The following is a 227,307-nucleotide window of genomic DNA, read 5'->3' on the forward strand; positions in this document are numbered from 1 at the left end:
GGTCGATCAGCTTCCACACGATTTCGCGCCCCTCCTCGCTCTTGAGATCGGCGGTGAGAGATCGCTTGCCGGCGTTGATCGCGGCGAAGGGGATGCTCATCAGCGGCAGGCCGGCATGTTCGGTATAATGGCGGAAGGCGTCGCCCACCCTCGGCGGCTCGATCTTGATGACCTCGGCGCCGAGCTGGGCCAGCATCTGGGTGCAGGTCGGGCCGGAGATGGCGTGGCTGAAATCGACCACGCGGATGCCCGCGAGAGGGGTCATGCGCGGGGCTCCCGTTGAGCGGAGAAGGCGCCGGCAGCCTCCAGCGCGGCGACATCGAAGCCGAGGCCGGCGAGGATCGCCTGTGTGTCGGCGCCGGGCAGGCCGGCGGGCCGCGGCGCGACCGGTGGGGTGGCGGAGAGATGGAAGGGCGTGCCGATCTGGCGGACGCTGCCGGCCGCGTCGGGCAGGGGCACGTCCACGCTCATGCCGCGCGCGATATTGTGCGGATCGTCCATCGCCTCTCCGATCGAGAGGATTGGCATGGCCTGCGTGTCGGCCTCGCGGAACAAGGTGATCCACCCCGCGCGCGGGCGGGTGCGGAACAGGGCGGCCAGTTCCTCGCCCATCGCCGCATGGGTGTCCGGGCGGGTGCGCAGCGGCTCGAAATCGGGGCGGCCGATGGCGGTGCAGAAGCGCGACCAATAGGCCGGCTCCATATCGGTGGTGCAGATAAAGTCGCCGCCGGCGCATTCCCACACGCCACCCTTGGGGTGCCAAGCGCCGTCGGGCGGCGGCAGGGTGGTGGGATCCTGCACCCGGCCGAGCGTGACCATCAGCAGCGGCATCGAAGCGTCCGACATGGCGACATCGACATGCTGCCCCTGCCCCGTCCGCTCGCGCGCCTGAAGTGCTGCGAAGGTGGCGATCGTGGCATGGGCGCCCGCCAGCACGTCGGCCACCTGAAGCCCCGGCATCGTCGGGCGCGGCAAACCGTTGAGCCGTGACAGAGCGCCCGCCAGCGCGAGGGCTGCGGGGTCGTGCCCGGCGCGCTCGGCATGGGGGCCGGTCTGCCCGGCGAAGGAGACCGAGCAATAGATCAGGCGCGGGTTGAGCGCCGCCATCTCGGCAAAACCATAGCCCATCGCCGCCATCACGCCGGGGCGGTAATCCTCGATGAGAATGTCCGCCTCGGCGATCAGCCGGTGTAGCACCCCGCGCGCGGCGGCGTTGCCGGGGTTGATGAGCAGGCTGCGCTTGTTGCGGGTGTAGGTCGGGCGGGCGCGGCGGCGGAGCTGCGCGGCCGAGTCGCTATCCTCGCCGAACATCGCCGCCTGCTTAGCCAGTTCGCGCGGATGCTCGATGCGCACCACGTCGGCACCCAGATCGCCCGCGATCCAGCTGACGTAGGCGCCCGGCAGGAAGCGCGAGAAATCGACGATGCGACAACCTTCGAGCGCGGCCGTCATGCCGCCTGCTCCCGGCGGAGCGCGGCCTTTTCGCCGGCCGGCCCTTCGATGAAGGCGGCGATGCGCGCCTCGATCTCGGCGGCGTCGCTGCCCTCGGCGTTGAAATTGTCCATGCCGATGTCGAGCACCGGGATGCCCGCCGCCTCCAGCGCGCGCAGCACGAAGGGATCGGCGTCGGCCAGCGCCACCGCGCCGTCGACGCCGTGCGTCCGTGCCTCATGCACATGCCACGGCGCGGCCCAGCTCGGCATGCGCAGCTCGTCGCCCATCGTCAGGAAGCGCGCGGCCAGCGCCCGGATCGGATCGCGGCCGCGATCGAAGCGGCGGATATAGCCGTCCGCCGCCAGCCCCAGGTACATCGACCAGACGAACACCGCGCCATGGCTCTCCTCCCAATTCTGGTAGAAGCCCATGTCGCTCCACAGACCGCGCCCGACCCACATCAGCCGGACCTTCTCGCCCGGCACGGCGGCGGCCCCTTCGGCGACCCGTGCGGCGACTTCCTCGTAGAAAGCCCTGGCCGCGTCGCGTGCCCATTCGGTGCCGCGATGCCATTGCGGGACCATCGTGGCGGGCATGCTGTCGACGATGCCGATCGGCGCCGGCACGGTGCGCGCGATCAGGTCGCGGGTGCGGCGGTAATATTCCTCCTGCTCGTTGACGAGGTCCATCACCTCGACGAACCGCTCCATCGAGAAGGTTCGGCCGGTGGCGGCCTCCAGTTGGGCGATCACCTCGCGGATTTCGGTGGCGAGCAGGTCGATCCGCTCGGCCTCCAGCACCTCGTCCCACCGTTCGGGCAGCGCCTCCCACCAAGTGGTCGCGATATCCCAGCGGGCATCGGTGGTGCGCTCGTAGAGATAGGGCGCGGCGCCGGTCGCTTGCGCCCAGTTCCAGAAAATCTTGGCCGTCGGGTCGCTGGAGGTGATGGCGTGGACGAAATCGGGGCGCGGCAGGCCGCCCCAGGGGGCGTTGTCCGCATCCTCGTCGAACGCGGCGGCGAGGCCCTGCGCGCTATAGGGCTCGACATCGCCGGGGAAATCGTGGGCGCGCAGCAGCCCCAGGTAGCGGCGCGACTGCTGCTTGGCGGCGACGATCGAAGCCCACCATTGATTGACGACGAACGGGATATCGAGCGCGCGGAGGATTTCCTGCGGCGCGTTGGCGTTGGTCATGGCGAAGGGTTCGCCCTTGGCCACGCGATCGCGGATGCCGGCGAACCATTCGCGCTGGTAGGTGCCGAAATCGGCCACCGAGTTCAGGCTCTTGCGGCTGCGGGTCGAGCGGGCGGAGGGCTTGGGCGGCGGTGCCTTGGGCGCGCGCGCGGGCTTTTCAGCGGGTGGGCGCCCGGCGAGGCGGTCGAGCAGATCGAAGGGCGGCTGGCCGCTGGCGTCGATCCGCTCGGTCAGCAGCAGGATATCGGCCGGCAGCGCGCGGCGGAGCGCGGCGATGTCCCACGGGGCGATCTCGTCGCCATGGCCGGAGAGGTGGACCACATGGCTCGCGCCGGCGCGGGCGACGGCGGCGGCGATGCGGCGGGCGACATCCTCGGGCGGGGTCGCGGCGGGCGGGCGGCCATCGGCGCAGGCCGCATCGGTGCCGGCGACGGTGAAGCCCGCCGCCGCCAGCAGATCGGCCATGGCGGGTAGCGCGCGGGGTGTGCCGGCGAGGAAGAGGCGCAGCCCCTCGCCTGCCGTCACGGCATCCGCCGTGATCGGCGTGTTGGCGATGGGTTCGGCGGGCTCGCCGCCCAGCGACACCAGCCAGTCGCGCAACTGCGCCAACCGGTGCCGGTTGTACGCCGCCGAGGATTCCCGCTGCTGGTGGCACAGATCGATGAAGTGGATCGGCGGCGGGCTCGCCTCGCCCAGCCGCGCCAGTTCGCGGATCGTGGCAAAGAGCTGGAACTGCTCGGTATCGGCATTGGTGATGAGGATCGGCACGCTCGCGTCCGCCGGTGCCAGTATCCGCTCCAGCAACCGCCGCCCGCGCGGGCCGAGGCCCTTGGCGCCCATCAGCCGGTCGGCCAGCGGGGTCGGGATGGGGGGACCGCCATCCATGTCCACCGGATCGAAGCCGGCCGCGCGCAGCATGGCGGCCGGAACATCGCACCCAAGCGTGAAGATCGGGCGGCGCCCCTCCGCCATCAGATCGCGCCCCGCGCCGTCAGCGCGGCGATCTCCTCGGGCGCATAGCCCATCAGCCGGCCGTAGACGTCCTGGTTATGCTCGCCGACGCGGATCGCCAGCGCCTCGTCGAACCCGATGCGCGCGCCGGAGAATTTGATCGGCACGCCCGACGTGCGCAGATCGACCGTCGAACTGTAGGTCGGGTGCGCCACCGACATCGTCTCGCCGCGCGCCATCACGCGCGGATCGACCAGTGCGTCCTCCGGGTGGCGGACGGGGGCGACGGGCACGCCCTCGGCCTCCAGCAACCGCACGACCTCGGCGGTGGGCAGGGTCTGCGACCAGGCGTTGATCCGCGCTTCCAGATCGTTGGCGTTGGCGACGCGCACGTCGCGGCCGCTGAAGCGCGGGTTCTGGCCCAGCTCGGGCTGGCCCATGGCGCGGAACAGGCCCTGCGCCAATTTCTCATGCACCGCGACCAGCGCGACATAGCCGTCCGCGCAGGCGAACACGCCGAAGGGCGACAGGCGCTGTACGGTCAGGCCCGTCCGCGACTCCATCCCCGCCGCCGCCATCGCCGACCAATTCTCGATCGCGACGAAGGAGGTGAGCGCGCCCAGCATCGACACGTCGACATGCTGGCCGACGCCGGTGCGGTGGCGCTGCTCGATCGCGGCGAGGATGCCGATCACCGAGAAGACCGGGGCCAGCATGTCGGCGATCGGCACGCCGAAGCGGACGGGCGGGTGGCCCGGCTCGCCGCTGGTGTACATCGCCCCCGACAGCGCCTGGATGATGACGTCCATCGCCTTGCCGCCTTCGGGCGCGTCGGCGCCGAAGCCCGACAGCGAGCAATAGACGATGCGCGGATTGACCGCGCGCGCCGCCGCATAGCCCACGCCCAGCCGATCGGCGACGCCCGCCGAGAAATTCTCGACCACGATATCGGCATCGCGCACCAGATCGGCGAAGATGCCGGCGGCCTCGGGGCTCTTCAGGTTGAGCGACACGCCATACTTCCCGCGCGCGCGCGTCAGGTGCGAGATCGAGACGTCGTCGTCATGCTGGCGCTCGACCACCACGCCGTCGCGGCCGACATAAGGGCTGTTCTCGCGCGCCAGATCGCCGCCGCGCGGATCCTCCACCTTGATGACCTCGGCGCCGAGGCCCGCCAGCAGCAAGGTGGCATAAGGCCCCGCCAGCGCGCGGGTGAGGTCGATCACGCGAAGCCCTTCGAGCGGGCGAGGCGGCTGGATGGTCTCGTCGGTCATCACTTGATCCCTGTCGTGGTATCGGCCTCGCAGCGGACGGTGCCGCTGGTGCCGGTGCGGGCGATCAGCGCCTGCGCCTCGTTCAGCACGGGCAGGCCATCCAGCCCGATGCCGCGGAGGCGCATCGCCTGATCGCGGGCGTCCTGATTGTAGAGAGCGTCGAAGCGGGCCTGCTCGGACGCGGGGAAGGGCGAGAAACGCATCCCCTGTTCCTTGCCGAAATCGATGCCGGCCTTCTCCGCCTTGAGCAGCTCGGAGCCCAGTTCGGCCTCCCACAGCTTGCGCGAGCGCATCACCAGCGCCTGGAGATCGGGCGTCAGCCGGCGCCAGGCATGATCGGACATGGCGCGCGCCGGATAGGCGCCCCGGCTGAAGCGGATCGGCGTGAAGTAGCTGGCGACTTCGGAGAAATGCAGCGAGCGGATCGTGTCGGCCGGGGCCACCACGCCGTCGATCACGCCCTTGGCCAGCGCCGAATAGACTTCGCCCATCGGCATGTTGACCGGATCGGCGCCCAGCTGCTTCAGCACGTCGATCGCATCGGCCTGCGCGCGCAGGCGCAGCCCCCTGAAATCCGCGAGGTGGCGGATCGGGCGGTTGCGGGTCAGCACGCCGGGGAAGTTGCCGCCCTGCACCGCGAGCACGTGGAGGCCCGCCAATTCCTTGCCGAACTGCGGGAAGCGGGCGGCGAGGCAGTCGTAGATCGCGACCTGATCGCCGATCGAGCGCACCCCGCCGTAGAAGCCCGACTGGGCACGCAGCATATGCGCCCCGCCCTTGGCGTAGATCGGCGTGATGAGGCCGATATCGGCGACGCCGTGGCGCACCTCGGTCATGCTCTGGTCGGCCGAGAGGAGCGCGCCACCCCAGAAGGGCCGGAAGCGCAGCCGGCCGCCACTCTCCGCCTCCACCGCCTTCATCCAGGCGATGTCGGCGCGGCTGAACGGGTGACCGGGCGGATAGGAGCTGGCGTAGGTCAGCGTGATCGGCGCCCCCGCCGGCGGGGCGGGCTTGCCGCAGGCGGCGAGGCCGGCCAGCGCGGCGAGCGCGAGGATCGAACGGAAGCGGCTCATGCGCCCAGCACCCCCGGCAGCCACAATGCCAGCGCCGGGACGGCGATCAGCAGAGCGAGGTGGATGAAATCGGCGATCAGGAAGGGAATGATCCCCTTGAAGATCGTGCCCAACGGAATGTCCTTGGCCATCGCGTGGATGACGTAGACGTTGAGGCCGAGCGGCGGATGGACGAAGCCGATCTCCATCGTGCGGACCAGGAAGATGCCGAACCAGATCGGGCTGAGGCCGAGGCTTTCGGCGATCGGCAGGAAGATCGGCGTGGTCAGCAGCATCAGCGCGAGACCGTCCAGCACCGATCCCAGCAACAGCAGCACCAGCGCCATCACCACGATCGCGAGCGTCGGGCTGGCGTGGACCTCCAGCACCAGCCGGGACAGCTGATCGGCGATGCCGCTCACGCTGACGAAGGTGGCGAACAGGATCGCGCCGATGATGACGACATAGATCATGCCGGCGGTGCGCAGCGTGCTGGCCAGTGCCCCGGCGAAGGCGGCGCGGGTGAAGCCGCCACGGAACGCCCAGAGGATCAGCGCGCCGACCACGCCCACGGAGGCGGCCTCGGTCGGCGTGAACCAGCCGATCATCAGCCCGCCGATCACGAACAGGATCAGCAGCAGTACATCGGCGATGCGGCGCAGCGCCGGCAGCCGCTCGCGCCACGGCGCGCGCTCGGTGCGCGGGCCGAGCGCGGGGTTGCGCCAGCACAGGAACCAGATGGTCGCCATGTAGAAGAGTGCCTGGGTCGCGCCGGGAAGGATCGACGCGGCGAACAGCTTGCCGATCGATTGTTCGGCGATGATGCCGAATACGATCAGCGCGCCCGAGGGTGGCACCAGCGACCCCAGCGTGCCGCCCGCCGCCAGCGCGCCGGTGGCGAAGCCGGGGGCATAGCCCGCGCGGCGCATCTCCGGCAGCGCGACCGAGCTGATCGTGGCGACGGTGGCGAGGCTCGATCCGCTGATCGCGCCGAAGCCCGCGCAGCCGCCGATCGAGGCGAGCGCCAGCCCGCCGCGCCGATGGCCGAGGAATCGCGCGGCGGCGGCGAAGAAGTCGCGACTCGCGCCGGCCGCGAAGCAGAGGTGCGCCATCAGCAGGAACAGCGGCAGCACGCCCAGTTCGTAGCGCGAGATCGTCTCGAAGGAGACGACGCCGATCTTCACGACGGCCGCTTCGGGGGTGATGAGGAGGGCGAGGCCGGCAAGGCCGACGAGCCCCAGCCCCACCCCGATCGGCGTGCCGATCGAGAGGAGGACGAGGAGGGCGACGATCCCGAGGACGCCGATCAGTTCGGGGCTCATGCGGCGCGCCTTGCGAATATCTGGCGGATGAAGAGGCCGGCGACCGTGAGCGCGGTGGCGATCCACAGCAGGCGGAACCAGCGGAGCGGCAGGCCGAGCAATTCGGTGCGCTCATGCCCCGCCCACAGATCGGCCAGCACGATAAGCGAACCGACCACCGCCAGCAGGAACAGCGCCGCGCACAGGACGGAGGCGAAGCGGGCGAAGGCGTCGGCCGTCGCCGGCTTCATCCGCTCGGTGAAGATATGGACCGAGGCGTGGGCGCGCTGGAGCGTGGCCGACACCATCGCGGCGGATGCGATCAGCACCACGGCGAGCTGCACCACCTCGATCGAGCCCAGCAGGGTAAAGCCGGTGTGGCGGCCGAGGACGGCGAGCGCGTCGGTCGCGGTCGCGCCGAGCAGGCCGGCCGAGCCGACGAAGAAGACCGCGCGGCCGAGCCAGCCCGCCTTTTCAGGCGGCGGATCGACCTCGCTGGGGTCGGCCGATGATTCGGGGAGGGCGTCGGCATCAAGCATGACGGCCGCCAACGTCGATTTTCGCCACCGCGTCCAATCTCCACATTAGCTTTTGCAGCTTCTCGGTCGGCTGCGTATCAATATGACATGACCGAGATCGTCTACATTCTCAACAATCAAATTTTCAACGATATTCGATTCGTCGATTTTTTCGTTGCTGGAGCCTCCCGATGACCACGCGGCGGCGCGCCGCGCCCGATGCGGCGACGGCCGAACAGGTGAGCCTCGGCCGGCTCGACCATTATCTCGGCTTCCGCCTGCGGCGCCTCCAGAACCAGCTGTCGAAGCAGTTCGCGGCGGCGACGGCGCTTCACGGGCTGCGATCGGGGCTGTTCACCGCGCTCGCCATCATCGAGGCCAATCCCGGCATTTCGCAGAACCGGCTCGCTCGCGAGGTCGGGCTCGACAAGTCGCTGGTGGTACTGATCCTCGACGATCTGGAAAAGCGCGGCTGGGCCGAGCGGCGCCGCTCGGCCGCCGATCGCCGCCGCCACGAACTGGGCCTGACCGACGAGGGCCAGCGCATGCTCAACCAATTGTTCGAGTCGCTCGACGAGACGGAGAAGGGCGTCTTCGACCGGCTTTCGCCCGACGAGATCGAACAGCTCCACCAGCTGCTCGATCGCGCCTATTCGCTGTGGGACGACGGGGCGAAATAGCATCGTCTGATAAAAGACTGTTGACGAACTCCACCAATTAGTTTCATCTCATAACACATCGCGAGGGCGGTGGGGCGCATGGCGAAGACGTTGGCGCACGAGAGGAATGTCTGTCGGCTCCCCGCATTTCGCGGCGTGACGGCCTGCGCCCGCACGCGGCGGCGCGCACATCCCTCTCCCGAAGAACAGGCGCTGGCCGGAAAGGCCAGTTCGGGAGGATATCATGGGCGGTCGTTTTCTTACTCACGCTTCCAGCTTCGCTTTCGCGGTCGCGACCCTGGCGGTAACGCCGCTTGCGGCACAGACCGCGCCGCAACGCGCCACCCCTGCCCCGGCGGCACCGGCGGCACCGGCCGCGGACGATGAAACGGCGGAGATCATCGTCACCGGCACCAGCATCCGCGGCGTCGCCCCGGTCGGTTCCTCGCTGGTGGCCGTCGGCCGTTCCGAGATCGAACAGTCCGCCGCGACGACCACGATCCGCATCCTTCAGGAAACGCCCCAGGTTCTGAACTATGGCGTGTCCGACACGTCGCGCAGCGGCGCCGGCGGCGCCAGCAACGTGGCCTACGGCAATTCGATCAACCTGCGCGGCGTCGGCCCCTATGCCACGCTCACCCTCATCAACGGCCGCCGCGCCGTGCCGCAGGGCACCGCCGGCAACAGCGTCGATCCGTCGACCATCCCCACCCTCGCGCTGGAGCGCGTCGAGATCATCCCCGACGGCGCCTCGGCCATCTACGGATCGGACGCGGTGGCCGGCGTGGCCAACCTGATCCTGCGCCGCAATTATCGCGGGCTCGAGATCGACGTGCAGAACAGCTTCGCCAACCATTATCGCGAGAGCCAGATCGGCGCGATCGCCGGCCATAAGTGGGAAACCGGCCAGATCACCGCGTCCTTCCAGCACACCTATCGCACCAACCTGTCCGGCGTGCATCGCGACTTCTATGCAGCCGACCTGCGCGATCGCGGCGGCGCGGACTATCGTGTCACGCAATGCTCGCCCGGCAACATCGTGATCGGCGGCGTAAGCTATGCGATCCCGGCGGGCGGTGCGACCCCGGCCAATCTGGTGCGCGGCACCACCAACCGCTGCGACAATCTGAAGGCGATCGATCTCGTGCCCCAGCAGGAGATCAACAGCGGCACCATCACCTTCGATCAGGAAATCACAGATGGCGTGAAGCTCTACGCCGATGTCTATGCCTCCCGCCGTGACGCCTTCCGCCGCTCGCAGACCGCGACCGCGAACCTGACCGTGCCGCGCACCAACGCCTTCTTCGTCGCGCCGACCGGCACGGCGCCGGCCAGCGAGACCGTCCAATATTCCTTCGCCGGCGATTATGGCCCCACCTCCGGCACGGACATCATGTCGAAGGCGATCCAGGGCACGCTGGGCGTCACCGCCGACCTGTTCGGGGACTGGCAGGCCGACGTCTATGGCTCGGTCGGCTACAACCACGATCTCGTCCACAGCGAAGGCAACCAGATCGACACCGCGTCGCTGACGGCGGCGCTGGCCAGCAGCAATCCGGCGACGGCTTTCAATCCCTATGGCACGACGGTGAACAGCCAGAGCGTGATCGATGCGATCATGAACAATGTCACCGACACCGAGGGACGCAGCCGGATGCGCGCGGCGGAAGCGTCGATGAACGGTACGCTCTTCACCCTGCCGGGCGGCGCCGTGAAGCTGGCCATCGGCGCCGAATATAACAAGCTGAAGCTGCGCACCGGCCAGATTCGCGGCCGTCGCGGCGCGCAGACCGGAACGGACCAGCGGCTCGGCCGCAACGTGAAATCGGCCTATGCCGAATTGCTCGTCCCGATCTTCGGGCCGGACAACGCCATCCCCGGCTTCTACCGCCTCGAACTGGATATCGCCGGCCGCATCGACAAATATAGCGATGTCGGCACCACGAAGAATCCCAAGGTCGGCATTAACTGGTCGCCGGTTCGCGATCTGAAGCTGCACGGCAGCTACGGGGAATCCTTCCGCGCGCCGCTGCTCACCAATCTCGTCAGCGCGGGCGGAACGCAGCTCTATATCCAGAATTATTTCGATCCGACCGTCAATGCGACGGTGCAGGGCGTGGCGCTGTCCGGCGGCAACCTCAACCTCCAGCCGGAAACGGCGCGCACATGGTCGGTCGGCGGCGAATATTCGCCGAGCTTCCTGCCCGGCGCGCAACTCAGCCTGAACTATTTCGACCTGGTCTATGAAGGACAGATCAACGGCTACCTCTCCAACCTGAACGTGCTGCGGCAGGAAAATCTCTACAGCTCGATCATCACGCGCGGCACGGCCGCACAGGCGCGGATCGCCGAGCTGGTCGCCTCCGGGCTGACGGTCAACGGCGGCACGCCGGCCAACGCGCTGGCGGCGCAGGTCTTCGTCGAGGGGCGGCCGAGCAATCTGGGCGTGACGATCACCCGCGGCATCGATTTCGGCCTCGCCGTGCCGGTGGCCACCGAAAACGCCGGCGATTTCCGCTTCTCGGTCCGGGGCACCCATTTCCTGGCCTACAAGGTCGGCATCACGCCCACGTCGCCCGTGATCGATCAGGTCAACAACATCGATTATCCGCTGAAGTGGCGCGCCCGCGGCACGCTCGGCTGGTCGAAGGGCGGGTTCGACGGCAGCGTCGTGATGGCGTGGCAGAACGGCTACAACAACACCTACGTCACGCCGATCGCGAAGATCAAAGCCTATACGACGTTCGATCTGCGCCTGGCCTATGACCTCAGCGACAGCGGTATTCCAGGGACGGAAGGGTTGAAGATCGGTATCGACGTGCAGAACCTGTTCGATCGCGATCCGCCGTTCGTGGACCTCGCGCCGACCAGCAATGGCGGCGGCGGCGGCTTCGATCCGCAGACCACCAACGCGATCGGCCGCATGATCGCTTTCTCCCTCTCGAAGAAGTTCTAATGATGAAGAGCCCCGCTTTCGCTCCCCTGCTGCTGGCGGGGCTCTGCCTCGCCGCCACGCCCGCCTTCGCCGATGTCACCAAGGTCAGCGGGCCGGTGCCGGTGACGGCGACCAGCCAGATCTACAATTCGGCGGACGTGCCCGGCGCGCTGCCGGCCGTGAACCTCGCCGCCGCCGGCTATGTCGAGGAGGAATATTTGCTCCACGGCACCGCCGATGCGTTCCGCCGCGATCCGTCGGGCGCGCTCGCCGTGCTGGCGAAGGACATCCCCTACGGCACGCGCATCATCGTGCGCCGCCCGAAATCGGCCGCGAAGTTCAGCGGGGTCGTCCATTTCGAGCCGATCCACCCGTCGCAGGGCGGCACCAGCCATTGGCTGGCGACCTACAAATATATTCTCGCGCGCGGCGACATCTATGTCGCGGCGGGCCTGGGCGACGACGCGCCGACCCGCGCGACATCGGCCAAGGGGCCGGTGCCCAACGCCCAGAGCCAGATCCTCCACTGGTACGAGCCCGATCGCTACAAGCCGATCGTCTGGCCGGAGGAGGATGGCATCCGCTATCAGGTGATGGCGGACATCGGCGCGCTTCTCCGCAGCGACCGGGTCGACAATCCGCTGAAGGGCCTGAAGGTCCGCCGGCTGCTCGTCGGCGGCTGGTCGTTCACGGGCAGCGTCCAGCGCACCTTCATCAACGAAGGCTTCCACGATCGCGCGCGCCTGCCGGGCGGCAAGCCGGTGTTCGACGGCTATCTGCTGGGCATCTCCTCGCGCTGGAACGGCGGCGGCTACGTCCCCCTCAACAATGCCGAAAAGTCCATCGCCAACGATGATCCGCGCCGCCAACTGAAGCCGATCGACGTGCCCGTGATCGAGTTCATGACCGAGTTCGAGGTCGCATCCGGCAAAGGCGCGCAGATGCCCGACAGCGATGCGAAGGTCGGCGCCCACCGCCTCTATCAGCTCGGCGGGGTGATCCACGGATCGAGCCAGGTCGACGGCAATCCGCCCCGCGACAAGCGCGCCAACATGCTCCAGCTGGCCGCGAAGGGCTATCCGATCGCCGAGGTGCGTGGCGAGGAGCCGGGCAGCGCCTGCCCGCTTCCCATCAGCGACCTGCCGCATGGCCCCCTCGCCCGCGCGGCGCTGGATAATCTGCTGCGCTGGACCGACAAGGGCACGCCCGCCCCGCACGCGACCCCGCTGGAATGGACCGCCGACGGCAAGATCGCCCGAGATCCCGTCGGCAATGCGCTCGGCGGCCTGCGCCCCGCCGAACTGACCGTGCCGCTGGCCCGCTATGGCGCCTATCAGGGCACCGATCTGCCGCAATGCGTGCCGCCCAAGGGCCGGCCGCTGTTCCTGCATAACGACCTGCCCGCCGCCGAGATGAAGGCACGCTACGGATCGGCCGCCGCCTACACCGCCGCCTACGCCAAGGCGCTCGACAGACTGGTGGCGGACCGCTTCCTGCTCGCCGAGGACGCCCCCGCGCTCAAGGCGCACGCCGCCGCGCAGGCCAAAGCCGCTTTCGCCCGCTGACCCTCGCCCCAAGGGAGTATCTTTTGGCCTATCGCCCCTTCCTCGCGCTGACGCTCGCGGCCGCCGGCCTATCGACCGCGCTGGCGCTGATCCCCCCGGCGGTGGCCGCCGATGCCGCCCCGGCGCCCCTGCCGGCGAGCTTCGGCCATTATCAGCCGGCCGAGCCCTATGACGGCATCTCGACCCACACTTTCTACCTGCCGATGCGCGACGGGGTGAAGCTGGCGGTGCGGGTCGAGCGGCCGATGAAGGCGGGCAAGGTCGTCGAGGAGAAGCTCCCCGTCGTGTGGCACCACACGCTGTCGGTCAGCCAGGAGGATCGCGACGGCACCGGCGAGCGGGTCAGCACCTTCCGCCAGGTCTCGAAACTGGTGCCCTATGGCTATGTCGTGGTGCAGGTGGCGCGGCGCGGCAACGGCCAGTCGCTCGGCGAGCGGCGCGGCTATCACGATCGCAACGAGGCGCAGGACGCCTATGACATCACCCAATGGCTCGCCGCCCAGCCCTGGTCGGACGGGAAGGTCGGCATCTACGGCTGCTCCAACACCGGCGACGCGGCGATGCACGCGCTCACCATGCGGCCGCCCGCGCTCAAGGCGGCGTTCGCGGGCTGCTTCTCGTGGCAGAAATATGATGCCTTCCGACGCGGCGGCATCTTCGCCCAATGGGGCACCGGCCCGACCCGCACCATCGCCGACGATCTCGCCATCCCCCCGGTCGAGACCGATCCCGACAAGGTGCTGCTGAAACAGGCCGCCGAGGAGCATCAGCGCTCCACGCCTTTGTTCGAGCTGTGGAAGAGCCTGCCCTTCCGCGACAGTTTCGCCCCGCTCGTCGCCAGCCGTTTCTGGGCCGAGGGCAGCGCGGGCAATTACGCCGACCAGATCCGCCGATCGGGCGTTGCGCTCTACATCATGGGCGGCTGGTTCGATGAACTGCGCGATCAGGGCCTCATCACCCATCTCAACGTGCCGGGCTCGCGGGTCATCATCGGCCCGTGGAAGCATTGCAACAATGACGGGTTCGCCTTGCTGGAGGAGATGCACCGCTTCTTCGACCAGCACCTGAAGGGTATCGACACCGGCATCGTCCGCGAACCGGCGATCCATTATTACACCGTCAACGCCGACCCAAAGACGGCATGGCGCGCCACCGACACATGGCCGCTCGCCGCGACCAGGCCGCAGACGCTCGCCCTCTCCGGCACGATGCTCGGCGGCAAATCCACCGCCAAGCCGCGCAGTTTCCCAGCGCGCTACGACGCCAAATGCCCCGAGGCGGGCAGCGGATCGACCGTCCAGCCCTGTCACTTCGCCGGATCGGGCGCGAGCTTCACCGGCGCGGCGCTCAAGGCCGATACCGAGGTGACCGGCAACGCCATCGCCAACCTCTGGGTCGCCTCGTCGGGCAAGGACGCCAACGTCTTCGCCTATCTCGAGGATGTCGCGCCCGACGGCACGGTGACGGTCGTGACCGAAGGCCGCCTGCGCGCCTCGCTCCGCAAGACCGCGACCGCGCCGTGGAAGATGCCCGCCGGCGTGCCGTGGCATCCGTCGAACGGCGAGGATGCGATGCCGCTCACCCCCGGCGAGCCGGTCGCGCTCAGCTTCGACATGCTGCCCACGTCCTGGCTGTTCAAAGCCGGCCACCGCATCCAGATCACCGTGACGGGTTCCGACCATCGCGAGCGGGCGCGCGACATCGATCCGGCGCCGGCCATCACCCTCTATGGCGACGAGGCGCACCCCTCGGCGGTGACCCTGCCGGTCATCCCGGCCGGGGCATGAGCCTGCTGCTCGCCACCGCCGCGCTGGCCGCCCTCGACGATCCCTGCGCGGCGATGGGCCGGGCGAAGGTCGCCGACGTGCGGATCGTCTCTGCGACGGCGGTGGGCGGCGACGCGGGCTTCACCCCGCCCGACAAGCGCGCCTTGCCCGTCACGGTCGATTTCTGCCGGATCGAGGGCGTGATCGAAAAGGAGATCGGCTTCGAACTGTGGCTGCCGATCGCGAAGGACTGGAACGGCCATTTCCTCGCCGGCGGGGTCGGCGGGCAGGCCGGCCAGTATAATTACCGCGAACTCTCACGCGGGGTGCGGCGGGGCTATGCCAGCGCCAGCACCGATACGGGGCACAAGGCCAGCGACCGCCACTGGCTGCTCGGCGATCCGATGCGCGCCGCCAATTATGCCGGCCGGTCGAACCATCTGCTCGCGGTGAAGGCCAAGGCGCTGGTCCGCCACTTCTACGGAACGCCCGCCAGGCGCGCGCTGTTCGTCGGCTGCTCGGGCGGCGGGCGGCAGGCGCTGACCGAGGCGCAGCGGTATCCGACCGATTATGACGGCATCATCGCCGGCGCGCCCGGCGCCAGGACGCCCGAGATGAGCGCGCGGCGGATGTGGGAAATGGTCCAGCACAGCGCCTCGCGCCCATGGATGACGGCCGCGCAATGGGCGCTGATCGCCAAGGCCGGCGTGGAGGCCTGTGACGGCGCCGACGGCGTGAAAGACGGCGTGGTCGAAAACCCCGCCACCTGTCGCTTCCGGCCCGCCGACCTGCTCTGCCGCGCGGGGCAGGCGGAGGCTTGCCTCACCCCGCAACAGGCGGCGCTGGCGACCCGTATCTATGGCCCGCTGATCGACGAGACCGGCCGCCGCGTCGACGATGGCCTGCTCCCCGGCGTGCCGGTCAGCCCGACGCCGCTGCCCGAACCCTTCACCCCCGGCCCGCCCTATCTGGCGGTCGCCCTGTTCGGCGACGGCGTGCATCGCGACCCGAACTGGAACCCCGCCACCTTCCGGGTCGGCCGCGATCTCGCCGCGATCGACAAGGTGATGGACCTCCACGCTGATAATCCCGATCTCACCCGCTTCCGAGACCATGGCGGCAAGCTGCTGATGTATCAGGGCTGGATCGACCCGCTGGTCGAGGCGCGCACCACGATCGACTATCTCCGCGCGGTCGAGGCCAAAATGGGCGGCCCCGAGCGCACCGCGCAATTCGTCCGCCTCTACATGGCCCCCGGCGTCGACCATTGCGTCGGCGGCCCCGGCGCGGACCAGTTAGGCGGCGCGGGCGGCGACGGCATCGCGCTCGATCCGGAGCACGACATGCTCTCCGCGCTGGAGGCGTGGCTCGACAGCGGCGAGGGCCCCGGCACGCTCATCGCGGCGAAACGGGACGGTACGGCGATCACCCGCACCCGGCCGCTCTGTCCTTACCCGCTGGAAGCCCGCTACGACGGCACCGGAGACGCCGATGTCGCCCGCAGCTACCGCTGCGCCAAGCCGGCAGGCTGAGGCGCCAACCCCAGCCAGCGGCGGCCGGCGGGCATGTGGCGGAGCGCCAGCCGTTCGACGAGCAGCACCGCCAGCATCGATGCGCCGAGCAACGGCAGGAACAGCCCGAACGCCACCAGCAGCGCCACGAACCCGATTGCGACCGGCGGGCGGATGCGGCGGGGCGGGGCGCCGAGCGTGTCGGCCTGGCGGCGCCGCCACCATAGGACCACGCTGCTGACCGACAGGAGGATCAGGCCGAGCGCCGTCAGGAGACCGAGCAGCTGGTTGGTCCAGCCGAACAACTGCCCCTCGTGCGCGGCGACACCATAGCCGACGATCCGGTCGATCAGGCGGCGTTGGGCGAAATCCTTGCGGGTCAGCACGACGCCGGTCGTGCCATCGAGGGTGAGGTCTGTGCGCCGGGGGCGGTTGGCGGTGTCGGATTTCGCCGTCCACGGCTGGCCGTGGCCGGCGGGCGGCGCGATCAGGACGGGGGCGGGCAGGTCGAGCGGGCGCAGCGTCGGCGCGATCCGGTCGAGCGGCACCAGCGATGTGGCGGGGTGAGCCATCGCCATGCCATTATGTTCCATATGCTCGCCCGCCATCGCCCGCGTGCCGGCATCGAGCGCGGCGCGCGCCTTCAGTTCGGCCGCGTGGCCGGTGGACCAATCCTGCTTCACCGCCTGCCCCTCGGCGACGCTGCGGATCGCCTTGAGGTAGCTGCCCCAGCTCTTCGCCCAAGGGAGACCCGACAGCAGCAGGAATAAGGCGAAGAAGGACACCCAGAAACCGGTGACGCCGTGCAGGTCGCGCCAGAAGCGCCGCCCGCCCGATCGCAGGCGCGGATAGACCACCCCGCCCAGCCCGGTGCCGCGCGGCCACCAGAGGAAGAGGCCGCTCAGGATCATCACGATCGCCCAGCTTGCCGCCAGCTCGACCGCGTAGGAGCCGATCGCGCCGATCAGCAATTCGCCGTGGAGGCGGAAGATCACGCGCATCAGGCGGCTGTCCTCGTCCACTGCCTTGAGAATGGCGAGGCTGTGGGGATGGACGTAGACGCGGGTTTCGCGGGTGCCGGCGCCGACGATCACCTGCACCGCCTCGTCGGGCGCCTCGGGCAACTGGAAGCGGTGGAGGACCGATCCCGGCACCGCGCGCACCGCCGCGCCCGCCTGCGCCGCCGCCGAGGCGCGCGGGCCGGCGAGCGCGAGGTGGGTCATCGACCGATCGATCCACGCCTCCACCTGCGGGCGGAACAGGTAGATCGATCCCGTCACCGCCAGCCACAGGACGAAGGGGATGCAGAACAGGCCGGCATAGAAATGCCAGCGCCAGATCGCATTATAGCCCGGCCAGCGCCGCGCATTGGTCGCCTCGCCCGCCATCAGAAACGCGCCTTCACGCCGGCATAGAGCGTGCGCGGCTGACCGGCGTAGATCGATCCGGTCGTGTTCATCAGGATCGCTTCCCCATATTGCTGGCCGGTGGCGGCATTGAGGCTGTCGGCAAGGACCGAGGCCGAGCCGACATAGGTTTTGTCGAAGAGGTTCTGCACCGAGACGAACAGGCTGAGCCAGCCCGGCGGATCATAATGCAGGTTGAGATTGGCCAGCGTATAGCCCGGCGCCTTCAGCAGATTGCCGTTATCGAGCGCGTAGCGCGAGCGATAGGTGACCTCGACGAAACCGCCCAGCCCCTTGAGCGCGCCCTCCGGCCGATCGTAACCGACCCGCGCATTGGCGAAGGTGGGGATCACGCCGGGGATGCGATTGCCCGCGCGATCGAAGGTCGCCGAGACCGCGCCTGAGGTGAGCCGCTCGACAAAATCGGTATAATGATGGTCGTTGTAGCTGTAGCTCGCGCCCAGCTTCGTGCCGCGCCACGGCCGCCATTCGAGCCCCAGCTCCACCCCGCGATGCACCGATCGCGGCGCGTTGGCGGTATAGGCCAGCAGGTTGACGCCGGCCGACTGGCTGATCTGCTCGTTGCGGAACCATTCGTGATAGCCGGTCAGTTCGGCGGTCAGCGTGTCGCCCAGTGCCACCGTCGCGCCCACGTCGATGCCGACAGTCTTCTGCGCCTTCAGGTCGGCATTGTTGCCGGGAATGCCCGCCGCCGTGACGAACAGAGCGCCGGCCTGCGGGATGCCGTAACCCGTGCCGAGCCGGGCGTGGAGCTTCACCCCCTCGATCGCCCGCCACACCAGCGACGCCTCCGGCGCGACATTCCAGAAGCGGCGGAGCGCGGGCGCCGTCGCTATCGTCGCGCTGGCGGCGAGCGGATAGGCATAGGCCGTCTGGCGGACGTTGATGATCGAGCGTTCGGCGCCGATGCCGGCGATGACTTGCAGATCGGGCGTCAGGCCCAGCTCGATCCGGGCGCGGGCGCCCATGTTGCGGATGTCGCCCAGCACATTTTGGGTGGGCGCACCGATGCCGTTGCGGCCGGCGGGGGTCTTGTTGAAACTGAGGCTCTGGTTGTCGAGATAATTGTAGAAGACGCCGACAAAGCCGGTCGCGTCCATCCCCGCGATCCGCCCGCGATGGGTCAGGTCGCTCGTGACATTGTAGCTTTCGAGCGTGCCCCGGAACGGTGTGGGGCTGGTCGGCTGGTTGACGACCCGGCTGTCGAACACGCCCTGTGTCCGCCAGACGGTGTCGCCATCCAGATCATGTTCGTAGCGGAGCCCTGCGATGGTGCGGCGATCGTTGCGGGCGAGATCGCCCTCCGCCGCCGTCTGGGCGATGCGCGTGCCGTTGATGCCGTTGGCCAGCACCGAAATCGTGCCGCAGCCAGGCGCGGCGGCGGCCGCCGCTTCGCACCCCCGCTGATAGGGATTGGTGCGATATTGGTTCATCGACAGGCGGGTCGATAGCTCGAACTCGCCTTCATTGTAGATGAACTTCGCCGTCAGCCGGTCGCGATCGGAGAGCGCATAAGTGGCGAGCGCGTTGATCGTGCCCGTCTCGTATTGCGTATGGCCGGTCGCCCCATCGGCGCGGACGAAGCTGCCGAACAGGCTGTATTCGGCATCGGCGCCGGCATGGCCGATCGTGGCGAAGGCATTGGCATAGCCGTCCCCGCCCGCATCCAGCCCGGCCTCGACCCCGTCGATATCGCGGCCGCGCCGGGTGCGGAAATTGACCGCGCCGCCGATCGCATAATTGCCGTAGCGCGCCGAGGACGGCCCGCGCACCACATCCACCGCGCCATAAGCGTGCGGATCGGTCAGGTCGAAGCGGGCGAGGCCGTCGGGCTGGGTGACGGGGAAATCATCCTCATACACCTGGATGTTGCGCGCGCCGAAGCTGTTGCGCGCGTTCGACCCGCGCACCGACACGCCCACATCGCGCGGCCCGTTGCCCTGGATCACCGCGACGCCGGGGGAGAGGCGGACGATATCGGCGATAGTGGTGGCGGGCGTGTTGCGGAACGACTGGTCGGTGATGGTCGTGACCGTCTGGCCGGTGACGCGGGTGGTGAGGGGGAGCGCCTTGCCGGTGACGATGATGTCGGTGTCGGCCGTGTGGACGGGCGCGGGTGTTGGGGCGGGGGTGTCGAGCGCGGCGAGTTCGGCATCGATGCGGGCGCGTTCGCGGAGGAGTTCGGCGCGGCGTGTGTCGGTCGCGGTTTGAGCGAGCGCGGCGGCGGGCAGACAGGCCAGCGCGAGCGCGGCCGGGAGGCGGGAGCGGGACATTGGGGAATCCTGTGGGCAGACGGGAGATGCCCGGTCGAATTTCCTGCTACCCAGCCCGTTCGTCCCGAGCGTAGTCGAGGGACGTGAGGCCGGACGCGCCGCTTGGGGCACGCCCTTCGACTTCGCTCAGGGCGAACGGGTATTGCGGGGAAATGGATAGACCGGGAAGCGAGCGGCCGAAGCCGTCTCAACCGCGCGCCGGTGGCCCTCTCAGCGGCGGCCGCAGCCGCGCCGCCCCCCGCACCACGGGCGCCACAGGCACCCGGAACACCATCGCCATGACGAACAGGATCGCCACCGCCAGCAGCAGCGGATCGATCGCCGCCAGCGCAGGCGTCGCCAGCCCCGCGAAGGCGCAGGGCATGTCGGCTTTCTGATGATCCGCCTTGCCGCCGCGATGGGCGGTGCCGGGGATCGCCATGACCATCTTCTGCGCGCCGAAGCCGGTGCAGATCTCCACCGTGATGCCGCCGCCCGAGGCGACCGGCATGAAGCCGGTCGGCACCAGCAGCTTCATCAGCAGCGCCAGCGCGATCAGCGTGGCCGTCAGGGCGCGGTGAGTCAGGAGGAGGCGGCGCAGCGCGGTCACGCCCCGCCCTTATGGCGTGCGGCGGCGCTTGTCATCCCGCACCTTGGACGCCATTTCGCGGGGCAAGGATAAGAGGATCGACGACATGGCGCAGCCCGCCCCCTTCACCGATTTCGCGCCGGCGGTGCGGGTGCAAAGCGCCAGCCGGCAGGCGATCACCGCCGCCTATCGCCGCGACGAGGCCGAAAGCATGGCGCCCCTGCTCGATCAGGCCACCCTGCCCGATCCGCAGCGCACCGCGATCGCCGCCACCGCCCGCCGCCTGATCGAGGCGTTGCGCGCGAAGAAAAGCCGGGGCGGGGTCGAGGCGCTGGTGCAGGAATTCGCGCTGTCGAGCGAGGAGGGCGTGGCGCTGATGTGTCTGGCCGAGGCGCTGCTCCGCATCCCCGATCGCGCGACCCGCGACGCGCTGATCCGCGACAAGATCGGCGATGGCGACTGGCGCGCGCATGTCGGCAAGAGCCGATCGCTGTTCGTCAACGCCTCGACCTGGGGGCTGGTGGTGACGGGCAAGCTCGTCTCGTCGGTGGACGATACGGGCCTGGGCGCGGCGCTGACCCGCGTGATCGAGCGCGCCGGCCGCCCCGCGATCCGCGCCGGCGTCGATATCGCGATGCGGATGATGGGCGAACAGTTCGTCACTGGCGAGACGATCGGCGAGGCGCTGCGCCGCGCCAAGGCGATGGAGGCCAAGGGCTTCCAGTATAGCTACGACATGCTCGGCGAGGCGGCGATGACGGCGGCCGACGCCGATCGATACTATGCCGATTACGAGCAGGCGATCCATGCCATCGGCATCGCCTCTGCCGGGCGCGGCGTGGTGCTGGGGCCGGGCATCTCGATCAAGCTGTCGGCGCTCCACCCGCGCTATGTCCGCGCGCAATCGGCGCGGGTGATGGGCGAGCTGTTGCCGAAGGTGAAGGCGCTCGCCGCCATCGCCCGATCCTATCGCATCGGTTTCAATATCGACGCGGAGGAAGCCGACCGGCTGGAATTGTCGCTCGATCTGCTGGAGGAACTGGCGCTCGATCCCGAACTGGCCGGGTGGGACGGGCTCGGCTTCGTGGTGCAGGCCTATGGCAAGCGTTGCCCGTTCGTGCTGGATCAGATCATCGATCTGGCGGAGCGGGCCGACCGGCGGATCATGGTGCGGCTGGTCAAGGGCGCCTATTGGGACGCCGAGATCAAGCGGGCGCAGGTGGACGGGCTGGCGGATTTCCCGGTCTATACTCGCAAGGTCCATACCGACGTCGCCTACATCGCCTGCGCCCGGAAATTGCTGGCCGCCACCGACCGCATCTTCCCGCAATTCGCGACCCATAATGCCCAGACGGTCGCGACGATCTATCACCTCGCCGGGCCGGAGTTTCACGCCGGCAAATATGAGTTCCAGTGCCTGCATGGCATGGGCGAGCCGCTGTACGAGGAGGTCGTCTCCGCCAGCCGTCTCGCCCGGCCGTGCCGCATCTATGCGCCGGTCGGCACGCACGAGACGTTGCTGGCCTATCTCGTCCGCCGGCTGCTGGAAAATGGCGCCAATTCCTCCTTCGTGAACCGCATCGCCGATCCGGCGGTGTCGATCGACGAACTGATCGCCGATCCGGTGCAGGTGGTGCGGGCGATGCCGGCGCCGGGGGCGAAGCACGATCAGATCGCGCTGCCCGCCGACCTGTATGGCGCGCGGCGCAACTCGGCCGGGATCGACCTGAGCGACGAGACCGCGCTGGCGGCGCTGGACGCGGCGCTGGCCGAGAGCGCGGCGACCGCGTGGGCGGCCGGCGGTGAGGGCGTCGAGCGGCCGGTACTCAACCCGGCCGATCATCGCGATATCGTCGGCATGGTGCGCGAGATCGCCGCCGCCGACGTACCCGTAGCCGTGGCGAAGGCGGCGGCGTCAGGCTGGCCCGCCACGTCCGTCGCCGATCGCGCCGCCTGTCTGGAGCGGGCCGCCGATCTGTTGCAGGCGCGGATGCCGGTGCTGCTGGGGCTGGCGGTGCGCGAGGCAGGCAAGTCGCTGCCCAACGCCATCGCCGAAGTGCGCGAGGCGATCGATTTTCTTCGCTATTACGCCACCCGCGCCCGCGACAGCTTCGGGCCGGCGCAGGCGCCGATCGGGCCGGTCGCGTGCATTTCCCCGTGGAATTTCCCGCTGGCGATCTTCCTGGGGCAGGTCTCCGCCGCCTTGGTCGCAGGGAATCCGGTGCTGGCCAAGCCCGCCGAGGAAACGCCGCTGATCGCCGCCGAGGGCATCCGCATCCTCCACGAGGCCGGCGTGCCCGCCGATGCGGTGCAGTTGCTGTGCGGCGACGGCGCGGTGGGCGCCGCGATCGTCGGCGACGCGGCGGTAGCGGCGGTGATGTTCACCGGATCGACCGACGTGGCCCGCCTGATCCAGCGCCAGCTCGCCGAGCGGGTCTCGGCCGAGGGCAAGCCTTTGCCCTTCATCGCCGAGACGGGCGGGCAGAATGCGATGATCGTCGACAGCTCGGCCCATGCCGAACAGGTGGTGGGCGACGTGATCGCCTCGGCCTTCGACAGCGCGGGGCAGCGCTGCTCGGCGCTGCGCATCCTGTGCTTGCAGGAAGATGTGGCCGACCGGACCCTGGCGATGCTGAAGGGGGCGCTGGCCGAATTGCGCGTCGGCAATCCCGATCGGCTGCGGATTGATATCGGCCCGGTCATCACCGAAGAGGCGCGTGGCAACATCGCCGCCCATATCGAGGCGATGCGCGCCAAAGGCCACAAGGTGGAGCAGCTCGAGCTGCCCGCCGAGGCCACGCACGGCACCTTCGTGCCGCCGACGATCATCGAGATCGGCGCGATCGGTGATGTGGAGCGCGAGGTGTTCGGCCCGGTGCTGCATGTGCTGCGCTATCGCCGCGACCGGCTGGATGCGGTGATCGAGGCGATCAACGCCACCGGCTACGGCCTCACCTTCGGCCTGCATACGCGGCTCGACGATACGGTGGCGCACGTCACCGATCGGGTGAAGGCGGGCAATCTCTATGTGAACCGCAACGTGATCGGCGCGGTGGTGGGCGTGCAGCCGTTCGGCGGGCGCGGGCTTTCGGGCACCGGGCCGAAGGCGGGCGGGCCGCTCTATCTCGGCCGGCTGGTGGCGATCCCGCCCGAGGCGCCCGCCGGCCCCGCCGCCGATCCGGCGCTGCGCGATTTCGCGGGCTGGCTGGGCGCCGAGAAAGGCGCGGTGGCGCGGGCCTATGCCGCCGCCTCGCCGCTGGGTTATGCGACCGAACTGGCCGGGCCGGTGGGCGAGCGCAACCTCTACGCGCTCCACCCGCGCGGCCGCATCCTGCTGCGCGCGGCGACGGAAACCGGGCTGAACCACCAGATCGCCGCCGTGCTGGCGGCGGGCGGCACGCCGGTGATACCCCCGCACGACATCCCTGCCGGCCTGCCCTTGAGCGTGATCGCCCGCCTCTCGACCAACCTCGACACGCCGATCGCGGGCGCGCTGGTGGAGGGCGATTCGCAGGGGGTCCGCGCCTTCCAGCAGGAGATCGCCGCGCGGCCGGGCGGGGTCGTGCCGGTCCACGCTGCGACGACGGCGCGCTGTGCAGAGCCCGGCGCCTACAGCCTCGACTGGCTGGTGGAGGAGGTTTCGATGTCCGTGAATACGACGGCGGCGGGCGGCAATGCGAGCCTGATGACGCTGGCGTGAGATAGTTCCTCCCCGGCACGGGGAGGAACCTCACATTCATTCCACCGCCGCCACGATCGCGCTGGACATGCTCCGTCACGGACCCTTAGGGCTCGCGCGCCGTTAGGGGCCGTGGAGGGACCATGACCAACATCGATCGCCGCGCCTGACATGCTGCCGCCGTCAGCCTTGTCCGCCGCCCCCCGCGCCTATCAGACGTTGCTGCTGTTCGGCGCGACCGGCGATCTGGCGCAGCGCATGTTGCTGCCCTCGCTCTACGGGCTGGACGCCGAGGGGCAATTGTCCGACGCGACGCGCATCATCGGCACCGCGCGTTCCGAACATCCGATCGAGGAATATCGCGCCACCGCGCGCGCCGCGATCGAGAAAGCGGTGGAGCCCGAGCGCCTCAAGCCCGACGCGCTTGACCGTTTCCTCGCCCGTCTTAGCTATGTCTCGCTCGATGCGACCGATACCGGCGGCTATGCCCGGCTGGCCGAGGCGATCGGCGGGATCGAGGCGGGGCTCGCCATCTTCCTCTCCACCGCGCCCAGCCTGTTCGAAGCCACGATCGAAGGGCTCGACAAGGCCGGGCTGACCGGCCCCACGGTGCGCATGGCGCTGGAAAAGCCGCTCGGCTCGGATCTCGCCTCCTCGCGCGAGATCAACGACGCGGTGGCGCGGGTCTTTCCCGAGCCGCAGATCTTCCGGATCGACCATTATCTCGGCAAGGAGACGGTGCAGAACCTCCTCGCGCTGCGCTTCGGCAACCTCATGTTCGAGCCGCTGTGGAACGCGCAGGGCATCGAGCATGTCGAGATCAGCATCGGCGAGACCGTCGGGCTGGAGGGCCGGGTCGGTTTCTACGACGACACCGGCGCTCTGCGCGACATGGTGCAGAACCACATGCTCCAGTTGCTCGCGCTGGTGGCGATGGAGCCCCCCGCCCGCTTCGACGCCACCGAGGTGCGCGACGAGAAGGTGAAGGTGCTGCGCGCGCTCCGCCCGATGGACGTGGAGGAGGTGAAGAAGCACACCGTGATCGGCCAGTATGTCGCGGGCGCGATCGGGGCCAGGACGGTGCCGGCCTATGCCGAGGAACTGGGCAAGCCTTCCGATACCGAGACGTTCGTGGCGTTGAAGGCGCATGTCGATTGCTGGCGCTGGCATGGCGTGCCTTTCTACCTGCGCACCGGCAAGCGGCTGCCCTTCCGCCGCTCCGAAATCCTCATCCGCTTCCGTGCCGTGCCCCATTCGATCTTCGCCAATCGCGGCGCGGTGTTGCAACCCAATGCGCTGCTGATCTCGCTCCAGCCCGACGAGAATATCACGCTGACCCTGATGGCGAAGCGGCCGGGGCTCGACCGGGAGGGCATCCGCTTGCAGGAGGTGCCGCTCGACCTGAAGGGCGACGTCTTCGCCGACACGCGGCGCCGCATCGCCTATGAACGATTGCTGCTGGACTTGCTGGAGGGCGACCCCACCTTGTTCGTGCGCCGCGACGAGGTGGAGGCGCAATGGGAGTGGATCGACGCGATACGCGCCGGCTGGAAGGCGAACGGCATGAAGCCGAAGCCTTATCCGGCGGGCACCTGGGGACCATCCGCGGCGATCGCGCTGACGGAACGAGACGGAGTAAGCTGGCGTGAGTGAAGAGATCGAATGGTGGGAGTATGAAACCGCCGACGAACTGGCCGAGGCCATCGTCGGCGATATCGGCTTCGTGATCGAAAGCGCGCTGGACGCGCGCGGCCAGGCGCTCCTGGCGCTGCCCGGCGGCAAATCGCCGGTGAAGGCGCTCGAGCTGCTCGCCAAGCAGAAGTTCGACTGGAAGCGCATCACCATCATCCCGACCGACGACCGGCTGGTCGCGCTCGACGATCCGCTCTCCAACGTGGCGATGCTGGCGAAGATCTTCCTGCCCAAAGGCGCGCGGGTGATGCCGATCGCCAGCGGCGCGGCGGCCGATCATAAGGCGGCCGGCAAGGCGGCGGACGCGCGGCTGCAGGATCTCCACTGGCCGCCCGATCTGGTGTGGCTGGGCGTCGGCACCGATGGGCATACCGCCTCGATCCTGCCCGGCCCCGATCTGGCCGACGCGCTGGAAGCGCCCAAGGCGCGCCGCGCGGTGGGCGTGCTGCCCGATCCCATGCCTAAGGAAGCGCCTGCCGCGCGCGTCACGCTCACCAAGGCAGCGATCCTGTCTGCCCGCGTCATCACCCTCAGCCTCTCCGGCAAGGAGAAGCGCAAGGTGGTCGAACGCGCGATCAAGGATGGCGCGCTGTCGCAATATCCGATCGGCCGGGTGCTGGCCGACGCCGAACAGGCGATCGACATCCACTGGAGCGAGGAATGACCCTGCACCCCGCGATCGCCGCCGTCACGGCTCGCATCATCGAGCGGTCCCGGCCGACGCGGGAACGCTATCTGGCGCTGATCGATGCCGAGCGCACGCGCGGCGTCGATCGGCCGCGCCTGAACTGCGGCAACCTCGCCCACGGCTTCGCCGCCTCGGGCGAGGACAAGGCCGCGATCAAGGCCGGCGGCACGATGAACATCGGCATCGTCACCGCCTATAACGACATGCTCTCGGCCCATCAGCCCTATGGCCGCTACCCCGAGCAGATGAAGATCTTCGCCCGCGAAGTGGGAGCGACAGCCCAGGTCGCGGGCGGCACGCCGGCGATGTGCGACGGCGTGACGCAGGGGCAGCCCGGCATGGAGGAATCGCTGTTCAGCCGCGACGTGATCGCGCTCTCCACGGCGGTCGGGCTCAGCCACGGCATGTTCGAGGGCGCGGCGCTGCTGGGCATCTGCGACAAGATCGTGCCCGGCCTGCTGATGGGCGCGCTGCGCTTCGGCCATCTGCCGATGATCCTGATCCCCGCCGGGCCGATGCCGACCGGCATCTCCAACAAGGAAAAGGCCCGCGTCCGCGAGGAATTCGCCCAGGGCAAGGTCGGCAAGGCCGAGCTGCTCGAAAGCGAGAGCGCCAGCTATCACGCGCCCGGCACCTGCACCTTCTACGGCACCGCCAATTCCAACCAGATGATGATGGAGATGATGGGGCTGCACATGCCCGCCGCCTCCTTCATCCACCCCAATACCAAGCTGCGGCAGGCAGTGACCCGCGCCGCCGTCCACCAGCTGGCGACGATCGGCTGGGACGGGAATGACTATCGCCCGCTCGGCCGCTGCGTCGACGAGAAGGCGATCGTCAACGCGATCGTCGGGCTGCTCGCCACCGGCGGCTCGACCAACCACGCCATCCACCTGCCCGCCATCGCGCGCGCGGCGGGCATCCTGATCGACTGGGAGGATTTCGACCGGCTTTCGGCCGCCGTGCCGCTGATCGCGCGGGTCTATCCCAACGGATCGGGCGACGTGAACGGCTTCCACAATGCCGGCGGCATGAGCTTCGTGATCCGCACCCTGCTGCGCGAGGGGCTGGCGCATGAGGATATTCTGACGGTCCACGGCAAGGGCCTGTCCGATCAGGCGCGGGATCCGGTGCTGGAGGGCGATACGCTCACCTTCGCCCCCGCCCCCGAGGCGACCCGCGACGACACGATGCTGCGCGCCGCCAGCGAGCCCTTCCTGCCCGATGGCGGGATGCGGCTGCTCGCCGGCAATCTCGGCCGCTGCATCATCAAGACCAGCGCGGTCGATCCCGATCGCTGGACGATCGAGGCGCCGGTGCGCGTGTTCCACGATCAGGACGACGTGCTCCACGCCTTCGACGCGAAGGAGCTGGAGCGCGACGTGGTGGTGGTCGTCCGCTTCCAGGGGCCACGCGCCAACGGCATGCCCGAGTTGCACAAGCTGACGCCGGCGCTGTCGGTGTTGCAGAACCGGGGCTACCGGGTGGCCCTGCTGACCGACGGCCGCATGTCGGGCGCGAGCGGCAAGGTGCCCGCCGCCATCCACCTGATCCCCGAGGCGCTGGCCGGCGGCCCGATCGCCAAGCTGCGCGACGGCGATGTGGTGCGGATCAGCGCCGACGACGGCACGATCGCGGTGCGGGTGGACGAGGCCGAATGGGCCGCGCGCGCCAATGCCGATGCGCCGCCGCCGGCGCTCGGCACCGGACGCGAACTCTTCGCCTTCATGCGCCACGGCGCCTCCCCCGCCGAGGAAGGTGGATCGGCGATGATGGCGCAGATGGAGGCGATCACGTGAAGGTCGTCGCGGTCGATATCGGCGGCACCCACGCCCGCTTCGCGCTGGCCGAGGTCGAGGGCGGGCGCGTCGTCGATCTGGGCGAGGAGACCACGCTCAAGACCGGCGCCTACGCCAGCTTCCGCCTGGCGTGGGAGGCATTCGCCGAACAGGCCGGCCCCCTGCCCCGCGCCGCCGCCATCGCCATCGCCGCGCCGGTCCACAGCGACGTCATCAAGCTCACCAACAACAGCTGGCTGATCCGCCCGGCGCTGATCCCCGAGAAACTGGGGGTCGATCGTTTCACCCTGGTCAACGATTTCGGCGCGGTCGGCCATGCCGTCGCGCAGGTGGGGCCGGCCTATCTGCGCCACCTGACCGGCCCGGATATGGATTTGCCCGAAAGCGGCACGATCAGCGTCGTCGGCCCCGGCACCGGCCTCGGCGTCGCCCACGTCCTGCAGCGCGAGGGCCGCTATTTCGTGTCGGAGACGGAAGGCGGCCACATCGACTTCGCCCCGCTGGATCCGCTGGAGGACCAGATCCTCGCCCACCTGCGCCAGAGCCATCGCCGCGTGTCGATCGAACGGATCGTCTCCGGCCCCGGCCTCACCGCCATCGTCGAGGCGATCGCCAGCGCGGGCGGGCGGCCCGTTCTGGCGGGCGACAACAAGGCGCTGTGGACGTCCGCGCTGGAAGGCAGCGACAGTCTCGCCGCCGCCGCGCTCGACCGCTTCTGCCTGTCGCTCGGCTCGGTCGCGGGCGACATCGCGCTGGCACAGGGGGCGAGCGCGGTGGTGATCGCGGGCGGGCTGGGGCTGCGGCTGGCCGACCACCTCCCCAAATCCGGCTTCGCCCACCGCTTCGTCGCCAAGGGTCGGTTCGAGCGGATGATGGCGGGCCTGCCGGTGAAACTCATCACCCATCCGCAGCCCGGCCTCTATGGCGCGGCGGCGGCCTTCGCGCAGGAGCATGCGGGCTAAGTCGTCATTGCGAGCGTAGCGAAGCCATCCAGTGCGGCGCTGGATTGCTTCGCTACGCTCGCAATGACGGATCAGGCCTCAGCAGGCGGCGTTCAGCACCGCGCGGACGCCCATGTGGCCGGGATCATATTCCACCGTCGACTTGAGCGACGTCGCCATCGCCCCGATCAGCTTCGATCCGAGGCCGGTGCCCTTGGCCGCGCCTTCGGACATGCCGCAGCCGTCGTCCTCCACCCGCAGCTCGAAGCGGTCGTCGCCGTCGCGGCGCAGGTCGATCCGCACTTCGCCCGCCGTGCCGGGGCCATAGGCATATTTGCAGGCGTTGGTGACGAGTTCGGTGACGATGATGCCGATCGCCACCGCCTTGTCGGTCAACAGCCGCACCGGCTCGGCGGTGAGGCGGATGTGGCGCGGCGCGTCGGGGGTGGACCAGGTCTCGCCCAGTTCCTCGACCAGCGAACCGAGATAGCCCTCCAGCTCGACCGCCTCGACCGAATCCGAGGTGTACAGACGCTTGTGGACCTGCGCGATCGCGGCGATGCGCCGCTGGGTATCGTCGAGCGCCGCCTTGGCGACGCCATCGGCCAGCACGCGCGACTGCATGTGGACGAAGGCCGACACCAGTTGCAGGCTGTTGGCCACGCGGTGGTTCACCTCGTGCAGCAGCGCCTGCAAGCGGATGTTGCTGTCGCGCAGCTGTTCCTCGGCGGCGTCCTTTTCGGCCAGCAGGCGCCCGCCCGCCAGCGCCTGTTCGATCGCGCGGGCGAGCAGGTCGAAGAAGCCGTCGTCGACCGACTTCACCACATAATCGGCCGCCCCCGCCTTCAGCGCGGCGACCGCGATGGCGCTCTCCTCGGAGCCCGTGACGTAGATCACCGGAGGCGGATTGGGCCGCTCGCGCAATTCGGTGAGCGTGGTCAGCCCGTCCTTGCCGGGCATGTAATGGTCGATCGCGATCAGGTCGAACGCCTCGGCCGCCGCCATCGCCAAACCCTCGTCGCCGGTCGCCGCCAGCGCCACGCGATAGCCGCGCCGTTCCAGCGCGCGGCGCGAGAGGCGGCGAAGCCCCTCGTCATCGTCGATATAGAGGATCGAGGCGAGCGGTTCGGCCATCAATCCTCGACGACGTCCGGCACCTGGATCACCGACAGGAACAGGCCGAGCTGGCGGATCGCGTCCGCGAAGCTCTCATAATTCACCGGCTTGGTGATGTAGACGTTGCAGCCCAGATCATAGCAGCGCTGAATCTCCAGCTTGTCGTCGGTGGTGGTCAGCACGACGACGGGCGCGCGCTTGAGCGGGCTGCCCTCGGCCTTGATCTTGCCCAGGATATCGGTGCCGCTCATGTCGGGCAGGTTGAGATCGAGCAGAATCAGCGCCGGGCCATTGTGGGTCGGCCCGGTCGGATCCTCGTACAGATAATGCAGCGCCGACGTGCCATCCAGGAAGTGGTGGATGTCGTTGGAGATGCCCGCGCGGCGGATGTTCTTCTCGATCAGGCGGGCGTGGCCCTCGTCGTCCTCGATCATCACGATGTTGACGGGCTGCTGGTTGTTCATCGTGTCAGGCCTTCTTCTCTTCGACGAAGCGGGTCGGCAGGTTGATGTGGAAGGTGGCGCCCTCGCCCAGTTGCGAGGTGATACTGATCGTTCCGCCCAGACGATAGGCCAAAGCGCGGACATGCGCGAGGCCGATGCCCTCGCCCGGCTGGTCCTGCTGGCCCGAACGGCGGAACAGATCGAAGATGCGTTCATGGTCGCGCGGATCGACGCCGCGGCCGTTGTCGATCACGTCATAGGTGACGCGCCCCGCCTCGATCCGGCCGCGCACGTCGATCTCGCCCTTGCGCGCGGGGTGGAGATATTTGGTGGCATTCTCGATCAGGTTGGACAGGATCTGCTCGATCGCGACCCGATCGCTGACGATATCGGGCAGCTTGGGCGCGACGCGGATGGTGATGCCCAGTTCTTCGGTCCGGTGCTTCAGGGTGCCGACGATGTCCTGCACCAGCGCCGTCATGTCGAGCCGCTCGGGCGCGAGCGTGCGCCGCCCCTCGCGCGACAGGCGCAGGATGGCGTTGATGAGGCGATCCATCTTCTGCGTGGAGGTGCGGATGAAGCGGATCGCCTCGGGCAGATCCTCCTTGGCCGCCAGTCGCGCGTCCTGCGTGACGATCTCGGGCGCGACTTCCTCGGCCTTGTCGATCAGGGCGGCGATCGGCTTGGTTGCGGCGTCCAGTTCGGCGGTGAAGCCCATCACGTTGACCAGCGGCGAGCGCAGATCGTGGCTGACGATATAGGCGAACCTCTGGATCTCGTCGTTGGCGCGCTGGAGATCGGTCGTCCGCTCGCGCACCGCCCCTTCGAGATTTTCGTTGAGGCCGCGCAACGCGGTGCGCGAGGTGTTCAGGTCGCGCGTGTAGCGGCGGATGATCCACACCGAGCCGGCCGCGACCCCGACCAGAAGGAGCAGCGTGACGGCAAGGACGATGTAGAACAGGCGATAGCTCGCCTGCTGCTCGGCGCGGCGATCGATCAGCAATTGCGCTTCCGCCGCCAGCATCGTCGCGGCGAGACGGCCGACCGCCGCGCCCGCCGCCTGCCGCCGATCCTCCGCCTCGGGCGTGGCCAGCGCGCCGGGGCTCAGAGAGGCCGTGAGCATCCCGTCCACCGTCGTCGCCAGCGCCTTCAACCGACGTGCACGCGCCTGCTGCACGGGATTGTCGGCGGTGAGGTTCGCGACCCGATCGATGTGCGCGTGCAGATCGGCGGCGGCCTTGTAATAGCTGTCCCGCATGGTGGGTGACAGCCGCAACAGCGCGCCGCGCCGGGTGCTGCGCATCTGTTCCAGCGAAAGGCGGATGCCCGTCACGCCGCGTTCGACCTGATAGGTGTGGTCGACCCAGAAGGCGCGATCCTGCGTGCGGACCATCACGACGCCCGCCGACACCGCCGCCGCCAGCACGGCAAGAAAGCCCAGCGCCATCAGGCCGAGCACGAGCCGGCCGAAGCGCAGTTCCGACAAGCGATCGGGAAGAAGGGGGGATTCCGTCACGCGGCGATCGATAGAGGCAGTCCGCTGATTTTCCAAACGGTGAAAGGGGGATAATCGCACAGACATCGTCATTGCGAGCGATGCGAAGCAATCCAGCGCCGCACTGGATTGCTTCGCTGCGCTCGCAATGACGAGAAGGGGCTTAGAATCGCGTCCGGACCGTCAGCCCCCAGGTGCGCGGATCGCCGAGGAAAGCGCCGTAGAGCTGGGTGGTCGTCGTGCCGAAGCCCTGGGTAGAGCGGATCGTGCCGGAGCCCTGTAGCGGCTCGTCGAAACCGACCTGATAGTAGGTCGTGTTCAGCAGATTCTGCGCCCACAGTTCGATACCCCAGCGCGCGTCGCGGCCGGTGAGGCCGATGCGCGCGTTGACGGTGAGGAAGCCCTGCTGGCGCTTTTCCAGATCGAGATCCGATCCGGTGACGATCGCGCTCTGGTAGCGGAAATCGGCGTAGATCAGCCCACGCAGACCGTCGCCGATCGCGGGGGTCCAGCCGCCCGATCCGGTCAGCGTGACGGCGGGGGCGTTGGAGAGCGGGCGGCCGGGAAGCTGAAACAGGGGCGTCGCCAGCGCGCGACCGCCGGCGCCGACCAGATCGTCGACATAGCGCGTCCGGGCGATCGTCATGCCCAGCGCCATGCCCACGTCGCGCGCGGGCCGCAGCGCCGCCTCCGCCTCCAGCCCGCGTGAGATCACGCCCGCCTTGAGGCTGCCGGTGCAGGCGCCGGTCGCCGCGACCAGATCGCGCGGGCCGGTGCCGAGATCGTCCGAACAGCCGTTCAGATTTTCGACGATGAAGGAGATGCCGTTGTAGCTGTTGAGCTGGAAATTGCGGAACCGCTGGTGGAAGGCCGCGATGTTGAGATCGAAGCTGGCGGTGTGGAGCTTCGCGCCCAGCTCGAACGCATCGACCGTCTCGGGCGCGAACGCCAGGCGGGCGAGCGCATTGGCCGCAGTCACCGCGCCGGTCGTGCTGCCGAGCGGGCTGCGATCGAGGTTGAACCCGCCCGCCTTGTAGCCCCGCGAAAAGCTGGCGTAGGTGAGCAAGGGATCGATCGGGCGATAGCTCAGGACGGCGGTGCCGGTAAGCTTGCGCTCGTGGGCCCGGCCGTCGTCGATTACGAGCGCCCCGCCCGCGACCGAGGTGAGGACGCAGGCCGAGCCGGCGCCGACATAAGAGGACGCCGCCAGCGCGCCACACAGCGGGTTCGTGTCGGTCAGCCGCGCGTCGAGGCTCTTGCGCTCCCAGGTGTAGCGCAGACCGACGGTGGCCGAGAGGCGATCGGTGAGCTTGACCACATTATGCGTGAACAGCGCCATGTTGCGGCTGGTCTGCGCGTAACGATCGGTGAGGCCACGCCCGGTGAAACTGTAGCCCGGCAGGCCGAGCAGCGCCGCCAGCGAGCCATAACCCGGCCGCGCCGGATCGGTGTTGAGCGCGGCCAGCGTCGCGAGTTGGCTCGCCTGCGCCGCCGTGCGCTGGGCGGCGGGGATCGCCTGGAGGCCGGCGATCGCCGAGGTCAGCACCGCGCTGTTGACGCAATTGCCGGTCGGCGCGGGCAAAGTCGCGGCGGGCAGCACCGAATTGAACAGCTGGCAATTGGCGTAGCGATCGTAATCGGCGCCATAGGCCTGATTGTCGCGGAAGGTGAGCCGCTCGCTGGCGAAATAGCCGCCGACGAGCCAATCGAGCCGGTCAGCGAAAGCGTCGCCCTGAAGGCGTAATTCCTGCGTGAAGGTCTTGAAGCGTTGGCCGGCGCTGCCATCCGAGCGGCGGGTCAGCAGGTCGAGCGAGGCGAAGTCGGCGTCCTGCCCGCGCAGCCAGCGCCAGTCGCGATAGGCGGTGATCGAGGTGAGCGTCGCCCCGCCCAGCCCGGCCGTCACCTCCGCCGAGACGCCGCTGTCGCGCACGTCGCCGCGAAACGACTGGCCGGGGGTGAGCGCCACGGTGCGATTGTCGCGCCCGGTCTCGATGATGCCGCCCAGCGCCCGGCCGAGCGCGGCGACCGTGCTGGCGCCGGTGACGACGCTGCCATCGGCGGCGCGCGTCAGATTGCGCTGGGGCAGATAGCCGCCGACGCAGCATTCCTCGTGCCGGTTGGAGAAATCGCCGATCAGCCGCACCGAGAGATCGTCGCGCGGCGCGTAGAGCAATTGCCCGCGCAGGAGGTAACGATCGCGATTGTTGATGTCGCGCCCGGAGACGACATCGGTGAAGAAGCCGTCGCGCTTGCTGGCCACGCCATCCAGCCGGAAGGCGAGATCGCGGCTGACCGGGCCGGTGAGCCCCGCGACGAAACGGCGCGCATCGTAATTGCCGACGCTCAATTCGGCCTGCCCGCCGAAGTCGAAGCGCGGCCTGGCGGTGACGACGCTGATAAGGCCGGCCGAGGCGTTGCGCCCGAACAGGGTGCCCTGCGGCCCCCGCAGCACCTCGATCCGGTCGATCGCGCCGAGTTCGGTCAGCGCGACGCTGGCGCGGTTCCGATAGACGCCGTCGATGAAGGTCGCGACCGAGCTTTCGAGGCCCGGATTGTCGCCCACCGTCCCCACGCCCCGGATCCGCGCGGCGGCGGCGCCGGCCTCGGACGCGCTGGAGGAAACGAGCAGCGAGGGCGAAAGCTGGTTGAGCTGGCGGATGTCGTTCGCCCCCGCTCGCTCGAGCGCCTCGCCCGTGATGGCGGAGATGGCCAGCGGAACGGCGGACAGCGCGGTCTCGCGGCGGGTGGCGGTGATGATGATCTCGCTGCCGCTATCCGCCTCAGCCGCGAGCGGCGCGGGATCGGCGGGCGCGGCCCACGCGGGCATGGCAAGGCCCGCCGCCACGGCGGCGAGGGTTGCGCGGATCGTCATGACATTCCTCCCGATGGCCCTTCGCGGCTGCCACCGCCTGGCCTTTCTCGCGGGAGGCCGTTGCAGAAACGTCATGAAAAGAAAAGGGGCGGCTCCCTCGCAGGAACCGCCCCCAATCTTCGGTCGGTGTCGCCCGGCTTAGAAGCCGAACTTCACGCCCGCGCGGAAGTAACGGCCGAGGATGCCGTTGCCACCCTGCACAGCGTTGTACAGGTGGGCGCCATAGGTCACCGGGTCGAGCGGCGGCATGTCGTCGAGCACGTTGTTGATCGAACCGTAGACGGTGAACTTCTCGTTCACCTTCACCTGGCCGCTCAGATCGACCGTCCAATAGCCCTTGGTGTGGCAGGGGGTGAAGCCCGAGCTCAGACCGCAGTCCTTGTAGTCGGTGCCCTGATCCATGGCGGAAAGGTCGTAGCCGCCATAATAGTTGACCGTTCCGCTGACGCGGAAGCGGTTGAACTCCAGGCTGTTCTGCCAATAGCCCTTCCACTTCGACGTACCGTTGCCGGCCGTGAGGTTGAAGTTGCCGAGGGTGCCGTCATACCGCTCCTCGACGCCGTCCACGATCTGGCTCAGCTTGATGATGTAGCTGCCGCTCAGCGTGCTGTTCCAGGTGATGCCGTCCGACAGCTTGACCGTGGTGTTCGCACCGAAGTCGATACCCGAGGTCTTGAGCGTATTGGCGTTGATCAACTGCGCCTGCACGAAGGCAACGCGCGGCTTGGCATTCGGGAATGCCGGATCGACGCCATCGGCAATCACAGTGTAGCCCGCCGGGATCGTGCCGTTGGTATAATAGGCCGAAAGCGCCGGGGCGTTCGACGGCGAGGTGATCGCACCGGTCTTCTTGATATTATAGTAATCGACGGTGAACGAGACGTTGCGGAACGGCTCGAGCAGCAGACCGCCGGTGAAGCTGCGCGACTTCTCCGGCTTCAGGTTCGGGCTGGCGAGCGTGGTCTGGCCATAGGAACCGGAGCGGATGTAGGTCGGGCAGACCGTGGCGAAATTCGCCAGGGTGCAGCCATATTGCGCCAGATAGGCGTTGTTGAACAGCGCCGCGGTGTTGGCGACGTAGCCGGTGGTCGGCAGGGCGTTCGCCTCGCCGAACGACGGGATACGGAAGCCCTTCGAGTAGGTGCCGCGCAGCAGGACCTGACGGACAGGCGTGAACTTCACGCCAATCTTCGGCGAGAAGGCGTCCTGACCGCTCGAATATTTGTCGTAACGACCCGAAGCGTTGACGGTGACCTGATCGATGACCGGCGCGTCGAGTTCGGCAAACGCCGAGTAGACCTTGCGGCTACCCTTGGTGCCGAACGCGTTCAGCGTGAAATACCGCTGCGTCGGGCCATTATAGTCGTCGTTGGCCGATGGCGCGTCGACCGCTTCGTAGCGAATCGAACCGCCGAAACCGAGCTGCATCGGGCCGCCGGGCAGCTCGAACAGCGTGGTCGACAGGGTGGCCTGCGCCTGCAGCATATCCGACGTCGAATTGGTGATGTTGTCCGGCATCAGATAATCGAACTGCGCGGGCGTGTTCGACAGCGGGTTGCGGAAGTTGAAGCTGCCGTCGGCGATCACGTCCAGCAGGCGCTGGATGTAGACATAGCCCTTCTGCGTACGACGCAGATCGGTGTGCATCGCCGTCGCGCCGACATCGAACGCCCAATTGTCGCTGATCGCGCCCTTTACGCCCAGAGCCGCACGATAGGCGCGGTTACGCGTCTCATTGTAGGTCTGCTTCTCGGTGATGCGACCGACGAGGCGCGCGACCTGGTTAGAAGCCGCAAACGGGTTGTTCGGGTTCAGGCGACGATCCGCAGCGGTGGCGCAATTGACGCGCGCAGCACAAACATAAACCGGCAGGCTCAGGAACGCCGAACCCGGTGAACGAGTGGTGTTGATCCCGAAGGTACCATCCGGATTGCGGACGATATAGTTCGACGAGGTCGAGAACTGCGGGTAGCTGATACCGGTCGGAGCGTTACCGTAGAACGTCGCCGGCGCGCCATCATAGCTGCTGGTCGTCTGGATGAAGTTGATCTCGCCATAAGCGTCGATCGAGTCACCCACCAGCGCAGCGACGTGCATCGAGCCGCCAAAACGCTCGATCCGCGGGCTGATCGTGCCCCACAGCTTGGTGCTATCATAGGTGCAGACGGTGCTCGGATTTGCCGTACCCGCCTCAGCCGCCGTTGTCGGGCGGGCGGTCCCATTGCCGCATCCGCTCAGGTTCTGCCAGCGGCCTTGTGGGGTCGCAAACGTTGGGTCGCCCGCGCTGGCGTAAGGCCGAACAAGGAAGTTGGCACCAGTGCTGATAAGCGCGGCGCCCTGGCCGTTCAGCACACTGTTACCGCCACAGCTTCCGTCATAGCACACGCCGCGCAGATCGTCGCTGTTGAACGGATACTTGCGGTCCTGGTTCTCCAGTTCCGACGTCTTGTAGTAGAAGCCGGACACGTAGGCGTTGATGCCGTTGGTCGCCAGATCGCCGAAGCCGGCGGTCAGGTTCATGCGGTACTGGGCAGCATCGCCACGCTCGGAAATACCGGCTTCGACGCGACCGCCGAGACCCTTGAATTCCTTCTTGGTGATGATGTTGACCACGCCCGCGATGGCGTCGGCGCCGTAGGTCGACGACGCACCGTCACGCAGAACTTCGATCCGGTCGATGATGTCTTCCGGGATCGTGTTCAGATCGACGAAGTTGCGCGAGCCGTCATCCGCGAGCGGATAGTAAGCGGCGCGCAGACCGTCGAACAGCACGAGCGTCGAGTTGGTCGAAAGGCCGCGCAGCGACACGGCCGACGCACCGCCGGCGAAGGCGCCGTTGGCGGTGAAGGAGTTGGTCAGCGCCGGGCCGTTGTTCGAGGCCAGCTGCTGGATCGCGTCCTGAATGGTGGCGATGCCGCGCGTGTCGAGCGAATCCGCCTTCACGACGTCCACCGGCGACGACGTTTCGGTCGCGGTGCGGCGGAAGATGGTGCCGGTGACGACGATTTCGTCGGCGGCGGGCTCGGCCGGGGTCGCGGCGGTCTTGGTGACCGGCGCGGCGCTCTGCGCGAAAGCAGGCGCAGCCGCGAAGGTCGCGCACGCCAGAGCCGAAAGGGCGGCGGTGCCCTTCAGGCGGGAGAAGAGAGTGGAAGTCTGCACTGTGTACCTCGCTTTGGGTGAGCGGGCGGCCCCTAGCGGTCGCTCGCCAAAACGACCCGGTCCGGGGGAAACCGGCACGGGATGACTTGGCATGTCGCGGCGCACCATAAGTGTAAAGGTCTGTAAGGTTCTGTTCATCTCTTGGACGCCGGAGTGTCGCAAAGCTGCAACAGATCGTAACATGACGCCAAGATGTCGGTTGGGCCGGCGACGCGCTCGACTCCTGCTTTCAACGACTTAGCGCGGGCGACGAGCCGTTGGGTTTCATCGACGAACGGAATTCAGCAACACAAGGTCATTCGCTTCGTCGCTATCGAGCAACAGTCTGGCGATGGTTCGTCACATCGCCGCTGGAAGCGGTGCAGCACGGATCCAGCGGGTGGCGATCATCTTGACGCCGGCTGTGACCGGTTGGCCGGCGTGAGCCGACAGGCGATCGGGCGTGCCGTCCGCGTCGGTGTTGCGGAAGATCAACAGGTCGCCCTTGCCGCCCGAGACCGCCAGCCCGGTCGCGGTGAATCGGGTCTCGCCGCCGGCATAGCCGTCGGTGAGATAGAGGATGGCGGTCAGGATACGCTGGTTGGCCTCGCCCGGCAGATAATCGCCATGCGGCCGATATTCCTGGCCGTTCGCATAGCGCAGGATCTGAAGCGGCTCGCCCTGCGCCACATCGGTGCCGGTGAGCGCGGCGATGCGCAGGTTGAGCGCGCGGATCACGGCGTTTTCGGCGAGCACGGGGAAATTGGCGGCGTCCGAATTGCGGACCGGATGGCGCATCGACTGGCGGGTGCGCGGATCGATCACCATCGACGGCGCGAGGCGCGGCGCGGCGAGCGCGGCGACATAGTCGCATTCGGCCGGGCTCGCCGCACCCCGCACGATGCGGACCCATGGGGTGTCCGACAATGCCTCGGCCGGCGGCAGCATGGCGGGCGCCCCGCCCTCGCCCAGCGCCATCGGGCCGAGCAGCGCGAGTTGGTGCGCGGCATCGGCATCCTCCGCCGCCCGCGCGCGCAGCAGGTCCATAGCCGCCAACCAGTCGACCGGCCCGCCGCTGCCCGTGACGAGACAGGCGAGATACAATTGCGCCCCCGCCGCGCTCCCGGCCTCCGCCGCACGGCCATACAGATCGCGCGCCGCCGCCATATCCCGCGCCACGCCACACCCCAGCACATGCCACGCCGCCAGCATCAGCAGCGCATCGACCTCGCCCCGCCCGGCCCCGGCGCGCAGCAGCGCCACCGCTTCCTCCACCCGCCCGGCGGCGGCGAGTGCCTGCGCGTCTCTCATCCCGCCGCGCGCAGCCAGCCGGTGATGGAATAGCGGCGATAGGCCGCCGCCCGCGTCACCTCGCTCACGCTATGCATTTGCGGCACGCGGAACAGGCTCAGCCGGTTGAAGCCCGGCTCGATCCCGCGCACGCGCCCGTCCTGCCCGTGAAACAGCAGCAGCCCGCCCCATTCGGTGCGCCATTGCGGGGTGAGGCCGAGGACATAGGCCGCGCGGCGGTTCTTGCCGGCCACGGCATCGTCATGGCCGGTCAGGAAGTCGCCCGGCGAATAGGCCGTCGCCTGCGCGTCGGCGAAGGCGATGTCCTCCGCCCCGGTGATCCGCCGCAGCAGATCGCGCACCGCCCCGCCCGACAGGAAGCGCGCGAGATCGGCCAGCAGCCCGCCCTCCGCCGCCCGCGCGGCCTCGTCATCCGGCACGCGGATCGTCTCGAAGCGATATTGGAAGCCGTAGCGCGCGGCGGCATATATCGCCGTATCGAGCTGCGCGCGTTGCGCCTCGCTCATTCCCGCCCGGGTCGCGCGGTCGAGTTCGTAGCCGCCGGTATCGCCGCTCGACACGATCTGCCGCCAGTCGCCCCGTCCGCGCAGATCGGCGTGCAACCGCGCCGCGCCGTCGCCCGCCAGCCAGCCGTCGATCACCACGACACCCTCGGCCGCGTAGCGCGCCGCCAGCCGATCCCCATCCAGCGACGGATCGAGCGCGAAACCGGGCTCAGCCGCCATTGCGCGCATCGGCGGTTTCGCGGAAGGAAGGCGCGCAGCCCAAGGGAGCACGATGGCCGATCCGATAGCCTTGCTGGAAATCAATCCCGCGCTCGACCGCGCCGCGCTGGCCGCGCAATTCGGGCGCGACGGCCGCATCCAGATCCGCGACGTGCTGACCGAGGGCTCTGCGCGCGCGCTGCACGAGGTGCTGCTGCGCGGCACGCCCTGGGGCCTCGCCTGGAAGGCCGGGGCGGATGGCCCGCATGGCCTGCGCCGCGAGGAGCTGACCCGCCTGCCGCCGGCCGAGCGGCAGCGGATGGGCGCCGCCGTGGGCAAGGCGATGGCCGGCCATGACTATGCCTTCACCTACGCCCAATATCGCATCCTCGACGCGTATCTCGGCAAGTGGGCGCCCGATGGCCCGCACGACATCCTGCTCGAGCATATCAACGACCAGCCCTTCCTCGATCTCGTTCGCGAGGTGACAGGCATGGCGGACCTTATCAAGGCCGACGCGCAGGCCACGCTCTACGCGCCCAACCACTTCCTGGCGGTGCATGACGACAGTCATGTCGGCGAGGGCTGGCGCATCGCTTATGTGCTGAGCCTGTGCGCGGAGGATTGGCGGCCCGACTGGGGCGGCTACCTCAACTTCCTCGACGAGGAGGGCGATATCGTCGCCGGCTATCGCCCGCGCTTCAACGCGCTCAACATGTTCGCCGTGCCGTGCCGGCATAATGTGTCCTACGTCGCGCCCTTCGCGCCGGTCGCGCGCTTCGCGATCACCGGCTGGTTCCGCGATCGCTGACGGGCCGCATCGGTGAACGACCCCAACCTCCTGTTCGCGCGCGCCGAACGCGCTTTTTCGGAAGGGCGGCTGGCGGATGCCCGGCGCGATCTGATCCGGCTGGAGGCGATGATCCAGCCGATCGCGGCGGTTCTGCATCTGCGCGGGCTGGTCGAGCGGCGGTCGGGATCGGCGGCGGCGGCTGTGAAGGCGCTGGAACATGCGCTGCGGCTGGAGCCCCGCAACGCGCAGATCGCCAACAATCTGGGCAATGCGCTGGGCGACACGGGCGCCACCGACCGCGCGATCGCCGCCTATGGCCAGGCGCTCGCCCGCCGCCCCGGCTGGACCGAACCGCTGGTCAACCGCGCGCTGATCCTCGATCGCGCGGGACGCAGCGACGAAGCGCGCTTGGCGCTCGCCGCGATCCCGCCGGCTGGGCGCGACCTGCGGGTGCATCTGGCGCTGGCGGGGATTGATCTGGCGCAGGGCGATTATGACGCGGCGGCGGCCGGCTATGATGCCGCGCTGGCCCTCTCGCCCGGCCACCCGCGCGCCGCGCGCGGCCGCGCACGGGCCGCGCTGGAGCGGGGCGAGGCGGATGCGTCGGCCCGTTACGCCGCGCTGGTCGCGGGGGAACCGGACGACGTGGAATTGAATCTCGGGCTCGCCGAGGCCTTGGAGGCCGAGGGGCGGCCGGGTGGCGAGGCCGTGCTGGTGGGCGCCATCACCGCCGCGCCCGATTGGGCCGAGGGCCACCGCCACCTCGCCCGGATGCGCGCGGAGGCGGGACAGGCGGAGTACGACCGCAGCTTCGCCGATGCCCTCGCATCGCGCCCGACCGATGCGGCCTTGTGGGATGGCTGGATCGCCACCCTCGCCGCCGCCGACCGCCCCGCCGACACGCTCGCGCTGATCGACCGCGCGCGTGCGGCGCTGGGGCCGGTGCCGATGCTGCTGGGCCATGAGGCCGGCGCGGCGGTCGAGGCCGGCGATCACGAACGCGCCGCCGCCGCGCTCGCGCGGCTGGGCGCCACCGCCGACCCCGGCATCGCCCTCACCCGCACCCGCCTCGCCCTCGCCACGGGCCGCGCCGACGAGGCCGCCGCCACGATCGAGGCGCTCCCGCCTGCGGAACGCGGCCCGGCGCATTGGGCGTTGCTCGGCCTCGCCTGGCGGGTGCTGGGCGATCCGCGCCACGACTGGCTCGCGGGCCAGCCCGGCCTCGTCGCGGTCAATCATCTCGATTTCGCAGAGGGCGAACTGGCCACGCTGGCCGAGCTGCTCCGCACCCTCCACCGCACCCGCGCCCACCCGATCGGCCAGTCGCTGCGCGGCGGCACGCAGACGCGCGGGCGGCTGTTCGCGCGCGCCGAGCCACCATTACGCGCGCTGAAGGCAAAGCTGGAGGTGGCGCTCGCCCGCTATCTTGCCGCCCTCCCGGCCGCCGATCCGGCGCACCCCCTGCTCGCCCACCGCGACTCCCCGCTGCGGCTGACGGGCAGCTGGTCGATCCGGTTGCGGGGCAGCGGCTTCCACGTCTCGCATATCCACAGCGAGGGGATCGTCAGTTCGGCCTGTTACATCGCGCTGCCGCCGGGCCTGGGGGACGACGCGGCGCGATCGGGCTGGCTGGAGATTGGCGGCGCGCCGCCCGCGCTGCGGCTTGGCCTCGCGCCGCTCCATGACGTTCAGCCGATACCGGGGCGGCTGGCGCTGTTCCCGTCATACCTGTTCCACGGCACCCGGCCCTTCCCGGCGGGCGAGCGGCTGACGGTGGCGTTCGACGTGGGGCTGAAAGGCTAAGCGCCCCCAACGATCGTCATTGCGAGCGTAGCGAAGCAATCCAGCCGCTCGACAGGAAACCACCATCGAAACTGGATTGCTTCGCTGCGCTCGCAATGACGGACCGCCCTAAACCACACACAAAAAAAGAGGCGGGCCGAAGCCCGCCTCCCGAAGTCCTGGCGACATTCCGTCAGGTTCGGGGCGGCCCGAAGGCCACCCCTCGCCGGATCAGAACTTCATCTTCGCGGAGATGAAGAAGTCGCGGCCGAGCACGTCGTAGCTGCCCGGATAGGTGTTGTTCTGCTCCGAGTAGCTGCCGGCAACCTGCGGCAGCTTGCGGAGGATGTTGTTGATACCACCCGTCAGCGACAGATTGTCGCTGGCCTCGAACGAGAAGGTCAGGTCGAAGTAATTGACGGCCTTGTACTTCACGGTCGAGAATTCCGCCGGGTTCTGAACCACGCGGGTCAGGCCGACGAAGGTGTTGTAGATGCTCGGGTTGTAGGCCGAGCCATGGTAGCGCCAGCGCAGCGAGACGGTCGCGGGACCATCGCTGAGCGTGTAGCGGGCGGTGTGCTTCCAGCGCGGCAGCGGGTTGCCCGAAGCACGGCCTTCCAGAACGTTCACGCGCTCGGGGATCGCCGCCACCGGGGTGGAGCGGAACTTGTCGAGATACGTGCCCTGGAACGACATGCTGAAGCGGGCCGAACCGTCACCCAGCAGCGAGAAGCCGAGCGGCAGGTTGTAATCCACCGCCACGTCGATGCCGCTGGTTTCCAGCTTGCCAATGTTGGCCGACAGGATGTTCGGGTTGGTGCCGCCCGAGGTGAGGCCGATCGCGCCGGTGGCGGCGTTGCGGGTGCCGAGGATCGGGCCGCAGATCGAGTTCGAGAGGTTCTGGGCCACCGTGTAGCAGAGCGACAGGGTGGACGACAGGCCGCCGCCGAAGGTCGAGATGGTGTTATCGACGGTGATGTTGAAATAATCGACCGTGATGTTCAGACGCGGAACGAACCGCGGCCGGATCACCGCACCGACGGTGTAGGTATCCGACGTCTCTTCCTCAAGGTTCGGGTTACCACCGAAGTTCGCCTGGATCTGGGCGTTCGGCTGGACCTGGCGGGTGAACACCAGAGCCGCCGGGACACCCGAAGCGACGCAGAGCGCGCGGAGAGCCGCCGTGCGCGACGCCGCCGTGCCACGATCCGAGCAGGGATCGGTCGCGCCGGGGAAGCCGGTCGAATTGCCGCCGAACAGATCCTCGACGTTCGGTGCACGCACCGAGCGCTGATAGTTACCACGGAACGTGATGTCCGGGATGGGGGCGAATTCGCCGCCGGCCGCATAGGTCCACACGCCGCCGACGTTACCCAGCGAATAATCCGAGTAACGACCCGCGCCGTTGAAGCTCAGGCTGTGGATGAAGCTGTCCTTCAGCACCGGGATGCTGATTTCGCCGAAGATTTCCTTGGCGTTGTAGCTGCCGCGGGTCGGCTGGCCGGCGTTGAAGCCGAGCACGTCGCCCGATGCCAGGAAAGTATCGGGGATGTAGCGCGAGCTCATGCCGCGATATTCGCCGCCGAGCGCGAAGCCGATGTCGTCGGCGCCGAGACCCAGGTTGAACAGCTCGCCCGAGACCGAAGCAACCGCGTTCTTGAGGTCCGAAAGATAGATGTTGGTCGAGTTGATCGTGACGTAGCGGATCGCCGCCGGATCGGCGAGACCCTGGCCGAACACGTTGAGCGGAAGACAGCCGGCCGTGCGAGCGGCGGTGTCACGGCAGCGCAGCACGCCACCGACCGTCTCGGTGTTGAGAGCGGCCAGGTAACGGCTCGTCGAGATGTTACCCTGCTGGAAGATCGTGTTGCGGGTGCGCGAGTAGCTGTAGAAAGCGTCGTAACGCAGCTTCTCGGTCAGGTTGCCGCGCAGGCCGCCCAGCACGCGGAACGCGGTGCGGTTCTGATCGGCGTTACGCGGACCCGACTGGTTGAAGCGGAAGCCCACGCCGGTCGAGACGTAACCGTCGGCGTCGGTATCCAGCGCGCGCAGCGTCGACTGGGTCGCCGCGTTGAAGAACGGGCTGTTGACCTGGAGAACGGCGGTCACGCCGGTCGGGGTCGGCGCCAGTTCCTGCGGGACCGAATTGTTGATGAAGCTGAGTTCCGTATAGGCTTCGATGCCATCGGTGATCTCGTAGCTGCCGTAACCGCCGATCAGATACCGCTCCTGCGGCAGCTGGAGGTAGTTGTCCGGCGCGAAGTTGTAGAGATCGCCCGGATCCTGGAAGGTGCGGGTGCCGCCACCGGTCGGGTTGAAGATCAGGTTGAGGTTCTGAAGCGTGGCGATCGGGCCGGTGGCCGAACCGCCGCGGATCAGGCCGACCTGGCCGCCGCGCGACGCGCAGGTGGCGAGCGCGCCACCCAGATTGGTGCCGAGACCGGTCAGGCCGTTGGTGGAGCCCGAAACGATACAGCCGTCCTGCGCGGCGAAGCGCGAGAAGCCGCGCTCGCTGGCGAACACCGGGCTACGACGGGTGTAGTTGGCGTACAGCGTTACGTTGCCGCGGTTGTCCGCGAAATCCGAACCGATGCCCAGATCGAACGAGTAGCGCGGACCATCGCCCGAACCCGTCACGGTGTAGTTGGCGCCCATCTGGATGCCATTGAGCTTCTTCAGGCGGAAGTTGGCGACACCGCCGATGGCGTCCGAACCGTACACGGCCGACTGGCCGCCGGTGACGACATCCACGCCCTCCAGCATGAACTGCGGGATCGTGTTGAGATCGACGATCTGCGAGGTATCGTAGAACATCCAGCGGCGGCCGTTGACCAGCACCAGGGTACGCGTGGTGCCCAGGTTGCGCAGGTTCAGCGTGACGGCGCCCGAGCCGGGGTTGTTCGAGAAGCTGGTCGTGCCCGGCAGAACCTGCGGCAGCGTGTTCAGCACCTGCTCGACGTTGACCGCGCCCGAAAGCTGGAACTCTTCGCTCGAAACGGTCGTCAGCGGGCTGGACGAGGTCAGGTCGCGGCGCGCGATGCGCGAACCGGTAACGACGATGTCGCCGCCGGTTTCACCGTCGGCCGAAGCCTCCGGGGCAGTGGTGACGCTCTGCGCCTGGAGCGGTGCGCCGGCCATGATGGCGCCGGCGATGACCGTGGTCGCCATCAGGCGTGCACGGGTGATCCCGTTGATCATAAATAACCCCCAATAAAGTGGGCGGCACCTGCGGCGCGCGCCCGTTCCTTCAGCCGGTCCCCACCGGTGATGGGAACCTGCATGCCAAGCTGTCTATGGGATGAACAGCCTGTAATGATATTTTCATAATGTTGCTGCGTGCCATTGGCCGCACTTGTGGCATTCACGACACAGTTGCCCGGCGCGGCGCTTCGGGCATATCCCCGCCCCGTTCACGAGGGGGATCGCCATGCGCCGCACCATCATCGCTTCCACGATCGCCGTCGCGCTGATGCCGGCCGGCGGCGCGCTCGCCCAGACCGCCGCGCCCACCCCCTCCGCCGTCGCGGCCGTCTTCGCCTGCCGCCAGATCGCTGCCGGCGCCGAGCGCCTCGCCTGCTTCGACAAGGCCAGCGCCGCGCTGGAAACCGCCGCCAAGGATCGCGAGGTCGTCGTGCTCGACCGCGCCGAGGTGAAGCGCACCCGCAAATCGCTGTTCGGCTTCCAGCTACCCCGCATTCCCCTGTTCGGCGGCGGCGAGGGCAAGAGCGACAAAGAGATCGAGCGCGAGGTGGAGGCCGAGGACGTCTCCGAGATCGACGCCGTCATCAAGCGCAGCACCGCCCTCCCCTATGGATTCTACCGCATCGTGCTGGACGAAGGCGGGACATGGGAGACGACCGAGGGGTGGCGCGGCGCGATGGACCCGACGCCGGGCAGCAAGATCAACATCAAGCGCGGCGCGCTGGGCAGCCACATGCTGAAGGTGCCCGGCGGGCGGGCTATCAAGGCGAAGCGGGTTAACTGAGCGTCGGGCTTGAGCCCCGCCGCCGGTGCGGGTAGCGGCGCGGCATGACCGATCCGCTCACGATCCGCCGCCTCTACGGCCGCCGCACCGGCCACAAGCTCCGCCAGGGCCAGGCTTCTCTGGTCGAGCGGCTGCTGCCCGAGATCGCCGTGCCCGAGGAAGGCCCGATCGACGCGCGCAGCCTGTTCGGCGACGATCGTCCGCTGGCCGTCGAGATCGGCTTCGGGCGGGGCGAGCATATGGCGGGGCAGGCGGCGATGCGGCCCGACATGGGCTTCATCGGCTGCGAACCCTTCCTCGACGGCGTCGTCGGCGCGCTCACCTATGTCGATCAGGACGGGCTCGACAATGTCCGCATCCACATGGGCGACGCGCTCGACGTGCTGGAGCGGCTGCCCGACGCCTCGCTCGACAAGGCGTGGCTGCTGCATCCCGATCCGTGGCGCAAGGCGCGCCATGCCAAGCGCCGCTTCATGAACCCCGGCCCGATCGGCTTGGTGGCCGCCAAGCTCAAGCCGGGCGGCCTGTTCCGCTTCGGCACCGATCACCCGGTCTATGTGCGCTGGGCGATGATGGTGATGAACGGCCATCCCGATTTCGAATGGCTCGCCGAAACCCCGCGCGACTTCCTCGTCCGCCCCGACGACTGGCCCGAAACGCGGTATGAGGCCAAGGCCCGGCGGCTTGGCCATGAGGTCTGGTACTTTCAGTATCGGCGGATTTAGATCAGCGGCTTGATCCATAAGATCGTTGTGTTCCGATAGTTGAGCCGAGCTTGCCACTATCTGCCGCGCTGGAGGCGGCCCATTATAGAGCCGGGCGTTGAGGTCCTTGCAGATCATAAGGCGCATCGCTTTTGGGCGAGCCTTCAGCACAGTGCCACGCGCCCGAAAACTCGACTGGTGACCTGGCCCTGAAGATTCCGCACCTCACGCCAGGAATTTGCCGCCCATCGGCTTAATTTCCGGGCATACCGATGGAAGCAAGGCGGACAGCACCAGCATGCGACGCTCGTCGGATGGGTGAAGGATATCGCGGGAACTCCGACGCCCGCGTTGTACGTGATCGCAGGGCTGGCTCTGCTGTGCGCAGCCACGCTGTGCCGAGCGGCACCGGCTCGACTGCGCGGGCGAGACTGAGATCGTCGAGGGCCCATCAAGTCCGCCGATGCAGCGGACGACTTCGGACGGCGCTCATAGGATCAGGCAATCATCGAGCAGGATCGGGCTAACCCGGCGTCCCGCTCGGCCGTAGGTTCGCGGCAGCGACCTCAACGGACGGACCATATCCATGCAGACCATCGGCTACGCGGCGCAGATCGCCGGCAGCGCCCTCGCGCCCTGGAACTTCGAGCGCCGCGCGCTCCGCGACAACGACGTCGCCATCGAGATCGGCTATTGTGGCGTCTGCCATTCGGACATCCATCAGACGCGTGACGACTGGAAGGAATGGGGACCGACGATCTACCCGTCCGTCCCGGGCCACGAGATCATCGGACGGGTCATCGAGGTCGGCTCCGGCGTGATGCCCCTTCACTTCTCCAATGCCCGCCCTTTTGCGCAGGCAACCCATACAAAAGGCGCAAATCAAGGCTTTTCAGCCTTTCCAGCAGCTTGTCAGGAAGGTGGCGGAGAGGGTGGGATTCGAACCCACGGTGAGCGCAAACCCACAACGGTTTTCGAGACCGTCCCAATCGACCACTCTGGCACCTCTCCGCAGAGGCATTGGCGGGCCTGGGCAGGCACGCCGCTGTCGATGGAGGCGGGCCACTAGCGGATCGTGCGGGGCTTGCCAAGCACCTGTCGCGGACAATTCGCACGCCGGGTTGCGCGGGGCGCGCAAGTGCCTAGATTGGTGGGGATGATTCCAGCCCACAGCCTCCCGTCCCGCGTCGCCGGCCTTCCGGGGGCGCCCGTGCCCCCGCCGGTGGTCCATGCCCGCTTCTCGATCGGCGACGTGGTGCGCCACCGGCTGCTCGATTTCCGCGGCGTGATCTTCGATGTCGATCCGGTCTTCGCCAACACCGAGGAATGGTATCAGGCCATCCCCGAGGATTTCCGCCCGGCCAAGGACCAGCCTTTCTACCATCTGCTGGCCGAGAATATCGAGGGCGACTATGTCGCCTACGTCAGCCAGGGCAATCTGATCGCCGACGACAGCGACGAGCCGCTGGACCATCCCGCGATCGACGGGCTGTTCGACGGGTTCACCGCCGGGCGGTATGCGTTGCGCGGAGAGCATCGGCATTGATTTGTTGATCCGCTCACGCGGATAGGCCGCACCAGCCCTCACCCCCACCCGGCCTCCCATAGCATATTTTGGATGGGAGGCCGGGTGGGGGTGAGGGCTGGTGCGGGTCCCCTGATCCGGCAAAGCCGGGTCAGGCACAAACCATACCTTTCCGCCGTTGACAGAATCACCCTGCCCGGCTAGCAGCCCGCCTTCTTCCGCGCGGTTGGCGCCACAGGTGCATTTACCCAGCGGGATACAGACTTAGGAAGTGATGAGGGCCATGTTCGCTATCGTGCGCACGGGCGGCAAGCAGTATCGCGTTGCCGCGGGAGACAAGATCGTCGTCGAGAAGATCGACGGCGAGGCCGGCGCGAGCGTTTCGCTCAGCGACGTGCTGTTCGCAGCCAAGGACGGCGCGGCGCAGGCGATCGAGGGCCTGACCGTCACGGCCGAGATCATCGCGCAGGCGAAGGGTGACAAGGTCATCGTCTTCAAGAAGCGCCGTCGTCACAATTATCGTCGTCGCAACGGCCACCGCCAGCGTCACACCATCCTGCGCATCACCGCAGTGGGTGACAGCAAGGCCCCGGCCAAGACCGCCGAAGCGTAAGGGAGTAGCGGACAATGGCACATAAGAAAGCAGGCGGCTCGTCCCGCAACGGCCGCGACTCCGCCGGCCGTCGCCTCGGCGTGAAGAAGTTCGGTGGCGAGCTCGTCATCGGTGGCAACATCATCATCCGCCAGCGCGGCACGAAGGTGTATCCGGGCCGCAACGTCGGCATCGGCAAGGATCACACCCTGTTCGCGCTGACCGAGGGCCGCGTGGCGTTCCACGAGGGCAAGCTCGGCCGCAAATATGTGAGCGTCGATCAGGTGGCCCTGGCCGCCGAGTAATCGGGCGATCCCAACGGGTCGCCCCGGAGGCGACCCGAAAGCCGGACGAAAAATCCGGTTGAGAGGGAGACGGGTCGCAACCCGGCTCCCTTTTTTGTGTTCTCTCCCTCGGGTCAAAAGGTTTCGTCGCACGTCTGTCACCCTTTCCGGGTACGGCGGCGACGCGAGGAAGGGAGACGTTTCCATGTTCGCGCGCACCCAGCGTCTTTTCCTGCGGCCGGGCTGGCTGGAGGATGCCGAGCCGCTCGCCCGGGCGATCGGCGACCGCGCCGTGGCCGAAACGCTCGCGCGCGTGCCGCATCCCTATACGATGGACGACGCCCGCGCCTATCTCGCCGCCCCCGAGGATGCCTGGCCACGCCTGCTGATCTTCCTGATGGACGGCGGCGAGGCCAAGCTGGCCGGCGGCATCGGGCTGGACGAGGACGATCGCGGCATCAACCTGGGCTATTGGATCGCCCGCCCTTATTGGGGCCAGGGCATCGCGACCGAGGCCGGCCGCGCCATGCTGGAGATCGCCGACACGTCGCTGGGGCTCGACCGGATCGTGGCGGGCCATTTCCACGGCAACGAGACGTCGGGCAACGTGCTGCGGAAACTCGGCTTCCGCCCGACGGGCACGTCCTCGCGCCGCTACAATGTGGTGCGCGGGGCGATCCTCCCGTGCGTGGATTTCGTGCGGGATCGGCAGCCGGCGGCGCTGGCGGCGTAGGCTGCGGGGCGTGCGTCCGCGCGCGTAATCACCGCCTCCATTCGTCACCCCGGCCTTGTGCTGGGGTCCACCGTCTAGCTGGATGCGCCGGCCAGCGATGGCCAGCAGATGGACGCAGGGAACCCGATATCGCATCATGCGGTGTTGCGTGCCGCAGGGTGGATCCCGGCACACGGCCGGGGTGACGGCGAAGCGGTCCGCAGGCGCGACGCTAAAGGGGTGACCAGCACATGACCAACCCACCCCGCACCATCGGCAACCGCATCGCCCCCGCGCGCTTCGTCGCCTTCGTCCTCGTCGCCATCGCGGGGGTCGCGGCGGGGACGCATTGGCTCGGCTGGGCGCAGGCGGTGATGGCGGGGTTCGATCTGGCGGGGATCGTGTTCCTGCTTTCCTGCATCCCGCTGCTGGATGCCGATGCCGGGGCGATGCGCGCGGCGGCCCGGCGGAACGACGCCAATCGGGCGCTGCTGCTGGCGCTGACCGGCTTCATCATCCTCACCATCCTCGTTTCGATCGGGATCGAGCTGGGCGCGAAGGGGGCACCCGATCCGCTGGCCATCGCGCTGGTGATCGCGACGCTGGTGATCGCCTGGCTGTTCAGCAACATGGTTTATGCGCTGCACTATGCGCACATCTTCTACAGCGGCGCGGAAGGCGGCGGCGACAGCGGCGGGATCGACCTGCCCGACACGAAGGAGCCCGATTACTGGGACTTCGCCTATTTCGCCTTCACGCTTGGCATGACGTTCCAGACCAGCGACATATCGATCACCAGCCGGTCGGTACGGCGCGTGGTGCTGTTCCACTGTTTCGCCGCCTTCGTGTTCAACATCGGCGTGCTGGCGTTCACCATCAATGTGCTGGGCGGCGGCGGATAGGGCTTGGCCGGGGGTGCGCCGTTCGCCTAACACGGGGCCATTCCCCATAGCCGGATAGCCTTATGCCCCTGAAGTCGCTTGCCGCTCTGTTCCTCGCCGCCACCGCCCTCCCCGCCTTCGCCCAGAACAGCGCGCCACAGCCGGTGCCCTATGCCGATCCGATCCCGGCGGCGAAGGACGTGCCCTATCCCGGCACGATGACCGTCGCGATCGACGCGACCGACACCCAGCGCGGCATCTTCCGCATCAAACAGACCGTGCCCGTCGCCGGCCCCGGCCCGCTGACGATGCTCTATCCGAAGTGGATTCCGGGCGCGCACAGCCCCTCGGGCCAGATCGCCTCGGTCGCCGGCGTGGTCATCACCGCGAACGGCAAGCCGCTCGAATGGACGCGCGATCCGGTCGACGTCTATGCCTTCACCGTCGTGGTGCCGGCGGGCGTGAAGAGCATCGACGTGGCGTTCCAGTATCTCAGCGCCACCGCCGGGCCGCAGGGCCGCATCGTCGCCACGCCGGACATGCTCAACCTCCAGTGGATTTCGCAGACGCTCTATCCGGCCGGCTATTTCACCCGCCAGATCCCGGTGAGCGCCAGCGTCACCTATCCCGAGGGCTTCAAGGCCGCGACCGCGCTGGAGGTGGCCTCGACCAGCGGCAATACGGTCAACTACAAGACCGTCAGCTACGAGACGCTGGCCGACAGCCCGATCTACGCCGGCCGCTATTACCGCCAGGAACTGCTCGGCCCCGGCGTGCGGCTCAACGTGATCGGCGATGCGCCCAAGGACATCGTCATCAAGCCCGAGGTGCTGCAACTCCACAAGAACCTCTACACCCAGGCGGTGAAGACGTTCGGCGCGCAGCATTACGACCATTACGACTTCCTCTTCTCCATCTCCGAAAAGATGGGCGGCAACGGGCTGGAGCATCAGCGCTCGTCCGAAAACGGCGTCGGCATCGGCTATTTCACCGATTGGGATGCGAGCCTGACCGATCACGACCTGTTGCCGCACGAATATACCCACAGCTGGAACGGCAAATACCGCCGCGGCGCCGACGCCTGGACGCCCGATTTCCGCACGCCGATGCGCGATTCGATGCTGTGGGTGTATGAGGGGCAGACGCAATTCTGGGGCCACATCCTCTCGGCGCGATCGGGAATGGTCTCGAAGGAAGACGCGCTCGGCCTGCTCGCCAACGACGCGGCGGTCTACGACTATCGCGCCGGTCGCAACTGGCGCCCGGTGATCGACACCACCAACGATCCGATCATCGCCCAGCGCCGCCCCAAGCCATGGCTCAGCTGGCAGCGGTCCGAGGATTATTATGTCGAGGGCTCGCTCACCTGGCTCGACGCCAATGCGATCATCGCCGAGAAATCCGGCGGCACCAAATCGATGGACGATTTCGCCAGGGCCTTTTTCGGCGTGCGCGATCGCGACTGGGGCCAGCTGACCTATGATTTCGACACGGTGGTCGAGACGCTCAACAGCGTGGTGCCCTATGATTGGGCGACCTTCCTGAAGGAGCATATCTATTCGATCCGCCCGCGCGCGCCGCTCGATTGGATCGCCAAGGGCGGCTACCGCCTCGATTACACGCCCGAGCCGACCAACTTCACCAAGCGCGCCGAAAAGTCGCGCAAGGCGATCGACCTCAGCTATTCGCTGGGCCTGTCGATCGGCAAGGAAGGCGCCGTCAGCGGCGTGATGTGGGATGGCCCGGCGTTCGACCAGGGCATCACCATCGGCACCACGATCGTCGCCGTCGCCGGCCGTGCCTATTCCGACGACGGCATCAAGGCGGCGATCACCGAAGCGGCCAAGACGAAGGCGCCGGTCAAGCTGCTCATCAAGCAGGGCGACCTCTACCGCCCGATCGAGATCGCCTACTTCGGCGGCCTGCGCTATCCGCGTCTGGTGAAGATCGGCACGGGCGAAGGCTCACTCGACGCGCTGCTGGCGCCGAGGAAGTAAGAAACGATACGGTGCTCCTGCGAAGGCAGGAGCCCAGGGTGGCGGGCGGTGCGCTTCGTGGCCCTGGGCTCCTGCTTTCGCAGGAGCACGGGATTTCGCGGCCTTGGCAATCACGAAACGTCGCTGATATGGCTCAAAAGCTCATCACGACGGTTACACCCTGTATGCGGCGATTGAACGGCTTGGTCAGTGCGATCCTGACGACGGTGGCGGTGTGTGCCGCCGCCCAGCCGCCTGCGCCCTCCCCGCGCCCGCCCGCTCCGGCGACAAAGCCCGCCCCGGCGAAGCGCGCCCCGGTCGAACCTGCGGCGGCCGCCAGACCCGCCCCGGCGATCAAGGCGCCCCCCGCCCCGATCGTGCCCGCCACCGTCGCCACCGCCCCCGCGCTGAAGCCCGCTGCCGAAGCCGCGCGGCAGGCGCCCGAGATCGCCGCGCCCAAGCCCGCGCTCACCGGGCCGAAGGCGGCGATGGGGCCGGCCGCCGCGCCCGCCTTCCGCTTCGCCTCCGAGATCGACGCCTTCGTCCGCTTCGACGCGGTATCCGGCGTCGAGGATGCCAAGACTTTGTTCGTGGGTAGCTCCAGCGTGCGCATGTGGAAGGTGAAGGAAGCCTTCCCCAAGATGCGCGTGCTCAATCGCGGCTTCGGCGGGGCGACCACGCCCGAGGTGCTGGAATATTACGGCAAGGTCGTCGCCAACCATCGCCCGGAATCGGTGGTAATCTACGTCGGCGACAACGACATCGCCGCCGGCAGCCCACCCGCCGATGTGGCGACCGACGTGCTGAGCCTGCTCGCCCGCCTACGCAGCGACATGCCCAAGGCGCGCATCGTCTACCTCTCGATCAAGGCGAGCCCGCTGCGATGGTCGCTGTGGCCGAAGATGGTGGCGGTCAATTCGGCGGTGCGGGCCAAATCGGGGCCGGCGACCTTCGACTATCTCGATGTGAGTTCGGCGCTGATGGGGCCGGACGGCCACCCCGACCCGCGCTATTTCGGCCCGGACGGCCTCCACATGAACGCCGAGGGCTATGCGCTGTGGACCGCGCTGGTCGATGCCTACCTCGCTCCAATCGCCCCGGCGGCGCCGAACGTGGGCCCCACCCCGATCAAGACGACGATCAACGCGCCGACCACACCCGTCGCAACGGCGGATCGCAAGGGCTCCTGATATTCGGCGATTAAAGCCAAGCCGTGCCCGGCTGGCCGGGGCCTCAGGAAGAATTGTTCACGCGGAGACGCGGAGGCGCGGAGAGAAGAAGGAAAGGAGGACGGGGGATTGATCGGGACGTGGCTCCCCGGTGTGTGGAGGATGTAAGACCGGATGAGCCACGGCCCATTACTTCTTCTCTTCGCGGCTCCGCGTCTCCGCGCGAACCCCGGCCCGGCCGCCACCAAACTCCCGCCAGAAATCAATCCCCGCCCGACCGCCACTTCCAGCCGCCGCGCGTGCGGCGCTTGGCGATGACGACCAGCAGAACCGTCGCCACCACCATCAGCACGCCGGCACCGATGGCCGGCAGCGTGCCCACCGGCAGAAGCCCGGTCGATCCCGTCATCACGCCGACATAGGCCGCCAGCACCGCCCAGCCCTGCCAGCGGATCGGCAGGCCGGCGCCGTAGCCGAAGCGCTTCGGAGCGAACCAGGCGTGTTCGTCGCCACTCTCATGCAGCATCGTCGTCCTCCTCCTTGGGGGGCCGCCCACGGGGGCGGGGTTCGGCCGGTTCCAGCTTCACGCCGCGCCGCGCCAGCGCCTCGCGCAGCAGGCATTCCATCTCGCCGTTCACGCTGCGCAGATCGGCCGCCGCCAGCCGCTCGATAGCGGCGAACAGCGCCGGATCGAGGCGGAGGGCATAGGCCTTGCGGGCGGGTGGCGGCATCGTGCGGGGCGCTTACTGGTACAGGGTGCCCGTGTTGACGATCGGCTGCGCATCGCGATCGCCGCACAGCACGACCATCAGGTTCGACACCATCATTGCCCGCCGCTCGTCGTCCAGCTCGACCACGCCGCGCTCGGACAATTGCTCCAGCGCGAGCTGCACCATGCCGACCGCGCCCTCGACCAGCTTGGTCCGCGCCGAGACCACCGCCTCGGCCTGCTGGCGGCGCAGCATGGCGCCCGCGATCTCGGGGGCGTAGGCCAGGTGCGTCAGCGCGCATTCGTCAACGGTGATGCCCGCCACCGCCAGCCGGGCGATCAGCTCGGCGCGCAGCTCGGTATTCACCACGTCGTGATTGCCGCGCAGGGTCACCTCGCCGTGCGCAACGTCGTCATAGGCGTAGCGCGAGCCTATCGCGCGCAGGCCGCTTTCGATCTGCACCCGCACGAAGCTGCGGTAATCGTCCACGTCGAACAAAGCCTGGGCGGTGTCGGTCACGCGCCACACGAGCTGCGCCGCGATCTCGATCGGGTTGCCGCGCAGGTCGTTCACCTTCAGCTTGTCCGAAATGATGTTGTTGGCGCGCACCGCCAGCTTGGTGCGGCCCATCCACGGCAGCACCCAGCGCAGCCCTTCGGCGCGATCGGTGCCGCGATAGGAGCCGAACAGCAGGATCGCCGCCGCCTGATTGGGCTGGAGCATGTAGAAGCCCGGCGCGATCAGGAAAAAGCCCAGCCCGCCGACCAGCACAAAGCCCAGCCCCGCCGGCGCGCCGCCCGCCAGCGCGAGCATCCCGAACAGCCCCACGCAGATCGCCACGAAGCCGACGAGCAGCATCAGCAGCCCGTTGGCGGTATGCGCGCCGCGCTCGCGACTGGCGCTCAGCGCGCCATGACCCGTCTCAGCCATCGTCCGTCCCTCCGAATCAATTTGATATCACATTTATATCGGATTTTGGACCACGGCGGAAGAGCCCGTGACGGCCGGGAGTTTCGGCCCCGGAGAGATCAGGCGGCGTCGGGCTGCCGATCGGGATGGGCGTCCGCGAAGGCCGGCAGCGCCTCGGCTGCGGCGCGGATTGCCAGCAGGCGCGGGTATGGCGACAGATCGACCTTGAACCGTTCGGCCGAATAGATTTGCGGGATGAGATAACAGTCGGCGAGGGTCGGCCCGCTGCCATAGGCGAAACCGTTCCCGTGCCGGGACACCATCTTCTCCAGCGCCGCGAAGCCGTCGCCGATCCAGCGGGCGGCCCAGGCGTCGATCGTCTCCTGCGACGCACCCAGATCGCCCTTGAGCGCCTTCAGCACGCGCAGATTGTTGAGCGGGTGGATGTCGCAGCCGATCAGCGCCGCCATCGCCCGCACCGTCGCCCGGCCGACCGGATCGGCCGGGAGCAAGGGTGGATCGGGGCAGGTTTCTTCCAGCCATTCGATGATCGCCGGGCTCTGCGTCAACACCGCGCCGTCCAGCGCCAGCGCGGGGACCAGCCCCTGCGGGTTGAGCGCCCGATAGGCGTCGCCGCGCTGCTCGCCGGCGATGAGGTTGGTCGGCGCGGTCTCGTAGGCGACGCCCTTCAGGTTGAAGGCGATGCGCGTGCGATAGGACGTGCCGGAACGCCAATAGCCGTGAAGGATCATGGCCATCGCTTCCTCCGAAGACCGTTACGATCGATCATGCCGTGGGGCTTCGCCGCTATCCTGTCAAATCCCAGCCGGCGCGACCTTCATATTCTCACGTCCCGGTCCAGTCAGGCGGCCGCCGTTCCAGGAAGGCGGCGACGCCCTCGGCCTTGTCGGCGGTGGAGAACAGCAGTGCGAACGCCTGCCGTTCGGCCTGCAAATGCGCCTGATGCGGCAGATCGAACGCGGCGGTCACCATCGCCTTGGCCTGGCGCAATGCGAGCGGGGCGCGGGTGGCGAGGCGGGTGGCCCAGGCAAGCGCCTCGTCGAGCGCGCCGCCATCCGCGACGACGGCGGCGATCAGGCCGAGCGCCCTGGCTTCGGCGGCATCGATCGGGTCGCCCAGCAGCACCATCTTCATCGCGGCCGTCCGCCCGACGAGGCGCGGCAGGGTCGCGGTGCCGCCGGCGCCGGGCATGATGCCGAGATTGGTTTCGGGCTGGCCGAATTTCGCGCCGGCGCCGGCCACGGCCAGATCGCAGCACATCAGCAGTTCGTTGCCGGCGCCCAGGCACCAGCCCTCGACCGCCGCGACCAGCGGCTTGGGGAAAGCGCGGAGCCGCGCCCAGAGCGCGGGCCGCACGTCGGCGAGCGCGCCCACGGCGGTCTTGTCCGCCATCTCACCGATGTCGGCCCCGGCGGCGAACACCTTGACGGAGCCCGTGATGACGACCGCGCGCACGGCATCGTCGCGCGCCGCTTCGTCGAGCGCGTCGGCGATCGCGGCCAGCAGCGGTGTGGCAATCGCGTTGCGGCGATCGGGGCGGTTGAGGCGCAGCAGGGTGATGGCCTCGCCGGGTCGCTCGATCAGCAGCATGGGTTCCCCCTCCCCGCTCATGCGGCGCGCCGGAAATATTCGGACGGGCGGTACATCGCCTCGCCGGTCTCGGCCGCGATCGTCTCCAACAGCGCGATCAACCGGGCATGGCCGATGCCGGTTGCCCAGGCGAGCGGCCCGAGCGGATAATTGGCGCCGTGGCGCAGCGCATCGTCGATGCCCGCCGCGTCGGCGACGCCGTCGCGCACCGCATCGCCGGCGGCATTGGCGAGCTGGCAGAGGGTGCGGAGCGCGATCAGGCCGGGCCGATCGGCGACACGATACGCCTCCCGCCCGGTCGCCGCCGCAAGCCCGGCAACCGCCGCCGCCGCATCGTCATCCGACGCGGCGAAAATCAGCACGGGCAGATCGGCACCGACCCAGTCGATCAGCGCCACCGGCCGCCCGATCCGCCGCGCGTGGCTTGCCGCCATCGCGCCATCGGTAAGGCCGACCAGCACGCCATCCACCTCGATCATGCCATCGGGCAGGTCCGCTTCGGTTGCATCCCGCGCCAGCGCGAGCAGAAGCGGATCGCTCGCCCCGGACACGCGGATATCCCGCGCGGGCTTGGCCGACAGCACGACCGGCTCGACCGGTGCCGCACCGCCATAATCATACACCCCCCGCCCCGCCTTGCGACCGAGCCGTCCGGCATCGACCAGCGCGCCCTGCGCCAGTTGCGGCGTGAAGCGGGTCTGGCCGAAATAAGCGTCGTAAACGGAGCGGGCGACCGCGAAATTCACGTCGTGGCCGATCAGGTCGGCCAGTTCGAGCGGCCCCATGCGGAAGCCGCCCAGCGCCTTGAGCGCGCGATCGATCGTCGCGGCCGGCGCCACGCCTTCGCCGAGCGCGCGAAAGCCCTCGGCATAATAAGGCCGCGCCACGCGGTTGACGATGAAGCCCGGCACGTCGCGCACGGGGATCGCGACCTTGCCCCAGCCGGTCGCCAGCCGGGCAATTTCGGCGGCGACCTCGGGCGCGGTTTCGGCGCCCGCCATCACCTCGACCAGCTTCATCACCGGCGCGGGGTTGAAGAAGTGCATGCCGGCGAAGCGATCCGGCCGGCGGCGTTTCGCGCCCAGCCGGGTGATCGACAGCGAGGAGGTGTTGCTGGCGAGGATCGCGTCTTCGCCGACCACCGCCTCGATCCGGTCGAACAGGCCGGCCTTGATCGCCTCGTCTTCGATGATCGCCTCGATCACAAGGCCGGCGCCGGCCAGATCGGCGATGTCGCTGGTCCAGCGCATCCGCCCCGAGACGGCCGCCGCGCCGCCCTCGCCCAGCCGCCCCTTGGCCTCCAGCCCGGCGAGCGCCTTGTCGATGCCGGCCCGCCCGCGATCGAGCGCGGCTTCGGCGGTGTCGAACATCACGACCGGATGGCCGGCCTGCGCGGCGACCTGGCCGATGCCCGACCCCATCGCCCCGGCCCCGCACACCGCGACCGTCATCAGGCTCATGCGTCGTAGCTCACGACGACATCCTCGCTCGTCGGCACCGCCTGGCAGGTGAGGATATAGCCCTGCGCCACCTCTTCCCTGGTGAGCCCGTAGTTCAGCCGCATCTCGACATCGCCGGTGACGACCTTGGCGCGGCAGGTGGCGCACACGCCGCCCTTGCAGGCGTAAGGCGCCGGGGCACCCATGGCGCGCACGCTGTCGAGGATGTTGCCCTGTTCGGCGTCGAACATCACCGTCAGCTTGCGCCCGTCAAGGATCACGCCCATCCGCCGCCCGGCCGCCGCCTGCGCCTTGGCGTGGGCCGCCTCGTCCAGCACGGGGCTGGAACCGGCGCTGATGAAGCGTTCGACGAGGATCCTGCCGGCATCGACCCCGGCCGCCAGCAAGGCGCCTTCGGCGGCATCCATCATCCCTTCGGGGCCGCAGATGAAGGCCGCGTCGATCGCGGCGGGATCGATCAGGGTGGAGAGGATCTCATCGCACTTGGCGCGATCGAGCCGCCCATTGAAGAGGGCGATATCCTCCTCTTCCAGCGTCAGGAAATGATAGACTTCCAGCCGGCCGAGGAAGCGATCCTTCAGCGCCGCGAGCGTTTCCAGAAACAGGATCTGGCTCGACATGCGGTTGCCGTAGAACAGGGTGAAGCGGCTCTCCGGCTCGGTCAGGAGCGCGGTGCGGATCAGCGACAGCACCGGGGTGATGCCCGAGCCGGCGGCGAAGGCGGCGTAGCGCCCCGATCGTTCGGGCGAGAATTCCCAGGTGAAATGGCCGGCGGCCGCCAGCACGTCGAGCGTGTCGCCGCTCTTCAGCCGTTCGTTGGCGAAGGTCGAGAAGCGCCCGCCGCCCAGCATCTTCACCGCCACGCGCAACTCGCCGTCGAGCGGCGAGACGCACACCGAATAATTGCGGCGGATATCCTCGCCCGCGATGTCGGTGCGCAAGGTGAGATACTGGCCCGGCGCGAAGGCGAAGGTGTTCGACAGATCGGCGGGCACATCGAACAGGATCGACACGGAATCGCTGGTTTCCCGGCGGACTTCGGCGACGCGCAGCGGATGGAAATCGGTCTTGGCGGTCATTGCGGCGGTCCTAGAGGCATTTGAAGCGGTCGAACGGTTCACGGCAGTCGAGGCAGCGCCACATCGCCTTGCACGGCGTCGATCCGAAGCGGCTGACTTCCTCGGTGTGGGTGGAGCCACAGCGCGGGCAGGCGGCGGGCGGATCGCCGCGCAGGCGGCTGGCCGCCGCCCCCTTTTCGGGCGGGGCGATGCCGTAGACGCGCAATTTCTCCCGGCCCTCGTCGCTGATCCAGTCGGTCGTCCAGGGCGGCGAAAGTTCGGCGCGGACGCCCACGCCCTCCAGCCCCGCCCCGTCGAGCGCGCCGCGCACCATCATCTCGATCGCGAGCGTCGCCGGGCAGCCGGTGTAGGTCGGCGTCAGCGCGACATCGCGGCCGCCGTCCGGCCGGGGGCGCACCCCGCGCACGATGCCGAGATCGCCCAGCGTGACCGCCGGTATCTCCGGATCGGGCACGTTGCCGGCCACGTCGAGGATGTGGCGGTCGAGCGCGGCGCCTTCCAGCATCGCGCTTACCAGACCGCGTCGGGATAGGCTCGCGGCAGGAACTGCATCTCGGACAGGATATGGCCGAGATGCTCGCTGTGCCGCCCGGCACGCCCGCCGGTCACGCCCCGGCCGATCGTCGGCCGGGCGAGCCCGGCCTCGGCCAGCACGGCATCGACGGCGGCATCCCACGCCGGGCGCAGCGCGGCGCGATCCACCGCCTCGCCGGCCTCGACCAGCATAGCCTCCGCCGGATCACTTTCGAACAATTCGTCGACAAAGCGCCAGCACCAGGCGAGTGCCGCCTCCATCCGCCGCTTGCTCTCGGCCGTGCCATCGCCGAGGCGGACGATCCATTCGCCCGAGAAGCGGACATGATAGGCGATTTCCTTGACCGCTTTCTCCGCGACATCGGCGATGCGCCGGTCGGCCGAGGCGGCGAGCCCCTGCATCAACGGCAACTGCCATGCCGAAAACAGATACTGCCGCGCGATCGTCCGCGCGAAATCGCCGTTGGGCTGTTCGACCAGCAGGCAGTTGCGAAAATCATAGACGTCGCGGCGGAAGGCGAGGCCGTCGGCGTCTTGCCCCTTGCCCTCCAGTTCGCCGGCATAGCCCAGGAAATGCTGTGCCTGGCCGATCAGGTCGAGCCCGATGTTGGTGAGTGCCAGATCGACCTCGAGGGTCGGCGCATGGCCGGCCCATTCCCCCAGCCGCTGGCCGAGGATGAGCGCGTCGTCCCCCAGCCGGAGGCTCTGCGCGAAGCGCGCGGCGGCGAGAGCGTCGGCCATCAGATATGCTTGATATTGTCGGGAACGACATAAAAGGTCGGGTGACGATAGACCTTGTCCGCCGCCGGCTCGAACAATTCGGCCGCGTCGCCCGGATCGGAGGCGGTGATCGCCGCCGAGGGCACGACCCACAGGCTCACGCCTTCCATCCGCCGCGTATACACGTCGCGCGCGCCCGCCACCGCCATCGCCGCGTCCGAAGCGTGGACGCTGCCGACATGGCGGTGCGACAGTCCGTTTTTCGCGCGGACAAACACTTCCCAAAGCGGGAATTCGCCGTTCATGATCCTACCCCCGATAGTCGGCCGTCAGGCGGCCAGACGTTGCGACCGCTGCTTCGCGGCATGTTCCATCGCGGCATCGCGCACCCAGGCGCCATCGTCCCACGCCTTGCGGCGCGCTTCCATCCGCTCCATCGCGACCGGGCCTTCGCCCCGCACGACGGCGTAAAATTCGTCCCAGTCGGGCGTGCCGAAATCATAGCCGCCCTTGGCCTCGTTCCACACCAGATCGGGATCGGGGATCGTCAGGCCGAGCGCCTCGGCCTGCGGCACCGTCACGTCGACGAATTTCTGGCGCAGCTCGTCATTGGTCTCGCGCTTGATCCGCCAGCGCATCGACTGGGCGGTGTTGGGCGAATTGTCGTCGGGCGGGCCGAACATCATCAGCGAGGGCCACCACCAGCGATCGAGCGCGTCCTGCGCCATCGCCTTCTGCTCGGGCGTGCCGGCGGCGAGCGCCATCACCGCCTCATAGCCCTGGCGCTGGTGGAAGCTCTCCTCCTTGCACACCCGCACCATCGCGCGGGCGTAGGGGCCATAGGACGTCCGCTGCAACGGCACCTGGTTCATGATCGCGGCGCCATCGACCAGCCAGCCGATCGTGCCCATGTCGGCCCAGGTCAGCGTCGGATAGTTGAAGATGGTGGAGTATTTCGCCTTCCCCGCCAGCAGCGCCTGCGTCATCTCGTCGCGCGAGATGCCGAGCGTCTCGGCGGCGCAATAGAGGTAGAGGCCGTGGCCCGCCTCGTCCTGCACCTTGGCCATCAGGATCGCCTTGCGGCGCAAGCTCGGCGCGCGCGTGATCCAATTGCCCTCGGGCAGCATGCCGACGATCTCGCTGTGCGCGTGCTGCGAGATCTGGCGGATCAGGGTGCGGCGATACGCCTCCGGCATCCAGTCCTTCGGCTCGATGAAATCGTCGGCGGCGACCCGCGCGTCGAATTCGGCAAGCCGCGCCGCATCCTCGACGCCCTCGGCGGCGGCGATGCGGGTGGGAGTCGCGCTCAGCTCGGTGGTGTACATGGCCGATCCTTTCGTTGATCCCCGGATATCATTAGCCGACCGGTCGGTCAACTAATCATTCACAGCATCACACCCGCTCGATGATCATGGCGATGCCCTGCCCCACGCCGATGCACATCGTACACAGGGCGAAGCGCTTGCCGCTGCGCTGAAGCTCCTCGGTGGCCGTCAGCACGAGGCGCGCGCCCGACATGCCGAGCGGATGGCCGAGCGCGATCGCCCCGCCGTTGGGGTTCACATGATCGGCATCGTCGGCCAGGCCGAGCTGGCGCAGCACCGCCAGCCCCTGCGACGCGAACGCCTCGTTCAGTTCGATCAGGTCGATCTGATCGAGCGTCATCCCCGCCTTGGCGAGCACGGACAGGCTGGCCGGCGCCGGCCCGATACCCATGATTCGCGGCGGCACGCCGACCACGCTGGTCGCGACGACTCGCGCGCGCGGGGTGAGGCCATGCCGCTTGGCCGCCGCCTCCGACGCGACGAGGATCGCCGCCGCGCCATCGTTCACGCCCGATGCGTTGCCGGCGGTCACCGTGCCGTCCGGGCGGACGATCGGCTTCAGCTTGCCCAGCGTCTCGACAGTGGTGGCGCGGGGATGCTCGTCGCGATCGACGACGACCGGATCGCCCTTGCGCTGCGGGATCGTGACGGGAACGATCTCGGCATCGAAGCGCCCAGCGGCCTGCGCGGCGGCGGCGCGCGCCTGACTGCGGACGGCGAAAGCGTCCTGATCGGCGCGGCTCACGCCGAAATCCTGCGCGACGTTCTCGGCCGTCTCGGGCATCGAATCGACCCCGAAGCGAGCCTTCAGCAGCGGATTGATGAAGCGCCAGCCGATCGTCGTGTCGAATATCTCGGCGCTGCGGGAAAAGGCGCTCGTCGCCTTGCCCATCACGAACGGCGCGCGGGTCATGCTCTCGACGCCGCCGGCGATATAGAGCCCCGCCTCGCCCGCCTTGATGGCCCGCGCGGCGGTGCCGACGGCATCCATCCCCGATCCGCACAGGCGGTTCAGCGTCGTGCCCGGCGCGCTCTCGCCGAGCCCCGCCAGCAGCGCCGCCATCCGCGCGACGTCACGATTGTCCTCGCCCGCCTGGTTGGCGCAGCCCAGCACGATATCGTCGAGCAGTGCCCAATCGACACCCGGATTGCGCGCCTTCAGGGCGGCGATCGGAATGGCCGCCAGATCGTCCGCGCGGACGCCGGCCAGCGCGCCGCCGTAGCGGCCGATCGGCGTGCGCACCGCGTCGCAGATGAAGGCGTCGGTCATTCCATCTCTCCCGAAACTCTGTTCGCGCTCCATCCTAGGCATCGTCCGGGCGCTGCGCAATAATTGACCGACCGGCCGTTCTACTTTAACGCGGACGGCCATAAGACCCGAGGGAGAGCCGGCGGCCATGGACTATGAAACGATCCTCTTCTCGCTGGAGGATGGCGTCGCGCGGCTGACGCTCAACCGGCCGGATCGGCTCAACAGCTTCACCACCGTCATGCACGGCGAGGTGCAGGAGGCCTTGTCCCGCGTCGAGGCCGAGGGCGCCCGCGTATTCCTGCTGATCGGTTCGGGCCGGGGCTTCTGCGCCGGGCAGGATCTCTCCGATCGCGCCGTGTCGCCCGGCGACGCGCCGGTCGATCTGGGCACATCGGTCGAGAATTTCTACAATCCGCTGATCCGCCGGCTGGTCGCCCTGCCGATGCCGGTGATCTGCGCCGTCAACGGCGTGGCGGCCGGCGCCGGGGCCAGCATCGCGCTGGCCGCCGACATCGTCATCGCCGCGCGGTCGGCCAAATTCATCCAGTCCTTCGCGGCGATCGGCCTGATCCCCGATTCCGGCGGCACCTGGATCCTGCCGCGCCTCGTCGGCCACGCCCGCGCGATGGGCATGGCGCTCACCGGCCAGCCGATCCCCGCCGAAACCGCCGCCGACTGGGGCCTGATCTGGCAGGTCGTCGACGACGCCGATCTGGCCGCCACCGCCGACGCGCTCGTCGCCAAATTCGCCACCGCGCCCACCGCCGGCCTCGCCGCGACCAAGGCGATGATCCGCGAAAGCTGGGCGCACGGGCTGGACGAGGAACTCGATCTCCAGCGCGACGCCATGCGCCGGCTGGGGTTCACCGAAGACTATCGCGAGGGCGTCGCCGCCTTCCTCGAAAAGCGCACGCCGGCCTTCAAGGGCCGCTGATCCGAACGGAGAGACGAGAATGAAGCCTCTGCATCTGATGAGCTATGTCCAGGGCGGCTGGTATGCCGCGCAGGACCGGCTGGAAACCGTCGCCTCGGCCGTCACCGGCGAGACCGTCGCCGAACTCGGCACCGCCGGCATCGATTTCGCCGCCATGGCGCGCCACGCCCGCCAGATCGGCGGCCCCGCGCTGCGGGCGATGACCTTCCACGAGCGCGCCCGGATGCTGAAGGCGCTGGCCGAGGCGATCATGGCCCGCAAGGAGGAATTGTACGCCCTCTCGGCCCACACCGGCGCGACGCGCGGCGATGGCTGGATCGACATCGAGGGCGGCGCCGGCACGCTCTTCGCTTATTCGTCCAAGGGCCGCCGCGAACTGCCCAACGACACCGTCCTGCTCGACGGGCCGCCCGAAATCCTGTCCAAGCGCGGCACCTTCCTCGGCCAGCATATCTATACCCCGCTCCAGGGCGTCGCGGTCCATATCAACGCCTTCAACTTCCCCTGCTGGGGGATGCTGGAGAAGCTCGGGCCGACGTTGCTCGCCGGCGTGCCCGCGATCGTGAAGCCCGCCTCGTCCACCGCCTACGTCACCGAAGCCTGCGTGCGGATCATGCTGGAGGCGGGCGTGCTGCCCGACGGCGCGCTGCAATTGCTGAGCGGATCGACCGGCGACCTGCTCGATCATCTCACCTGCCAGGATATCGTCTCCTTCACCGGATCGGCCGCGACCGCGCAAAAGATCCAGTCCAACCCGGTGTTCGCGCGTGAGAGCGTGCGCTTCGTCGCCGAGCGCGACAGCCTCAACGCCACCGTCCTCGGCCCCGACGCGACGCCGGACGCGCCCGAATTCGACCTGTTCGTGAAGGAGGTCGTCCGCGAGATGACCACCAAGGCGGGCCAGAAATGCACCGCCATCCGCCGCACCTTCGTCCCCCGCCCGCTGATCGACGCGGTCGAGCAGGCGATCGCAGCCCGGCTCGCCAAGGTGGTCGTCGGCGATCCCGCGCAGGAGGGCGTGACGATGGGCGCGCTCGTCAGCGAACGCCAGCTGCGCGATGTCCGCGCGACCGTCGCCGAACTCGCCCGCGAGGCACGCATCGTGTTCGGCGATCCCGATGCCGATCCGCTGCCCGGCGGCGCCTTCCTCTCGCCGATCCTGCTGCGCTGCGATGCCCCTTGGGAGGCCGCCGGCGTCCACGACAAGGAAGCCTTCGGCCCGGTCTCGACCCTGATGCCCTATGACGACGTCGCCGACGCGATCGCGCTGTGCAATCGCGGCCAGGGTTCGCTCGTGATGTCGCTGTTCACCTACGATCCCGCCGTCGCCGCGCAGGTGGTGGCGGGCGCCGGGGCCTGGCATGGCCGCGTGCTGATCCTCGATCGCGATTGCGCGCGGGAGTCGACCGGCCACGGCTCGCCGCTCCCCGGTCTCGTCCACGGCGGCCCCGGCCGCGCCGGTGGCGGCGAGGAGATGGGCGGCATCCGCGGCGTCCACCACTATATGCAGCGCACCGCGCTTCAGGGCAGCCCGCGCATGCTCGCCGCCGTCGGCCACCGCTGGGTCGCGGGCGCGCCGGTCGCCGACACGCCGCCGCACCCGTTCCGGCTGCGCTTCGGCGAACTGGAGATCGGCAAGACCGTCGTCACCGAAGCGCGCACGATCAGCCTGGCGGACATCGAGCATTTCGCCGAATTCACCGGCGACACCTTCTACGCCCACATGGACGAGGAGGCGGCCGCCGCGAACCCCTTCTTCCCGGGCCGGGTGGCGCACGGCTATCTTATCCTGAGCTTCGCCGCCGGCCTGTTCGTCGATCCCGCCCCCGGCCCGGTCCTCGCCAATTACGGGCTGGATTCGCTGCGCTTCCTCAAACCCGTCTCGCCCGGTGACGCGATCCGCGTGCGCCTGACCGCCAAGGCCAAGAGCCAGCGCAACGAGGAATATGGCGAAGTCCGCTGGGACGCGCTCGTCACCAATCAGGAAGACGAGACGGTCGCGACCTACGAACTCCTCACCATGAACGCGCTGTGAGGCCGGCGCGATGACCGTGAAGCTGATCGCGCTCTACCAGCGCCCCGACGATGTCGATGCCTTCCTCGATCACTATCGGCAGGTCCACCTGCCGCTGATCGAGAAGGTGCCCGGCCTGCTGCGGACAATCGTCAATCACACCGACAAGGTGCTGATCGGCGACACCGCCCCCTTCCTGATCGCCGAGATGCACTTCGCCGATCCGGCCGCCTTCGACGCCGCCATGGCCTCCCCCGAAAACCGCGCCGCCGGCAAGGATCTGATGGGTTTCGCCAAGGGCCTCGTCACCCTGATCGCGGCGGCCAGCACGGATTGAGGATCAGCCGGTCCGCTTGCAGTTTACCGCCGCTTGCTCAATGTGATCGCGCGGCGGATCGATCCGGCGCCTTACGGAACGGATAGATGGCGCGCACCCAGGCGGCGGATTACGATCAACGGCGCGAGGCCATCACGGCCACGGCGGCCGGGCTCTATGCCCGGCATGGCTTCCTCGGCGCGTCGGTTTCGCAGATCGCGGCGGCGTGCAAGACGTCCAAGTCGCTGATCTACCATTATTATCCGTCGAAGGAGGATATCCTGTTCGACGTGATGGACCTGCACGTCCAGAGTCTGGTGCAGGCCGCGCGCGAGATCGACGAGGGGGCGGGCAGCCCGCGGGAGAAGATCGCCCTGCTCGCCCGCGCGCTGATGGACCGCTACGCGGGCGCCGAGGACCAGCACAAGGTGCTGCTCAACGAACTCATCAACCTGCCGCCCGAGCGGCGCGCGATCATCGTCGAGCATCAGCGCAACCTGCTCGATATCTTCGATCGGCTACTGAGCGAGGCCCAGCCCGGCCTCGGCGACGATCACCCCCGCCGCCGCGCGCTGACGATGCTGTTCTTCGGCATGGTCAACTGGACGCACACCTGGTTCGATCCCAGCGGGCCGCTACAGGGCGCCACCATCGCCGACATGGCCTCCACCATGTTCCTGCACGGCGTGGAAGATGCCGCCAAGGTCGGCTGAGGTTCGGCTCAGGCGATAGCCCGGGGTTTCGGCCCGCCCGTCGCCCAGTCGAGCAGTTCGACGGTGTGGACGATCGGGATGCCGGTGCGCTGGCCGATCTGCATGGCGCAGCCGATGTTGCCGGTGGCGATCACGTCGGGCGCGAGCTTCGTGATGTTCGCGACCTTGCGGTCGCCCAACTGGCCCGCGATCACCGGTTGCAGGATATTGTAGGTGCCGGCCGATCCGCAGCACAGATGCGCCTCCGCCGGGGTGCGCACCGTGAAGCCCGCCAGCGCGAGCAGCTTCTTGGGCGCCTCGGTCACCTTCTGCCCGTGCTGGAGCGAGCAGGCGGCGTGATAGGCGACCGTCAGCCCGCCCACCTCGCCCGCCGCCGGCAGGCCGGCATCGATCAGGAATTCGCTGATGTCCTTTGCCAGCGCCGACACGCGCGCGGCCTTGTCGGCATAGGCCGCGTCGTCGCGCAGCATGAATCCGTAATCCTTGATCGTCGTGCCGCAGCCGGACGCGGTGACGAGGATCGCCGCCAGCCCCCGGCTCTCGATCTCGGCCATCCACGCATCGACGTTGCGGCGCGCGGCATCGAGGCTCTCGGCCTCGCGCCCCATATGGTGGACCAGCGCGCCGCAGCAGCCCTCGCCGGGCGCGAAGATCACGTCAAAACCGGCGCGGTTGAGCAACCGCACCGCCGCCGCGCGGAATTCGGGGCGTAGCACGGGTTCGGCGCAGCCCTGCAACAGCGCGACCCGTCCCCTGGGCGTGGCGATCAGGCCGTCGCGCCTCGACGCCCTGGCCGGCACCGTATCCGGCGCCAGCGCGAGCATCGCCGCCATCGGCTCCAGCGCTGGCAGCTTCGCCAGCACCGGCCGGGCCGGGCTCACCAGTCGGGCCAGCCGCAGCGCCAGCCGGAAGCGCCCCGGATGCGGCAACACCCACGCCAGCAGCGACCGGAACAGCCGCTCCTTCCACGGCCGGCGATACCGCTCCTCGATATAGGCGCGGGCATGATCGACGAGGTGCATGTAGTTCACGCCCGAGGGGCAGGTCGTCATGCACGACAGGCAGGAGAGGCAGCGGTCGATATGCTTGACCACCTCGGGCGTCGGCTCGCGCTCCTGCTCCAGCATCTCCTTCATCAGATAGATGCGGCCGCGCGGGCTATCGAGTTCGTCGCCGAGCAGCACATAGGTCGGGCAGGTCGCGGTGCAGAAACCGCAATGGACGCATTTGCGGATCACGGCTTCGGAGGCGGCCATCGCCGGATCGGCGAGCAGCGCGGGCGAGAAATCGGTCTTCATGCGAAACGCCCCGTCTCGAACACGCCGGCCGGATCGAACGCGCGGCGCACCCGCGTTTCCAGCGCCGCCAGCACCGGCGGCTGGGGCTGGAACGCGGGGGTCGCGGCGCGCTCGCCTTCGCTGCCGCGCACCAGGATCGCATGGGCGCCGACCGCCGCTGCCGCGTCGCGCACCATCGACGCCTCGCCCTCGATCGCCGCCCACAACAGCGCCCCGGCCCAGTCGATCAGCAGCCGCGCACCGGCCGCCTCCAGCGCGGCGACGAGCGCGCGCACGCCGAGCAAAGGCACGCTGATCCGCCACAACGTCCCGTCACCCAGCGGCGCGAGGGTCCGCATGTCGCCCCAGAAGGCGTCCGCTTCCTCCACTCCGGCAGGCGCGGTCTGGCCGAAATCCGCCATCAGCCGATCGAGCAGCCCCAGCCGCGCCGCGACCGAGGGGCCGAAGCCCTCCAGCCGGAACGCCGTCACGCCATCGGCCGGCCGATGCGCGGCGGCGGCCACCTCGGCCTGTGCCCCCATCGCCGTGGCCATCGCCCGCAGCGCCTGTTCGGCGCTCAGCCCGCGCAGCAGGCGGGTGGCGGTCTCGCGGGGGCGCGGCAGCACCTTCAAGGTCACCTCGGTCAGCGCGAACAGGCGGCCCCAGCTGTTGCAGGCGAGCTTGGGCAGATCGTAGCCGGTGACGTTCTTCACCACCTTGGCGCCCGCGACGAACCGCTCACCCCGCCCGGAGACGGCGGTGAACCCCAGCAGATGATCGCGCGCACCGCCCGCCGACACCCGCCGCGATCCGCCGACCCCCGCCGCCAGCACCCCACCGATCGTGCTGGCGCCCGCCGGCCCGCCGAAAATCGGGCCATGATCGAACGGATCGAACGCCAGCATCTGGCCCTCGCCCGCCACCAATGCCTCGATGTCGGCCAGCGGCGTGCCCGCCCGCACTGTCAGCACCAGTTCGGCCGGATCGTAATCGACGATCCCGCTCAGCCCGCGCAGGTCGATCCGGTCGCCCGTGCGCGCGGGGGCGCCGATCTCGGCCTTGCTGCCGCCGCCGACGATCTCCAGCGTGCCGCCGGCCGCAGCCGCGTCGGCGACGATCGCGACGACATCCTCGGCGCTCGTGGGAGAATGAACCGCCATCAGAAGCGCGGCAGTTCGGGGAAGGGCACCTGCCCCCGGTGGACATGCATCCGCCCGAGTTCGGCGCAGCGATGGAGCGTCGGGAAGACCTTCCCGGGGTTGAGCAGCAATTCGGGATCGAACGCGCATTTCAGCCGCTGCTGGTGGCGCAGATCGGTCTCGCTGAACATTTCGGGCATCAGGTCGCGCTTCTCGACGCCGACGCCATGTTCGCCGGTCAGCACGCCGCCCACCTTCACGCACAGCCGCAATATGTCGTTGCCGAACGCCTCGGCCTTGTCGAGTTCGCCCGGCACATTGGCATCGTAGAGGATCAGCGGGTGGAGATTGCCGTCGCCCGCGTGAAACACATTCGCCACGCCCAGGCCGTAGTGCGCCGACAATTCCTTCATGGCATCGAGCACGTCGGGCAGGCGGCGGCGCGGAATGGTGCCGTCCATGCAATAATAATCGGGCGACAGCCGCCCGACCGCCGGGAAGGCCGCCTTGCGCCCCGCCCAGAAGGCGACCCGCTCCTCCTCGCTCTGCGAGATGCGCGCCGAAACCGCGCCGTTCGCCAGCGCGATCCGCTCGATCTCGCCGATCAAGTGGCTGCATTCGGCCTCCGGCCCGTCCAGTTCGACGATCAGCAGCGCCTCCACATCGAGCGGATAGCCGACGTTGACGAACGCCTCGGCCGCATGGATCGCCGGCCGGTCCATCATCTCCATGCCCGCCGGGATGATGCCACCCGCGATCACGTCGGCCACGCACTGCCCCGCGCCCTCGACGGTGGAGAAACCGATCAGCACCGCGCGCGCCGTCTCGGGCTTGGGCAGGATGCGGACGGTCACCTCGGTCACGACGCCGAGCATCCCCTCGGAGCCGACCACCACGCCGAGCAGGTCGAGCCCCTGCGGATCGAGCGTCTCCCCGCCGATCCGCACGATCTCGCCATCCATCGTCACCAGCTCGACGCCGAGGACGTTGTTGGTGGTCAGCCCATATTTCAGGCAATGCACCCCGCCCGAATTTTCGGCGATATTGCCGCCGATCGAACAGGCGATCTGGCTCGACGGATCGGGCGCGTAATAGAAGCCCATCTCCTCCACGGCGCGCGTGATGGCCAGGTTAGTGACCCCCGGCTGCACCACCGCCAGCCGCGCCTCATAGGAGATGCCCAGCACGCGGTTGAGCTTGCCCAGCCCCAGCAGCACGCCATCCGCCAGCGGCAGCGCACCGCCCGACAGCGAGGTGCCCGAACCGCGCGGCACCACCTTAACGCCATTGTCGTGGCACCAGCGCAGCACCGCCGCGACTTGGGCGGTATCGCTCGGCAGTACGACGACCATCGGCGGCTGGCGATAGGCAGTCAGCCCATCCGATTCATAGGGCCGCAGCGCATCCACATCGTCGATCACCCCCTCGCCCGGCACGATCGCCCGCAACGCGGCGACGATCTCCGTGCGGCGGGCCAGCACCGCCTGATCGGGCTCGGGCATTTTCAGCGACATGGCGGAGCGCCGCTCAGCCCTGCGCGGTCAGGCCAGCGGCGGCGATGCCCGCCAGCGCGCAGATCTCGTCATTGTCGGACGTGTCGCCCGTCACGCCGACCGCGCCGATCGGCGCGCCCTCGCCATCCACCACGATCACGCCGCCCGCCGCCGGGATCACGCCATGCGGCGCGATCGGCCCCAGCGACGCGACGAAACTCGGCCGCTCCGCCGCCATATCCGCGATCTTGCGCGACGAGATGCCGAGCGCCAACGCCCCGCCCGCCTTGCCGCTCGCGATCTGCAACCGCAGCGTCGAGGCGCCATCCTGCCGGGCGAAGGCGATCAGATGCCCGCCGGCATCCAGCACCGCGACGCTGAGCGGCTTGAGCCCCAGCGCGCCCCCCTTGTCGAGCGCGGCGGCGATGATGGCGTTGGCCTGGGCGAGGGAAATGCGGCTCACGGATCGGCTCCTTGCGAAAGGAAGGCTTGTACCATGGGATTATATGGGCCGGTCAGACCCCCACTAGCCGATATAAATAATGAGCTGTCGTTCCCTCAAGGAAAAGATGGGCGTCTTAATCGGCGGCGGCACTCGTCGATCCGCCGCCCGCGATCGCATCGATCCGGCGGAGCATCGACACGAAGGTCGCCAGCTCGGCCTCGCTGAAACCGGCGAACAGCCGCGCCTCGATCTCCAGCGCCTTGGGGGCCACCTGATCGTACAGCGCGCGTCCCTCGGCAGACAGCGTCAGCAGATGCGATCGGCGGTCATCCCGATGGGGCAACCGCGATAGCAGCCCGCGCTGGGTCAGGGCGATGGCGCTGCGGCTGACCGTCACCTTGTCCATGCGGGTGAGCTGGCCGATCTCCTGCTGGGAAATCATCTCGCGCTCGGCCGTTACGGCAATGATGCGCCACTCCGGGATCTTCAGGTCGAACAGATCGGCATAGATCGACGCGACCCGGTCGCTCACGAGGTTGGAGGTGAAGGACAGCCGGTAGGGCAGGAAGGTGTCGAGGGTCAGCGTGCGGGCGGCCATCACCGATCGTACCATTCGCGCGGCCGGCCGCAATCGGGGACCGCCTGCACTGGAATATCGTAACATTTGACACCAATTCGCCGGAAGCGCAATATCGTCTCAAATGATACCATAAATGGAGAGTGTGATGAACGGCAGCGCCACCCTCGATCGCCCGGCGGTCGATGCGAGCAACCCCCTCGGGCTCGCCGGCTTCGAATTCTGCGAATTCACCTCGCCCGATCCCGAGGCGATGGCGCGCCAGTTCGAGCAATTGGGCTTCGTCCCCGCCTCGATCCACCCGACCAAGGCGATCGTCCGCTACAAGCAGGGCCGCATCAACCTGCTGCTGAACCGCGAGCCGACCGGCCAGGCGGCCGATTTCCGTCGCGATCATGGCCCGTCGGCCAGCGGCATGGCATTCCGCGTGGCCGACGCGAAGCAGGCGTTCGCCGCCGCGCTCGATCGGGGCGCCAAGGCGGCGGATGCGGCCTCCGGCGCGCTCGGCGAGGGCATCTATGTTCTCGAGGGGATCGGCGGCTCGCTGCTCTATCTGGTCGATCGCCATGGCGCGGCGGGCAGCCTGTATGACGATTGGGATGCGGTGCCCGGCGCGGCGCAGGCGGAGGCCGAGAATTCGGTCGGGCTCGATCTGCTCGACCATCTCACCCACAACGTGAAGCGCGGCCAGATGCGCGTCTGGTCCGAATTCTACGGCAAGCTCTTCGGCTTCGAGGAGCAGAAGTACTTCGACATCAAGGGCAAGGCGACCGGCCTGTTCAGCCAGGCGATGATCGCCCCCGACGGCGCGATCCGCATCCCGCTGAACGAGAGCCAGGACGACAAGAGCCAGATCGAGGAATTCATCCGCGATTACAATGGCGAGGGCATCCAGCACCTCGCTCTCTCGACCAACGATATCTACACGACGGTCGAGAAACTGCGCGCGCGCGGCGTGCGGTTGCAGGATACGATCGAGACCTATTACGAACTGGTCGACAAGCGCGTGCCCGGCCATGGCGAGGATCTGGCGCGTCTGCGCCGGAACCGCATCCTGATCGACGGCGACGTGAAGGAGGAGGGGCTCCTGCTCCAGATCTTCACCGAGAATATGTTCGGCCCGATCTTCTTCGAGATCATCCAGCGCAAGGGCAACGAAGGCTTCGGCAACGGCAATTTCCAGGCGCTGTACGAGTCGATCGAACTCGACCAGATCCGTCGCGGGGTCATCACCGTCGATGGCTGACGGGGCCATCCTTCCGGCGGGCGGCATGATGCCGGGCTTCGGCAATCACTTCGCGAGCGAGGCGGTGGCCGGTGCCTTGCCGGTCGGGCGCAACAGCCCGCAGAAGGTGCCGTACGGCCTCTACGCCGAGCAGCTTTCCGGCACGGCCTTCACCGCGCCCCGCGCCGAAAACCGCCGTTCGTGGCTCTATCGCCTGCGGCCGACCGCCAATCATCCGCCGTTCCGCCCCTACGCCCGGCCCGGTCTGATCCGCTCCGCGCCGTTCGACGAGGTGCCCCCCTCGCCGAACCGGCTGCGCTGGGATGCCCTGCCCCTGCCCGCCGATCCCGTGGATTTCATCGACGGGCTGGTCACCTATGCCGGCAACGGCGATGTCGGCGCGGGCACGGGCCTCGCCATCCACGCTTATGCCGCCACCGCCTCGATGGTCGATCGCGCCTTCTTCGACGCCGATGGCGAGCTGCTGATCGTGCCGCAGCAGGGCACGCTGCGGCTGGTGACCGAACTGGGCGTGATGACCGTCGCGCCGCAGTCGATCGCCCTGATTCCGCGCGGGATGCGCTTCCGCGTCGAGCTGATCGACGGGCCGGCGCGCGGCTATGTCTGCGAGAATTACGGCGCCTTGTTCCGCCTGCCCGATCTCGGCCCGATCGGCTCCAACGGCCTCGCCAACCCCCGCGATTTCGAGACGCCGGTGGCCGCTTTCGAGGACGAGGACCGGCCGCACGAAATCGTCCAGAAATTTCAGGGCGGGCTGTGGACGACGACGCTCGATCATTCGCCGTTCGACGTGGTCGCCTGGCACGGCAATCTCGCGCCCTGCCGCTATGATCTCACCCGCTTCAACACGATCAACACGGTCAGCTTCGATCATCCCGATCCGTCGATCTTCACCGTCCTGACGTCGCCCAGCGACACGCCGGGCACGGCCAATTGCGATTTCGTGATCTTCCCGCCACGCTGGATGGTCGCGGAGGACACGTTCCGCCCGCCCTGGTTCCATCGCAACGTGATGAGCGAGTTCATGGGGCTGATTCACGGCAGCTACGACGCCAAGGAGGGCGGCTTCATCCCCGGCGGCGCCTCGCTCCACAATCAGATGAGCGGCCACGGCCCCGATCAGGCGAGCTACGAGAAAGCGGTCGCCGCGCCGCTCGCACCGCACAAGATCGAGCGGACGATGGCCTTCATGTTCGAAAGCCGCAACGTCCTCCGCCCTACCCGCTGGGCCAGCGAAACCCCGCTCGCCCAGCCCGACTACGACCATGTCTGGTCGAATTTCACGAAGGGCAACCCGCCGCAATGATCGCCATCGACGACACCCACGATCCGGCGCTGACGAGCTGGGTCGCCTCGGCCAACGGCCATGCCGATTTCCCGATCCAGAACCTGCCGTTCGGCATCTTCTCCCCCGCCGGCGGGGCGGCCCGGCCGGGCGTCGCGATCGGGGAGAGCATCCTCGATCTCGGCGGCGTGGCGGCGCTGCTGCCCGACGCGGTCGCGCCGACGCTCTCGGGCCACACACTCAACGCGCTCTTCGCGCTGCCCGCCGCCGACCGGCTGGCGCTGCGCCGCCGCCTGTCGAGCCTGCTCGCCGACGAAAGCCATCGCGCGATCGTCGCGCCGATGCTGCACGACACGGCCGGCTGCACGCTGCACCTGCCCGCCGCGATCGGCGACTATTCCGATTTCTACGTCGGCATCCACCATGCCAACAATGTCGGCAAGCAGTTCCGCCCGGACAATCCGCTGCTGCCCAATTATAAATATGTGCCGATCGGCTATCATGGCCGCGCCTCGTCGATCCGCCCATCGGGCGTGCCGGTGATCCGCCCCCAGGGCCAGCGCAAGGCCCCCGATGCCGACGCGCCGACCTATGGCCCGTCGCGCCGGCTCGATTACGAACTGGAGCTGGGCGTGTGGATCGGCACCGGCAATCCGCTGGGCCAGCTGGTGCCGGTGGCCGAGGCGGGCGGCCATATCGCCGGCTTCTGCCTGCTCAACGACTGGTCGGCGCGCGACTTTCAGGCGTGGGAATATCAGCCGCTCGGCCCCTTCCTCTCGAAGAGCTTCCATTCGACCATCTCGCCCTGGGTCGTCACGGCCGAGGCGATGGCGCCCTTCCGGACCGCGCAGCCCGCCCGGCCGGACGGCGACCCCGCGCCCCTGCCCTATCTGTGGGACGAGGCGGATCAGGCCAAGGGTGCGCTGGCGCTCGATCTGGGCGTCGCGATCCGCACGGCGGCGATGCGGTCGGCCGGCCTCGATCCGCATCCGCTGAGCCGGGGCGTAGCGACCGACATGTATTGGACGGTCGCGCAGATCGTGGCGCACCACGCCTCGAACGGCTGCAATCTCAACCCCGGCGATCTGCTCGGCACGGGCACGATCAGCTCGGCCGATCGCGACGGCCTCGGCAGCCTCATGGAGCTGAGCCGGGGCGGCGCCGAGCCCGTCGTCCTGCCCGGCGGCGAGACGCGCGGCTTCCTGGAGGATGGCGACGAGATCATCCTCTCGGCCACCGCCCGCGCCGCCGGCTTCGTGTCGATCGGCTTCGGCGCCTGCGTGGCCACCATCCTGCCGGCCCGTCCGGCACTGCCTTGAGCGAGACGCCGTCGAGCGCGCGGCTGTGGGCGACCCCGGCCGGCATCCGCCTCGGCCCGCTCGACCTGATCGCCGATGGCGCCGCCCGCAACTTCGTCCTCCAGATGAGGGCCGGCCGCTTCCACGGCTTCGCCCTCCGCCGGGGCGATCGCGTCCACGGCTATGTCGATCGCTGCCCGCACATGGGCGTACCACTCGCCCAGCACCTCGACCGCTATCTGACGCCCGATGGCGACCTCGTCCTGTGCAGCTGGCACGGCGCCCTGTTCGACCCGGAAACCGGCCTGTGCGTCGGCGGGCCGTGCGCGGGCCAGCGCCTGACGCCCTGGCCGCTCGCCGTGGTCGACGGCGCGATGGTCACCGCCGCGCCGTCGATCACCCCCTGACCCGCGTTCGATTGCCGCCCCCGCGCAGGCCGTGGAACGCCGTCGCCAATCCTGATAGGGCGGCGTTGAAACAGGCGGAGATCGAGCGATGCTGGCAAACCCGTGGCACCGGGCGATGTGGAGCGGCGCGGCCCTGCTGCTCGCCCTCCCCTTCCTCGCGATGCAGGTGACCGGCGAAGTCCGCTGGAGCCCCGCCGACTTTCTGGTCGCCGCCATCCTGCTCGGCGGCGTGTGCGGCATCTACGAAGTCGCGACCGTATGGCAGGCGAACCGCAGCTACCGCCTCGGGGTCGGCCTCGCCCTCTTCACCGCGCTTTCGCTGATCTGGGTCAATCTGGCGGTCGGCATGATCGGCAGCGAAGCCAACCCCGCCAACCTCGTCTTCGCCGGCGTGCTGCTGGTGGCGGCGGGCGGCGCGATCGGTGCCGGGCGACGGCCGGAGGCTCTGTCGCGCGCGATGGCCGCGACGGCGGGCGCGCAGGCGTTGACGGCGCTCGTGGCATTGAAGGCGGGCGCCGAACCGCTCGCTACCGTCGCCATCGCGGTCTTTACGGGGATGTGGCTGGCCTCCGCCTGGCTGCTGCGCCGGGCGGCCTGAACCCTCGTCGTCATTGCGAGCGTAGCGAAGCAATCCAGGTTCCGCCGCTGGATTGCTTCGCTGCGCTCGCAATGACGGATCGATGCCCCTCCCCCGGATCACCGAGGGAGGGAACAGGGCATCTTACTGCGGCACCACCGTCACGGCGCGGCGGTTTTCCGCCCAGGCGGATTCGTCGGAGCCGTTGGCGACCGGGCGTTCCTTGCCGTAGCTGATCGTCGACAGGCGCGAGGACGAGATGCCCTGGCTGACGAGGAAGTTCTTCGCGGCATTGGCGCGGCGGTCGCCCAGCGCGAGGTTGTATTCGCGGGTGCCGCGCTCGTCGGCATGGCCCTCGATCGTGACGGCGACGGCCGGATAGCGCTTCAGCCAGACGGCCTGCTTGGACAGGATCATCTGCGAATCCGAATCGATATCGTACATGTCGGTGCCGAAATGGACCGTGTCCGTGCCCGACTGGGCGAGGAAGTCCGCGCGCGAGCCCGGAACCACCGAGCTGCCGACATCGGACGGCGGCGGCGGCGGGGTCGGCTCGGTCGAGGTGGCCGGGGCCGGCGGAAGCTGGGCCGGCGGCTTCTTGGCGCAGCCCGCGATCGCGAGCAGGGCGGCGCCCACCAGCAGCGTCTTCGTCATGGTCTTGGTCATAGCCTTCTCCTCAAATCGTCGTCGGGTCGTGTTCAGGGGAGTAGCGGCCCCCAGGCGGGATCGGAGCCGTCGAGCGGCGTTGGCACTGGCCGCGCGTTGACGCCGGTAAGATCGACCGACCACAGATCGGCCTTCCCCGATCCCTGGCCCGTGCGGAAAAACAGTATGACGCGGCCGTTGGGCGCCCAGGTGGGGCCTTCGTCCTGCCAGCCGTTGGTGAGAATCTTCTCGTTGCCCCCGCTGGGCGACATGACGCCCACGTTGAAGCCGCCGCTGGTGCGGGTGAAGGCGATCAGGTCGCCGCGCGGGCTCCACACCGGGGTCGCGTAGCGGCCCGCGCCGAAGCTGATGCGCTGCTGGTTCGATCCGTCGGCGTTCATCACATACAGCTGCTGGCCGCCCGACCGATCGCTCTCGAACACGATCTTCGATCCGTCCGGCGAGAAGGAGCCGCCGGTGTCGATGCCGGGCGAGGTCGTCAGCCGGGTCGCCGCGCCGCCGCCGGCCGGCACGCGATAGATATCCGTATTGCCCGCCACCGACATCGAGAAGATGATCGACGAGCCATCGGGCGAAAAGCGCGGCGCGAAGGTCATGTTCGGCTGGCTTACCACCAATCGTTTCGTGCCCGAACCGATATCGTAGACATACACGCGCGGCCGATCATTCTCGAAGCTCATGAACACCAGGCTCTGCCGGTTGGGGGCAAAGCGCGGGGTGAGCGAGATCGACTGGCCGTTGGTGATGAAGCGGTGGTTCGCCCCGTCCTGGTCCATGATCGCCAGCCGCTTGGTGCGGCGGTTCTTGGGGCCGGTTTCGGAGACGTAGACGACCTGACTGTCGAAATAGGGGCCTTCGCCCGTCAGCCGGGTGTAGACCGTGTCGGCGCATTTGTGCGCGCCGCGCCGCCAGTCGGACGGGCGGACGACATAGCCCTGCCGCGTCAGTTCGGACTGGCTGAACACGTCGTAGAGATAGCAGCCGACCGTGAGCGTGCCGTCGCCGTTGGACTGGACGAAGCCCTGCACCAGCGCCTGAGCGCCGGTGGTGGCCCAGGCGCCATATTCGGGCGCGGTCACCTGCGGGAAGGCGACCGGGCGCAGCTGCGCGGGAGCGAGCGGCGAGAAGAGCCCGCTGTTCTTCAGATCGTTGGTGATGACATCCGACACGCGCTGGCCGAGCGCGGAGGTGTCGCCGGCGGGGGTGTCGACCGTCTGCGGGGTCGGCATCGCGGGAATCGCGATCGGCATCGGCGCGGAGATGCCGCCGGTGATATCGACGCGCACCTGCGCCGGCGCCACCGCCGCCATGCCCGCCAGAGCGAGGCCCATCGCCACCTTGATCTGTGAAGTTCCGATCATACCGCTCATGCAACCATCCCGTCAGTTGTGCGTATCGCGCGCCGAGCCGTTCAGTTCCCGATTTGGCTGAAAGTCGGCTCAATATCTTCCCATCCGCCCTTATAAAGCTCCGCCGGGAGCTTGAGCGGCGTACATTCCATCACCGCCGCGATCGCGACTTCGGCCGCGCGCTTGGCGTAACGGCCGTTCTGTTCGTCGAGGCCCGTCTGTTCGGACACGGTCGGCCGCGCCTCCAGCGTGCCATCCGGGTTGAAACGCAGGCGCAGCACGGTGCGGATACGCTCGCCGCCGGGGCCGACGAGGCCCTTGCGCTCGTAGCAGGGCTGCACCTGCCGCTTGATGGCGGCGCCCAGCCCGTTCATCGCCGCCTGGCCGACCGCCGCGCGCGGGGCGTCGGCCTTGCCGCGCCCGTTCTGGACGACGTCCTTAAGGAAATCCTTGCCCAGCCGCGATCCGGTGGTCTTTTCGGCCTTGCCGCTGCCGCCCTCGCGCCTGGCCTCGGCCCGCACCGATTTCAGGAAGCTGTCATCCAGTGGCGTGCGCGACTTGGCGGGCGGGGTGGGCTTGGCCTTCTCCGGCGCGGGCTTTTCGGCGACCGGCTTCGGCTCGGGCTTGGGCGGGGTCTTGCTGGGTGGCGCCGGCGGGGGCGGCGTCGGCTTGGGGGCCGGCGGGGTCGGCACCGGCTCGGGCGCGGCGGGGGCGGCTTCCTCGGCCTTGCCGATCTCGGGCGCTTCCGACGAGGAGGCTTCCTCGGTCGACACCACCGGCGCGGTGGAGCGCAGGCCGACCAGATCGGTCAGCTGCACGTCCATCGTGTCCATGGCCTTGGGGATCGGGCGCGGCCGGGCGAGCAGGCCGAACGACAGCGCCGCCAGCACCACCACATGCGCCGTGATCGCGACGCCGAACCCGAGACGATCGGCCTTATCCACCCGCGCGCGTCGTCCCTGCCGGGGTAGCGGCGCCGCCACCGGGCGCGGCGGTATCGGCGGCGCTGTTGGTCACCAGCGCCACCTTGTTCAGCCCGGCGTGGTTGAGTTCGCCCATCACCGCCATCACCCGCCCGTAATCGAGCTGCGTGTCGGCGCGCAGGAACACCTGCGGCGGCTCCTTGCCGGCGGCGGCGGCCGCCACGGCGGCGAGGCGCGAGGCGAGCTGGGGCAGCGCCACCTCCTCCTCGTCGATATAGATCGATCCCCTGGCGTCGAGCGACAGTTGCAGCGGCTTCTGCTCCTGCTCCAGCGCACCGGCGCGGCTGTCGGGCAGCTTCACCGGCACGCCCGCCATCAGCAGCGGCGCCGTCACCATGAAGATGATGAGCAGCACCAGCATCACGTCCACCAGTGGCGTGACGTTGATCTCCGCCATCGGCGCGCGCTTGCCGCCGTTGCGGCCGGATACGGGGCCCATCGCCATCAGCGCGTGCCCCCCGCGCTATCGCGGGAGCACGGCGGATGATGGGGTGGGGTCACAGCCACCCTCACTCCTCCAGCGCCTTGCTCAGGGTCGAATGGAAATTGTCCGCGAACCGGGTCAGCCGCGCCTCCAGCTTGTTGAGCTTGTGGCTCAGCCGGTTGTACGCGATCACCGCCGGGATGGCCGCGAACAGGCCCAGCGCGGTGGCGAACAGGGCCTCGGCGATGCCGGGCGCGACCACGCCCAGGCTGGTGTTCTGCGACGCCGAAATGTCGGTGAAGGCGCGCATGATGCCCCACACGGTGCCGAACAGGCCGACGAACGGCCCGACCGAGCCGATGGTCGCCAGCATGTTGAGCTTGTCGCCCAATTTGTCGATCTCCGCCGCGACCGCCGAACCCAGCGCGGTGGCGATGCGCGAACGGCTGCCCTCGCGGTCGATCGTCTTGCCGCCGGTCGAGCGGCGCCATTCCGCCACGCCCGCCGTGAACACGCGCGCGGCGGGCAGATCCTGCCGCCCCGGCCCGTCGTACAAGGCATCGATATTGTTCGAGGCACGCACCTCCTGCTCGAAGGCCTCGCTCTTTTTGGCCATCCGGCCGATGCGACTGCCGTGGCCGATGATGATCGCCCAGGTCCACACGCTCGCCACGACGAGCAGGATCATCACCGCCTTCACGATGATGTCGGCCTGCATGAACAGATTGACCGGCGAAAGGATGTCGTGGCTCGCCGCCACCTGCACCCCGTTAATCAGCTCCATCTGTTCCCTTTCATCCGCTGGAAAGTCTCGACCCACTCGGCCGGCTGGCGTTTGGGGCGCCCGTCCAGCGAGGTGAACACCACGACTACGTCCGCTTGCGCCAGCACATCCGCCCCGCGCATGACTCTTTGCTGAATGACCGACGATGCGCCGCCCAGTTTCACCAACTGACTGACCACCACCAGTTCGTCATGCAGCATTCCCGGCTTCAGGAAACGCAGCTGTACTTCCGCGACCACATATTGCCCGACGCCGGCGTCGCGCGCGGCGCGCTGGTCGGTGCCGAGCAGGGTGAGCATGTTCGATCGGCCGCGCTCCATGAAGCGCAGATAATTGGCGTGATAGACCACGCCGCCGGCATCGGTGTCCTCATAATAGACCCGGAGCGGCAAGCGGTGCTCGGTGCCCGCGAAGCGACCGGCGCTTGGGCGATCGTCGGTGGCGTCGTCCATCGCGCTACCTTTAACCATGTTGCGGCGCGATGGCACCCCCTGACTTGGGGTGACGGTTTTACCCCTTGGATCGGCCGGAAGACCTTCCCTCAACCGTTCGTGTCGAGCGAAGTCGAGACACCTGCGCGCGGGGCACGTCCCCCGATCTCGCTCGGGACGAACGGAGCATTATCAAGGCCGGGCATCAGAAAAGTTCATCCTGCCCGCCCGCCGGGATCGGCAAACCGAGGTGGGTCCACCCACGCCCGTTGAGGCAGCGCCCCCGCGCCGTCCGCGCGATCAGGCCGAGCTGGATGAGGTAAGGCTCGATCACCTCCTCGATCGTGTCGCGCGGTTCGGAGAGGCCGGCGGCGAGCGTCTCCACCCCCACCGGGCCGCCGCGATATATGTCGGCGATCATGTGGAGGTAGCGCCGGTCCATCGCGTCGAGGCCGAGCCCGTCCACCTCCAGCCGGGTCAGCCCGCCGTCCGCCATCTTAGCGTCGACCACCGGCACGCCCGCGACATCGGCGAAGTCGCGCACCCGGCGCAGCAGCCGGCCGGCGATGCGCGGCGTGCCCCGCGCGCGCTTGGCGATCTCGCGCGCGCCATCGGGGGCGATCGCCAGGCCGAGCAGCCCGGCGGCACGGCGCACCACCGATTCCAGCTCGTCCACGGTGTAGAATTGCAGCCGCACCGGAATGCCGAAGCGATCGCGCAGCGGCTGGGTCAGCAGCCCCTGCCGGGTCGTGGCGCCCACAAGGGTGAAGCGCGGCAGATCGATCCGCACCGATCGCGCCGACGGTCCCTCGCCGATCATCAGATCGAGCGCGCGATCCTCCATCGCCGGATAGAGGATTTCCTCCACGGCGGGCGCGAGGCGATGGATTTCATCGATGAAGAGGACGTCGCCATCCTCCAGATTGGTCAGCAGCGCCGCCAGATCGCCGGCCTTGGCCACCACCGGGCCGGATGTGGCGCGGAAACCCACGCCCATCTCACGCGCCATGATCTGGGCGAGCGTCGTCTTGCCGAGCCCCGGCGGGCCGAACAGCAGCACATGATCCAGCGCCTCGCCCCGCGCCTTGGCCGCCGCGATGAACACGCGCAGATTATCCCGCGCGGCCTGCTGCCCGACGAATTCGTCGAGGCTCTTGGGGCGGAGCGCCGCATCGACATCCTCGGGGCGGCGGCTGGCGGTCAACAGGCGATCGGCGTCGCTCATGGCGTCATGTCATTCGGCATATCCGATGATCGTATCGCCATTTACCGAAAGGTGCACCACGGACGTTGCCGTCGCATAGCATTCCACCGCAAGCGCGGGGGTGGCCGCGATCGATCCGGCATCCCAGCGCACCGTCATGCCGCGTCCGCCCGGCTCCACCACCGCCGCCGCGCGGGGCAGGCCATCGGGATATTGCACTGCGTAGAGGCTGGTGGCGAAGGCGGCGGTGCAGGCATCCGTCGCGATCGCCTGCCGGGCCACCGCCTTCTCGCCGACCAGCTCGGGTCGCGGCAGACCCTCCTCCTTCGCATAGGAAACACCAACAATCGCCACGATCATCATGAATCCCTTGAGCATTTTTGCCCTCCCTCTCTGATCGTTTCGGGAAGGGAATCCTTTTTCGTTTCGCTGGCAAGCAATTTTGCGACGCGCCACCGATGACCGGGGCGGTGGCCGACCACGCGGCATATCGCTAGAAGATCGGAAATGGCTCAAAATCCCGATTTATACCTGATGGCGCCGCTGATCCCGCATACGGTGGCCGCGCTCGAAAGCCGCTTCCGCATTCACCGCAGCGATCCGCCGCCCTCCACCCGCGCCATCGCGTGCGGCGGAACGACGGTGATCGACGCGGCGTCGATGGATCGACTGCCGAACCTGGGGATCATCGCCTGCTGCGCCGTCGGCTATGACGGGGTCGATACCGCCGCCGCCGCCGCGCGCGGCATCCGCGTGACCAACACGCCCGACGTGCTGACCGACGACGTCGCCGATCTCGCCATCGGGCTGATATTGGCGCTGGAACGGCGCATCGCCTTCGCCGACCGGCTGGTGCGCGGCGGCGGCTGGGCGATGCCGCTCAGCCGCAAGGTGAGCGGGCGGCGGATCGGCATCTTCGGCCTCGGCCGCATCGGCCACGCCATCGCCCGCCGCGCCGCGCCCTTCGCCGGCGAGATCCTCTACACCGCCCGTTCGGAGAAAGCGGACGTGCCATACCGCTACTGCCCCGACATCACCGCTCTGGCGGCGGCGAGCGACATATTGGTCCTCGCCGCCCCCGGTGGCGACGCCACGCGCGCGATAGTTGACGCGAACGTGCTGGCGGCGCTCGGCGCGGACGGCGTGCTGGTCAACGTGTCACGCGGCAGCCTGGTGGACGAGCCCGCGCTGATCGCCGCGCTGGAGGCGGGTGGTATCGCGGGTGCCGCGCTCGATGTGTTCGCGGACGAACCCCATGTGCCCGAGGCGCTCAGGGCGATGGATCAGGTGGTGCTGACGCCGCATCTGGGCAGCGCCACGCAGGACACGCGCCGGGCGATGGGCGAGCTGACGGTGGCGAATCTGGATGCCTTCTTCGCGGGGAAACCGCTCCTCACGCCCGTTCCCTGATCCGTTCATCCCAAGCGCGAGAGCGGCCTTACCGCTTGGCCGCCTTCCGCAACGCCAGCCGCACGGTCGCGTCCAGCCCGCCATCCTCGCCCAGCTCGTCGATCGCCGCCGCCACCGCCGCGCTCGCCTCGGCCGGCCGGAAGCCGAGATTGGCGAGCGCCGACAGCGCGTCCGCCGCCGTCCCGCCGGACGCGGCGGTCGCCACCGATCCGCCGCCGGGGCCGATCGCGATGCCGCCCACCTTGTCCTTCAACTCGCGCACGATCCGCTCGGCCAGCTTCGGCCCGACACCGTTGGCCCGCGCCACCATCGCCTTGTCCTGGGCCCCCACGGCGCGCGACAGATCGGCCGGCTCCAGCACCGACAGGATCGCCAGCGCCACCCGTGCGCCGACCCCCTGCACGCCCGTCAGCAGCCGGAACCAGTCCCGCTCGCTGGCGGTCGCGAAGCCGACGAGGCGGAGGAAATCCTCGCCCACCAGCATCTCGGTATGCAGCATCGCCGCCTCCCCCACCGGGCCGATCGCGGCCAGGGTGCGCGAGGAAGCCCCGACGAGATAGCCGACACCGCCCACGTCGATGACGGCGGAATCACTATCGGTGGAGACGAGGCGGCCCTTGAGATGCGCGATCATGCGGGGGTGATAGCGGAGGCGCGGGCGGGCGTCATGGGTTCAACCCGCCAAGCCTGATGATCGACTGTACCACCACACTGCGGGATCAAGCACCTAGACCAGCCGGCTCTGCTTGACCGCCGCCTCGACGAAGCTGGCGAACAAGGGATGCGGATCGAAGGGCTTGGATTTCAGTTCCGGGTGGAACTGGACGCCGACGAACCAGGGATGGTCGGGGCGCTCGACGATCTCGGGCAGTTCACCGTCGGGCGACATGCCGGAGAAGACAAGGCCGCCGGCCTCCAGCGCATCCTTGTAATGCGCGTTCACCTCATAGCGGTGGCGGTGGCGTTCGGAGATGGCGGTGTCGCCGTAGATCGAGGCGACGTGGCTGTTGCCGGCCAAGGCCGCGTCATAGGCGCCCAGCCGCATCGTGCCGCCGAGATCGCCGCCGGCCTCGCGCTTTTGCAGGCCGTCCGCCGTCATCCATTCGGTGATGAGGCCGACCACCGGCTCGTCGGTCGGGCCGAATTCGGTGGTGGAGGCGGTGGCGATGCCGGCGGTGTTGCGGGCGCCTTCGATGCAGGCCATCTGCATCCCCAGGCAGATGCCGAAATAGGGCACCTTGCGCTCACGGGCGAAGCGGACCGAGGAAATCTTGCCCTCCGACCCGCGCTCGCCGAAGCCGCCGGGGACGAGGATGGCGTGGAGCGGTTCCAGCTTGGCGGTGACCTCCGCCTCGTCCTTCTCGAACAGTTCGGCGTCGATCCAGCGGATGTTGACCTTCACGCGATTGGCGATGCCGCCATGCACCAGCGCCTCGTGGAGCGACTTGTAGGCATCGGGCAGCCCGACATATTTGCCGACCACACCGATCGTGACCTCGCCTTCGGGGTTGTGGACCCGATCGACGATATCCTCCCACTGGCGCAGGTCCGGCGCGGGGCCGGGCGTCATGCCGAAGGCGGCGAGGACGGCGCTGTCGAGGCCCTCGGCGTGATAATTGAGCGGCACCTCGTAGATCGACTTGGCGTCGAGCGCGGGGATGACGGCCGATTTGGGCACGTTGCAGAACAACGCGATCTTGGCGCGCTCGCCTTCGGGCAGGGGGCGGTCGCAGCGGCAGACCAGCACGTCGGGCTGGATGCCCAATGAGGTGAGGTCGCGCACGCTGTGCTGGGTCGGCTTGGTCTTCAGCTCGCCGGCGGCGGCGATATAGGGGACGAGGGTGAGGTGGACGAAGATCGCGCGATCGCGGCTGAGATCGTTCCGCAGCTGGCGGATCGCCTCCATGTAGGGCAGCGATTCGATGTCGCCGACGGTGCCGCCGATCTCGCACAGCACGAAATCGACGCCCTCGGTTTCCGCCGTGGCGAACTGCTTGATGGCATCGGTGACGTGCGGGATGACCTGCACGGTGGCGCCGAGATAATCGCCCCGGCGCTCCTTGGCGATGATTGTCTGGTAGATGCGACCGCTGGTGACGTTATCCGACTGGCGGGACGAGACGCCGGTGAAGCGTTCGTAATGGCCGAGGTCGAGGTCGGTCTCGGCCCCGTCGTCCGTCACATAGACCTCGCCGTGCTGATAGGGCGACATCGTGCCCGGATCGACGTTGAGGTAGGGATCGAACTTGCGAATGCGGACGGTGTGGCCACGCGCCTGGAGCAGCGCTGCGAGCGCCGCGGCCATGAGGCCCTTGCCAAGCGAGGAGACCACGCCGCCGGTGATGAAAATGAACCGCGTCATGGGAGGATGGGCTTAAGCCGTCCCCGGCGGAAAGGGCAAGGGCACGAATCCCGCGCTGGCGGGGATAAGTGCGTCAAGGGGGGATATGCCGCCTACCCGCCCCGATCGCGTGAACGACGCGATCGGGTACTAGATCAATAGCTTATCGCGCGAGCGGGACCGCGTTGTTGTCGGCCGGCGCCGGGGCGGCGGCGGGCGCTTCGGCCGCGCCGGGGGTGGGCGCCGCCTCGCCGGGCTTGCGCGCCAGGCTGGTGTCGATCGTGGCGCCGCGATTGAGCGTGGCGGCATAGCCCGCCAGGAAGATGCTCATCACCACGAAGGCGGTGGCGAGAATCGTCGTGGCGCGGGTGAGGAAATCCGCCGCGCCGCGCGCGCTCATCAGGCCGGACGGGCTGCCCGACGAGGTGAGGCCGCCACCCTCCGACCGCTGCATCAGGATCACCGCGACGAGGGCGGCGGCGATCAGCGTGTGGACGACGAGCAGGAAGGTGAACATGATGCGGCGCGTTTCCGGTCTATGCGGGGATTGAACGCGCGCCCCTACTATAAGGGCCGCCCGCGCTCAACCGTCGCGGTGGATCGCCGCGCCGCGATCCACCCCGCGATCATCGCCATTGGCGCAATGGACGATGCGCCAAGCGAGACAGTGCATTGCAAGGTAGGAATATGCTTGCTAACCGGCCCGCGACAAACGGCGGGCGGCATACTCTGGGGAGAGGCCGAACCTGCCGTCTCGGCACAGGCACGGCCCTTCTGCGAATCACGCACATGGGCTGGCCGGCACTGGCTGGAGGATATGGGGCGCGTGGACATGTCGGGCGGTATCGAGGCGAGCCTTGGGGGGCGCTATGCGTCCGCCCTGTTCGATCTGGCGCGTGAGGAGAAGCTGATCGACATCGTGTCGTCGGATCTCCGCCAGGTGAAGGCGGCCATCGCCGAGAGCCCCGAATTCCGCCTGCTGATCGCCAGCCCGCTGGTAAGCCGCGACGAGGCCGGCAATGCGATCGCCGCCGTGGCCGGTTCGCTGGAGATCGATCCGCTGACCGCCAAGTTCCTGGGCGTGCTAGCGCAGAACCGCCGGCTGGCCGATCTGCCCAAGATCATCAAGGCCTATGAGACGCTGGCGTCGCGCCATCGCGGCGAGACCACCGCGCAGGTCGTTTCCGCCCGTCCGCTTTCCGACGATCAGGTCACAGCGCTCAAGGCGAAGCTGAAGGATCAGCTGCGCCGGGACGTCACGGTCGATCTGTCGGTCGACCCGGCGATCCTGGGCGGGCTGATCGTGAAGGTCGGCTCGAAACAGATCGATGGCTCCATCCGCACCAAATTGAACTCCCTCGCGCAGGCGATGAAAGGCTGAACATGGAAATCCGCGCCGCAGAAATCTCTCGGGTCATCCGGGACCAGATCGCGAGCTTCGGCACCGAAGCGCAGGTCTCGGAAGTTGGCCAGGTTCTCTCGGTGGGTGACGGCATCGCCCGCATCCACGGCCTCGACAACGTCCAGGCCGGCGAGATGGTCGAGTTCGCCAACGGCATCCAGGGCATGGCCCTCAACCTCGAGGCCGACAATGTCGGCGTCGTGATCTTCGGGTCCGACTCGCAGATCAAGGAAGGCGATGTCGTCAAGCGCACCGGCACCATCGTCGACGTGCCGGTCGGCAAGGGCCTGCTCGGTCGCGTGGTCGATGGCCTCGGCAATCCGATCGACGGCAAGGGCCCGATCGTGTCCGACCAGCGCAGCCGCGTCGAGGTCAAGGCGCCCGGCATCATCCCGCGCAAGTCGGTTCACGAGCCGGTGCAGACCGGCCTGAAGGCGCTCGACGCGCTCGTCCCCGTCGGCCGTGGCCAGCGCGAGCTGATCATCGGCGATCGCCAGACCGGCAAGTCCGCCGTCGCGATCGATACCTTCATCAACCAGAAGGAAAGCCACAAGGGCAGCGACGAGGGCAAGAAGCTCTACTGCATCTACGTGGCGATCGGCCAGAAGCGGTCGACCGTGGCGCAGCTCGTCCGCACCCTGGAAGAGAATGGCGCGATGGAATATTCCATCATCGTCGCCGCAACCGCGTCCGACCCGGCCCCGCTCCAGTTCCTGGCGCCCTACACCGGCTGCGCGATGGGCGAATATTTCCGCGACAACGGCATGCACGCCGTGATCGTGTATGACGATCTGTCGAAGCAGGCCGTCGCCTATCGCCAGATGTCGCTGCTGCTGCGCCGCCCGCCGGGCCGCGAAGCCTATCCGGGCGACGTGTTCTATCTCCACAGCCGCCTGCTGGAGCGCGCGGCGAAGATGAACGACGACAACGGCAATGGTTCGCTGACGGCGCTGCCGATCATCGAGACGCAGGCCGGCGACGTGTCCGCCTACATCCCGACCAACGTGATCTCGATCACCGACGGCCAGATCTTCCTCGAGACCGATCTGTTTAACGCCGGTGTCCGCCCCGCCATCAACGTCGGCCTTTCGGTCAGCCGCGTCGGTTCGGCCGCGCAGACCAAGGCGATGAAGAAGGTCGCCGGATCGATCAAGCTGGAGCTGGCGCAGTATCGCGAAATGGCCGCGTTCGCGCAGTTCGGTTCGGACCTCGACGCCTCGACCCAGAAGCTGCTGAACCGCGGCGCGCGCCTGACCGAGCTGCTCAAGCAGCCGCAGTTCCAGCCGCTGCCGTTCGAGGAGCAGGTCGCGTCGATCTTCGCCGGCACCACCGGCTATATCGACAGCGTGCCCGTCACCGACGTGGTCCGCTACGAAGCGGCGATGCTGGGTTACCTGCGCAGCGACCATGCCGACGTGCTGGCGACCATCCGCGATACCAAGGATCTCGGCGACGAGGCCAAGGGCAAGCTGAAGGCCGCGCTCGACAGCTTCGGCAAGACCTTCGCCTGACGCCTAAGGCCCCATGACGCCCACCTCCTCCCTTCTGGCCTGGACGCTGCTTTCGGTGGCGATCGTGCTGTCGCCGGGGCCCGACACGATCCTCGTGGCGGGCAATGCGGCGCGGCGCGGTCTGCGCGCGGGGCTCGCGGCCATGGCCGGGATCGAGGTGGGTGGCCTGTGGTACATGGCGCTGTGCGGTTTCGGCTTCCTCTCGGTGCTGAACGCGGTGCCGGGCCTGTTCGCGGCCGTCCGCATCGTCGGCGCGCTCTACCTGGCGTATCTCGGCTACAAGCTGCTGCGCGGCGTGGTGAAGGCGGCGCCGGCGGATGGCGCGGCCAAGCCGGTCGCGATCGGCGCGCCGTTCCGTCAGGGGCTGCTGACCAACGTCCTCAACCCCAAGCTCGCGATGTTCCTGCTCGCCGCGCTGCCGCAGTTCGTCGGCAGCGGGCCGGACGCGCCGTTGCAGGGTGTGCTGCTGATCGGCATCACCTATGCCTTCGGCTTCGTCTGGCTGACGCTGGTCGCGCTGTTCGCCGCCAAGGCCGGCGCGAAGGTCGGCCAGAGCCCGGCGATGCGCTGGATCGAAGGCGCTCTCGGTGTCGCGTTCCTCGGCTTTGCCGGCAAGCTCGCTCTTTCCCGGAATTGATGATCCATGCCCAGTCTTAAGAGCCTCAAGGTCCGCATCACCTCGGTGAAGTCGACGCAGAAGATCACCAAGGCGATGAAGATGGTCGCCGCCGCCAAGCTGCGCCGCGCGCAGATGGCCGCCGAAGCCGGCCGCCCCTATGCCGAGCGCCTCAACGCGGTGATGGCGAGCCTCGCCGCCAAGGTGCAGATCGGGCCGAACAGCCCGAAGCTGATCGCCGGCACCGGCGCCGACAAGCGCCACCTGCTGGTCGTCGCCACCTCCGAGCGGGGCCTGGCGGGCGCGTTCAACACCAATATCGTCCGCGCCGCGCGCAAGAAAGCCGAAGAGCTGATCGCGCAGGGCAAGGATGTGAAATTCTACCTGATCGGCAAGAAGGGCCGTGGCCCGCTCAACCGCTTCTTCCCCGGCCGGATCGTGCATCAGGTCGATCAGACCCACATCAAGACCGTCGGCTTCGGCGACGCGCTGGAAGTGGCCAGGGATCTGACCGCGCGGTTCGAGGCAGGCGAATATGACATCGCCCACCTCTTCTACGCCCGCTTCCGATCGGCGCTGGTGCAGGAGCCGACCGAGCAGCAGATCATCCCGGTGTCGATCCCGGCCGTGACCGGCACGGTGGACGCGGGCGCCTCGGCGGTGGTGGAATATGAGCCCGACGAGGAGACGATCCTGGCCGAGCTGCTGCCGCGCAACGTGGCGGTGCAGCTGTTCCGCGCGATGCTGGAGAATGCCGCGTCCGAGCAGGGCAGCCGCATGACCGCGATGGACAATGCGACGCGCAACGCCGGCGACATGATCAAGCGCCTGACGATCCAGTACAACCGCACCCGCCAGGCCGCGATCACGACCGAACTGGTCGAGATCATCGCGGGCGCGGAGGCGCTGTAAGAGTTTTACGTCACCCCGGCGCAAGCCGGGGTCTGGTGCCACAGACGATACTCCCGTGGAGGGAGATCCCGGCCTTCGCCGGGATGACGACGGAAGAAGAAGGTAGAAACGATGGCAACCGCACCCGCAATCTCGTTCGGCACGAACAATGTCGGCCGCATCAGCCAGGTCATCGGCGCCGTCGTCGACGTGACCTTCCCCGATGGCCTGCCGGCTATCCTGTCCGCGCTGGAAACCAGCAACAACGGCCAGCGCCTCGTGCTCGAGGTCGCCCAGCATCTCGGCGAGAACACCGTCCGCACGATCGCGATGGACGCGACCGAGGGGCTGACCCGTGGCCAGGAAGTGACCGACACCGGTTCGCAGATCCGCGTGCCGGTCGGCCCCAAGACGCTCGGCCGCATCATGAACGTCATCGGCGAGCCGATCGATGAGCGCGGCCCGGTCGATTCGGACATCACCGGCCCGATCCACAACGCCGCCCCGCCCTTCATCGACCAGTCGACCGAAGCCGCGATCCTCGTCACCGGCATCAAGGTGATCGACCTGCTCGCGCCCTACGCCAAGGGCGGCAAGATCGGCCTGTTCGGCGGCGCCGGCGTCGGCAAGACCGTGCTGATCCAGGAACTCATCAACAACATCGCAAAGGGCCATGGCGGCGTGTCGGTGTTCGCCGGCGTCGGCGAGCGGACCCGCGAGGGCAACGATCTCTATCACGAATTCCTCGATGCGGGCGTCATCGCCAAGGATGCCGACGGCAATCCGACGCATGAGGGTTCGAAGGTGGCGCTGGTGTTCGGCCAGATGAACGAGCCGCCGGGCGCCCGCGCCCGCGTCGCGCTTTCGGGCCTCGCCAACGCGGAATATTTCCGCGACGTCGAGGGCCAGGACGTGTTGTTCTTCGTCGACAACATCTTCCGCTTCACCCAGGCGGGTTCGGAAGTGTCGGCGCTGCTGGGTCGCATCCCCTCGGCCGTGGGCTATCAGCCGACCCTGTCGACCGACATGGGCGCCCTTCAGGAGCGCATCACCTCCACCAACAAGGGGTCGATCACCTCGGTGCAGGCGATCTACGTGCCCGCCGACGATCTTACCGATCCGGCGCCGGCCACCTCCTTCGCCCACCTCGACGCGACCACCACGCTGAACCGCGCGATTTCGGAGCTGGGCATCTACCCGGCGGTCGATCCGCTCGACTCGACCAGCCGCGTGCTGACCCCCGCCGTCGTCGGCCAGGAGCATTATGAGACGGCCCGCGCCGTCCAGGAGATCCTCCAGAAGTACAAGTCGCTTCAGGACATCATCGCGATCCTCGGCATGGACGAGCTGTCCGAAGAGGATAAGCTGACCGTGCAGCGCGCCCGCAAGATCCAGCGCTTCCTGAGCCAGCCGTTCCACGTCGCCGAGGTCTTCACCGGCATCAGCGGCAAGTTCGTGCAGGTCGCGGACACGGTGAAGAGCTTCAAGGCGGTGGTCGACGGCGAATACGATCACCTGCCCGAGGCGGCCTTCTACATGGTGGGCGGCATCGACGAGGCGATCGAGAAGGCCAAGAAGATGGCCGCCGACGCGTGATCGGGACGACGCTGCGCCTCGAGGATGCGGTGAACAGCCTCTGCCCCTGGTCGGGTGACCCGATCTCGGCGGATGCGCTCACGGTGTATCGCGGCGCGGTCGTCGGCTTCTGCAATCCGGGTTGCCGCGACAAGTTCGCGGCCGCCACCCGCGCCTTCGACGGCGCGCTTGAGGAAAAGTGATGGCGCTCCACTTCGAACTCGTCACGCCCGAGAAGCTCCTCCGTTCGGAGGACGTGCATATGGTCGTGGTGCCCGGCACCGAGGGGGACTTCGGCGTGCTGGCGGGCCATGCGCCCTTCATGTCGATCATCCGCAATGGGGATCTGACGATCTATTCCGGCCCCAACAGCATCTCGGGCCGCATCCATGTGGAAGGCGGTTTCGCCGAAGTCAGCGAGAAGGGCCTGACGGTCCTCGCCGAGAAGGCGACCGAAGCGGCGTGATCGCGCGCGGCGCCGCGACGGCCTTCCTGGCCCTCGCCGCCGCGTCCGCCCCCTATGCGGCGGCCTTGGCCGCTGCCAGCGACATCTCCGATGCGGCAGTCCCTGCCCCGTCCAGCGACATTCCCGAGAGCGACCGGACCCGGGAGGCGGTGTCCGTGGCGATCGCCGCGTGCGAGACGTGGCTGTTGCATCCCTCGACCTGGTCGGAGGGGATCGATCGCTTCCCCGCGCGCGCCAATCTGGCCGCCAAGGGGCTGGTGGCGGTGGCATCCGTGCCCGACGCCGCCTTGCCCCCGCCCGAGGCGCGGCAGGCGCTGCATTACTGGCGGGTCGCGGCGGGCGACGGCGGGGTGTTCGTCGTCACATCCGACAAGCAACCGATCTGCCATGCCACGGGCGGTGGATCGCAGGATTTTCAGCCGGCGATCGAGGCGGTGCTGGCATCGGCGATCTTCCAGCTCGATTGGGTCGGCGGCGGCGAGGACGTGGCGGGCGACATGCGATCGGGCCGCTATAATTACCGGGTCGATCGCATCATGGAGATGCTGGTGTCGCGCGCCACAACGGCGCAGGCGCGCACGGACCGGCCGCAACTGGTGCTGACCGCCCAATATGCCATCGGGCGTTAAGCCCGGCCTGCCCCGATCGCCGTCAGCGGGCTGGCGGGGAGCCGATCAGGGCCTATCGGTGCCAAATCGGATCATGACAAACCGTCGCCCCGGCGCAGGCCGGGGCGACGGTCACAGGGGTTACGACTTGGCGGCCGCGCCCTTCGCGTAGATTTCTGCCGCCTTCAGCACGCGCAGCACATTGCCCGACCAGATGTTGGCCAGATCCTTGTCGCTGTAGCCGGCGGCCTTGATGACGGCGGTGATCTTGGGGATGTCGGTCACGTCCTCCATGCCGATCACGCCGCCGCCGCCGTCCCAGTCGAGGCCGATGCCGACATGCTCCGGGCCGACCAGCTTCAGCGCGTGGAGCAGATGCTTGGCGAACATGTCGAAATCGGGCCGGCTGCCGGGATATTTGGCGAGGATCGCGCGGCGCTCCTTCATCAGCGCGGCGACCTCGGCGGGCGGCAGATCGCGGCGGTTGCCGACCTTGGCCATCAGCGCCTTCATCTCGGCATCGCGCGCCGGGCTCGCGACGGCCTTGGCGATATAGTCGCCATAGCTGTTGATCTGGATGACCCCGCCCTTGGCCGCCAGCGCCTTCAGCCGCGCGTCATCGACGTTGCGGGGGTGATCGTAGACCGCCTTGCAGCCCGAGTGGGAGAGGATGATCGGGGTGGCCGACAGGGCCAGCATCTGATCGAGCACGTCATCCGACGAATGGCTCGCGTCGAGGATCATCCCCAGCCGGTTTGCCTCCGCCACGAACGCCTTCCCCGCCGGGCTGAGACCATGCCATTCGAGCCCGGCCGGATCGGTCGAGCTGTCCGCCCAGTCGTTATTGCGGAAATGCGCCGGGCCGATCATCCGCACGCCGAATTTGTAGAAGGTCGCCATCAGGCCGATGTCGCCCGACAGCGGATAGCTGTTCTCGATGCTCTGGTAGACGATCACCTTGCCCTTGGCGGCGATGCGCGCGGCATCGTCGGCGGTGAAGGCCAGTTCCATCCGGTCGGGATGGGCCGCGACCATCTCGCGGATGTCCATCGCGCGGACGAGCGCGGCTTCGCGCGCGGCGCGGATGCCCTCCGGCGTGCGCGGGCCCTGGGCGGTGTAGATGGCGAAGAAGCCGCCATCGAGCCCGCCCTTGGCCATGCGCGGCAGATCGACCTGGCTGAAATCCTCATGCCCGTCGTGCCCGGCCGTGAAATCCCAGCCCGGCCGGCTGAAATTGGCCGGCGTATCGAGATGGGTGTCGAGCGTGATGAGCTTCTGGTGGAGCGCCATCACCGCCGGGCTCACCACCGGCCCCGGCCCGGCCGCCGCCGGCATCGCCACCGATGCCGCCAGCGTTACGCACAAAGCTACAAACGACTTCACTCGCATCAGATCTTCCCCGTGAGCGTCAGCTGGAACGTGCGATCGGGCCCGGGACGGAAGGTCGCCAGCGTGTTGATGGTGGTGTTGATCGTGCCGAGATAATCCTTGTTGAAGATATTATCGACGTTGAAGCGCAGCCGCGCCTGCTTGAGGAAGCCGAGGTCCAGCCCCTCGCCCAGATCCACATAGGCGCTGGTGACGATATAATCCTTGGTCAGCTCGCTGTTGACGAAATTGCTGTAGCGGCTGCTGAGGTAGCGCGCCGAGAAATTGGCGACGAGCCACGGCGCGGGCTCCACCGTCACGCCCGACTGGACCAGCCACTTGGCGTTGTCCGGCACGCGCTTGCCCTTGATGACGAAGGTCGAGAAATTGTCCTGGAATTTCGCGATGTTGTAGGTGACGTTGGTGTTGAAATAGGCCAGCCCGTTCAGCACGTTGGGCTTGAACGTGCCGCTGAATTCGGCGCCATAGGATTTCACCCCGCCGACATTCTGGAAGAAGGTCTCGGTCGTCGTCGATCCCGGCACGATCGAGGCGAAGGATTGCAGGCGGTTGTCGAACGCGGTGTAGAAGCCGGCCAGCGCCAGGTTGAACTGGGCGCGGTTGGTGCGGAAGCCGATCTCGTAATTCTTCGCGGTCTCGGGCTTGGGGCCGGTCACCAGCGGGCTGGCGGCCGAGAAGATGTCGTCGGCGCCGCGCGGCAGGGCCATATTCTCCGCATAGGAGGCGAAGATCTGCTCACGCGCGGTGAGGTTGAAGACCACGCCAGCCTGCGGGAGGAAATAATCCTTCCAGCGGTCGTTCAGCTGCGGCGTGCGGCGGTTGATATAGTCCGCCGGGTTGCGATAGCCGTAGATCTTGAAGCCCACGTCGAGCGTCTTGAAGCCCAGCTCGACCTTCAGCCGATCCTCGACGAAGCCCAGGGTCGCCTTGGCGAACAGCTGGATCGTCTCCCGCTTGGAGCGGTAATCGCGCTGGAGGTGGACCGGCTCGTTGAGCAGCGGCTCGCCATCCGGGCTGCCGCCGACCTGGTTGTAGCGCGCCTGGGTGCGGTGATAATCGTCGGTCTCGGCCCAGAAGCCGGCCTCCAGCTTGTGCGCACCGAAATCCCAGGTGGCATTGCCGGTTATGCCCTGCCGCGTGCCATCGATGCCCGACAGGCCATATTGCAGGCCCTTCGGCGCGGTGAGCCCCGCCACGATCAGCCGCTCGGCGTTATAGCTGGCGAGCGAGGTGGCATAAGCCTCGGGCGACACGCCGTAGCCCTTCTTGTCCTCCCAATAGCCGGTCACCGCGAAGCTCAGCGCGTCGGTGATGCCGAAGCGGCCAGCCAGGCTGTAGAGCCGATCGTTGCGCGAGTTGATCGCCTGCTTGAAATATTGGTTATAGCCGGTGTTGGAGTAGGTGATCCCCGGCGTCGTCACCGGCAGCACCGGCACCGTGCCGAGATAGGCGAAATAGCGCCCCGATCGGCCGAAAAGCGGATCGGATCCCGGAACGCCGGCATATTGCGCCTTGGTGATCGCCGGGCTGTCGTAGTCGAAATAATCGTTGTCGAGGAAGCTGAAGGTGATGTCCGACCTGTCGTCGATCTCGTAGCGGACCTTCGCCTCGATATGCTCGCGATCGATCGTGCCGGGGCCACGCCAGACGTTGGCGTCCAGCTTCGATCGGCTGATGAAGGCCGAGAAGCCGTTCCAGGTGCCCGTGTCGAGGCGGATGTAGCTGCGGCGCTGGTGATCGCTGCCGATCGTATATTGCGCCATCACGCCCAGATCGGCCTCCGGCTTGGTGGTGATATATTGCACGATCGGGCCGAGCGAGGCGTAGCTGGGCAGTGCCGCGTCGCCCGCGCCCTGGCTGGCCGTGACCCGCTGGAGATTCTCGTTCTCGACATAGCGGAAGATCGGGCTGCCGCCGAACTGGTCGCTGCGGCCCATCGGCACGCCATCGAGCAGGAAGCCGATCTGCTGGAAGTTGAAGGCGCGCACGAATACCGAATTGCCGAATTCATACATGCCGAGCGCGTCGTTCGCCTGTACGTTGAAGCCGGGCAGGCTCTCCAGCATCTTCAGGCCGGAAATGCCGGCGGGGGCGGAGAGCAGGGCCTCGCGCGTGATCGAGATGGTGTTGCGCGTCTGATCGGTGCCGATCGCGACCGATGCCTCGGACGCGCGGCGGCCGGTGACGACCAGTTCGGTGCTGGGCTCCTCGGCGGTTTCGGCGGGGGCGGGCGGCGGGGTCTGCGCGAAGGCGGGGGCGGCGATGCTCGCGGCGGCCAGCGCAAGGATCGATGTGAGACGGCGTGACGAAACGAACATGGCTGGCCCCTCGAGAATTGGTCCTGCCCTTGGCCATCCTCCGGGTCGCTCTGCGGCGCCGCTCCTGTGACAGATATGTGACCGATCGGTATAGAAGCGCAACCGTAACGATGATGCGCGTGGTCGCGACGCCCAACCTGTGACGGAAAAGCCGCACTTTTCCGTTCATCGTGTGACGGCGATCAGGGGCCGAACGGCGGCGGAGCCGGCGGAAAGGCGAGCGGCGGCACGGCCGCTCCCGGCGAACCGGAGGTGACCGCGCGGTAGACGGCCAGGCCCGGCGCGCTGAAGGCGATCAGGTCGATCGCGATCTGGATGACGAGGATCGTACCCGCCCCCCACAGCCAGGCGCGATGGACGCGGCCGGTGCGGCGGCGATCGGCGATCATGCCGGCGAGCGGGAACAGCATGACCGCCACGAAGACGCCCCACCCCGCCCAGGGGATCATCAGCGGCATCGGCAGCAGACGACCGAGGCCGGGGCCCGTCAGGATCGCCATGCCGCAGAACAGTAGCCGCCGATGCCAGTCGGTCCGCCGCCGCATCGCGATCGCCGCCGCCGTCAGCCCGCCGAAGGCCAGCACGGTCAGCGAGTTCATGAAGAGGAAGTAATTGGGCTGGAAGAAGAAGGGCGCCCCGCCCCGCCGGACCATCATCGCCGTGGTATAGATGCCGACGACGACCACCGCCGCCGCCCAGCCCGCGCCGATCCACCCGAGCCGGCGATGCAGCGCGCTGGAACCGCTCGCCGCCAGCGCCGCCTGCGCCACGAAGAAGAAGGTCCAGCCGAAGAACAGCAGGGCATGGATATGGATCGCCACCGGGACGGCGAACGAGGATCGCCCCATCGCCAGTTGGGTCGAAAAGCCCGCGACGATCACCGCCGCCATCACGATCGCCCCGATCAGGAAGAACCGCGCATCCCCCGCCTGCCGCGCCCGCCCCGCCATCGTCGCCATGGTCGCCCCCATCGCTGTTGCTGGCGGAGGGTATCCGAAACTGTGAGAGGGTCAATCGAGCGTGGCCAATTCCTCGACGTCCGGCCGGATAATGCCGACGTGGGACGGTTCTTTCCGTCGTGGCTTTAGTTGAGACTGGTCAGCGCACCCGGCGTCAGCACCTGCGGCAGCACCTTGGGCTCCCCGCCGCCGGCCGGGTAATAGAGGTAGAGCGGCACGCCCGACCGGCCGTGGCTCGCCAGGAAGCGGCCGATCGTGGCGTCGCCCGAGGTCCAGTCGCCGACCAGCACGGCGACATTCTTCGCCTTGAAGCTGTCGGCCACGTCGGCGCGCTCGATCGAGGTCTTTTCGTTGACCTTGCAGGTGAGGCACCAGTCGGCGGTGAAGTAAGCGAACACCGGCCGCCCCTCGGCGCGGAGGGCGGCGAGGCGGGCTTCGCTGAAGGGTTCGGTGCCCATGGCGACATCGGCCTTCGCGGCCTCGGCGGGCGCCTTGGGGACGATCGCGAGGGCGGCAAGGGCGAGGGCGGCGGCGGGGAGCGCGGGCCACCAGGCGCCGCCTTTGCCGCCTTGCTGGCGCCGGCCGACCCACCACAGGCCCAAGGCGAGCAGCAGCGCGGCGGCGAGGCCCAGGGTCATGCCGTCCACCCCGGCCTGCCGCCCGAGGATCCAGGCGAGACCGACGGCGGTGAGGAACATCGGGATCGACAGGATGTGCCGGAACGTATTCATCCACGCCCCCGGTTTGGGCAGCCGCCGCCGCAGCGCGGGGATGAAGCCGAGCGCGAGGAAGGGCAGCGCGAGGCCCAGCCCCAGCCCGGCGAAGATCGCGATCGCCGCCGCCGCCGGCAGCACCAGCGCCGCGCCGAGCGCCGCGCCCATGAACGGCCCGGTGCAGGGGGTGGCGACGAAGGCCGCCAGCGCGCCGGTCCAGAAGGCGCCGCCCGCGCCGTCCGCCGCCGCGAGCCGGCCGCCGGCGGAGAAAGTCGGCAGCTCGAACAGGCCCGCCAGATTGAGCGCGATGGCGGCGACGAGCAGCAGCAGCACGAGGATCACGCGGGCATCCTGCAACTGGAACGCCCAGCCCGCCGTCGCGCCCGCCGCGCGCAGCGCCAGCAGCGCCCCGCCGAGCGCCACGCAGACGAGAATCACGCCCGCCGCATAGGCCAGCGCCTCGATCCGCGCGCCGCGCTCGCTCTCGCCCTGCCGGACGAGGCTCATCGCCTTCAGGCTCAGGATCGGAAAGACGCAGGGCATGATGTTGAGCAGCAGCCCGCCGAGGATCGCCCCGCCCAGCGCGAGCAGGATGGTGACGGCCATGCCGCCTTCCCCCGCCGCCGCGCCTTCGCCCAGCGGCGTGCCGCCGGCCGGCACCGTGCCCGGCGTGGCGGTCAACTCGAGGCCCTGCCCCTCGCCGACGCGCAGCACGCCGGCGATGGTCTTGAGCGCGGCATCCGGGCCGGCCTTGGTCTCGATCACGAGCCGGTCGCCGTCGCGGGTCGCGGTCTGCGGCGCGGCATAATCGATCGCGCCATCGGTCAGCGGGAAGAAATAGGGGTCGGCGACCGAGGCCGAGGCGGGCAGCGGCACGCTGATACGGATGCGGCCGTTTTCGATCTGGAAGGTGGCGGGGGAGCCCAGCGGCTTGGGCAGCGCGGCACGATAGCCGTCGAACTGCGCGACCGCCGCCGCCGAGGGTGCGCCCGTGCCGACGATCAGGTCGAGCGCCACCTCGGCGCTCGCCGGCACGCAAATCTCCTGCGTGCATTCGAGCCAGTCGACCTTGCCGCGCAGCGGCAGCAACGTCCCCACCGTCAGCGCCCTTGGCAGGGTCAGCGCGATCGGCTGGGCGTAATCGCCTTCATAGACGTAGTTCATCAGGCCGGAGATCAGCAGCGGATGCGGCACCGGATATTGCAGGGGGCCGGCGGTGACGCCCTTCGGCAAAGTCCAGGCGATGCTGGTCTCGACCCCGCTGTCGCCGGGATTCTTCCAGTAACCGTGCCAGCCGGGTTCGGCCTTCATCACGAGCGCGAGGCTGACGGTCGAGCCCGGCGCGGGGGTGGCGTGTTCGGCCACGAGCGTCGGTTTGATGTGCGGCCCGGCCGCCCATGCGGGGGCGAGGCCGAGGATGGCCAGAAAAAGCGTCACAAACCGGAAACAGTGCATCGCCATCCGCTTCATCCAGAGCCTTGAACGTGCCTATATGGCGGCGGCCGGGCAAAGGCCAATTCCTCGGGAGCATCCATGCCGAAACATGCCGTCGCGGGCTTCGCCCTCCTTCTCTCCGGCCCGGCGCTCGCCGCGCCGCCGCCCGCGCCCAAGCTGATCGTGGCGATCGCGGTCGATCAATTCTCGGCCGATCTCTACGGCGAATATCGCGGCGTCTTCACCGATGGGATGAAGCGGCTCGGCAGCGGCGTGGTCTTTCCGCAGGGCTATCAGAGCCATGCCGCGACCGAGACCTGCCCCGGCCATTCGACCATGCTGACGGGATCGCGCCCGGCCCGCACCGGCATCATCGCCAACACCTGGTTCGATCAGTCGATCGCCCGCGCGGACAAGGCGGTCTATTGCGCCGAGGACGAAAGCGCGCCCGGCAGCAGCGCGAAGGATTATGTCGCCTCGGTCGGCCATCTGAAGGTGCCCACTCTGGGTGACCGGATGAAGGTCGTGACACCGGCCAGCCGCGTTGTGGCGGTCGCGGGCAAGGATCGCGCCGCGCTGATGATGGGCGGGCACAACACCGATCAGCTGTGGTTCTGGGCCGGCAAGAGCTTCGTCACCCTGGCCGATCGCACCGCGCCGCCGCCCGCCACCGTCACGCGGGTCAATTCGCTGGTCGAAAACCAGCTCGCCCGCCCGGCGAAGATCGCGCTGCCGCCGGTCTGCGCGGGCCGCAGCGTCGCGGTGCCGCTCGGCGAGCGGAGCGTCGGGACGCTGCCGGAGGTGAAGGCGGGCGATGCCGGCGCCTTCCGCATGTCGCCCAGCTTCGACGCCGACGTGGCGGACCTCGCCATCGGCCTGCTCGACGAGATGAAGCTGGGGCGCGGCGCCGCGACCGATCTGCTCACCGTCTCCTTCTCGGCGACCGATTATGTCGGCCACGGGCGCGGCACCGAGGGGGCGGAAATGTGCACCCAGCTGATCGCGCTCGATCACAGCGTCGGCCGGCTGCTGACCGCGCTCGACAAGAGCGGCGTGCCCTATGTGGTCGAACTGACCGCCGACCATGGCGGCCACGATCTGCCCGAGCGCAACACGGCGCGCGGCATCGCCGACGCCCAGCGGGTCGAACGCGCGCTGGCGCCGAGCGAGCTGGCCAAGGTGCTGGCGGCGGAATTTCCGGCGCTGAAGGACATCAAGCCGCTGCTCTACGGCGACGGGGCGTTCGGCGATTTCTATCTGTCGAAGGCGGTGCCCGCCACGATCCGTCCGCAGGTGCTGTCGTCGCTCCGCGCGAAACTGCTGGCGCACGATCAGGTCGCCGAGGTGCTGACGGCCGAGGAACTGCGCAAGATGGCGATGCCGCAGCCGCCGGTGGACGAATGGTCGCTGGCCGAGCGCGCCCGCGCGTCGTTTGACGCGGACCGGTCGGGCGATCTGGTCGTGCTGCTGAAACCGCACGTCACCCCGATCAGCGATACGAAGGGCTCGGTCGCGACGCACGGCTCGCCGTGGAATTACGACCGGCGCGTGCCGATCCTGTTCTGGTGGCCGGGCGCCACCGCCTTCGAGCAGCCGCTGCCGACCGAGACGGTGGATATCCTGCCGACGCTGGCCGCGCTCATAAAACTGCCGGTGCCGGCCGAGGAAATCGACGGCCATTGCCTCGATCTGGATGCGGGCGCGGGGACGACCTGCCCGGTGAAATGAGGGGTTCCGCAGAGGGGGCGTAGCGCCCCCTCGCCTCGCGCGCGCGGCGCTGCTATCGCACCTGCCAGATGACCGACCCGCTCGACCAGATCGTGGATGCGCCCTTCGATAGCGCGCTATCCGAACGCTACCTCGTCTATGCCATGTCCACCATCACCGCGCGCTCGCTGCCGGATGTGCGGGACGGGCTGAAGCCGGTGCATCGCCGGCTGCTGTGGGGGATGCGGCTGCTGCGGCTCGATCCGGCGGCCGGCTACAAGAAATGCGCCCGCGTCGTCGGCGACGTGATGGGCAAATACCACCCGCACGGCGACGCATCGATCTACGACGCGATGGTGCGGCTCGCCCAGCCCTTCTCGCTGCGTTACCCCCTGGTCGACGGCCAGGGCAATTTCGGCAACGTCGACGGCGATAACGCGGCGGCCATGCGCTATACCGAGGCGCGGCTGACGGCGGCGGCGGGCGAGCTGATGGCGGGGCTCGACGAGGGCACCGTCGCCTTCCGCCCGACCTATAATGGCGAGGAGGAAGAGCCCGAGGTCTTCCCCGGCCTGTTCCCCAATCTGCTGGCCAATGGCGCGAGCGGCATCGCCGTCGGCATGGCGACGTCGATCCCGCCGCACAACGTGGCCGAGCTGGTCGATGCCGCGATCCACCTGATCGACCGGCCCGAGGGCGATCCGCGCGAGCTGATGGCGTTCGTGAAGGGGCCGGACTTTCCGACCGGCGGCTTCGTGGTGGACAGCGCCGCCGCCATCGCCGAGGCCTATGCCACCGGGCGCGGCAGCTTCCGCGTGCGGGCGCGCTGGGCCGAGGAGCGCGAGAAGGGCGGCGGCTGGACCATCGTCGTCACCGAGACGCCCTATCAGGTGCCCAAGGCCAAGCTGATCGAGCAAATTGCCCAGCTGATCGCCGACAAGAAACTCCCGATCCTGGCCGACGTGCGCGACGAGAGCGACGAGGCGATCCGCATCGTGATCGAGCCGCGCAGCCGCACCGTCGACCCCAGGGTGCTGATGGACGGTCTGTTCCGCATGACCGATCTGGAAGTGCGGGTGCCCTTGAACCTCAACGTGCTCGACAAGGATCGCACGCCGGGGGTGATGGGGCTCAAGCAGGCGCTGACGGCGTGGCTGGAGCATCAGTTCGACGTGCTGGTGCGCAAATCGCGCTGGCGGCTGGAGAAGATCGCCGACCGGATCGAACTGCTCGACGGTTACCTTATCACCTACCTCAATCTCGACCGGGTGATCGCGATCATCCGCGAGGAGGACGAGCCCAAGCCGGTGCTGATGGCCGAATTCGACCTGACCGACCGGCAGGCCGAGGCGATCCTCAACATGCGGCTGCGATCGCTCCGCAAGCTGGAGGAGATGGAGCTGCGCAAGGAGCGGGCGAAGCTCGACGAGGAGGGCAAGGGCCTCCAGGCGCTGATCGACAGCCCGGCGCGGCAGCGCACGCGGATGAAGCGCGATCTGGAGAAATTGAGGGAGCGCTACGGCCCGGAGACCCCGCTCGGCCGCCGCCGCACCGACATCGAGGAACAGGGCCTCGCCCGCGAAATCCCGCTGGAGGCGATGATCGAGCGCGAGCCGATCACCGTGATCCTGTCGCAGCGCGGCTGGATTCGCGCGATGTCCGGCCACCGCGATCTCGCCGCCGCAGATACGCTGAAGTTCAAGGAGGGCGACGGCCCCGCCTTCGCCTTCCACGCGCAGACGACCGACAAGGTGCTGATGGCGACCGATACCGGCCGCTTCTACACGCTGGCGGCCGACAAACTGCCCGGCGGGCGCGGGTTCGGCGAGCCGGTGCGGCTGATGGTGGACGTGGAGAATGACGCGCAGGTGATGGCGCTGTGGACGGCCAAGCCCGCGCAGAAGCTGCTGCTGGCGGCATCCGACGGCAAGGGCTTCGTCGCGCTGACCTCCGAACTGCTCGCCGAGACGCGCAAGGGGCGGCAGGTCGTCAACCTCAAGACTGGCATCAAGCTGAAGATCGTCCGGGCCATCGCCGCGCAGGACGATTATATCGCGGCGATCGGCGACAATCGGAAGATGGTGGTGTTCCCGATCGGCGAGCTGCCCGAACTGGCGCGCGGGCAAGGCGCGCAGATCCAGCGCTATCGCGACGGCGGGCTGTCCGACGCGATCAGCTTCCGCCTGTCGGACGGGCTGAGCTGGGCGATGGGCGGCGACAGCGGGCGGACGCGGACCGAGGCCGATCTGGGCCCCTGGCGCGCGGCGCGGGGGGCGGCGGGCCGGATGCCGCCGACCGGATTCCCGCGCGACAACCGCTTCCAGATTGGCCCGGAAAGAGCATGATTTGTTAACCAACTCGTGCGATTAACGTCAAATGCACGCTGCCAAGGCCCAGTGGGACGACCCGACCGGAACGATCGCGACGATCATGCGCGACGTCCCCTCGTCGGCTGACGAGAGTGACTGGGGCCGCCGGCGCCAGCTGCTGCTCGATGCCCTGCCGATCGCATCCGGCATCTTCGAGGCGCGCGAAAACTGCGTCGTCGCCACCGCCACCAACAGCCGGCTCGACAATCTGCTCAACGCCGGGCTCGACGGGGTCGACGCGCACTGGCTGAACCACGCGCTCGAGCATTTCCTCGCCACCGGGGACGAGAGCCTCGAGCTGGAATGGCAGCGCGAGGAAGTCGGCCAGCGCCACTTCACCGTCCGCCTCCACCGCATCGCGCCGACCGACAATACCGCCCGCTGCGTCGCCAGCTTCGTCGATCGCACCGCGCAGGTCGAAACCGAACGCTCGCTCCGCACGGAGATGCTGCACGACAGCCTTACCGGCCTGCCCAACCGCCTCGCCTTCAACGAAGCGGTGGACGAGGCGATCGCCGGGGAAGAGGATAAGGAGGCCTATGCCGTCCTGATCGTCGATCTCAAGCGGTTCAGCCGGATCAACGAATGTATGGGATCGATGGCCGGCGACGAGCTGATCATCACCGTCGCGCGCCGCATGATGGCCAGCCTGCGCGACGGCGACATTCTCGCCCGCCTCGGCGGCAACGAATTCGGCATATTGCTGCGGCTGGGCGACGGCCCCGGCGACGCGCTGCATGCCGCCAAGCGGATTTCGGCCGCGCTCGCCTCGCCGATCCGCCTGTCCGAACTGGAGATCCGCATCGATTGCGCGGTGGGCTGCGCCCTCCTCAGCCGCCAGGTGGCGGGTGCGGGCGATCTGATCCGCAACGCGCAGGTCGCGCTGAAGCGCGCCAAGAATACCGGCAAGGTCGAAGTCTATCAGCCGGGCGAAGTGAACGCCGCGCGCCGCCGCTTCAGCCTGGAAACCCAGCTGCGCCGCGCGATCGACGCCGACGAGCTGAGCCTCCACTTCCAGCCGCTGGTCGATCTCGACAAGGGCGGCATCTCCGGCTTCGAGGCGCTCGCGCGCTGGACGCCGCCGGGTGGCGCGCCGATCTCGCCGGTGGAATTCATCCCCGTGGCCGAGGAATGCGGCCTGATCGTGCCGCTGGGCCGCTGGGTGATGGACGCCGCCGCGCGCACGCTCGCCGATTGGGATCGCCAGCTGGGGGCGCCGAGCGACCTCTATTTCTCGGTCAACGTGTCGGCCGTGCAGCTCCAGCGCGACGATGTGGCGGGCCATGTCGCATCCGTGCTGGCCGATCACCGCATCGCCGGCAGCCGGATCACGCTGGAACTCACCGAAAGCTCGATCATCGCCGATCCCGAGCGCGCCAAGCGCGTGGTGGTGGCCCTGAAGGATCTCGACGCCGCGATCGCAATGGACGATTTCGGGACGGGCTATTCCAGCCTCGCCTTCCTACAGAAGCTGCCGATCGACATCTTGAAGATCGACCGCAGCTTCGTGTCGGGGATGCTGGGCGACCGCGACGCCGTCGCCATCGTCCGCGCCGTACTCAGCCTCGCCGACGCGCTGGGGATGCGGACGACCGCCGAGGGTATCGAGACGGTCGAACTGGCGCAGACCCTGACGGCGCTGGGCTGCACGACGGGCCAGGGCTATTATTGGTCGAAGCCGCTGCCGGCCGACCAGGCGCTGGATTATTATCGGGCACGGCACGTCGGCTGACGAATTGCCGTTCGATCGAAGAGGCTGACCTCACACTTTCCACCCAACCGTTCGTGTCGAGCGAAGTCGAGACACCTGCGCATGGCGCACGTCCCTCGACTTCGCTCGGGACGAACGGCGGAATGGGGAGCCGGCTCAGCCCCGCTCCATCACCGCTCGCACCGCCGCATCGGCGATCTCCGCCTGCCGCGCCTCCCCCGGAAAATCCTCCGCCACCCATATCCGCTCGACCGCCTTCAACGTCGCCGCCACCTGTGGCCCGGCGGTGAGGCCGCGTGCGATCAGGTCGCCGCCGCCGATGGCGAGGCGCGGACGGGTCCAGTCCAGCACCGCCGCCGCGTCCGCCACCGGCCCGTCGCCGAGCAGGATGCGATCAGCCGTGGCGAGGCCGCCGATCTCGAAGGCGGTGTGCAGCGGGCGCGGGGCGACCTCACCCTTCCCCGCCAGCACGAGGCGCTGTTCGATCGCCTTGGACAGTTTCAGCCGCCGCGCGATGCCGGCCGCCGCGTCGGCGGGCACCAGCGCCGCCAGCCGCCGCACCGGATCGCCCGCCACCCCGGCCTCGCCCTCGCGCGCGACCAGCCGCGCCAGCCGGTCGAGCCCCGCGCCGTCGATCTCGGGCAGCACCGGGCGCAGCACCTGCCCCTCCAGCATCAGCCGCACCGCCGGCACCGGATCGGCGACCGCCAGCAGCTTGGTCAATTCCCCCGCGATCCGCTCGCGCGACAGCGCCATCAGGTCGTTGGCCCGCGCGACGCAGGCGTCGTAGGAGGCGGCGTCGGGCGCGCCCCGGCCGAAGCGGGCGTGGAAGCGGAAGAAGCGCAGCAGGCGGAGATGATCCTCGGCGATGCGGGTCAGCGGATCGCCGATGAAGCGGACGAGGCCGGCGGCCAGATCGCCCAGCCCATCGAAATAATCATGCACCGCGCCGGTCAGGGGGTCGGCCGAGAGGGCGTTGATGGTGAAGTCGCGCCGCGCGGCATCCTCCGCCCAGTCGGTGGTGAAGGCCACCGTCGCGCGGCGGCCATCGGTGGTGACGTCGCGGCGGAGCGTGGTGATCTCGGTCGGGTGGCCGCCGGCCGTCGCGGTGACGGTGCCGTGGGCGATCATGGTCGGGGTGCTCCAGTGCGGCAGGCCCGCCGTCTTGAGCCGCGCGACCACCGCCTCGGGCTCCAGCCGGGTCGCGCAGTCGATATCGTCGGGCGCCAGCCCCAGCAACGTATCGCGCACCCAGCCGCCGATATAGCGGGTCGCGCCGTCGCCCGCGTCGAGCGCGGCCATCAGCGCGGCCATCGCGACGGGGTCGCGGGTGGCGGGGGGGACCGGAACCCGATCGCCCCCCATCACCCGTTCGTCCCGAGCGAAGTCGAGGGACGTTCCCCAAGCGGTGCGTCCAGTGGCACGTCCCTCGACTTCGCTCGGGACGAACGGGCTACCTTACTTTCACACATGGCCGAGCCGCATCCCGACATTGCCCAGCATCGCGGCCGTTGCGCCCCACACCCGCCATTCGCGCCACATCATCGCGCGGAAGTGGCGGATCGCGCCCATATGTTCGGCGCTTTCCTCGGTCCAGCTTGCCGGATCGAACAGGGTCGCCAGCGGCACCTCGAAGATGGCATCCACCTCCGCCTCGCGCCGCACCAGCGGCAGATCGGGCGGGACCACGCCGATCACGGGGTGGATCAGGAAGCCGCTGCCGGTGCGATAGGGCTCGATCCGCCCGACCACTTCCACGTCGGTCGCGCGCAGGCCGACTTCCTCCCACGCCTCGCGCAGCGCCGCCGCCTCCAGGCTGGCGTCGGCGGGATCGACCTTGCCGCCGGGCAGCGCCACCTGCCCCGCGTGATCGCGCAGGCCGGCGTGGCGCTGGGTGAGGATCACGCCGGGATCGGGCCGGTCGGTGATCGCCACCAGCACGGCGGCCGCGCGCGGATCGGGCAGATCCTCCAGTTCGGGCAGATCGGCACGATACAGCACCGCCCCCTCGGCCAGCGGCCGCGCGAGCGCCGCGCGCAGGCGATCGGCCAACCTCATGCGGAGAAAGCGAAGAAGGCGCCGGCGCTCCAAAGGCCGGGCGGATCGCCTGCTTCCGCCAGCGCGAGTTCGGCCAGTTCGTAATAGACCGGGCGCGCCAGCAGCGCCTCCAGCCCGCCGCGCACCTCGAGATAGGGCTGCGCGCCCTCGCCCCGATCGTGGAAGCGCAGCGGATGCGCCGGCCCGGCCACCACCAGATCGCCGGTGTTCAGCCGGAACGCCAGCCGCCGCGCCGGCCCCTCGCCCTCGCTCACCACCTCGACCGCGACGAAGGCGGCATCCTCGACCGCGATGTCCAGCTTCTCGACCGGCGTGACCAGCACATGCCGCCCATCCGCCTCGCGCCGCAGGATCGTCGAGAACAGCCGCACCATCGCCGGCCGCCCGATCGGCGAGCCCTCGTGAAACCACGTCCCGTCGCGCGCGATCCGCATCTGGCTGTCGCCGCAATGCGCCGGATTCCATTTCTCCACCGGCGGCAACCGCCGCTCCTCCACCGCGCGCGCGATCTCGGCGAGCGACAGGCTGGCGATCTCTTCGGGCGGGGGGGCGCTCTCGGGCATGGCGATGCCCTATCGGCTTTCCGGGGCGGTGGTAAGGGGGCGGGCGCCGCGCCGCCGGTTGCGATCGCCCCGCGCACGATGCAGGATCGTGCCTTCCGGGGGGATGAGCATGGCGGATCACACGATCGCAAACCGGGCCGCGCCCATCGCGCCGGCCGAGCGGATCGACACGCTCGATGTGCTGCGCGGGGTCGCGATCTGCGGCATCCTGCTGATGAACATTCCGTGGATGGGGTTGAGCTGGAACCTCGGCCATCCGCCCTTCCCCGCCGTGCCCGATCGCGACTGGATCGCTTATTCTGTGCAGTCGCTGCTGTTCGAGGGGACGATGCGCGGGCTCTTCACGCTGCTGTTCGGCGCGGGGATGCTGCTGATGCTGCGGCGGGTGGAGGTGGACGGGCTGGCCGCGCCGGTCGAGGCGTGGGTGCGGCGCTGTTGCGCGCTGCTGCTGCTCGCGATCGTGCAGTTCGGATTGCTGCTGTGGCCGGGCGAAATCCTGTTCAACTACGGCATCACCGGCCTCTTCCTGCTGCCGTTCCGCCGCATCCGCCCGCGCTGGCTGATCGCCATCGCCGCGTGCCTGCTGACGCTCCATGCCGTGCATGACGGGATCGACAGCGCGCATGAGGCGGCGGTCGTCCGCGCCGGGGATGCCGCGCTGGCCGCGCCGCTGCCCCGCAGCCCCCAGCAGGAGCGCCGCATCATCGCGCGCGCCGAAGTCCTCTCCGGCATCGAGCCCACCGCCGAATCGCTGGCCGAGGAGCGCGAGCAGCGGCTGCATTTCCCCTCGGTCTGGCGGTGGAGCGTCGAGAATTGGGCCTATTACAATGTCGAGTTCAATGCCTGGCCGTCGATCCTGGAATCGCTCGGCTTCATGCTGGTCGGCATGGCGCTGTTCCGCGCCGGCATCCTCACCGGGCAGCGGCGAACGGGCTTCTACGCGGGGCTGGCGGCGGGCGGCTATGCCATCGGGCTGGCGCTGCGCGGCGTGGCGCTGTGGCTCGACTGGCGCGCGGGCTTCCATATCGATCCGACCGCGACGACCTATCACGGCATCGTCTATGAGCCCGCGCGGCTGGCGATGACGATCGGCAATGTCGGCGCGGTGATCGCCTTGCTCAAGGCCGGGTGGATCGGCCGCGCGGCGCCGTTGAAGGCGTTGGGGCGGATGGCGCTTACCACCTACCTCCTCCAGTCGCTCGTCACCGCGATCCTCTTCTACGCGCTGGGCTATTACGAGGCGTTCGGCTTCGCCACGCTGATGGGCGTCGCGGCGCTGATCTGGGTCGTGACGGCGGCCTTCGCCATGTGGTGGCTGAGGCGGCACGCGATGGGGCCGGTCGAACGGCTGCTGCGGATCATGGCCTATGGCCGCCCGGCGGTGGCGGGCTGAAGTCCGTTGCAAATTGCGCGGGCGGGGGGTTTCCGCTAAGGCGCCCGCTCCCGCCTCGGCCGCGCGTCACCCGCTGACGCTGCGGCCGGGGCGCCTCTCTTTAGCAGCCTCCCGAAGGAGAGCCGATGACCCGCCGCCGCCAGATCTACGAGGGCAAGGCCAAGATCCTCTACGAGGGCCCCGAGCCCGGCACCCTGATCCAATATTTCAAGGACGACGCCACCGCGTTCAACGCCCAGAAGAAGGGCACGATCTCCGGCAAGGGGGTACTGAACAACCGCATCTCCGAGCATCTCTATACGCTGCTCGGCCATATCGGCATCCCGACGCACTTCATCCGGCGGCTCAACATGCGCGAGCAGCTGATCCGCCAGTGCGAGATCGTGCCGATCGAGGTGGTGATACGCAACGTCGCCGCCGGCTCGATCGTCAAGCGCCTCGGCATCGAGGAAGGCACCCAGCTGCCGCGCACGATCATCGAATATTATTACAAGGACGATGCGCTGGGCGACCCGATGGTGGCCGACGAGCATATCGCCTGCTTCGGCTGGGCCAGCCAGGAGGAGATGCACGACATTTCCGACATGGCGATCCGGGTGAACGACTTCCTGTGCGGCCTGTTCGCGGCGGTCGGCATCAGGCTGGTCGATTTCAAGCTGGAGTTCGGCCGGGTGTGGGAGAATGATTATTCCCGCCTGATCCTGGCCGACGAGATCAGCCCCGACGGCTGCCGCCTGTGGGACATGGCCACCAACGAAAAGCTCGACAAGGATCGCTTCCGCCAGGACCTGGGCGGCGAGGTCGAGGCCTATCAGGAGATCGCGCGTCGGCTGGGCCTGTTGCCGGAGGGCGCGGATACGACGGTGCTCGATCTGGAGAAGCATCGGAAGAACCGGGGGAAGTAAGGCCGATCCGCGATATATACGTCGCCCCGGCGCAGGCCGGGGCCTCGTCAGGCTTGGGGCGACGGCGGTGGCCACCTCCCGAGACCCCAGCCTTCGCTGGGGTGACGGTCCCTTTTGTCGGTACGACGCCTTATGCGTCCCGCACCAGGGCCCCGCCCTCGATCCGCCGGTAGAAGCAGCTCCGCTCGCCGGTGTGGCAGGCCGGGCCGGCCGGTTCGCAGCGGAGCCAGAGCGCGTCCTGGTCGCAATCGATCCGCATCTCGACGACGCGCATCACATGGCCGGACGTCTCGCCCTTCTTCCACAGCCGCCCGCGCGAGCGGGAGAAGAAGGTGGCTTCGCCGCTGGCGATCGTCGCCTCCAGCGCCTCGGCGTTCATGTGGGCGAGCATAAGGACTTCGCCGCTCGCATGATCGGTCACCACCGCCGTGACCAGCCCGGCGGCGTCCCATTTGGGCATCAAACGCGTGCCCTGCTCCCGATCCGAATCCATCGATCGCGCCTAAGCGGCACGGCCCCTACGATCAAGGCGCGACAAATCGATGACGCGCCCCTATATGGCCGCTGACTCGAGGCACCTGGGGGCCAGATGCTCACCACACATCCGTTCGACGACGACAAGCTGCGCGAAGAGTGCGGCGTTTTTGGCATCTGGAACGCGGAGGCCGCCTCCGCGATGGTGGCGCTGGGTCTCCACGCCCTCCAGCATCGCGGGCAGGAGGCCGCCGGCATCACGAGCTGGGATGGCCACCAGTTCCACACCCATCGCGCGATGGGCCATGTCGCGGGCAATTTCGACCGCGACGACGTGATCCGCAAGCTGCCCGGCAATGTCGCCTGCGGCCATGTCCGCTATTCGACGGCGGGCGAGACGGCGCTGCGCAACGTGCAGCCGCTGTTCGCCGAACTGTCCTCCGGCGGCTTCGCGATCGCGCATAACGGCAATCTTTCCAACGCGATCAAGCTGCGCCGCGAGCTGGTACGCCGGGGTTCGATCTTCCAGTCGACCAGCGACACCGAGACGATCATCCATTTGGTCGCGACATCCGCCTATCGCACCCTGCTCGATCGCTTCATCGATGCGCTCAAGCGGATCGAGGGGGCCTATTCGCTGGTGGTGATGACGCCGGAGGGCATGATCGCCTGCCGCGATCCGCTGGGCATCCGCCCGCTCGTGATGGGCAAGCTGGGCGACACGACGATCTTCTCCTCCGAAACCGTCGGCCTCGACGTGGTCGGCGCGCATTTCGTGCGCGAGGTGGAGCCGGGCGAGCTGATCGTGATCTCCGAAGGCGCGATGCGCTCGATCCGGCCGTTCGCCGAGGTGAACCCCCGCCCCTGCATCTTCGAGCATGTCTATTTCTCGCGGCCGGATTCGGTGTCGGGCGGCACGTCTGTCTATTCGGTCCGCAAGGCGATCGGCGCGGAGCTGGCGCGCGAGAGCCCGGCCGAGGCCGATCTGGTCATCCCGGTGCCCGATTCGGGCGTGCCGGCGGCGATCGGCTATGCGCAGGAGAGCGGGATTCCGTTCGAGCTGGGCATCATCCGATCGCATTATGTCGGCCGCACCTTCATCCAGCCGGGCGATCAGGTGCGCCATCTGGGCGTGAAGCTGAAGCACAACGCCAATCGCGCGCTCATCACCGGCAAGAAGATCATCCTGATCGACGATTCGATCGTGCGCGGCACGACCAGCGTGAAGATCGTCCAGATGATGCGCGATGCCGGCGCGGCCGAGGTCCACATGCGGATCGCCAGCCCGCCGACGCGGCACAGCTGCTTCTACGGGGTCGATACGCCCGAGCGCGCCAAGCTGCTCGCCGCGCAGATGACGGTGGAGGACATGGCCCGCTACATCAACGCCGACAGCCTGGCCTTCGTGTCGGTCGACGGCCTCTATCGCGCGCTGGGCGAGCCGGGGCGCAACCCCGAGCGGCCGGCGCATTGCGACGCCTGCTTCACCGGCGACTACCCGACGCACCTGACCGACCATGAGGAGCTTTCGCCCCCGATCGACCAGTTCGCGCTGACCGCCGAGCGGTTCGTCGCGTGAGCGGTCGGCTGGACGGCAAGCTCGCCCTCGTCACCGGGGCGAGCCGGGGGATCGGTGCCGCGACCGCGAAGGCGCTGGCGCAGGACGGCGCCCACGTCATCCTCACCGCGCGCACGGCGGGCGGGCTGGAGGAGGTGGAGGATGCGATCCACAAGGCCGGCGGCAGCGCCACGATCGCCCCGCTCGACCTGATCGACGGCGATTCGATCGGCCGGCTGGCCGCCGCGATCGGCAGCCGCTGGGAAGCGCTCGACATCCTGGTGCTGAACGGCGCGATGCTGGGCTCGCTCTCGCCCGTTCCGGCGATCGACGCCAAGGAATTCGGCCGCGTGCTGACGCTCAACGTGGGCGCGCAGCAGGCGATGATCGCCGCGTTCGATCCGATGCTGCGCATGAGCGCCGCGCCGCGCCTGATCGGCCTCACCTCCAGCGTCGGCGCCGCCCCGCGCGCCTATTGGGGCGCCTATGGCGCATCCAAGGCGGCGTTCGACAATCTGCTGCTCACCTATGCCGACGAGATGGCCGAACTGACGCCCTTGCGGGTGGCCATCGTCGATCCGGGTGCCACGGCGACGCGGATGCGCGAGCTGGCGTTTCCGGGCGAGGATCAGGCGACGCTGAAATCGCCGGACGTGGTGGGCGAGGCGATCGCCCGGCTGGCGGGGACGGATTACCCGACCGGCCATCGCTATCGGGTGGATGGCTGAGCGGCCAACGGGGCGTTCCGCGACGCGACCGGTCGGGCCGAGCGTGGCGCTATCTGATCGGGCGGTTCCTTCGGGCCGGCCGCTGCCCGCCGCAGCGCCGCCCCGCCGACTTCAAACCCCGATGCCGCCCTAGAGCGGCAGGCCGAGCAGCAGCGCGTTGCCCAGCATCACGGCGGCGCAGACCAGCATCAGGATGCCGCGCTTGCGGTCCTCCGGGCGGCGCGCGGCCGCGACCCCGCCGAGCGTCATCAGGATGGCGCCGATCACGAGTAGCGAGGGGATCAGCGGGGGGACGCCGGGCATGTGCGATTCCTTTCTCGTCGATTGGGAGTGGCGGAGCGGCCGTTGGGCGACCGCGCTGCCCCATCCAACCCATCCGCAGTGCCTAACCCATCTTCGCCATCCCCGCGAAGGCGGCGATCCATGGCTCTCTCCATCCGCCACGGCGGCCCGGGAGGATGGAGCCATAGGCCCCGCCTTCGCGGCGGCGACGGGTGGGTATCAGTCCAAGGTTGTGCTCCTGCGGAGACAGGAGCCTTAGGCGGCAATCGCTGCGCCCCGTAACCCTGGGCTCCTGCCTTCGCGGGAGCACGCGCTCAAGGCGAGGCCATCCCGCCCAAACGAAAAGGGCGGAAGCAGCTTCAAGCCGCCCCCGCCCCGATCCCGTCCGGCGTTGCCGCCGATCAGTGCTTCTTGCCGGCCCAGATATTCTTGTAGGCGCCGAAGGCGAGGCCCGTGGCGATCAGCAGGAAGATCACGACCGCGATGCCGGTGCGGCGGCGCGTTTCGAGCTTGGGCTCGGCGGTCCATTCGAGGAACGCGGCGACGTCCTCGGCCATCTGGGGCACGGTGGCCTTGGTGCCGTCCGAATAGGTCACCTGGCCCTCGGCCACCAGCGGCGGCGGCATGGCGATGTTGAGGTTGGCGAAATAGGGGTTGTAGTGCAGCCCCGCCGGCGTCTTGGCATCCGGGAACTTCGCGAGAAGCTCGGCCGGCTGCGGGCCATAGCCCGACAGCAGCGACGCGATATAGGCCGGGCCGTCCTCACGCGCCTTGGCCATCAGCGACAGGTCCGGCGGCAGCGCGTTGTTGTTCGCGGCGCGCGCGGCGACTTCGTTCGGGTAGGGCGTCGGGATGCGATCCGACGGCAGGCTCTTGCGGGTCGCCGCCTCGCCCGTGTCGGGGTTCACCGACGGGGTCTCGGTCGCCCACTGGGTGGCGATCGCCTTCACCTCGGGCTTGGTGAAACCGATCTCCTCCAGGTCGCGGAAGGCGACGAGGTGGGCCGAGTGGCAGGCCGAGCAGACTTCCTTGTAGACCTGGAAGCCGCGCTGGAGCTGCCGGCGATCGAACTTGCCGATGACCGGGTTGTTGAAGGAGAAGTGGATCTCCCGCGGATGCTTGTGGAACTCGTGGGTCGCGCTTTCCACCGCCGCTTCGCGCGGCATGAGGAAGGCGATCACGAGGGCCGACACGAAGCCGAGGCCGACCAGATATTTGATCGCCGGAGCGAAGATGCGGAGCATGGTCTGTCTGTCCCCCGAGGATCAGGCCGGCGTGCCGACGGGCGCGACTTCACCATGCTTCGCCAACACAGCCTCGGTGATCGAGTTGGGCAGCGGCAGGGTCTTTTCGAAGCGCGCGATCAGCGGAACGATGATGAGGAAGTGGGCGAAATAATAAGCCGCGGCGAACTGGCCGATGCGGACATAGGGCTCTTCCGCCGGGCTCCTGCCGATCCAGCCCAGCACCAGCACGTCCAGCATCAGCACCCAGAAGGCGATGCGGTAGGCCGGACGATATTTGGCCGAGCGGATCGGCGACTTGTCGATCCAGGGCAGGAAGAACAGAAGCGCGATCGCCCCGAACATCGCGATGACGCCCCACAGCTTGGCCGGCACCCAGAACCAGTTGACGGTGAAGGCGCGCAGGATCGCGTAGAACGGCCAGAAATACCATTCGGGCACGATGTGCGCCGGCGTCGAGAGCGGGTTCGCCGCGATATAATTGTCCGGATGGCCCAGCGCGTTCGGCGCGAAGAACAGCAGGAGCGAGAAGCACACCAGGAACACGCCCAGGCCGAAGCCGTCCTTGGCGGTGTAATAAGGATGGAACGGCACCGTATCCTGCGGGCCCTTCACGTCCACGCCGGTCGGGTTGTTGGAACCCGGAATGTGCAGCGCCCAGATGTGCAGGATAATGACGCCCGCGATCACGAACGGCAGCAGATAGTGGAGCGAGAAGAAGCGGTTGAGCGCGGCATTGTCCGGCGCGAAGCCGCCCAACAGCCACTGGCGCACCGGCTCGCCGACGACGGGTATCGCCGAGAAGAAGCCGGTGATGACCTGCGCGCCCCAGAAGCTCATCTGGCCCCACGGCAGCACGTAGCCCATGAAGGCGGTGGCCATCATCAGCAGGAAGATCACCACGCCGAGCAGCCACACCATCTCGCGCGGGGCCTTGTACGATCCGTAATAGAGGCCGCGGAAGATGTGCAGATAGACGACGATGAAGAAGAAGCTCGCGCCGTTCATGTGCGCGTAGCGGATCAGCCAGCCCGAATTGACGTCGCGCATGATATGCTCAACGCTCTCGAAGGCGACCAGGCCGTTGGCGGCATAATGCATCGCCAGGATGATGCCGGTCAGGATCTGGATGCCGAGCGCGGCCCCGGCGAGGACGCCGAAGTTCCACATGTAATTCAGGTTGCGCGGAACCGGGTAACCGGCGCCGACGGCGTTGTAGACGAGGCGCGGCACGGGCAGCTTCTCGTCGATCCAGCGCGTCAGCGGGTGCTTCGGCGCGTAATTCTCAGCCCAGGGAAAGCTCATCTTGGTCTACCTCAGCCGATCTGCACGACGGTGTCGGACTTGAACGAATATTCCGGCACGACGAGGTTGGTCGGCGCGGGGCCCTTACGGATGCGGGCGGCGGTGTCGTAGACCGAGCCGTGGCACGGGCAGAAATAGCCGCCGAACTCGCCCTTGATCTCGCCCTCGCCGGCGCCCAGCGGCACGCAGCCGAGGTGGGTGCACACGCCCAGCGTGATGAGCCAGTTCTTCTTGCCGGGCTTGGTGCGATCGGCCAGCGACTGCGGATCGCGCAGCGAGGCGACGGGCACCGCGTCGGCCGACTTGATCTCGGCGGGCGTCAGGTTGCGCAGGAAGACGGGCTGCTTGCGCCACATCGTCTTGATAGCCTGGCCGGGCGCGATCTTCGAAATGTCTACCTCGATCGAGGCGAGCGCGAGCACGTCGGCCGAGGGGTTCATCTGGTTGACCAGCGGAATCACCACCGCCGCCGCGCCGACGCCGGCGAAGCTGACGGCCGCGATGTTCAGGAAATCCCGGCGGCGCGGGCCCTGCCCGTCTTCCTCGGGTCCACCGATCACCGGCGGACGCTGATTCGGATCTTCGACGTATTCGGCCGTCGCCATCTAAACCGACCCCCATAAGCTCTTATAAGACGACGCCGGCCCGACTATCTTGTCGTCGATCAGGCGCCGTTCAGCCGCATCCTTACAGACGCGGCCGATTGGGCTGATAGCGTCGGCTTGTGCCGATTGCCAATATCTATCTTGCCGCTTTGCGGCATTGCGAGACGTTCGCAATAAAGCACGGGGATTCGCGAACTATCGGGCGGCGCTTGAATGTGCGGCCGGTGCGGTGCATCGGCGCCGCGACCCGTATCCGCGAAGAAGGCCGGCCATGATCTCTCTCGACCCGCAGCAACAGTCCGCGCGCGACTGGTTCGAGGGGCTGCGCACCCGCATCTGCGCGGCCTTCGAGGCGATCGAGCGCGAGGCCGACAGCGACGCCGCCTTCACCTTCACGCCGTGGGACCGGGTGGACGAGAGCGCCGGGCCCGAGGGCGGCGGGGGCGGCGTGCAGGGGCTGTTGAGGGGCCGGGTGTTCGAGAAGGTCGGCGTCAACGTCTCGACCGTGGGCGGGCGATTCTCCCCGGAATTCGCCAGATCGATCAATGGGGCCGGCGATGACCCGCGCTTCTTCGCGACCGGCATCAGCCTCGTCGCGCACATGGCCAATCCGCATGTGCCCGCCGTCCACATGAACACGCGCTACCTGCGGACGACCAAGAGCTGGTTCGGCGGCGGCGCCGATCTCAACCCGCCCCTGCCCCAGCCACAGGATACCGACGATTTCCACGCCGCCTTCCGCGCCGCCTGCGAGGCGCATGGCCAGGTCGCGGACTATCCGAAGTTCAAGAAATGGGCCGACGATTATTTCTGGATTCCGCACCGCAACGTGCATCGCGGGGTCGGCGGCATCTTCTACGATCATCTCGAAAGCGATTTCGAGCCGACCTTCGCCTTCACCCGCTCGGTCGGCGAGGCGTTCCTCGATATCTTCCCGGCGATCGTTCGTCGCCGCATGAGCATGGCCGCGAGCGAGGCCGACCGGGCGGCGATGCTCGCCTATCGGGGCCGCTACGCCGAATTCAATCTCGTCTACGATCGCGGCACGTCCTTCGGTCTCAAGACCGGCGGCAATGTCGATGCGATCCTGATGAGCCTGCCGCCGGTCGCGACATGGGCGTGACGGGCGGCGCCATCGGCCAGCCCGGCCTCGACGACATCCCCGGCGATCTGCTGGCGGCGGTCGTCACCTTCCTCGAGCGGACCGAGAAGCCCCGGCCCGCGCCGATGCCCGCCTCGCCGCTGCGGCTGAAGCGGTGGAACCCTTCCGCCGAAGCCTATCGCACCCTCTTCCGCCGGGTCGGCGCGCCGTGGCTGTGGTTCTCGCGGCTGGCGATGAAGGACGAGACGCTGGAGGCGATCCTCACCGCCCCCACCACCGAAATCTACGCCGCCTGCGATCGGCAGGGCATCGAACTGGGGTTGCTGGAGCTGGATTTCCGGCCGGGCGGCGAGACCAATCTGGCTTTCTTCGGCCTCGTTCCCGAACTGGCGGGCAAGGGGCTGGGCCGCTGGCTGATGGCCAATGCCTTCGCGCTGGGCTGGCGCGCCGATACGGTGAAGATGAGCGTCCACACCTGCTCGCTCGATCATCCGAAGGCGCTCGGCTTCTATCGGGCGCAGGGTTTTGTGGCCTACAAGCGCGCGATCGAACGCTTTCCCGATCCACGCGTGCTGGGTCTCCTGCCGCGCGACATGGCGCCTCAGATTCCCCTGCTCGCCCCGGAGAGCTGACGATAGATCTGGGCGACGATCAGCACGAGCGCCGCATTGGCGACCGCGCCCAAGGTCGCCGCCAGCAGGCCGGCCACCGCCTCGGCCAGCCCCACCGCGCCCATCATCCGGCCGAGCAGGATCAGCACCGATCCCACGGCGGTGACGATCGCGATGTTGACGATCCACGTCGTCAGGAAGAACAGCGCGAGGAAGCCGAGCAGCCGCCAGAAATGGCCCGCCGTCAGCCGCCACGTCGCCCGCAGCGCCGCCACCGGGCCGACCGGGCGATCGACCATCAGCGGCAGCAGCGGCGCCATCCGCGCGATCACCACCAGCATGCCGATGAAGCCGATCGCCATCAGCGCCGCGCTCAGGCTGCGCACCGGCAGCGCCGCGAGCGCGACCCCGGCGATGATCGAGAAGATCAGGAAGGCCAGCATCCAGCCGAAGAACAACAGCAGCCCCGCGCCGATGATCGCGGGCAGCCGTCGCGCCGCCAGCCGCATCGCATCCTGCACCGTGGCGCGCGGCACCACCGCCAGCGCCGTCAGCACCATGCCGCCGAACACGCTGACCAAGAGCGCCAGGAAGGCGACCAGCACCAGCCCGGCGGGGATCTGCGCGGCGCCGGCCGAAAGCATGTCGAGCCGCAATTTCTCCGGCCAGACGAGGTTGACCAGCAGCGCCGGCACCAGCTGGAACGCCAGCGTGACCGGCACGACCAGCCACTGTTCGGAGCGGCCGAAATTCCGCGCGGCGGTCAACGCCTGCTCGATCGACAATCTGGGGGAAAGCGCCATCGCCCCCGCATATCGCGACTTGCGCCCCCGCTTGCAACCGGCGCGACACGGGTCCACTTCGCGATCCTGCTATGACGATCCCCGACGACATCGAATGGACCATCGAACCCGGCCTGCTGCCCTATCCGCAGGCCGTGGCGACGATGGAGGCGCGCGCCGCCGCGATCCGCGCCGGCGAGGCACGCGAGCTGATCTGGCTGGTCGAGCATCCGCCGCTCTACACCGCCGGCACCAGCGCGGCGGCCGACGAACTGCTCACCCCGCAACGCTTTCCGGTCTATGACGCCGGGCGCGGCGGGCGCTACACCTATCATGGCCCCGGCCAGCGGGTCGGCTACGTGCTGCTCGATCTGGAAAAGCGCGGGCGCGACATCCGCCATTTCATCCACAGCCTGGAGCGCTGGCTGATCGCGGCGCTGCGCGAATTGGGCGTCGAGAGCCGGGCGATCGACGGGCGGGTCGGCATCTGGACCGATCTGGCGGACGGATCGGAGGCCAAGATCGGCGCGATCGGCGTGCGCGTGCGGCGCTGGGTGACCTTCCACGGCTTCGCCCTGAACGTCGATCCCGATCTGTCGCATTTCGGCGGGATTGTGCCGTGCGGCCTGCCCGATTACCCGGTCACCAGCCTCGCCCATCTCGGAAAAGCGGCCGGGATCAACGATCTGGATCGGGCGCTTCAGGCGGAACTGCCGCATTTTCTCGGCGAATTGTGCAGGTGCGGTGAACCCTTGAGGTGATCGAGCATTATGCTAAGCTCGAAATGATTTGGGGATGAGGGGGCCAACTCCCGTCCAAATCGCAATGCTAGGGAGCTTGGACCATGCGTAATCTCTTCACGAAGACCACCACCGTCGCCCTCATCGCCGGCGCCGCCCTCAGCCTGGCCGCCTGCGGCAAGAGCGAGACCGCGACCAACAACACCGTCGACAACACCGCCATGACCGACATGAACGCGATGATGCCCGCCGAAGGCAGCATGAACGACATGTCCGCGATGTCGTCGAACGACATGATGATGGATAACGCCACGAACGAGATGTAAGCATCGGTCCGTTCAGGGTTTTCAAGGGCCGGGCGCAGCGATGCGGCCGGCCCTTTCGATTCCGCAACGATCGCGGGCTGCCCGCCCCCCGTGCGATGGAATGCGCGCCCCGCGCGAAATCCCTTTATGTTCGGGGCGGTTTCGGTTTAGATTCAGGCATGTGCCGCAGGGGGGCGGAGCTTCGGTTCCGCCAGCGGCAGAGCGGAGGAACGTACAGATGCCGTCTTGGACCCGCAGGCTCGCCGGGCTTGCCACCGTCGTCGCGACTCTCGTGGCGGCCGCCCCCGCGCAGGCCTATCTCTATTGGGTGACGCCCGATTTCCGCGGCCAGCCGGTGCGCGGCAACGAACCCGGCATCGGCCAGCCGATGCCCGGCGCCACCGACAAGGAATTGCAGGCGCACCTCATCTGGAACCTGCGCGCCGGCCTCAACGTCGCCGCGCTCCAGTGCCAGTTCGCGCCGGTGCTGATGACGGTGAGCAATTACAACGCGCTGCTGTTCAACCACGCCAAGGAGCTGACGGCGGCCTACACCGTGCTGACCGGCTATTTCAAGCGCACCGACCCCAAGGGCTGGCAGCGCTCGCTGGATCAATATACCACCCGCACCTACAACGGCTTCTCGACGCTCCACGGCCAGCTCGGCTTCTGCGACGTCGCCGCCCAGATCGGCCGCGACGCGCTCGATCAGGACAAGGGCAAGCTCTACAAGGTCGCCGAGGATCGGCTGGCCGAATTCCGCAACAGCCTCGCCTACCGCCCCGACGGGGTCTACATCATGAGCCGGGGCCTCACCTTCACCCTGCCGCCGAACTTCGGCGCCTGCGTCGACAAGAAGGGCCGCGAGATCGCCTGCAAGGCGTGAGGTTTGCTCCTCCCCGGCGGGGAGGGCGAGCATGCGCGCTGTGCGGAAGGGGGCTCCGCATCCATCGGACGTCGCGGTGTGCCGCCGTCGGCCGCCTGCCCGTGTCGGGGAGGATTTGCCCGCATCGCCCTCACCCGCTAACATAACAGGAACATGGCCCCCTGCCCCGCCCTCCACGCCACCCACGGCGGCATCTGGATCGCTAGGGGCAACGAGGTGCGGGCCATCACGCGCGGCGAGGCGATCGCGCTGACGGCGGAGACGCCGACGATCCTGCTCAACGCGCCGGCGATGGCGACGCGGCTGGGCTATGGCGAACTCTCCGGGCTGGATCTGCTCGAACTGTTCGCCTTCGTCCACCCCGCCACCTTCGCGGTGCCGACCCCCGCCGGCCTCGCCCGCGCGCTCGGCCTGCCGCCGCCCACCGACGACACCGCCGCCGCGCGCTTTATGGCGCAGGCGGCCGATGCGATGCTCGCTACGCTGGAAGACCCGAACTGGGCCGCCCGCGAGGGGGCGTGGACCTCCGCCCAGACCCTGCTCCGCCTGCGCTGGCCCTGGGCGCAGATGGTGGCGCCGCGCATCGCCAAGCCCGAGCGCGCCGAACGCTGGCTCTTCTCGCGCCTGCCCGAATGGCAGGATGCCCCGCCCCGCCCCGCCCCGCGCACGCTCGTCCTCTCCGATACCGAGACGCAGAGCGAACTCGCCCGCCTCGTCGGCCAGCGCGCCGAGCCCCGCGAGGGCCAGCGCGCCTACGCCGCCGCCGCCGCCCGCGCCTTCGATCCGCGCATCGCCGAGGGGCGGCCGAACATGCTGCTGGCGGAGGCCGGCACCGGCATCGGCAAGACGCTGGGCTATCTCGCCCCTTCCGGCCTGTGGTCGCGGCAGGCCGATGGGGCGGTGTGGATATCGACCTATACCAAGGCGCTGCAACGCCAGCTCGACGGCGAGACCAAACGCCTCTTCCCCGATCCCGCCGAGCGCCGCCGCCGGGTCGTCGTGCGCAAGGGGCGGGAGAATTATCTCTGCCTGCTCAATCTGGAGGATGCGCTGCAAGGCGGCTTCCAGAATCGCGCCGCGATCCTCGCGCATCTCGTCGCGCGCTGGGCGGCGGTGTCGCGCGACGGGGACATGGTGGGGGGCGACCTGCCGGGCTGGCTGCCGACGCTCTTCCGCCGCGCGGGCTCCACCGCGCTGACCGACCGGCGCGGCGAATGTGTCTATGCCGGCTGCCCGCATTACCGCCGCTGCTTCATCGAGCGGGCGTCGCGCGCCTCCGAAGGAGCCGATATCGTCGTCGCCAACCACGCGCTGACGATGATCCTGGCCAACCGCCACGGCCCGCAGGATCGCCCGATCGGCCGCATCGTGTTCGACGAGGGGCATCATCTGTTCGACGCCGCCGATTCGACCTTCGCCGCCGCGCTGACGGGGCAGGAGGCGATCGAGCTGCGCCGCTGGATCATGGGGCCGGAGGGCAAATCGCGCGGGCGGCGGCGCGGGCTGGCGGCGCGGCTGATGGACGTCGCCTCCTATGACGAGGGCGGCGCCGTCGCGATCGACGAGGCGCTGGCCGCCGCCGCCTTGCTCCCGTCCGACGGCTGGCTCGGCCGGCTGGGCGAAGGGCTGCCGCTCGGGCCGGTCGAGGCGCTGCTGTCGGCGGTGCGCGCCACCGTCTACGCCCGCGCCTCGGCGGCGGACGCGGGCTATGGGCTGGAAACCGAGGCCGCCGAACTGGACCCGGCGCTGATCGAGGCCGCCACCCCCGCGATGCAGGCGATCGAGGGGCTCGTCCGCCCCTTCATGCGGTTGCGCCAGCGGCTGGAGGCGGTGATCGAGGATGCGCCCGACTGGCTCGACGCGCCCGCCCGCGCGCGGGTCGAAGGCGCGATCCATGGCCTGGCCCACCGCACCGGCATGATGGGCGCGTGGGTCGCGCTGCTGGCGCGCATCGGTGGCCCGGTCGATGCCGATTTCGTCGATTGGCTGGCGGTCGACCGGGTCGAGGGGCGCGAGTTCGATATCGGCCTCCACCGCCACTGGCTCGACCCGACCCGCCCGCTGGCCGAAACCGTACTGAAGCCCGCGCACGGCGTGATCGTCACCTCCGCCACCTTGCGCGGGCAGGAAAGCTGGGACGCGGCCGACGCGCGCACGGGCGTCAACCATCTCGATCACCCGCCGATGCGCTTCGCCGCCCCCTCGCCCTTCGCTTATGCCGATCAGGCCGAGGTGCTGGTCGTGACGGATATCAAGCGCGGCGACATGCCCGCGCTGGCGGGGGCCTATGCGCGGCTGATCGAGGCGTCGGGCGGGGGCGCGCTGGGGCTGTTCACCGCCGTCCAGCGGCTGCGGGTCGTCCACGCCCGCATCGCCGACCGGCTGGCGCGCGAGGGGCTGCCGCTCTACGCCCAGCATGTCGATCCGATGGATACCGGCACGTTGGTCGATATCTTCCGCGACGATCCGCACGCCTCCCTGCTCGGGACCGACGCGCTGCGCGACGGGGTGGACGTGCCCGGTTCCTCGCTGCGGCTGGTGGTGATGGAGGGCGTGCCGTGGCCGCGCCCGACGGTACTGCACGCCGCGCGCAAGGCGGCCGGCGGGGGCGCCGCCTTTGACGACCGCACCATCCGCGCGCGGCTGGCGCAGGCGTTCGGCCGGCTGATCCGCCGCGCCGACGATCAGGGCATGTTCGTGATGCTCTCGGCGGCGATGCCGTCGCGCCTGCTCGATGCCTTTCCGCCGGGCGTGCCGATCCGCCGGCTCCCGCTCGACGAAGCCGTGCAAAGGGTCGCCGAACGGCTTTCCTCCGCCGCCGCTTTCGGGCATCAGGCGCGCGAGCAAGAGGAGCAGGCATGAAACGCCTTACGCTGCTGCGCCACGCCAAGGCCGGCACCGACGCCCCCGGAATCCGCGATTTCGATCGCGGATTGAACGGCAAGGGCCACCGCGCCGCCCGCCTCGTCGGCCAGAGCATCCGTGCCCACGGCCTGGAATTCGACCGCGTCATCGCCTCGCCCGCCGTGCGCGTGATGGAAACGCTGGAGGATGTCGCCACCGGCTACGGCCGCGCGCTGGCGCCCGAATGGGAAAAGCGCATCTACCTCGCCTCGGCGGTCACCCTGCTCGACGTGATCCAGGAGACCCCGGCGGGGGTGGAGAGCCTGCTGCTCGCCGGCCACAATCCGGGGCTGGAGGATCTGGTGCTGATGCTGGTGCCCGACGGCACCGACGGCCGCGACACGGTGGAACAGAAATACCCCACCGCCTCGGTCGCCGAACTGGCGTTCGAGGGCGAATGGGCGGATTTGAAGAGCGGGACGGCGACGCTGACGCGGTTTACCCGGCCGAGAGATCTGGATGCGACGTTGGGGCCGGAGTTCGATTGAGGGCGGGTAGCTTCACTGCCTATCAATGTAGATGACGGAACCTAATGCAGCTATCTATCCTGGTATTCCGTCGATAGCCATCGAGGCCAGGTTCCATTCACGTCATCGAGGCTTTCAATCACGAAATTGTAACGGCCATCTTTACGACGTGAAACAGCACGAGCTTTTACCCTCGCCTTGTAGAATGAAGCTCCATCGCTAGTGGGAGAAGATCCGCGCTTAAATACCGTAGAGATTTTTAGATCAGCAGGAAGTTGCGCTAATCCTCCTGCGCCGTCGGCGCAAGAAACAGGGAATATTATTGGACGAGTGACTGGGGTTATTTCGATTATCACCTCTCCGGTGAGTGACCGACCGACAATTATATCGGAATTTTTCCAACAAGCCGGCAGCGTTGTCTCTTCGCCACAACCGCTTAGCGAGGCGCCGCTCAAAAGCATGAAAGATGCAAGCAGTCGCCCCATAGGCCGATCTTAAAGCCTATCATCGCGGCCGCAAGCGGAGCGCCAACCATCCCCCGTCATGCCGGACTTGTTCCGGCATCCACCGCGCCGCGAACGCATCGGCCGTTGTTCGGGTGGCGCGGTGGACCCCGGAACAGATCCGGGGTGACGTTGTGTTCGGCGGCGGCTTGCGCGATCAGTCGCCGGTGAGCCGCTCGCGAAACCAGGCGGCCAGCGCATCCTCTCCGATCTCGCCCGCCGCGAGCGACAGCATCAGGCGGATCGCGTCGGCCTTGTCGAATGCCAGCTTCTGGCCGTTGAGGGCGAGGAAGAGGCGGGCGGCGATCCAGGCGATGCGCTTGTTGCCGTCCACGAAGCCATGGTTCCGCGCGAAGCCATAGGCATAGTCCGCCGCCAGCGCGGCCCAGTCGCTCTCGCCATAGGCCCAGCTGTTGCGCGGCCGGGCCAGCGCGGATTCGAGCAGGTTGCGGTCGCGGATGCCGCTGCCGCCACCATGTTCGGCCAGTTGCCGATCGTGGATCACGACGATCTCGCGCAGGTCGAGCCAGATCGGCTCGGCCCGTTGCGGCGCGCTCACTGCGCCAGGATGCGCAGGATATCCCGATCCTCGCGCATGATCTCCTCGGCGACCCGCATCTTCTCGGCAAAGTCGGGGTCGGAGGCGGACAGGCGCACGGCACCGTCGGGGGTTTCGGACACGAACAGCGAATCCCCCTGCCCGACCCGCAGCTTGGCGAGCAGTTCCTTCGGCAGGATCACGCCGGTCGAATTGCCGATGGCGATCAGTTTCAGCGGCTTGGTCATACCGATGTTATAACATCGCCGCCCGCGATCTTCAACGGCGCGGCCTGCGCCTGGCCCTGTGGCACCGCATCGTACCGGCCGGCGCGCAGGCAGGTCGCCTCGTAGAGCATCTGGTCCCGGCGATAGATCGTGCGGATGCGATCGGCCTGCGCGTCGGTGACGGGCGAGCGCGGGGTCGTGCGGCGGTTGATGTGGGGGATCGCGGGCAGGTCGCCATCGGCCAGCACCGCGAGCGTCCCGGCCAGATCGTCGATCAGCAGCAGATGATCGACCGCCACCTGCCCCCGCGCGTCGCTGACGTACCAATATTGCGGGCGATAGATGTGGTCGAGCTGGTAGGGGTTGGCCGCCTGCTCGACATGATCGAGCGCCGCGTCGATCGAGGCGAAGCCGCGATAGGTGTCGCGGAAGGGCAGCGACACGCGATTGTCGGCGCTGCCGCCCGCCCGGCCATAATCATAGGCCGAAAGGAAACGATCGACCGGATCGCGCAGCACCGCGACGCTGGGCAGAGTGCGGCGCAGGTCCGGCGCGACGCGATCATAATAGCGGATCGTGCCATGCTTGATCTGCTCGCCATACAAGGCCGCACAGGCCGACATGCCGCCATTCTTGGGCACATGGACGAAAAGGATGCGCGCCTGCCGGATCAGGCCGAGCCGGCGCCGACGCTTGCCATCCAGCGGCATCGGCAGGCCCCAATCGCCCGCCCGCTCATGAATATCGCTGACCAGCCGCACGCCGAAAGCGCGGGCGACCCATGTGTTGAGGCCGTAGCCGGCCCCCGACCTGCTCGTTCGATCCGGCAGCGCGATTCCCCATCAATCGGCGACTGACTAAGGATCGGATGGTTTTATTGCCCGATTATTTCAGGAACGGAATGGAAGCGAGATTTCGGGGAATTTTCGATCCGTGTGGCGCGGCGAGGTGCGATAGTCCCCTCCCGCTTGCGGGAGGGGTGAGGGGTGGGCGCGCGGCCCGCAAGGGGGGCGCTCGCGCCGCCAGTATCGCTGCCCACCCCCGGCCCCTCCCGCAAGCGGGAGGGGAGATGGCTGGGTCAGGCCTTCGCCTTCGCGGGGGCCTTCTTGGCCGGGGCCTTCTTCGCCGGGGCGGCCTTCTTCGCGGCGGGCTTCTTCTTGGCCTTGGTCGGGCCGCCCTTGGCCGCGCGCTCGGCGAGCAGGAGCAGCGCGGCTTCCTCGGTCAGCGCCTGCGGGTCGGCCGATTTGGGCAGGGTCGCGTTGGTCTCGCCGTCGGTGACGTAGGGGCCGAAGCGCCCTTCCAGCAGGCGCACCGGCTTGCCCGTCACCGGGCTATCGCCGAACGCCTTCAGGGGCTCGCGCGCCGCGCCGCGCTGCGGGCGCCCGCCGCCCGCCGCCGCCTCGGCCAGCTTGACCACCGCCGCGTTCATGCCCGTCTCGAACACTTCGGCGGTGGAGGTGAGCCGCGCATATTTGCCGTCATGCGCCAGATAGGGGCCGTAGCGGCCGATCGAGGCGGTGATCGGATTGCCGCTTTCGGGATGCGCGCCGATCGTGCGCGGCAGCGACAGCAGCTTGAGCGCCATCGGCAGATCGAGATCGGCCTCGGGCACGTCCTTCGGGATGGACGAGCGCTTGGCGTCCTTGCCGTCGCCCAGCTGGACATAAGTGCCGAAGCGGCCCGACCGCTTGGTCACCGCCTCGCCGCTCGCCGGATCGGTGCCGAGATCGGCCGGGCCGGTATCGGCGGCCGCCCCCTCGCCACCGCCCTGCGCGAAGCGGCGGGTATATTTGCACTCGGGATAATTGGAGCAGGCGACGAACGCGCCGAAGCGGCCGCCGCGCAACGCCAGTCTGCCATCGGCGCAGGCCGGGCAGGCGCGCGGATCGCTGCCGTCGCCCTTGTCGGGGAAGAGATAGGGCGCGAGGAATTCGTCGAGCGCGGCCGTCACTTCGGACGGCTTCTGCTCCATCACCTCGGCGGTCTTGGGCTTGAAATCGCGCCAGAAGGCCTCGAGCACCGCCTGCCAGCCGGCGCGACCGCCCGACACGTCGTCGAGCTGGTCCTCGAGGCCCGCGGTATAATCGTAGCTGACGTAGCGTTCGAAGAACCGCTCGAGGAAGGACGTGACGAGACGCCCGCTCTCATTGGGAATGAAGCGGTTCTTCTCGAGCGTCACATAGTCGCGATCCTTCAAGGTCTGGAGGATCGAGGCGTAGGTGGAGGGGCGGCCGATGCCGAGTTCCTCCATCTTCTTGACGAGGCTCGCCTCCGAATAGCGCGGCGGCGGCTGGGTGAAATGCTGCTCGGCGGTGACCGACTTCTTGGCGGGCACGCCGCCTTCGGTGAGGCGCGGCAGGCGCTTGGCGTCCTCGTCCGCCTCGTCGTCGCGGCCCTCTTCGTAGAGCGCGAGATAGCCCGGGAAGATCACGACCTGGCCGGTGGCGCGCAGGGCATGTTGCCCGGTGCCGTCGGTCATCTCCGCCACGGTCCGCTCCAGCCGCGCCGAGGCCATCTGGCTGGCGAGCGCACGCTTGAAGATCAGTTCGTAGAGGCGGGCATGATCGCCGGTGCCGGCCTTGTCGCGCGCAAAATCGGTGGGGCGGATCGCCTCATGGGCCTCCTGCGCGTTCTTCGCCTTGGTCTGATACTGGCGCGGCTTGTCTGGCACATAGCCCGCGTCATAGCGATCGGCGATGGCACGGCGGGCCTCCGAAATTGCGCCGCCATCCATCTGCACGCCGTCCGTCCGCATGTAGGTGATCGCGCCATCCTCGTAGAGATTCTGCGCGACCCGCATCGTGTGGCTGGCCGAGAAGCCGAGCTTGCGCGCCGCCTCCTGCTGAAGCGTGGAGGTGGTGAAGGGCGGCGGCGGATTGCGGGTGAGCGGCTTGGTCTCGACCGAGACGACGGTGAAGCGCCCGGCCTCGACATCCTTCTTGGCCTGCTCGGCGTCGCCACCGTTGCCGATCGTCAGCCGGTCGATCTTGTCGCCGCGCCAGCGCACCAGTCGCGCGGTGAAGGGCACGCCGTCATGCTCCATCGCGGCGGCGACGGACCAATATTCCTGGGGCCGGAAGAGTTCGATCTCGCGCTCGCGATCGACGATCAGGCGCAGCGACACCGATTGCACCCGGCCCGCCGACTTGGCGCCCGGCAGCTTGCGCCACAGCACCGGCGAGAGGGTGAAGCCGACGAGATAGTCGAGCGCGCGGCGGGCGCGGTAGGCGTCGATCAGATCCTCGTCCAGCGCGCGGGGATTGGCCATCGCCTCCAGCACGGCGGGCTTGGTGATCGCGTTGAAGGTGACGCGCTGCACGTCCTTGGGCAACGCCTTGCGCTTCCGCAGCACCTCCTGAACATGCCAGCTGATCGCCTCGCCCTCGCGATCGGGATCGGTCGCGAGGATGAGGGTATCGGCCGTCTTGGCCTCGTCCGCGATCATCTTGAGCTGCTTGGCCTTGTCCGCATAGGCCTCCCACTCCATCGCGAAGCCCTCGTCGGGGTTCACCGATCCGTCCTTGGCGGGCAGGTCGCGGACATGGCCATAGGATGCCAGGACGCGGTGGCCCGGCCCCAGATACTTCTCGATGGTCTTGGCCTTGGCGGGTGATTCGACGACGACGAGCTTCATGGAAACGGGCAATCCCTTACGTGCGGGTACAAGGGTGGGGAGTGAGAGGGGCCTTCGTCAACCCATCGTCGCGATCGTCGGCAAGCGTTCGCAATCGGCCCCTTATGCAGGACTGTCACAAATCCATCAAACGCCGCCCCTAGGCGCTCATCTACAATTCATTGTTCATCAAGGGGTCATCCAATGCGCGTGCGTCTCGAAGCCAGCCGGGCGGTTCTGGCGTTTTGCGCCTTCGCCGCCGTTCCCGCCATCGCGCAGCAGACGATCACGGTGAACCGTGGCACCACGCGCACCACCCAGGCGGCCGTGGCCGGCACGGACAGCGTGACGGTGGCCGCCGGCGGCGCGATCGATACCACCGCCAACCCCGCGATCAACTGGAACGGCGCCTCGACCGGCCTGGCCATCACCAATTCGGGCACGATCCGCAGCACCGCATCGGGCGGCCGCGCGATCGGCACATCGGGCAGCGCCACCACGCGCGGCATCACGCTCACCAACAACGCCGGCGGCCTGATCGAATCGGCCGACGACGCGATCCGCATCAACAATGACGTGACCGCCGGCACGATCCGCATCGACAATTTCGGCACGATCCGCACCACCAACGGCGGCCAGGCGATCGATTTCGACGCCATCGCCAGCGGCACCGCTTCGGTCGCGATCACCAATTACGCCGGCGGCGTGATCCGCTCGGTCGGTCAGGACGCGATCCGTCCCGGCCAGGGCGCGATCGTCACCAACGCCGGCCTGATCTATTCGGAAGGCCCCACCAACAACAATTATGACGGCATCGACTGGCAGCAGCGGTCGGGCACCGTCGTCAACCAGAATGGCGGCACCATCTCCGGCCTGCGCCACGGCATCACCAGCGACATCGACGTCAACGTGACCAATCTGGCCGGCGGCTCGATCATCGGCCGCAACGGTTCGGGCATCGGGTCGGACGGCACCGGCACCGTCGTCAATTTCGGCACGATCGAGGGCAGCTGGGACGGGCTCGCCACCAACGGCGATGGCGATGGCGTCGATATCGACCTGATCGGCACCGTCACCAACTCGGGCACGATCCGGGGCATCAGCGCGCGCGGCGTCGACAGCGGCGGCCGGCCGAACGGCGCCGAGGGCATCGCCATCGGCGGCGGCGTCATCACCAACACCGCCACGGGCCTGATCTCGGGCGGACGCACCGGCATCCTCGTAGACGACGGCGGCGTGGGCGGTGCCTATGGCGCCACCACCATCACCAACGCCGGCCGCATCGAAGGCTTCACCGGCCCGGCGATCCAGCTGGTGGGCGAGTTCGCCGACACGATCACCAATTCGGGCACGATCGCCAGCAACGGCGCGGTCGCGATCCAGATGGGCGGCGGCAACGACACGCTCGCCCTCGTCACCGGCAGCACGATCACCGGCCGCGCCGATGGCGGCACCGGCAACGATCTGGTCTCGCTGAGCGGCACCGGCAGCGGCACCTTCGGCAACCTCGTCAACTTCGAGCGGCTCGCCGTCGTCTCGGGCAATTGGACGCTGAGCGACGCCTCCACCTTCGCCACCAGCACCACGCTGTCGGCCGGCGCCAACCTCACCACCGCCACGCCGCTGACCGGCGCCATCACCAACAACGGCACGATCACGCTCAACCAGGCCGCCAACGGCAGCTTCGCCGGCACGCTGGCGGGCAACGGCACGCTCATCAAGGCGGGCGCGGGCACGCTCTCGATCGGCAGCCAGGCCTTCACCGGCGCCACGCTGGTCAGCGCGGGCCGCCTCGACGTGCTGGGCACCCTGCCCTCCACGATCATCGTGGCGCGCGGCGCGACGCTCGGCGGCACCGGCACGACCGGCCCCGTCACGGTCGGCGTCGGCGGCATCGTCGCGCCGGGCCAGAGCATCGGCACGCTCACCGTCAACGGCGCCTTCGTCCAGAGCGCGGGCTCGACCTATCAGGCCGAGATCGCCCCCACGGGTGCTGCCGACCGCATCGTCGTCAACGGCGCGGCGACGATCCAGTCGGGCGCGATCCTCCAGCCGATCCCGGCCGCCGGCACCTATACGCCCGGCACCCGCTTCGTGCTGCTGACCGCGACGGGCGGCGTCAGCGGCGCCTACACGCTCACCGGCGCCTCGCTCGGCACCGGCACCGAGCTGCGCCTGGGCGGCACCGCCAACGCGGTGTTCGTCGATGTCGCCCGTACCGGCGCCTCGCTGCCGCTGGTCGCGCAATCGACCAACCAGCTCAACACCGCCATCGCGGTGAGCCAGCTCGGCGTCGCCAACGCGGCCTATGCGGCGATCACGCTCGTCCCCGAGAACGCCAATGTGCGCTACGCTCTCGACCAGCTTTCGGGCGAGATCCACGCCTCGGCCCGCACCGCGATGGTGCGCGACGCCGATCTGGCGCAGCGCTCGGTCCTCACCCACCTCGATGACGGCAGCGCCGGCATGGGCCTGTGGGCGCAGGGCATCGCCGGCTATGGCGAGGAAGAGGGCGATCGCGGCGCGGCCGACGGCTCGCGCAGCACCTATGGCGGCATGGGCGGCTTCGACTTCGAGGTGACCGAGGGCATCCGCATCGGCGCGGCCGGCGGTTACACCCGCGACAAGCTCGTCGTGCGCGAGCGCGCCAGCCGCGCCACGCTCAAGACCACACACGCGCTGGGCTATCTCGACGCGGTGCTGGCCGGCTTCCATTATTCGGGCGGCGTCGGCTACGACTGGGTCGATGTGGACACGCGCCGCGCGCCTGCGTTCGGCGGCTTCAGCGACGTGAACACCGCCAGCTACGACGGCGGCGTGCTGCACGGCTTCGCCCGCATCGGCGCGCCGATCCCGGCCTTCGGCGCCACGATCGAGCCCTTCGCCAGCATCCAGGGCTATCGCGTCCGCACCAAGAGCGCGCAGGAAGCCGGCGGCGCGGCCTCGCTCGGCCTTTTCCGCCGCCGCGAGGCGTTCGCGCAGGCGTCGGTCGGCACCAAGGTGGAGACGCGGGTCGTCGGCGCCATCTCGGCGCGCGGCAGCGCCGCCTATGTCCACGTCTTCGGCCAGCGGGCCGGCGAGGCGAGCGTGCGCTTCGGCAACACGAACGGCTTCTTCCCGGTGCGCGGCACGACCATGTCGTCGCACGCGGCGGCGGTGTCGGGCGCGGTCAACTGGGCGCTCGCCCCGAAGGCCCGCCTGTCGGTGAGCTACGATGGCCTGATCGGCACGACCAGCTCGGAAAGCACCGGCCGCCTGACCTTCGCGATCGGCTTCTGATCGGGCAGCCCCGTGGCGGTTCACCGCCACGGGGCTGACATATCTCCCCGATACGTCACCCCAGCGGAAAGCTGGGGTCTTTCTAAGTCATCGCACACGGTGAGGGTCGGCCCAGCCTGACGAGATGCCAGCTTTCGCTGGCATGACGATTCAGGAACAAGCGTGGCCTAAACCGCCGCGCCCTCCAGCGCCTCGCTCGCTTCCATCCAGCGCGTCTCGGCGGCGTCGATCTTCTCGGTCAGCTCCGCGCGGCGCTTCATCAGGTCGCTCATGCTGAGCTTCGTCAGCTTGGCGTCGGCGGCCGACGGATCGAACATCGCCTGCTCCACCTTGGTCCGCTCGCCCGTCAGGCGCGCCAGTTCGGCCTCGGCCGCCTGCGCCGCCTTGCGGAGCGCCGCGCCGCGTTCGCGGGCCTCGGCGGCGAGGCGTTTTTCTTCCTTCTTGTTGGCCTTGGCCGCCTTGCCGCCGCCGCTGCCGTCCTTCGAGAGAATGAAGGCGGTATATTCCTCCAAGGTGCCGTCGAACTCGCGCGCGGTGCCGCCATCGACCAGCACCAGCCGGTCGGCCGACATCTCGATCATGTGGCGATCGTGGCTGACGACCACGACGGCGCCGTCATAGGCGTTGAGCGCCTGCACCAAAGCCTCGCGCGCATCGACATCCAGGTGGTTCGTCGGCTCGTCGAGGATCAGCAGGTGGGGCGCATCGCGGGTGATGAGCGCCAGCGCCAGCCGCGCGCGCTCGCCGCCCGAAAGCTTGCGCACCTCGGTCATCGCCTTGTCGCCCGAAAAGCCGAAGCGGCCAAGCTGGGCGCGCACAGCCGCCGGGGTCAGCCCCTTCATGTGGCGGGTCATGTGCTGGAGCGGCGTATCCGCCCCATCCAGTTCCTCCACCTGATACTGCGTGAAGTAACCGACCTTCATCTTGCCCGACGAGGCCATCTCGCCTTCCATCGGCGTCAGCTGTGCCGCCAGCAGGCGGGCGAGTGTCGTCTTGCCGTTGCCGTTGCGGCCCAGCAGCGCGACGCGATCGTCGGGGTCGATCCGCAGGTTCAGCCGCTGGAGGATCGGCGTTTCCGAATAGCCGACCGCCGCCATGTCAAGCGTGATGAGCGGCGGGCGCAGCTCGCTGGGGCTCGGGAAATCGAACGACAAGGTGGGATCGTCGACCAGCGAGGCGATCGGCTGCATCTTGGCCAGCATCTTGGCGCGCGACTGCGCCTGCTTGGCGGTGGAGGCGCGGGCCGAGTTGCGGGCGATATAATCCTGCAACTTGGCGCGCTGCGCGTCCTGCGAGGCCTTGGCGGCGGCCAGCTGCGCCGCCCGCTCGGCGCGCTGCCGCTCGAACGCGTCATAACCGCCGGCGTAGAGCGTCACCTTGCCGCGCTCGAGGTGGAGGATATTGTCCACCACATTGTTGAGCAGATCGCGCTCGTGGCTGATGACGACCATCATCGCCGGATAGGATTTGAGGAAATTCTCCAGCCACAAGGTGGCTTCCAGATCCAGGTGGTTCGACGGCTCGTCGAGCAGCAGCAGATCGGGTTCGGAAAACAGCAAGGCGGCCAGCGCGACGCGCATCTTCCAGCCGCCCGAATAGCTGTCGAGCGGACGCTGCTGCATCTCCTCGTCGAAGCCGAGGCCGACCAGGATGCGGGCGGCGCGCGCCTCGGCGCCGTAAGCGTCGATCGCCATCAGCCGCTCGTGGATGTCGCCGACCCGGTCGGGATCCTCGCACGTCTCCGATTCCAGGAACAGCGCGGCGCGCTCGGTGTCGGCGGCCAGCACGGTCTCGATCGGGGTGGAGGTGCCGCTGGGGGCTTCCTGCGCGATATAGCCGATGCGGGTGTTGCGCGGCATGTCGAGGCTGCCGTCGTCGGGATCGAGCTGGCCGATCATCACTTTCATCAGGGTCGACTTGCCGGCGCCGTTGCGCCCGATCAGGCCGACGCGCGACCGGGGCGGCAACGCGGCCGTGGCGTTGTCGAGGATCGTGCGCCCGCCAAGGCGCACCGTGATACCGTTCAGGTTGAGCATGGCCGCGCCGGTAACAGATACGGGCGCCGGGAGAAACCGTGGAGTGCGGAGCCGCCTCCCGCCGAACCGCGCTCGACGCACGGGATGAGGCCGGTGGGGCCATGGCGCCCGATCCACGCAAATCATGGTAAATGATCGATCCAGTACATTATTTCGGTATCGAGGCATGATTTGGCGACAAAGCCATGATATCACCGGCCGAATCCCGAAGGGGCGGATGTGGGGAACAGACCGATAGCGATGGGGCGGGCGGAAGCGCCGCAGGGCATTGAAATGCCGCTCGCCGAGTTGCTCGGCGCGTTCAGCCATGCCCTCGACCTTACCGAGGGGCAGCCCGTCGGCCATTGCCTGCGCACCTGCTGGATCGGCAGCAGGATCGGCCGCTTCCTGGGCCTCGACGCGCAGGACCTGCACGATCTCTATTACGTCCTGCTGCTCAAGGATCTGGGGTGCAGCAGCAATGCCGCGCGTATCTCGGCGCTCTATCTGGCCGACGATCGCCGCTTCAAGGGCGAGTATAAGCTGGTGGGCGAGGGCGTGCCGGCGGTGCTGCGCTTCCTGTTCGCCACGACCGGGCGGGGCGCGCCGGCCCATCGCAAGATGGGTGCGCTGATGCACATCCTGCGCAACGGCGGCACGATCGCGCAGGAGATGATCGAGACGCGCTGCACGCGCGGCGCCGAGATCGCGCGCACCCTGCGCTTTTCGGAGGGCGTGGCCGCCGGCATCTACAGCCTGGACGAACATTGGGACGGCACCGGCCGTCCGCGGGCGCTGGCCGGCGAGGCGATCCCGCTCTTCTCGCGCATCGCTTTGCTGGCGCAGGTGGCCGAGGTGTTCCACGCCGCCGGCGGCCCCGATGCCGCCATCGCCGAGGTGCGGCGGCGCTGCGGCAGCTGGTTCGATCCGGCGCTGGTCCGCGCCTTCAACCATGTCGTGCGCGAGCCGCGTTTCTGGGAGGATCTGGCCAACCACGACGACATCGAGGCGCTGGTCCTGACCCTGGAGCCGGGGCGCGCGGCCGTGATCGTCGATGAGGATTATCTCGACGATATCGTCGCCGCCTTCGGGCAGGTGATCGATGCCAAGAGCCCCTATACCGCCGGCCATTCGCACCGCACCGCCGATCTGACGGTGAAGCTGGCCGCGCGGCTGGGGCTCGACCCGGCCGTGCAGCGCTGGCTGCGGCGCGGCGCCTTCCTCCACGATATCGGCAAGCTGGCGGTGAGCAGCGCGATCCTCGACAAACCCGGCCGGCTCGATCCGGCCGAATGGGCCGAAATCCGGGGCCATGCCGCGCAGACGCAGGCGATCCTCGGCCGCATCTCGGCACTGGCCGACATCGCCCCGATCGCCGCCGCCCACCACGAGCGGCTCGACGGGCGCGGCTATCCGCAGCGCCTGTCCAGCACCTCGATCAGCCTGCCGACCCGCATCATCACCATCTGCGACTGGTATGACGCGCTCACCTCCGAACGCCCCTATCGCCCGGCGCTGACGACGGCGCAGGCGCTGGAGGTGATCGAGCGCGAAGTGGGCCGGGCGATCGACCGGAAATGCTTCATGGCCCTGCGCGAGATGTGCGGGGATAGGGAAGAGGTGGTGGCGGCCTAGGCCCGCCCTGTAACCCTCATTGCCCCGTTCGTCCTGAGCGTAGTCGAAGGACGTGCGACTGGACGACACCGTTTGGGGCACGTCCTTCGACTGCGCTCAGGACGAACGGTGGGGTTTACACCATCACCGCCGCCGGCAGCCGCAACCGCACGAGCAGCCCGCCGAGATCCTCGCTCTCCTCCAGCGACACCGTGCCCTCGTAGATTTCCGCCACGTCGCGCACGATCGCCAGACCCAGGCCCGTGCCCGGCTTGCCCGTATCCAACCGCGCGCCGCGCACGAACAGGCGGTCGCGCTGGTCGTCAGGGATGCCGGGGCCGTCGTCCTCGATCAATATCTCGACATAGCCCGCCGCCCGCTCGACCGTGACGAACACGCGGCTGCCGCCATATTTCGCGGCATTCTCGATCAGATTGCCGAGCAGTTCGTCGAGATCCTGCCGCTCGACATGCACCTTGGCGTCCTTCGCCCCGGCCAGATCGATCGTGACGTGGCGGTGCATCCGCCCCACCGCGCGCTCGACGGCTTTCAGCGAGGGCCATACCTCGGCCTGGCTCTTGGCATTGCCGCGCCGCCCCACGGCACGGGCGCGGGCAAGGTGGTGATCGACCTGCCGGCGCATCGTCGTCGCCTCGCGGATCACCGTGCCGGCCAGATCGGGCGATTGGGCGGTCGCCTCGTTCATGATGACGGTCAGCGGCGTCTTGAGCGCATGGGCGAGGTTGCCGGCGTGGGTCCGCGCCTCCTCGGCCTGCTTCTCGTTATGCGCGAGCAGGTCGTTCAATTCCTCCACCATCGGCGCGATCTCGACCGGCAGGTTGGCGTCGACCCGGCTGATCCGCCCGCTCTTCACCGCCGCGATCTCGCGCCGCACCCGCCGCAGCGGCCACAGGCCGAAGGTCGCCTGCAACGCGGCCATCAGGATCAGGCCGAGGCCGAGGATCGCGAAGGAGCGCACCAGGGTCCGCCGCAGGATGGCGATCTGGTCGTCCAGCCCCGATCGCACCTGCGCCACCTGAAAGCGCCACACCGCGCGCGATCCGGGCAGGCGCACCTCGCGCTCGACCATCCGCAGCGGATCGTCGCCGAATTCCTTGCTGTCGCGGAACTGGAGGCCCTGCCCCTTCAGCGGCGGCGTCTGCAACCGCCGGTCCCACAGCGATCGCGACGGGAAAGGCTCGCGCCCTGGCGCGCTGATCTGCCAGTAGAGACCCGAATAGGGCTCCAGGAAGCGCTGGTCGCCGAGCGGCCGGTTGAGCTGAACCTCGCCCTCCGGCCCGATCTCCGACGAAGCGATCATCGCCGTCGCGACGAATTCCAGCTGGCTGTCGAAATTGCGGGTGACCGCCGAATTGAGCACCCGATCCAGCGCGAAGGCGCCGCCCGCCAGCAGCACCAATATCCATAGCGCCGCGATGCCGATCATGCGGCGGGTCAGCGATCCGGTGATCCGCGTCTCGCGATCGGGCGCGCCGTCATAGCCCTCCACCAGCACCGGCCGCCCGATGACGGAGCGGCCGATGTTGCGCAGGAACAGGCCGAGCGCGTTGCGCCGCGACGACTTCGCCTGCCGCCGGCCACTATCAGCCGGCGCGGGCGCCTCAGGCATCCGGGTCTTCGAGGCTGTAGCCGAGGCCGCGGATGGTGGTGATGACCTCCTGGCCCAGCTTCTTGCGGATGCGCGTCACGAACACTTCGATCGTGTTCGAATCGCGATCGAAATCCTGATCGTAGATATGTTCGATCAGCTCGGTGCGGCTGACGACCTTGCCCTTGTGGTGGAGCAGGTAGCTGAGCAGTTTATATTCCTGCGCCGTCAGCTTCACCGGCTCGCCCGCCTTGGTGACCTTGCCGCTGCGGGTATCCAGCCGCACGTCGCCGGCGGTAAGCTCGGACGAGGCGTTGCCGGCTGCGCGGCGGATCAGCGCGCGCAGGCGGGCGATCAGTTCCTCGGTCTGGAACGGCTTGGCGAGATAATCGTCGGCGCCGGCATCGAGGCCCGCCACCTTGTCCGACCAGCTGTCGCGCGCGGTCAGCACCAGGACGGGCATGTCCTTGCCCTCCTTGCGCCAGCGATCGAGCACCGTGAGGCCGTCGACTTCGGGCAGGCCCAGATCGAGCACGACCGCGTCATAATCCTCGGTCGAGCCCAGATAATGGCCATCCTCGCCATCGGTCGCGAGGTCGATCGCATAGCCCGCCCCTTCCAGCGTCGCCCGTAGCTGCCGGCCGAGATTGGGTTCATCCTCCACGATCAACACACGCATAAACTTCAGTCTCCCGATCGGCCGATGATGTCGCCGGTGTGGCCGTCCACGTCGATCCATATCACCGAATCGCCGCGCATGAATTTCAGCCGATAATTGCCGCTCCGCGAATCATATTCCGGTCCGATGTAGGAGGCGCCGGCCATGCGCGGCAAAACCCGCCCCTCGATCTCCCGCAACGGCTTGACCTGGCCGGACTGGCGCGCGGCAAAGGCGGCGTCCTGCTCGCGCCGTGCCGATCGCTGGGTGGCGGCGGGCGCGGCGATGAGCGCAACGGCGCAGGTCACGAGAAAGAAACGGGACATCGGCATGGGGCTTGGCATAGGCGAAAGCCGTTGAACAGGCTGTGAATAGGGGGCAAGGCCCGGCCACGTTTCCATTGTTCCAGATTGTTGCATCATGTCCGCACCCATCCTCGCCTATGAAGGGCTCGGTCTCGTCCAGGGATCGGGCTGGCTGTTTCGCGGCCTCGATATCACCATCGGCCAGCGCGACCGGCTCGCGCTGATCGGCCGCAACGGGGCGGGCAAGACGACCTTGCTGAAGCTGCTCGCCGGCCAGATCGATGCCGACGAGGGGCGCCGCACGATCGTGCCCGGCACCAAGGTGGTGATGCTGGAGCAGGAGCCGGCGATGACCGGCTTCGCCACGCTACGCGATTTCGCCCTGAAAGGGGAGGACGCCCCGCCCGCCTATCGGGTGGAGGCGATCGCCGGCCAGATCGGCATCGATCTCGACCGCGAGGCGGCGACGGCCTCGGGTGGCGAGCGCCGCCGCACGGCCATCGCCCGTGCCCTCGCGATGGAGCCGGATATCCTGCTGCTCGACGAGCCGACCAACCATCTCGATATCAGCGCGATCGAATATATCGAGGGGTGGCTCGGCCGCTTCAACGGCGCCTTCGTCGTCATCAGCCACGATCGCACCTTCCTCACCCGCCTGACGAAGCAGACGCTGTGGCTCGATCGCGGCGCGATCCGGCGGCGCGAGATCGGCTTCGGCGGGTTCGAAGCATGGACCGAGCAGGTCGCCGACGAGGAAGCGCGCAACGCCGCCCGGCTCGACGCCAAGCTCAAGATCGAGGAGCATTGGATGCTGCGCGGCGTCACCGCGCGCCGCCGCCGCAACCAGGGCCGCCTCACCAAGCTGGTCGAGATGCGGGCGACCCGCCGCGCGATGATGGGGCCGCAGGGCACCGCCGCGCTCGCCACCGCCAGCGACGACAGCAAGACCAGGATCGTCATCGATGCCGAGCATGTGACCAAGCGCTTTGGCGACCGCGCGGTGATCCGCGACTTCACCTTCCGCGTGGCGCGCGGCGACCGCATCGGCCTCGTCGGCCCCAACGGCGCGGGCAAATCGACCTTGCTCAAGCTTCTCACCGGCGATCTCGCGCCGGACGAGGGGCAGGTGAAGCGCGCCCAGACGCTCAACGCCGTCGTGATCGATCAGCAGCGCAGCCTGATGGCGCCCGAAAAGCGCGTGCGCGATGTACTGACCGACGGCAACGACTGGATCGACGTGCTGGGCGTCCGCAAGCATATTTCCGGCTATCTGAAGGAATTCCTGTTCGATCCGGCGGTGGCGGAGGCCAAGATCGGCGCGCTGTCCGGCGGCGAACGCTCGCGGCTCCTGCTCGCCCGCGAATTCGCCCGCCCCTCCAACCTGCTGGTGCTGGACGAGCCCACCAACGATCTCGACATGGAGACGCTCGATCTGTTGCAGGAGGTGATCGCCGACTATGACGGCACCGTCCTGATCGTCAGCCACGACCGCGACTTCCTCGACCGCACCGTGACGGTGACGTTGGGTCTCGACGGGTCGGGCACGGTCGATGTCGTGGCGGGCGGCTATGCCGACTGGGAAGCCAAGCGCGCCGCCGCCGTGCAGGCGAAGCGGGCGCCCACCGCCGCCAAATCGGACGCGCCGGCACCGGCCGCGCCCAAGCCGAAGGTGAAACTGTCCTACAAGGACCAGCGCGACCTCGATCTGCTCCCCAAGGAGATCGAGAAACTCGAAGCCGCCATCGCCCGCGACGAAGCGGCGCTCGCCGACCCCAACCTCTTCACCCGCGATCCCAAGACTTTCGACGCGCTGATGAAGGCGATCGAAACGGCGCGCACGAAGAAGGACGCCGCCGAGATGCGCTGGCTGGAGCTGGCGGAGATGGCCGAGGGGCTGTGACGCTCACTTCCGCACCGTCAGCGTGAGCATCACCGAATTGGCCTTGAAGCCGATCGCCGGATTGTCCGAACTCCGCCGCGAATGGTTGAGGGTCAGCTTGGCCATCAGATAGCGGTTGAGAAGATATTTCGCCCCCGCCTCGAACTCGTTCTCTCGGCTTTTGGCGGTCGGGCCGGCGGGGGTGATGCGGGCGTAGCGGCCGTCGACCGACAGGATCAGGTTGCGGAGCAGCTCGTGATCCGCGCCCACGTTGAACTCCGAGCGGAGGTTGCCCGCCGTCAGCGGCGACACCGTCTCGTCGAGCGAGCGATCGGCGGTGAAGCGGAGGGAGGTGAGACTCGTCACGTTCCACAGCAGGTCCGCGCCGAACGAAATCCCGTCCACGTCGCGCAGCGCGGGATCGTCATAGGCGACCTTGAGGTAACCCGCGCGGATGTTGCCGTAGAGCAGGTTCGTCAGCTCCATCGCCAGACCCGCCTCGATCTTGCCGCCCTTCGAGCTGCGGTCGATCCCGGTGATCGGATCGAAGCCGACGTCGCCGCGCCGGATATCGTAGATGCGCTTGTCGCCACTGGCGCGGATGAAGGCGCTCAGGCCCGATCGCATCCGCAGACGCGCCTGGAGCATCGCCGTCTCCATCCGGAAATCGCGGAATTTCTGGTCGAGCGGGAGGCCGAGGGCGTCGACCGTATCCTTATACTTCAGCTGGCGCTGGCCGATCTGGCCGAAGAACACGAAGGCGCCCATTTCCTGCTCCAGCCCGATATTGCCGACCGAGCGGTTGTATCGCACCGGCGAGCGGGTGCCGCCGAAGCTGGAGAGCGCGCCGCGCTTCTCGGTGGCGCGTTCGATGCTGCCGTCGGCGCGGATGCGGGTACGGCGGGTCACGTCGAACACGCCGCGCCCGAAGGCGCCGTAATTGGTGACATCCTCGGTCGTCAGCTTGGCATGATAGCTGTGCGAATATTTGAGCGTGACATCGAAGCCGTGGCGCCGGAGGTCCGACTTAATCCGCAGCTGCGGGGCGATATAGAAGACGCTGTCGCTCTGCCGGTTGGTGCGGGTCGAGCGGACATTGTCGTCATATTCGTAACTGCCCGCGACCGAGGGGTAGAAGAAGATCGACTTCACCCGCCAGCCGAGCGGATCGTAAGCGGGCCGCGCGCGATCGGCGACGGCGATGTTGGCGGGCGGGGTCTGCGCCATCGCGCCGCCCGCACCCATCAGCCCCGCGCCGAGCGCGAGCCATGCCCTCTTCGTCATTCGTCCTCCCTCGGCCGTTGCTGGGATGGCCGCCTAATTGCGGTAATAGCTCGAGAAACGCTTGTGATAGCCGTAGCTGTCGGTCTGCCCGGTCGAGGCATATTTGCGGATGTCGACCATGGTGAGCGCCATGCCGGCGACCTTGGCGCCCGCGTCGGCGAGCAGCTCGATCGCGGCCTCGGCGGCGTTGCGCGATGTCTTGCGCCAGCGCGTGACCATCACCACCGCATCCGCCACCGACGCCACCGCGCGCGCATCCGCCACGCCCAGCAGCGGCGCGGTATCGAGGATGACGAGATCGAACTTCACCTTCAGCTCGGCGACGAGGCGCTGGAGGTTCTCGGGCGTCAGCGGATCGTTGGCGGTGGTCGGCGCGTCGGACGTGCCGAGGATCTTGAGCGGGGTCAGCGGATCGTCGAACAGGCCATCCTCCAGCCTGCCCTTGCCGAGCAGCACGTCGGTCACGCCGTCGTTGGTGACGCCGAGGGTGGCGCTCACGCCGCGCCGGCGGAGATCGCAATCGACCAGCACCACCTTGCTGCCCGCCATCGCCGCCGATCGGGCGAGGCACATCGAGGTCGTCGTCTTGCCCTCCTGCGGCAGCGCCGAGGCCAGCGCGATGACGCGGGCGTTGGCGGCCGACAGCGTCACGAAGGCGCGCAGCGAGCGGAACGCCTCGGCGAAGGACGAGAAGGGGTGCGAGACGATATAATCCTGCGGCGTCTCGTGACTGCGCAGCCCCTCCAGGGTTGAATCCAGCGAGGGCACGGCGCCGGCGTAGCGCAGCCGCAACCGCCGCTCGACATCGTCCTTGGTGGCGACGCCGCGCTGGAGATATTCGGCCAGCACGGTCGTCACGAGGATCGCGAACAGCGCCGCGACCACCGCGAACAGGCCGGCCAGCTTGTAATTGGGGAAGCTGGGCAGCAGCGGCACGGTGGCGAAGGCGCTGATGCGCGCGTCGGCCTGTTGCAGCCCCTCCTGCGCCGCCGTCTCCTTCGATCGGTTGAGGAAGGCCTGATAGACCTGCTTGCTGGCGTCGGCGCGGCGCTCCAGCTCGCCCAGCCCCACCTGCGCGGAGCTGTTGGCGGCGAGCGCCCCGGTGGCGCGGCCCTGGCTCGACTGGAGCGAGGACAGGCGCGATCCGGCGACCGCCGCCTCGGCCTCCAGGCTGGAGAGGATGCGGTCGATCTCCTTCTGGATCTGGCTGCGGATATCGGCGAGCTGGCTGCGCGCGGTCTTCACGTCGGGGTGGAGATCGCCGTAGCGCGTTTCGAGCTGGGCGAGATTCTGGCTGACCTCCGCCTCGCGCTGGCGCAAATTGCCGATCGTGTTCGATCCGAGCGCGGCACCCACGTCGGCGCCCTGCCCGCCCCGGCGCAGCTGGCTGCGCGCGGTGGCGAGCGCGCCCTGCTTCTCGGCCAGTTCGGCGCGGGCGAGCGAAATCTGCTGGTTGAGCGCCGAGACTTCCTGCTCGGCCATGGTGGCGCCCTGCGCGCTCATCAGGCCGTTGGCGATGCGATAGCGCTGGAGCGCGGCATCGGCCTGCGAGGCGGACGCCCGCAGATCGACCAGGCGCAGATCGAGCCACTTGCTGGCGTCGCGCGTGGCGTTGCGCTTGGCGTCGCGCTGGCTGTCGATATATTCCTCGGCGAAGGCGTTGGCGATCGCCGCCGACTGCTCGGCCTGCGCGGTGCTGGCGGTGATGTCGATCACCAGGGTCAGCCCGGATCGCTCGATCTGCACCTGGCGGAGCAGGCGGGCGGCGGCGCGGCGCTTGTCCACATCGGTGGTGAAGCGGCCGATATCCAGCCCCTGCGCGTTGAGCCGCGCCGCGACCCGCGCGGCGAGCGTGGGCGAATTGAGGATGCGCACCTCGGTATCGACGATATCGCTGCTGGGCGCGATATCGGGCACGACCGAGTCCATCTTGACCACTTCGGTCTTGCGCGGCTCGATCAGCACCGTGGCGGTGGCGGAATAGACCTGCTGGAGCGTAACCACCCGGATCGCGATCGCCGCGACGACGACCGCCGCGACGAGCAACGCCAGCTTGATGTGGCGACGGAAGACCGTCCAGATATAGCTCGGATCGGGGAGCAGCCGGCGTTGCGGCAACTCCTCGATCGGCCGGGCATAGGTCGGGATGTCCTGCAGCATCTCGGTCATGTCCACCTCGTCTGTCGCTCGTCCTCGGCCCCCGCCAATTCCGATCCGGTTGAAATCAGCCCCCCGCCGCCGCCTCCGTCATGACCGGTGCCGCACGGCGGCGGCCCGGAATGTGCGAAAGAATGTCCCGCAGGATCGCCCGGCCCTGCGGCAAAGTGGCGAGCCCGAGGATCGTGAAGAGATAGGAGAGCGCGATGCCCGCGATCAGCCGCACCACATCGCCCGCCGCCAGCTGATCGCGCACGAACAGCAGGGCGAGCATCACGGCCGGCACGATCAACAGGAAGGGTGCGGCGATGCGGATCAGATCGCCCGTCGAAACCGGCCCGCGCCGCCCGACCCACCAGCATACCGCCGGCAGGCGGATGAAGAGATCGCTGAGGCCATAAGCGGCGGCCACGCCCACCGCGCCCCACGGCATGCCGATGGCGAAGGCTGCGATCGAGGTGACCGCGTTGACCACGCCCCATTTCGCGAAATCGGCGCCGCGCTGCTGGCTGATGAACAGCCAGCCGGTCGTCGCCGTCATCGGCTGATGGATCGCGGCGAGGCCCAGCCACAGGAAGATCGGCACCGCCGTCGCCCAATGGCCGCCCAGCAAGGTGGGGATCAGGATCGGCGCGTAGACGATCAGGAAGGCGACGCCCGGCAGGGTCAGCAGCAGCATGAAGCGCACCACCCGCGCATAGGCCGATCGATAGCGGTGTGGCTCGTCGCGCAGCCGCGACAAAGCGGGCACGATCACCCGGCCGACCGGATTGTTCACCTGTTGCAGCGGGAACAGCAGCAATTTGTAGGCGCGATCGTAGAGGCCGACCTCGACCGCGCCGCCGACCCGGCCGATCAGCACCTTGTCCATATTGCGGGCGAGGAAATTGGTGAGGGTGAAGCTCGTCAGCCCGCCGCCCAGGCCGACCATGTCGCGCACCTCGGCGAAGGGCGCGGGGCGGCCGGGGCGCCAGCCGGTCGCGAGCCATCCGCCGATCAGGCTCACGCTCATGCTGGCGACGACCGAGGCGACCAGCGCCCAGGCGCTGCGCGAGTAGGTGGCGACGATCACGGCCACGCCGAGCCCCGTCACCGCCGACAGCGCATCGATCAGCGCGATCGGCGCGAAGCGCATCCCCCGGTTGAGCAGGGCGAAATGCTGGGTGGTGAGGCCCGATACCAGCACCGTTCCGGCCAGCGCCAGCGCCAGCATGGGCAGGCGCGGCTCATCATAGAACCAGCCGATCAGCGGCGCGGCGGCGGCGAACAGCAGCGCCAGCGCGAGCGACAGGCCGAGATTGATCCAGAACATCGCGCTCGCCTGTCCCTGGCTGAGCGTCGTCGAGGTGATGACCGCGTTCGACAGGCCCATATCCTGGAACATCATCACGAAGGCCGCGATCGGCATCACCATCGCGAACAGGCCGAAGGAGGCCGGATCGAGCATCCGCGATAGGATGACGACCGACAGCAGCTGGACGGCGAACTTGACCGCCTGCGCCAGCGAGGTCGCCAGCGTGCCATGCAGCACCCGCTGCCGAAGGCGGTCCTTCGGCGCGTCGAGATGGCCAGGCGTCACTCGTTTCTGCACGGCGGCTCCACATCCCGTGGTTGGCACGCCCCCCGCAACCTGTGTATATTCGCAGCTGCAACATGGGAACCCCAGATCGCACGACTCGCGGGGAGAATGTCTTGCAAAGTGGATCGATCTCTTTCGACGGCCCAAGTATCGCGAGGCAGATCAGCACTTTGTCTGCCTTCGCCCCACCATCTTCAGGGGCGGACGATTGCGCCGCGATGAACTGTTCTTGGGTGTTCGGCTCATCCGGTCGCGCATCCGCACCGGCCCGTCGAACCGCGCTTTCCCGCCCTTTGCCCGGCCGCAACGAATCATCCCGGCGGTTCGTCGAGGGCGACGGGCCGACATATTGCCGCAATGCAGCATCTGCGAAGGAGGCTTGCCGATGAGCGAAGCGACGGGCGACACGCTGCCGGTGACGGTGCTCGTGCCCACCTTCAACCGCGCCATCTATCTGACCGAGGCGCTCGAATCCCTGCTCGGCCAGCGCCCGCCGCCGGCACAAGTGATCGTGATCGACGACGGATCGGAGGACGAGACCGCCGGCATCGTGCGCGGCTTCGGCGATGCCGTCACCTACATCCACCAGCCCAACAGCGGCAAGGCGACCGCGCTCAACAACGGCCTCGCCGCCGCGACCCAGCCCTATGTCTGGATCTTCGACGACGACGATATCGCCGCCGAGGGCACGCTCGCCCGGCTGCACGACGCGCTGGCGGCCGACCCGGACGCGGGCTTCTCCTACGGCATCTGCGACAAGTTTCGCGGCCCCTGGCCCTGCGCGAACCGCGAACGCACCTTCGCCTACACCGCCGAGGAACGGTCGGCGCTGTACGTGCGGCTGATGGAGGATTTCTTCCTGTGGCAGGGCGCGATGCTGGTGCGGCGCGACTGTTACGCCACGGTCGGCCCGTTCGACGTGCGGCTGGCGCGCTCGCAGGATTATGAGATGGCGCTGCGCCTCGGCCGGCGCTTCCGGGGGGTGGGCGTGCCGATCGTCGCCTTCCACCAGCGCCACCACGAAGGGCTGCGCGGCCCCAGCAGCGCGCGCATCCCCGCCGCCGACATGGAAAAAGCGTGGCGCAAATATAACCACATCATCTTCCGCGAACTCCACGCCTCGCACGACCTTCCCGAATTCTGCATCGAGGGCGACCTGACCGGCGGCGGGCGGCCGGCGCTGACCGCGTTGATCCAGCGCGGCAGCATCATGGCGCGCAAGGGCATCTGGGATCTGGCCGCCACCGATTTCGCTGAAGCCGCGAAACTCGCCCACGGCCTCGCCATCACCACGCTGAACGAACAGGAGAAAGCCGCCCTGCGGCGCATCTTCCAGCGCGGCGCCCGATCGGTGTTCACCGGCGAGGCGGAGGGCCGGCCCTTCTTCGCCGCCATCGCCGCCTTCGATCGCCCCCTGCGCGCCGCGATCGAGGGCAACCTCCTCCTCCCCCTCAGCTTCCGCCTGCGCCGGGTGAAGGACACGCAGGAGCCCAGGACCGAACTCCGCCAGCTCTGGATCGCCGGCCGCCGCCTGCTGCGCCCTGGCGCCCTCAGCCATTATCTCGATGCGCGCCGCACCGATCGGGGCATGTACAAGGTGATGCCGCTGGCGGTGGCCTGATCGATCGACCCGGCGTTGCGTGCCGCGCCCTTGCGTCGGGCGCGGTGAAGGCCCCATCTCGTCGCACCCGCCCCGCCAACGATCGGATCGACGGATGACGACACTCGCCTCGCGGCAGCATCAGATGTTTCCCGTGCTCGATGCGGCGCAGGTGGCTACCGCGCGGCGCTTCGCCAGCGGGCCGGAACGGCACTTCGCCGCGCACGAGAGCGTCTATGCCATCGGCGATCGCGGCGCGCCGGCGTGGCTGGTGCTGGCGGGCAGCATCCATGTCGTTCGCCGCGACGGGCTCAATCAGGAGGCGCCGGTCACCACCCACGGCGTCGGCCAGTTCACCGGGGAGGTGAACCAGCTCGCCGGTCGCGCCTCGATCGCCGCCGGCCATGCGGGCGACGCGGGCTGCACCGCCCTTCCCTTCGACGCGGCGCATCTGCGCGCGCTGATGGTCGGCTCGGCCGATGTCGGCGAGGTGGTGATGCGCGCCCTGATCCTGCGCCGGGTCGGGCTGATCGAGGAGGGCGGCGCGGGCACCATCCTGATCGGCGAGCCCGAGAGCCCCGATATCGTCCGCCTCCAGGGTTTCCTCACCCGCGCCGGCTACCCCAACCAGATGCTCGACGCCGCGACCGACGCCGAGGGCAAGGCGCTGGTCGAGCGGATCGGCGTGCTACCCGAGGAGCTGCCGCTGGCCGTATGCCCCAACGGCACGTTGCTGAAACGGCCGAGCAACGCGGAGATGGCGGCCTGCCTGGGCATGACGCCCATGCTCGATCCCGACGCCGTCTATGATGTCGCGATCGTCGGCGCGGGGCCGGCGGGGCTCGCCGCCGCCGTCTATGCCGCCTCCGAAGGGCTGTCGGCGATCGTCCTCGACGAGCGCGCCATCGGCGGGCAGGCGGGCGCCTCCTCGCGGATCGAGAATTACCTCGGCTTCCCGACCGGCATATCGGGGCAGGCCCTGGCCGGCCGCGCCTTCAATCAGGCTCTTAAATTCGGTGCCGAGATCGCCGTGCCGCTCGAAGTGGCGCGGCTCGATTGCACCGATGATGGCCCCGGCCTGCTGCTTACCGACGACAGCCGGTTGCGCGCGCGATCGATCGTGATCGCCTCGGGCGCGCGCTATCGCCGCCCCGACATCGCCGATCTCGCCACCTTCGAGGGCGCGGGCGTGTCCTACTGGGCCTCGCCGATCGAGGCGCGGCTGTGCGCCGGCGAGGAGGTGGCGCTGGTCGGCGGCGGCAATTCGGCGGGGCAGGCGGTCGTGTTCCTGGCCCCGCAGGTGAAGCGCCTCCACCTGATCGTCCGCCGCCCGCTGGCCGATACCATGTCGCGCTACCTGATCGATCGCATCGCCGCTCTGCCCAACGTCGAGATCCATGTCGGCAGCGAGATTGCGGGACTGGAGGGCGACCGCACCACGGGCCTCGCCGCCGCCACCTTCCGCAACCGTGCCGACGGATCGGTCAAGCGGTGCGATCTGCGCCACCTGTTCCTGTTCATCGGCGCCGATCCCAACGCCGCCTGGCTCGACGGCTGCGTCGAGACCGACGCCAAGGGCTTCGTCGTCACCGGCCGGCGCGATCTGCCGCTCGAGACCGACCAGCCGGGCGTGTTCGCCATCGGCGACGTGCGGGCCGGCTCCACCAAGCGGGTCGCCGCCGCCGTTGGCGAGGGGGCGGCCGTCGTGGCGCAAATCCACGCGTTCCTCGCCGCGCCGGCCACTGCCGAGGGCGTAACGCCCTGAGAATCTGGCTCATAAAGGCGTTTTAGGGCCATTTGCTCCTAACCGTTCGTGTCGAGTGAAGTCGAGACACCTGCGCGCGGGGCACGCCCCTCGACTTCGCTCGGGACGAACGGAATAAAATGAACCCGCTTCGTTAATTCCCCGTCAGCCTCTGAGCTTGATTCAGCCGCGCTGAATGGCGGCATCAGCCCGCCCCCGGTTCAGCTCTGCTGAACCCGGCCCTAGCCAAAGCGGGCGCCAGCGGGCAAAGGCGCTCGCATCATGGCCGCACCCGACCCTATCACGCGCGGGATCGCGCTCAGGATCTTCGCGGCCGGCACCTATTCGCTGATGACCGGACTGCTGAAGTTCGCCTCGACCGATCATGTCGCCGCGATCGAGATGCTGTTCTACCGCGCCACCTGCGGCCTGCCCGTCGTCATGATCTGGGTGATGGCCAATGGCGGGCTACGCGCGATCCGCACCGAGCGGCCGTGGGCGCACCTGACGCGCTGCACGCTGGGCATCATCTCCATCTCGCTCACCTTCCAGAGCCTGATCCTGCTGCCGCTGGCCGATGCGACGACGATCGGCTTCACCTCGCCGATCTTCGCCACGATCCTGTCGTGGCTGGTGCTGCGCGAGCCGGTCGGCCGGCATCGCTGGCTGGCGGTGATCCTGGGCTTCATCGGCGTCGCGATCGTGATGCGGCCGGGGGCGACCAGCCATGCCGTGCCGCTGCTGGGCGTGGCCGTCGCGCTGATGGCGGCGCTCGGGCAGGCGAGCGTGACGATCACGCTGCGCCAGATCGGCGGGACCGAGCATGTCGCCGCGATCGTCTTCTGGTTCTTCATCTCGTCGATCGTCGTCGCCGGCCTGTTCATGCCCTTCTTCGCGTCGTGGCATACGCCGGCCACCTATCTGCTGCTGGCGGGGGCGGGGGTCTGCGGCGGGCTGATGCAGCTCGCGCTGACCGCTTCGCTCCAGTCGGCCCCCGTGTCGGTGATCGCGCCGTTCGATTATCTCCAGATCGTCGGCGCGACGATCTTCGGATGGCTCGTGCTGGGCAGCCCGCCGACGATCAACACGCTGGGCGGCGCGGCGCTCATCGCGGGCTCGGGCCTCTACACCGCCTGGCGCGAGCATCGCCGCCGCCGCGATCCGCACGTGCCGCCCACCCAGAGCGTCGCGTGAGCCCTGCTCTGCCCGGCCGCCAGCTCGGGCTGATGATGCTGCTCGTCGGCTCCACCGCGATGGGCATCGCCGGCACCGATCTCGTCCTGCCCGCCATTCCCGGCCTGCCCGCGCTGCTCGGCGGGGACATGGCGCGGGCGCAGCTCGTGCTGGCCAGCTACACCGCCGGCACCGCGCTCGGCCTGCTGGCGTTCGGCGAGCTGGGCGCGCGCCACGATCAGCGGCGCCTGCTGGTCGGCTCGCTGCTGGTCTTTTCGGTCGTCTCGCTGCTGTGCCGCCTCTCGACCTCGCTCGACATGCTGATCGGCCTGCGCTTCGTGCAGGGCATGGCGGGCGCCGCGGCGGCGGTGTTCACCCCCGGCATCATCCGCCGCGTCTATGGCGACGATCGGGCGGTGCGCGCGATCGGTATCCTCGGCAGCGTCGAGGCGCTTGCCCCCGCGCTGGCGCCGATCGCCGGCCTGTGGCTGCTCCACGCCTTCGGCTGGCGCGCGTCGTTCGATCTGCTGGCGGTGCTCTCGCTCGGCCTTGCCATCGCCTTCGCGTGGCGCCCCCTGCCCGCCCCGCCGGTCGATCGCGGCACCGGCGGCTACGGCCGGCTGCTGCGCGACCCGACCTTCCTGCGTTACGCGCTCAGCCAGGCCTGTACGCTCGGCGCTTTGCTGGTGTTCGTGTTCGGCGCGCCCGCGGTGTTCGCCAGCGCGCTCGGCGGGGACATGGGCGACTTCATCGCGATGCAGGTCACGGGGGTCGCCACCTTCATCGTCGCCGCCAATCTCTCCGGCGCTATCGCCAAACGGATCGGGGCGGAGGCGACGATCCTGGCCGGCACCGCCTGTTCCGCGCTCGGTGGCGCGGGGCTGCTGGCCTATGCGCTGGCCGGCGGCGGGGACATGATGGCGATCATCGCCATCTACCTGCTGCTCAACATCGGCCTCGGCGTGCGCGGGCCGACCGGCTTCCACCGCGCCGTGGTGGCCGCCCAAGGCGATGACGCGCGCGGCACGGCGCTGATCGTCGTCGCCATCCTGCTCGTCGCGGCGGCCGGCACCGCCGCCGTCGCCCCGTTCATCGCGTCGGGACTCGTGCCGCTGGCGGCGGGCACCGGGGCGATCGCGATCGTCGCTCTGGCGCTCCTCGGGCTCCTTCCGCCGCTCCGCGACTGACAAAGCGACCGATTCGGGCAGGATCGAATCGCCATCAGCCGATCAACAAGCGTCACAAACCGACAAACAAGCCGTTTGGAGGTCGCCTGTAGGGCTAGGCGAGGGGCGAGTCGGCCTGTACATTCGGCCCCGTGGACCACGACCGCACCTCTTCCCTGACCGACGCGCAGCGCGATTGCCTGCGCCTCGTCGCGTCCGGCCTGGAGGCCAAGGAAATCGCCCGCGCGCTGGAGATTTCCTCTCACGCGGTGATCGAACGGCTGCGTGCCGCGCGCCGCCAGCTGGGTGTCAGCACCAGCCGCGAGGCGGCCCGCCTGATGCTCCAGGCGGAGCAGGGCGCCACCTACAATCCGTTTGTAACCATGCCGATTGGTGTTGTGCCACCAAGCCCCGAACGACACGCTCAGCCCCGTCATCAATTCGATCACGAGGGGGTTGAGCCTCTCAGCGTGGCGGATCGGCAGCAGGTTCGTTTCGAGCCCGATTATCTGAAGCGCCCGGTGGGCGCCCGGATGATGCCCTTCCCCACCGCCGAGCGGCAGTGGAACGATCTGACTTCGGCGCAGAGGTTGGGGTGGGTACTCGCCATCGCCGTCGGCATCGCCCTGATGCTCGGCGGCCTCACCACGGGCAGTGTTTCGATTATCGAGGCTTTGTCCCGACTCTTCTAGCGTCGTCGCTTTCCAGCAACGTCTAACCCTCACGTGACGCGATTCCCGCGTTCGCCAAGGAGAAGAGTCATGTCCGTCACCCGCCGCGTCATTGCCCAGGAAGTCATGGATCGCCTCGTCAGCGCCGAGCGTTCGACCGATCAGGCCCTGATCGACACCGCCGAACTCGCCGCGACCCTGCTGAAGGCCCGCCTGAAGATCGAGGCGGCCGCCGAAGTCGGGCAGGATGCGTTCGAGCGCATCGCCGCCACCTTCGCCGCGCATGTCGAAGGCCGCCGCAGCATCGTCGCCGCCCATCAGGCGCTGGCCGAAGTGAAGGTGAAGATGGGTCTGGCGACCGTCGCCCTCGGTGGTGGTGGCGACAAGGAAGTCCCGCCGCAGCCGGAAGCCGTTTACGCCGAACCGCACCTCAGCCTGGTGCGTCAGGCCGCCTGAGGCCGAATCCCGGCCGTTTGTCGGCCACCGCTTGACCGGAAACGCTTCGCGTGATCCGTCCCGGCGGTGGCCAGCCATCTCGCCTTCCTCTCCCTCCGCGTCGTCTACGACCTGACCCTCGCGCTGGCCTGCGGCTACGCGATTGTCCGGGGCGGGCGTGACGAACGGCTGGGTGCCGCCATCATGATCGTGGGCTCCGTTTTGACGGTGGTCGCGGAATATCAGGGCGGCAAGGGGTGGTGGAACACGCGGACCGGGGTGATCGCGACCGATGTCGCGGTGTTCGTAGCGTTTCTTGTGCTTACCCTGAGGAGCAATCGATTTTGGCCTATCTGGGTCTCAGCCCTGCAACTCATCGCGGTCGCAACCCATCTCGCGATCGCGATTCGGCCGTTCGATCTGCGACCGGAGACCATTCCCATCGTTCGGCCGCTTCTCCAAGCCTACGCGATAGCGCTGGGCTTCTGGGCTTACCCCATGCTCGCGCTGATCGTGCTGGGCGCGCATCGGCAGCATCGCCGTGCCAACCCGCGCTCGAGGTCGCCCGGCTAGAGGCGCTGCTCCGCCCGATGCACGGCGACGACGCCGCCGTCATCGCCAGCCTCCTGATCGATCGGCTCCGCACGCTCTCCGCCGTGCTGGTCGCGCACCCCACCACGCTGGACGCGATCCTGCCCGGCGACCAGCGGGCGACGATCGCGCTGATCGGCGCCACGCGCGACGCGATGCTCCACACGCTGCGCCGAGAGATCCTCGACGCGCCGGTGCTCGCCACCGGCAACGCGCTGGTCAACTATCTCCACGCCGCGATGGCCGCCGAATCGCGCGAGCAGCTGCGCGTGCTGTTCGTCGACGGCAGCGTCCGCCTGGTGCACGAGGAGGTGTTCGGGCAAGGCTCGATCAGCGCCGCGCCGATCGAGATGCGCGCCATCTTCCGCCGCGCGCTGGAGCTGGAGGCGACCGGCCTGATCCTCGCCCACAACCATCCCTCCGGTGACCCCACCCCCAGTCAGGAGGATATCCGCGCCACCGCCATTCTGGCCGAGGCCGCCCGATCGCTCGACATATCGGTCCACGATCATGTCATCATCGCGCGTTCCGGATGGATCAGCCTGCGCCAGCTGGGGTATCTATGAACGCGATCCCGCACGAATATGGCAAGGCCGGGCACGACACGCCCGCCTCCCCCGTCGCCGCCGCGCGCAAGCTCGTCCGCTTCGCCGCCGCCCGTGCCGAGGCGCTCGACGGCGACCTGTTCGCCAACCCGGCCTGGGCGATCATGCTCGATCTGTTCATCGCCGGCGAACTCAACCGCCGCGCCACCGTGGAGCATGTCGGCAAGGCGGCGCATCTGTCCGAGGCATCGGCCGCGCGCTGGTTCACCGTGCTGTCCAAGCGCGGCATGGTCGAACTCTACCAGAGCCCCGATGGCGACGGCCGCCGCCTGATCCGCCTGACCGAACGCTCGCGCGGCAAGCTGCGCGATTTCCTGACCGAGTGGCGCTAAGCCGATAAAGCGGCGGCGCGGGGACCGATCGCCGCCGCCGATCATTCAACCGGGCATGACCAGGCCCGCCAAGCGCAGCAAGCCCCGTAAAGCCACCGAGACAGTCGAGGTCGCGGCGAGCGAGAAGGCCGCCCCGCTGCGCCGGACATGGTTCGTCCGCGCGACGGGCCAGCTGAGCGAGCTGGCCGACCAGCCGCCGCTCATCACGATCTGCGCCGTCACCGCGCTCGCCGGCATCGCGTTCGGCAACCGCCGCCTCGCCAGCGCCGGCGCGCGGATGCTCACCGCCGAGCTAATCGCCACCGCCGCCAAGGATGCGATCAAGGCGCGGGTCGATCGCACCCGGCCGAGGGTCGTGGCCGATGGCGGCCGCTACCGGAGCGGCAAGGGTGGCACCAAGGACAGCGCGCACAGCAGCTTTCCCTCCGGCCACACCGCCGGCGCCGTCGCGGTCGCCCGCGCCGTGGCCCGTGAATATCCGGCCGCCGCAACCCCGGCCTATGCCGTGGCGTCGGGCGTCGCCGCGATCCAGGTGCCGCGGTCGCAGCATTATCCCAGCGATCTGGCGGTCGGCGCGCTTATCGGCGTGGCGGCCGAGGCGGTGGCCTATGGCGCGGAGCGGCTGCTCGCGCGCCGGTGGCCGGCGCGCGAGGTGGAGGCGCCGTTGCTGCTGTTGCCGGCGCCCACCGGCACATGATTTCCCCTCCCGCTTGCGGGGAGACGAATGGCAAAGACACACCCGATGACTCTCTCGCGCGCCATCTTTCAAATTCCCGCCCACGGGCTTATATCGCGCGCGGTTACACAACAGGAGATCGACCTATCCCCCCGCCCATGATGCGCCGCCCGCTTGGCGCTCCCCCGATTCCCATGAACGGCCCCCGCTTCAACGAATTCATCCAGAGCCAGAAGGTGCGGGTGATCGATGAGAATGGCGAGAACCTCGGCGTGATGTACACGCGCGAGGCGATGGAGCAGGCGCGCGAGGTCGGGCTGGATCTGGTCGAGGTCTCCCCCAACGCCGATCCGCCCGTCGCCAAGTTCCTGGATGTCGGCAAGTTCAAGTACGAGACCCAGAAGAAGGCCAACCTCGCCCGGAAGTCGCAGAAGACGCAGGAGATCAAGGAGATCAAGATGCGTCCGAATATCGACGACCATGACTACGACACCAAGATGAAGAAGGTGCACGAGTTCATCGAGGAGGGCGACAAGGTGAAGGTCACCCTGCGCTTCCGGGGTCGCGAAATGGCGCACGGCCAGCTCGGCATGCTCGTTCTCCAGCGCGTCCAGCAGGATACGCTGGAAGTGGCCAAGGTGGAGCAGCACCCGCGCATGGAAGGCCGCCAGATGCTGATGGTGCTGGCCCCCAAGGGATGATCGCAGCCGAGGTTTCCGTCGAGGACGGGTGGCCGGATACGGATTGGGAATCGCTTTCGGCGAAGGCGATTCGCGCCGCGCTGGCGGTCAGCCCCTATGGCTGGATCGCCGATCGCGCCTTCACCTCGGAAATCTCGGTCCGCCTCACCTCCGACGAGGAAGTGCGGGTGCTCAACCGCGACTATCGCCACAAGGACAAGCCGACCAACGTGCTGTCCTTCCCGATGGTGCAGAAGGATCTGCTCGACGCGCTGGCCAATTCGGACGACGGCGAGGTGCTGCTGGGCGATATCGTGCTGGCGGCCGGCGTCACCGCCGCCGAGGCGGCCGACAAGGGCGTCGACGTCGCGACCCACGCCACGCACCTCATTGTCCACGGCACGCTCCACCTGCTCGGCTTCGATCATGAGGAGGGCGAGGCGGAGGCCGAGGCGATGGAGGAGATGGAGCGACAGGCGCTCGCCTCGCTCGGGCTGGACAACCCCTATGTCGTCCGCGAAGACTGACGACCGACTGAGGACCGCGACAGGCGATGCCGGACGATTCGAGTAAGGAGCCCAGCGAAGGCGGGCGATTGTGGGCGGGCCTGCGCGGCCTTCTTTTCGGAGACGATGCGGAGCCGACCCTCCGCGACCAGATCGCCGAGGCGATCGACGAGCATGAGGGCGACGCGCCCTCCAAGAACGACCTGTCCGCCACCGAGCGGCAGATGCTGCGCAATCTGCTCGATTTCGGCGAGCGCACGGTGGGCGACATCGGCGTGCCGCGCGCGGATATCGTCGCGGTGCCGGAAACGATCAGCTTCGCCGATCTCGTCGCCCGCTTCGCCGAGGCCGAGCATAGCCGCCTGCCCGTCTATCGGGTCAGCCTCGACGAAGTGATCGGCATGGTCCACGTCAAGGACGTGTTCCGCATCATCGCGACCGACACGCCCCACCCCGAAACGATCGCCGGCCTGATCCGCGAGCCGCGCTACGTCCCCGAATCGATGGGCGTGCTGGAATTGCTCGCCGAGATGCGCGCCACCCGCACCCATCTGGCGATCGTGCTGGACGAATATTCGGGCACCGAAGGCCTCGTCACGATCGAGGATATCGTCGAGGAGATCGTCGGCGATATCGAGGACGAGCATGACGACGAGGCGCTGGCCCTGATGGTCCCGCTCGACGACGGCCTGTGGGACTGCGACGCCCGCGCCGAACTGGAGGACGTCGCCGACGTCATCGACGAGCGGCTGGCCGAAGTGGAGGAAGACGTCGACACGCTCGGCGGCCTCGCCACCGTGCTGGCCGGCCATGTGCCCCAGCCGGGCGAGATCGTGGCGCATCCCAGCGGCTGGCAGTTGGAGATCACCGAGGGCGACACGAAGCGCGTATCGCGCCTGAGACTGCACCCGCCGGCCGAGGTGGAGGGGTAAGCAGGACCCTCAACTCCACAGCGTCGTGCGAAAGGGATGCTAGCTGGATCGCGACGATCGGGGCTATGCTGAGCCAATGTGGCAACTGGCTGTCTTCGCCTTGGCTTCTGCAACATCGGCTGACCAGAAACGCTTCACGGTTGACGGTGAAGCGTTCGGAGAGCAGCGCGTGCTTACCTGCACTTGGTTCACCAACTTTGAAAATAGCCGGTTTGAGCAGTGTCACGACGCGGCGGGAGCAGTGCTTCAGGATGGCGATGGGGCATCCATCAAATGCCTTGGCGAGACATGTGTGCAACTAAACATCGGAGCCCAAAAGGCTGCGAACTGGCGAAAGCCTGAGCCGATTTGGGGCTCATTCACTGTGCGATTGATTGGGCGCCTAAGCCTAAGCCCGCACCAGAAGCGGTATCTCGGCGATGCCACCAGAACCGTCCTCATCGAGACCGTCGAAGACGTCCAGGTGGCGAAATAAACCAGAGGCCAAGGCTGCCGATAGGTGGAGAGGTAAGCCACCCACGCCATCGTGCTCCTGCGCAGGCAGGAGCCGAGGGGCCACACGCGCTGCGCTCCGATAACCCTGGGCTCCGGCCTTCGCCGGAGCACGGCAGCCGAGGTGGAAGGCTGATGGAACCTCCCCTCCCCTTCAGGGGGGGGTCGGGGGTGGGGGCTGTCCCCGCTTCTCGACATATGTGGTGTCGGGCCGACAGCCCCCACCCCAACCCCTCCCCTGAAGGGGAGGGGCTAACAAAGTCCAAAAACCCCTGTCCTACAGGCCCCGGCCTGTGCCAACGTCCCCCCATGGCCGTTCGCTTCCCCTCGCCCCGCCCGTCACCAAACCGACGCCAAGGCATGCGAACTTCGTGAACTTCCGCGCGGGCCATCCGCCCGCGCCACCTTTTTCCGCCTGATCCGTTACGGGGTTTCATGAAGAAGAAGATCCTGATCGTCGTCGCGGCCCTGATCGTTCTCGGCATAGCCTTCTGGTTTTTCGCGACGCGCAACCAGACCGCCGCGCTGCCGATCACCGCGACCGAGGGCGTGAAGCCCGAGATACCGGCGCCGTCGAAGAGCCTGATCCCGACGATGAACATCGCGCCGGCGGTCGGCTGGAAGGATGGCGAGGCGCCCACCGCCGCCGCCGGCCTGAAGGTCAACGCCTTTGGCCATGGCCTCCAGCATCCCCGCTGGCTGCTGCCGCTGCCGAACGGCGACGTGCTGGTCGCCGAGAGCGACGCGCCGCCCAAGCCCGAGGGCAATCCCGGCATCCGCGGCTGGGTGCAGGGCAAGGTAATGAAGCGCGCCGGCTCCAACACGCCGTCCGCCAACCGCATCACCCTGCTGCGCGACGCCGATGGCGATGGCGTGGCCGAGACGCGATCGGTACTGATCGCCGATCTCTTCTCGCCCTTCGGCATGGCGCTGGTCGGCGACGAGCTTTACATCGCCAATGCCGATGCGCTGGTGAAGGTGCCCTTCAAGGTCGGCCAGACGAAGATCGACGCGAAGCCGGTCAAGGTGATCGACCTGCCGGGCGGGCCGATCAACCACCACTGGACCAAGAATGTCATCGCCAGCCGCGACGGCAAATTGCTCTACATCACGGTCGGCTCCAACTCGAACGTCGGCGAACGCGGCATGGCGGTCGAGAAGGATCGCGCGGCGGTGTTGGAATATGACATCGCCACCAAGGAGCGGCGCGTCTACGCCTATGGCATCCGCAACCCCAACGGCCTGGCGTGGCAGCCGGGCACCGACACTTTGTGGACCGTCGCCAACGAGCGCGACGAGCTGGGATCGGACATCGTGCCCGATTATCTCACCTCGGTGCAGTTCGGTGGCTTCTACGGCTGGCCCTGGTATTATTGGGGCGGGGTCGCCGATCCGCGCCCGACGGAGCCCGACACCAACGATCTGGCCGGCTACGTCATCCGCCCCGATTACGCGCTTGGGCCGCACGTCGCCGCGCTCGGCCTGACCTTCTCGGAAGGCGCGAAGCTGGGGCCGAAATTCGCCAGCGGCGCCTTCATCGGCGAGCATGGCTCGTGGAACCGCAAGCCCAAGTCCGGCTACAAGGTGGTGTTCGTCCCCTTCGTGAAGGGCCGCCCCGCCGCCAAGCCGATCGACGTGCTGACCGGCTTCCTCGACGAGGACGAGGACGCGCGCGGCCGCCCGGTGGGCGTGGTGATCGACCGCACCGGCGCGCTGCTGGTGGCGGACGACGTGGGCGGCAAGGTGTGGCGGGTGGCGGCGGCGCGCTGAGGGAGCGGCTTCAGCGTTGCGTCAGATCCGCCGCAGCCACAGCCGCTCGACCGAATGGTCGGTGCCCTTGCGCAGCACCACGTCGGCGCGGGCGCGGGTGGGGAGGATGTTTTCGACGAGATTCACCTCGTTCACCTCGCGCCAGATATCGCGGGCGAAGGTGAGGGCCTGATCGTCGGGCATCTTCGAGAAGCGGTGGAAGAAGGCGGTCGGGTCGCGGAAGGCGGTGCGGCGCAGGAGTTGGAAGCGCTCTTCGTACCAGCGCGCGATATTGCCCGGCGCGGCATCGATATAGACCGACAGATCGAAGAAATCGGAGGCGGTGAAGGGCGCGCGGCCGATCGACGCCTGCGCGCCGATCTGGAGGACGTTGAGCCCCTCGAAGATCAATATGTCGGGCTGGTCGATCAGCTGCGTCTCGCCCTCGACCCGATCGTAGGCGTGGTGCGAATAGACCGGCACCCGGCCCTTGCCGGTGGCGCGCACGCTCGACAGGAAGTCGATCATGCTTTTGACGTCATAGCTTTCGGGGAAGCCCTTGCGGTGCATGATCCCGCGATCTTCCAGCTCCAGCGAGGGATAGAGGAAGCCGTCGGTCGCGACGAGATCGACTTTGGGGTGATCGGGCCATTTCGACAGAAGCGCGCGCAGCACGCGGGCGGTGGTGCTCTTGCCCACCGCGACCGATCCCGCGATCGCGACGATATAGGGGCGGGGGCGTGCCGGGCGGCCGACGAAATCGTCGGTCACGCGCGCCAGGCCGCGCGCGGCGCCGACGTGCAGGTTGATGAGGCGGGTGAGCGGCAGGTAGATATCCTCCACCTCCTCCACCGAAATCGGTTCGTTCGCGCCGCGTAGCCGTTCGAGATCGCCCTCGTTGAGCGTCATCGGGACGGCGGAGCGCAGCCGCTCCCAATACTCGCGCTGGAACTCGCTGTGGGTGGCGGGGCTCATGGCCTCGTCGGGAACGACCCGCGCGGGCGTTCCCGTCACGCGAAAGGGACGAGCGCGACCTGCGGCTCCTCCGTGAGATAGCGGTCGATCCGGTTGCGGCGATCGACCAGCACCACCTGCGGCTCGACGGGCTGGGCGACCAGCTCGAAGCCCATGATGATGACCTCCTCGCCCTCGCCGATCAGGTGGGCGGCGGCGCCGTTGACGCAGATGTCGCCCGATCCGCGCTCGCCGGCGATGACATAGGTTTCCAGCCGCGATCCGCTGGTGTTGGAAACGACCATCACCCGTTCGCCGGGCCACAGGCCGACGGCGTCGCACAGGTCCATGTCGATCGTGATCGACCCGACATAGGCGAGGTTCGCCTCGGTCACCGTGGCATTGTGGATCTTCGAACGCATCACCCAGCGCACAGACCATCCCCTCCAGAACGCTATCGCCGTACCCCGCCCATATAGGAAGGATGGGCCGATGCCGGAAGCCCCGTTTGCCCCTGTGCCTTCGCGCGGCTACAGGCGACGGCGATAAAGGTGGAGGATCAGGACGTGCCGACCACGATAGCCGAGCTGGCGCGCATGAAGGCGGCGGGCGAGCCGATCGCGATGGTGACCTGTTACGACCATGCCTCGGCGCTGCTGTGCCAGGCGGCAGGGATGAAGGTGCTGCTCGTCGGCGACTCGCTGGGGCAGGTGGTGCTGGGGCATCGCGACACCCTGTCGGTGTCGGTGGGCGACATGGTGCGCCATGCGGCCGCCGTGGTGCGCGGCGCGCCCGACGCGCTGGTCGTCGGCGACCTGCCGTTCCTGAGCTACACCAGCCCCGCGCAGGCGATCGAGAGCGCCGGGCGGCTGATGCGCGAGGGGCAGGTGGGCGTCGTCAAGCTGGAGGGCGGGCGTTCCATCGCGCCGACCGTCCGCACGCTGGTCGATTTCGGCATCCCCGTGATGGGGCATCTGGGCTTCACCCCGCAATCCTCGCACCAGATCGGGGTGAAGGTGCAGGGCAAGAGCGCCGAGGCGGCCGCCGCCATCATCGCCGATGCCGATGCGTTGCAGGCGGCGGGCGCCTGCGCGATCGTGCTGGAGCTGATCCCGGCGGCGCTGGCCTGGGCCATCACCGAGCGGCTGACCATCCCCACGATCGGCATCGGCGCGGGCGCGGGCTGCTCGGGGCAGGTGCAGGTGTGGCACGATATCCTCGGCTTCTCGGGCAAGCCGCCCTTCCGCCATACGCGCCGCTTCGGCGAGGTGGGCGCGGCGATCACCTCGGCGCTGTCGGACTATGCCGGATCGGTCGCGGACGGCAGCTTCCCCACCGCCGCCAACGCCGCGACGATGGACGAGGCGGTGGTGACCGCCGCGCTGGCCTTGGCCGACCGGGACTGACGGGGATGGAGGTGCTGTCGACCATCGCCGATTTCCGCGCGGCGCGGGCGAAGCTCGGCACGCTGGGCCTCGTGCCGACGATGGGCGCGCTGCACGAGGGGCATCTGGGGCTGGTGCGCGCGGCGAAGGCGCGGTGCGCGGCGGTGGCGGCGACGATCTTCGTCAACCCGCTGCAATTCGGCCCGAACGAGGATTTCAGCCGCTACCCCCGCACCTTGCCCAACGACCTCAAGCTGCTCGAGGCCGAGGGCGTCGATCTGGTGTTCACGCCGACCGTCGACGTGCTCTATCCGGCGGGCTTCGCGAGCCGAATCGAGGTGGGGCCGATCGCCGACCGCCTGGAGGGCGCGGTGCGCCCCGGCCATTTCGCGGGCGTGGCGACGGTGGTGGCCAAGCTGTTCGCGATCACCAGGCCGGACGTCGCCTTCTTCGGGCAGAAGGATGTGCAGCAGACAGTCGTGATCCGGCGGATGGTGGCCGATCTGGACGTGGACGTGGCGATTTCCGTGGAGCCGACCGCGCGCGAGGCGGACGGGCTCGCGCGCTCCAGCCGCAACATCTATCTCGATGCCGGCCAGCGGGCGCAGGCGCCGGCGCTCTATCGCGCCCTCATGGCGGCGGATTCAGCCTGGGCGTCGGGCGAGCGTAATGGCGATGTGCTGCGCGACATGATGCGCGAGATCGTCGAGGCGCAGACCGACGGGGTGATCGATTATGTCAGCTTCGCCGATCCGGTGGCGCTGGAGGAGATCGACCGGGCCGGGCATGCGGGCGGGGTGCTGAGTCTCGCGGTGCGCTTCGGCACGACGCGGTTGCTGGATAATCATATTCTTTCCTGATCCGCTCACGCGGATGGGCGGCACCAGCCCGCTCCCCCACCCGGCCACCCATTCAGGATATGCTATGGGTGACCGGCTGGGGGAGCGGGCCGGTGCCGCGTTCAGGCCTTTCGCATCATCAGCCGATAGCTCGCCAGCGCCAGGAAGAGCCCGGTGAACCAGGCGTAGGCGTAGAAGGCCGTCCAGCCCGCCGGCACCCCGGCGAAGGCGACCGGGAAGGCGGTGGCGAGGAAGCCGGGGATGTTGGGGGCGACGCCGATCAGGAAGGCGATCACCGCCGCCGGGTTCCAGCCGCCGCGATAATGGTAGGCGCCCTCGCTGCGGTAGAGCGCCAGCACGTCGAGCTTCGTGCGGCGGATCAGCCAGTAATCCGCGATGAGGATGCCGGCGATGGGCCCAAGCAGCGCCGAATAGCCGATCAGCCAGGTGAAGATGTAGCCGTTGGTGGAGGCGAGCAGCTTCCACGGCATGATGACCACGCCGATGCAGGCGGTGATGAGCCCGCCGGTGCGGTAGGAAATCCGTGCCGGCCACAGCGACGAGAAATCATAGGCCGAGCAGACGAGATTGGCGGCGATGTTGCACGAGACGGTGTCGATCGCGATCACGATCAGGCCGAGCAGCACGAACGGCCCGGCGAGCGTGCCCGCCAGCGCCACCGGATCCCAGATGGCGTGGCCGTAGATGACGACGGTGGCGGAGGTGGTGACGACGCTCGCCAGCGTGATGAGTCCCATGGTGGGCGGCAGGCCGACCGCCTGGCCGATCGCCTGATCGCGCTGGCTGCGCGCGAAGCGGGTGAAATCGGGGATGTTGAGCGCGAGTGTGCCCCAGAAGCCGACCATGGCGGTGAGCGAGGGCCAGAAGACCTGCCAGAATTGCCCCGCCCTCGGCCCGCCCTCGGCGAAGGCGGAGGGGGCCGCGAGGATCGGGCCGGCGCCGCCCGCGCGGTCGATCGCCCACCAGACGAGCGCGGCGCAGACGAGGATCTTGACCGGTGCCGTCCAGGTTTCCAGCCGGCGGATGGTCGTCAGCCCCTTGCGGACGAAGATCAGCTGGATCGCCCAGAAAATGGCGAAGGCGGCGAGCTGGCCGGGGCCGATATCGAGCAACGGGATCGGCGGGCCGGCGAGACTGCGCCCCACCAGCACGCCGAGCAGGGTGAGCAGAGCCTCGCCGCCGATCCACGTTTGGATGCCATACCAGCCGCAGGCGACGAGCGCGCGGGCGAGCGCGGGGAGGCGCGCGCCGGTCGTGCCGAAGGCGGCGCGGGCCAGCACGGCGAAGGGCACGCCGTAGCGCGCGCCGGGATGGCCGATCAGCAGCAGCGGGCCGAGCAGGATGACGTTGCCCAGCAGCACCGTGACCGCCGCCTGCCCCGCCGACATGCCCTGTTCGATCAGGCCGGAAGCGAGCATCCAGCTGGGTACGGCGACGACCATGCCGACCCACAAAGCGGCGAAATGATACCAGGCCCAGGTGCGTTGCGCGGGGCTGGTGGGCGCGAGGTCCGCGTTCCACAATCCGCTCGTCACGTCGGTCATTGGCGCTCACCCCCCGGTCGGCCGAAAGGGGGAGTGTCGGCGGTTACGCCTCTGTGCGCAAGGGGATCGCCGGGGCCAGCGGCAGGAACCAGCGCGCGATGACGAGCCCGCCCGCCAGCAGCATCGCGACATCGCTGACGAAGCTGAAGATCGCCCACGCCCAATCGAAGTGCAGCCAGATCGGCGTGCCGAGATGGGCGAAGGTGGCGCCGGCGAGCGTGATGAGCACCAGCACCTTCGCGCGCGAGGCGAAATCGGTGACGCGGCCGGCGATGCCGTAGAGCGCGAAGCCCATCATCAGCGCGACGATGACGTTGTGGATATAGCCCGAGATCATGCCGGCGGCGTCGTCGACCGGAAAGCCGGCGGTGTTGAAGTGGATCGTGGCGATCGGCCCGCGCCCGTACAGCACGGTGTTGGCGGCCGAGCCCGAGGGCGAGGGGATCATGTAGGTGCCGGTGCCCGTGGCGGTCAGGTTCTGCGCGAGCGCGGTCTGCGTCGCGGCGGCGGCATTGTCGGGCGCGGTGGTGTAGGCGAGGTTGGCGAGCGGCGTGACCCAGAAGAGGAAGCCGACGAAGAACATCGCGACAGCGCCGATCAGGCTGCCGAGGATCAGGCGGACGATGGCGGTCATGTGGTGGCTCCCCCGTTTGTGGCGATGATGCGCGAACGTTTGGGCGAGGGGAAGGGGGAAGGGGGCAGGGGGTGGGTAATTCCTCCCCAAGCGAGCTTGGGGAGGGGACCATCGCGCAAGCGATGGTGGAGGGGTTTTCCCGCCATCATCGTTGCGCAGACCCCTCCACCACCGGCTGCGCCGGCGGTCCCCCTCCCCATGCTGCGCATAGGGAGGAACGGGCAAAAATAGGATTTGCGGGCGCCACTCGGGCGGGAAATCGGGAAGAAGCGTTTCGACCGGCGCGTCCTGCCACGGGCATCCGGGCGGACTTTTACAGCATTTTTGCGGGCCGCCGCAGGCCCGCGCTGGGTTTGGCCCGGTGGACGGTGGCCCCTTGGGTTTTCGCCCCTTGCGGAGTTACTGGCCGGTTTGGCTGGGCCGCCTGCGTATAATCCCCCGAGCCGGTCGCGATGCATCGTCGGTCTGAACCGGATGGCTTCGCGCCGGTCGTTCCGGGACGGTTGCCCGCCCCGGATGCTTGACCTCTTCCCATGGCCTGTGGGAATCGAGCGACGACACATGTTTACCTAATGTTCCTATTTGTCAAGTGATTCGTCATGCTGAACGTGTTTCAGCATCCATCTCCCGGCCGGCGACGGCGGCCCGTGGGGAGGGATGGACCCTGAAACACGTTCAGGGTGACGGTGGGTGCTGGGCGGCGGCGGTGTGATCGAGGGGCTGGATTGCTTCGCTGCGCTCGCAATGACGGAATGGGGAACCGGTACGGTTTGGGGGAAGCCCCCTCCGTAAGCCCTTCGGGCCGCCACCTCCCCGTGCCGGGGAGGATGCCCCTCCACATTCCTGCGGCGGCCCGTTTCGCGAGCCAGCTTCACGGCTGCGACTTGCCCCCGGCAAGTCGCAGATCGCCGTTACCACCCCTCCCCATGCACTGCATGGGGAGGAATGTAGCGCACAAAAAAGGGGCGGCCCCTTGGGAGCCGCCCCTGATCTGCTGTTCGGACGTAGGCGATCAGAAGGTCGCGTAGGCCTCGTTGCCGACGAAACCCATCTTCTCGACTTCGGCCTTCTTCGTGACGGCCAGAACCTGATCGACCAGCTCGTAGCGAGCCTGGGGATCGGGCTGGAGGTGAAGCTCCGGGATCGGGTTCATCACCTGCGTCTGATCGAGATACTGCTTCAGGATGCCGAGGCTGATCGGCGACCCGTTCCACAGGATCTGGTTCGTCGGGGTCACGATGATCTTGTTCTTCACGGGATCGATCGGAGGCGGGGTGTTCGTGTTCGAGTTCTGCGGCAGATCCAGTTTCACCGCGTGGGTCTGGATCGGGATCGTCAGAATGAACATGATGAGCAGCACGAGCAGGACGTCGATCAACGGCGTCATGTTCATGTCCATCATCGGCTCGCCTTCTTCCTTGCCGCCGGCTGCCATGGCCATGGTGCTATTCCTTTACCAAAGATCAGAGGCGAGGCGCGACGGTGCCCGCCGGCGGTTCGGAGATGAAGCCGACCCGAGCGAAGCCTGCGCGCTGCATGTTGAAGACGGCCCCGCCGATGCAGCGGTAGGGCGTATTGATGTCGCCGCGGATGTGCGCTTCCGGGAGTTCCAGGCCGGCGGCGTTGACGCCGCCCTGCTTGTCGATCTCCTTGCGGAGCTTGTCGACCGCGCGGGTCAGCAGCTCTTCGGAATGGACACGCGTCTGACCCCAATAGACTTCGCAGTCACCGCCTGCGCCGCCCTTGATCGAGAGGACGACATTTTCCGGCTTGGTCGTCGTCGGCTCGAAGACGACCTTCGGCAGCGTTACCGGCACGGTCTGGATGGCAACCGGCACGGTGATGAGGAAGATGATGAGCAACACCAGCATGACGTCCACCAGGGGAGTCGTGTTGATGTCCGACATCGGGGCCCCATCTTCACCGGGGCCTGCGCTCATTGCCATGTGACTAGGATCCTACTCTTCTTCGGGCGGAGGCCGGTCGATGCGCCGGCCTCTTCAAATACGGTGCGGGGCGGTGACACGGGCCGCCGCCCCGGCGACCGCATTACGCCTTCGGGTTGATCGCTGCCGAACCGGTCTTCATCGGCGGAGCGACGGCAGCGCGCGAGGCGACCGCCGGCTTCAGCGCGCCGTTCGACACAAGGTAGCCGTGCAGGTCGGTCGAGAAAGCGCCGATCTGCTCGGCGACGACCTTGTTGCGACGCGACAGCCAGTTGTAGCCGAGCACCGCGGGAACCGCGACGACCAGACCGATGGCGGTCATGATGAGCGCTTCACCGACCGGGCCGGCGACGGCGTCGATCGAGGCCTGACCCGACGCACCGATCTTCACGAGCGCGCGGTAGATACCGATCACGGTGCCGAGCAGACCGACGAACGGCGAGGTCGAACCGACGGTGGCGAGCACCGCGAGGCCGTTGCCGAGCTTCGAGTTGATCGCCGCCTGGCTGCGGCCGATCGAGCTGTGCAGCCACTCATGCTGGTCGACCGGATCGATCAGCTTGGTGTGCTCTTCCTGGGCGCGCAGGCCGTCGTCGACGATCTGGCGATAGGCCGAGTTCTTGTCGAGCTTGGCGGCGCCTTCGCGGAGCGACGGGGTGCCCCAGAACGAGGTGCGGACGCGCTTCGCCTGGTTCAGGATGCGCTGCTGCTCGATGAGCTTGGTGAAAATGATATACCACGAAGCGGCGGACATGATCACGAGGATGATGAAGATCGTCCAGGCAATCGTGCCACCCTGCTCGAGGGCGGCCATCAGGCCATACGGGTTCTCGGCGGCGCCGGGCGCAGGAGTAGCCATCTGTCAGTTTTCCTTCTGGAACAGCAAGATTAGGTCAAACAAGAGGACCGGGCGGGAAGGACGAGCCCCACCGCCCGGAACCGATCAATCCTTCGGCAACTGCCACGTGAAACGAAGGGTCTTGGTCCCTCCGCCCGTGGGGTTGCCGGCCGCGTCGAGGGCCGGCGAATAGCGGCCACGACGGGTCACGAGCGAGCATGCCGCATTGTCGAGAGTGGGCGAGCCACTGGACGTCGTGATGCGGCAGTTTTCGATGCGACCCTGGGAATTCACGTCGAACGTGAGACCCGTGGTGCCTTGCTCCTCGTTACGGATGGACGACGACGGATAGTCGTCCTGCGTAACCCAGCTGCCCGGATTGCCCTTGGCGGCGGCCGCCTTGGAAATCGTGGGAGCCGGCGGCGGTGGCGGCGCGACCGGGGCGGTCGGCGTGATCACCGGCGGCGGCGCGACCGGAACCGTCTGAATCACCGGCGCCTGGATCTGCGGCGGGCTGACGATCGGCGGAGGCGAAACCAGGGGCGGCGGTTCGATCTTCTGCTCGGGTGGCGGGGGCGGCGGGGGCTCCACCGGGGGCGGCGGCTCTTCCACGACGTCGACAACGCTAAGATCTTTGGCGACCTTCTTGACGACGCTCATGGCTAGGCCGGTGATGAATGCATACCCGATAAGGGCATGCAGGAGCACGACAAGACTGATCGATACGATCTTGCGCGTGCTCATCGCAGGCTGGTCGACGTAGGCCATTAAGGAATCACGCTCCCTTAAACTCTGTATGCCTGCCACCCTGAGACGTCGGCCGATGCCCGTTGCTACGGTTACGGCCCATGCCTCCGAAATGTTTTCGTGCTGGCGGGACGGCACTTACCTATCCCGGCGCACAGCGGAGCGCAAACGCTTTATAAATGGCTTGAAAGGCGCGTTTGGCGCATCAATATGCTATCGGATGGCCGCCCCGCGCGGCGCCCGGAACCGGAGGATCCATGCCGCCTTCCCGTCGGCTCGCCGCCGTTTTGCCCCTGTGCCTGATCGCCGCCGCCAGCATCGCGCAGCTTCCCAGAAATGGCGCCAATCCGGTTGTATCGCCTCAGAATTCCGCCACGATTTCCTATGCCGACACCGCTGACATGGTGCTCGCGGCGCCGCTCCTGGCGATCGTGACGGTCGACCAATCGACCGCTTTGAAGGGCCCGCAGGCGGCCGGGGTGGCGCCCGGACTGGCCCGCCTTTTCGTCGAGGCGACGGTCGACACCCTGGTGCGCGGGGCCGGCGGGATTTCTCCCAAAGTTTCTTACCTGGTGGATATTCCCCTCGATACGGCGAATCGCACCCCCAAGCCGCCGAAGCTGAAGAAGCAGCGATTCCTCGTCCTCGCCCGCCCCGTCGCGGGCCGGCCGGCCGAAATCATGCTCGTCGGCCCCAAGGCGCACATCCCCTGGACGCCCGATGCCGAGGCCCGCGTGCGCCGCGTGCTGGCCGAAACGCTCGCCCCCGGCGCGGCGCCCGCGATCACCGGCATCACCAGCGCCTTCCACGTCCCCGGATCGCTGCCGGGCGAGAGCGAGACGCAGATCTTCCTCAAGACCGCCGACAGCCGCCCCATCTCGCTCAATGTCCTCCGCCGCCCCGGCGAGCGGCCGCGCTGGGCGGTGTCCCTCACCGAGATGGTGGACAATAGCGCCGCCCCGCCGCCGCGCGATACGCTCCTTTGGTACAGGCTGGCGTGCGGCCTGCCGCGCCTGATGCCGCAGACGGTGGTGGACAGCCTGCAAGGCGCCGACAAGGCGGCCGCGCAGGCGGATTATCAGCTTGTGCTGGCGGGTCTGGGGGCGTGCGGGCGGAGTCGTTAGTTTGATCCAGCTACGCTGGATCAGGGGCGGCACCGGCCCGCACCCCCACCCGACCGCCCATAGCATATCCTGAATGGGCGGTCGGGTGGGGGTGCGGGCCGGTGCCGCCATCCGCCGCAAGGCGGATAAAAAACGTCAGTCCCGCTCCAGCCGCACGAAATCCCGATCGTAGCTGACGAGGCTGGCGCCGCCGTCGACGAACAATATTTGCCCGGTCGAGCTGCGCGCGCGCACCGCCCACGCCACGGCGTCGGCGATATCCTCCGGGCTCGCCAGCCGGCCGAGCGGCATCGTTGCCGCCAGCCGCACCATCTGGCCGGGGACATATTCATTGGTGGGGATCGTCAGGCCGGGGGCCACGCCCAGCACGCGGGTATGCGGCGCGAGGGTGCGGGCGAGCAGGCGGGTCGCCTCGGCCAGCGCCAGTTTCGAGAGGGTGTAGGACGGCTGATCGCCGTGCGGATGGGCGATGCGCTGGTCGAGGATGTTGACCACCACCGCCGGCGCCGCAGCACTCGCCCGCGCCGCGACCCGCGTGGCGAGGATCGTGGGGGCGGCGGCGTTGACCCGGAAGTGGAGCGCGTAGCTCGCCATGTCGGCGGTGGCGAGATCGTCCTCGGTCCACAGCGAGGCGGAATTGACCAGCACGTTGGGCGCGCGGCCGAAATGCGCCTCGATCGCCGGAATCAGCCCCTCGACATCGCTTTCGTCCGCGAGATCGGCGGGGAAGGCCGCCCAGTCGGTGGCGTGGGCCGCGATCGCCGCCGCCAAGGCGGCATCGGGATCGGCATGTTCGCGATAATGGAGCGCGAGGCTCATCCCCTCGCCCGCCAGCCGCGCGGCGATGGCGGCGCCCAGCCGCCGCGTGCCGCCCGTGACCAGCGCGAGCGGCGGGAGGCTCATCGGCCGCTCTGTGGCCGATGCCGGCTGAGCGTCATGCCGATCCGCTCGCCGCCGTGGCTGATCGCGAGCTTCACGACCTTCACCTCGACCCGCACGATCCGCGCGTCCTGAAGGAAGAGGGTGTCGGCGATATGATCGGCGACCGCCTCGATCAGCACGAAGTGCTGGCCGGTCGGCAGCGCGCCGTCGATCGCGAAGCGCAGGTCCATGTAATTCTTGGACGCCGCCAGCGGCGTATCCGGCGTGAAGCGATCGGGCGCGATCATGTCGGCGGTGACCGAGATCAGCAGCGGCTGCGGCAGATGCGTCTCTTCGGAATAGACGCCGGTCAGCACGTCCACCTTCACGTCGCTCACCTCCAGCCGGAGGAGATCGCGCGGGTCGCTATCCGGCAGCGCCAGCGGGGCGGCGGCGAAATCGTCGATCGGAAGCGTGGCGGTGGCGGACATAATGGAGACGGGAACCTGACTGGGAACGAATGGCCGCGCCCCTAGCATCCCTCGCCCGCGCTGCCTACGCTTGCATGTCACATCCATGGCGCATAGGGGCGCCGACTTGATTTCGCTCGCCCCCCTCTCCTCCGCCGATCGCCCCGCGATCGAGGCGCTGCTCGACGAAGCCTTCGGGGCGGACCGCCATGGCCGCACCGCCTACCGGCTGCGCGCGGGCACGGTGGAGATCCCCGAACTGTCCTTCGCCGCCTTCCGGGGCGACGCGCTGCTCGGCACGATCCAGTGCTGGCCGGTCGCGCTGACCGACGGCGACGGGGTGGAGCATCCGCTGGTGCTGGTGGGGCCGGTCGCGGTGCGGCCCGGCGACCAGCGCGACGGGATCGGGCGGATGCTGATGACGGCGATGCTCAACGCCGCCCACGCGCATCATCATGACGCGCTCACCCTGATCGGCGATCCCGAATATTACGGCCGCTTCTTCGGCTTCACCGCCGATCACACGGGCGGCTGGGAACTGCCCGGCCCGTTCGAGCGCCGCCGCCTGCTGACCCGCCTCACCCACGGCCGCACGGTCCCGAGCGATGGCGTGCTGGGACCGCGCGTCGTGGAAGAAGCCTAGAGCGACTTCGGGCTCGGCTGCGGCGAGGACGAGGGAAGCGGTTGCGGGTCGTCGTTGTACGGGCGCTTAATCCCGCACCCGCCGCATCATCGCCTTGGCGCTCGCCATATGGTGCGCGTGGGTGATCGCCACCGCCAGCGCGTCGGCGGCGTCGGGGCCGGTCAGCTTCACGCCGGGCAGCAGATGGCCGACCATCGCCTGCACCTGGCGTTTTTCCGCGCCGCCGGTGCCGACCACGGCCTTCTTCACGATGCTGGGATGATATTCACCGATCGCGACGCCCGCCGTCGCCGCCGCGAGCAGGACCACGCCGCGCGCCTGCCCCAGCTTGAGCGTCGATTGCGCGTTGGAATTGCCCAGCACCTCCTCCACCGCCGCGCCATCGGGGCGGTGGGTGTGGATCACGTCGGTCAGCGCATCGAACAGCAGGCTGAGCCGGCGCGGCAGCTGCATCGCCGGCTCGGTCCTGATCTGGCCGTTGGCGAGGTGGGACAGGCGGTTGCCGTCGGCCGCGATCAGCCCCCAGCCGGTGGTGCCGAGGCCCGGATCGAGGCCGAGCAGGATCAGCCCAGTTTCTCCATCACGTCCTCGGGCACTTCGTAATTGCCCCAGACCTGCTGGACGTCGTCGTCGTCGTCGAGCGCGTCGATCAGCTTGAGGAGCTGGCCGGCGGTATCCTCGCCGACCTCGACGGTGGTCTGCGGGCGCCACGCCAGCTTGACCGCCTCGGGCGTGCCGAGCGTCTTTTCCAGCTCGCGGGCGACGTCGTGCATGCCCTCGATCGCGGTCCAGATCTCATGGCCGTCGTCGCTGGAGGAGACATCCTCCGCGCCGGCCTCGAGCGCGGCCTCGAACACCTTCTCCGCGTCACCCGCCTTGGCGGGGTAGGCGATCAGGCCGAGGCGGTCGAAGCCGTGGCTGACGGCACCCGGCGCGCCGAGATTGCCGCCGTTCTTGGAAACGGCGGTGCGCACGTTGGTGGCGGTGCGGTTGCGATTGTCGGTCAGCGTCTCGATGATGAGCGCCACGCCGCCGGGGCCGAAGCCCTCGTAGCGGATTTCCTCGTAATTCTCGCCGTCGTTGCCCGCCGCCTTGTTGATGGCGCGCTGGATATTGTCGTTCGGCATCGACTGGGCGCGCGCCGCGATCACCGCCGAGCGCAGCCGCGCGTTCATGTCGGGATCGGGCAAGCCGGACTTGGCCGCCACGGTGATCTCGCGGCTGAGCTTGGAAAAGAGCGCCGAACGCTTCTTATCCTGCGCGCCCTTGCGGTGCATGATGTTCTTGAATTTGGAATGGCCGGCCATGGCCTCGATCTCGCGCTATAGGATGTGGATGAGGGGCTCTAGCCGCGCGACGCGCCGGCTTCAACCGATCGGAGGCAGAATGGACAGGCAACCCAATCCGGGCGCGGGGCTGATCGGCGCGGGCGTCGCGCTGATGGCCTCGGGCATCGCCCTGATGATGACCAGCAAGGGCGCCGCCGCCGGGTTGATGGCGGCGGGCGTGGCGCTGATCGTGGTGGGGCTGCGGCGGGTGCGAAAACCCTGACGCCTGCGCTGCCGGTGTTCTGGCGGACACCGGAGCCCAAGGTGGTATGCGTTGCGCTTAGTAAGCCAGGGCTCCGGCCTTCGCCGGAGCACGGTTGCGTCTGTGGCCCGGCTCAGGCCATGCCGAGCGCGGCCTTGTAGGTTTCCAGCAGAGCCTCGGCCTCGTCGCGGGCGTTCTTCTCCATCTTCCGCAGGCGGATGATCGAGCGCATCGTCTTGGTGTCGTAGCCCTGGCCCTTGGCTTCGTTGTAGACGTCCTTGACGTCGTCGGCGATGCCCTTCTTTTCCTCTTCGAGCCGCTCGATCCGCTCGATGAAAAGGCGCAGCTGATCGGCTGCGAGTAGATCGGCCATGGTGTCCCCGCTTGGTGAATCGTGAAGCCGGGGCGTTTAGGGGAGGTCGGCTACGGGGTAAACCGCGAACGGCGGCTTATCCCCAATACGGTCCACGGCGGCGATGCGCTCTTCCCGTCATTGCGAGCGCAGCGAAGCAATCCAGTTGCGACGCCGCGCCTGATCGAGAGGCTGGATTGCTTCGCTTGCGCTCGCAATGACGAGGCAGGTTCAGAACCCCCGGCCCTCGTTCTTCTTCAGGCTCGCGTTCATCCGCTCGATCTGTTCGGGGCTGGCCTCGCCCTGATAGCGACTTTTCCACTCTGCGGGAGCCATGCCGAGCACCGCCTCGCGGCCCGCCTGCCTGTCGAACGCGCCGCCCGATTCCTCGGCCAGCCAATCGCCCAAGCAATTGCGACAAAAGCCGGAAAGCCCCATCAGGTCGATATTCTCGGCATCGTGGCGGTGGCGCAGATGCTGCACCAGGCGGCGGAAAGCGGCGGCCTGGGTCGCGTCGTCGATGTCGTCGAGTGTCATTGCCTCTTCCCACGCGGTGACTATGTAGGCCCCTCGCCTAGCCCCAAGCCCCCGGCTGATCCAGCCGAGAGACGCCGACGACGAGAGGTGCCGCCTTGCAGAATGATTTCCAACCCCGCCGCCGCAAGGTTCGCGTCCTCGCCACGCTCGGCCCGGCGAGCAGCAGCCCGGAGATGATCGCGAAGCTCCACCGCGCGGGCGCCGACGCCTTCCGCATCAACATGAGCCACGGCGCCCATGCCGATAAAATCCCGCTGATCGAGGCGATCCGCGCGCTGGAGAAGCCGACCGGCCGGCCGACGACGATCCTGTTCGACCTGCAAGGGCCGAAGCTGCGCGTGGGCCGCTTCGCCGAACCGCCGGTGATGCTGAAGACCGGCGAGACCTTCATCCTCGATCGCGACCCGACGCCGGGCGACGCCGTCCGCGTCCAGCTGCCCCACCCCGAAATCTTCCAGGCGCTGACCGAGGGCGCGCGGCTGCTGCTCGACGACGGCAAGCTCACCCTGCGCGTCACCAAGGTCGGGACCGACCGGATCGAGACGCGGATCGAGGTCGGCGGGCCGCTTTCCAACAACAAGGGCCTGAACGTACCCGACGTGGTGGTGCCGTTGGCGGCGCTGACCGAGAAGGATCGCGCCGATCTGTCGTTCGCGCTGGAGCAGGGCGCCGACTGGATCGCGCTCTCCTTCGTGCAGCGGCCCGAGGACGTGGCCGAGGCGCGGCGGCTGATCGGCGGCAAGGCGGCGCTGCTGGTGAAGATCGAGAAGCCCTCGGCGATCGACCGGCTCGACGAGATCCTGGAACTGGCCGACGCGGCGATGGTCGCGCGCGGCGATCTGGGCGTGGAACTGCCGCCAGAGCGCGTGCCGCCGCTCCAGAAGCGCATCATCGAGACCGCGCGCCGGCTGGGCAAGCCGGTGGTGGTGGCCACGCAGATGCTCGAATCGATGATCCAGGCGCCTACGCCGACCCGCGCCGAAGTCTCCGACGTGGCGACCGCCATCTACGACGGCGCCGACGCGATCATGCTCTCGGCCGAAAGCGCGGCGGGCGCATGGCCGGAGGAATCGGTGGCGATGATGGACCGGATCGCGGTGTCGGTGGAGGCCGACCCCGGCTATGCCGCGCGCATCCACTTCACCGAGACCTTGCCCGACGCGACCACCGCCGACGCGCTGTCGGCCGCCGCGCAGGGCATCGTGGAGACGGTGTCCGCCTCGGGCATCTGCTGCTTCACCATATCGGGATCGACCGCGCGGCGCATCGCCCGCGAGCGGCCGTCCGTGCCGCTGCTGGTGATGACGCCCCGGCAGGTGACGGCGCGGCGGCTGGGCCTGCTGTGGGGCGCCCATGCGGTGCGCACCCGCGACGTCGCCAGCTTCGAGGAGATGGTCGCCAAGTCCAAGCGGATGGTGCTGCGCCACGGGATCGGCAAGTCGGGCGACCGGGTGGTGCTGATGGCGGGCGTGCCGTTCGGGACGCCGGGATCGACCAACGTGCTGCACGTCGTGCGGCTGACCGGCGACGAACTGAAGAATTACACGGGGCCAGAGGGCGGCTGAGGCCGGCGCCGCCCACTCCCACATCGTCATTGCGAGCGTAGCGAAGCAATCCAGCGCCGGACTGGATTGCTTCGCTACGCTCGCAATGACGAATGTCACCCCGGCCTGTGCCGGGGCGACCGTGTGGGGCTTACTGCTGCGGTGCCGGGGTCGCCGGAGCCTTCAGGATATCCTGCGTGACGGCGCCCTTGTTGACGACCGTCGTGCCGGGGTCGCCCGCCGTGGAGCGGATGCCCGCGTCGGCTTCGCGACCGGCCTGCCCCGCGATGGCGGCCTCGCCCTGGCTGACCGGCGAGGGATTGCCGAACATCGCGCTCAGCGCCTGGGTGGAGGTATCGGCCTCCTGCGGGCGCGGGGCGCCGGGGCGCGGCGGCACGAGATTGAAATCGGGCGGCACGACCAGCGGCGCGCGGCGGGCGACGGCATATTCGTCCAGCCCCGAGCGGGCCGACATCACGCCGCTCGTCTTGCCGCGACCGCAGCCGGCCAGCGCCAGAAGCGCCACGGCCGCCATCGAACCCACCACCAACTTACGCATGTACATCCTCCGAAGACCCCGCCGACTCGCGCGAGAGGATCGCGCGGATCACGAGGATCGCGACACCGATGCTAATGGCCGCATCGGCGAGATTGAAGACCAAAAAGGGTTGCCAGTCCCCGAAGTGCAGATCGGCATAGTCTACGACATAGCCGACGCGGACGCGATCGATGATATTGCCGCACGCGCCGCCCAGCACCATGCCCAGCGCCGCCCCGTCCCACGGCCGCTTTTCGCGCCACAGCCAGAAGGCGACGCCCCCGGTGATCACGAGGGTGAGCACCACCAGCAGCCAGCGGCCGATCGCCCCGTCGGCGGTGAGGAAGCCCATCGAGACGCCGTAATTCTGCACCCAGCGCAGGTTGAAGATCGGCAGCACCGCGATCTGCCCGCGAAACGGCAGCGCCAGCGGATAGGTGACATACCATTTGACGAGCTGGTCGAGCAGCACCGTGCCGAGGGCGACGAGGATGCCGGCGCGGCGGGCGGCGATCATCCGGCCACCACCTCGGCGCAGCGGCCGCACAGTGCGCTGTCCTCGGCCACGTCGGGCAGGTGGCGCCAGCAGCGGCCGCATTTGTCATGCTCGGTCTTGGCGACCTCGAAGCGGACGAGATCGTCGCCCGACATCTCGACCGCCAGCGCGGGATCGCCCTCGGTCACGGTGACCGGCGCGGTGATCGCCAGTTCGGCGAAGTCGGTGGCGCGCAACAAGGCCGCGTCGGCGGGATCATAGACCACCGCCGTCACCTCGGCCTCCAGGCTCGATCCGATCACCTTGCCCCGGCGCAGCGGCTCGACCTCGGCCGTCAGGTGCTGGCGCATCGTGCGCAGCCGCTCCCACTTCATCCGCAGGTCGTCGTTGGCCCAGGCGCCATCCACCTCGGGCCATTCGAGCAGGTGGACCGATCCGCCCGCCGGATAGCGCGTGCCCCACACTTCCTCGGCGGTGAAGCACAGGATCGGCGCGGCGTAGCGGACGAGGGCGTGGAACAGCAGGTCCAGCACGGTGCGATAGGCACGTCGCTTCGGGTCGCTCGCGGCGTCGCAGTAGAGCGAATCCTTGCGGATATCGAAGAAGAAGGCCGACAGGTCGTTGTTGGCGAAATCGGTGAGCGCGCGGGCGTAGCGGTTGAACTCGAACGCCCCGAGCGCCGCCTTCAGCTCGCCATCGAGCGTGGCGAGCAGGTGGAGGACGTAGCGTTCCAGCTCGGGCATGTCGGCCGGCGCGACCCGCTCGGCCTCGTCGAAGCCGTCCAAGGCGCCCAGCAGATAGCGATAGGTGTTGCGCAGCTTGCGATAGGCGTCCGACGTGGTGGCCAGCACCTCCTTGCCGATGCGGACGTCCTCGAAATAGTCGGTCGAGGCCACCCACAACCGCAGGATATCCGCCCCGCTCTCGCCGATGATCTTGAGCGGATCGACGACGTTGCCGACCGACTTGGACATCTTGCGCCCCTGCCCGTCCAGCGCGAAGCCGTGGGTCAGCACCGCCTTGTAGGGCGCATGGCCTCGCGTGCCGCAGCTTTCGAGCAGCGACGACTGGAACCAGCCGCGATGCTGATCCGATCCTTCGAGATACAGATCGGCGACGGTGCCCGCGCCATAGCGCGCCTCGATGGTGAAGGCGTGGGTCGATCCGCTGTCGAACCACACGTCGAGGATGTCCGACTGGGGCTCGTAATCGGCGGCGTTATGGTCGTTGCCGAGCAGCGCCTGATGATCGGCCGTCACCCAGGCGTCCGCGCCGCCCGCCCTGAACGCCGCGACGATGCGGGCGTTGACGGCGGGATCGCGCAGGTAATCGCCCGTCGCGCGGTTGACGTAGAGCGCGATCGGCACGCCCCAGGCGCGCTGGCGGGAGATCACCCAATCGGGGCGGCCCGCGACCATCGATCCGATGCGGTTGCGGCCCTTTTCGGGGACGAAGCGGGTAGCGTCGATCGCGGCGAGAGCGGTCTGGCGGAGCGTGAACTCCCTCTCCCCTTCAGGGGAGAGGGTCGGGGAGAGGGCCTGTCCTTCGAGCGATGCGGTATCGGGGGACGGCCCCTCTCCCAACCCTCTCCCCGGAAGGGGAGAGGGCTTTAGCGCCTTGTCCATCGCGATGAACCACTGCGGGGTTGCGCGGAAGATCACCTTGGCCTTGGAGCGCCACGAATGCGGATAGCTGTGCTGGAAATCGGCGCTGGCCGCCAGCAGCCCGCCCGCCTCGCGCAGATCGGTGCAGATCGGGCCGTCGGGGGCGTTGAACTTGGGGTTGATGACCGAGCCCTGCCCACCCAGCCAGCCCCAGTCGGCGCGATACTTGCCGTCGCCCTCGACCGCGAAGACCGGATCGATCCCGTGCGCCTTGCACAGCAGGAAATCGTCCTCGCCATGATCGGGCGCCATGTGGACGAGCCCGGTGCCCGCATCGGTGGTGACGAAATCGCCGGGCAGCATCGGCCGGGGCTTCGCGAAGAAGCCGCCGAGATGGTGCATCGGGTGGCGGACGAGCGTACCGGCGAGATCGGCGCCTTTGAAAGCGCCGTCACACTCTACCGAGACGCCCTGATCGCTCGAACCAGACGCAATTGGGGGTAGCCCGACCCGCTTGGCGAACTGTGCATAGAGCGCCGTGGCGACCAAGGCCGACTTGATCCCGCTTGAGTGGCCGACAATGTTGAGGTGCACATACTCAACCTCCGGCCCATAAGCCAAAGCCTGGTTCACCGGGATCGTCCACGGCGTGGTCGTCCAGATCACGGCGTGCGCGTTGACCAGCTCGGGGATCGGGCTCTCGACGATCTCGAACGCCACGTCGATCTGGGTCGAGGTGATGTCCTCATATTCCACCTCGGCCTCGGCCAGGGCGGTCTTTTCCACCGGGGACCACATCACCGGCTTGGCGCCGCGATAGAGCTGGGCACTTTCGGCGAATTTCAGCAGCTCGCCGGCGATCGTGGCCTCGGCGTCATATTTCATCGTGAGGTAGGGATCGTCCCAGTCGCCCATCACGCCGAGGCGCTTGAACTGGTCGCGCTGCACATCGACCCAGCGTTCGGCATAGGCGCGGCATTCGGCGCGGAAGGCGATCGGGTCGACCTGATCCTTGTCGAGCTTCTTCTTGCGATATTGCTCCTCGACCTTCCATTCGATCGGCAGGCCGTGGCAGTCCCAGCCGGGGACGTAGGGCGCATCCTTGCCGAGCAGGCTCTGGCTGCGGACGACGATGTCCTTCAGCACCTTGTTCATGGCGTGGCCCATGTGGATGTCGCCATTGGCGTAGGGCGGGCCGTCGTGCAGGATGAACCGCTCGCGGCCGGCGCGCGCCGCGCGGAGCTGGCCGTACAGATCGTCCGCCGCCCACTTGGCCAGTATAGCCGGCTCCTTCTGCGCGAGGCCCGCCTTCATCGGAAAGTCGGTCTTGGGCAGGAAGACGGTGGCGCGCCAATCGGGCGCCGCGGGCTCGGGCTGGTCGGTCATGGTGGCGCGGGCCTTAGCGCAAACTTCGCCCCGTGCGAATGTTTTGCGGCACTTCGCGCGCCCCCAACCCGTTCGCCCTGAGCGAAGTCGAAGGGCGTGCGACCGGGCGACACCGCTTGGGGCACGTCCTTCGACTTCGCTCAGGACGAACGGGCTATAGAGTTTCCGCCAACACCCGCCGCGCTTCCGCGCAATCCTTGTCCATCTGCGCCACCAGCGCGTCGAGCGTGTCGAATTTCGCCTCGGGGCGGAGGAAGCGGATCAGCTCCACCTCCAGCGGCTCGCCATAGAGATCGCCGGTGAAATCGAACAGGAACGCCTCGAGCAATTCCTTCGGCGGATCGAAGGTGGGGCGGATGCCGAGGTTGGCGGCGCCATCGAACACGCGGCCATCGGCCAGCCGCGCGCGGACCGCGTAGATGCCGTATCGGGCGCGCTGATACTCGCCCATCTCGATATTGGCGGTGGGGTAGCCGATCGTGCGGCCGAGCTTGTCGCCGTGGCGCACCCCGCCCCGGATCGCGAAGGGGCGGGTGAGGAGCGCGGCGGCGGTGTCCATGTCGCCCTCGGCGAGCGCCATGCGGATGCGGCTGGAGGAGATGGGGGTGCCCTCGTCCTCCACCGGGGAGACCGCCTCGGCGACCAGCCCGCGCGCCTCGCCCAGCGCCTGCAACGCCGCGACATCGCCCGCGCGGCGGGCGCCGAAGGTGAAATCGAGGCCGGTCACGACATGCGCGGCGCCCGCCTTGCCGATCAGATGATCGGTCACGAACGCCTCCGGGCTGACGCCGGCGAGCGCGGCATCGAAGCGGAAGGTGAGCATCGCATCGGCGCCGGCGGCTGCGAACAGGCGGGCGCGCTGTTCCATGTCGGTCAGCAGGAAAGGCGCGGCGGCGGGGCGGAAATAGCGGACGGGGTGCGGATCGAAGGTGGCGACGATCGCCGGGCGCCCGGAGGCGCGCGCCAGATCGACCGCGCGACCGACCACCGCCTGATGCCCCCGGTGGAAGCCGTCGAAATTGCCCAGCGCGACCACGCCGCCGCGCAGATGCGGCGGCACCGGGCGGTCGCTCGTCAGCCGCTCCATGGGGCGGGGCTATAGGGGGGCGAAAGGGCGATGCCTAGGGTGAACCATGTTCGTCGCCCCGGCGCAGGCCGGGGCCTCCGGCCGCTGGGGGTGACAGGGTGGCAGCGACGCCCTCGCTCCAAGCCTCCCGAGGCCCCGGCCTGCGCCGGGGCGACGGGCCATTCTTCAGGCCGCCCGCCGCCGCACCGCCCAGAAATAGACCGCGCTCGCCGCGATCACGCCGATCAGCGCGACGATCTCCAGCCATTCGCCGAGCGCCACCAAGGCCACCATCGCGACGATGCCGATCACCGAGGCCAGCGGCAGCAGGCGGAAGGCGAGCGGGGTGCCGAGGATCGCCACGCCGCGCCTAGCCAGCGCCCAGGCGGCGGCGCAGGCGAACAGGTAGATGCCCGCCGTCGCCAGCGCGGAGAGGACGGCGAGCTGGACGAAGGTGCCCGTTACCGCGAGCAGCGAGGCCAGCAAAGTATGGACGATGATCGCGCGCGCCGGGACGTGGGTCTTGGGGTGCAGCACGCCCAGGCCGGCAGGCAGCAGCCCGTCACGGGCGAAGGCGAAGAGGGTGCGGGGCGCGCCGAGCAGGTCGCTCGCCAGCCAGCACAAGGCCGAGAACGCCGCGCCGCCCAGCAACACCACGCGCAGCGCCGGGGCGACGGTGGCGATCGCGTCGGCGAGCGGGGTTTTCGAGGTGGCGAGCGCCGGGCCCATCAGGCCATCGGCGACGATCTGGATCAGGATGTAGAGTACGCCGACCAGCCCCATGCCGAGCAGGATCGCGCGCGGGATGGTGCGCGCGGGCTGCGCCACCTCGCCCGAGGCGCCGAGCGGGGTTTCCATGCCGGACAGGGCGAACATCGCGAGGATGACGGCGCGGCCGAAATCGTCGCCGATGCCGAGTTCGGGCGTGGCGGCGGCGGCCTCCGGCGCGCGCATCAGCAAGGCGACGCCGCCGACGACCACGAACAGGACGAGCGGCATCAGCTTGATGAAGGTGACGGTGCTGATGAAGCGGGTCGCGGTCTCGACCCCGCGCATGTTGACCCACGCCAGCAGCGCCAGCACCGCGATCGCCAGCGCGCCATGCGCCAGCGGGTTGGTGAAGACCGGCAGGGCCGAGCCGACGGCATCGGCGAAGGCGGCGGCCAGCCCGCCGCAGGCCAGCACGGCGGCGAGATAGACCAGCACGCCCGTGACGAACCCGGCGAGCGGCCCGAAGGCGGCCTCGACATAGCCATAGGGGCCGCCGCTGGTCGGCACGCGGCTGCCGGCCTCGGCGAAGCAGATCACCACAGCGCCCATCGCGACGAGGCAGGCGATATAAGCGAGCGGCGCGTGGCTGCCGGCCGATGCGGCCATCGCGGCGGGCAGGCGGAAGATGCCCGCGCCGACCACCTCGTTGACGATGCTCGCGGCCAGCGCGATCACCCCCATCTTGCGGAGGAGCCCCGCGTCGCGCGCGGCTTCCTGGGTGGCGACGGGTGCGGAGGGGGCGATGCTCATGCGCGGAGCTTGCATTGCCGACCACCGCACCGCAACAAAAGGTTGATACGGAGGATCAACGATGCGCGCGCGGCTGTTCATGACATTGGTGCTGGGCCTGATGGCGGGCGCGGCGCGGGCGGAGATCGCGCCGGCGGTGAAGGCACGGATCGATCGCATCCTGAAGGCGACGCCGCTGATCGACGGGCATAACGATCTGCCGTGGGAATTGCGCAAGCGGCTCGATGCGAAGACGGGCTATCCCGACATCGCCGCCGGCACCGACGCGGGGGCCGAGCCGCTCCACACCGATATCGCCCGGCTGCACGCCGGCGGGGTGGGTGCGCAATTCTGGTCGGCGTGGATCCCCGCGAAACTGTCGGGCGACGCGGCCATCCGCACCACGCTGGAGGAGATCGACATCATCCGCCTGACGGTGGCGCGCTATCCGCGCGATCTGGAGCTGGCGACCACCGCCGACGATATCGTCCGCATCCACAAGGCCGGGCGCATCGCTTCGCTCATCGGGGTGGAGGGCGGCGCGCAGATGGGCAATTCGCTGGCCGCGCTGCGCCAATATCATGCGCTCGGCACGCGCTACATGACCTTGACCCACAGCCTGACGACAGACTGGGCGGATTCGGCCACGGATGACCCGACGCATCATGGGCTGACCGCGTTCGGCAAGGTGGTGGTCGGCGAGATGAACCGGCTGGGGATGCTGGTCGATCTGAGCCATGTCTCGCCCGAGACGATGCGCGCGGCGCTGGCGGTGACGAAGGCGCCGGTGATCTTCTCCCATTCGGGCGCGCGCGGCGTGACCGATCATCCGCGCAACGTGCCGGACGACGTGCTGAAGCTGGTCGCGGCCAACGGCGGCGTGGTGATGGTGAATTTCTATCCCCTGTTCGGATCGGAGGCGGTGCGCAAGTGGGGCGCGGATCGATCGGCCGAACAGGCACGGCTGGGTGACCTGTATCTCGGCCAGCCCGATGCGGTGAAGGCCGGCATGGCGGCTTGGGACAAGGCCCACCCCCGCCCCGCCGCCGACGTGAAGGCGATCGCCGACCATGTCGATCATATCGCGAAGGTGGCGGGCCACGATCATGTCGGCATCGGATCGGATTTCGATGGCGTGCCCTATCTGCCCGATGGGCTGGCCGGGGTGCAGGATTATCCGAACCTGTTCGCCGAACTGATCGCGCGGGGGTGGCGCGACGGCGACCTGGCGAAGCTGGCGGGCGGCAATGTGCTGCGCGCGATGCGCGGCGCGGAGGGCACCGCCAAGTCCATGGCGGGTCTGGCGCCTGCGACCGTTAGGATAGAAGATGTGGATCGTGCAGTGCAGTAGACAGCACAGGTTCATCGGAGAGGAGACTACCGGTCACTTATGCAAAGACCCGGTAGCATTTCAGGACTGACACAATGTTGCGGCGCAACGAATTGACTTGTTGGAGATCGATTCATAGGCCCGCGACTATGCTCGCTTGCCCCCCGAATCGCCGGCCAGGCGTCGCCCTGGCCGCAGCGCTGCTTTTGCTCGCCGGTTGCGGCAAGAAGGAAAAGCCCAAGCCGCCGACGCCCGAGGCCGGCTATATCGTCATCAAGACCGAGGACGTGCCGCTGCCGATCGAGCTGGCCGGCCGCACCACCGCCTTCGAGACGTCCGACGTGCGCCCGCAGGTATCGGGCATCATCAAGGCGCGGCTGTTCACCGAGGGCGCGCTCGTCCGGGCCGGGCAGACGCTCTACCAGATCGATCCGCGCGTCTATCGCGCCGATCTCAATCAGGCGGCCGCCAATCTCGCCAGCGCGCAGGCGCAGGCGCTCTCGACCCGCGAGCGGGCCAACCGGCTGGAGCCGCTGGCGAAGATCGAGGCCGTCGCCAAGCAGGATTATATCGACGCCGTCGCCACCGCGCGGCAGGCCGCCGCGTCGGTGCAGCAGACCCGCGCCGTGCTGGAAGCGTCGCGCGTGAACCTGGGCTTCACCAAGGTGCCCGCGCCGATCACCGGCCGCATCGGCCGGTCGCTCTTCACCACCGGCGCGCTGGTCTCCTCCAATCAGGCCGATCCGCTGGCGCAGATCCAGCGGCTCGACCCGATCTTCGTGGACATGCAGCAGTCGAGCGCGGAGCTGGTGCAGCTGCGCCGCAGCGCCAACGGCCGGGGCTCCTCCACCGTGCGGCTCAAGCTGGAAGACGGCAGCGACTATCCGCTGACCGGACAGGTGCAGTTCGCCGAGGCCGTGGTCGATCCGACGACCGGCGCCGTCACCCTGCGCGCGCGCTTCCCCAATCCGCAGGGGTTGCTGCTGCCGGGCATGTACGTGCGCGCCACCTTCGACCAATCGACCGCGCGCGGCGCGGTGCTGGTGCCGCAGACCGGCCTGTCGCGCGATCCCAAGGGCGGCGCCACGGTGATGCTGGTCGGCGCGGACAATACCGCCGTGCAGACGTCGGTCACCGCCACCCGCACGGTGGGCGACAAGTGGCTCGTCACCGGCGGGCTGAAGGCGGGCGACAAGCTGATCGTCGAGGGGCTGGGCAAGATCAAGCCGAAGCAGGCGATCGTGCCGGTTCCCGCCGGATCGCCGCCCAAGGCCAAGCCGGCGGGTGCCGGTGGCGCCGCCGGCGACAGCGCGAAGGGCGGCAGCGCGCCGCGCGCGGGCTGATCGCACCATGATCAGCCGGGTCTTCATCGATCGCCCCATCCTGGCGTGGGTGATCGCGATCATCATCATGATGGGCGGCATCGGCGGCATCATGGCGCTGCCTGTCGAGCAATATCCCGACATCGCCCCGCCGCAGGTGAACATCCGCGCGACCTATCCGGGCGCGTCGGCCGAAATCCTCGAATCCTCGGTCACGCAGGTGATCGAGCAGCAGCTGACCGGCATCGACGGGATGCTGTATTTCACCGCCAGTTCGTCCTCCACCGGCAGCGTCACGATCAACTGCACCTTCAACAAGGGCACCGATCCCGATATCGCGCAGGTGCAGGTGCAGAACCGGGTGCAGCAGGCGCTCGCCCGCCTGCCGTCGCAGGTGCAGCAGCAGGGCCTGACGGTCACCAAGTCCAATCCGGACTTCCTGCTCGTCATGTCGATCGCCGATCTGACGGACAAATCGACCAACCGCGACATCGCCGACTTCATGGTCTCCAATCTGCAGGACCAGATCGGCCGGCTGGAAGGCGTGGGCGACATCAACGTGTTCGGCGCGCAATATGCGATGCGCATCTGGCTCGATCCGTTCAAGCTCCAGGGCTTCAACCTCCAGCCGTCCGACGTGACGTCGGCGATCACCGCGCAGAATACGCAGGTCGGCGCCGGCCAGCTGGGCGCCCAGCCCTCGCCCGACACGCAGATGCTGAGCGCGATCGTGACCGCCAAGTCGCGCCTCCAGACTCCGGAGGAATTCCGCAACATCGTGCTGCGATCCAACCAGAATGGCGCGCAGGTGCTGTTGAAGGATGTCGCGCGGGTCGAGCTGGGGTCCGAAAACTACAATATCGTCAGCGCGTTCAACGGCCATCCCGGCGCCGGCCTCGCCGTGAGCCTCGCCCCCGGCGGCGACGCGCTGAAGACGGCCGAGACGGTGAAGAAATATGTCACCGAGCGAGCCGGCAGCTTCCCCGCCGGTTACGAAGTGGATTTCCCGCGCGATTCCACGCCCTTCATCCAGGTTTCCATCGAGGAGGTGGTGAAGGCACTGTTCGAGGCGATCGTGCTGGTCGTGATCGTGATGTTCGTGTTCCTCGGCAGCTGGCGCGCGACGCTGATCCCGGCGATCGCGGTGCCGGTGGTGCTGCTCGGCACGTTCGGCGTGCTCGCGATCTTCGGCTATTCGATCAACACGATGACGATGTTCGGGCTGGTGCTCGCCATCGGCCTGCTCGTCGACGACGCGATCGTGGTGGTCGAGAATGTCGAGCGCGTGATGCACGACGAGGGGCTCTCCCCGCGCGACGCCACCATCAAGTCGATGGGTGAAATCCAGACCGCGCTGATCGCGATCGGGCTGGTGCTGTCCGCCGTGTTCCTGCCGATGGCCTTCTTCGGCGGATCGACCGGCGTGATCTACCGCCAGTTCTCGATCACGGTCGTCTCGTCGATGGTGTTGTCGGTGGTGGTGGCGCTCAGCCTTTCGCCGGCGCTGACCAGCACGCTCCTGAAACCGGTTTCCAAGGATCCCGAGGCCGCGCCCAATCGCGCGACGGCCTTCGTCCGCCGAATGAACCAGAAGTTCAACGCCTGGTTCGAGCGGGTCGCCGATCGCTATCTCAACGGGGTGAAGCGGGTGCTGCGCCACACGGCGCTGGCGCTGGGGGCCTATGTGGTCGTCATCGCCCTGCTGTGCCTGCTGTTCTTCCGCCTGCCGACGGGCTTCCTGCCGGGCGAGGACCAGGGCCTCGCCCAGATCCAGTACACGCTGCCGCCGGGCGCCACCATCCAGCGGACGGTGGATGTTGCCGGCCGCATCCAGCGCTATTTCAACGAAGGGCCGATGAAGGACGACATCGGCAAGGTGTTCACCGTCGTCGGCAACAGCCAGCAGGGCTCGGGCCAGAACGCCGGGCAGGGCTTCATCGCGCTGACCCCGTGGGAGGAACGCAAGGGCAAGGACCATTCGGTCGAGACGATCACGCAGCGCGCCCAGCGCGATCTGGGGCCGCAGCTGCGCGACGCGCAATTCTTCGCGCTCAACCCGCCGGCGGTGCGCGGCCTCGGCCAGTCGAGCGGCTTCTCGATGCAGTTGCTCAACACCGGCGGGCTGAGCCGCGAGCAGTTCAAGGCGGCGCGCGACAAGCTGATCGCCGATGCCGGCGGCAACCCTTCGCTCTCCGCGGTCCGCACGAACGTGCTGGAGGACGTACCGACGCTGCACGTCAACGTGGACGAGAAGAAGGTGGGCGCGCTCGGCATCGCCCAGACCGACGTCAACAGCCTGCTCGGCACCGCCTGGGGCGGCGCCTATGTCAACGACTTCGTCGATCGCGGCCGCGTCAAGCGCGTCTACGTGCAGGGCGACGCCCAGTATCGCGGGAAGCCGGAGGATCTTTCCAACTGGTTCGTGCGGACCGGCACGGGAACGATGGCGCCCTTCTCCTCCTTCTCGCGCGCCGAATGGACCCGCTCGCCGGTGTCGCTCAACCGCTTCAACGGCACGTCGTCCTATGAAATTCAGGGGCAGCCGGCGGCGGGGGGCTCCTCGGGCGATGCGATGGCGGCCATCTCCGAACTGGCGGCGCAGATTCCGGGCACGTCGATCGCCTGGTCGGGTCTCTCCTATCAGGAGCGGCTGTCGGGCGGGCAGGCACCCTATCTCTACGGCCTGTCGCTGATCGTGATCTTCCTGTGCCTCGCGGCGCTGTACGAAAGCTGGTCGATCCCGCTGGCGGTGATCCTCGTCATCCCGCTGGGCCTCGTCGGCGCGGCGCTGGCGGTGACGCTGCGCGGCCTGGAGAATGACGTCTATTTTCAGGTCGGCCTGCTGACGACGATGGGGCTTTCCGCCAAGAACGCCATCCTCATCATCGAATTCGCCGAACAGGCCGAACTGAACGGGAAGTCGCCGATGGATGCCGCGCTGGAGGCCGCGCGCCTGCGCCTCCGCCCGATCCTGATGACCAGCCTCGCCTTTATCTTCGGCGTGCTGCCGCTGGCCATCGCGACGGGCGCGGGCGCCAAGAGCCGGGTCGCGATCGGCACGGCGGTGATGGGCGGGATGATTACCGCGACGGTGCTGGCGATCTTCCTGGTGCCCTTGTTCTTCGTGCTGGTGCGGCGGATCTTCCCGACCAAGCTGCACAGCCATGGCGAGCCGAAGGCCGATGGCCCCGCCCCGCATACGCCAGAGGGGCAGCCGGCATGAGCGCCGCCGTCAAGCGGGCGGTCGGCCTGACCGCGCTCGTCGCGACCCTGCTCTCCGGGTGCAGCATGGCGCCCAAATATGAGCGCCCCGCCCCGCTCGCCCCGCAGGGCTGGCCGGTCGGCGACGCCTACCTCCGCCGGAGCGAGGCCAGCCTGCCGGCGGTCGACTGGCGCGAGATCTTCCGCGATCCGAAATTGCAGGCGCTGATCGAAAAGGCGCTGACGCATAACCAGAATCTCGCGCAGGCCGCCGCCAACGTGGCGCAGGCCCGCGCGCAATATCGCATCACCCGCGCCGATCTGTTCCCGACGATCACGGGCGGCGCCGACGCCTCGGTCCAGCGCAGCCGCCGCACCACCGTCGTCACCGGCACGGGCGGCACCACGACCGGCGGGAGCACGGCGGGCGAGCGGCGGACGAGCTATTCCTATTCGGCCGACGTGGGGCTGAGCGCGTGGGAGATCGACCTGTTCGGTCGCATCCGCAACCAGACCAGCGCCAGCTTCAACCGCTATCTCGGCACCGAGGCCGGCGCGCGCGGCACGCGGCTGACCCTGGTGGCGGAGGTGGCCAACGCCTATCTCACGCTGGCCGCCGACCGCGATCTCTACAAGGTCGCCGGGGAGACCGCCGCCAGCGCGCGGCGCAGCGTCGATCTGACGCAGGCACGCCTGTCGGGCGGCATCGCGCCGCGCACCGATCTGTCGGCGGCCGAGACCACGCTCGCCACCGCCGAGAGCGATCTGGCCGAGCAGACCACCGCCATCGCGCAGGACCGCAACGCGCTCAACCTGCTGGTCGGCATGCCGCTGACCGACGCCGAACTGCCGGAGTCGCTGGCCGAGGTGGACGGGATGCTCGGCGAACTGCCCGCCGGCCTCGATTCGGGCATCCTGCTGCGCCGGCCCGATGTGCTTCAGGCCGAATATGAGCTGCGCGCGACCAATGCGGAGATCGGCGCCGCGCGCGCCGCCTTCTTCCCGCGCATCACGCTGACCGGCCTCGTCGGCTTCGCCAGCACCGCGCTGTCGGCGCTGTTCACCGGCGGCGCCTTCGCCTGGTCGGGCGCGGCCGGGGCGGCGCAGACCCTGTTCGACGGCGGCGCCACCGCCAACAATCTGAAGAGCGCCAAGGCCGGCCGCGACGCGGCGGTGGCGGGCTATCAGCTCGCCATCCAGACGGCCTTCACCGAAGTCTCCGACGCGCTCGCCCGGCGCGGCACGATCGACGCGCAATATGCCGCCCAACAGCGCCGCGACACGGCCGCCGCCAAGAATTATGAACTGGCCGACGCCAGCTATCGCGGCGGCATCACCGGCTTCCTCGACGCGCTGATCGCGCAGCGCACGCTCTATACCGCGCGACAGGCGCTGGTGGCGACGCGGCTGGTGAAGGCGCAGAATCTCGTCACCCTGTATCGCACGCTGGGCGGCGACCGCAGCATCGCCGACACGCCGATCGATCCGGCCCATGCCGATGAAGTGAATCGCGCCACGACAAGGGCGCTTGCGCCCCCCGATTCCGTCCGCTAGAGGCCGCACCTCAATTCGCTTTGATCGCGATTCACCGACCGGCCGAACCCGGAAAAGTGGCGCGATCGTGGGCGTGTAGCTCAGTGGTAGAGCACTGTGTTGACATCGCAGGGGTCGCAAGTTCAATCCTTGCCACGCCCACCAGATTAACCCCGCCTTCTCAATGAGTTGGCGGGGTTTTTCATTTCCGAACGAGCCTGTCGTACTGCCAGCCTTGGGTGAATCTTGGGTGAAACCCTGAGCGCCGTTTGGGCCCTCGGCAGAGCCATCCCGGTAGGACCTGCAGCCTCGTCGCGCTTGCCGCCGTGCTCGCCACCCCCCCCTCACCGCGCGCTGGGGAAGATGAGCGCTGCCGGTGCCATGCGGCTCAGTTCGTCGAAAAGCTCGTCAACCAGCCGTTGAAACGAGACCAGGTAGGAGGGATCGAAGATAACGTAGCGGGCGGTGGTGCCGACGATCGGCTCGTGACCCATGGCGATCTTGAGCTCGACCGGATTGATCCCCCGGTTGGCGAGAATCGTGGCGACCGAGTGCCTGAGCAGTCGCGTTCCCCAGCCTGCGGGGAGCTTGAGGTGGTCGCGCGCGGTGTCCCAGGCGCTGCGGACGCTGTCCAAGCCGATCTGCCGCAAGCTGGACTCTCCGGTCGCCGGATCCGTCTCCCGTCGGTGTGCGCAGACGAACCAGTCGGTGGTGGAGTTCAGCCACTCGGCGAAGACGTCGCCCACCGGAAGCACCGCTCGGTACTTCTTGGTCTGGACGCGTCCTGCCGGATTGAGATCGAGCCGCCGATCCTCGGCCAGCCACTGCGAGCGATTGGGCCTGACCGAGATGTCGAGGATCGAGTCGGGCCTTCCCAAAGTCGCCACGGCTGCGATCAGGTATCGCCTGAGACCGATGAGCCTTTCCGGCGTTGAGTATTTACCCGAACCTCCACGGACCGTGTAGTCGAGCAGCTCGCCGAGTGCGGACAGGGACAAACGATCGTTCCGTGCGGGGGTGACTTGATTCCGCGTAAGGTGTCCGACCTCGACCTTCTGCGCGATGCGCTTGGCATTCTTCGCATGGTTGAGCGCTGCCTTGAGCTGGATCACGCTTTCCTCGACCTGACCTGCTCCCCGGAAATCATGCCATTGGTAGGTTAGCTCGTCAGATGGAGACGAGCGATGCGTCGAGGCCGTTTTACCGAGGACCAGATTATTGGCGTGCTGCGTGAGCACGAGGCGGGCGTGAAGACCGCCGAGCTATGCCGGAAGCATGGCATCAGCGATGCGACGTTCTACAACTGGAAGGCGAAGTACGGCGGCATGACCGTGTCGGAGGCGGCGCGGTTGCGCACGCTCGAGGATGAGAACCGTCGGCTGAAGAAGCTGCTGGCGGAGTCGATGCTGGACGTGTCGGCGCTGAAGGATCTGCTGGGAAAAAACTGACCCGGTCTGTGGATCGCTACGCTGCGGTGGAGAAGCTGATGGCCGACCACGGCTTCTCCGAGCGTCGCGCTTGCAGACTGATCGGGGTCAACCGGTCGGCATGGCAATATGAGCCGCTTCGCGGGAAGGACGACGCTGTGCGCGAACGGATGCGCGAGATCGCCAACGAGCGTCGTCGGTTCGGTTATCGCCGGCTGGCGGTCCTGCTCCGGCGTGAAGGCAAGGGCATGAACCTGAAGAAGATGTACCGGCTGTATCGCGAGGAGCGGCTGACGGTGCGAAAGCGCGGCGGCCGAAAACGAGCGTTGGGCACGCGGGCGCCGATGGCGATTCCGCAGGAACCCAACCAGCGCTGGTCGCTCGACTTCGTGTCGGATGCATTGGCCTGCGGCCGGCGGTTCCGCCTGCTCAATGTCATCGACGACTACAGCCGGGAGTGCCTGGCCTGCATCGTCGATACCTCGCTGTCAGGGCGGCGTGTCGTGCGGGAGCTGACGGCCATCGCCGAGCGTCGTGGGCTGCCATGCATGGTGGTCAGCGACAACGGGACCGAACTGACCAGTCACGCCGTCCTCGCCTGGTGCCAGGACACGGGCGTGGAGTGGCATTACATCGCGCCGGGCAAGCCGCAGCAGAACGGCTTTGTCGAGAGCTTCAATGGTCGCTTGCGCGACGAGTGCCTGAACGAGCACCTGTTCTCCTCGCTGGCTGCGGCGAGACGGATCATCGAGGCATGGCGGACAGACTATAACACCGTGCGTCCGCACAGCAGCCTCGGCGGCATGGCGCCCGCCGAGTTTACCAACCGCCCCCGCCAGGGGCATGAGGACACCGAAGCTAACTTATCAGCGGCATGAAAACGGGGAGCAGGTCAAGACCCATATGATCCTGATGACGCTCCAGAGAATCAGGGTGATAGACCTCGAGACGACGGGCTCGCGTCCGCCTGCCCACGACGTCTGCGAGATCGGTTGGCAGGACGTCGTGCTTGGAGACGACGGTCGCTGGTCGGTCAACGACGAGCGAGGCGCGATCCTGGTCAATCCTGGCCGCCCGATACCACCGGTGACGATGGCGGTGCATCACATCATCGATCAGGACGTGGCAGATGCGCCCTACTGGCGAGACGTGGCGCCTCCGGTTCTCCGGCCCGAGGGCGGGCATTGGCTCTTGCCGCCCATCGGGCGTCCTTCGAACAGCGGTTCTGCACGCCGCAGCTGTCGGGCGGAGCGCGCTGGATCTGCACATGGAAGTGCGCACTCCGTCTCTGGCCGGGCAGCCCGAGCTTCTCGAACCAGGTTCTGCGATACTGGCGCATGCCGACGGGCCTAGATCGCGACATTGGCCTTCCAGTCCACCGGGCCATGCCCGACGCCTATGTCACGGCGCATCATCTTCGCGACATGCTGAATGGGTCGTCGCTCGTCCAGCTGTTGGACTGGAGTTCCCAGCCCGGACTTCTGCCACGGGTACCGGCCGGGCCCGATCGCGGCCGTGGGTGGGAGGAGCTGGACATCGACCTGTTGAAACGCTTCGCAGGCGACCGGGACGAGGACGTGAGGTTCTCGGCGCAGACCGAGCTTGCACGGCGCGGAGAGGAAGAGGCTCGCGTGCCCGAGCGGCCAAGGCAAGGAACGCTAATCTGACGGGCTCGACGGCGGAAGCGGGGAACGTGCCGGTCTTTCAGGGATTTAGTTTCCGATGGACAATGGATCTGTCGACGAAGGAGATTATCATGAGCGTCGAAGGCAAGATCAAGGAAGCCGCTGGCTACGTTAAGGAAGAGCTGAACGAGCACGGCAAGACCCCCGAAGCCCAGCAGCGCGCTGAAGAAGGCCGCGAGCTTCGCAACGAGGGTCGTATCGAGGACGGTAAGGCGCCGAAGACCACCGAACCCGGCACCGGCGCGAAGTAATTCGATCAGATAACAGACGCGGCGTCGCCCCCTCGTGGGGCGGCGCCGTTTTTGTGTCCGGCGACTTCGGTGGGGCTACTCCAGCGGCGTGTGCTGGCCTACGAACCGGAACTCGGTTCGCTCGTGGGCCCGCGATTCGGAAACGATGTGTAGGCTCTCGAAGAGACTGTCGAGTTCGAAGGCTCGCTTGGTCTTGTAGAGATCGTCACGATGCGCGTCCTACTAGCCGGTATCGTTGCGATGGCCCGCGCCCTGTTGGACGCGGCCGTCTTTGCGACCGAAACGTTCTTCTGCCCGCTGAGAAGTCGGTGGAAAGTATCCGCCGCACACCACGGCTTCGAAGACGAAATCGTGCTGATCTAGATCAGTTTACGGTATTTCTCGACTGTTACCCTGGCTGCCCAAACATCTGCGGAGGGCGGCATGCCAGCGTATGTGGTCGTAGAAATTCGGATGACCGATCCGGCGGCTGTCGAATCGTTTCAGGAATACGCCGCACGCACGACCGCGCTGTTGGCGGAGGTGGGAGCTTCGGTGAAGGTGTTTGATCAGAACCCCCGCGTGCTCGAAGGCGATTGGCATCCGGCAGCGCTCGTTATTCAACAGTACCCAGACTTGGAAACCGTCGAGCGCTTCCACCGGTCTGAGGCCTACGCTCCGCTCCGTGCGCTTCGCGATCGCTTCTCCAGGAACAACGTCGTGGCGGTCGACGCGTCGTCGGCGACCGTCGCGGACGTCAGCTGAACCGCTATCCCTGCCGGAACGCTAGCCGCTGATGGTCAAGGCCGACCTTATTCCGCAACGGGATCGAGACCGCTGGCGTGTCGCTCGAGATTGATGCTGGAACAAGTTTTCGCGGTCCGGGCGGGCATGTCTGCTCAGGGGCTGGGCTCGATTGACGGAACGGATTGCCGAGGCTCGACGTCGTCTCGGGAATGGAAGGAACAGCTTGGCCTTATCGGCTTTCGATATCCGGACGAGGGAACCTTGCTTTCCGGGAACGTCGTCTTCGGAGCTTCGCTCTGTCGGAGAGGCTCACCGCCTGGAAGGAGACGTAATGCCTGACGACAAGACTGCGATCCTCTACAGGATGGTCCTTCCCGAGGAGACCTGTCCATTCGGCGTGCATGCCAAGCAACTGCTCGAAGAACACGGATTCGCCATCGAGGAGCACATCCTACGTTCCCGCGACGAGGTGGAGGCCTTCGAGCAGAAGGAGGGGGTCGCGACCACACCTCTGGTCTTCATCGGCGGCAAGACGATTGGTGGCAGCGACGATCTGGAACGGTATCTCGTTTCGTGACGCATCCGACCGTTCCATCACGCTTGGAAGGACTCTCGCCTGTCCTGGCTGCGGGCCTAGTGGCCGGAGTGCTCGGCGCCAGCGCGTTCATCGGGCGCCGCAACGCGCCAGATGCGGAGCACCCGGGCATCCGCCGGTGGTATCAGCATCTGGATAAGCCAGCCTTCACTCCGCCCGACGCGGCGTTCGGCGCCGTCTGGCCGGCCCTTGAGATCAGTATGGCCGTCGGTGGATACCGGTTGCTGAGGCATGCGTCGTCCAGCAAACGAAATGCGTCCATCGCCCTGTGGCTCGCCACGACAGGAATGATCGGCGGGTGGACCCAGCTTTTCTTCCGGGAGCGCGCGCTCGCAGGCAGCGCGGTGGCATCAGGCGCGATGTTGGCGACGGCTGGTGCGTACGTCGCGACGACCCACAAAGTCGACCGTGTCGCACAGGCCACCGCAATTCCTCTAGTGGCCTGGCTGGGCTTCGCTACTGTGCTCGCGACGAGCGTTTGGCGTCGAAACACGAAGGCGACATAGAGATGGGTCTTACCGTCTGGCACGACGGCGGCTGCCCGCTGTGCCGCCGGGAAATCGCTCTCATGCGCAGGCTAGACAGCCGCCGGCGCATAAACTTCGTCGACGTCAGCGACGACGCAAACGTCTGCCCTGCGGACAGAGAGAAGCTGCTTGCCCGCTTCCACGCGGAGGAGAATGGCCGAATGCTTGCGGGTGCGGCGGCCTTTGCTGCTATGTGGCGCGCGATCCCGGTCCTGCGGCCGATGGGCGTTGCGGCTCGCAATCCTACCATCTTGCGCATCCTCGAGCGTCTCTATTCCTCGTTTCTGCTCGTTAGACCGCGCCTTCAGGCGATGGCCCAGGCGTTCGAAAGACCGGTCCGGTGATCCGACCTGTTCCGGATCGACCGCTCGCTAATCAGGAAAGCGTCTGGGACTTCCCCCGCCCCTCGATCGCCCAGCCGGTGTCGGCACAACTGCGGATCGTGCTTTCCGGTCGCACGATCGCAGACACGTTACGCGGCGTGAGGACGATCGAAACCAGCCATCCGCCGACCTACTACTTCCCAAGGGATGACGTGGAAGAGGAGGTGCTGCGCCCAGCGGATGGCAGCAGCTTCTGCGAATGGAAGGGGTCGGCAGTCTACCTCGATATCGTGGTCGGCGATGCAGTCCGTCGAAGGGCAGCCTGGTCGTATCCACGCCCTACGCCGTCATTCGCGATCATCCGCGACCACGTCGCCTTCTATGCCGACGCCATGGACGCCTGCTTCGTGAACAACGAGCAGGTGCGGCCGCAGCCCGGCGGCTTCTACGGCGGGTGGATCACCTCCTCGCTGGCAGGCCCCTTCAAGGGCGTCCCAGGCAGCACCGGGTGGTAAGTCTGCCGACGGCGGTCGTCATCGGCGCAGGCGGGGGCATCGGCGGAGCGTTCGTCGCAGCGCTGAGGAACACCGGAAGGTACGGCCGTATCCATGCCTTCGCGAGGACGCCGCCGACATCCTTCTCGAGCGTATTTGGCGGCCAGATCAACGTCACCAATGAGGAGAGCATCGCCGCCGCAGCGATGACGGTCGGGTCGCCTGTCGATCTGGTTCTGATCGCTACCGGAATGCTGCACGAGGGAGGTAGGATGCCCGAGAAGGCTCTGCGCGAACTCGACGCGAACACCCTTGCTCGAATTTTCGAGGTAAATACGATCGGCCCAGCTTTGGCGCTTAAGCACTTCTCCCCGCTTCTCCCCAAGGACCGTCGTGCGATGATTGGCGTGATCTCTGCGCGCGTCGGCAGCATCTCGGACAACAGGTCCGGCGGTTGGTTTGGCTATCGCGCCTCTAAGGCGGCGTTGAACATGATCGTGAAGTCCGCCGCGATCGAGATCGCGAGGTCCCGCCCGGAAGCAGTATGCGTGGCCTTGCATCCCGGGACGGTGGACACGCGGCTAAGCCTTCCATTCCAACATGGCGTCGCTCCCGACCGTCTCTTCTCTCCCGAACGTGCGGCTCGTCAGCTCCTCGACGTCATCGACGGGCTGAAGCCGATCGACACGGGCAAGGTGTTCGGATGGGACGGCGAGGAGATCCAACCTTAGATCATTTAATCAGTGAAGATCGGACACCGAGCCGACAGCTGACCGATCCGGCGGACCGCTCGCATGGTGCTGGTGACGTAGCTGTCTGATCGTTCGAGCCAAGGCTTGGCAAGCGAACGCTCTGATTGTCGTGCTCGAGGCGCAGGATCGAGGACGGCGCGACGTAACTTGCCAACTAATCGACTTGACGTAGGCGGGGCGCTGCCCGAACAAAGGGGGAACGGTCTGCCTTTCCGAGTCTTTATGTCGTTATGCGAGTCCCCAATGTCCTTGCCGATTTACGCGCTCGAATTGCTGTGATCGAGGGCGTTTCGGTCCGGCACGGCGTCCTTCCGTTCGGGATCGACGAGGTCGACCGCCATCTTCCCGGGGGCGGGATAGCCAGCGGGGCGCTGCACGAGGTCGCCGGTAGTCCGGACCTCGCCGACGATGCGAGCGCGACCATTTTCCTGACGGGCATGCTGGCCCGACTGGACGGGCCGGTGATCTGGTGCCTAACGTGGCGCGACCTGTTCGCGCCAGCGCTGCACCTCGTTGGCCTCCACCCGGATCGGGTGATCCACGTCGAGGCGGGCAGTGACACCCAGGTGCTGCTCGCAATGGAGGAGAGCCTTCGTCATGCCGGCATCGCCGGAGTAGTGGGCGAGGTGGGGAAATATTCCACTACGGCTTCCAAGCGGCTGCAGCTCGCCGCGGAGTCGTCCGGCGTGACGGCGTTCGTCTTCAGGCGCGCATCGAAGGTCGAACAGGGCGCGGAAGGCACCGCTGCCGTGACACGGTGGCGCGTGAGGGCTGCACCGAGCCTTCCGCTCGGCATACCGAGCCTCGGCCGTCCTCGCTGGCAGGTGGATCTGGAACGCGTTCGAGGCGGCGAGCCCCGCACCTGGCTGATGGAGGGGTGCGATGCGCAGGGTCGTATCGCTCTTCCTGCCGCACTGGTCGACCGACCGGCTGCGCAGGAAGCGCACCACATCGCCGCCTGATCGTCGCGACGGCGTAGACGCAAACGGGACGTCGTTCCCCCTCGTCACCGCCATCGCGGATCATGGTCGCCGCATAGTCGCGGCCGTCGACGCGGGCGCCTCGACGCTTGGCATCTCGCCCGGGATGACGATCACCAAGGCCCGCTCGCTCGCCCCCGACCTGGAGGTCGTCGAGGCCGACATCAATGCCGACCTCCAGGGCTTGCGGCAGCTGTCGTTCTGGGCGGGCCGACGCTACGCCCCGATCGTTGCGGCGGATCCTCCCGACGGCCTTTGGCTGGACATCACGGGCTGCGCGCATCTCTTCGGTAGCGAGCGGGCGCTCCTGAAGGATCTCCACCGCAGGGTGGCGGACTTCGGGCTGGCCGTGCAGATCGCGGTTGCCGACACGGCGGGCTGCGCGCACGCGGTCGCCAGACATGTGCCTGCAGGCCGACCGGTCACGATCGAACCCGGCGATCATCGGAAGGCGATAGCCCTTCTGCCGGTGTCGGCGCTTCGGCTCGACGCGGACGTCGTCACCGGTCTGCGGAAGCTCGGCTTCGATCGGGTCGAGCAGCTCATCGGCACTCCTCGTGGCCCTTTGGCGAAAAGGTTCGGACGAAACCTCCATCGCCGTCTCGACCAGGCCTTGGGGACCGTGCCCGAACCGATCGAGCCGATCTTCCCGGAGACCCTGCCGCGCGCGCGGAGGGGCTTCATGGAGCCAATTATCACGGCTGACGCCTTCGTTCAGGTCATCGGCGACCTGACGGGCGACGTGGTCGCGCAGCTTGGTCGTGCGGGCAAGGGCGCGCGGCGACTGGACTGCTTCTTCCATCGCGTCGATGGACATGCGCAGGCGATCAGGGTTGGGACCGCGGCGCCGTCGCGGGACAGCCGACATCTCGCCAAGCTGCTGGGCGCACGCATCGAGACGATCGATCCCGGCCTGGGGATTGAGAGCATGACCCTGGTTGTCCCGTTGGTGGAACCGATGGGTGCCGAGGGCGGCGAATTCGATGCAATGCTGAGGAGCGGTCGGCATGAGCCGGACCTCGCGGGTCTGGTGGACGCTCTTTCGAACCGCTTTGGACAGCGTCGCCTCTATCGGATAACGCCAACTTCGAGTGTGATGCCGGAGCGGTCGGTGGCGGCTTATTCGCCCCTCGATCGCCGATCCGGCGTGGCGTGGGACGACGACCTTCCCCGACCGTGCCGGATGCTGGATCCGCCCGAGCCGATCGATGTTACCGCGATGATGCCGGACCACCCGCCCGCCATGTTCGTCTGGCGACGCAAGCGCTTCAGGGTCACGCAGGCCGATGGGCCCGAGCGGCTGCACGGCGAATGGTGGCGTGACCGGGGCCAGGAGGCGGACCTGCCGTTCGCCGTGCGTGACTACTATCAGGTCGAGACCCTGACGGGCGGGCGATACTGGGTCTTCCGCGTTGGGGATGGCGAGAACCAGTCGACTGGTCCCATGCGCTGGTTCATCCACGGCGCGTTCGCGTGACCTGCCGGCAGGCCGTCTGGGATCTTGAGCGATGAATGCGGCGGAGGCCGACTACGTCGAACTCCAGGTCACCACCCATTTCAGCTTCCTGCGCGGCGCTTCCAGCCCGGAGGAGCTTTTCGCGGCTGCGGCGCTGCTTGGCCTCCCTGCGCTGGGAATAGCCGATCGTAATTCCGTCGCGGGACTCGTGCGAGCCTGGGACGGAGAGAAGGCGACGGACGTCCGGGCGATCTACGGAAGCCGCGTCGATCTCCCCGATGGGACCGCGCTTCTGCTCTATCCCACAGATCGAGCCGGCTACGGCCGGATGTGTCGGCTCCTGAGCGTTGGCAAGACCCGCGCCGGCAAGGGCGCCTGCCATCTCGAGTGGAGCGATGTGGAGGAATGGAGCGAGGGCCTGATAGCGATCCTCGTCCCCGATCGCGCCGATGCGGTTGCCGAGGCTGCCCTTGCTCGCATCCGTCGGATCTTCGCCGACCGCGCCTACATGGCGCTCACCATAAGGCGACGGCCCCGGGACGCCATCCGCCTGCGCGATCTGGCTGCCATGGCGGCGGCGGCGCGCGTCCTGACCGTGGCTACCGGGGACGTTCTGTACCATTCACCAGACCGCCGCCTGCTGCAGGACGTCGTGACCTGCATCCGCGAGCGCTGCATGATCGACGAGCTCGGCATCCGCAGGGAGCGCTTCGCCGACCGGCATCTGAAGACGGGCGCCGAGATGCACCGCCTCTTCCGACGGTATCTGAAGGACACGGCCCCGGTGAGCCGCTCGGTCGAGATCGCCGCCCGGTGCCGCTTCAGCCTCGCGGAGCTCCGATACCAGTATCCGGACGAGATCAGCGTGTCCGGCCGCACGCCGCAGGAGGAGCTGGAGCGCCTGACCTGGGAGAAGGCGCCTCTCCGGTATCCGGAGGGTCTGGACGGCAAGGTTCGGCAGCAGCTCGAGCACGAGCTCCGCCTGATCGCCGAACTCGACTATGCGCCCTATTTTCTGACCGTCCATTCGATCGTCGCCGAAGCCCGAAGGCGCGATATCCTCTGTCAGGGCCGCGGATCGGCCGCCAACAGCGCGGTCTGCTACGTGCTGGGAATCACTTCGATCGACCCCGTGCGGTCGGAACTGCTCTTTGAACGCTTCGTGTCCGCGGAGCGGCGGGAGCCGCCCGACATCGACGTCGACTTCGAGCACGAGCGGCGCGAGGAGGTGATCCAGTGGATCTACGAGACCTACGGCCGAACGCGCAGCGCGCTGACGGCGGTCATCCACCGCTATCGCGCGCGCGGCGCCGTTCGCGACGTCGGGAAGGCGCTCGGTCTCTCCGAGGACGTGACGACCGGCCTGTCGTCCTCCGTCTGGGGCTGGAGCCGCGAGGGCGTCGAGGAGAAGCATGCCCAGGAGCTCAACCTGGACATGACCGACCGCCGCCTCGGACTTACGTTGGATCTCGCGAGGCAGTTGATAAACTCACCCCGTCACTTCTCGCAGCATCCCGGTGGCTTCGTGCTGACGCGCGATCGCTTGGACGAGATGGTGCCTATTGAGCCGGCTGCGATGGCCGACCGGCAGATCATCGAGTGGGACAAGGACGACATCGACGCCCTGAACTTCATGAAGGTGGATGTCCTAGCGCTTGGGATGCTGAGCTGCATGCGGCGGGCCTTCGAATTCATGGCGAACGACAAGGGCGTTCGACTGGATCTAGCCACAATCCCGGCGGAGGATCCTGCGACCTACGCCATGATTCGCAACGCGGACACGCTGGGCGTCTTCCAGATCGAGAGCCGCGCTCAGATGGCTTCGATCCCGCTCATGGCACCGAGGACGTTCTACGATCTGGTGATACAGGTCGCCATCGTTCGACCGGGACCCATCCAGGGCGACATGGTCCATCCCTATCGGCGCAGGAGGAATGGGCAGGAGGCGGTGACGTATCCGACGCCGGAGCTGCGACGCGTCCTCGAGAAGACCTTGGGGGTTCCGCTCTTCCAGGAGCAGGCCATGCGCGTGGCCATAGAATGCGCCGGCTTCACCGCCAGCGAGGCTGATCTCCTCCGCCGCGCGATGGCGACCTTTAAGCTGACGGGCGGCGTCTCGCACTTTCAGGACAAACTGATCGGAGGGATGGTGGCCCGCGGCTACGAACGGGAATTCGCGGAGAAAACCTTCAAGCAGATCGAGGGCTTCGGCTCCTACGGGTTTCCGGAGAGCCATGCCGCTAGTTTCGCGCTGATCGCCTATGCCTCGTCGTGGGTGAAGTGCCATCATCCCGACGCCTTCTGCGCGGCTCTGCTCAACGCACAGCCGATGGGCTTCTACGCGCCCGCACAGATCGTGCGCGATGCGAGGGAGCATGGCGTCGAGGTGCGGCCCATCGACGTCAACCACAGCCAATGGGACTGCACGCTGGAGCCCTCGACCGGGCGTTACATGGCGGTGCGGCTCGGCCTGTGCATGGTGGCCGACCTGGCGAATGCCGACGGAGCGGCCATCGCCGCGGCTCGTGGCGACCAACCCTATCGGTCGGTGGAGGAGATTCAGCGTCGCGCGCATGTCGGTAGAGGGGCCCTGGACCGCATCGGCGACGCTGACGGCTTCGGTTCGCTGAACCTTTCGCGACGTGCCGGCCTGTGGGGAGTGAAGGGCCTGGGCAACGAGGCGCTGCCATTGTTCGCCGCCGCGGACGAGCGTGCCGGCAGGCTGCTCATGGAGGCCCCCGAGCCAGAGGTTCTCCTGGCTCCGATGACAGAGGGCTCGCAGGTGGTGGAGGACTATCGGGCATCTGGTCTGAGCCTGCGATCGCATCCAGTGGCGTTCCTTCGCGACGAGCTGCGGGCAAGGCGCATGATCACCTGCCAGGAGCTGCAGACCGTTAGGGACGGTCGATGGGTGGAGCTCGCCGGACTCGTTCTCGTCCGTCAGAAGCCGGGGTCGGCCAAGGGCGTGATGTTCATCACGCTCGAGGATGAGACGAACGTGGCGAACCTCGTGGTGTGGACCAATGTCTTCGAAGCCAACCGCCGCATCGTGCTTGGTTCGTCGATGATGGGCGTCCGGGGACAGGTGCAGCGGGAGGGCGAGGTGATCCACCTTGTCGCGCAGCGCCTCGAGGACATGTCGCAGCTGCTTGCGAGCGTGGGGTCGCGGAGCGATGTCTCCAACGTCTACCGGGTCAGCCGCGGTGACGTGGCCAAGAATCCGGTGGCTCCCGATCCTCGGGATCCAGCCAATCGGACGCTGGGGCGTGCCGCTCGGGAGATATACATCCCGGACCTCCGTCTCGGCTCAGGCATCATTCCTGGCCACCCGACGGAAGGCATCAAGATCAAGCCGCGTGATTTCCGCTAATGGGAATCCGGTCTTTCGAACCCCGAGCTTTGAACGGCAGCTGGAGCCGATAGCTGCCGTCCCGAAAAGATGATGTTCGGGATGGTGGAAGAGGCTCGCTTAGCAGGTTCCCCCTGAAACATCGGGAGTCACCTTGGGGTCTGGGTCCTGCGCCTTGCCGCTTGCAGGTGTCGCTTTCTGGCTCGGCATAGCGATGAGATAGGCAACGATCGCGTCGACGTCCTTCTCGGCCACCGGCGCCTTGTACACCTCGCGCATCTTGGTGACGGTTGCCTTCCACTGATCCGCCGATAGCGCAGGCTGGGTCAGCGCCATGCTGGCCGAGTGGCACGAGATGCAGTTGGCGTTGATGACGTCGGCGTGCGGACCATCGGGATAGGTCGCGTCGTCGACCGGCAGGTCGACGCTGGTCGAGGCAAGCGAGAAGCCGCGCGCCGACACGCTGGCGGGCGGCGCCGGCTCGGACGTTTCGGAGATTGGGGCAGATGCCTTGCGGCTGCTCGGCGCACCGATCGAGACGAGGACGATACCGGTCAGGCCGAGCAGGCCAGCGGCCATTACGCCGGGAGACGGGGTCTTCATGGATCGCTCCTCAGGCCGCGATGATGTTGGTGGTCTCGACGTTGCCGCGCATGAACCCACCGGGGTTCCAGATCGGCTTCATCGGCTGGGCGACACCGTTGGTGTTCCAGCAGCGTACCATGATCGGATTGGGCCCGCGCCTGAGCGGTACGCGACCGTCCCAGCGCCGGAAGCTGTACCTGCCCTCGTCCGCTCCGAGCGTCGTCCTGTACCAGGTGCGCCCGCCGTCTGATGACACATCGACTTTGGCGACGCCGCAGTCGCCGCCCATGGCAATGCCGCCAACCGGGATCGACGCCTCATAGGCAATCGCCTGGCCGTCGGGCAGGCTGGTCATCCAGCTGCGCGGGACCATGCGATTGATCGGCACGGTCGGAAAGTCCTTGGCACCGGGCGCGACATTCGCGCCGGGTGTCGCCGGTATCTTGTAGGCCTTGGCCATCCAATATTGGTCGTCAGGGCTGGGCAGAACCTCAATGGCGTTCAGCATCTTGACCCAGTAGGTCGAATACCAGCCCGGCACGATCAGCCGGCAGGGAAAGCCGTTGAGGAGCGGCAGCTGCTCGCCGTTCATGCCGAAGGCGATCATCACTTCGCCGTTGCGGGCATGGTCGATGTCGAGCGCCTTCTCGAAGTCAGGGGCGCCAGCGACTACCGGTTGGTCGAGCGCGCCGAAGCGCACCTGTACTGCGCCTGCCTTTACCCCGGCGAGGTCGAGCACATCGCGCAAGCGCACACCGAGCCATTTGGCGTTGCCCATCGCGCCGTTGCCCCACTGCGCGCCGGCGACACGAGGCTGGAACAACCCACGGCTGTTGCCCGAGCACTGATTGACCGCCGCCATTTCGACCCGCGGCAGGCGCAGCAGCTGAGCAAGGCTGATCGACAGCCGCCGGTTGACGTGGCCGAAGACGTTGAGGCGGAAGCTCTCGACGTCGATCGAGGTCGGGATGTCGGCCCAGTGCCAGCGGACGAAGAACTGGTCGTTGGGCGTGAACACCGACTTGTCGAACACGTCCATCGGCGTCTCCAGCAAGGGCGGATGGACACGCTGGAGGATCATGCTGCCCTTGCCGGGAAAGGCGCTGGTCATCGGCCGCTCGGCATTGCCGCCGGGCAGCTTCAGGTCGACGAGCTGCTGCGCCAGCGCAGGTGCCGCGGCAAGGCTGACGGCGCCGAGCGCCGCGTGCCTGAGAAAGCGGCGACGGCTGGTCTCATTCGCCAGCGCGGCGTCAAAATTGTCCATGAAAAGGCTCTCCTGTGGCCAGCAAGGCTGGCGGATCGAAGGGGCGTTCTGCAAGTGATCGGACCGACTGATCCGATCATCATGGCGGATCAGTTCGGGGTAGCGATGCAGGGCGAAACGAACAGGTTGCCGCGCCATGCTCCGGCGAGCGTCTTGGCACCGACCAGCAGCCACATCGCCGCGAGCGCGATCGTCAGCACCGTGCCGACGATACCGAAGAAGCCGAGGTTCAGCGTCGTGCCGAGGCGGAAGGTGGCGACGGTGTAGACGCCGAGCGGGAAGGCATAGCCCCACCAGCCAAGGTTGAACGGAACGCCGGCGCGCCAGTAGCGGATGGTGATAAGCGTCGCGAGCGCCAGCCACCACAGGCCGAAACCCCACAGGCAGAGCCCGGCGACAACGCCGATCCCTTGTGCGACGGTACCGACACCGGCCAGCCCGTGCGCCGCGAGGATTGCCGGCGCATCCGCCCCGAGCACCAGCATACCCAGCGCCCCGGTGCCGATCGGCCCCAGCGCGAGCCAGGAGGATGCCGCCATGCTCTCGTGCGGGAGCTTATGGAGCGCCATGCGCAGGATCAGAATGGCGAGGATGCCGAACGCGACCGGCACCGAATAGGCCCACAGCACGTAGGAAGTGGCGAGCACCACCAGCTGCGCTTGCGCGTCGACCAGATGCGGCGCGAGCAGCCCGCCGCTGGCGCCCGCAACCTCGGCTGCGACGACCGGCAGCAGCCATACCGCGGTCATGCCGTCCAGGCTGTGCTCGTGGCGGGTGAACATCAGGTACGGGATCAGTACGCCGCAGGCGAGCGACATGGCGACATCGATCCACCACAGGACATGTGCGACCGGCACGATGCCGTTACCGAACCGCGCGATCCCGAAGCCGAGGCATCCGTTGATGATCGTCGCCAGGCCCATCGGAATGGTCCCGATGAACATCGATACGGTGTTGTGCCCGAAAATGCGCCGCGCCTCGTGCCCGAACATCGTCCAGCGCGCGCCATAGAGACCAGTAAACAGCGCGAAGAGCGCGATGTTGAAGAACCACAACACCTCACCAATCGGTTTGAGCGAGGAGCCGATGCCGGGCACTTGCGGCAGCGCGAGGGCGAGGATACCGGTGCCCATCGTCGCGGCGAACCAGTTGGGTGTGAACTGGCGGATCATCTCGCGCGGATGGTCGAGCCGGCTGAGCGGCTTGAGGCCGGTCAGGACCGAAGGTGTGTCGGCAGTCATGCGACCTGCTCCTTGATGAGGTCCGTAAGCGCGTCGGCCGCGCGGGTGCGATAGCGTTCCTTGTGTCGCAGCGCGTGGAAGGCGCGATCGGGCAACCCAAGCGGCAGCTCGACCAGATCGCCGGCCTTCAACGCACGTGCGACGACCAATCGCGACAATACGGCGACGCCGGCACCTGCCTCGACCGCGGTGCGCACCGCTTCGTTGGACGGCAGCGTCATGGCTACTGTCAGTTGCGTCGGATCAAACCCGCGCATTCGCAGCACGTCCTCGAAGGTCGAGCGCGTGCCTGATCCCTGCTCGCGGACAATCCAGCGTGCAGCGCGAAGCCAGTCTTCATCGACGCGATCAGCGTCCTCGCGGCCGACCAGTACCATCGGATCACGCCCGACGTTCCAGTGCGCCAGCGACGATTCGTCCACCTCGCCTTCAACGAAACCGAGTTCCGCCGCGCCGCTCAGGACCTGCGCTGCCGCACCTTCCGTGTTGTCGATCGCCAGTTCGACCGCGATCTGCGGGTGGCGTTCGCGGAAGGCTGTGAGCTTTGCGGGCAACCAGTAGCTCGCGATCGTCTGGCTGGCGACGATCCGCAACGAACCACGTGCAAGCCCGGCATAGTCCGCCAGCATCGTCTCGGCATGCGCTGCCCGACCCAGCACCGCGCGCGCTTCCTCCAGAAAGCCGCGGCCTGCCTCGGTCAGCTGGATGCCACGCCCGACGCGGTGAAACAGAGGAACCCCGTAGCGCGCCTCCAGGGCTGCAACCGCACCAGACGCAGCGGACTGCGTGACGTTCAGCGCCTCTGCTGCCTTGGTGACGTGCTCGCGCTCGGCGACACCGACGAAGATTCTGAGCTGCTCCAGGGTCATGCAGCTTATATCTCGCAATGTGATCGATACGACCAACCGTTTGATCCGTTCATTACAATCTGAATATCAGATCGATCGGTAAGCCTTCGTCTGCGATTGTCTTACAGGCTTGCAGCGGTTCGCTCGCTCGTTGCGTTTGATGGTCCATGACTGAGATGATCGAGCGCAAACCAGATCCCTACAACGCCGAGCCGACGCCCGGCGCGCTGATCGAGCGGTTCCTGACGCCGCAGGCGCTGTTCTACGTACGCAGCCATGGTGCGGTGCCTGATCTGCCCGCCGATCACCGGATCGAGGTGAGCGGCACGAGTAGGGAAAGTCGCTTCTTCTCGGTGGAGGAACTGAAGAGCGCGTTTGCCACGCGCACGGTGACGGCGGTTCTCCAGTGCGCCGGCAACCGGCGCACGGATTTTCAGCAGGTTGCCAGGACGTCCGGCGATCCGTGGGATGTAGGCGCGATCGGCAATGCGGAGTGGACCGGTGTGCGGCTGTCCGACGTGCTGGATGCGGTCGGTGCGCTGGATGCGTCCGACCTGTTCGTGGCGTTCACCGGCGCGGACGAGGTGGACGTGGAAGGCGAGGAAGCATTGTTCGGGGTCTCGATCGCCATGGACAAGGCGCGGCAGCCCGACGTCCTCATTGCCTGGGCGATGAACGGCGAGCCGCTGACGCCCGAACACGGCGCACCGCTCCGCATGGTGGTGCCGGGCTATGCCGGGGTGCGGAGCGCCAAATGGCTGACACGGATCGAGGTGCGCGACACGCCATCCGGCGCACCGATCCAGGAGCACGACTACAAGCTCTTTCCCGCCGATGTGACGAGCGACACCGTCGACTGGAGCCAGGGTCTGACCATCAATGCCATGCCGCTCAACGCCGCGATCTGCGCGCCCAGCTCTGGCGAAAGCCTGCCGGCCGGGGAGGTGCGGATCGAGGGTTATGCCATTGCCTATGATCGCCGCATCTCTCGGGTGGAGGTGTCGGTGAACGGCGGTCGTGACTGGCAACAGGCGACGTTGGCACCTGATCCGGAGACGCACTGGGGCTGGCGGCGCTGGGCCTTCGACGCCATGCTCGCCAAGGGTCGCCAGCATCTTGTCGTGCGCGCCTTCGACGAGGCTGGACAGGGACAGCCCGACCGGCCGGACACGATGTGGAACTTCGCCGGCTATCTATGCACCGCTTGGCATCACGTGCACGTGCTGGTCGAATGATCGAAGCATCGGCGGCATCGGACATCGGCTTCTGGATCGACGCGATCGGCCGGCTGGTCGTGGCGACCGCGGCCGGGATGGTGCTCGGTTGGGAACGCTCGCGCGAGAACCGGCAGATCATGGGCTTGCGGACGCTGGGCCTGGTCGGTCTGGCGAGCTGCATCGCCGTGCAGGCGATCGTGCATAGTGGCTTGCCGAATGTGAACGCCGATGCCGCAGGACGGGCGATGCAGGGCATTCTGTCCGGCGTCGGTTTCATCGGTGCCGGCGCGGTACTGCGGGTCGGCCAGGGTCAGGAAGTACACGGACTGGCGACCGCCGCGTGCATCTGGGTCACAGCCACCATCGGCGCGGCAGCAGGGTTGGCGGTGTGGCCGCTCATCATCGGTGGGTTGAGCCTTGCGATGCTCGTACTGTTCGTGGGCGCTCCGCTGGAACGTCGCATTCGCGAACGCGCCAGGCTGACTCCGGCCGAGGCCGACAGGAAGGACGCCGAACGAAAGCCGTGATCCCGCTGGTCCTCTCAGTGCCTGTCGGCGCGGAGAAGCGGCCAGGCGCTATCAGGACACAAGCGCCGCATCTGCCTGGCGCCGGACTTCATCGGCTTTCGGATGCAACACGGCCGCGGGAAGATCGCTCACCGCACTATAGCAGATCTCGCCGACGGCCCATGTGACATGCCCCATGGTCCCGCTGGACGTGCTGGTCTGACCAGTGTCGCGAAGCTCTCGCCATCTGCTGGCGGGTCGTGACTAGGCGCTTGCCGGCCGGCAGTTTTGGGCAGGGCGAATGGCGGCTTCTGTGCGCGACCGTCGTTCCATGGCAAGTAAGGGAACGGCCGGAGGTGGTCGATAGCTTACCTCCGAACCATGCCGTGCCAGCACTCAAATTATCGGAAGCACCGAAGATTGCCGAACTGGCTCGGAATAGTCTTTTCCTTCGCGTAAAAAATCAAACCACGTTTCGGCTCGGACACATTCTGGCCAGCCGACGGAAGGTATCAAGCGAGGCGATTTTCGTTAGCTTTGGGTCGCAGGCTGGATTCGAACATCCGATTAAACGAAAATGAACCTGCGGTCCTTCAGCTGGCTTGCGAGAGGCGGTCCAGCAGCCAGCGCCCCGCTGGACCCGGCAGGGCATTCGACCGGTAGACCGCTTGGAAGGGCATTATGCCGGCCGCCGGCCCCTCAATGACGATGGGAACGAGACGGCCGGCTCCGATATCCTCCTCGACCAGCCAGCGCGGCATGTGTCCCCATCCGAGCCCTGCCCGAAGAAATGCCAGCTTTGCGCTGAGGTCGGACAAGCGCCAGATGTCCTTGCCCTGCACGCCGTAGTCGGTCCCATCCGTCAAACAGGACCGGTCGGTGAGCACCAGCTGGGTCTGACCCAGAAGCATGCGCAGAGGAACGACGCCTTCCGACCGCGCCAGTGGCGAGCCGGGGGCAACGACGGTTACGATCTGCTCCGTCATGAGAGGGGTCGCAGCCAGACTTGGCGGAGGAAACGGCAGCGTGCCGGTTATCCCCATGCTGCACACGCCATCGAGAACGAGTTGGGCAACAGCTCCGAGTGCCTCCACGTGCAGCCGCAGCGGCGTGGACGGAAATGTCCGCTTGAAGTCGAGCACGCCAGCCGTCAGCTGCGGCTGGGGGAACATGACGTCGACGACGATCGCCAATTCGGCTTCAAGACCCTCAGCCAGGCTTCGCGCCCGCGCCCGCATCTGATCGGCATCGGTGACGATGCGGCGCGCGTCGTCGAGCAGGCTGGAACCCTGCGCGGTCAGGACCGGATAGCGCCCGATGCGCTCGAATAGCGCGACCCCGAGCTGGCCTTCCAGGTTGGCGATCGTCTGACTGACGACCGACTGCGCCCGGCCCAGCGTCCGACCCGCAGCTGAGAAGCTGCCACCGTCAGCCGACGCTACGAAGGTGCGGAGTTGATCGAGGGAAACCCCGTTAAGCATCCATCGGCTCCATAGATAGAAGATATCAAATTATATAGGCTAATACGAGACATCATCGCAACCGACATGCCTTTTCGAAGGAGCATGTCATTGCCAACGGCATTCATCATCGGCGCTACCGGCTTCGTGGGCGGCGGCATCGCGCGGCATTTGATCTCATGCGGCTGGCAGGTCCGGGGCCTGGCCAGATCGCCGACCGCGCTCAAGCAGCTTCAGGATGCCGGCATCGACCCCATCGTCGGAAATCTCGAGCACGAGTTCGACGCCGTGTTGTCGGCGTCACGAGCTCACGACGTGACCTTGTATGCCGCCCAGATTGACCCAGCAGCGGAGCAGATGACAGTCGCGAGGCTGCTCTCAGGCCTCGCTGACAGCCGTCGCAACTTCATCTTCCTATCCGGTTCGGGAGTGCTGTGTCAGCGGACCAAGGGTGCCTGGAGTGCCGACAGCTTTTCGGAAGCGGAGGCGTTCCAACCGGAGCCGCTGGCGGAACAGCGGGCGGCGACTGAGCGGCTCGTCCAGGCGGCATCGAAGCGTGGACTGCGGGCGATGGTGATCCGTCCCCCGCAGATCTGGGGCCCGGGCGATCACGGACACGTCTCGATGGTTTACCGGTCGGTCTCCGCGACAGGCGCCGCATGCTACGTCGGAAATGGCCTCGCGACGTATGGCCATGTCCACATCGAAGATGTCGCCACGCTCTTCGTGCGCGCGACCGAAGTTGGGGAGCCGGGCGCGCTTTACCATGGCGTCGCCGGTGAGGTGCCGAACCGCTGGATCGCGGAAGCGGTGGCTCGCGATCTCGGCGTGCCGCTCCGATCCATTTCGATGGAGGAGGCGGCCGCAGTCTGGGGCGACTTCGGCGCCTTGATAATGAGCGTCTCCAGCCGGATCCGCGACGCCTCCACGCGTGCCGCGCTGCGATGGTCGCCGCGCTACGCCGACATGCTTTCCGAGATCGGTGAGCCGCGCCTGCGCGCCCTCGCCGCCAACGTCACAACCAAGGAGTGAAGTTATGAAAACCCATCAAGGAAAGGTCGCGATAGTGACCGGCGGTCGCCAAGGGATTGGCCGCGGCATCGCTGAACTGCTGGCACAACGTGGCGCGACGGTCGTGATCGTCGGACGGGAGGATGCGACAAGCGTCGCGGAAGCGCTTGGCGCTGACGCCCTCTCCTTGACCGCCGATGTTTCCGACGAGGCGGGTTGGGCTAACGTAGCCGAAGAGGTCGCTCGTCGGTTCGGAAAGGCAGATATCCTCGTGCACGCTGCCGGGATCTATCCTGTCGCTACAATCGACGAGATGACGCTCGACGCTTGGCATCAGGTGTTCGCGGTGAATCTCGACGCCCACATGCTGGGCGCCCGAGCGATTGCGCCACTGATGCGGAAGGCGGGCGGCGGAGCCATCGTCGCCATCGCGTCCGATGCGGTCGGCCTCGTCACTCCGCCAGGGATGGGCTTCTCGCACTACGTCGCTTCAAAGATGGGTGTCGTCGGCTTGGTCCGTGCCCTCGCCAACGAGCTTGCGGCGGACAACATCATCGTCAACGCGGTGCACCCGGGGATCACCGACACCGAAGGCGCCAGCGGCATGCCTGACGAGCAGAAGGCGCAGGTCTACATGACACAGGCGATCAAGCGGCTAGGCAAGCCAGCGGACATTGCAGGACCTGTCGCCTTCCTCACCAGCGATGACGCCCGGTTCGTGACCGGACAGACGCTGGCTGTCGATGGTGGATTGATGAGGCTCTGAGGCATGTCGGGAGGGCGGACGAGAGAGACGCCAAGGTCCGCCCTCACCCATCCATGCTGGCCTGATCTCATCGTTGGAGGGTCACGGCAGCGCGGCGAACCTGCGCTGGTGTCCCTCGACCATGTCGCTCAACGCCCTCGGTGCGAGCACTTCGACGGAGTCGCCCCAGGAGTAGAGGTGCCACGTCATCTCCAGATGCCCTGACGCTTCAAACCGCACGATGAGCGATCCGTCGTCGAGCTCCTCGGTCGTCTGCTTCGGGTGGAAGACATATCGACGTGCCCGCGCGGCGGCGTCCGGCTTGAATCGCCACGCGACCTCTCCGAACTCCCTCTCGCTTTCGTAGGAACCGAAGCCCTTCTCGGCGTGCTTCTTGAGATTGAAGCCGGGATCGATCTCGAAGGTTTCATCCAACAGCTCGGCCTTGTAGATCTCCTCTACCCGATAGTGCTGAAGGTTGGCCTTCGGGCCCTTGGCGGCGTCGCGCGCGACGAGATACCTGCGGACCCCGAGAAGCAGCCCGTGCGGTGCTACGACGCGCTCCTTGGGCGCCTCATCCTCGCGTTTTCGGTAGAGGATGCGAAGCAGGTTGCAGCCCTTGAGCGCCTCATAGATCGCATCCACCACGTGTTCATCGCCCGCAGGCCTGGGTCCCGGGCGGGCTGCATGACCCAACGCCTCGAGAACGGCCTCCTTGTCGACATCGAGCCGCGTGCCCTGCTCGGGCGGAATGAGAGCTTTGACTTTCCGCTCTAAGCTGCGCGCTCGAGATGCTTCCTGCTTCATTCCAGCGCGATCGAGCTGATTTATAGCCTCAGCAAGAGCAACAAGTTCGTCTGAAGATGGTGTAAGAAGGTGAGCTATATGTCGGGCGGGGATGGACCACCGAGCGCGCCGGTCATCCCCAATTCGATATTCGGTTTGGGGAAACGCTGCCTGCAGCGCGACTGTCATCCTTTGCGCCGTACGCTCCGAGCACGCAAATTCTTCTGCGATATCTTCCACGGTGACACCACGACGGCCTGTCGCGAGCATCGCAAGTCTAAGAAGCTCCTGCGCTTTCGAAAATGCCATGATACAAGCTCCCCGACAGCTTTTGACACCCACGCATGCTATGTCAGTGAAAAGGGTGGTGTCGATGCGTGTAACTGACGGCGGGTTGCGACTGTCCGCGTCCGATCTGATGAGGTTCAAGGGATGCCGTCACGCATCGACGCTCGATCTACGGCTGATCGAGATCGGCGATCTGACGCCCTGCGCGGACGGTGAGGAAGCCGAGTTGCTGCAGCGGCAGGGGGACGCGCACGAGCTAGCCTTCCTCGAGGAGCTCCGCTCGTCTGGTCGAACGGTGGTCGAGATCCCCAAGGACGGCATTTCACTCGAGAAGTCGGTCGGACTCACGGCGGATGCCATGCGCCAAGGCCCCGACATCATCTTCCAAGGTGCGCTTCTTGGCGGTGTGTGGGGAGGCTATTCCGATTTCCTCCAACGCGTCGACACCCCTTCAGGACTGGGGGAATGGTCGTACGAAGTCGTCGACACCAAGCTCAAGCGGAAGCCTGATCCTAAGCACGTCCTTCAGCTCTCCCTGTATTCCGACCTCATTGCCGAGGTTCAGGGTGTTCGCCCGGAAGCCGCCCATCTCCAGCTCGGGGACGGGTCGCGTTTCACGGTCCGTCTGGGTGACGTGTCCTCGTACGCGCGGCACGCCCGCGCCGTGTTCGAGGTCTTCCTACAGGAGCGTCCCGCGACCCGGCCCGATCCCGTCTCGAGTTGTAGCCTCTGCAGATGGCGGGAACACTGCCACTCGGAGTGGGAGAGGCTTGACAGTCTCTCGCTGGTCGCCGGCATCACGAAGTCGCAGCGCCGCAAGATCGAGGCGGCCGGAGTGACCACGCTCGCCGGGCTGGCGGATGCCGATGCCCGGATCCCGAAGCTCTCGACCGAGACCCAGTCCCGCCTGCGGGTTCAGGCTCAGCTCCAGAGACGCCGCCGGGCGGGCGGCGCTCCCGGCTTCGAACTGCGTGACTTCGAGCCCGGCAAGGGGTTGGGACTGCTGCCCGAGCCCGATGACGGCGATCTCTTCTACGACATCGAGGGCGACCCCTATTACGAGGGTGGGCTCGAATACCTTCACGGTGTCCGGTTCCGTGAGGGCGAGGACTGGGCATTCCGGGCCTTCTGGGCCCACGACCGCGAGGCCGAAGGCCGATCCGTCGCCGAGCTGCTAGATTTCTTCGTAGCGCATCTGCGCCGCCACCCGAAGGCGCGAATCTATCACTACGCGAACTACGAGATCGCTGCGCTCCGGCGCCTGACCTCGGAGCACCGGGTCGGCGAGGCGGCGATGGACCAGCTGCAGCGCGAGAGGCGCTTCGTCGATCTCTTCAAGGTTGTCTCTGGATCCCTCATCGCTTCGGAGAAGGGCTACTCGATCAAGGACCTCGAGGCCTTCTACATGCCGAAGCGCGATGCCGACGTGGCCACGGCCGGCGCGAGCGTTGTCTTCTACGAGAACTGGCGCGAGTCGGGCGATGATGGCCTTCTCGAGAAGATCTACGACTACAACAGGACGGACTGCATCTCGACGCAGCTTCTGCGCGACTGGCTCGTAAGCGACGTGAGGCCTGCTGAGATGCCTTGGCCTCAGCTCGGCGAGATCTCCGACGCTGGCGCCTTGGCCAACGTCGATGCCGAGGACGCCGAGGTCGCGGCTCTGCGGGCGAGGCTCGCGCCGGTCGGCGAACGTCTCGGCGACGGAGTCGCAGAGCTGCTTCTGGACCTGAACTTCTTCCACAAGCGGGAGGACAAGCCCGCATGGTGGGCGATCTTCGATCGTCTCGCGCAGGAAAGCGAGGAATTGATCGACGACCTCGAGTGCATTCAAGGACTGGAGGCCGTCGGCGAGGCCGTGAAGGTGACCGCCAAGTCGTTCGAGCGCACCTACAGATTCCCCACGCAGGAGACGAAGCTGCGCGCCGGCAAGAAGCCCTGCGTGAAGCCCGCAGCGATGCCCGAGGACGTTGACCTTCGCGAGATCGATGTGACGGCGGGAACGCTCGTGCTGCGCCGATCGAGTGCGAAGGGCGCGCTTCCTGACAAGCTCGATCTGATCCCGGGAAAGCCGATTGCCAACGCGACGCTTCGGACCGCCGTTGCCGCTGTGACCGAGGCCGTAATCCAAGACAGCGGCACGACTGCAGCGGTCGAACATCTCCTCACGCGTGCCGCTCCGCGGTTCGTCGACGGCTCTCGCCCTGAAGGCATCATCGACGAGACCGGAGATCTCCCCAGTCAGACGAGCGCCGCCATCGGTGCGATGGACGGCACGACGCTTGCGATTCAGGGGCCGCCGGGGACGGGCAAGACCTATGTCAGCGCGCTTTCGATCCTCGACCTTGTGCGGGCCGGCAAGCGTGTCGGCGTCTCGTCGAACAGCCACAAGGCGATCGGCAATCTTCTTGAAGCGGTCGCGGATCGCGCGCTTGCGGAGGGTGCGCGCTGCCGTGTCGTGCAAAAGGCCAACGATGAAGGCGACGACGACCGACATCCCGGCATCTCCCTCGTGTCAGCCAACGATGCTCCCGAGATCGCGACCGCCGACGTCGTCGGGGCTACTGCTTGGCATTTCGCCAGATACGAGGCGCCTGCCTTCGACTATCTCTTCGTTGACGAGGCGGGGCAGGTCTCGCTCGCCAACATCGTCGCTATGTCGCGAGCAGCCAGGAACATCGTGCTGGTCGGGGATCCCATGCAGCTGCCGCAGCCGCTTCAGGGATCGCATCCCGGCCGGAGCGGAGAGTCTTGTCTGGAATACCTGATCGACGGCCACCGTGTCGTGCCTGCGGATCGGGGGATCTTCATGCCGGTGAGCCGACGCATGCACCCCGCCGTCTGCAGCTTCATCTCAACCGCAGTCTACGAGGACCGGCTCCACTCCGACGACGCAGCCGGCCGACAGGATCTCAGGCTCACGACGGGGCATTCGCTCATCGGTGCGGGGGTTCGCGCTGTCTCTCATGTCGGACGATCGCAGGTTTGTCCGGAGGAGATCGCGGCCGTTCGCGACCAGATCAAGGCGCTGGTCGGGTCGACCTACCGGAGCCGCGATGGCTCCGAGAGGGTTACTGACTACGCCGACATCCTCGTTGTGGCACCCTATAACGCACAGGTGAACGCCCTTCGTGCGGCGCTTCCCCAGCAGGTCCGGGTCGGAACGGTGGACCGCTTCCAGGGGCAGGAGGCTCCGGTCTGTCTCGTGTCCATGGCGACGTCGAGCGGCGAGGAGCTACCCCGGGACATCGAGTTCCTGTTCTCGCTCAACCGGATCAATGTCGCGGTCTCCCGCGCTCAGGCGGCAGCCATAGTATTCGCCAGCCCGCTGCTGCTCGAAACGCCGTGCCGGTCGGTGCAGGAGATGTCGCTCGTCAACGCGCTCTGTCTCCTGCGGGAGCACGGGGGTGACAGCTTTTGACGTGCCCGCGTGAGAAACCCTTCTTGTCGAAGAAGGAGACAGTGACATGGGTTTCTCGGACATCGGACTGCGCCACATCGTCGACGTTGACGGTCAGCTCCTTGGGATCGACGCCGGTGTGATCGACACCAGCGCGCTTCTCGCCCGCGCGAACCGGCCCAGCGATCGGCAGCTCTGGGTGGTGAGGGCGGGAGAGCGTTTCCTGCTCCAGTCGAAGCAGCGAATTCACCTGTCCGAGGACGAAGTCCTGTTCTTCGAGACGACGGCCGTGAACAGCTGGCACGCCGCGAACCTGCTCGCTGCCTGACCGCCCGATCACGGAACGCAAAGGCCGCCAGACGCGGTGATCGCGAGTGGCGGCCCTTATCTGCTCTGCGGTTGCAAGACCGCGAAGCGGCTGGATTAGAGGGTCGGCAGCATGGACGCATGCATCTCGACGACCGGCACGATCTTGGCGGCGGTCATCTTGAGGTGCGTGGCGGAGCCGTTCGCCGAATAGTCCTTCATGAGCGCCAAGGCTTCGGCATGCGCCGCCTTCTGCTGCTTCACGTAGAGCTCGTCCTTGGTCTTGCCCGCCGGGACTGCCTTCAGCGCCGTCAGGTCGGTACGCTGTGCCACCGTCAGGGATGGCGCCTTAAGCGCGAGGCCGTCGGCTTTCGCCGCGGCTGTGACCATCTTCGTACTCTTTGTGTGGTCCGTGATCATCTTCGTGGCGAACTTGCTGATCGTCGGGTTCTTCGACGTCGCCATGAGCTTCGCGGAGTCTATTTCGAACGTATCGGACGCGCCTGCCTTTTCGACGAACTCGGAAGGCTTGGGCGTTTCGGCATAGGCGGCCGACGCGACGAACCCTAGCGTGAGCGTCGCGGTGAGAAGTACTTTCATGATCATCCCCTACAAAGAACTATCGCAACGCGTCGCGCGGCATTTTGTTCGACAGCGCGCCGATAACTGATTTAGGTTAGTCCTTGTCTTATCTCGGTCCGAAGTCATCGCTTCTTGGCCGCGGCACCCTTCTTGCCGAGTTCGGACTGCGCCGCCGACGACTTGCGTGGATTCTTTTCGCCGTCTTTGGCCGCCTTTGCGTTGGCACGCTTCGCAGTCTCGCTTCCGTGCCCCTTCTTCTCCGCCATGAGCATTTTCCCGTCCCGGAACCTGAGTTTTGGAATGAACGCGCAACGCGATCGCAATCTCCGCGCATCTCGCCGGAGCTAGAGCATCTCCAACGGCCCGGGCTTCGTGGGCCGCGGAAAGGATTTTTCTAGCTCAATCATGTCCGCTTCATCCAAGGTCAGTTCCGGGGCGCAGCAAATCTCTCGGACGTGGGCGCGCTTCGCCGCTTTCGGGATCGCGATCATACCAGGCGTCCGAAGGAGCCACGCAAGGGCTACCTGGACGGGCGTCACTCCCCTCCTGCGAGCCATGTTCTCGAGCGCGGGGTGGTTTAGCAGACGTCCCTGCTCGACGGGGCTGTAGGCCATTACGGGAATGCCTCGCCTCGAAAGCCAGGGGAGCAGTTCGAATTCGGGTCCACGCCGGCTCAGATTGTAGAGGATCTGGTCGGTGGCGCACGCTCCACCGCCGACCGCGACCAGCTCCTCCATGTCGTCGATATCGAGGTTGCTCACGCCCCAACGCAGGATCTTCCCAGCCTGGACGAGGCGTTCCATCGCCTCGACCGTCTCGGCGAGCGGCACGCTACCGCGCCAGTGAAGCAGATAGAGATCCAACCGGTCGGTGCCGAGCCGATCGAGGCTCGCCTCGCAGGCTTTGGCGATGCGGGCGCGGGAGGCGTTCTGCGGATAGGCCTTGCTGACGAGGAAGACCTCGTGCCTCCGGCCGCGGATCGCCTCGCCGACCACCCTTTCGGCACCTCCGTCGGCATACATCTCGGCCGTGTCGATGAGGGTCATGCCCTGGTCGACCCCGAAGCGAAGAGCGTCGATCTCTTCGTCCCGCAAGGCGTCGGACTCGCCCATGTTCCAGGTGCCTTGTCCAAGCGCCGGAACGTTGGTGCCATCCGGGAGGCTGGCGGTCCTCATCAGATCACCGCAGCGACGAGGCCGAGCTGCTGCGCCTCGCTCGCTTCGATGTACCAGTTCGAAGGTGCCTTCTCGAGCAGTTCATCCATCGTGACGCGGGAGCCGGCGATGAGGTTCTCGAACCCCTCGTTCTGGATCGCGATCGATGCCTCGATCTCGTGGAGGGTGGCCTTCACGGTGGCAATGCAGGTCGTCAGCGGTCCATCGATCGCGAGCTGCTTCGAGAGCTTCCGCTCGTGGATCATCAGCCTCGTGCCGCGCGTGAGGTAGCGGTTCTCGGGCGCGAAGAAGCTCATGAAGGTGGTGCCAGCCGAGTAGATCGCGGCCTTGCCGAGGAAGACGATGCGCCGGCCGGGTTCGAGTTCGCTGTGGAACCGGACGTCTTCGCCCATCATGCGAGCCACCTCGGGGTCGCCTCCGAGGGTCGATAGCTCAACCACGATCAACCCCTCCGCCGGTGCACCTGCGAGTTGGTCCCTGAAGCTCTTGTACATTTCGTAATCGACCCCGCCGGAAAGCAGGATGACGGGATCTTTGAAGTCGTGTGCGGTCAGCGTTTCGGTGGCCATGTCGATTCCCATTGACCTGCTCCCCGTTTTCATGCCGCTGATAAGTTAGCTTCGGTGTCCTCATGCCCCTGGCGGGGGCGGTTGGTAAACTCGGCGGGCGCCATGCCGCCGAGGCTGCTGTGCGGACGCACGGTGTTATAGTCTGTCCGCCATGCCTCGATGATCCGTCTCGCCGCAGCCAGCGAGGAGAACAGGTGCTCGTTCAGGCACTCGTCGCGCAAGCGACCATTGAAGCTCTCGACAAAGCCGTTCTGCTGCGGCTTGCCCGGCGCGATGTAATGCCACTCCACGCCCGTGTCCTGGCACCAGGCGAGGACGGCGTGACTGGTCAGTTCGGTCCCGTTGTCGCTGACCACCATGCATGGCAGCCCACGACGCTCGGCGATGGCCGTCAGCTCCCGCACGACACGCCGCCCTGACAGCGAGGTATCGACGATGCAGGCCAGGCACTCCCGGCTGTAGTCGTCGATGACATTGAGCAGGCGGAACCGCCGGCCGCAGGCCAATGCATCCGACACGAAGTCGAGCGACCAGCGCTGGTTGGGTTCCTGCGGAATCGCCATCGGCGCCCGCGTGCCCAACGCTCGTTTTCGGCCGCCGCGCTTTCGCACCGTCAGCCGCTCCTCGCGATACAGCCGGTACATCTTCTTCAGGTTCATGCCCTTGCCTTCACGCCGGAGCAGGACCGCCAGCCGGCGATAACCGAACCGACGACGCTCGTTGGCGATCTCGCGCATCCGTTCGCGCACAGCGTCGTCCTTCCCGCGAAGCGGCTCATATTGCCATGCCGACCGGTTGACCCCGATCAGTCTGCAAGCGCGACGCTCGGAGAAGCCGTGGTCGGCCATCAGCTTCTCCACCGCAGCGTAGCGATCCACAGACCGGGTCAGTTTTTTCCCAGCAGATCCTTCAGCGCCGACACGTCCAGCATCGACTCCGCCAGCAGCTTCTTCAGCCGACGGTTCTCATCCTCGAGCGTGCGCAACCGCGCCGCCTCCGACACGGTCATGCCGCCGTACTTCGCCTTCCAGTTGTAGAACGTCGCATCGCTGATGCCATGCTTCCGGCATAGCTCGGCGGTCTTCACGCCCGCCTCGTGCTCACGCAGCACGCCAATAATCTGGTCCTCGGTAAAACGGCCTCGACGCATCGCTCGTCTCCATCTGACGAGCTAACCTACCAATGGCATGATTTCCGGGGAGCAGGTCACCATGATTCAATGGGGCTCGGAAACGCTCTCGGCAGACAATGGAGCCATCAGCGAAGCAAATCGAAATCGCGTCTTCGGACCAACCGGTTCGGTGACCGAAGGCACGTTTGGTTTGGCGACGTTGTCGGAACGGCAATCGTACTAATCCAGGTTACACTCAGGCACGGAATGGGCGCGAAGGCGTTCGGCGCCAAGTTTCTGGAAAACGGGGTCCGACACGATGCGTCCTTACGAATGCCCAAACTGCAGTCGTCCCACCCATTTTGAGGTGCGCGTCTGCCCGAATTGCGAGTTTACGCTCGGCTATGATCCGGCGAGCGATCAGCTCCTCTTCCTCGGGGACAATGCAACGACGTGGCGTGATGCTCAGAACGAGCAGCATGCCGTGGTCGTCTGCCAGAACAACAACGAGTATCAGATTTGCAATTGGCTCGTTCCTGCGGTGGGCGATCAGCCGCTGTGCCTTGCCTGCAAGCACAACCGTACCATCCCGGATCTGACTGCGCCAAGCGTTCCGGAGCGGTGGGCGAAGATCGAAGCGGCGAAGCGTCGGATGCTTCACACCGTGCTGCATCTCAACCTTCCGTGCGAGACCGTTGCCGAGGCCGAGGCGAACGGCACGCAGCCGGGTCTCGCATTCGACTTCCTGTATGATCCGGTCGGCGAGGAAACCGGCACGGTTCAGATTACTACCGGCCATGAAGCGGGCCTGATCACCCTCAACTTGATCGAAGCGGACGATGTCCAGCGAGAGAAGATGCGGACGTCGCTGGGCGAACCCTACCGCACGCTTCTCGGCCATTTCAGGCATGAGGTAGGCCACTATTACTGGTCGCGGCTGATCGAGAACACGCCGGAGGTCGAGGGCTTCCGCGCCGTCTTCGGCGACGAGCGGATCAGCTACGAGGAGGCCATGGGTAAGCACTACGGCGGCGGCGAGGGTGGCGGCTGGACCAGCGACTTCGTCTCAGCCTACGCCACGATGCACCCCTGGGAGGACTTTGCGGAGACCTTCGCGCACCTCCTGCATATCATGGATACGCTCGCGACCATCCAGGGGTTCGGGATGCGGATGACCGAATGGCCGGGCTCGGAGGATCAGCCCGCCGTGGACTTTGATCCCTATCACGCCGAGACGACCCAGCTGGTCTCCGAGTGGGGACCGTTCGCATTCGCCGCGAATGCAATAAACCGGGCGATGGGCCAGCCCGACCTCTATCCCTTCCGGCTGACGGACCCGGTCGTGCGTAAACTGGACTACGTCAATCGGCTCGTTCAGCGCGCGTGTCGGGTTGACATCGTCCAAGAGGACCGGTGCTGGCCGCAGCATGACCTGCCGGGCGGTGGACGGGAAACGGACGCCGCCCAGAATGCCGGTCAATTCGGTTGGACCTGTGTTACGCCCCCGTCCTGCCGGGAAAGCAGGTCGCTCATGCGTGCGGCAAGTTCGACCTGCCGGAACGGCTTAGGGAGCTTCGTGACATCGGCAGGAATGTCCTCGGCCGCATTGGCATAGCCCGTGATGAGCAGCGTCGGCAGATCCAGACCTTCGCTGCGGATCTCTTGAATCAGCTGGGCACCGGTCTTCCCAGGCATTAGGTAGTCCGTGACGAGTGCTTCGGCCTCAAGGCCGTCACGCAGTAGGGTGATGGCCTGTGCCGCTGAGGACACTTCATGCACGGTGTAGCCGATGTCGCGGAGCATGTCGGCCGTGGCACTCCTGACCAGGTCCTCGTCGTCTACTAGCAGGATCTGGGCATCCCGAGCCGCCTTTATCGGCTCATGCCCCGACGTGACGAGCGAACTTGCCGACTCTTCGGACGCCGGCAGCCAGAGCGAGATGGTCGTTCCCTCGCTGAGTACGCTCGAAAGCTGCAGCGTCCCGCCTGATTGAGCTGCCAACCCGTGGACCATTGAAAGACCGAGACCGGTCCCCTTGCCGACGCCCTTCGTGGAGAAGAAGGGCTCGATCGCCCTTGCAAGTGTAGCCTCGTCCATCCCCGTGCCGGTGTCGGAAGCCACGACCCGGACGTATCTGCCCGCCCGAAGGCCAGGCACTTCTTGTTCCGCCACGTCGACGGTTGCGGCCGATAGGGTCAACCGGCCCCCGTTTGGCATCGCGTCGCGCGCATTGATTGCCAGATTGAGCAACGCCAGCTCAAGCTGGTTGGGATCGACCCGTGCTGGTGCCAGCCCGTCCGGCACGTCGAATATGATGTTGATCGTTGGACCGAGCGATCGCCTCATCAGATCCGAGATGCCGTCGATCAGTGCTCCGATGTTTACTGCCGAGGGTTGAAGCGTTTGTCGGCGCGCGAAGGCGAGCAGCCGCTGCGTCAGCGTCGATGCCCGCTCGGCCGCCTGTAAGGCGCCCGCGACGAGTTTTTGATCGCGCGTGTCGTCTCCAATCCGTCTGCGCAGGATATCCAGGCTACCGACGATGGGTGTGAGGAGATTGTTGAAGTCGTGCGCCACGCCGCCGGTCAGCTGCCCGATGGCATCCATCTTCTGCGCCTGCGCCAGTTTGGCGTCTGCCTCCTTGCGCGCGGTTATGTCCGAGACGACACCGGTCAGACGCGTGGCCTTCCCATGCGCGTCGTGGCGAGCACGGCCTTGCAGGGCGATCCATCTGAGATCGCCGCTGGCAGCGGTGATTTGAAACTCGATCCCCAAGCCGCTCTTCGCGGGCGCCACCTCGAACGCGGCTGCCACCGTGGCGCTCACTCAAGACGACGTGCGAGATCAGTCGCTTGAGATCGAATTCCTGTTGGAACTCGTCGTACCCAAATATCTGATCGTGGCGGATGGTGCGATCGATCCGCCCCGTGGCGAGATCCATGTCCCAGTTGCCCATCCCCGCAGCATCGAGCGCGACCTCCAAGGTTTCGCGGGCGGCCTCAAGCTGCGCGGTTCGATCGTCGACGGACTTTTCGAGCGTCGCAGCGAACGCGCGGATTTCATACTGGCGCCGACGCGCCTTGATCGCCGAGCGGATGGCCCCGACCATTGCGTCAGCGTGGAGCGGGCGTTCGAGGAGGATTATGTTCCCGAGGTCATCGAGCCGCATCGTCGCCAGCGCGCTCCGAGGGGCCTTGTCCCCATTCGCGAGGACGACGAACGGGAGGTCGGACCATGTCGGCTGGCTGGTGATCCATTGCATAAGGCTGCCGCGGTCGCCGGTCGCGAGAGCTTCCTCGGTGATCAGCGCCGTTCCGGCTCCGTTTTGCAGCTCGCCGACGAGCGAAGCCAGATCGCTGCAGGTGAGACAGTCGAAACCGTGCCGCCGCAGGAGGTCGGAAGCGATCTGGGCGTCACGACCCCTCGGGGCGAGGATGAGTACGCGGAGTTCCATGTCAGGCTTCGGCGGCGGCTTGTTGTCCGCCGGCGCCCTGTCCCATCAGGACGCCTCCGTCGCCGCGAAACTTGGGCGAACCGGTAAGCACGCCTTGGAATTCGCGGAGCGGATCCCCGAGGGTGAGCCCAGCCACATCGATCCGGAATTCGCGGATAGTGCGTTCATGCCGCGTGGTGCGCGTCTTGATCACGGAGATCGCCTGACGAACCTCGCCGTTTGCCTCGAAGAAGCGCTGCTGGACGACGGTGTCTGCGAGGTAGCTGATGTCGATGTCGGTGCGCATGTCCCCGACAACCCCGTGCTGCCCGAGGATGAGCAGCGTCGCGACGCCACTCTGACCAAGGTAGGCCAGGAGCTCGTGCATCTGGAGCGTCAGGAACTTCTCGTCCGGCATCGCCTGCAGGTAGGCGTTGAGACTGTCGATCACGATCGTGCGGACGCCGTCGCCCTCAACGGAGTCCTTGACGGCACCCGCGAACTCGCCGGGTGACAGCTCGGCAGGATCGATCGCCCTGATCATCAGCTTGCCGGAGTCGATGTATGGCCGGAGGTCCATTCCAAGCGCCGTGCAGCGTTTGAGTAGGGTCGGAAGACGCTCGTCGAACAGGAAGTACCCGGCGCTTTCGCCGCGTTCGAGGGCCGCGACCATGCATTGGACCGCGAGCGTGGTCTTCCCGACGCCGGCGGGCCCACTGAGGAGCGTGGCGGTCCCCGGGACCAAACCACCCCCGAGCAGCGAATCGAACTCTGCTGAGCCCGTCGACACGATCGTGTCGGGGACCTCGACGGGATGGTCGGCGGCGACGAGGCGGGGGTAGACCTTCAGCCCACCCCGCTCGATCTCGAAGTCGTGATAGCCGCCGCGGAAGCGGATGCCGCGCATCTTCACCACGTGCAGGCGACGGCGCTGGGCGCCGAAACCCGACAACGTCTGCTCGAGGGCGATCACTCCGTGGGCGATGCTGTGCAGTTGCAGGTCGCCCTCGTCCGAGCTCTTGTCGTCGAGGACGAGCACCGTGCACTGCCGGGTGGCGAAGAAGTGCTTGAGCGCCAGGATCTGACGACGGTAGCGGATCGGACTCTGAGCAAGAAGCCGGAGCTCGGACAGGCTATCCAACACCAATCTGCGAGGGCGGAGCTCGTCGACCTTCGCCATGATGTTGCGGACGGTCTCGCCCAGTTCGACCTCGCTCGGATGCAGCAGCGTCTGCTCCTGATCGTCCGAGAAGCCAGCCTCCGGCACCATCTCGAAGATCGTCAGCGGTGAGAGCGACCAGCCATGCGTGCGGGCGGCGGCGTGCAGTTCGGCCTCGGTTTCAGAAAGCGTGATGTAGAGGCCGGCCTCTCCCACGCTGGCACCTGCCAACAGGAAACCAAGGCCCAGCGTCGTCTTGCCCGTGCCGGGCGTCCCCTCGATTAGATAGAGCCGCTCGGGAGTGAGACCGCCGATCAGAACGTCGTCCAGCCCAACGATGCCGGTCGATGCCGGCGGAATGGCCTGATCGTCATTCTCTGTCACGTGAGATGCTCCCTGGAGTGGGTTCTGGGTGTCTGGTGAGGATTGCCCTCACGTAGTCGTTTCGGGCACGATATAGAGGTAGTTGGACTTGAACTGACCGCGACGGGCTAGAGCTTCTGGATCATCGATCTGAACGAGCCCGGATCGGAACACGCAGAGGCGTTCCTCCCGCAGCGACCGCATCACCCGGTTCACATGAACGCTGGTGAGGCCGCAAATCTCCGCAAGGTCGTTCTGCGTGATCCCAAAGGCGTATCGGTGTCCGTCGCTCAGGCCGACCGCCATGAGCCTGAGGTTGGTCTCCGAAAGAAAGTGCGCGACCCGACCGATCGCGTCGAGGCGGCCGAGGCGAAAAAGCCAGGCCCTATGGATCGCGGCGTCGAGGACCGTCGCGAACCAGAGCTTCTTGGTGAGTGCCGGCATCTCGTCGTTGATCGCCTGCAGCGCGGTGTGCGGGAAGATGGCCGTGCTGGCCGGTGTTAGCGTCGAGACGTTATGATCGAGCGACTTGAGCGGATAGGCGTGCAGGTCGACGAAATCGCCGGGGACGTGAATCGCCACGAGCTGCCGCAGGCCGCGCTCGTCGTCGATGTATCGGCACATGTATCCTTCGAGCAGGAGGGTGCTGTGATCAAGGACCTGATCAGCCTGCACCACCAGCGTGCGCGAGCGCAGCTGGTTCACGCCTGCGATTGATCCCTCGAGGCGTTCCCTTTCTTCGGTGGTTAGTTCGATGTGCCGGCGGCTCTGGAGGAAGCGGGTGGTCAGCATTGGCGCGTCCCTCCCCTCAGAGCGCAGACAGCGTCTCGCCCTTCGAAGGTGGGAGCGCGTTGGAAGAGTGAGGCGATCGCAGGGGGGTGATGGTCCTGCACTGATCGAAGTCAGCTAGCGGCATTCCGAATCCTGTAGGGTCGGTATGCCGGAACGGCCGACCGATGTTTTTGCGGCCATATCCACACCGTTAAGCCCCCGTCTCACAAGCATATTCGTTACAACCGAGATTAGTTTTAGGGGCCCGGATGCAACCCTCGGACGACGCCGACTCTTTGAGCTTCAGGCGTATCGGGGCGGGCTCTCGACCTCGGTGTTTGCCTTTCATCCGGCAGGCTTTGCGGCATCATGAAGCCGCCGCCTTCCTGCGCGTGATCCAGATTAAGGACGTTCGACAATGGCGAAACCCGCACCTTCCGGCTCGACGAAAAAGGCCGGAGAAACGCCCAAGAAGGCTACGAAGACGCCGCCGGAAGCGAAGGTGGAGACCAGCTTCGCGGAGACCCAGGGATCAGGCGGAGAGACCCATCAGGTGGCCGAGGGCGACGTCGCCGTCCTCACGACGCAGCAGGGCGTCCCCGTCGCCGACGATCAGAACAGCCTCAAGCAGGGTGCGCGTGGTCCGACCCTCCTGGAGGACTTTCACTTCCGCGAGAAAATCTTCCACTTCGATCACGAGCGCATTCCTGAGCGCGTCGTCCACGCGCGTGGCTACGCAGCCCACGGTTTCTTCGAGCTGACCGACAGCCTCGCCGACGTGACCCGCGCGGACATCTTCCAGCGGGTCGGCGAGCGCACTCCGGCCTTCGTGCGCTTCTCGACGGTCGCCGGCTCGAAGGGTTCACCCGATCTTGCGCGCGACGTCCGCGGCTTCGCGGTCAAGTTCTACACTAAGGAGGGCAACTGGGATCTCGTCGGGAACAACATCCCGGTCTTCTTCATCCAGGATGCGATCAAGTTCCCCGATCTGATCCATGCGGCGAAGCCAGCGCCGGACCGGGCCTTTCCGCAGGCGCAGACGGCGCACGACAATTTCTGGGACTTCATCAGCCTGACGCCCGAGAGCATGCACATGATCATGTGGATCATGTCGGATCGCACGCTCCCTCGGTCCTTCCGGACGATGGAGGGCTTCGGCGTCCATA

General features: G+C 67.8%; 203 protein-coding genes, 2 tRNA genes and 4 pseudogenes (2 of these 209 cut by a window edge). 104 read left to right on the forward strand and 105 right to left on the reverse strand.

The window, feature by feature from the left end:
• The 7 genes in view from PQ455_RS12275 to PQ455_RS12305 are tightly spaced (each overlapping or abutting the next) and all read right to left on the reverse strand, a layout consistent with a single transcriptional unit that may run on beyond the window.
• Positions 1–265, reverse strand: partial view of a CaiB/BaiF CoA transferase family protein gene (locus tag PQ455_RS12275; protein ID WP_273686373.1) — the start only. The gene continues 920 nt to the left of window position 1, outside the view; 265 of the gene's 1,185 nt are visible here — the first part of the coding sequence; it begins with the start codon at positions 263–265; its stop codon lies beyond the left edge, outside the window.
• Entirely contained in the window at positions 262–1,452 is a 1,191-nt protein-coding gene (locus PQ455_RS12280) for a CaiB/BaiF CoA transferase family protein (RefSeq protein WP_273686374.1), read from the reverse strand. The genes PQ455_RS12275 and PQ455_RS12280 overlap by 4 nt, the downstream gene beginning before the upstream one ends.
• Positions 1,449–3,599 (reverse strand): 2-hydroxyacyl-CoA dehydratase family protein, encoded by a 2,151-nt coding sequence (locus tag PQ455_RS12285; RefSeq protein WP_273686375.1) that lies wholly within the window; start codon positions 3,597–3,599, stop codon positions 1,449–1,451. Before PQ455_RS12285 ends, PQ455_RS12280 begins: the two co-directional genes overlap by 4 nt.
• Positions 3,599–4,852, reverse strand: coding sequence for a CaiB/BaiF CoA transferase family protein (locus tag PQ455_RS12290; protein WP_273686376.1), 1,254 nt, complete (start codon positions 4,850–4,852; stop codon positions 3,599–3,601). The genes PQ455_RS12285 and PQ455_RS12290 overlap by 1 nt, the downstream gene beginning before the upstream one ends.
• A complete protein-coding gene (gene dctP, locus PQ455_RS12295; protein WP_273686377.1) occupies positions 4,852–5,925 on the reverse strand; it encodes a TRAP transporter substrate-binding protein DctP in 1,074 nt (357 codons plus the stop codon). The genes PQ455_RS12290 and dctP overlap by 1 nt, the downstream gene beginning before the upstream one ends.
• Entirely contained in the window at positions 5,922–7,226 is a 1,305-nt protein-coding gene (locus tag PQ455_RS12300) for a TRAP transporter large permease (protein ID WP_273686378.1), read from the reverse strand. Before PQ455_RS12300 ends, dctP begins: the two co-directional genes overlap by 4 nt.
• Positions 7,223–7,744 carry a TRAP transporter small permease subunit gene (locus PQ455_RS12305; RefSeq protein WP_273686379.1) on the reverse strand — a complete coding sequence of 174 codons (522 nt, stop codon included), beginning with the start codon at positions 7,742–7,744 and terminating at the stop codon, positions 7,223–7,225. The genes PQ455_RS12300 and PQ455_RS12305 overlap by 4 nt, the downstream gene beginning before the upstream one ends.
• Positions 7,745–7,914: 170 nt before the next feature.
• Between PQ455_RS12305 and PQ455_RS12310 the strand changes: the two genes are divergently transcribed.
• From PQ455_RS12310 to PQ455_RS12330, 5 genes are all read left to right on the forward strand, one after another.
• Complete coding sequence (locus PQ455_RS12310) at positions 7,915–8,403, forward strand: MarR family winged helix-turn-helix transcriptional regulator (protein ID WP_273686380.1); 489 nt, start codon at positions 7,915–7,917, stop codon at positions 8,401–8,403.
• 223 nt (positions 8,404–8,626) lie between these two features.
• The gene (locus PQ455_RS12315) at positions 8,627–11,338 is read left to right on the forward strand and encodes a TonB-dependent receptor domain-containing protein (RefSeq protein ID WP_273686381.1); all 2,712 of its coding nucleotides are present in this window, start codon (positions 8,627–8,629) and stop codon (positions 11,336–11,338) included.
• Between the two features lie 2 nt (positions 11,339–11,340).
• On the forward strand, positions 11,341–12,882 hold the full coding sequence (locus PQ455_RS12320; RefSeq protein ID WP_273686382.1) for an alpha/beta hydrolase domain-containing protein: 1,542 nt from the start codon (positions 11,341–11,343) through the stop codon (positions 12,880–12,882).
• A gap of 23 nt (positions 12,883–12,905) precedes the next feature.
• A complete protein-coding gene (locus tag PQ455_RS12325; protein ID WP_273686383.1) occupies positions 12,906–14,669 on the forward strand; it encodes a CocE/NonD family hydrolase in 1,764 nt (587 codons plus the stop codon).
• Positions 14,666–16,180 (forward strand): tannase/feruloyl esterase family alpha/beta hydrolase, encoded by a 1,515-nt coding sequence (locus PQ455_RS12330; protein ID WP_273686384.1) that lies wholly within the window; start codon positions 14,666–14,668, stop codon positions 16,178–16,180. Before PQ455_RS12325 ends, PQ455_RS12330 begins: the two co-directional genes overlap by 4 nt.
• Here PQ455_RS12330 and PQ455_RS12335 read toward each other — a convergent pair.
• The 3 genes from PQ455_RS12335 to PQ455_RS12345 form a co-directional block, all read right to left on the reverse strand.
• Positions 16,153–17,547, reverse strand: coding sequence for a PepSY-associated TM helix domain-containing protein (locus tag PQ455_RS12335; protein WP_273686385.1), 1,395 nt, complete (start codon positions 17,545–17,547; stop codon positions 16,153–16,155). The two genes, PQ455_RS12330 and PQ455_RS12335, sit on opposite strands and share 28 nt — an antisense overlap.
• Complete coding sequence (locus PQ455_RS12340) at positions 17,547–19,859, reverse strand: TonB-dependent receptor family protein (protein ID WP_273686386.1); 2,313 nt, start codon at positions 19,857–19,859, stop codon at positions 17,547–17,549. The genes PQ455_RS12335 and PQ455_RS12340 overlap by 1 nt, the downstream gene beginning before the upstream one ends.
• A 187-nt stretch (positions 19,860–20,046) precedes the next feature.
• Positions 20,047–20,448, reverse strand: a complete 402-nt coding sequence (locus PQ455_RS12345; RefSeq protein ID WP_273686387.1) for a DUF2946 family protein — start codon at positions 20,446–20,448, stop codon at positions 20,047–20,049.
• Between the two features lie 85 nt (positions 20,449–20,533).
• Here PQ455_RS12345 and putA point away from each other — a divergent pair, with 85 nt between their 5' ends.
• The 5 genes from putA to glk all read left to right on the forward strand — a co-directional run bounded on the left by putA (position 20,534) and on the right by glk (position 29,247).
• The gene (gene putA, locus PQ455_RS12350; protein WP_273686388.1) at positions 20,534–24,127 is read left to right on the forward strand and encodes a trifunctional transcriptional regulator/proline dehydrogenase/L-glutamate gamma-semialdehyde dehydrogenase; all 3,594 of its coding nucleotides are present in this window, start codon (positions 20,534–20,536) and stop codon (positions 24,125–24,127) included.
• Positions 24,128–24,277: 150 nt separating this feature from the next.
• Positions 24,278–25,759: a glucose-6-phosphate dehydrogenase gene (gene zwf / locus PQ455_RS12355; RefSeq protein WP_273686389.1), complete on the forward strand. Its 1,482-nt coding sequence runs from the start codon at positions 24,278–24,280 to the stop codon at positions 25,757–25,759.
• Positions 25,752–26,462, forward strand: coding sequence for a 6-phosphogluconolactonase (gene pgl, locus PQ455_RS12360; RefSeq protein ID WP_273686390.1), 711 nt, complete (start codon positions 25,752–25,754; stop codon positions 26,460–26,462). The genes zwf and pgl overlap by 8 nt, the downstream gene beginning before the upstream one ends.
• A complete protein-coding gene (gene edd, locus PQ455_RS12365) occupies positions 26,459–28,285 on the forward strand; it encodes a phosphogluconate dehydratase (protein WP_273686391.1) in 1,827 nt (608 codons plus the stop codon). The genes pgl and edd overlap by 4 nt, the downstream gene beginning before the upstream one ends.
• Positions 28,282–29,247 carry a glucokinase gene (gene glk / locus PQ455_RS12370; protein WP_273686392.1) on the forward strand — a complete coding sequence of 322 codons (966 nt, stop codon included), beginning with the start codon at positions 28,282–28,284 and terminating at the stop codon, positions 29,245–29,247. Before edd ends, glk begins: the two co-directional genes overlap by 4 nt.
• A gap of 78 nt (positions 29,248–29,325) precedes the next feature.
• Here glk and PQ455_RS12375 read toward each other — a convergent pair whose 3' ends face one another.
• From PQ455_RS12375 to PQ455_RS12405, 7 genes are all read right to left on the reverse strand, one after another.
• Positions 29,326–30,360, reverse strand: coding sequence for a sensor histidine kinase (locus tag PQ455_RS12375; protein WP_273686393.1), 1,035 nt, complete (start codon positions 30,358–30,360; stop codon positions 29,326–29,328).
• The gene (locus PQ455_RS12380; protein WP_273686394.1) at positions 30,360–30,806 is read right to left on the reverse strand and encodes a response regulator; all 447 of its coding nucleotides are present in this window, start codon (positions 30,804–30,806) and stop codon (positions 30,360–30,362) included. The genes PQ455_RS12375 and PQ455_RS12380 overlap by 1 nt, the downstream gene beginning before the upstream one ends.
• Before the next feature lie 4 nt (positions 30,807–30,810).
• The gene (locus PQ455_RS12385) at positions 30,811–32,301 is read right to left on the reverse strand and encodes a sensor histidine kinase (RefSeq protein ID WP_337958521.1); all 1,491 of its coding nucleotides are present in this window, start codon (positions 32,299–32,301) and stop codon (positions 30,811–30,813) included.
• Positions 32,302–32,443: 142 nt separating this feature from the next.
• Complete coding sequence (locus PQ455_RS12390; protein WP_273686395.1) at positions 32,444–35,152, reverse strand: TonB-dependent receptor; 2,709 nt, start codon at positions 35,150–35,152, stop codon at positions 32,444–32,446.
• 138 nt (positions 35,153–35,290) lie between these two features.
• Positions 35,291–38,419, reverse strand: coding sequence for a TonB-dependent receptor domain-containing protein (locus PQ455_RS12395; RefSeq protein WP_273686396.1), 3,129 nt, complete (start codon positions 38,417–38,419; stop codon positions 35,291–35,293).
• A 231-nt stretch (positions 38,420–38,650) separates the two neighbouring features.
• A complete protein-coding gene (locus PQ455_RS12400; protein WP_273686397.1) occupies positions 38,651–39,601 on the reverse strand; it encodes a 2OG-Fe(II) oxygenase in 951 nt (316 codons plus the stop codon).
• A complete protein-coding gene (locus tag PQ455_RS12405) occupies positions 39,598–40,326 on the reverse strand; it encodes a 2OG-Fe(II) oxygenase (protein WP_273686398.1) in 729 nt (242 codons plus the stop codon). Before PQ455_RS12405 ends, PQ455_RS12400 begins: the two co-directional genes overlap by 4 nt.
• A 52-nt stretch (positions 40,327–40,378) precedes the next feature.
• Here PQ455_RS12405 and PQ455_RS12410 point away from each other — a divergent pair, with 52 nt between their 5' ends.
• Positions 40,379–41,116 carry a 2OG-Fe(II) oxygenase gene (locus tag PQ455_RS12410; RefSeq protein WP_273686399.1) on the forward strand — a complete coding sequence of 246 codons (738 nt, stop codon included), beginning with the start codon at positions 40,379–40,381 and terminating at the stop codon, positions 41,114–41,116.
• A gap of 12 nt (positions 41,117–41,128) precedes the next feature.
• Positions 41,129–42,901, forward strand: a complete 1,773-nt coding sequence (locus PQ455_RS12415; protein WP_273686400.1) for a tetratricopeptide repeat protein — start codon at positions 41,129–41,131, stop codon at positions 42,899–42,901.
• Between the two features lie 210 nt (positions 42,902–43,111).
• Here PQ455_RS12415 and PQ455_RS12420 read toward each other — a convergent pair whose 3' ends face one another.
• Positions 43,112–46,078, reverse strand: a complete 2,967-nt coding sequence (locus PQ455_RS12420) for a TonB-dependent receptor domain-containing protein (RefSeq protein WP_273686401.1) — start codon at positions 46,076–46,078, stop codon at positions 43,112–43,114.
• 229 nt (positions 46,079–46,307) lie between these two features.
• Here PQ455_RS12420 and PQ455_RS12425 point away from each other — a divergent pair, with 229 nt between their 5' ends.
• From PQ455_RS12425 to PQ455_RS12435, 3 genes and pseudogenes are all read left to right on the forward strand, one after another.
• Positions 46,308–46,865, forward strand: coding sequence for a hypothetical protein (locus tag PQ455_RS12425; protein WP_273686402.1), 558 nt, complete (start codon positions 46,308–46,310; stop codon positions 46,863–46,865).
• A 44-nt stretch (positions 46,866–46,909) separates the two neighbouring features.
• Entirely contained in the window at positions 46,910–47,590 is a 681-nt protein-coding gene (gene trmB / locus PQ455_RS12430) for a tRNA (guanosine(46)-N7)-methyltransferase TrmB (protein ID WP_273686403.1), read from the forward strand.
• 565 nt (positions 47,591–48,155) lie between these two features.
• Positions 48,156–48,332 (forward strand): annotated as a pseudogene (locus PQ455_RS12435) (NAD(P)-dependent alcohol dehydrogenase); the annotation flags it as partial.
• A gap of 158 nt (positions 48,333–48,490) precedes the next feature.
• Here PQ455_RS12435 and PQ455_RS12440 read toward each other — a convergent pair.
• Positions 48,491–48,580 (reverse strand) — tRNA-Ser (locus PQ455_RS12440).
• 145 nt (positions 48,581–48,725) lie between these two features.
• Here PQ455_RS12440 and hspQ point away from each other — a divergent pair.
• From hspQ to PQ455_RS12475, 7 genes are all read left to right on the forward strand, one after another.
• The gene (gene hspQ, locus PQ455_RS12445; protein WP_273686404.1) at positions 48,726–49,115 is read left to right on the forward strand and encodes a heat shock protein HspQ; all 390 of its coding nucleotides are present in this window, start codon (positions 48,726–48,728) and stop codon (positions 49,113–49,115) included.
• A 262-nt stretch (positions 49,116–49,377) separates the two neighbouring features.
• The gene (rplU, locus tag PQ455_RS12450; RefSeq protein WP_273686405.1) at positions 49,378–49,707 is read left to right on the forward strand and encodes a 50S ribosomal protein L21; all 330 of its coding nucleotides are present in this window, start codon (positions 49,378–49,380) and stop codon (positions 49,705–49,707) included.
• Positions 49,708–49,721: 14 nt separating this feature from the next.
• Positions 49,722–49,991, forward strand: coding sequence for a 50S ribosomal protein L27 (gene rpmA / locus PQ455_RS12455; RefSeq protein ID WP_273686406.1), 270 nt, complete (start codon positions 49,722–49,724; stop codon positions 49,989–49,991).
• A gap of 184 nt (positions 49,992–50,175) precedes the next feature.
• A complete protein-coding gene (locus PQ455_RS12460) occupies positions 50,176–50,703 on the forward strand; it encodes a GNAT family N-acetyltransferase (RefSeq protein ID WP_273686407.1) in 528 nt (175 codons plus the stop codon).
• 230 nt (positions 50,704–50,933) lie between these two features.
• On the forward strand, positions 50,934–51,584 hold the full coding sequence (locus tag PQ455_RS12465; protein WP_273686408.1) for a DUF1345 domain-containing protein: 651 nt from the start codon (positions 50,934–50,936) through the stop codon (positions 51,582–51,584).
• 62 nt (positions 51,585–51,646) lie between these two features.
• Positions 51,647–53,560: a M61 family metallopeptidase gene (locus PQ455_RS12470; protein WP_273686409.1), complete on the forward strand. Its 1,914-nt coding sequence runs from the start codon at positions 51,647–51,649 to the stop codon at positions 53,558–53,560.
• Between the two features lie 173 nt (positions 53,561–53,733).
• Positions 53,734–54,729 (forward strand): GDSL-type esterase/lipase family protein, encoded by a 996-nt coding sequence (locus PQ455_RS12475; protein ID WP_273686410.1) that lies wholly within the window; start codon positions 53,734–53,736, stop codon positions 54,727–54,729.
• 241 nt (positions 54,730–54,970) lie between these two features.
• On the opposite strand, the gene PQ455_RS12480 is transcribed toward PQ455_RS12475, so the two are convergent.
• The 12 genes from PQ455_RS12480 to pcaF all read right to left on the reverse strand — a co-directional run bounded on the left by PQ455_RS12480 (position 54,971) and on the right by pcaF (position 64,326).
• Positions 54,971–55,234, reverse strand: coding sequence for a hypothetical protein (locus PQ455_RS12480; protein WP_273686411.1), 264 nt, complete (start codon positions 55,232–55,234; stop codon positions 54,971–54,973).
• Positions 55,224–55,439: a type II toxin-antitoxin system antitoxin gene (locus tag PQ455_RS12485; protein ID WP_273686412.1), complete on the reverse strand. Its 216-nt coding sequence runs from the start codon at positions 55,437–55,439 to the stop codon at positions 55,224–55,226. The genes PQ455_RS12480 and PQ455_RS12485 overlap by 11 nt, the downstream gene beginning before the upstream one ends.
• 12 nt (positions 55,440–55,451) lie before the next feature.
• The gene (locus PQ455_RS12490; protein WP_273686413.1) at positions 55,452–56,348 is read right to left on the reverse strand and encodes an SPFH domain-containing protein; all 897 of its coding nucleotides are present in this window, start codon (positions 56,346–56,348) and stop codon (positions 55,452–55,454) included.
• 98 nt (positions 56,349–56,446) lie between these two features.
• Positions 56,447–57,085, reverse strand: a complete 639-nt coding sequence (gene maiA, locus PQ455_RS12495; protein ID WP_273686414.1) for a maleylacetoacetate isomerase — start codon at positions 57,083–57,085, stop codon at positions 56,447–56,449.
• A gap of 88 nt (positions 57,086–57,173) precedes the next feature.
• On the reverse strand, positions 57,174–57,938 hold the full coding sequence (locus tag PQ455_RS12500; protein WP_273686415.1) for an enoyl-CoA hydratase-related protein: 765 nt from the start codon (positions 57,936–57,938) through the stop codon (positions 57,174–57,176).
• A gap of 17 nt (positions 57,939–57,955) precedes the next feature.
• Positions 57,956–59,398: a 3-hydroxyacyl-CoA dehydrogenase gene (locus tag PQ455_RS12505; protein ID WP_273686416.1), complete on the reverse strand. Its 1,443-nt coding sequence runs from the start codon at positions 59,396–59,398 to the stop codon at positions 57,956–57,958.
• Entirely contained in the window at positions 59,395–60,477 is a 1,083-nt protein-coding gene (gene paaE, locus PQ455_RS12510) for a 1,2-phenylacetyl-CoA epoxidase subunit PaaE (RefSeq protein ID WP_273686417.1), read from the reverse strand. The genes PQ455_RS12505 and paaE overlap by 4 nt, the downstream gene beginning before the upstream one ends.
• A gap of 10 nt (positions 60,478–60,487) precedes the next feature.
• Entirely contained in the window at positions 60,488–60,982 is a 495-nt protein-coding gene (paaD, locus tag PQ455_RS12515) for a 1,2-phenylacetyl-CoA epoxidase subunit PaaD (protein WP_273686418.1), read from the reverse strand.
• A gap of 5 nt (positions 60,983–60,987) precedes the next feature.
• Positions 60,988–61,752 (reverse strand): 1,2-phenylacetyl-CoA epoxidase subunit PaaC, encoded by a 765-nt coding sequence (gene paaC / locus PQ455_RS12520; RefSeq protein ID WP_273686419.1) that lies wholly within the window; start codon positions 61,750–61,752, stop codon positions 60,988–60,990.
• Complete coding sequence (gene paaB, locus PQ455_RS12525) at positions 61,752–62,036, reverse strand: 1,2-phenylacetyl-CoA epoxidase subunit PaaB (RefSeq protein ID WP_420542784.1); 285 nt, start codon at positions 62,034–62,036, stop codon at positions 61,752–61,754. Before paaB ends, paaC begins: the two co-directional genes overlap by 1 nt.
• 24 nt (positions 62,037–62,060) lie before the next feature.
• Positions 62,061–63,056 carry a 1,2-phenylacetyl-CoA epoxidase subunit PaaA gene (paaA, locus tag PQ455_RS12530; protein WP_273686420.1) on the reverse strand — a complete coding sequence of 332 codons (996 nt, stop codon included), beginning with the start codon at positions 63,054–63,056 and terminating at the stop codon, positions 62,061–62,063.
• A gap of 67 nt (positions 63,057–63,123) precedes the next feature.
• Positions 63,124–64,326, reverse strand: coding sequence for a 3-oxoadipyl-CoA thiolase (gene pcaF / locus PQ455_RS12535; RefSeq protein ID WP_273686421.1), 1,203 nt, complete (start codon positions 64,324–64,326; stop codon positions 63,124–63,126).
• Between the two features lie 127 nt (positions 64,327–64,453).
• Between pcaF and paaG the strand changes: the two genes are divergently transcribed.
• The 4 genes from paaG to PQ455_RS12555 all read left to right on the forward strand — a co-directional run bounded on the left by paaG (position 64,454) and on the right by PQ455_RS12555 (position 68,285).
• On the forward strand, positions 64,454–65,242 hold the full coding sequence (paaG, locus tag PQ455_RS12540) for a 2-(1,2-epoxy-1,2-dihydrophenyl)acetyl-CoA isomerase PaaG (RefSeq protein WP_273686422.1): 789 nt from the start codon (positions 64,454–64,456) through the stop codon (positions 65,240–65,242).
• A gap of 19 nt (positions 65,243–65,261) precedes the next feature.
• Complete coding sequence (gene paaZ / locus PQ455_RS12545) at positions 65,262–67,277, forward strand: phenylacetic acid degradation bifunctional protein PaaZ (RefSeq protein ID WP_273686423.1); 2,016 nt, start codon at positions 65,262–65,264, stop codon at positions 67,275–67,277.
• 10 nt (positions 67,278–67,287) lie between these two features.
• Complete coding sequence (locus PQ455_RS12550) at positions 67,288–67,593, forward strand: EthD family reductase (protein WP_273686424.1); 306 nt, start codon at positions 67,288–67,290, stop codon at positions 67,591–67,593.
• A gap of 86 nt (positions 67,594–67,679) precedes the next feature.
• A complete protein-coding gene (locus PQ455_RS12555) occupies positions 67,680–68,285 on the forward strand; it encodes a TetR/AcrR family transcriptional regulator (protein ID WP_273686425.1) in 606 nt (201 codons plus the stop codon).
• Between the two features lie 8 nt (positions 68,286–68,293).
• Here PQ455_RS12555 and glcF read toward each other — a convergent pair whose 3' ends face one another.
• From glcF to PQ455_RS12580, 5 genes are all read right to left on the reverse strand, one after another.
• Positions 68,294–69,583 (reverse strand): glycolate oxidase subunit GlcF, encoded by a 1,290-nt coding sequence (gene glcF, locus PQ455_RS12560; RefSeq protein ID WP_273686426.1) that lies wholly within the window; start codon positions 69,581–69,583, stop codon positions 68,294–68,296.
• Entirely contained in the window at positions 69,580–70,722 is a 1,143-nt protein-coding gene (locus PQ455_RS12565) for an FAD-binding protein (protein ID WP_273686427.1), read from the reverse strand. Before PQ455_RS12565 ends, glcF begins: the two co-directional genes overlap by 4 nt.
• Positions 70,722–72,215, reverse strand: a complete 1,494-nt coding sequence (locus tag PQ455_RS12570) for an FAD-linked oxidase C-terminal domain-containing protein (RefSeq protein ID WP_273686428.1) — start codon at positions 72,213–72,215, stop codon at positions 70,722–70,724. Before PQ455_RS12570 ends, PQ455_RS12565 begins: the two co-directional genes overlap by 1 nt.
• A 13-nt stretch (positions 72,216–72,228) precedes the next feature.
• Complete coding sequence (locus PQ455_RS12575; RefSeq protein ID WP_273686429.1) at positions 72,229–72,657, reverse strand: GlcG/HbpS family heme-binding protein; 429 nt, start codon at positions 72,655–72,657, stop codon at positions 72,229–72,231.
• A 115-nt stretch (positions 72,658–72,772) separates the two neighbouring features.
• A complete protein-coding gene (locus tag PQ455_RS12580) occupies positions 72,773–73,237 on the reverse strand; it encodes a MarR family winged helix-turn-helix transcriptional regulator (RefSeq protein WP_273686430.1) in 465 nt (154 codons plus the stop codon).
• Positions 73,238–73,352: 115 nt separating this feature from the next.
• Here PQ455_RS12580 and hppD point away from each other — a divergent pair, with 115 nt between their 5' ends.
• The 5 genes from hppD (at position 73,353) to PQ455_RS12605 (ending at position 78,050) form a co-directional block, all read left to right on the forward strand.
• Positions 73,353–74,462 carry a 4-hydroxyphenylpyruvate dioxygenase gene (hppD, locus tag PQ455_RS12585; protein ID WP_273686431.1) on the forward strand — a complete coding sequence of 370 codons (1,110 nt, stop codon included), beginning with the start codon at positions 73,353–73,355 and terminating at the stop codon, positions 74,460–74,462.
• 28 nt (positions 74,463–74,490) lie between these two features.
• Entirely contained in the window at positions 74,491–75,768 is a 1,278-nt protein-coding gene (gene hmgA, locus PQ455_RS12590; protein ID WP_273691367.1) for a homogentisate 1,2-dioxygenase, read from the forward strand.
• The gene (gene fahA, locus PQ455_RS12595; RefSeq protein WP_273686432.1) at positions 75,765–77,066 is read left to right on the forward strand and encodes a fumarylacetoacetase; all 1,302 of its coding nucleotides are present in this window, start codon (positions 75,765–75,767) and stop codon (positions 77,064–77,066) included. Before hmgA ends, fahA begins: the two co-directional genes overlap by 4 nt.
• The gene (locus tag PQ455_RS12600) at positions 77,063–77,452 is read left to right on the forward strand and encodes a Rieske (2Fe-2S) protein (RefSeq protein WP_273686433.1); all 390 of its coding nucleotides are present in this window, start codon (positions 77,063–77,065) and stop codon (positions 77,450–77,452) included. Before fahA ends, PQ455_RS12600 begins: the two co-directional genes overlap by 4 nt.
• An 88-nt stretch (positions 77,453–77,540) precedes the next feature.
• Entirely contained in the window at positions 77,541–78,050 is a 510-nt protein-coding gene (locus PQ455_RS12605) for a hypothetical protein (protein ID WP_273686434.1), read from the forward strand.
• 123 nt (positions 78,051–78,173) lie between these two features.
• On the opposite strand, the gene pal is transcribed toward PQ455_RS12605, so the two are convergent.
• The 8 genes and pseudogenes from pal to PQ455_RS12645 form a co-directional block, all read right to left on the reverse strand.
• Positions 78,174–78,695 carry a peptidoglycan-associated lipoprotein Pal gene (pal, locus tag PQ455_RS12610; protein ID WP_273686435.1) on the reverse strand — a complete coding sequence of 174 codons (522 nt, stop codon included), beginning with the start codon at positions 78,693–78,695 and terminating at the stop codon, positions 78,174–78,176.
• Positions 78,696–78,727: 32 nt separating this feature from the next.
• Positions 78,728–79,981, reverse strand: a pseudogene (gene tolB, locus PQ455_RS12615) (Tol-Pal system beta propeller repeat protein TolB); the annotation flags it as partial.
• A gap of 125 nt (positions 79,982–80,106) precedes the next feature.
• Complete coding sequence (locus PQ455_RS12620; protein ID WP_273686436.1) at positions 80,107–80,988, reverse strand: hypothetical protein; 882 nt, start codon at positions 80,986–80,988, stop codon at positions 80,107–80,109.
• Positions 80,981–81,472 (reverse strand): protein TolR, encoded by a 492-nt coding sequence (gene tolR, locus PQ455_RS12625; RefSeq protein ID WP_273686437.1) that lies wholly within the window; start codon positions 81,470–81,472, stop codon positions 80,981–80,983. The genes PQ455_RS12620 and tolR overlap by 8 nt, the downstream gene beginning before the upstream one ends.
• Before the next feature lie 64 nt (positions 81,473–81,536).
• Positions 81,537–82,235: a protein TolQ gene (tolQ, locus tag PQ455_RS12630; protein WP_273686438.1), complete on the reverse strand. Its 699-nt coding sequence runs from the start codon at positions 82,233–82,235 to the stop codon at positions 81,537–81,539.
• The gene (locus PQ455_RS12635) at positions 82,226–82,687 is read right to left on the reverse strand and encodes a YbgC/FadM family acyl-CoA thioesterase (protein WP_273686439.1); all 462 of its coding nucleotides are present in this window, start codon (positions 82,685–82,687) and stop codon (positions 82,226–82,228) included. The genes tolQ and PQ455_RS12635 overlap by 10 nt, the downstream gene beginning before the upstream one ends.
• Positions 82,688–82,871: 184 nt before the next feature.
• The gene (gene ruvB, locus PQ455_RS12640) at positions 82,872–83,891 is read right to left on the reverse strand and encodes a Holliday junction branch migration DNA helicase RuvB (protein WP_273686440.1); all 1,020 of its coding nucleotides are present in this window, start codon (positions 83,889–83,891) and stop codon (positions 82,872–82,874) included.
• A 9-nt stretch (positions 83,892–83,900) separates the two neighbouring features.
• Positions 83,901–84,248, reverse strand: coding sequence for a hypothetical protein (locus PQ455_RS12645; RefSeq protein ID WP_273686441.1), 348 nt, complete (start codon positions 84,246–84,248; stop codon positions 83,901–83,903).
• A 129-nt stretch (positions 84,249–84,377) separates the two neighbouring features.
• Between PQ455_RS12645 and PQ455_RS12650 the strand changes: the two genes are divergently transcribed.
• Positions 84,378–85,280, forward strand: coding sequence for a 2-hydroxyacid dehydrogenase (locus PQ455_RS12650; RefSeq protein WP_273686442.1), 903 nt, complete (start codon positions 84,378–84,380; stop codon positions 85,278–85,280).
• 28 nt (positions 85,281–85,308) lie between these two features.
• Here PQ455_RS12650 and ruvA read toward each other — a convergent pair whose 3' ends face one another.
• From ruvA to secG, 3 genes are all read right to left on the reverse strand, one after another.
• Entirely contained in the window at positions 85,309–85,914 is a 606-nt protein-coding gene (gene ruvA / locus PQ455_RS12655) for a Holliday junction branch migration protein RuvA (RefSeq protein WP_273686443.1), read from the reverse strand.
• A 93-nt stretch (positions 85,915–86,007) separates the two neighbouring features.
• Positions 86,008–87,642 carry a CTP synthase gene (locus tag PQ455_RS12660; RefSeq protein WP_273686444.1) on the reverse strand — a complete coding sequence of 545 codons (1,635 nt, stop codon included), beginning with the start codon at positions 87,640–87,642 and terminating at the stop codon, positions 86,008–86,010.
• 142 nt (positions 87,643–87,784) lie between these two features.
• Positions 87,785–88,138, reverse strand: a complete 354-nt coding sequence (gene secG, locus PQ455_RS12665) for a preprotein translocase subunit SecG (protein ID WP_273686445.1) — start codon at positions 88,136–88,138, stop codon at positions 87,785–87,787.
• Between the two features lie 309 nt (positions 88,139–88,447).
• On the opposite strand from secG, the gene PQ455_RS12670 reads away from it, so the two are divergent.
• The 8 genes from PQ455_RS12670 (at position 88,448) to PQ455_RS12705 (ending at position 94,711) form a co-directional block, all read left to right on the forward strand.
• Entirely contained in the window at positions 88,448–89,002 is a 555-nt protein-coding gene (locus PQ455_RS12670) for a F0F1 ATP synthase subunit delta (protein WP_273686446.1), read from the forward strand.
• Between the two features lie 2 nt (positions 89,003–89,004).
• A complete protein-coding gene (gene atpA / locus PQ455_RS12675) occupies positions 89,005–90,534 on the forward strand; it encodes a F0F1 ATP synthase subunit alpha (protein ID WP_273686447.1) in 1,530 nt (509 codons plus the stop codon).
• 13 nt (positions 90,535–90,547) lie between these two features.
• Positions 90,548–91,171, forward strand: coding sequence for a LysE family translocator (locus PQ455_RS12680; RefSeq protein ID WP_273686448.1), 624 nt, complete (start codon positions 90,548–90,550; stop codon positions 91,169–91,171).
• A 6-nt stretch (positions 91,172–91,177) separates the two neighbouring features.
• Positions 91,178–92,062: a F0F1 ATP synthase subunit gamma gene (locus PQ455_RS12685; RefSeq protein WP_273686449.1), complete on the forward strand. Its 885-nt coding sequence runs from the start codon at positions 91,178–91,180 to the stop codon at positions 92,060–92,062.
• Between the two features lie 111 nt (positions 92,063–92,173).
• A complete protein-coding gene (gene atpD / locus PQ455_RS12690; protein WP_273686450.1) occupies positions 92,174–93,637 on the forward strand; it encodes a F0F1 ATP synthase subunit beta in 1,464 nt (487 codons plus the stop codon).
• On the forward strand, positions 93,634–93,819 hold the full coding sequence (locus PQ455_RS12695; protein WP_273686451.1) for a glutathione S-transferase: 186 nt from the start codon (positions 93,634–93,636) through the stop codon (positions 93,817–93,819). The genes atpD and PQ455_RS12695 overlap by 4 nt, the downstream gene beginning before the upstream one ends.
• Complete coding sequence (locus PQ455_RS12700; protein ID WP_273686452.1) at positions 93,819–94,082, forward strand: ATP synthase F1 subunit epsilon; 264 nt, start codon at positions 93,819–93,821, stop codon at positions 94,080–94,082. Before PQ455_RS12695 ends, PQ455_RS12700 begins: the two co-directional genes overlap by 1 nt.
• A complete protein-coding gene (locus tag PQ455_RS12705; protein WP_273686454.1) occupies positions 94,079–94,711 on the forward strand; it encodes a hypothetical protein in 633 nt (210 codons plus the stop codon). The genes PQ455_RS12700 and PQ455_RS12705 overlap by 4 nt, the downstream gene beginning before the upstream one ends.
• Before the next feature lie 120 nt (positions 94,712–94,831).
• Here PQ455_RS12705 and PQ455_RS12710 read toward each other — a convergent pair whose 3' ends face one another.
• The 4 genes from PQ455_RS12710 to PQ455_RS12725 all read right to left on the reverse strand — a co-directional run bounded on the left by PQ455_RS12710 (position 94,832) and on the right by PQ455_RS12725 (position 101,524).
• The gene (locus tag PQ455_RS12710) at positions 94,832–96,025 is read right to left on the reverse strand and encodes a dipeptidase (protein WP_420542874.1); all 1,194 of its coding nucleotides are present in this window, start codon (positions 96,023–96,025) and stop codon (positions 94,832–94,834) included.
• A 53-nt stretch (positions 96,026–96,078) separates the two neighbouring features.
• The gene (locus tag PQ455_RS12715) at positions 96,079–98,397 is read right to left on the reverse strand and encodes a TonB-dependent receptor (protein WP_273686456.1); all 2,319 of its coding nucleotides are present in this window, start codon (positions 98,395–98,397) and stop codon (positions 96,079–96,081) included.
• A 182-nt stretch (positions 98,398–98,579) separates the two neighbouring features.
• A complete protein-coding gene (locus PQ455_RS12720; protein ID WP_273686457.1) occupies positions 98,580–99,356 on the reverse strand; it encodes a hypothetical protein in 777 nt (258 codons plus the stop codon).
• A 125-nt stretch (positions 99,357–99,481) separates the two neighbouring features.
• On the reverse strand, positions 99,482–101,524 hold the full coding sequence (locus tag PQ455_RS12725; RefSeq protein WP_273691369.1) for a protein-disulfide reductase DsbD family protein: 2,043 nt from the start codon (positions 101,522–101,524) through the stop codon (positions 99,482–99,484).
• 78 nt (positions 101,525–101,602) lie between these two features.
• Here PQ455_RS12725 and PQ455_RS12730 point away from each other — a divergent pair, with 78 nt between their 5' ends.
• The 3 genes from PQ455_RS12730 to PQ455_RS12740 all read left to right on the forward strand — a co-directional run bounded on the left by PQ455_RS12730 (position 101,603) and on the right by PQ455_RS12740 (position 107,311).
• Positions 101,603–103,231, forward strand: coding sequence for an alkaline phosphatase family protein (locus PQ455_RS12730; protein WP_273686458.1), 1,629 nt, complete (start codon positions 101,603–101,605; stop codon positions 103,229–103,231).
• Between the two features lie 68 nt (positions 103,232–103,299).
• On the forward strand, positions 103,300–105,555 hold the full coding sequence (gene parC, locus PQ455_RS12735; RefSeq protein ID WP_273686459.1) for a DNA topoisomerase IV subunit A: 2,256 nt from the start codon (positions 103,300–103,302) through the stop codon (positions 105,553–105,555).
• A 31-nt stretch (positions 105,556–105,586) separates the two neighbouring features.
• On the forward strand, positions 105,587–107,311 hold the full coding sequence (locus PQ455_RS12740; RefSeq protein ID WP_273686460.1) for a putative bifunctional diguanylate cyclase/phosphodiesterase: 1,725 nt from the start codon (positions 105,587–105,589) through the stop codon (positions 107,309–107,311).
• A gap of 135 nt (positions 107,312–107,446) precedes the next feature.
• Here the strand turns inward: PQ455_RS12740 and PQ455_RS12745 are convergent, their stop codons facing one another.
• From PQ455_RS12745 to PQ455_RS12755, 3 genes are all read right to left on the reverse strand, one after another.
• Positions 107,447–108,655 (reverse strand): CCA tRNA nucleotidyltransferase, encoded by a 1,209-nt coding sequence (locus tag PQ455_RS12745; RefSeq protein WP_273686461.1) that lies wholly within the window; start codon positions 108,653–108,655, stop codon positions 107,447–107,449.
• 99 nt (positions 108,656–108,754) lie between these two features.
• The gene (locus PQ455_RS12750; RefSeq protein WP_273686462.1) at positions 108,755–109,348 is read right to left on the reverse strand and encodes a CoA pyrophosphatase; all 594 of its coding nucleotides are present in this window, start codon (positions 109,346–109,348) and stop codon (positions 108,755–108,757) included.
• Complete coding sequence (locus tag PQ455_RS12755) at positions 109,345–109,911, reverse strand: DUF1285 domain-containing protein (RefSeq protein ID WP_273686463.1); 567 nt, start codon at positions 109,909–109,911, stop codon at positions 109,345–109,347. The genes PQ455_RS12750 and PQ455_RS12755 overlap by 4 nt, the downstream gene beginning before the upstream one ends.
• A 109-nt stretch (positions 109,912–110,020) precedes the next feature.
• Here PQ455_RS12755 and PQ455_RS12760 point away from each other — a divergent pair, with 109 nt between their 5' ends.
• On the forward strand, positions 110,021–111,304 hold the full coding sequence (locus tag PQ455_RS12760) for a DUF418 domain-containing protein (RefSeq protein WP_273686464.1): 1,284 nt from the start codon (positions 110,021–110,023) through the stop codon (positions 111,302–111,304).
• A gap of 125 nt (positions 111,305–111,429) precedes the next feature.
• Positions 111,430–112,209: a phosphoribosylaminoimidazolesuccinocarboxamide synthase gene (purC, locus tag PQ455_RS12765; RefSeq protein WP_273686465.1), complete on the forward strand. Its 780-nt coding sequence runs from the start codon at positions 111,430–111,432 to the stop codon at positions 112,207–112,209.
• A gap of 130 nt (positions 112,210–112,339) precedes the next feature.
• Here the strand turns inward: purC and hisI are convergent, their stop codons facing one another.
• Entirely contained in the window at positions 112,340–112,702 is a 363-nt protein-coding gene (hisI, locus tag PQ455_RS12770) for a phosphoribosyl-AMP cyclohydrolase (RefSeq protein WP_273686466.1), read from the reverse strand.
• Positions 112,703–112,798: 96 nt separating this feature from the next.
• On the opposite strand from hisI, the gene purF reads away from it, so the two are divergent.
• Positions 112,799–114,262: an amidophosphoribosyltransferase gene (gene purF / locus PQ455_RS12775; RefSeq protein ID WP_273686469.1), complete on the forward strand. Its 1,464-nt coding sequence runs from the start codon at positions 112,799–112,801 to the stop codon at positions 114,260–114,262.
• The gene (locus PQ455_RS12780; RefSeq protein ID WP_273686471.1) at positions 114,259–114,969 is read left to right on the forward strand and encodes an SDR family NAD(P)-dependent oxidoreductase; all 711 of its coding nucleotides are present in this window, start codon (positions 114,259–114,261) and stop codon (positions 114,967–114,969) included. The genes purF and PQ455_RS12780 overlap by 4 nt, the downstream gene beginning before the upstream one ends.
• A gap of 129 nt (positions 114,970–115,098) precedes the next feature.
• Here the strand turns inward: PQ455_RS12780 and PQ455_RS12785 are convergent, their stop codons facing one another.
• From PQ455_RS12785 to petA, 4 genes are all read right to left on the reverse strand, one after another.
• Positions 115,099–115,272 carry a hypothetical protein gene (locus tag PQ455_RS12785; protein WP_273686473.1) on the reverse strand — a complete coding sequence of 58 codons (174 nt, stop codon included), beginning with the start codon at positions 115,270–115,272 and terminating at the stop codon, positions 115,099–115,101.
• Positions 115,273–115,652: 380 nt separating this feature from the next.
• Entirely contained in the window at positions 115,653–116,495 is an 843-nt protein-coding gene (locus tag PQ455_RS12790; RefSeq protein ID WP_273686474.1) for a cytochrome c1, read from the reverse strand.
• Positions 116,496–116,516: 21 nt separating this feature from the next.
• On the reverse strand, positions 116,517–117,800 hold the full coding sequence (locus PQ455_RS12795) for a cytochrome b (RefSeq protein ID WP_273686475.1): 1,284 nt from the start codon (positions 117,798–117,800) through the stop codon (positions 116,517–116,519).
• Between the two features lie 11 nt (positions 117,801–117,811).
• Positions 117,812–118,405, reverse strand: coding sequence for a ubiquinol-cytochrome c reductase iron-sulfur subunit (petA, locus tag PQ455_RS12800; RefSeq protein ID WP_273686476.1), 594 nt, complete (start codon positions 118,403–118,405; stop codon positions 117,812–117,814).
• 271 nt (positions 118,406–118,676) lie between these two features.
• Here petA and hemF point away from each other — a divergent pair, with 271 nt between their 5' ends.
• Positions 118,677–119,528, forward strand: coding sequence for an oxygen-dependent coproporphyrinogen oxidase (hemF, locus tag PQ455_RS12805; protein WP_273686477.1), 852 nt, complete (start codon positions 118,677–118,679; stop codon positions 119,526–119,528).
• The gene (locus tag PQ455_RS12810; protein ID WP_420542785.1) at positions 119,519–120,139 is read left to right on the forward strand and encodes a GNAT family N-acetyltransferase; all 621 of its coding nucleotides are present in this window, start codon (positions 119,519–119,521) and stop codon (positions 120,137–120,139) included. The genes hemF and PQ455_RS12810 overlap by 10 nt, the downstream gene beginning before the upstream one ends.
• Here the strand turns inward: PQ455_RS12810 and PQ455_RS12815 are convergent.
• Positions 120,109–120,921: a hypothetical protein gene (locus PQ455_RS12815; RefSeq protein ID WP_273686479.1), complete on the reverse strand. Its 813-nt coding sequence runs from the start codon at positions 120,919–120,921 to the stop codon at positions 120,109–120,111. The two genes, PQ455_RS12810 and PQ455_RS12815, sit on opposite strands and share 31 nt — an antisense overlap.
• A 71-nt stretch (positions 120,922–120,992) precedes the next feature.
• Between PQ455_RS12815 and lipB the strand changes: the two genes are divergently transcribed.
• The 5 genes from lipB (at position 120,993) to PQ455_RS12840 (ending at position 126,223) form a co-directional block, all read left to right on the forward strand.
• Positions 120,993–121,661, forward strand: coding sequence for a lipoyl(octanoyl) transferase LipB (gene lipB / locus PQ455_RS12820; protein ID WP_273686480.1), 669 nt, complete (start codon positions 120,993–120,995; stop codon positions 121,659–121,661).
• A gap of 83 nt (positions 121,662–121,744) precedes the next feature.
• A complete protein-coding gene (locus PQ455_RS12825; RefSeq protein WP_273686481.1) occupies positions 121,745–121,966 on the forward strand; it encodes a hypothetical protein in 222 nt (73 codons plus the stop codon).
• A 217-nt stretch (positions 121,967–122,183) separates the two neighbouring features.
• Positions 122,184–122,831 (forward strand): hypothetical protein, encoded by a 648-nt coding sequence (locus PQ455_RS12830; protein ID WP_273686482.1) that lies wholly within the window; start codon positions 122,184–122,186, stop codon positions 122,829–122,831.
• 153 nt (positions 122,832–122,984) lie between these two features.
• A complete protein-coding gene (locus tag PQ455_RS12835) occupies positions 122,985–125,693 on the forward strand; it encodes an ATP-dependent DNA helicase (RefSeq protein ID WP_273686483.1) in 2,709 nt (902 codons plus the stop codon).
• Positions 125,690–126,223, forward strand: coding sequence for a SixA phosphatase family protein (locus PQ455_RS12840; RefSeq protein ID WP_273686484.1), 534 nt, complete (start codon positions 125,690–125,692; stop codon positions 126,221–126,223). The genes PQ455_RS12835 and PQ455_RS12840 overlap by 4 nt, the downstream gene beginning before the upstream one ends.
• 639 nt (positions 126,224–126,862) lie before the next feature.
• On the opposite strand, the gene PQ455_RS12845 is transcribed toward PQ455_RS12840, so the two are convergent.
• The 4 genes from PQ455_RS12845 to topA form a co-directional block, all read right to left on the reverse strand.
• A complete protein-coding gene (locus tag PQ455_RS12845) occupies positions 126,863–127,264 on the reverse strand; it encodes a type II toxin-antitoxin system death-on-curing family toxin (protein ID WP_273686485.1) in 402 nt (133 codons plus the stop codon).
• On the reverse strand, positions 127,261–127,491 hold the full coding sequence (locus PQ455_RS12850; protein ID WP_273686486.1) for an AbrB/MazE/SpoVT family DNA-binding domain-containing protein: 231 nt from the start codon (positions 127,489–127,491) through the stop codon (positions 127,261–127,263). The genes PQ455_RS12845 and PQ455_RS12850 overlap by 4 nt, the downstream gene beginning before the upstream one ends.
• A complete protein-coding gene (locus PQ455_RS12855; protein ID WP_273686487.1) occupies positions 127,488–128,231 on the reverse strand; it encodes a sulfotransferase family protein in 744 nt (247 codons plus the stop codon). The genes PQ455_RS12850 and PQ455_RS12855 overlap by 4 nt, the downstream gene beginning before the upstream one ends.
• A gap of 317 nt (positions 128,232–128,548) precedes the next feature.
• Positions 128,549–131,104, reverse strand: coding sequence for a type I DNA topoisomerase (gene topA / locus PQ455_RS12860; RefSeq protein ID WP_273686488.1), 2,556 nt, complete (start codon positions 131,102–131,104; stop codon positions 128,549–128,551).
• 183 nt (positions 131,105–131,287) lie between these two features.
• Between topA and PQ455_RS12865 the strand changes: the two genes are divergently transcribed.
• Entirely contained in the window at positions 131,288–134,362 is a 3,075-nt protein-coding gene (locus PQ455_RS12865; protein WP_273686489.1) for an autotransporter outer membrane beta-barrel domain-containing protein, read from the forward strand.
• Between the two features lie 167 nt (positions 134,363–134,529).
• On the opposite strand, the gene PQ455_RS12870 is transcribed toward PQ455_RS12865, so the two are convergent.
• The gene (locus tag PQ455_RS12870; RefSeq protein WP_273686490.1) at positions 134,530–136,398 is read right to left on the reverse strand and encodes an ABC-F family ATP-binding cassette domain-containing protein; all 1,869 of its coding nucleotides are present in this window, start codon (positions 136,396–136,398) and stop codon (positions 134,530–134,532) included.
• 273 nt (positions 136,399–136,671) lie between these two features.
• Between PQ455_RS12870 and PQ455_RS12875 the strand changes: the two genes are divergently transcribed.
• Positions 136,672–138,012 (forward strand): HD-GYP domain-containing protein, encoded by a 1,341-nt coding sequence (locus PQ455_RS12875; RefSeq protein ID WP_273686491.1) that lies wholly within the window; start codon positions 136,672–136,674, stop codon positions 138,010–138,012.
• A 115-nt stretch (positions 138,013–138,127) separates the two neighbouring features.
• On the opposite strand, the gene PQ455_RS12880 is transcribed toward PQ455_RS12875, so the two are convergent.
• Genes PQ455_RS12880 through PQ455_RS12890 form a run of 3 tightly spaced genes read right to left on the reverse strand, consistent with a single transcriptional unit; the run spans position 138,128 to position 140,590 of the window.
• A complete protein-coding gene (locus PQ455_RS12880; RefSeq protein WP_273686492.1) occupies positions 138,128–139,621 on the reverse strand; it encodes a sensor histidine kinase in 1,494 nt (497 codons plus the stop codon).
• Positions 139,614–140,279, reverse strand: a complete 666-nt coding sequence (locus PQ455_RS12885; RefSeq protein ID WP_273686493.1) for a response regulator transcription factor — start codon at positions 140,277–140,279, stop codon at positions 139,614–139,616. Before PQ455_RS12885 ends, PQ455_RS12880 begins: the two co-directional genes overlap by 8 nt.
• Before the next feature lie 5 nt (positions 140,280–140,284).
• The gene (locus PQ455_RS12890; RefSeq protein ID WP_273686494.1) at positions 140,285–140,590 is read right to left on the reverse strand and encodes a hypothetical protein; all 306 of its coding nucleotides are present in this window, start codon (positions 140,588–140,590) and stop codon (positions 140,285–140,287) included.
• An 88-nt stretch (positions 140,591–140,678) separates the two neighbouring features.
• On the opposite strand from PQ455_RS12890, the gene PQ455_RS12895 reads away from it, so the two are divergent.
• A complete protein-coding gene (locus PQ455_RS12895) occupies positions 140,679–142,463 on the forward strand; it encodes an ABC-F family ATP-binding cassette domain-containing protein (RefSeq protein ID WP_273686495.1) in 1,785 nt (594 codons plus the stop codon).
• Between the two features lie 3 nt (positions 142,464–142,466).
• Here the strand turns inward: PQ455_RS12895 and PQ455_RS12900 are convergent, their stop codons facing one another.
• Genes PQ455_RS12900 through PQ455_RS12910 form a run of 3 tightly spaced genes read right to left on the reverse strand, consistent with a single transcriptional unit; the run spans position 142,467 to position 147,462 of the window.
• Entirely contained in the window at positions 142,467–143,726 is a 1,260-nt protein-coding gene (locus PQ455_RS12900) for an outer membrane beta-barrel protein (RefSeq protein WP_273686496.1), read from the reverse strand.
• 33 nt (positions 143,727–143,759) lie between these two features.
• Positions 143,760–145,895 (reverse strand): GumC family protein, encoded by a 2,136-nt coding sequence (locus tag PQ455_RS12905; protein WP_273686497.1) that lies wholly within the window; start codon positions 145,893–145,895, stop codon positions 143,760–143,762.
• Positions 145,896–145,950: 55 nt separating this feature from the next.
• On the reverse strand, positions 145,951–147,462 hold the full coding sequence (locus PQ455_RS12910) for a lipopolysaccharide biosynthesis protein (RefSeq protein WP_273686498.1): 1,512 nt from the start codon (positions 147,460–147,462) through the stop codon (positions 145,951–145,953).
• A gap of 385 nt (positions 147,463–147,847) precedes the next feature.
• Between PQ455_RS12910 and PQ455_RS12915 the strand changes: the two genes are divergently transcribed.
• The 15 genes from PQ455_RS12915 to PQ455_RS12985 all read left to right on the forward strand — a co-directional run bounded on the left by PQ455_RS12915 (position 147,848) and on the right by PQ455_RS12985 (position 160,835).
• Complete coding sequence (locus PQ455_RS12915; protein WP_273686499.1) at positions 147,848–149,083, forward strand: glycosyltransferase family 2 protein; 1,236 nt, start codon at positions 147,848–147,850, stop codon at positions 149,081–149,083.
• Between the two features lie 94 nt (positions 149,084–149,177).
• Positions 149,178–150,827, forward strand: coding sequence for an FAD-dependent oxidoreductase (locus PQ455_RS12920; protein ID WP_273686500.1), 1,650 nt, complete (start codon positions 149,178–149,180; stop codon positions 150,825–150,827).
• A 261-nt stretch (positions 150,828–151,088) separates the two neighbouring features.
• On the forward strand, positions 151,089–152,000 hold the full coding sequence (locus PQ455_RS12925; RefSeq protein WP_273686501.1) for a DMT family transporter: 912 nt from the start codon (positions 151,089–151,091) through the stop codon (positions 151,998–152,000).
• A complete protein-coding gene (locus PQ455_RS12930; RefSeq protein ID WP_273686502.1) occupies positions 151,997–153,166 on the forward strand; it encodes an MFS transporter in 1,170 nt (389 codons plus the stop codon). The genes PQ455_RS12925 and PQ455_RS12930 overlap by 4 nt, the downstream gene beginning before the upstream one ends.
• A 131-nt stretch (positions 153,167–153,297) precedes the next feature.
• Complete coding sequence (locus PQ455_RS12935; protein ID WP_273686503.1) at positions 153,298–153,837, forward strand: helix-turn-helix domain-containing protein; 540 nt, start codon at positions 153,298–153,300, stop codon at positions 153,835–153,837.
• 69 nt (positions 153,838–153,906) lie between these two features.
• Positions 153,907–154,272, forward strand: coding sequence for a hypothetical protein (locus PQ455_RS12940; protein WP_273686504.1), 366 nt, complete (start codon positions 153,907–153,909; stop codon positions 154,270–154,272).
• Between the two features lie 66 nt (positions 154,273–154,338).
• A complete protein-coding gene (locus tag PQ455_RS12945; RefSeq protein WP_273686505.1) occupies positions 154,339–154,824 on the forward strand; it encodes a hypothetical protein in 486 nt (161 codons plus the stop codon).
• Positions 154,825–154,841: 17 nt separating this feature from the next.
• Entirely contained in the window at positions 154,842–155,408 is a 567-nt protein-coding gene (locus tag PQ455_RS12950) for a JAB domain-containing protein (RefSeq protein ID WP_273686506.1), read from the forward strand.
• Positions 155,405–155,779 (forward strand): hypothetical protein, encoded by a 375-nt coding sequence (locus PQ455_RS12955; protein WP_273686507.1) that lies wholly within the window; start codon positions 155,405–155,407, stop codon positions 155,777–155,779. Before PQ455_RS12950 ends, PQ455_RS12955 begins: the two co-directional genes overlap by 4 nt.
• Positions 155,780–155,834: 55 nt before the next feature.
• Positions 155,835–156,476, forward strand: coding sequence for a phosphatase PAP2 family protein (locus PQ455_RS12960; protein ID WP_273686508.1), 642 nt, complete (start codon positions 155,835–155,837; stop codon positions 156,474–156,476).
• Between the two features lie 137 nt (positions 156,477–156,613).
• Positions 156,614–157,156, forward strand: coding sequence for a translation initiation factor IF-3 (gene infC, locus PQ455_RS12965; protein WP_273686509.1), 543 nt, complete (start codon positions 156,614–156,616; stop codon positions 157,154–157,156).
• On the forward strand, positions 157,153–157,662 hold the full coding sequence (gene ybeY, locus PQ455_RS12970) for an rRNA maturation RNase YbeY (protein ID WP_273686510.1): 510 nt from the start codon (positions 157,153–157,155) through the stop codon (positions 157,660–157,662). Before infC ends, ybeY begins: the two co-directional genes overlap by 4 nt.
• A 26-nt stretch (positions 157,663–157,688) precedes the next feature.
• A complete protein-coding gene (locus PQ455_RS12975; RefSeq protein ID WP_273686511.1) occupies positions 157,689–158,573 on the forward strand; it encodes a hemolysin family protein in 885 nt (294 codons plus the stop codon).
• 76 nt (positions 158,574–158,649) lie between these two features.
• Entirely contained in the window at positions 158,650–159,048 is a 399-nt protein-coding gene (locus tag PQ455_RS12980; protein ID WP_273686512.1) for a hypothetical protein, read from the forward strand.
• A gap of 452 nt (positions 159,049–159,500) precedes the next feature.
• The gene (locus tag PQ455_RS12985; RefSeq protein ID WP_273686513.1) at positions 159,501–160,835 is read left to right on the forward strand and encodes a PQQ-dependent sugar dehydrogenase; all 1,335 of its coding nucleotides are present in this window, start codon (positions 159,501–159,503) and stop codon (positions 160,833–160,835) included.
• 21 nt (positions 160,836–160,856) lie between these two features.
• Here the strand turns inward: PQ455_RS12985 and coaA are convergent, their stop codons facing one another.
• Positions 160,857–161,789: a type I pantothenate kinase gene (gene coaA, locus PQ455_RS12990; protein ID WP_273686514.1), complete on the reverse strand. Its 933-nt coding sequence runs from the start codon at positions 161,787–161,789 to the stop codon at positions 160,857–160,859.
• Positions 161,790–161,824: 35 nt separating this feature from the next.
• Positions 161,825–162,190 (reverse strand): aspartate 1-decarboxylase, encoded by a 366-nt coding sequence (gene panD, locus PQ455_RS12995; RefSeq protein WP_273686515.1) that lies wholly within the window; start codon positions 162,188–162,190, stop codon positions 161,825–161,827.
• Positions 162,191–162,334: 144 nt separating this feature from the next.
• On the opposite strand from panD, the gene panB reads away from it, so the two are divergent.
• Positions 162,335–163,174 (forward strand): 3-methyl-2-oxobutanoate hydroxymethyltransferase, encoded by an 840-nt coding sequence (panB, locus tag PQ455_RS13000; protein ID WP_273686516.1) that lies wholly within the window; start codon positions 162,335–162,337, stop codon positions 163,172–163,174.
• A gap of 5 nt (positions 163,175–163,179) precedes the next feature.
• Positions 163,180–164,013 (forward strand): pantoate--beta-alanine ligase, encoded by an 834-nt coding sequence (panC, locus tag PQ455_RS13005; RefSeq protein ID WP_273686517.1) that lies wholly within the window; start codon positions 163,180–163,182, stop codon positions 164,011–164,013.
• A gap of 101 nt (positions 164,014–164,114) precedes the next feature.
• Here the strand turns inward: panC and PQ455_RS13010 are convergent, their stop codons facing one another.
• The 6 genes from PQ455_RS13010 to PQ455_RS13035 all read right to left on the reverse strand — a co-directional run bounded on the left by PQ455_RS13010 (position 164,115) and on the right by PQ455_RS13035 (position 169,743).
• Positions 164,115–165,557 carry an NCS1 family nucleobase:cation symporter-1 gene (locus PQ455_RS13010; protein WP_273686518.1) on the reverse strand — a complete coding sequence of 481 codons (1,443 nt, stop codon included), beginning with the start codon at positions 165,555–165,557 and terminating at the stop codon, positions 164,115–164,117.
• A gap of 43 nt (positions 165,558–165,600) precedes the next feature.
• Positions 165,601–166,191, reverse strand: coding sequence for a hypothetical protein (locus PQ455_RS13015; RefSeq protein ID WP_273686519.1), 591 nt, complete (start codon positions 166,189–166,191; stop codon positions 165,601–165,603).
• Positions 166,192–167,203: 1,012 nt separating this feature from the next.
• Positions 167,204–167,632: an ExbD/TolR family protein gene (locus tag PQ455_RS13020; RefSeq protein ID WP_273686520.1), complete on the reverse strand. Its 429-nt coding sequence runs from the start codon at positions 167,630–167,632 to the stop codon at positions 167,204–167,206.
• A 22-nt stretch (positions 167,633–167,654) separates the two neighbouring features.
• Complete coding sequence (locus PQ455_RS13025; protein WP_273686521.1) at positions 167,655–168,137, reverse strand: ExbD/TolR family protein; 483 nt, start codon at positions 168,135–168,137, stop codon at positions 167,655–167,657.
• A 103-nt stretch (positions 168,138–168,240) separates the two neighbouring features.
• The gene (locus tag PQ455_RS13030) at positions 168,241–168,996 is read right to left on the reverse strand and encodes a MotA/TolQ/ExbB proton channel family protein (protein WP_273686522.1); all 756 of its coding nucleotides are present in this window, start codon (positions 168,994–168,996) and stop codon (positions 168,241–168,243) included.
• An 84-nt stretch (positions 168,997–169,080) separates the two neighbouring features.
• Positions 169,081–169,743: an energy transducer TonB gene (locus PQ455_RS13035; protein WP_273686523.1), complete on the reverse strand. Its 663-nt coding sequence runs from the start codon at positions 169,741–169,743 to the stop codon at positions 169,081–169,083.
• Positions 169,744–169,979: 236 nt separating this feature from the next.
• On the opposite strand from PQ455_RS13035, the gene PQ455_RS13040 reads away from it, so the two are divergent.
• Positions 169,980–170,846, forward strand: coding sequence for a hypothetical protein (locus tag PQ455_RS13040; protein WP_273686524.1), 867 nt, complete (start codon positions 169,980–169,982; stop codon positions 170,844–170,846).
• A gap of 135 nt (positions 170,847–170,981) precedes the next feature.
• Here the strand turns inward: PQ455_RS13040 and PQ455_RS13045 are convergent, their stop codons facing one another.
• Both PQ455_RS13045 and PQ455_RS13050 read right to left on the reverse strand, forming a co-directional pair.
• The gene (locus PQ455_RS13045) at positions 170,982–171,749 is read right to left on the reverse strand and encodes an SDR family oxidoreductase (RefSeq protein ID WP_273686525.1); all 768 of its coding nucleotides are present in this window, start codon (positions 171,747–171,749) and stop codon (positions 170,982–170,984) included.
• The gene (locus PQ455_RS13050) at positions 171,746–172,198 is read right to left on the reverse strand and encodes a dihydroneopterin aldolase (protein WP_273686526.1); all 453 of its coding nucleotides are present in this window, start codon (positions 172,196–172,198) and stop codon (positions 171,746–171,748) included. The genes PQ455_RS13045 and PQ455_RS13050 overlap by 4 nt, the downstream gene beginning before the upstream one ends.
• A gap of 106 nt (positions 172,199–172,304) precedes the next feature.
• On the opposite strand from PQ455_RS13050, the gene PQ455_RS13055 reads away from it, so the two are divergent.
• Positions 172,305–172,820: a GNAT family N-acetyltransferase gene (locus PQ455_RS13055; protein ID WP_273686527.1), complete on the forward strand. Its 516-nt coding sequence runs from the start codon at positions 172,305–172,307 to the stop codon at positions 172,818–172,820.
• Between the two features lie 66 nt (positions 172,821–172,886).
• Here the strand turns inward: PQ455_RS13055 and ruvC are convergent, their stop codons facing one another.
• Both ruvC and PQ455_RS13065 read right to left on the reverse strand, forming a co-directional pair.
• Positions 172,887–173,387 carry a crossover junction endodeoxyribonuclease RuvC gene (gene ruvC / locus PQ455_RS13060; protein WP_273691371.1) on the reverse strand — a complete coding sequence of 167 codons (501 nt, stop codon included), beginning with the start codon at positions 173,385–173,387 and terminating at the stop codon, positions 172,887–172,889.
• A complete protein-coding gene (locus PQ455_RS13065; RefSeq protein WP_273686528.1) occupies positions 173,384–174,127 on the reverse strand; it encodes a YebC/PmpR family DNA-binding transcriptional regulator in 744 nt (247 codons plus the stop codon). The genes ruvC and PQ455_RS13065 overlap by 4 nt, the downstream gene beginning before the upstream one ends.
• A 79-nt stretch (positions 174,128–174,206) precedes the next feature.
• On the opposite strand from PQ455_RS13065, the gene PQ455_RS13070 reads away from it, so the two are divergent.
• Positions 174,207–174,371: a hypothetical protein gene (locus PQ455_RS13070; RefSeq protein WP_273686529.1), complete on the forward strand. Its 165-nt coding sequence runs from the start codon at positions 174,207–174,209 to the stop codon at positions 174,369–174,371.
• 112 nt (positions 174,372–174,483) lie between these two features.
• Here PQ455_RS13070 and PQ455_RS13075 read toward each other — a convergent pair whose 3' ends face one another.
• Positions 174,484–174,723 carry a DUF2312 domain-containing protein gene (locus tag PQ455_RS13075; RefSeq protein WP_273686530.1) on the reverse strand — a complete coding sequence of 80 codons (240 nt, stop codon included), beginning with the start codon at positions 174,721–174,723 and terminating at the stop codon, positions 174,484–174,486.
• 210 nt (positions 174,724–174,933) lie between these two features.
• On the reverse strand, positions 174,934–175,239 hold the full coding sequence (locus tag PQ455_RS13080; protein ID WP_273686531.1) for a DUF1244 domain-containing protein: 306 nt from the start codon (positions 175,237–175,239) through the stop codon (positions 174,934–174,936).
• 173 nt (positions 175,240–175,412) lie between these two features.
• On the opposite strand from PQ455_RS13080, the gene pyk reads away from it, so the two are divergent.
• On the forward strand, positions 175,413–176,804 hold the full coding sequence (pyk, locus tag PQ455_RS13085; RefSeq protein ID WP_273691372.1) for a pyruvate kinase: 1,392 nt from the start codon (positions 175,413–175,415) through the stop codon (positions 176,802–176,804).
• Between the two features lie 130 nt (positions 176,805–176,934).
• Here the strand turns inward: pyk and PQ455_RS13090 are convergent, their stop codons facing one another.
• From PQ455_RS13090 to PQ455_RS13110, 5 genes are all read right to left on the reverse strand, one after another.
• Positions 176,935–177,342 carry a DUF3035 domain-containing protein gene (locus PQ455_RS13090; protein ID WP_273686532.1) on the reverse strand — a complete coding sequence of 136 codons (408 nt, stop codon included), beginning with the start codon at positions 177,340–177,342 and terminating at the stop codon, positions 176,935–176,937.
• A complete protein-coding gene (gene lspA / locus PQ455_RS13095; protein WP_273686533.1) occupies positions 177,335–177,838 on the reverse strand; it encodes a signal peptidase II in 504 nt (167 codons plus the stop codon). Before lspA ends, PQ455_RS13090 begins: the two co-directional genes overlap by 8 nt.
• Positions 177,835–180,807 carry an isoleucine--tRNA ligase gene (ileS, locus tag PQ455_RS13100; protein WP_273686535.1) on the reverse strand — a complete coding sequence of 991 codons (2,973 nt, stop codon included), beginning with the start codon at positions 180,805–180,807 and terminating at the stop codon, positions 177,835–177,837. Before ileS ends, lspA begins: the two co-directional genes overlap by 4 nt.
• Positions 180,808–180,961: 154 nt before the next feature.
• On the reverse strand, positions 180,962–181,894 hold the full coding sequence (locus tag PQ455_RS13105) for a bifunctional riboflavin kinase/FAD synthetase (protein WP_273686536.1): 933 nt from the start codon (positions 181,892–181,894) through the stop codon (positions 180,962–180,964).
• A gap of 165 nt (positions 181,895–182,059) precedes the next feature.
• The gene (locus tag PQ455_RS13110; RefSeq protein WP_273686537.1) at positions 182,060–183,394 is read right to left on the reverse strand and encodes an APC family permease; all 1,335 of its coding nucleotides are present in this window, start codon (positions 183,392–183,394) and stop codon (positions 182,060–182,062) included.
• Between the two features lie 61 nt (positions 183,395–183,455).
• Here PQ455_RS13110 and PQ455_RS13115 point away from each other — a divergent pair, with 61 nt between their 5' ends.
• From PQ455_RS13115 to PQ455_RS13135, 5 genes are all read left to right on the forward strand, one after another.
• Complete coding sequence (locus PQ455_RS13115) at positions 183,456–184,724, forward strand: dipeptidase (RefSeq protein ID WP_273686538.1); 1,269 nt, start codon at positions 183,456–183,458, stop codon at positions 184,722–184,724.
• Between the two features lie 128 nt (positions 184,725–184,852).
• A complete protein-coding gene (locus PQ455_RS13120) occupies positions 184,853–186,046 on the forward strand; it encodes an efflux RND transporter periplasmic adaptor subunit (RefSeq protein WP_273686539.1) in 1,194 nt (397 codons plus the stop codon).
• A gap of 7 nt (positions 186,047–186,053) precedes the next feature.
• On the forward strand, positions 186,054–189,248 hold the full coding sequence (locus PQ455_RS13125; RefSeq protein ID WP_273686540.1) for an efflux RND transporter permease subunit: 3,195 nt from the start codon (positions 186,054–186,056) through the stop codon (positions 189,246–189,248).
• Positions 189,245–190,780: an efflux transporter outer membrane subunit gene (locus PQ455_RS13130; protein WP_273686541.1), complete on the forward strand. Its 1,536-nt coding sequence runs from the start codon at positions 189,245–189,247 to the stop codon at positions 190,778–190,780. The genes PQ455_RS13125 and PQ455_RS13130 overlap by 4 nt, the downstream gene beginning before the upstream one ends.
• Positions 190,781–190,849: 69 nt before the next feature.
• A tRNA-Val gene (locus tag PQ455_RS13135) sits at positions 190,850–190,924 on the forward strand.
• 179 nt (positions 190,925–191,103) lie between these two features.
• On the opposite strand, the gene PQ455_RS13140 is transcribed toward PQ455_RS13135, so the two are convergent.
• Positions 191,104–191,871 carry a site-specific integrase gene (locus PQ455_RS13140; RefSeq protein WP_273686542.1) on the reverse strand — a complete coding sequence of 256 codons (768 nt, stop codon included), beginning with the start codon at positions 191,869–191,871 and terminating at the stop codon, positions 191,104–191,106.
• Positions 191,872–191,943: 72 nt separating this feature from the next.
• On the opposite strand from PQ455_RS13140, the gene PQ455_RS13145 reads away from it, so the two are divergent.
• From PQ455_RS13145 to PQ455_RS13200, 12 genes and pseudogenes are all read left to right on the forward strand, one after another.
• A protein-coding gene (locus tag PQ455_RS13145) for an IS3 family transposase (RefSeq protein ID WP_273686543.1) occupies positions 191,944–193,064 on the forward strand; the annotation gives its coding sequence in 2 pieces (ribosomal slippage) (positions 191,944–192,193 and positions 192,193–193,064; 1,122 coding nt in all).
• A gap of 34 nt (positions 193,065–193,098) precedes the next feature.
• Positions 193,099–193,853 (forward strand): annotated as a pseudogene (locus PQ455_RS13150) (3'-5' exonuclease).
• 89 nt (positions 193,854–193,942) lie between these two features.
• Positions 193,943–194,122, forward strand: coding sequence for a hypothetical protein (locus PQ455_RS13155; RefSeq protein ID WP_273686544.1), 180 nt, complete (start codon positions 193,943–193,945; stop codon positions 194,120–194,122).
• Between the two features lie 453 nt (positions 194,123–194,575).
• A complete protein-coding gene (locus tag PQ455_RS13160) occupies positions 194,576–194,866 on the forward strand; it encodes a DUF1330 domain-containing protein (RefSeq protein WP_273686545.1) in 291 nt (96 codons plus the stop codon).
• A gap of 313 nt (positions 194,867–195,179) precedes the next feature.
• The gene (locus PQ455_RS13165) at positions 195,180–195,425 is read left to right on the forward strand and encodes a glutaredoxin domain-containing protein (RefSeq protein ID WP_273686546.1); all 246 of its coding nucleotides are present in this window, start codon (positions 195,180–195,182) and stop codon (positions 195,423–195,425) included.
• Between the two features lie 59 nt (positions 195,426–195,484).
• Positions 195,485–195,949: a TspO/MBR family protein gene (locus tag PQ455_RS13170; RefSeq protein ID WP_273686547.1), complete on the forward strand. Its 465-nt coding sequence runs from the start codon at positions 195,485–195,487 to the stop codon at positions 195,947–195,949.
• Positions 195,950–195,951: 2 nt separating this feature from the next.
• A complete protein-coding gene (locus PQ455_RS13175; RefSeq protein WP_273686549.1) occupies positions 195,952–196,314 on the forward strand; it encodes a thiol-disulfide oxidoreductase DCC family protein in 363 nt (120 codons plus the stop codon).
• On the forward strand, positions 196,311–196,808 hold the full coding sequence (locus PQ455_RS13180; RefSeq protein ID WP_273686550.1) for a DUF427 domain-containing protein: 498 nt from the start codon (positions 196,311–196,313) through the stop codon (positions 196,806–196,808). Before PQ455_RS13175 ends, PQ455_RS13180 begins: the two co-directional genes overlap by 4 nt.
• Positions 196,802–197,518: an SDR family NAD(P)-dependent oxidoreductase gene (locus PQ455_RS13185; RefSeq protein ID WP_273686551.1), complete on the forward strand. Its 717-nt coding sequence runs from the start codon at positions 196,802–196,804 to the stop codon at positions 197,516–197,518. The genes PQ455_RS13180 and PQ455_RS13185 overlap by 7 nt, the downstream gene beginning before the upstream one ends.
• Before the next feature lie 251 nt (positions 197,519–197,769).
• Complete coding sequence (locus PQ455_RS13190) at positions 197,770–198,501, forward strand: ImuA family protein (RefSeq protein WP_273686552.1); 732 nt, start codon at positions 197,770–197,772, stop codon at positions 198,499–198,501.
• On the forward strand, positions 198,422–199,996 hold the full coding sequence (locus tag PQ455_RS13195; protein WP_273686553.1) for a Y-family DNA polymerase: 1,575 nt from the start codon (positions 198,422–198,424) through the stop codon (positions 199,994–199,996). Before PQ455_RS13190 ends, PQ455_RS13195 begins: the two co-directional genes overlap by 80 nt.
• A 31-nt stretch (positions 199,997–200,027) precedes the next feature.
• Positions 200,028–203,345, forward strand: coding sequence for an error-prone DNA polymerase (locus PQ455_RS13200; protein WP_273686554.1), 3,318 nt, complete (start codon positions 200,028–200,030; stop codon positions 203,343–203,345).
• A 99-nt stretch (positions 203,346–203,444) separates the two neighbouring features.
• Here PQ455_RS13200 and PQ455_RS13205 read toward each other — a convergent pair whose 3' ends face one another.
• From PQ455_RS13205 to PQ455_RS13220, 4 genes are all read right to left on the reverse strand, one after another.
• Positions 203,445–203,927, reverse strand: a complete 483-nt coding sequence (locus tag PQ455_RS13205; protein WP_273686555.1) for a c-type cytochrome — start codon at positions 203,925–203,927, stop codon at positions 203,445–203,447.
• Positions 203,928–203,937: 10 nt separating this feature from the next.
• Positions 203,938–205,173, reverse strand: coding sequence for a molybdopterin-dependent oxidoreductase (locus PQ455_RS13210; protein ID WP_273691373.1), 1,236 nt, complete (start codon positions 205,171–205,173; stop codon positions 203,938–203,940).
• 89 nt (positions 205,174–205,262) lie between these two features.
• A complete protein-coding gene (locus PQ455_RS13215) occupies positions 205,263–206,345 on the reverse strand; it encodes a TDT family transporter (RefSeq protein ID WP_273686556.1) in 1,083 nt (360 codons plus the stop codon).
• A gap of 65 nt (positions 206,346–206,410) precedes the next feature.
• Positions 206,411–207,283: a LysR family transcriptional regulator gene (locus tag PQ455_RS13220; RefSeq protein WP_273686557.1), complete on the reverse strand. Its 873-nt coding sequence runs from the start codon at positions 207,281–207,283 to the stop codon at positions 206,411–206,413.
• Between the two features lie 146 nt (positions 207,284–207,429).
• Between PQ455_RS13220 and PQ455_RS13225 the strand changes: the two genes are divergently transcribed.
• Together PQ455_RS13225 and PQ455_RS13230 are read left to right on the forward strand one after the other, a co-directional pair.
• Entirely contained in the window at positions 207,430–208,497 is a 1,068-nt protein-coding gene (locus PQ455_RS13225) for a sulfite oxidase (RefSeq protein ID WP_273686558.1), read from the forward strand.
• Positions 208,494–209,006 carry an MgtC/SapB family protein gene (locus PQ455_RS13230; RefSeq protein ID WP_063690133.1) on the forward strand — a complete coding sequence of 171 codons (513 nt, stop codon included), beginning with the start codon at positions 208,494–208,496 and terminating at the stop codon, positions 209,004–209,006. The genes PQ455_RS13225 and PQ455_RS13230 overlap by 4 nt, the downstream gene beginning before the upstream one ends.
• 572 nt (positions 209,007–209,578) lie before the next feature.
• On the opposite strand, the gene PQ455_RS13235 is transcribed toward PQ455_RS13230, so the two are convergent.
• The gene (locus PQ455_RS13235; RefSeq protein WP_273686559.1) at positions 209,579–210,466 is read right to left on the reverse strand and encodes a LysR family transcriptional regulator; all 888 of its coding nucleotides are present in this window, start codon (positions 210,464–210,466) and stop codon (positions 209,579–209,581) included.
• A 90-nt stretch (positions 210,467–210,556) separates the two neighbouring features.
• Between PQ455_RS13235 and PQ455_RS13240 the strand changes: the two genes are divergently transcribed.
• Both PQ455_RS13240 and PQ455_RS13245 read left to right on the forward strand, forming a co-directional pair.
• Positions 210,557–211,477, forward strand: coding sequence for an NAD-dependent epimerase/dehydratase family protein (locus tag PQ455_RS13240; RefSeq protein ID WP_273686560.1), 921 nt, complete (start codon positions 210,557–210,559; stop codon positions 211,475–211,477).
• A gap of 4 nt (positions 211,478–211,481) precedes the next feature.
• Positions 211,482–212,222, forward strand: a complete 741-nt coding sequence (locus PQ455_RS13245) for an SDR family NAD(P)-dependent oxidoreductase (RefSeq protein WP_273686561.1) — start codon at positions 211,482–211,484, stop codon at positions 212,220–212,222.
• Positions 212,223–212,303: 81 nt separating this feature from the next.
• Here the strand turns inward: PQ455_RS13245 and PQ455_RS13250 are convergent, their stop codons facing one another.
• A complete protein-coding gene (locus PQ455_RS13250; RefSeq protein ID WP_273686562.1) occupies positions 212,304–213,008 on the reverse strand; it encodes a helix-turn-helix transcriptional regulator in 705 nt (234 codons plus the stop codon).
• Positions 213,009–213,360: 352 nt separating this feature from the next.
• Between PQ455_RS13250 and PQ455_RS13255 the strand changes: the two genes are divergently transcribed.
• Both PQ455_RS13255 and PQ455_RS13260 read left to right on the forward strand, forming a co-directional pair.
• A complete protein-coding gene (locus PQ455_RS13255) occupies positions 213,361–216,696 on the forward strand; it encodes a TM0106 family RecB-like putative nuclease (RefSeq protein ID WP_273686563.1) in 3,336 nt (1,111 codons plus the stop codon).
• 46 nt (positions 216,697–216,742) lie between these two features.
• A complete protein-coding gene (locus PQ455_RS13260) occupies positions 216,743–217,003 on the forward strand; it encodes a hypothetical protein (protein WP_273686564.1) in 261 nt (86 codons plus the stop codon).
• 95 nt (positions 217,004–217,098) lie between these two features.
• On the opposite strand, the gene PQ455_RS13265 is transcribed toward PQ455_RS13260, so the two are convergent.
• The 5 genes from PQ455_RS13265 to PQ455_RS13285 all read right to left on the reverse strand — a co-directional run bounded on the left by PQ455_RS13265 (position 217,099) and on the right by PQ455_RS13285 (position 220,457).
• Positions 217,099–217,581, reverse strand: coding sequence for a DUF4142 domain-containing protein (locus PQ455_RS13265; protein ID WP_273686565.1), 483 nt, complete (start codon positions 217,579–217,581; stop codon positions 217,099–217,101).
• Between the two features lie 104 nt (positions 217,582–217,685).
• Positions 217,686–217,829, reverse strand: a complete 144-nt coding sequence (locus tag PQ455_RS13270) for a hypothetical protein (protein ID WP_273686566.1) — start codon at positions 217,827–217,829, stop codon at positions 217,686–217,688.
• Positions 217,830–217,907: 78 nt separating this feature from the next.
• Positions 217,908–218,738, reverse strand: coding sequence for an aldo/keto reductase (locus tag PQ455_RS13275; RefSeq protein WP_273686567.1), 831 nt, complete (start codon positions 218,736–218,738; stop codon positions 217,908–217,910).
• Positions 218,738–219,307 carry a peptidase S14 gene (locus tag PQ455_RS13280; RefSeq protein WP_273686568.1) on the reverse strand — a complete coding sequence of 190 codons (570 nt, stop codon included), beginning with the start codon at positions 219,305–219,307 and terminating at the stop codon, positions 218,738–218,740. Before PQ455_RS13280 ends, PQ455_RS13275 begins: the two co-directional genes overlap by 1 nt.
• Before the next feature lie 29 nt (positions 219,308–219,336).
• A protein-coding gene (locus tag PQ455_RS13285; RefSeq protein WP_273686543.1) for an IS3 family transposase occupies positions 219,337–220,457 on the reverse strand; the annotation gives its coding sequence in 2 pieces (ribosomal slippage) (positions 219,337–220,208 and positions 220,208–220,457; 1,122 coding nt in all).
• 280 nt (positions 220,458–220,737) lie between these two features.
• On the opposite strand from PQ455_RS13285, the gene PQ455_RS13290 reads away from it, so the two are divergent.
• Entirely contained in the window at positions 220,738–222,033 is a 1,296-nt protein-coding gene (locus PQ455_RS13290) for a zinc-binding metallopeptidase family protein (protein ID WP_273686570.1), read from the forward strand.
• Here the strand turns inward: PQ455_RS13290 and PQ455_RS13295 are convergent.
• Positions 222,015–223,022: pseudogene (locus tag PQ455_RS13295) on the reverse strand (ATP-binding protein); the annotation flags it as partial. The gene PQ455_RS13290 and the pseudogene PQ455_RS13295 sit on opposite strands and share 19 nt — an antisense overlap.
• A gap of 208 nt (positions 223,023–223,230) precedes the next feature.
• Between PQ455_RS13295 and PQ455_RS13300 the strand changes: the two are divergent.
• Positions 223,231–223,956: a hypothetical protein gene (locus PQ455_RS13300; RefSeq protein WP_273686572.1), complete on the forward strand. Its 726-nt coding sequence runs from the start codon at positions 223,231–223,233 to the stop codon at positions 223,954–223,956.
• Here the strand turns inward: PQ455_RS13300 and PQ455_RS13305 are convergent.
• Both PQ455_RS13305 and PQ455_RS13310 read right to left on the reverse strand, forming a co-directional pair.
• Positions 223,871–225,391, reverse strand: a complete 1,521-nt coding sequence (locus tag PQ455_RS13305) for an ATPase domain-containing protein (protein ID WP_273686573.1) — start codon at positions 225,389–225,391, stop codon at positions 223,871–223,873. The genes PQ455_RS13300 and PQ455_RS13305 overlap by 86 nt on opposite strands.
• A 48-nt stretch (positions 225,392–225,439) precedes the next feature.
• Complete coding sequence (locus PQ455_RS13310) at positions 225,440–226,162, reverse strand: Crp/Fnr family transcriptional regulator (protein WP_273686574.1); 723 nt, start codon at positions 226,160–226,162, stop codon at positions 225,440–225,442.
• A gap of 397 nt (positions 226,163–226,559) precedes the next feature.
• Here PQ455_RS13310 and katE point away from each other — a divergent pair, with 397 nt between their 5' ends.
• On the forward strand, positions 226,560–227,307 hold the 5' portion of the coding sequence (gene katE / locus PQ455_RS13315; RefSeq protein ID WP_273686575.1) for a catalase. Its footprint extends 1,433 nt past the window's final position; 748 of the gene's 2,181 nt are visible here — the first part of the coding sequence; the start codon lies at positions 226,560–226,562; the stop codon falls past the right edge of the window.

This window comes from Sphingomonas naphthae, assembly GCF_028607085.1.
Lineage (GTDB): Bacteria > Pseudomonadota > Alphaproteobacteria > Sphingomonadales > Sphingomonadaceae > Sphingomonas_Q > Sphingomonas_Q naphthae.

What these genes read in the sequence shown, in the direction of transcription:
- PQ455_RS12280 (WP_273686374.1), bottom strand. Translation starts at nt 1,452, where the DNA reads ATGACGGCCGCGCTCGAAGGTTGTCGCATCGTCGATTTCTCGCGCTTC.
- PQ455_RS12285 (WP_273686375.1), bottom strand. Translation starts at nt 3,599, where the DNA reads ATGGCGGAGGGGCGCCGCCCGATCTTCACGCTTGGGTGCGATGTTCCG.
- PQ455_RS12290 (WP_273686376.1), bottom strand. Translation starts at nt 4,852, where the DNA reads ATGACCGACGAGACCATCCAGCCGCCTCGCCCGCTCGAAGGGCTTCGC.
- dctP (WP_273686377.1), bottom strand. Translation starts at nt 5,925, where the DNA reads ATGAGCCGCTTCCGTTCGATCCTCGCGCTCGCCGCGCTGGCCGGCCTC.
- PQ455_RS12300 (WP_273686378.1), bottom strand. Translation starts at nt 7,226, where the DNA reads ATGAGCCCCGAACTGATCGGCGTCCTCGGGATCGTCGCCCTCCTCGTC.
- PQ455_RS12305 (WP_273686379.1), bottom strand. Translation starts at nt 7,744, where the DNA reads ATGCTTGATGCCGACGCCCTCCCCGAATCATCGGCCGACCCCAGCGAG.
- PQ455_RS12310 (WP_273686380.1), top strand. Translation starts at nt 7,915, where the DNA reads ATGACCACGCGGCGGCGCGCCGCGCCCGATGCGGCGACGGCCGAACAG.
- PQ455_RS12315 (WP_273686381.1), top strand. Translation starts at nt 8,627, where the DNA reads ATGGGCGGTCGTTTTCTTACTCACGCTTCCAGCTTCGCTTTCGCGGTC.
- PQ455_RS12320 (WP_273686382.1), top strand. Translation starts at nt 11,341, where the DNA reads ATGAAGAGCCCCGCTTTCGCTCCCCTGCTGCTGGCGGGGCTCTGCCTC.
- PQ455_RS12330 (WP_273686384.1), top strand. Translation starts at nt 14,666, where the DNA reads ATGAGCCTGCTGCTCGCCACCGCCGCGCTGGCCGCCCTCGACGATCCC.
- PQ455_RS12335 (WP_273686385.1), bottom strand. Translation starts at nt 17,547, where the DNA reads ATGGCGGGCGAGGCGACCAATGCGCGGCGCTGGCCGGGCTATAATGCG.
- PQ455_RS12340 (WP_273686386.1), bottom strand. Translation starts at nt 19,859, where the DNA reads ATGTCCCGCTCCCGCCTCCCGGCCGCGCTCGCGCTGGCCTGTCTGCCC.
- putA (WP_273686388.1), top strand. Translation starts at nt 20,534, where the DNA reads ATGGCGCAGCCCGCCCCCTTCACCGATTTCGCGCCGGCGGTGCGGGTG.
- zwf (WP_273686389.1), top strand. Translation starts at nt 24,278, where the DNA reads ATGCTGCCGCCGTCAGCCTTGTCCGCCGCCCCCCGCGCCTATCAGACG.
- edd (WP_273686391.1), top strand. Translation starts at nt 26,459, where the DNA reads ATGACCCTGCACCCCGCGATCGCCGCCGTCACGGCTCGCATCATCGAG.
- PQ455_RS12375 (WP_273686393.1), bottom strand. Translation starts at nt 30,360, where the DNA reads ATGGCCGAACCGCTCGCCTCGATCCTCTATATCGACGATGACGAGGGG.
- PQ455_RS12380 (WP_273686394.1), bottom strand. Translation starts at nt 30,806, where the DNA reads ATGAACAACCAGCAGCCCGTCAACATCGTGATGATCGAGGACGACGAG.
- PQ455_RS12390 (WP_273686395.1), bottom strand. Translation starts at nt 35,152, where the DNA reads ATGACGATCCGCGCAACCCTCGCCGCCGTGGCGGCGGGCCTTGCCATG.
- PQ455_RS12395 (WP_273686396.1), bottom strand. Translation starts at nt 38,419, where the DNA reads ATGGTGCGCCGCGACATGCCAAGTCATCCCGTGCCGGTTTCCCCCGGA.
- PQ455_RS12400 (WP_273686397.1), bottom strand. Translation starts at nt 39,601, where the DNA reads ATGAGAGACGCGCAGGCACTCGCCGCCGCCGGGCGGGTGGAGGAAGCG.
- PQ455_RS12405 (WP_273686398.1), bottom strand. Translation starts at nt 40,326, where the DNA reads ATGGCGGCTGAGCCCGGTTTCGCGCTCGATCCGTCGCTGGATGGGGAT.
- PQ455_RS12410 (WP_273686399.1), top strand. Translation starts at nt 40,379, where the DNA reads ATGGCCGATCCGATAGCCTTGCTGGAAATCAATCCCGCGCTCGACCGC.
- PQ455_RS12420 (WP_273686401.1), bottom strand. Translation starts at nt 46,078, where the DNA reads ATGATCAACGGGATCACCCGTGCACGCCTGATGGCGACCACGGTCATC.
- PQ455_RS12425 (WP_273686402.1), top strand. Translation starts at nt 46,308, where the DNA reads ATGCGCCGCACCATCATCGCTTCCACGATCGCCGTCGCGCTGATGCCG.
- trmB (WP_273686403.1), top strand. Translation starts at nt 46,910, where the DNA reads ATGACCGATCCGCTCACGATCCGCCGCCTCTACGGCCGCCGCACCGGC.
- hspQ (WP_273686404.1), top strand. Translation starts at nt 48,726, where the DNA reads ATGATTCCAGCCCACAGCCTCCCGTCCCGCGTCGCCGGCCTTCCGGGG.
- rplU (WP_273686405.1), top strand. Translation starts at nt 49,378, where the DNA reads ATGTTCGCTATCGTGCGCACGGGCGGCAAGCAGTATCGCGTTGCCGCG.
- rpmA (WP_273686406.1), top strand. Translation starts at nt 49,722, where the DNA reads ATGGCACATAAGAAAGCAGGCGGCTCGTCCCGCAACGGCCGCGACTCC.
- PQ455_RS12460 (WP_273686407.1), top strand. Translation starts at nt 50,176, where the DNA reads ATGTTCGCGCGCACCCAGCGTCTTTTCCTGCGGCCGGGCTGGCTGGAG.
- PQ455_RS12465 (WP_273686408.1), top strand. Translation starts at nt 50,934, where the DNA reads ATGACCAACCCACCCCGCACCATCGGCAACCGCATCGCCCCCGCGCGC.
- PQ455_RS12470 (WP_273686409.1), top strand. Translation starts at nt 51,647, where the DNA reads ATGCCCCTGAAGTCGCTTGCCGCTCTGTTCCTCGCCGCCACCGCCCTC.
- PQ455_RS12480 (WP_273686411.1), bottom strand. Translation starts at nt 55,234, where the DNA reads ATGCTGCATGAGAGTGGCGACGAACACGCCTGGTTCGCTCCGAAGCGC.
- PQ455_RS12485 (WP_273686412.1), bottom strand. Translation starts at nt 55,439, where the DNA reads ATGCCGCCACCCGCCCGCAAGGCCTATGCCCTCCGCCTCGATCCGGCG.
- PQ455_RS12490 (WP_273686413.1), bottom strand. Translation starts at nt 56,348, where the DNA reads ATGGCTGAGACGGGTCATGGCGCGCTGAGCGCCAGTCGCGAGCGCGGC.
- maiA (WP_273686414.1), bottom strand. Translation starts at nt 57,085, where the DNA reads ATGGCCATGATCCTTCACGGCTATTGGCGTTCCGGCACGTCCTATCGC.
- PQ455_RS12500 (WP_273686415.1), bottom strand. Translation starts at nt 57,938, where the DNA reads ATGCTGCTGATCGAGCGACCCGGCGAGGCCATCACCCTGCTGCGCCTC.
- PQ455_RS12505 (WP_273686416.1), bottom strand. Translation starts at nt 59,398, where the DNA reads ATGAGCCTGATGACGGTCGCGGTGTGCGGGGCCGGGGCGATGGGGTCG.
- paaE (WP_273686417.1), bottom strand. Translation starts at nt 60,477, where the DNA reads ATGACCGCCAAGACCGATTTCCATCCGCTGCGCGTCGCCGAAGTCCGC.
- paaD (WP_273686418.1), bottom strand. Translation starts at nt 60,982, where the DNA reads ATGCTGGAAGGCGCCGCGCTCGACCGCCACATCCTCGACGTGGCCGGC.
- paaC (WP_273686419.1), bottom strand. Translation starts at nt 61,752, where the DNA reads ATGGCCGACGCTCTCGCCGCCGCGCGCTTCGCGCAGAGCCTCCGGCTG.
- paaB (WP_420542784.1), bottom strand. Translation starts at nt 62,036, where the DNA reads ATGAACGGCGAATTCCCGCTTTGGGAAGTGTTTGTCCGCGCGAAAAAC.
- paaA (WP_273686420.1), bottom strand. Translation starts at nt 63,056, where the DNA reads ATGTACACCACCGAGCTGAGCGCGACTCCCACCCGCATCGCCGCCGCC.
- pcaF (WP_273686421.1), bottom strand. Translation starts at nt 64,326, where the DNA reads ATGACCGACGCCTTCATCTGCGACGCGGTGCGCACGCCGATCGGCCGC.
- paaG (WP_273686422.1), top strand. Translation starts at nt 64,454, where the DNA reads ATGGACTATGAAACGATCCTCTTCTCGCTGGAGGATGGCGTCGCGCGG.
- paaZ (WP_273686423.1), top strand. Translation starts at nt 65,262, where the DNA reads ATGAAGCCTCTGCATCTGATGAGCTATGTCCAGGGCGGCTGGTATGCC.
- PQ455_RS12550 (WP_273686424.1), top strand. Translation starts at nt 67,288, where the DNA reads ATGACCGTGAAGCTGATCGCGCTCTACCAGCGCCCCGACGATGTCGAT.
- PQ455_RS12555 (WP_273686425.1), top strand. Translation starts at nt 67,680, where the DNA reads ATGGCGCGCACCCAGGCGGCGGATTACGATCAACGGCGCGAGGCCATC.
- glcF (WP_273686426.1), bottom strand. Translation starts at nt 69,583, where the DNA reads ATGAAGACCGATTTCTCGCCCGCGCTGCTCGCCGATCCGGCGATGGCC.
- PQ455_RS12565 (WP_273686427.1), bottom strand. Translation starts at nt 70,722, where the DNA reads ATGGCGGTTCATTCTCCCACGAGCGCCGAGGATGTCGTCGCGATCGTC.
- PQ455_RS12570 (WP_273686428.1), bottom strand. Translation starts at nt 72,215, where the DNA reads ATGTCGCTGAAAATGCCCGAGCCCGATCAGGCGGTGCTGGCCCGCCGC.
- PQ455_RS12580 (WP_273686430.1), bottom strand. Translation starts at nt 73,237, where the DNA reads ATGGCCGCCCGCACGCTGACCCTCGACACCTTCCTGCCCTACCGGCTG.
- hppD (WP_273686431.1), top strand. Translation starts at nt 73,353, where the DNA reads ATGGAGAGTGTGATGAACGGCAGCGCCACCCTCGATCGCCCGGCGGTC.
- hmgA (WP_273691367.1), top strand. Translation starts at nt 74,491, where the DNA reads ATGCCGGGCTTCGGCAATCACTTCGCGAGCGAGGCGGTGGCCGGTGCC.
- fahA (WP_273686432.1), top strand. Translation starts at nt 75,765, where the DNA reads ATGATCGCCATCGACGACACCCACGATCCGGCGCTGACGAGCTGGGTC.
- PQ455_RS12605 (WP_273686434.1), top strand. Translation starts at nt 77,541, where the DNA reads ATGCTGGCAAACCCGTGGCACCGGGCGATGTGGAGCGGCGCGGCCCTG.
- pal (WP_273686435.1), bottom strand. Translation starts at nt 78,695, where the DNA reads ATGACCAAGACCATGACGAAGACGCTGCTGGTGGGCGCCGCCCTGCTC.
- tolR (WP_273686437.1), bottom strand. Translation starts at nt 81,472, where the DNA reads ATGGCGATGGGCCCCGTATCCGGCCGCAACGGCGGCAAGCGCGCGCCG.
- tolQ (WP_273686438.1), bottom strand. Translation starts at nt 82,235, where the DNA reads ATGGAGCTGATTAACGGGGTGCAGGTGGCGGCGAGCCACGACATCCTT.
- PQ455_RS12635 (WP_273686439.1), bottom strand. Translation starts at nt 82,687, where the DNA reads ATGGACGACGCCACCGACGATCGCCCAAGCGCCGGTCGCTTCGCGGGC.
- ruvB (WP_273686440.1), bottom strand. Translation starts at nt 83,891, where the DNA reads ATGAGCGACGCCGATCGCCTGTTGACCGCCAGCCGCCGCCCCGAGGAT.
- PQ455_RS12645 (WP_273686441.1), bottom strand. Translation starts at nt 84,248, where the DNA reads ATGCTCAAGGGATTCATGATGATCGTGGCGATTGTTGGTGTTTCCTAT.
- PQ455_RS12650 (WP_273686442.1), top strand. Translation starts at nt 84,378, where the DNA reads ATGGCTCAAAATCCCGATTTATACCTGATGGCGCCGCTGATCCCGCAT.
- ruvA (WP_273686443.1), bottom strand. Translation starts at nt 85,914, where the DNA reads ATGATCGCGCATCTCAAGGGCCGCCTCGTCTCCACCGATAGTGATTCC.
- PQ455_RS12660 (WP_273686444.1), bottom strand. Translation starts at nt 87,642, where the DNA reads ATGACGCGGTTCATTTTCATCACCGGCGGCGTGGTCTCCTCGCTTGGC.
- secG (WP_273686445.1), bottom strand. Translation starts at nt 88,138, where the DNA reads ATGTTCACCTTCCTGCTCGTCGTCCACACGCTGATCGCCGCCGCCCTC.
- atpA (WP_273686447.1), top strand. Translation starts at nt 89,005, where the DNA reads ATGGAAATCCGCGCCGCAGAAATCTCTCGGGTCATCCGGGACCAGATC.
- PQ455_RS12680 (WP_273686448.1), top strand. Translation starts at nt 90,548, where the DNA reads ATGACGCCCACCTCCTCCCTTCTGGCCTGGACGCTGCTTTCGGTGGCG.
- PQ455_RS12685 (WP_273686449.1), top strand. Translation starts at nt 91,178, where the DNA reads ATGCCCAGTCTTAAGAGCCTCAAGGTCCGCATCACCTCGGTGAAGTCG.
- atpD (WP_273686450.1), top strand. Translation starts at nt 92,174, where the DNA reads ATGGCAACCGCACCCGCAATCTCGTTCGGCACGAACAATGTCGGCCGC.
- PQ455_RS12700 (WP_273686452.1), top strand. Translation starts at nt 93,819, where the DNA reads ATGGCGCTCCACTTCGAACTCGTCACGCCCGAGAAGCTCCTCCGTTCG.
- PQ455_RS12710 (WP_420542874.1), bottom strand. Translation starts at nt 96,025, where the DNA reads ATGCCGGCGGCGGCCGGGCCGGGGCCGGTGGTGAGCCCGGCGGTGATG.
- PQ455_RS12715 (WP_273686456.1), bottom strand. Translation starts at nt 98,397, where the DNA reads ATGTTCGTTTCGTCACGCCGTCTCACATCGATCCTTGCGCTGGCCGCC.
- PQ455_RS12720 (WP_273686457.1), bottom strand. Translation starts at nt 99,356, where the DNA reads ATGGCGACGATGGCGGGGCGGGCGCGGCAGGCGGGGGATGCGCGGTTC.
- PQ455_RS12725 (WP_273691369.1), bottom strand. Translation starts at nt 101,524, where the DNA reads ATGCACTGTTTCCGGTTTGTGACGCTTTTTCTGGCCATCCTCGGCCTC.
- PQ455_RS12730 (WP_273686458.1), top strand. Translation starts at nt 101,603, where the DNA reads ATGCCGAAACATGCCGTCGCGGGCTTCGCCCTCCTTCTCTCCGGCCCG.
- parC (WP_273686459.1), top strand. Translation starts at nt 103,300, where the DNA reads ATGACCGACCCGCTCGACCAGATCGTGGATGCGCCCTTCGATAGCGCG.
- PQ455_RS12740 (WP_273686460.1), top strand. Translation starts at nt 105,587, where the DNA reads ATGCACGCTGCCAAGGCCCAGTGGGACGACCCGACCGGAACGATCGCG.
- PQ455_RS12745 (WP_273686461.1), bottom strand. Translation starts at nt 108,655, where the DNA reads ATGGGGGGCGATCGGGTTCCGGTCCCCCCCGCCACCCGCGACCCCGTC.
- PQ455_RS12750 (WP_273686462.1), bottom strand. Translation starts at nt 109,348, where the DNA reads ATGAGGTTGGCCGATCGCCTGCGCGCGGCGCTCGCGCGGCCGCTGGCC.
- PQ455_RS12755 (WP_273686463.1), bottom strand. Translation starts at nt 109,911, where the DNA reads ATGCCCGAGAGCGCCCCCCCGCCCGAAGAGATCGCCAGCCTGTCGCTC.
- PQ455_RS12760 (WP_273686464.1), top strand. Translation starts at nt 110,021, where the DNA reads ATGGCGGATCACACGATCGCAAACCGGGCCGCGCCCATCGCGCCGGCC.
- purC (WP_273686465.1), top strand. Translation starts at nt 111,430, where the DNA reads ATGACCCGCCGCCGCCAGATCTACGAGGGCAAGGCCAAGATCCTCTAC.
- hisI (WP_273686466.1), bottom strand. Translation starts at nt 112,702, where the DNA reads ATGGATTCGGATCGGGAGCAGGGCACGCGTTTGATGCCCAAATGGGAC.
- purF (WP_273686469.1), top strand. Translation starts at nt 112,799, where the DNA reads ATGCTCACCACACATCCGTTCGACGACGACAAGCTGCGCGAAGAGTGC.
- PQ455_RS12785 (WP_273686473.1), bottom strand. Translation starts at nt 115,272, where the DNA reads ATGCCCGGCGTCCCCCCGCTGATCCCCTCGCTACTCGTGATCGGCGCC.
- PQ455_RS12790 (WP_273686474.1), bottom strand. Translation starts at nt 116,495, where the DNA reads ATGCTCCGCATCTTCGCTCCGGCGATCAAATATCTGGTCGGCCTCGGC.
- PQ455_RS12795 (WP_273686475.1), bottom strand. Translation starts at nt 117,800, where the DNA reads ATGAGCTTTCCCTGGGCTGAGAATTACGCGCCGAAGCACCCGCTGACG.
- petA (WP_273686476.1), bottom strand. Translation starts at nt 118,405, where the DNA reads ATGGCGACGGCCGAATACGTCGAAGATCCGAATCAGCGTCCGCCGGTG.
- hemF (WP_273686477.1), top strand. Translation starts at nt 118,677, where the DNA reads ATGATCTCTCTCGACCCGCAGCAACAGTCCGCGCGCGACTGGTTCGAG.
- PQ455_RS12810 (WP_420542785.1), top strand. Translation starts at nt 119,519, where the DNA reads ATGGGCGTGACGGGCGGCGCCATCGGCCAGCCCGGCCTCGACGACATC.
- PQ455_RS12815 (WP_273686479.1), bottom strand. Translation starts at nt 120,921, where the DNA reads ATGGCGCTTTCCCCCAGATTGTCGATCGAGCAGGCGTTGACCGCCGCG.
- lipB (WP_273686480.1), top strand. Translation starts at nt 120,993, where the DNA reads ATGACGATCCCCGACGACATCGAATGGACCATCGAACCCGGCCTGCTG.
- PQ455_RS12825 (WP_273686481.1), top strand. Translation starts at nt 121,745, where the DNA reads ATGCGTAATCTCTTCACGAAGACCACCACCGTCGCCCTCATCGCCGGC.
- PQ455_RS12830 (WP_273686482.1), top strand. Translation starts at nt 122,184, where the DNA reads ATGCCGTCTTGGACCCGCAGGCTCGCCGGGCTTGCCACCGTCGTCGCG.
- PQ455_RS12835 (WP_273686483.1), top strand. Translation starts at nt 122,985, where the DNA reads ATGGCCCCCTGCCCCGCCCTCCACGCCACCCACGGCGGCATCTGGATC.
- PQ455_RS12840 (WP_273686484.1), top strand. Translation starts at nt 125,690, where the DNA reads ATGAAACGCCTTACGCTGCTGCGCCACGCCAAGGCCGGCACCGACGCC.
- PQ455_RS12850 (WP_273686486.1), bottom strand. Translation starts at nt 127,491, where the DNA reads ATGACCAAGCCGCTGAAACTGATCGCCATCGGCAATTCGACCGGCGTG.
- topA (WP_273686488.1), bottom strand. Translation starts at nt 131,104, where the DNA reads ATGAAGCTCGTCGTCGTCGAATCACCCGCCAAGGCCAAGACCATCGAG.
- PQ455_RS12865 (WP_273686489.1), top strand. Translation starts at nt 131,288, where the DNA reads ATGCGCGTGCGTCTCGAAGCCAGCCGGGCGGTTCTGGCGTTTTGCGCC.
- PQ455_RS12870 (WP_273686490.1), bottom strand. Translation starts at nt 136,398, where the DNA reads ATGCTCAACCTGAACGGTATCACGGTGCGCCTTGGCGGGCGCACGATC.
- PQ455_RS12875 (WP_273686491.1), top strand. Translation starts at nt 136,672, where the DNA reads ATGCCGCTCGCCGAGTTGCTCGGCGCGTTCAGCCATGCCCTCGACCTT.
- PQ455_RS12880 (WP_273686492.1), bottom strand. Translation starts at nt 139,621, where the DNA reads ATGCCTGAGGCGCCCGCGCCGGCTGATAGTGGCCGGCGGCAGGCGAAG.
- PQ455_RS12885 (WP_273686493.1), bottom strand. Translation starts at nt 140,279, where the DNA reads ATGCGTGTGTTGATCGTGGAGGATGAACCCAATCTCGGCCGGCAGCTA.
- PQ455_RS12890 (WP_273686494.1), bottom strand. Translation starts at nt 140,590, where the DNA reads ATGCCGATGTCCCGTTTCTTTCTCGTGACCTGCGCCGTTGCGCTCATC.
- PQ455_RS12895 (WP_273686495.1), top strand. Translation starts at nt 140,679, where the DNA reads ATGTCCGCACCCATCCTCGCCTATGAAGGGCTCGGTCTCGTCCAGGGA.
- PQ455_RS12900 (WP_273686496.1), bottom strand. Translation starts at nt 143,726, where the DNA reads ATGACGAAGAGGGCATGGCTCGCGCTCGGCGCGGGGCTGATGGGTGCG.
- PQ455_RS12905 (WP_273686497.1), bottom strand. Translation starts at nt 145,895, where the DNA reads ATGACCGAGATGCTGCAGGACATCCCGACCTATGCCCGGCCGATCGAG.
- PQ455_RS12915 (WP_273686499.1), top strand. Translation starts at nt 147,848, where the DNA reads ATGAGCGAAGCGACGGGCGACACGCTGCCGGTGACGGTGCTCGTGCCC.
- PQ455_RS12920 (WP_273686500.1), top strand. Translation starts at nt 149,178, where the DNA reads ATGACGACACTCGCCTCGCGGCAGCATCAGATGTTTCCCGTGCTCGAT.
- PQ455_RS12925 (WP_273686501.1), top strand. Translation starts at nt 151,089, where the DNA reads ATGGCCGCACCCGACCCTATCACGCGCGGGATCGCGCTCAGGATCTTC.
- PQ455_RS12940 (WP_273686504.1), top strand. Translation starts at nt 153,907, where the DNA reads ATGTCCGTCACCCGCCGCGTCATTGCCCAGGAAGTCATGGATCGCCTC.
- PQ455_RS12950 (WP_273686506.1), top strand. Translation starts at nt 154,842, where the DNA reads ATGCACGGCGACGACGCCGCCGTCATCGCCAGCCTCCTGATCGATCGG.
- PQ455_RS12955 (WP_273686507.1), top strand. Translation starts at nt 155,405, where the DNA reads ATGAACGCGATCCCGCACGAATATGGCAAGGCCGGGCACGACACGCCC.
- PQ455_RS12960 (WP_273686508.1), top strand. Translation starts at nt 155,835, where the DNA reads ATGACCAGGCCCGCCAAGCGCAGCAAGCCCCGTAAAGCCACCGAGACA.
- infC (WP_273686509.1), top strand. Translation starts at nt 156,614, where the DNA reads ATGATGCGCCGCCCGCTTGGCGCTCCCCCGATTCCCATGAACGGCCCC.
- ybeY (WP_273686510.1), top strand. Translation starts at nt 157,153, where the DNA reads ATGATCGCAGCCGAGGTTTCCGTCGAGGACGGGTGGCCGGATACGGAT.
- PQ455_RS12975 (WP_273686511.1), top strand. Translation starts at nt 157,689, where the DNA reads ATGCCGGACGATTCGAGTAAGGAGCCCAGCGAAGGCGGGCGATTGTGG.
- PQ455_RS12980 (WP_273686512.1), top strand. Translation starts at nt 158,650, where the DNA reads ATGTGGCAACTGGCTGTCTTCGCCTTGGCTTCTGCAACATCGGCTGAC.
- PQ455_RS12985 (WP_273686513.1), top strand. Translation starts at nt 159,501, where the DNA reads ATGAAGAAGAAGATCCTGATCGTCGTCGCGGCCCTGATCGTTCTCGGC.
- coaA (WP_273686514.1), bottom strand. Translation starts at nt 161,789, where the DNA reads ATGAGCCCCGCCACCCACAGCGAGTTCCAGCGCGAGTATTGGGAGCGG.
- panD (WP_273686515.1), bottom strand. Translation starts at nt 162,190, where the DNA reads ATGCGTTCGAAGATCCACAATGCCACGGTGACCGAGGCGAACCTCGCC.
- panC (WP_273686517.1), top strand. Translation starts at nt 163,180, where the DNA reads ATGGAGGTGCTGTCGACCATCGCCGATTTCCGCGCGGCGCGGGCGAAG.
- PQ455_RS13010 (WP_273686518.1), bottom strand. Translation starts at nt 165,557, where the DNA reads ATGACCGACGTGACGAGCGGATTGTGGAACGCGGACCTCGCGCCCACC.
- PQ455_RS13015 (WP_273686519.1), bottom strand. Translation starts at nt 166,191, where the DNA reads ATGACCGCCATCGTCCGCCTGATCCTCGGCAGCCTGATCGGCGCTGTC.
- PQ455_RS13020 (WP_273686520.1), bottom strand. Translation starts at nt 167,632, where the DNA reads ATGGCCATGGCAGCCGGCGGCAAGGAAGAAGGCGAGCCGATGATGGAC.
- PQ455_RS13025 (WP_273686521.1), bottom strand. Translation starts at nt 168,137, where the DNA reads ATGGCAATGAGCGCAGGCCCCGGTGAAGATGGGGCCCCGATGTCGGAC.
- PQ455_RS13030 (WP_273686522.1), bottom strand. Translation starts at nt 168,996, where the DNA reads ATGGCTACTCCTGCGCCCGGCGCCGCCGAGAACCCGTATGGCCTGATG.
- PQ455_RS13035 (WP_273686523.1), bottom strand. Translation starts at nt 169,743, where the DNA reads ATGGCCTACGTCGACCAGCCTGCGATGAGCACGCGCAAGATCGTATCG.
- PQ455_RS13040 (WP_273686524.1), top strand. Translation starts at nt 169,980, where the DNA reads ATGCCGCCTTCCCGTCGGCTCGCCGCCGTTTTGCCCCTGTGCCTGATC.
- PQ455_RS13045 (WP_273686525.1), bottom strand. Translation starts at nt 171,749, where the DNA reads ATGAGCCTCCCGCCGCTCGCGCTGGTCACGGGCGGCACGCGGCGGCTG.
- PQ455_RS13050 (WP_273686526.1), bottom strand. Translation starts at nt 172,198, where the DNA reads ATGTCCGCCACCGCCACGCTTCCGATCGACGATTTCGCCGCCGCCCCG.
- PQ455_RS13065 (WP_273686528.1), bottom strand. Translation starts at nt 174,127, where the DNA reads ATGGCCGGCCATTCCAAATTCAAGAACATCATGCACCGCAAGGGCGCG.
- PQ455_RS13070 (WP_273686529.1), top strand. Translation starts at nt 174,207, where the DNA reads ATGGACAGGCAACCCAATCCGGGCGCGGGGCTGATCGGCGCGGGCGTC.
- PQ455_RS13075 (WP_273686530.1), bottom strand. Translation starts at nt 174,723, where the DNA reads ATGGCCGATCTACTCGCAGCCGATCAGCTGCGCCTTTTCATCGAGCGG.
- PQ455_RS13080 (WP_273686531.1), bottom strand. Translation starts at nt 175,239, where the DNA reads ATGACACTCGACGACATCGACGACGCGACCCAGGCCGCCGCTTTCCGC.
- pyk (WP_273691372.1), top strand. Translation starts at nt 175,413, where the DNA reads ATGATCGCGAAGCTCCACCGCGCGGGCGCCGACGCCTTCCGCATCAAC.
- PQ455_RS13090 (WP_273686532.1), bottom strand. Translation starts at nt 177,342, where the DNA reads ATGCGTAAGTTGGTGGTGGGTTCGATGGCGGCCGTGGCGCTTCTGGCG.
- lspA (WP_273686533.1), bottom strand. Translation starts at nt 177,838, where the DNA reads ATGATCGCCGCCCGCCGCGCCGGCATCCTCGTCGCCCTCGGCACGGTG.
- ileS (WP_273686535.1), bottom strand. Translation starts at nt 180,807, where the DNA reads ATGACCGACCAGCCCGAGCCCGCGGCGCCCGATTGGCGCGCCACCGTC.
- PQ455_RS13105 (WP_273686536.1), bottom strand. Translation starts at nt 181,894, where the DNA reads ATGGAGCGGCTGACGAGCGACCGCCCGGTGCCGCCGCATCTGCGCGGC.
- PQ455_RS13110 (WP_273686537.1), bottom strand. Translation starts at nt 183,394, where the DNA reads ATGAGCATCGCCCCCTCCGCACCCGTCGCCACCCAGGAAGCCGCGCGC.
- PQ455_RS13115 (WP_273686538.1), top strand. Translation starts at nt 183,456, where the DNA reads ATGCGCGCGCGGCTGTTCATGACATTGGTGCTGGGCCTGATGGCGGGC.
- PQ455_RS13120 (WP_273686539.1), top strand. Translation starts at nt 184,853, where the DNA reads ATGCTCGCTTGCCCCCCGAATCGCCGGCCAGGCGTCGCCCTGGCCGCA.
- PQ455_RS13125 (WP_273686540.1), top strand. Translation starts at nt 186,054, where the DNA reads ATGATCAGCCGGGTCTTCATCGATCGCCCCATCCTGGCGTGGGTGATC.
- PQ455_RS13130 (WP_273686541.1), top strand. Translation starts at nt 189,245, where the DNA reads ATGAGCGCCGCCGTCAAGCGGGCGGTCGGCCTGACCGCGCTCGTCGCG.
- PQ455_RS13155 (WP_273686544.1), top strand. Translation starts at nt 193,943, where the DNA reads ATGAGCGTCGAAGGCAAGATCAAGGAAGCCGCTGGCTACGTTAAGGAA.
- PQ455_RS13160 (WP_273686545.1), top strand. Translation starts at nt 194,576, where the DNA reads ATGACCGATCCGGCGGCTGTCGAATCGTTTCAGGAATACGCCGCACGC.
- PQ455_RS13165 (WP_273686546.1), top strand. Translation starts at nt 195,180, where the DNA reads ATGCCTGACGACAAGACTGCGATCCTCTACAGGATGGTCCTTCCCGAG.
- PQ455_RS13175 (WP_273686549.1), top strand. Translation starts at nt 195,952, where the DNA reads ATGGGTCTTACCGTCTGGCACGACGGCGGCTGCCCGCTGTGCCGCCGG.
- PQ455_RS13190 (WP_273686552.1), top strand. Translation starts at nt 197,770, where the DNA reads ATGCGAGTCCCCAATGTCCTTGCCGATTTACGCGCTCGAATTGCTGTG.
- PQ455_RS13195 (WP_273686553.1), top strand. Translation starts at nt 198,422, where the DNA reads ATGCGCAGGGTCGTATCGCTCTTCCTGCCGCACTGGTCGACCGACCGG.
- PQ455_RS13200 (WP_273686554.1), top strand. Translation starts at nt 200,028, where the DNA reads ATGAATGCGGCGGAGGCCGACTACGTCGAACTCCAGGTCACCACCCAT.
- PQ455_RS13205 (WP_273686555.1), bottom strand. Translation starts at nt 203,927, where the DNA reads ATGAAGACCCCGTCTCCCGGCGTAATGGCCGCTGGCCTGCTCGGCCTG.
- PQ455_RS13210 (WP_273691373.1), bottom strand. Translation starts at nt 205,173, where the DNA reads ATGGACAATTTTGACGCCGCGCTGGCGAATGAGACCAGCCGTCGCCGC.
- PQ455_RS13215 (WP_273686556.1), bottom strand. Translation starts at nt 206,345, where the DNA reads ATGATCCGCCAGTTCACACCCAACTGGTTCGCCGCGACGATGGGCACC.
- PQ455_RS13220 (WP_273686557.1), bottom strand. Translation starts at nt 207,283, where the DNA reads ATGACCCTGGAGCAGCTCAGAATCTTCGTCGGTGTCGCCGAGCGCGAG.
- PQ455_RS13225 (WP_273686558.1), top strand. Translation starts at nt 207,430, where the DNA reads ATGACTGAGATGATCGAGCGCAAACCAGATCCCTACAACGCCGAGCCG.
- PQ455_RS13230 (WP_063690133.1), top strand. Translation starts at nt 208,494, where the DNA reads ATGATCGAAGCATCGGCGGCATCGGACATCGGCTTCTGGATCGACGCG.
- PQ455_RS13235 (WP_273686559.1), bottom strand. Translation starts at nt 210,466, where the DNA reads ATGCTTAACGGGGTTTCCCTCGATCAACTCCGCACCTTCGTAGCGTCG.
- PQ455_RS13245 (WP_273686561.1), top strand. Translation starts at nt 211,482, where the DNA reads ATGAAAACCCATCAAGGAAAGGTCGCGATAGTGACCGGCGGTCGCCAA.
- PQ455_RS13250 (WP_273686562.1), bottom strand. Translation starts at nt 213,008, where the DNA reads ATGAAGCAGGAAGCATCTCGAGCGCGCAGCTTAGAGCGGAAAGTCAAA.
- PQ455_RS13255 (WP_273686563.1), top strand. Translation starts at nt 213,361, where the DNA reads ATGCGTGTAACTGACGGCGGGTTGCGACTGTCCGCGTCCGATCTGATG.
- PQ455_RS13260 (WP_273686564.1), top strand. Translation starts at nt 216,743, where the DNA reads ATGGGTTTCTCGGACATCGGACTGCGCCACATCGTCGACGTTGACGGT.
- PQ455_RS13265 (WP_273686565.1), bottom strand. Translation starts at nt 217,581, where the DNA reads ATGAAAGTACTTCTCACCGCGACGCTCACGCTAGGGTTCGTCGCGTCG.
- PQ455_RS13270 (WP_273686566.1), bottom strand. Translation starts at nt 217,829, where the DNA reads ATGGCGGAGAAGAAGGGGCACGGAAGCGAGACTGCGAAGCGTGCCAAC.
- PQ455_RS13275 (WP_273686567.1), bottom strand. Translation starts at nt 218,738, where the DNA reads ATGAGGACCGCCAGCCTCCCGGATGGCACCAACGTTCCGGCGCTTGGA.
- PQ455_RS13280 (WP_273686568.1), bottom strand. Translation starts at nt 219,307, where the DNA reads ATGGCCACCGAAACGCTGACCGCACACGACTTCAAAGATCCCGTCATC.
- PQ455_RS13290 (WP_273686570.1), top strand. Translation starts at nt 220,738, where the DNA reads ATGCGTCCTTACGAATGCCCAAACTGCAGTCGTCCCACCCATTTTGAG.
- PQ455_RS13310 (WP_273686574.1), bottom strand. Translation starts at nt 226,162, where the DNA reads ATGCTGACCACCCGCTTCCTCCAGAGCCGCCGGCACATCGAACTAACC.